The 227,707-nt window shown below is 59.9% G+C and carries 205 protein-coding genes, 2 pseudogenes and 2 riboswitches (2 of these 209 only partly in view); of the genes and pseudogenes, 98 read left to right on the plus strand and 109 right to left on the minus strand.

Annotation, left to right across the window (positions count from 1 at the left end):
- From CFE47_RS04845 to CFE47_RS04875, 7 genes are all read left to right on the plus strand, one after another.
- A protein-coding gene (locus CFE47_RS04845; RefSeq protein WP_005788583.1) for a carbohydrate ABC transporter permease crosses the window boundary here: on the plus strand, positions 1-407 show its 3' portion. 424 nt of this gene lie to the left of the window's left edge; 407 of the gene's 831 nt are visible here — the last part of the coding sequence; the start codon falls outside the window, past its left edge; its stop codon occupies positions 405-407.
- A 22-nt stretch (positions 408-429) separates the two neighbouring features.
- A complete protein-coding gene (locus CFE47_RS04850; protein WP_286835740.1) occupies positions 430-1,533 on the plus strand; it encodes an ABC transporter ATP-binding protein in 1,104 nt (367 codons plus the stop codon).
- A gap of 18 nt (positions 1,534-1,551) precedes the next feature.
- Complete coding sequence (locus CFE47_RS04855) at positions 1,552-3,033, plus strand: mannitol dehydrogenase family protein (protein ID WP_286835741.1); 1,482 nt, start codon at positions 1,552-1,554, stop codon at positions 3,031-3,033.
- A gap of 135 nt (positions 3,034-3,168) precedes the next feature.
- A complete protein-coding gene (gene xylB / locus CFE47_RS04860; protein ID WP_286835742.1) occupies positions 3,169-4,650 on the plus strand; it encodes a xylulokinase in 1,482 nt (493 codons plus the stop codon).
- Positions 4,651-4,662: 12 nt separating this feature from the next.
- The gene (locus tag CFE47_RS04865; RefSeq protein ID WP_286835975.1) at positions 4,663-5,601 is read left to right on the plus strand and encodes a carbohydrate kinase family protein; all 939 of its coding nucleotides are present in this window, start codon (positions 4,663-4,665) and stop codon (positions 5,599-5,601) included.
- A gap of 99 nt (positions 5,602-5,700) precedes the next feature.
- A complete protein-coding gene (locus tag CFE47_RS04870) occupies positions 5,701-5,970 on the plus strand; it encodes a DUF2790 domain-containing protein (RefSeq protein ID WP_286835743.1) in 270 nt (89 codons plus the stop codon).
- A gap of 159 nt (positions 5,971-6,129) precedes the next feature.
- On the plus strand, positions 6,130-6,522 hold the full coding sequence (locus CFE47_RS04875) for a hypothetical protein (RefSeq protein ID WP_286835744.1): 393 nt from the start codon (positions 6,130-6,132) through the stop codon (positions 6,520-6,522).
- On the opposite strand, the gene CFE47_RS04880 is transcribed toward CFE47_RS04875, so the two are convergent.
- Entirely contained in the window at positions 6,519-6,788 is a 270-nt protein-coding gene (locus CFE47_RS04880; protein ID WP_185709067.1) for a DUF1652 domain-containing protein, read from the minus strand. The genes CFE47_RS04875 and CFE47_RS04880 overlap by 4 nt on opposite strands.
- Before the next feature lie 248 nt (positions 6,789-7,036).
- A pseudogene (gene ilvA, locus CFE47_RS04885) lies at positions 7,037-8,035 on the minus strand (threonine ammonia-lyase, biosynthetic); the annotation flags it as partial.
- A 273-nt stretch (positions 8,036-8,308) separates the two neighbouring features.
- On the opposite strand from ilvA, the gene CFE47_RS04890 reads away from it, so the two are divergent.
- Both CFE47_RS04890 and map read left to right on the plus strand, forming a co-directional pair.
- Positions 8,309-8,509, plus strand: a complete 201-nt coding sequence (locus tag CFE47_RS04890) for a ParD-like family protein (RefSeq protein WP_286835746.1) — start codon at positions 8,309-8,311, stop codon at positions 8,507-8,509.
- Complete coding sequence (gene map / locus CFE47_RS04895; protein ID WP_286835747.1) at positions 8,509-9,264, plus strand: type I methionyl aminopeptidase; 756 nt, start codon at positions 8,509-8,511, stop codon at positions 9,262-9,264. The genes CFE47_RS04890 and map overlap by 1 nt, the downstream gene beginning before the upstream one ends.
- Positions 9,265-9,378: 114 nt before the next feature.
- On the opposite strand, the gene CFE47_RS04900 is transcribed toward map, so the two are convergent.
- A complete protein-coding gene (locus tag CFE47_RS04900) occupies positions 9,379-10,965 on the minus strand; it encodes a RimK family ATP-grasp domain-containing protein (RefSeq protein WP_286835748.1) in 1,587 nt (528 codons plus the stop codon).
- A gap of 94 nt (positions 10,966-11,059) precedes the next feature.
- Between CFE47_RS04900 and CFE47_RS04905 the strand changes: the two genes are divergently transcribed.
- Positions 11,060-12,160, plus strand: coding sequence for a GNAT family N-acetyltransferase/peptidase C39 family protein (locus CFE47_RS04905; protein WP_286835749.1), 1,101 nt, complete (start codon positions 11,060-11,062; stop codon positions 12,158-12,160).
- Here CFE47_RS04905 and sfnG read toward each other — a convergent pair.
- Complete coding sequence (gene sfnG / locus CFE47_RS04910; protein WP_286835750.1) at positions 12,144-13,229, minus strand: dimethylsulfone monooxygenase SfnG; 1,086 nt, start codon at positions 13,227-13,229, stop codon at positions 12,144-12,146. The genes CFE47_RS04905 and sfnG overlap by 17 nt on opposite strands.
- A 269-nt stretch (positions 13,230-13,498) precedes the next feature.
- Here sfnG and CFE47_RS04915 point away from each other — a divergent pair, with 269 nt between their 5' ends.
- Positions 13,499-14,737, plus strand: coding sequence for an acyl-CoA dehydrogenase family protein (locus CFE47_RS04915; protein WP_286835751.1), 1,239 nt, complete (start codon positions 13,499-13,501; stop codon positions 14,735-14,737).
- 100 nt (positions 14,738-14,837) lie between these two features.
- Here the strand turns inward: CFE47_RS04915 and CFE47_RS04920 are convergent, their stop codons facing one another.
- Positions 14,838-15,623 (minus strand): sulfite exporter TauE/SafE family protein, encoded by a 786-nt coding sequence (locus CFE47_RS04920; protein ID WP_286835752.1) that lies wholly within the window; start codon positions 15,621-15,623, stop codon positions 14,838-14,840.
- A gap of 91 nt (positions 15,624-15,714) precedes the next feature.
- Complete coding sequence (locus tag CFE47_RS04925) at positions 15,715-16,485, minus strand: class I SAM-dependent methyltransferase (RefSeq protein WP_286835753.1); 771 nt, start codon at positions 16,483-16,485, stop codon at positions 15,715-15,717.
- Between the two features lie 138 nt (positions 16,486-16,623).
- On the opposite strand from CFE47_RS04925, the gene CFE47_RS04930 reads away from it, so the two are divergent.
- Genes CFE47_RS04930 through CFE47_RS04940 form a run of 3 tightly spaced genes read left to right on the plus strand, consistent with a single transcriptional unit; the run spans position 16,624 to position 18,374 of the window.
- Entirely contained in the window at positions 16,624-17,145 is a 522-nt protein-coding gene (locus CFE47_RS04930) for a DUF3455 domain-containing protein (RefSeq protein ID WP_286835754.1), read from the plus strand.
- Between the two features lie 42 nt (positions 17,146-17,187).
- Positions 17,188-17,706, plus strand: a complete 519-nt coding sequence (locus CFE47_RS04935; RefSeq protein ID WP_185709058.1) for a sigma-70 family RNA polymerase sigma factor — start codon at positions 17,188-17,190, stop codon at positions 17,704-17,706.
- Positions 17,703-18,374 carry an anti-sigma factor gene (locus tag CFE47_RS04940; protein WP_286835755.1) on the plus strand — a complete coding sequence of 224 codons (672 nt, stop codon included), beginning with the start codon at positions 17,703-17,705 and terminating at the stop codon, positions 18,372-18,374. The genes CFE47_RS04935 and CFE47_RS04940 overlap by 4 nt, the downstream gene beginning before the upstream one ends.
- Here the strand turns inward: CFE47_RS04940 and CFE47_RS04945 are convergent, their stop codons facing one another.
- The gene (locus tag CFE47_RS04945) at positions 18,375-19,676 is read right to left on the minus strand and encodes an ATP-binding protein (protein ID WP_286835756.1); all 1,302 of its coding nucleotides are present in this window, start codon (positions 19,674-19,676) and stop codon (positions 18,375-18,377) included.
- A gap of 3 nt (positions 19,677-19,679) precedes the next feature.
- Positions 19,680-20,381, minus strand: coding sequence for a response regulator (locus CFE47_RS04950; protein WP_010210801.1), 702 nt, complete (start codon positions 20,379-20,381; stop codon positions 19,680-19,682).
- A gap of 291 nt (positions 20,382-20,672) precedes the next feature.
- Here CFE47_RS04950 and CFE47_RS04955 point away from each other — a divergent pair, with 291 nt between their 5' ends.
- The 3 genes from CFE47_RS04955 to CFE47_RS04965 all read left to right on the plus strand — a co-directional run bounded on the left by CFE47_RS04955 (position 20,673) and on the right by CFE47_RS04965 (position 25,628).
- Positions 20,673-21,797, plus strand: coding sequence for an efflux RND transporter periplasmic adaptor subunit (locus CFE47_RS04955; protein WP_286835757.1), 1,125 nt, complete (start codon positions 20,673-20,675; stop codon positions 21,795-21,797).
- 6 nt (positions 21,798-21,803) lie between these two features.
- Positions 21,804-24,896: a multidrug efflux RND transporter permease subunit gene (locus CFE47_RS04960; RefSeq protein WP_286835758.1), complete on the plus strand. Its 3,093-nt coding sequence runs from the start codon at positions 21,804-21,806 to the stop codon at positions 24,894-24,896.
- 90 nt (positions 24,897-24,986) lie between these two features.
- The gene (locus CFE47_RS04965; RefSeq protein WP_286835759.1) at positions 24,987-25,628 is read left to right on the plus strand and encodes a DUF1345 domain-containing protein; all 642 of its coding nucleotides are present in this window, start codon (positions 24,987-24,989) and stop codon (positions 25,626-25,628) included.
- Positions 25,629-25,640: 12 nt separating this feature from the next.
- Here CFE47_RS04965 and CFE47_RS04970 read toward each other — a convergent pair whose 3' ends face one another.
- The 5 genes from CFE47_RS04970 to CFE47_RS04990 form a co-directional block, all read right to left on the minus strand.
- On the minus strand, positions 25,641-26,378 hold the full coding sequence (locus CFE47_RS04970) for a molecular chaperone (protein WP_286835760.1): 738 nt from the start codon (positions 26,376-26,378) through the stop codon (positions 25,641-25,643).
- Between the two features lie 54 nt (positions 26,379-26,432).
- Positions 26,433-27,656: a hypothetical protein gene (locus CFE47_RS04975; protein WP_286835761.1), complete on the minus strand. Its 1,224-nt coding sequence runs from the start codon at positions 27,654-27,656 to the stop codon at positions 26,433-26,435.
- Between the two features lie 51 nt (positions 27,657-27,707).
- Positions 27,708-30,230, minus strand: a complete 2,523-nt coding sequence (locus CFE47_RS04980; RefSeq protein WP_286835762.1) for a CS1-pili formation C-terminal domain-containing protein — start codon at positions 30,228-30,230, stop codon at positions 27,708-27,710.
- Positions 30,231-30,335: 105 nt separating this feature from the next.
- Positions 30,336-30,833, minus strand: coding sequence for a CS1 type fimbrial major subunit (locus tag CFE47_RS04985; RefSeq protein ID WP_286835763.1), 498 nt, complete (start codon positions 30,831-30,833; stop codon positions 30,336-30,338).
- Between the two features lie 388 nt (positions 30,834-31,221).
- Positions 31,222-32,160: a fibronectin type III domain-containing protein gene (locus tag CFE47_RS04990; protein ID WP_286835764.1), complete on the minus strand. Its 939-nt coding sequence runs from the start codon at positions 32,158-32,160 to the stop codon at positions 31,222-31,224.
- A gap of 242 nt (positions 32,161-32,402) precedes the next feature.
- Between CFE47_RS04990 and CFE47_RS04995 the strand changes: the two genes are divergently transcribed.
- Both CFE47_RS04995 and CFE47_RS05000 read left to right on the plus strand, forming a co-directional pair.
- Positions 32,403-32,717: a helix-turn-helix transcriptional regulator gene (locus CFE47_RS04995; protein ID WP_286835765.1), complete on the plus strand. Its 315-nt coding sequence runs from the start codon at positions 32,403-32,405 to the stop codon at positions 32,715-32,717.
- Between the two features lie 7 nt (positions 32,718-32,724).
- Positions 32,725-33,486, plus strand: coding sequence for a hypothetical protein (locus tag CFE47_RS05000; RefSeq protein WP_286835766.1), 762 nt, complete (start codon positions 32,725-32,727; stop codon positions 33,484-33,486).
- Positions 33,487-33,536: 50 nt separating this feature from the next.
- On the opposite strand, the gene CFE47_RS05005 is transcribed toward CFE47_RS05000, so the two are convergent.
- Together CFE47_RS05005 and CFE47_RS05010 are read right to left on the minus strand one after the other, a co-directional pair.
- Positions 33,537-35,804 (minus strand): autotransporter outer membrane beta-barrel domain-containing protein, encoded by a 2,268-nt coding sequence (locus CFE47_RS05005; RefSeq protein ID WP_286835767.1) that lies wholly within the window; start codon positions 35,802-35,804, stop codon positions 33,537-33,539.
- A gap of 148 nt (positions 35,805-35,952) precedes the next feature.
- Entirely contained in the window at positions 35,953-36,732 is a 780-nt protein-coding gene (locus CFE47_RS05010; RefSeq protein WP_286835768.1) for a hypothetical protein, read from the minus strand.
- A gap of 171 nt (positions 36,733-36,903) precedes the next feature.
- On the opposite strand from CFE47_RS05010, the gene CFE47_RS05015 reads away from it, so the two are divergent.
- The 5 genes from CFE47_RS05015 to CFE47_RS05035 all read left to right on the plus strand — a co-directional run bounded on the left by CFE47_RS05015 (position 36,904) and on the right by CFE47_RS05035 (position 42,031).
- Positions 36,904-37,935 (plus strand): LacI family DNA-binding transcriptional regulator, encoded by a 1,032-nt coding sequence (locus CFE47_RS05015; protein WP_286835769.1) that lies wholly within the window; start codon positions 36,904-36,906, stop codon positions 37,933-37,935.
- Between the two features lie 67 nt (positions 37,936-38,002).
- Positions 38,003-38,785 (plus strand): sugar phosphate isomerase/epimerase family protein, encoded by a 783-nt coding sequence (locus CFE47_RS05020; protein ID WP_286835770.1) that lies wholly within the window; start codon positions 38,003-38,005, stop codon positions 38,783-38,785.
- On the plus strand, positions 38,778-39,719 hold the full coding sequence (locus CFE47_RS05025) for a sugar kinase (protein WP_286835771.1): 942 nt from the start codon (positions 38,778-38,780) through the stop codon (positions 39,717-39,719). Before CFE47_RS05020 ends, CFE47_RS05025 begins: the two co-directional genes overlap by 8 nt.
- Positions 39,720-39,764: 45 nt before the next feature.
- The gene (locus CFE47_RS05030; RefSeq protein WP_286835772.1) at positions 39,765-41,057 is read left to right on the plus strand and encodes an MFS transporter; all 1,293 of its coding nucleotides are present in this window, start codon (positions 39,765-39,767) and stop codon (positions 41,055-41,057) included.
- Positions 41,054-42,031 (plus strand): 2-hydroxyacid dehydrogenase, encoded by a 978-nt coding sequence (locus tag CFE47_RS05035; protein WP_286835773.1) that lies wholly within the window; start codon positions 41,054-41,056, stop codon positions 42,029-42,031. The genes CFE47_RS05030 and CFE47_RS05035 overlap by 4 nt, the downstream gene beginning before the upstream one ends.
- A 133-nt stretch (positions 42,032-42,164) precedes the next feature.
- On the opposite strand, the gene CFE47_RS05040 is transcribed toward CFE47_RS05035, so the two are convergent.
- Positions 42,165-43,790, minus strand: coding sequence for a methyl-accepting chemotaxis protein (locus CFE47_RS05040; RefSeq protein WP_286835774.1), 1,626 nt, complete (start codon positions 43,788-43,790; stop codon positions 42,165-42,167).
- A gap of 234 nt (positions 43,791-44,024) precedes the next feature.
- Here CFE47_RS05040 and CFE47_RS05045 point away from each other — a divergent pair, with 234 nt between their 5' ends.
- The 3 genes from CFE47_RS05045 to CFE47_RS05055 are packed head-to-tail and all read left to right on the plus strand — an operon-like array spanning position 44,025 to position 46,484.
- A complete protein-coding gene (locus CFE47_RS05045) occupies positions 44,025-45,452 on the plus strand; it encodes a nucleobase:cation symporter-2 family protein (RefSeq protein ID WP_286835775.1) in 1,428 nt (475 codons plus the stop codon).
- Between the two features lie 13 nt (positions 45,453-45,465).
- On the plus strand, positions 45,466-45,927 hold the full coding sequence (locus tag CFE47_RS05050) for an LEA/WHy family protein (protein ID WP_286835776.1): 462 nt from the start codon (positions 45,466-45,468) through the stop codon (positions 45,925-45,927).
- A 5-nt stretch (positions 45,928-45,932) separates the two neighbouring features.
- On the plus strand, positions 45,933-46,484 hold the full coding sequence (locus CFE47_RS05055; RefSeq protein ID WP_286835777.1) for a GNAT family N-acetyltransferase: 552 nt from the start codon (positions 45,933-45,935) through the stop codon (positions 46,482-46,484).
- Between the two features lie 110 nt (positions 46,485-46,594).
- Here the strand turns inward: CFE47_RS05055 and CFE47_RS05060 are convergent, their stop codons facing one another.
- Entirely contained in the window at positions 46,595-47,521 is a 927-nt protein-coding gene (locus tag CFE47_RS05060) for a carbon-nitrogen hydrolase family protein (RefSeq protein WP_286835778.1), read from the minus strand.
- 82 nt (positions 47,522-47,603) lie between these two features.
- Here CFE47_RS05060 and CFE47_RS05065 point away from each other — a divergent pair, with 82 nt between their 5' ends.
- On the plus strand, positions 47,604-48,497 hold the full coding sequence (locus tag CFE47_RS05065) for a LysR family transcriptional regulator (protein WP_286835779.1): 894 nt from the start codon (positions 47,604-47,606) through the stop codon (positions 48,495-48,497).
- Here the strand turns inward: CFE47_RS05065 and CFE47_RS05070 are convergent.
- Complete coding sequence (locus CFE47_RS05070; RefSeq protein ID WP_003190904.1) at positions 48,490-48,744, minus strand: hypothetical protein; 255 nt, start codon at positions 48,742-48,744, stop codon at positions 48,490-48,492. The genes CFE47_RS05065 and CFE47_RS05070 overlap by 8 nt on opposite strands.
- 163 nt (positions 48,745-48,907) lie before the next feature.
- Between CFE47_RS05070 and CFE47_RS05075 the strand changes: the two genes are divergently transcribed.
- Complete coding sequence (locus CFE47_RS05075) at positions 48,908-49,228, plus strand: ElaB/YgaM/YqjD family protein (protein ID WP_286835780.1); 321 nt, start codon at positions 48,908-48,910, stop codon at positions 49,226-49,228.
- 33 nt (positions 49,229-49,261) lie between these two features.
- Here CFE47_RS05075 and CFE47_RS05080 read toward each other — a convergent pair whose 3' ends face one another.
- On the minus strand, positions 49,262-50,299 hold the full coding sequence (locus CFE47_RS05080; RefSeq protein ID WP_286835781.1) for an Ldh family oxidoreductase: 1,038 nt from the start codon (positions 50,297-50,299) through the stop codon (positions 49,262-49,264).
- Positions 50,300-50,503: 204 nt separating this feature from the next.
- On the opposite strand from CFE47_RS05080, the gene CFE47_RS05085 reads away from it, so the two are divergent.
- Complete coding sequence (locus CFE47_RS05085) at positions 50,504-55,654, plus strand: dermonecrotic toxin domain-containing protein (RefSeq protein ID WP_286835782.1); 5,151 nt, start codon at positions 50,504-50,506, stop codon at positions 55,652-55,654.
- Between the two features lie 20 nt (positions 55,655-55,674).
- Here CFE47_RS05085 and CFE47_RS05090 read toward each other — a convergent pair whose 3' ends face one another.
- Positions 55,675-55,944 carry a PepSY domain-containing protein gene (locus CFE47_RS05090; RefSeq protein WP_286835783.1) on the minus strand — a complete coding sequence of 90 codons (270 nt, stop codon included), beginning with the start codon at positions 55,942-55,944 and terminating at the stop codon, positions 55,675-55,677.
- A 142-nt stretch (positions 55,945-56,086) separates the two neighbouring features.
- Between CFE47_RS05090 and CFE47_RS05095 the strand changes: the two genes are divergently transcribed.
- The 7 genes from CFE47_RS05095 (at position 56,087) to fapF (ending at position 62,089) form a co-directional block, all read left to right on the plus strand.
- Positions 56,087-57,082: a FecR family protein gene (locus CFE47_RS05095; RefSeq protein WP_286835784.1), complete on the plus strand. Its 996-nt coding sequence runs from the start codon at positions 56,087-56,089 to the stop codon at positions 57,080-57,082.
- A gap of 329 nt (positions 57,083-57,411) precedes the next feature.
- The gene (fapA, locus tag CFE47_RS05100; protein WP_502695438.1) at positions 57,412-57,861 is read left to right on the plus strand and encodes a fibril amyloid chaperone protein FapA; all 450 of its coding nucleotides are present in this window, start codon (positions 57,412-57,414) and stop codon (positions 57,859-57,861) included.
- Between the two features lies 1 nt (position 57,862).
- Complete coding sequence (fapB, locus tag CFE47_RS05105; RefSeq protein WP_286835786.1) at positions 57,863-58,426, plus strand: fibril amyloid subunit FapB; 564 nt, start codon at positions 57,863-57,865, stop codon at positions 58,424-58,426.
- Between the two features lie 67 nt (positions 58,427-58,493).
- Positions 58,494-59,204: a heme utilization protein gene (locus tag CFE47_RS05110; RefSeq protein ID WP_286835787.1), complete on the plus strand. Its 711-nt coding sequence runs from the start codon at positions 58,494-58,496 to the stop codon at positions 59,202-59,204.
- Between the two features lie 62 nt (positions 59,205-59,266).
- Positions 59,267-59,944, plus strand: coding sequence for a fibril amyloid maturation endopeptidase FapD (gene fapD, locus CFE47_RS05115; protein WP_286835788.1), 678 nt, complete (start codon positions 59,267-59,269; stop codon positions 59,942-59,944).
- Positions 59,945-59,985: 41 nt separating this feature from the next.
- Complete coding sequence (gene fapE, locus CFE47_RS05120; protein WP_286835789.1) at positions 59,986-60,732, plus strand: fibril amyloid subunit FapE; 747 nt, start codon at positions 59,986-59,988, stop codon at positions 60,730-60,732.
- Positions 60,733-60,781: 49 nt separating this feature from the next.
- Complete coding sequence (gene fapF, locus CFE47_RS05125; protein ID WP_286835790.1) at positions 60,782-62,089, plus strand: fibril amyloid transporter FapF; 1,308 nt, start codon at positions 60,782-60,784, stop codon at positions 62,087-62,089.
- A 69-nt stretch (positions 62,090-62,158) separates the two neighbouring features.
- On the opposite strand, the gene CFE47_RS05130 is transcribed toward fapF, so the two are convergent.
- Positions 62,159-63,484 (minus strand): sigma-54 dependent transcriptional regulator, encoded by a 1,326-nt coding sequence (locus CFE47_RS05130; protein ID WP_185709026.1) that lies wholly within the window; start codon positions 63,482-63,484, stop codon positions 62,159-62,161.
- A gap of 344 nt (positions 63,485-63,828) precedes the next feature.
- Here CFE47_RS05130 and CFE47_RS05135 point away from each other — a divergent pair, with 344 nt between their 5' ends.
- The gene (locus CFE47_RS05135; protein ID WP_286835791.1) at positions 63,829-64,089 is read left to right on the plus strand and encodes a hypothetical protein; all 261 of its coding nucleotides are present in this window, start codon (positions 63,829-63,831) and stop codon (positions 64,087-64,089) included.
- Between the two features lie 58 nt (positions 64,090-64,147).
- Here CFE47_RS05135 and CFE47_RS05140 read toward each other — a convergent pair whose 3' ends face one another.
- From CFE47_RS05140 to gnd, 3 genes are read right to left on the minus strand one after another with little or no spacing between them, the layout of a single operon-like run.
- Complete coding sequence (locus CFE47_RS05140; protein WP_286835792.1) at positions 64,148-64,972, minus strand: HAD family hydrolase; 825 nt, start codon at positions 64,970-64,972, stop codon at positions 64,148-64,150.
- Positions 64,969-66,492 (minus strand): glucose-6-phosphate dehydrogenase, encoded by a 1,524-nt coding sequence (zwf, locus tag CFE47_RS05145; protein WP_286835793.1) that lies wholly within the window; start codon positions 66,490-66,492, stop codon positions 64,969-64,971. Before zwf ends, CFE47_RS05140 begins: the two co-directional genes overlap by 4 nt.
- Entirely contained in the window at positions 66,489-67,517 is a 1,029-nt protein-coding gene (gnd, locus tag CFE47_RS05150) for a phosphogluconate dehydrogenase (NAD(+)-dependent, decarboxylating) (RefSeq protein WP_286835976.1), read from the minus strand. The genes zwf and gnd overlap by 4 nt, the downstream gene beginning before the upstream one ends.
- 226 nt (positions 67,518-67,743) lie before the next feature.
- On the opposite strand from gnd, the gene CFE47_RS05155 reads away from it, so the two are divergent.
- From CFE47_RS05155 to CFE47_RS05165, 3 genes are all read left to right on the plus strand, one after another.
- Positions 67,744-67,923 (plus strand): DUF6026 family protein, encoded by a 180-nt coding sequence (locus CFE47_RS05155; RefSeq protein ID WP_286835794.1) that lies wholly within the window; start codon positions 67,744-67,746, stop codon positions 67,921-67,923.
- Between the two features lie 160 nt (positions 67,924-68,083).
- Positions 68,084-69,826, plus strand: a complete 1,743-nt coding sequence (locus tag CFE47_RS05160) for a phosphoethanolamine transferase CptA (RefSeq protein WP_286835795.1) — start codon at positions 68,084-68,086, stop codon at positions 69,824-69,826.
- 263 nt (positions 69,827-70,089) lie between these two features.
- Positions 70,090-70,293, plus strand: a complete 204-nt coding sequence (locus tag CFE47_RS05165; RefSeq protein WP_286835977.1) for a hypothetical protein — start codon at positions 70,090-70,092, stop codon at positions 70,291-70,293.
- 75 nt (positions 70,294-70,368) lie between these two features.
- Here the strand turns inward: CFE47_RS05165 and CFE47_RS05170 are convergent, their stop codons facing one another.
- Positions 70,369-70,860 carry a GNAT family N-acetyltransferase gene (locus tag CFE47_RS05170; RefSeq protein WP_286835796.1) on the minus strand — a complete coding sequence of 164 codons (492 nt, stop codon included), beginning with the start codon at positions 70,858-70,860 and terminating at the stop codon, positions 70,369-70,371.
- 121 nt (positions 70,861-70,981) lie between these two features.
- Entirely contained in the window at positions 70,982-72,112 is a 1,131-nt protein-coding gene (zapE, locus tag CFE47_RS05175; protein WP_286835797.1) for a cell division protein ZapE, read from the minus strand.
- 127 nt (positions 72,113-72,239) lie between these two features.
- On the opposite strand from zapE, the gene CFE47_RS05180 reads away from it, so the two are divergent.
- On the plus strand, positions 72,240-73,286 hold the full coding sequence (locus CFE47_RS05180; RefSeq protein ID WP_286835798.1) for an aldo/keto reductase: 1,047 nt from the start codon (positions 72,240-72,242) through the stop codon (positions 73,284-73,286).
- A 49-nt stretch (positions 73,287-73,335) separates the two neighbouring features.
- On the opposite strand, the gene pepN is transcribed toward CFE47_RS05180, so the two are convergent.
- From pepN to CFE47_RS05210, 6 genes are read right to left on the minus strand one after another with little or no spacing between them, the layout of a single operon-like run.
- Positions 73,336-75,993, minus strand: a complete 2,658-nt coding sequence (gene pepN / locus CFE47_RS05185; RefSeq protein ID WP_286835799.1) for an aminopeptidase N — start codon at positions 75,991-75,993, stop codon at positions 73,336-73,338.
- Positions 75,994-76,006: 13 nt separating this feature from the next.
- Positions 76,007-76,837 (minus strand): DUF2797 domain-containing protein, encoded by an 831-nt coding sequence (locus CFE47_RS05190; protein ID WP_286835800.1) that lies wholly within the window; start codon positions 76,835-76,837, stop codon positions 76,007-76,009.
- Positions 76,834-77,094: a YeaC family protein gene (locus tag CFE47_RS05195; protein WP_016972751.1), complete on the minus strand. Its 261-nt coding sequence runs from the start codon at positions 77,092-77,094 to the stop codon at positions 76,834-76,836. The genes CFE47_RS05190 and CFE47_RS05195 overlap by 4 nt, the downstream gene beginning before the upstream one ends.
- Before the next feature lie 14 nt (positions 77,095-77,108).
- Positions 77,109-77,978: a rhomboid family intramembrane serine protease gene (locus CFE47_RS05200; protein WP_286835801.1), complete on the minus strand. Its 870-nt coding sequence runs from the start codon at positions 77,976-77,978 to the stop codon at positions 77,109-77,111.
- A complete protein-coding gene (locus CFE47_RS05205; RefSeq protein ID WP_502695448.1) occupies positions 77,975-78,949 on the minus strand; it encodes a metallophosphoesterase in 975 nt (324 codons plus the stop codon). Before CFE47_RS05205 ends, CFE47_RS05200 begins: the two co-directional genes overlap by 4 nt.
- Entirely contained in the window at positions 78,946-79,836 is an 891-nt protein-coding gene (locus tag CFE47_RS05210; protein WP_010210870.1) for an NAD(+) kinase, read from the minus strand. The genes CFE47_RS05205 and CFE47_RS05210 overlap by 4 nt, the downstream gene beginning before the upstream one ends.
- A 144-nt stretch (positions 79,837-79,980) precedes the next feature.
- Between CFE47_RS05210 and CFE47_RS05215 the strand changes: the two genes are divergently transcribed.
- A complete protein-coding gene (locus CFE47_RS05215) occupies positions 79,981-80,928 on the plus strand; it encodes a DUF1853 family protein (protein WP_286835978.1) in 948 nt (315 codons plus the stop codon).
- A 124-nt stretch (positions 80,929-81,052) separates the two neighbouring features.
- On the opposite strand, the gene CFE47_RS05220 is transcribed toward CFE47_RS05215, so the two are convergent.
- From CFE47_RS05220 to cobW, 4 genes are read right to left on the minus strand one after another with little or no spacing between them, the layout of a single operon-like run.
- On the minus strand, positions 81,053-81,655 hold the full coding sequence (locus CFE47_RS05220) for a vWA domain-containing protein (RefSeq protein ID WP_286835979.1): 603 nt from the start codon (positions 81,653-81,655) through the stop codon (positions 81,053-81,055).
- 53 nt (positions 81,656-81,708) lie between these two features.
- Complete coding sequence (locus CFE47_RS05225; RefSeq protein WP_286835803.1) at positions 81,709-82,707, minus strand: magnesium chelatase ATPase subunit I; 999 nt, start codon at positions 82,705-82,707, stop codon at positions 81,709-81,711.
- Entirely contained in the window at positions 82,707-86,468 is a 3,762-nt protein-coding gene (gene cobN, locus CFE47_RS05230) for a cobaltochelatase subunit CobN (protein ID WP_286835804.1), read from the minus strand. Before cobN ends, CFE47_RS05225 begins: the two co-directional genes overlap by 1 nt.
- 3 nt (positions 86,469-86,471) lie before the next feature.
- The gene (gene cobW / locus CFE47_RS05235) at positions 86,472-87,533 is read right to left on the minus strand and encodes a cobalamin biosynthesis protein CobW (RefSeq protein ID WP_177005202.1); all 1,062 of its coding nucleotides are present in this window, start codon (positions 87,531-87,533) and stop codon (positions 86,472-86,474) included.
- A gap of 92 nt (positions 87,534-87,625) precedes the next feature.
- Positions 87,626-87,825: riboswitch (cobalamin riboswitch) on the minus strand.
- Positions 87,826-88,567: 742 nt separating this feature from the next.
- A riboswitch (cobalamin riboswitch) is annotated at positions 88,568-88,781 on the plus strand.
- A gap of 97 nt (positions 88,782-88,878) precedes the next feature.
- Here cobW and CFE47_RS05240 point away from each other — a divergent pair.
- The 4 genes from CFE47_RS05240 to cobM all read left to right on the plus strand — a co-directional run bounded on the left by CFE47_RS05240 (position 88,879) and on the right by cobM (position 90,988).
- Complete coding sequence (locus tag CFE47_RS05240; RefSeq protein ID WP_185709007.1) at positions 88,879-89,067, plus strand: CbtB domain-containing protein; 189 nt, start codon at positions 88,879-88,881, stop codon at positions 89,065-89,067.
- 11 nt (positions 89,068-89,078) lie between these two features.
- Positions 89,079-89,783 (plus strand): CbtA family protein, encoded by a 705-nt coding sequence (locus CFE47_RS05245; RefSeq protein ID WP_286835805.1) that lies wholly within the window; start codon positions 89,079-89,081, stop codon positions 89,781-89,783.
- Positions 89,780-90,172 carry a cobalamin biosynthesis protein gene (locus tag CFE47_RS05250; RefSeq protein WP_286835806.1) on the plus strand — a complete coding sequence of 131 codons (393 nt, stop codon included), beginning with the start codon at positions 89,780-89,782 and terminating at the stop codon, positions 90,170-90,172. The genes CFE47_RS05245 and CFE47_RS05250 overlap by 4 nt, the downstream gene beginning before the upstream one ends.
- A 69-nt stretch (positions 90,173-90,241) precedes the next feature.
- Positions 90,242-90,988 carry a precorrin-4 C(11)-methyltransferase gene (gene cobM / locus CFE47_RS05255; RefSeq protein ID WP_286835807.1) on the plus strand — a complete coding sequence of 249 codons (747 nt, stop codon included), beginning with the start codon at positions 90,242-90,244 and terminating at the stop codon, positions 90,986-90,988.
- Between the two features lie 221 nt (positions 90,989-91,209).
- On the opposite strand, the gene nfuA is transcribed toward cobM, so the two are convergent.
- Both nfuA and CFE47_RS05265 read right to left on the minus strand, forming a co-directional pair.
- Positions 91,210-91,794, minus strand: coding sequence for a Fe-S biogenesis protein NfuA (gene nfuA, locus CFE47_RS05260; RefSeq protein ID WP_286835808.1), 585 nt, complete (start codon positions 91,792-91,794; stop codon positions 91,210-91,212).
- A 94-nt stretch (positions 91,795-91,888) separates the two neighbouring features.
- Complete coding sequence (locus CFE47_RS05265; protein WP_286835809.1) at positions 91,889-94,180, minus strand: fatty acid cis/trans isomerase; 2,292 nt, start codon at positions 94,178-94,180, stop codon at positions 91,889-91,891.
- 167 nt (positions 94,181-94,347) lie between these two features.
- Between CFE47_RS05265 and metH the strand changes: the two genes are divergently transcribed.
- Positions 94,348-98,058 (plus strand): methionine synthase, encoded by a 3,711-nt coding sequence (gene metH / locus CFE47_RS05270; protein ID WP_286835810.1) that lies wholly within the window; start codon positions 94,348-94,350, stop codon positions 98,056-98,058.
- Positions 98,059-98,126: 68 nt separating this feature from the next.
- Complete coding sequence (locus CFE47_RS05275; protein ID WP_286835811.1) at positions 98,127-98,345, plus strand: DUF2970 domain-containing protein; 219 nt, start codon at positions 98,127-98,129, stop codon at positions 98,343-98,345.
- Here CFE47_RS05275 and CFE47_RS05280 read toward each other — a convergent pair.
- Positions 98,342-99,403, minus strand: coding sequence for an ABC transporter substrate-binding protein (locus CFE47_RS05280; protein WP_286835812.1), 1,062 nt, complete (start codon positions 99,401-99,403; stop codon positions 98,342-98,344). The genes CFE47_RS05275 and CFE47_RS05280 overlap by 4 nt on opposite strands.
- Positions 99,404-99,824: 421 nt before the next feature.
- On the opposite strand from CFE47_RS05280, the gene CFE47_RS05285 reads away from it, so the two are divergent.
- Complete coding sequence (locus CFE47_RS05285; protein WP_286835813.1) at positions 99,825-101,483, plus strand: nitrite/sulfite reductase; 1,659 nt, start codon at positions 99,825-99,827, stop codon at positions 101,481-101,483.
- Complete coding sequence (locus CFE47_RS05290; protein ID WP_003235539.1) at positions 101,467-101,961, plus strand: DUF934 domain-containing protein; 495 nt, start codon at positions 101,467-101,469, stop codon at positions 101,959-101,961. Before CFE47_RS05285 ends, CFE47_RS05290 begins: the two co-directional genes overlap by 17 nt.
- 39 nt (positions 101,962-102,000) lie before the next feature.
- On the opposite strand, the gene CFE47_RS05295 is transcribed toward CFE47_RS05290, so the two are convergent.
- On the minus strand, positions 102,001-102,405 hold the full coding sequence (locus CFE47_RS05295) for a MerR family transcriptional regulator (protein ID WP_286835814.1): 405 nt from the start codon (positions 102,403-102,405) through the stop codon (positions 102,001-102,003).
- A gap of 71 nt (positions 102,406-102,476) precedes the next feature.
- Between CFE47_RS05295 and CFE47_RS05300 the strand changes: the two genes are divergently transcribed.
- Together CFE47_RS05300 and poxB are read left to right on the plus strand one after the other, a co-directional pair.
- Complete coding sequence (locus tag CFE47_RS05300; protein ID WP_286835815.1) at positions 102,477-103,709, plus strand: NADH:flavin oxidoreductase/NADH oxidase family protein; 1,233 nt, start codon at positions 102,477-102,479, stop codon at positions 103,707-103,709.
- Positions 103,710-103,786: 77 nt separating this feature from the next.
- Positions 103,787-105,511: a ubiquinone-dependent pyruvate dehydrogenase gene (gene poxB / locus CFE47_RS05305; RefSeq protein WP_286835816.1), complete on the plus strand. Its 1,725-nt coding sequence runs from the start codon at positions 103,787-103,789 to the stop codon at positions 105,509-105,511.
- Between the two features lie 114 nt (positions 105,512-105,625).
- Here poxB and CFE47_RS05310 read toward each other — a convergent pair whose 3' ends face one another.
- The gene (locus CFE47_RS05310) at positions 105,626-106,183 is read right to left on the minus strand and encodes an NADPH-dependent FMN reductase (RefSeq protein ID WP_185708995.1); all 558 of its coding nucleotides are present in this window, start codon (positions 106,181-106,183) and stop codon (positions 105,626-105,628) included.
- A gap of 228 nt (positions 106,184-106,411) precedes the next feature.
- On the opposite strand from CFE47_RS05310, the gene CFE47_RS05315 reads away from it, so the two are divergent.
- The gene (locus tag CFE47_RS05315) at positions 106,412-106,648 is read left to right on the plus strand and encodes a hypothetical protein (RefSeq protein WP_185708994.1); all 237 of its coding nucleotides are present in this window, start codon (positions 106,412-106,414) and stop codon (positions 106,646-106,648) included.
- Between the two features lie 62 nt (positions 106,649-106,710).
- Here CFE47_RS05315 and CFE47_RS05320 read toward each other — a convergent pair whose 3' ends face one another.
- Together CFE47_RS05320 and gspG are read right to left on the minus strand one after the other, a co-directional pair.
- Positions 106,711-107,055, minus strand: coding sequence for a hypothetical protein (locus tag CFE47_RS05320; RefSeq protein ID WP_286835817.1), 345 nt, complete (start codon positions 107,053-107,055; stop codon positions 106,711-106,713).
- Positions 107,056-107,159: 104 nt separating this feature from the next.
- Positions 107,160-107,609: a type II secretion system major pseudopilin GspG gene (gene gspG / locus CFE47_RS05325; RefSeq protein WP_286835818.1), complete on the minus strand. Its 450-nt coding sequence runs from the start codon at positions 107,607-107,609 to the stop codon at positions 107,160-107,162.
- Between the two features lie 158 nt (positions 107,610-107,767).
- Here gspG and CFE47_RS05330 point away from each other — a divergent pair, with 158 nt between their 5' ends.
- The gene (locus CFE47_RS05330; RefSeq protein ID WP_286835819.1) at positions 107,768-108,661 is read left to right on the plus strand and encodes a LysR substrate-binding domain-containing protein; all 894 of its coding nucleotides are present in this window, start codon (positions 107,768-107,770) and stop codon (positions 108,659-108,661) included.
- Here CFE47_RS05330 and CFE47_RS05335 read toward each other — a convergent pair.
- The 3 genes from CFE47_RS05335 to dnaQ all read right to left on the minus strand — a co-directional run bounded on the left by CFE47_RS05335 (position 108,658) and on the right by dnaQ (position 112,379).
- A complete protein-coding gene (locus tag CFE47_RS05335; protein WP_286835820.1) occupies positions 108,658-109,239 on the minus strand; it encodes a GNAT family N-acetyltransferase in 582 nt (193 codons plus the stop codon). The genes CFE47_RS05330 and CFE47_RS05335 overlap by 4 nt on opposite strands.
- Positions 109,240-109,247: 8 nt before the next feature.
- Complete coding sequence (locus CFE47_RS05340; protein WP_286835821.1) at positions 109,248-111,503, minus strand: Orn/Lys/Arg family decarboxylase; 2,256 nt, start codon at positions 111,501-111,503, stop codon at positions 109,248-109,250.
- Between the two features lie 135 nt (positions 111,504-111,638).
- On the minus strand, positions 111,639-112,379 hold the full coding sequence (gene dnaQ / locus CFE47_RS05345) for a DNA polymerase III subunit epsilon (protein ID WP_185709119.1): 741 nt from the start codon (positions 112,377-112,379) through the stop codon (positions 111,639-111,641).
- Between the two features lie 200 nt (positions 112,380-112,579).
- Here dnaQ and CFE47_RS05350 point away from each other — a divergent pair, with 200 nt between their 5' ends.
- Entirely contained in the window at positions 112,580-112,888 is a 309-nt protein-coding gene (locus CFE47_RS05350; RefSeq protein ID WP_286835822.1) for a DUF2388 domain-containing protein, read from the plus strand.
- Between the two features lie 3 nt (positions 112,889-112,891).
- On the opposite strand, the gene rnhA is transcribed toward CFE47_RS05350, so the two are convergent.
- Positions 112,892-113,344, minus strand: a complete 453-nt coding sequence (gene rnhA / locus CFE47_RS05355) for a ribonuclease HI (protein ID WP_185708988.1) — start codon at positions 113,342-113,344, stop codon at positions 112,892-112,894.
- 30 nt (positions 113,345-113,374) lie between these two features.
- The gene (locus CFE47_RS05360; RefSeq protein ID WP_185708987.1) at positions 113,375-114,133 is read right to left on the minus strand and encodes a methyltransferase domain-containing protein; all 759 of its coding nucleotides are present in this window, start codon (positions 114,131-114,133) and stop codon (positions 113,375-113,377) included.
- A 65-nt stretch (positions 114,134-114,198) separates the two neighbouring features.
- Between CFE47_RS05360 and gloB the strand changes: the two genes are divergently transcribed.
- The 8 genes from gloB to CFE47_RS05400 all read left to right on the plus strand — a co-directional run bounded on the left by gloB (position 114,199) and on the right by CFE47_RS05400 (position 125,019).
- Entirely contained in the window at positions 114,199-114,966 is a 768-nt protein-coding gene (gene gloB, locus CFE47_RS05365) for a hydroxyacylglutathione hydrolase (RefSeq protein ID WP_286835823.1), read from the plus strand.
- Positions 114,967-115,064: 98 nt separating this feature from the next.
- Entirely contained in the window at positions 115,065-116,477 is a 1,413-nt protein-coding gene (locus CFE47_RS05370) for a lytic transglycosylase domain-containing protein (RefSeq protein ID WP_185708985.1), read from the plus strand.
- A 235-nt stretch (positions 116,478-116,712) separates the two neighbouring features.
- Entirely contained in the window at positions 116,713-118,542 is a 1,830-nt protein-coding gene (locus CFE47_RS05375) for an extracellular solute-binding protein (protein WP_286835824.1), read from the plus strand.
- Complete coding sequence (locus CFE47_RS05380) at positions 118,539-120,371, plus strand: extracellular solute-binding protein (protein ID WP_185708983.1); 1,833 nt, start codon at positions 118,539-118,541, stop codon at positions 120,369-120,371. The genes CFE47_RS05375 and CFE47_RS05380 overlap by 4 nt, the downstream gene beginning before the upstream one ends.
- Positions 120,372-121,445, plus strand: a complete 1,074-nt coding sequence (locus CFE47_RS05385) for a microcin C ABC transporter permease YejB (RefSeq protein WP_017738566.1) — start codon at positions 120,372-120,374, stop codon at positions 121,443-121,445. It abuts the gene before it with no gap.
- Position 121,446: 1 nt separating this feature from the next.
- Positions 121,447-122,466: an ABC transporter permease gene (locus tag CFE47_RS05390; RefSeq protein WP_286835825.1), complete on the plus strand. Its 1,020-nt coding sequence runs from the start codon at positions 121,447-121,449 to the stop codon at positions 122,464-122,466.
- A 1-nt stretch (position 122,467) separates the two neighbouring features.
- Entirely contained in the window at positions 122,468-124,069 is a 1,602-nt protein-coding gene (locus tag CFE47_RS05395) for an ABC transporter ATP-binding protein (protein ID WP_286835826.1), read from the plus strand.
- Between the two features lie 56 nt (positions 124,070-124,125).
- Positions 124,126-125,019 (plus strand): AraC family transcriptional regulator, encoded by an 894-nt coding sequence (locus CFE47_RS05400; RefSeq protein ID WP_286835827.1) that lies wholly within the window; start codon positions 124,126-124,128, stop codon positions 125,017-125,019.
- Here the strand turns inward: CFE47_RS05400 and CFE47_RS05405 are convergent.
- Positions 124,961-125,548, minus strand: coding sequence for a LysE family translocator (locus tag CFE47_RS05405; protein ID WP_185708979.1), 588 nt, complete (start codon positions 125,546-125,548; stop codon positions 124,961-124,963). The two genes, CFE47_RS05400 and CFE47_RS05405, sit on opposite strands and share 59 nt — an antisense overlap.
- A gap of 148 nt (positions 125,549-125,696) precedes the next feature.
- Between CFE47_RS05405 and CFE47_RS05410 the strand changes: the two genes are divergently transcribed.
- The gene (locus tag CFE47_RS05410) at positions 125,697-126,539 is read left to right on the plus strand and encodes an alpha/beta fold hydrolase (protein WP_286835828.1); all 843 of its coding nucleotides are present in this window, start codon (positions 125,697-125,699) and stop codon (positions 126,537-126,539) included.
- Between the two features lie 10 nt (positions 126,540-126,549).
- Here the strand turns inward: CFE47_RS05410 and CFE47_RS05415 are convergent, their stop codons facing one another.
- On the minus strand, positions 126,550-126,984 hold the full coding sequence (locus tag CFE47_RS05415) for a winged helix-turn-helix transcriptional regulator (RefSeq protein ID WP_286835829.1): 435 nt from the start codon (positions 126,982-126,984) through the stop codon (positions 126,550-126,552).
- 100 nt (positions 126,985-127,084) lie between these two features.
- Between CFE47_RS05415 and CFE47_RS05420 the strand changes: the two genes are divergently transcribed.
- Positions 127,085-127,783, plus strand: coding sequence for an SDR family oxidoreductase (locus tag CFE47_RS05420; RefSeq protein ID WP_286835830.1), 699 nt, complete (start codon positions 127,085-127,087; stop codon positions 127,781-127,783).
- Here the strand turns inward: CFE47_RS05420 and CFE47_RS05425 are convergent.
- The gene (locus tag CFE47_RS05425) at positions 127,773-128,657 is read right to left on the minus strand and encodes an NAD(P)/FAD-dependent oxidoreductase (protein ID WP_286835831.1); all 885 of its coding nucleotides are present in this window, start codon (positions 128,655-128,657) and stop codon (positions 127,773-127,775) included. The two genes, CFE47_RS05420 and CFE47_RS05425, sit on opposite strands and share 11 nt — an antisense overlap.
- Before the next feature lie 144 nt (positions 128,658-128,801).
- Here CFE47_RS05425 and CFE47_RS05430 point away from each other — a divergent pair, with 144 nt between their 5' ends.
- Positions 128,802-129,239 carry an Rrf2 family transcriptional regulator gene (locus CFE47_RS05430; protein ID WP_286835832.1) on the plus strand — a complete coding sequence of 146 codons (438 nt, stop codon included), beginning with the start codon at positions 128,802-128,804 and terminating at the stop codon, positions 129,237-129,239.
- On the opposite strand, the gene CFE47_RS05435 is transcribed toward CFE47_RS05430, so the two are convergent.
- Both CFE47_RS05435 and CFE47_RS05440 read right to left on the minus strand, forming a co-directional pair.
- A complete protein-coding gene (locus CFE47_RS05435; RefSeq protein ID WP_286835833.1) occupies positions 129,236-129,865 on the minus strand; it encodes a ribonuclease T2 family protein in 630 nt (209 codons plus the stop codon). The two genes, CFE47_RS05430 and CFE47_RS05435, sit on opposite strands and share 4 nt — an antisense overlap.
- 36 nt (positions 129,866-129,901) lie before the next feature.
- Entirely contained in the window at positions 129,902-130,882 is a 981-nt protein-coding gene (locus CFE47_RS05440) for a Gfo/Idh/MocA family protein (RefSeq protein WP_286835834.1), read from the minus strand.
- A gap of 126 nt (positions 130,883-131,008) precedes the next feature.
- Here CFE47_RS05440 and CFE47_RS05445 point away from each other — a divergent pair, with 126 nt between their 5' ends.
- Positions 131,009-131,371, plus strand: coding sequence for an NUDIX hydrolase (locus CFE47_RS05445; protein WP_286835835.1), 363 nt, complete (start codon positions 131,009-131,011; stop codon positions 131,369-131,371).
- 25 nt (positions 131,372-131,396) lie between these two features.
- Here CFE47_RS05445 and CFE47_RS05450 read toward each other — a convergent pair whose 3' ends face one another.
- The 5 genes from CFE47_RS05450 to CFE47_RS05470 form a co-directional block, all read right to left on the minus strand.
- Positions 131,397-132,140 carry a hypothetical protein gene (locus CFE47_RS05450; RefSeq protein WP_286835836.1) on the minus strand — a complete coding sequence of 248 codons (744 nt, stop codon included), beginning with the start codon at positions 132,138-132,140 and terminating at the stop codon, positions 131,397-131,399.
- A gap of 108 nt (positions 132,141-132,248) precedes the next feature.
- Complete coding sequence (locus CFE47_RS05455) at positions 132,249-132,743, minus strand: periplasmic heavy metal sensor (RefSeq protein ID WP_286835837.1); 495 nt, start codon at positions 132,741-132,743, stop codon at positions 132,249-132,251.
- Entirely contained in the window at positions 132,740-133,171 is a 432-nt protein-coding gene (locus CFE47_RS05460; protein ID WP_286835838.1) for a hypothetical protein, read from the minus strand. Before CFE47_RS05460 ends, CFE47_RS05455 begins: the two co-directional genes overlap by 4 nt.
- The gene (locus CFE47_RS05465) at positions 133,168-133,746 is read right to left on the minus strand and encodes an RNA polymerase sigma factor (RefSeq protein WP_286835839.1); all 579 of its coding nucleotides are present in this window, start codon (positions 133,744-133,746) and stop codon (positions 133,168-133,170) included. The genes CFE47_RS05460 and CFE47_RS05465 overlap by 4 nt, the downstream gene beginning before the upstream one ends.
- Positions 133,747-133,783: 37 nt before the next feature.
- On the minus strand, positions 133,784-134,095 hold the full coding sequence (locus CFE47_RS05470; RefSeq protein ID WP_185708967.1) for a YXWGXW repeat-containing protein: 312 nt from the start codon (positions 134,093-134,095) through the stop codon (positions 133,784-133,786).
- A 226-nt stretch (positions 134,096-134,321) separates the two neighbouring features.
- Here CFE47_RS05470 and CFE47_RS05475 point away from each other — a divergent pair, with 226 nt between their 5' ends.
- On the plus strand, positions 134,322-134,462 hold the full coding sequence (locus CFE47_RS05475) for a hypothetical protein (RefSeq protein WP_185708966.1): 141 nt from the start codon (positions 134,322-134,324) through the stop codon (positions 134,460-134,462).
- On the opposite strand, the gene CFE47_RS05480 is transcribed toward CFE47_RS05475, so the two are convergent.
- On the minus strand, positions 134,459-134,707 hold the full coding sequence (locus tag CFE47_RS05480; RefSeq protein WP_286835840.1) for a DUF1652 domain-containing protein: 249 nt from the start codon (positions 134,705-134,707) through the stop codon (positions 134,459-134,461). The genes CFE47_RS05475 and CFE47_RS05480 overlap by 4 nt on opposite strands.
- A gap of 244 nt (positions 134,708-134,951) precedes the next feature.
- Between CFE47_RS05480 and CFE47_RS05485 the strand changes: the two genes are divergently transcribed.
- Positions 134,952-135,890 (plus strand): sensor domain-containing diguanylate cyclase, encoded by a 939-nt coding sequence (locus CFE47_RS05485; RefSeq protein ID WP_286835841.1) that lies wholly within the window; start codon positions 134,952-134,954, stop codon positions 135,888-135,890.
- Positions 135,891-136,154: 264 nt separating this feature from the next.
- Here CFE47_RS05485 and CFE47_RS05490 read toward each other — a convergent pair whose 3' ends face one another.
- The 5 genes from CFE47_RS05490 to CFE47_RS05510 all read right to left on the minus strand — a co-directional run bounded on the left by CFE47_RS05490 (position 136,155) and on the right by CFE47_RS05510 (position 141,162).
- Positions 136,155-136,412: a hypothetical protein gene (locus CFE47_RS05490; protein WP_185708963.1), complete on the minus strand. Its 258-nt coding sequence runs from the start codon at positions 136,410-136,412 to the stop codon at positions 136,155-136,157.
- 92 nt (positions 136,413-136,504) lie between these two features.
- Positions 136,505-137,413 (minus strand): helix-turn-helix transcriptional regulator, encoded by a 909-nt coding sequence (locus CFE47_RS05495; protein ID WP_286835842.1) that lies wholly within the window; start codon positions 137,411-137,413, stop codon positions 136,505-136,507.
- Between the two features lie 36 nt (positions 137,414-137,449).
- On the minus strand, positions 137,450-138,145 hold the full coding sequence (locus CFE47_RS05500; RefSeq protein ID WP_286835843.1) for a fumarylacetoacetate hydrolase family protein: 696 nt from the start codon (positions 138,143-138,145) through the stop codon (positions 137,450-137,452).
- Positions 138,146-138,250: 105 nt separating this feature from the next.
- On the minus strand, positions 138,251-138,580 hold the full coding sequence (locus CFE47_RS05505) for a hypothetical protein (protein WP_105698119.1): 330 nt from the start codon (positions 138,578-138,580) through the stop codon (positions 138,251-138,253).
- Positions 138,581-138,660: 80 nt separating this feature from the next.
- Complete coding sequence (locus CFE47_RS05510) at positions 138,661-141,162, minus strand: TonB-dependent siderophore receptor (RefSeq protein WP_286835844.1); 2,502 nt, start codon at positions 141,160-141,162, stop codon at positions 138,661-138,663.
- 253 nt (positions 141,163-141,415) lie between these two features.
- Here CFE47_RS05510 and CFE47_RS05515 point away from each other — a divergent pair, with 253 nt between their 5' ends.
- Positions 141,416-141,808 carry a hypothetical protein gene (locus CFE47_RS05515; RefSeq protein ID WP_286835845.1) on the plus strand — a complete coding sequence of 131 codons (393 nt, stop codon included), beginning with the start codon at positions 141,416-141,418 and terminating at the stop codon, positions 141,806-141,808.
- A 32-nt stretch (positions 141,809-141,840) separates the two neighbouring features.
- Positions 141,841-142,134, plus strand: a complete 294-nt coding sequence (locus CFE47_RS05520; protein ID WP_286835846.1) for a hypothetical protein — start codon at positions 141,841-141,843, stop codon at positions 142,132-142,134.
- A 27-nt stretch (positions 142,135-142,161) separates the two neighbouring features.
- Here the strand turns inward: CFE47_RS05520 and CFE47_RS05525 are convergent, their stop codons facing one another.
- Complete coding sequence (locus CFE47_RS05525) at positions 142,162-142,599, minus strand: DUF3995 domain-containing protein (RefSeq protein WP_185708957.1); 438 nt, start codon at positions 142,597-142,599, stop codon at positions 142,162-142,164.
- Positions 142,600-142,692: 93 nt separating this feature from the next.
- On the opposite strand from CFE47_RS05525, the gene CFE47_RS05530 reads away from it, so the two are divergent.
- Together CFE47_RS05530 and CFE47_RS05535 are read left to right on the plus strand one after the other, a co-directional pair.
- Entirely contained in the window at positions 142,693-143,082 is a 390-nt protein-coding gene (locus CFE47_RS05530) for a DUF2946 domain-containing protein (protein ID WP_286835847.1), read from the plus strand.
- Positions 143,083-143,177: 95 nt separating this feature from the next.
- Entirely contained in the window at positions 143,178-145,304 is a 2,127-nt protein-coding gene (locus tag CFE47_RS05535) for a TonB-dependent receptor (RefSeq protein ID WP_286835848.1), read from the plus strand.
- A 140-nt stretch (positions 145,305-145,444) separates the two neighbouring features.
- Here the strand turns inward: CFE47_RS05535 and CFE47_RS05540 are convergent, their stop codons facing one another.
- Entirely contained in the window at positions 145,445-146,461 is a 1,017-nt protein-coding gene (locus tag CFE47_RS05540) for an ABC transporter substrate-binding protein (RefSeq protein WP_286835849.1), read from the minus strand.
- 133 nt (positions 146,462-146,594) lie between these two features.
- Positions 146,595-147,044 carry a hypothetical protein gene (locus tag CFE47_RS05545; RefSeq protein WP_286835980.1) on the minus strand — a complete coding sequence of 150 codons (450 nt, stop codon included), beginning with the start codon at positions 147,042-147,044 and terminating at the stop codon, positions 146,595-146,597.
- A 416-nt stretch (positions 147,045-147,460) separates the two neighbouring features.
- Between CFE47_RS05545 and CFE47_RS05550 the strand changes: the two genes are divergently transcribed.
- The 3 genes from CFE47_RS05550 to CFE47_RS05560 all read left to right on the plus strand — a co-directional run bounded on the left by CFE47_RS05550 (position 147,461) and on the right by CFE47_RS05560 (position 148,379).
- On the plus strand, positions 147,461-147,736 hold the full coding sequence (locus CFE47_RS05550) for a hypothetical protein (RefSeq protein WP_286835850.1): 276 nt from the start codon (positions 147,461-147,463) through the stop codon (positions 147,734-147,736).
- A 110-nt stretch (positions 147,737-147,846) separates the two neighbouring features.
- Entirely contained in the window at positions 147,847-148,077 is a 231-nt protein-coding gene (locus CFE47_RS05555) for a hypothetical protein (RefSeq protein ID WP_185708952.1), read from the plus strand.
- A gap of 65 nt (positions 148,078-148,142) precedes the next feature.
- Positions 148,143-148,379 (plus strand): DUF2789 domain-containing protein, encoded by a 237-nt coding sequence (locus tag CFE47_RS05560; RefSeq protein WP_185708951.1) that lies wholly within the window; start codon positions 148,143-148,145, stop codon positions 148,377-148,379.
- Between the two features lie 7 nt (positions 148,380-148,386).
- Here the strand turns inward: CFE47_RS05560 and CFE47_RS05565 are convergent, their stop codons facing one another.
- From CFE47_RS05565 to CFE47_RS05575, 3 genes are all read right to left on the minus strand, one after another.
- Complete coding sequence (locus CFE47_RS05565) at positions 148,387-148,590, minus strand: hypothetical protein (protein ID WP_010211013.1); 204 nt, start codon at positions 148,588-148,590, stop codon at positions 148,387-148,389.
- 115 nt (positions 148,591-148,705) lie between these two features.
- Positions 148,706-150,376: a methyl-accepting chemotaxis protein gene (locus CFE47_RS05570; protein WP_502695441.1), complete on the minus strand. Its 1,671-nt coding sequence runs from the start codon at positions 150,374-150,376 to the stop codon at positions 148,706-148,708.
- Positions 150,377-150,472: 96 nt separating this feature from the next.
- The gene (locus tag CFE47_RS05575) at positions 150,473-150,877 is read right to left on the minus strand and encodes a TraR/DksA family transcriptional regulator (protein WP_185708949.1); all 405 of its coding nucleotides are present in this window, start codon (positions 150,875-150,877) and stop codon (positions 150,473-150,475) included.
- A gap of 374 nt (positions 150,878-151,251) precedes the next feature.
- On the opposite strand from CFE47_RS05575, the gene CFE47_RS05580 reads away from it, so the two are divergent.
- A complete protein-coding gene (locus CFE47_RS05580; RefSeq protein ID WP_286835852.1) occupies positions 151,252-155,931 on the plus strand; it encodes a hypothetical protein in 4,680 nt (1,559 codons plus the stop codon).
- A gap of 33 nt (positions 155,932-155,964) precedes the next feature.
- On the opposite strand, the gene CFE47_RS05585 is transcribed toward CFE47_RS05580, so the two are convergent.
- The 10 genes from CFE47_RS05585 to CFE47_RS05630 all read right to left on the minus strand — a co-directional run bounded on the left by CFE47_RS05585 (position 155,965) and on the right by CFE47_RS05630 (position 167,798).
- Positions 155,965-156,987, minus strand: a complete 1,023-nt coding sequence (locus CFE47_RS05585) for an ABC transporter permease (protein WP_286835853.1) — start codon at positions 156,985-156,987, stop codon at positions 155,965-155,967.
- Between the two features lie 27 nt (positions 156,988-157,014).
- Positions 157,015-158,568 (minus strand): sugar ABC transporter ATP-binding protein, encoded by a 1,554-nt coding sequence (locus CFE47_RS05590; protein ID WP_286835854.1) that lies wholly within the window; start codon positions 158,566-158,568, stop codon positions 157,015-157,017.
- A 64-nt stretch (positions 158,569-158,632) separates the two neighbouring features.
- Positions 158,633-159,562 (minus strand): sugar ABC transporter substrate-binding protein, encoded by a 930-nt coding sequence (locus CFE47_RS05595; protein WP_286835855.1) that lies wholly within the window; start codon positions 159,560-159,562, stop codon positions 158,633-158,635.
- Positions 159,563-159,611: 49 nt separating this feature from the next.
- Complete coding sequence (locus tag CFE47_RS05600; RefSeq protein WP_286835856.1) at positions 159,612-159,797, minus strand: hypothetical protein; 186 nt, start codon at positions 159,795-159,797, stop codon at positions 159,612-159,614.
- A gap of 129 nt (positions 159,798-159,926) precedes the next feature.
- Positions 159,927-160,955, minus strand: a complete 1,029-nt coding sequence (locus CFE47_RS05605; RefSeq protein ID WP_286835857.1) for a Gfo/Idh/MocA family protein — start codon at positions 160,953-160,955, stop codon at positions 159,927-159,929.
- 151 nt (positions 160,956-161,106) lie between these two features.
- Positions 161,107-162,117 (minus strand): bifunctional inositol 2-dehydrogenase/D-chiro-inositol 1-dehydrogenase, encoded by a 1,011-nt coding sequence (iolG, locus tag CFE47_RS05610; protein WP_185708941.1) that lies wholly within the window; start codon positions 162,115-162,117, stop codon positions 161,107-161,109.
- 18 nt (positions 162,118-162,135) lie between these two features.
- Positions 162,136-164,067 (minus strand): 3D-(3,5/4)-trihydroxycyclohexane-1,2-dione acylhydrolase (decyclizing), encoded by a 1,932-nt coding sequence (gene iolD, locus CFE47_RS05615; RefSeq protein WP_286835858.1) that lies wholly within the window; start codon positions 164,065-164,067, stop codon positions 162,136-162,138.
- 10 nt (positions 164,068-164,077) lie between these two features.
- Positions 164,078-164,866, minus strand: a complete 789-nt coding sequence (gene iolB / locus CFE47_RS05620; RefSeq protein WP_286835859.1) for a 5-deoxy-glucuronate isomerase — start codon at positions 164,864-164,866, stop codon at positions 164,078-164,080.
- Positions 164,863-165,756 carry a myo-inosose-2 dehydratase gene (gene iolE, locus CFE47_RS05625; RefSeq protein WP_286835860.1) on the minus strand — a complete coding sequence of 298 codons (894 nt, stop codon included), beginning with the start codon at positions 165,754-165,756 and terminating at the stop codon, positions 164,863-164,865. Before iolE ends, iolB begins: the two co-directional genes overlap by 4 nt.
- Before the next feature lie 104 nt (positions 165,757-165,860).
- Positions 165,861-167,798: a bifunctional 5-dehydro-2-deoxygluconokinase/5-dehydro-2-deoxyphosphogluconate aldolase gene (locus tag CFE47_RS05630; RefSeq protein ID WP_286835861.1), complete on the minus strand. Its 1,938-nt coding sequence runs from the start codon at positions 167,796-167,798 to the stop codon at positions 165,861-165,863.
- A gap of 284 nt (positions 167,799-168,082) precedes the next feature.
- On the opposite strand from CFE47_RS05630, the gene CFE47_RS05635 reads away from it, so the two are divergent.
- The gene (locus CFE47_RS05635; protein WP_185708936.1) at positions 168,083-168,991 is read left to right on the plus strand and encodes a MurR/RpiR family transcriptional regulator; all 909 of its coding nucleotides are present in this window, start codon (positions 168,083-168,085) and stop codon (positions 168,989-168,991) included.
- A 168-nt stretch (positions 168,992-169,159) separates the two neighbouring features.
- On the opposite strand, the gene CFE47_RS05640 is transcribed toward CFE47_RS05635, so the two are convergent.
- The 5 genes from CFE47_RS05640 to pdxR all read right to left on the minus strand — a co-directional run bounded on the left by CFE47_RS05640 (position 169,160) and on the right by pdxR (position 176,583).
- The gene (locus CFE47_RS05640) at positions 169,160-172,255 is read right to left on the minus strand and encodes an efflux RND transporter permease subunit (protein WP_286835862.1); all 3,096 of its coding nucleotides are present in this window, start codon (positions 172,253-172,255) and stop codon (positions 169,160-169,162) included.
- A complete protein-coding gene (locus CFE47_RS05645; RefSeq protein ID WP_286835863.1) occupies positions 172,252-173,469 on the minus strand; it encodes an efflux RND transporter periplasmic adaptor subunit in 1,218 nt (405 codons plus the stop codon). Before CFE47_RS05645 ends, CFE47_RS05640 begins: the two co-directional genes overlap by 4 nt.
- Positions 173,462-174,700 (minus strand): TolC family protein, encoded by a 1,239-nt coding sequence (locus tag CFE47_RS05650; protein ID WP_286835864.1) that lies wholly within the window; start codon positions 174,698-174,700, stop codon positions 173,462-173,464. The genes CFE47_RS05645 and CFE47_RS05650 overlap by 8 nt, the downstream gene beginning before the upstream one ends.
- 96 nt (positions 174,701-174,796) lie before the next feature.
- Positions 174,797-175,135: a hypothetical protein gene (locus CFE47_RS05655; RefSeq protein WP_286835865.1), complete on the minus strand. Its 339-nt coding sequence runs from the start codon at positions 175,133-175,135 to the stop codon at positions 174,797-174,799.
- Positions 175,136-175,161: 26 nt separating this feature from the next.
- Positions 175,162-176,583, minus strand: a complete 1,422-nt coding sequence (pdxR, locus tag CFE47_RS05660; RefSeq protein WP_286835866.1) for a MocR-like pyridoxine biosynthesis transcription factor PdxR — start codon at positions 176,581-176,583, stop codon at positions 175,162-175,164.
- Positions 176,584-176,675: 92 nt separating this feature from the next.
- Here pdxR and CFE47_RS05665 point away from each other — a divergent pair, with 92 nt between their 5' ends.
- Positions 176,676-177,914, plus strand: a complete 1,239-nt coding sequence (locus tag CFE47_RS05665; protein ID WP_286835867.1) for a multidrug effflux MFS transporter — start codon at positions 176,676-176,678, stop codon at positions 177,912-177,914.
- A gap of 158 nt (positions 177,915-178,072) precedes the next feature.
- Here CFE47_RS05665 and CFE47_RS05670 read toward each other — a convergent pair whose 3' ends face one another.
- The gene (locus tag CFE47_RS05670; RefSeq protein ID WP_286835868.1) at positions 178,073-178,966 is read right to left on the minus strand and encodes a hypothetical protein; all 894 of its coding nucleotides are present in this window, start codon (positions 178,964-178,966) and stop codon (positions 178,073-178,075) included.
- Between the two features lie 489 nt (positions 178,967-179,455).
- Between CFE47_RS05670 and CFE47_RS05675 the strand changes: the two genes are divergently transcribed.
- Positions 179,456-180,139 carry a response regulator transcription factor gene (locus CFE47_RS05675; protein ID WP_003219726.1) on the plus strand — a complete coding sequence of 228 codons (684 nt, stop codon included), beginning with the start codon at positions 179,456-179,458 and terminating at the stop codon, positions 180,137-180,139.
- Positions 180,117-181,511, plus strand: a complete 1,395-nt coding sequence (locus CFE47_RS05680; RefSeq protein ID WP_185708928.1) for a sensor histidine kinase — start codon at positions 180,117-180,119, stop codon at positions 181,509-181,511. The genes CFE47_RS05675 and CFE47_RS05680 overlap by 23 nt, the downstream gene beginning before the upstream one ends.
- A 118-nt stretch (positions 181,512-181,629) precedes the next feature.
- Here CFE47_RS05680 and CFE47_RS05685 read toward each other — a convergent pair whose 3' ends face one another.
- From CFE47_RS05685 to CFE47_RS05700, 4 genes are read right to left on the minus strand one after another with little or no spacing between them, the layout of a single operon-like run.
- Positions 181,630-182,040 carry an SRPBCC family protein gene (locus CFE47_RS05685; RefSeq protein ID WP_286835869.1) on the minus strand — a complete coding sequence of 137 codons (411 nt, stop codon included), beginning with the start codon at positions 182,038-182,040 and terminating at the stop codon, positions 181,630-181,632.
- A 55-nt stretch (positions 182,041-182,095) separates the two neighbouring features.
- Entirely contained in the window at positions 182,096-183,391 is a 1,296-nt protein-coding gene (locus CFE47_RS05690; protein WP_286835870.1) for an NAD(P)/FAD-dependent oxidoreductase, read from the minus strand.
- Positions 183,388-184,476: a polyamine ABC transporter substrate-binding protein gene (locus tag CFE47_RS05695; protein WP_185708925.1), complete on the minus strand. Its 1,089-nt coding sequence runs from the start codon at positions 184,474-184,476 to the stop codon at positions 183,388-183,390. Before CFE47_RS05695 ends, CFE47_RS05690 begins: the two co-directional genes overlap by 4 nt.
- A gap of 22 nt (positions 184,477-184,498) precedes the next feature.
- On the minus strand, positions 184,499-185,857 hold the full coding sequence (locus CFE47_RS05700; protein ID WP_185708924.1) for a glutamine synthetase family protein: 1,359 nt from the start codon (positions 185,855-185,857) through the stop codon (positions 184,499-184,501).
- A gap of 139 nt (positions 185,858-185,996) precedes the next feature.
- Here CFE47_RS05700 and CFE47_RS05705 point away from each other — a divergent pair, with 139 nt between their 5' ends.
- Positions 185,997-186,884, plus strand: coding sequence for a helix-turn-helix domain-containing protein (locus CFE47_RS05705; protein WP_286835871.1), 888 nt, complete (start codon positions 185,997-185,999; stop codon positions 186,882-186,884).
- A 115-nt stretch (positions 186,885-186,999) separates the two neighbouring features.
- Here CFE47_RS05705 and CFE47_RS05710 read toward each other — a convergent pair whose 3' ends face one another.
- Genes CFE47_RS05710 through CFE47_RS05720 form a run of 3 tightly spaced genes read right to left on the minus strand, consistent with a single transcriptional unit; the run spans position 187,000 to position 190,123 of the window.
- On the minus strand, positions 187,000-188,103 hold the full coding sequence (locus CFE47_RS05710) for an acetoin dehydrogenase dihydrolipoyllysine-residue acetyltransferase subunit (RefSeq protein WP_286835872.1): 1,104 nt from the start codon (positions 188,101-188,103) through the stop codon (positions 187,000-187,002).
- A complete protein-coding gene (locus tag CFE47_RS05715; RefSeq protein ID WP_286835873.1) occupies positions 188,100-189,119 on the minus strand; it encodes an alpha-ketoacid dehydrogenase subunit beta in 1,020 nt (339 codons plus the stop codon). Before CFE47_RS05715 ends, CFE47_RS05710 begins: the two co-directional genes overlap by 4 nt.
- Positions 189,120-189,142: 23 nt before the next feature.
- Entirely contained in the window at positions 189,143-190,123 is a 981-nt protein-coding gene (locus CFE47_RS05720) for a thiamine pyrophosphate-dependent dehydrogenase E1 component subunit alpha (protein ID WP_286835874.1), read from the minus strand.
- A gap of 297 nt (positions 190,124-190,420) precedes the next feature.
- Here CFE47_RS05720 and CFE47_RS05725 point away from each other — a divergent pair, with 297 nt between their 5' ends.
- Positions 190,421-192,283: a sigma-54-dependent Fis family transcriptional regulator gene (locus CFE47_RS05725; protein ID WP_286835875.1), complete on the plus strand. Its 1,863-nt coding sequence runs from the start codon at positions 190,421-190,423 to the stop codon at positions 192,281-192,283.
- Positions 192,284-192,411: 128 nt separating this feature from the next.
- Here CFE47_RS05725 and CFE47_RS05730 read toward each other — a convergent pair whose 3' ends face one another.
- Positions 192,412-193,191 carry an acetoin reductase gene (locus CFE47_RS05730; RefSeq protein ID WP_286835876.1) on the minus strand — a complete coding sequence of 260 codons (780 nt, stop codon included), beginning with the start codon at positions 193,189-193,191 and terminating at the stop codon, positions 192,412-192,414.
- A gap of 193 nt (positions 193,192-193,384) precedes the next feature.
- On the opposite strand from CFE47_RS05730, the gene CFE47_RS05735 reads away from it, so the two are divergent.
- Entirely contained in the window at positions 193,385-195,532 is a 2,148-nt protein-coding gene (locus CFE47_RS05735) for a TonB-dependent siderophore receptor (RefSeq protein ID WP_286835877.1), read from the plus strand.
- Here CFE47_RS05735 and CFE47_RS05740 read toward each other — a convergent pair whose 3' ends face one another.
- Both CFE47_RS05740 and CFE47_RS05745 read right to left on the minus strand, forming a co-directional pair.
- On the minus strand, positions 195,533-195,970 hold the full coding sequence (locus CFE47_RS05740; RefSeq protein WP_105698038.1) for a carboxymuconolactone decarboxylase family protein: 438 nt from the start codon (positions 195,968-195,970) through the stop codon (positions 195,533-195,535).
- A 98-nt stretch (positions 195,971-196,068) separates the two neighbouring features.
- Entirely contained in the window at positions 196,069-197,514 is a 1,446-nt protein-coding gene (locus tag CFE47_RS05745; protein WP_286835878.1) for a mechanosensitive ion channel family protein, read from the minus strand.
- Between the two features lie 335 nt (positions 197,515-197,849).
- On the opposite strand from CFE47_RS05745, the gene CFE47_RS31660 reads away from it, so the two are divergent.
- The 3 genes from CFE47_RS31660 to solA are packed head-to-tail and all read left to right on the plus strand — an operon-like array spanning position 197,850 to position 200,119.
- Complete coding sequence (locus CFE47_RS31660) at positions 197,850-198,005, plus strand: NAD-binding protein (RefSeq protein ID WP_353744891.1); 156 nt, start codon at positions 197,850-197,852, stop codon at positions 198,003-198,005.
- A gap of 60 nt (positions 198,006-198,065) precedes the next feature.
- Entirely contained in the window at positions 198,066-198,965 is a 900-nt protein-coding gene (locus tag CFE47_RS05750; protein WP_286835879.1) for an EamA family transporter, read from the plus strand.
- On the plus strand, positions 198,962-200,119 hold the full coding sequence (gene solA / locus CFE47_RS05755; RefSeq protein ID WP_286835880.1) for an N-methyl-L-tryptophan oxidase: 1,158 nt from the start codon (positions 198,962-198,964) through the stop codon (positions 200,117-200,119). Before CFE47_RS05750 ends, solA begins: the two co-directional genes overlap by 4 nt.
- A gap of 67 nt (positions 200,120-200,186) precedes the next feature.
- On the opposite strand, the gene CFE47_RS05760 is transcribed toward solA, so the two are convergent.
- Together CFE47_RS05760 and CFE47_RS05765 are read right to left on the minus strand one after the other, a co-directional pair.
- On the minus strand, positions 200,187-201,047 hold the full coding sequence (locus CFE47_RS05760; RefSeq protein WP_286835881.1) for a pirin family protein: 861 nt from the start codon (positions 201,045-201,047) through the stop codon (positions 200,187-200,189).
- A 76-nt stretch (positions 201,048-201,123) separates the two neighbouring features.
- Positions 201,124-202,329: a multidrug effflux MFS transporter gene (locus tag CFE47_RS05765; RefSeq protein ID WP_286835882.1), complete on the minus strand. Its 1,206-nt coding sequence runs from the start codon at positions 202,327-202,329 to the stop codon at positions 201,124-201,126.
- A 101-nt stretch (positions 202,330-202,430) separates the two neighbouring features.
- Here CFE47_RS05765 and CFE47_RS05770 point away from each other — a divergent pair, with 101 nt between their 5' ends.
- From CFE47_RS05770 to CFE47_RS05785, 4 genes are all read left to right on the plus strand, one after another.
- Positions 202,431-203,537, plus strand: coding sequence for an efflux RND transporter periplasmic adaptor subunit (locus CFE47_RS05770; RefSeq protein ID WP_286835883.1), 1,107 nt, complete (start codon positions 202,431-202,433; stop codon positions 203,535-203,537).
- Between the two features lie 2 nt (positions 203,538-203,539).
- Positions 203,540-206,623 carry an efflux RND transporter permease subunit gene (locus CFE47_RS05775; RefSeq protein WP_286835884.1) on the plus strand — a complete coding sequence of 1,028 codons (3,084 nt, stop codon included), beginning with the start codon at positions 203,540-203,542 and terminating at the stop codon, positions 206,621-206,623.
- A gap of 140 nt (positions 206,624-206,763) precedes the next feature.
- Complete coding sequence (locus tag CFE47_RS05780; RefSeq protein WP_286835885.1) at positions 206,764-211,530, plus strand: RHS repeat-associated core domain-containing protein; 4,767 nt, start codon at positions 206,764-206,766, stop codon at positions 211,528-211,530.
- Positions 211,530-211,946, plus strand: coding sequence for a hypothetical protein (locus tag CFE47_RS05785; RefSeq protein ID WP_286835886.1), 417 nt, complete (start codon positions 211,530-211,532; stop codon positions 211,944-211,946). Before CFE47_RS05780 ends, CFE47_RS05785 begins: the two co-directional genes overlap by 1 nt.
- Before the next feature lie 192 nt (positions 211,947-212,138).
- Here the strand turns inward: CFE47_RS05785 and CFE47_RS05790 are convergent.
- Positions 212,139-212,615: pseudogene (locus tag CFE47_RS05790) on the minus strand (M20/M25/M40 family metallo-hydrolase); the annotation flags it as partial.
- 399 nt (positions 212,616-213,014) lie between these two features.
- Between CFE47_RS05790 and CFE47_RS05795 the strand changes: the two are divergent.
- Positions 213,015-213,380 carry a hypothetical protein gene (locus CFE47_RS05795; protein ID WP_286835887.1) on the plus strand — a complete coding sequence of 122 codons (366 nt, stop codon included), beginning with the start codon at positions 213,015-213,017 and terminating at the stop codon, positions 213,378-213,380.
- Positions 213,381-213,478: 98 nt separating this feature from the next.
- Here the strand turns inward: CFE47_RS05795 and CFE47_RS05800 are convergent, their stop codons facing one another.
- From CFE47_RS05800 to CFE47_RS05810, 3 genes are all read right to left on the minus strand, one after another.
- On the minus strand, positions 213,479-214,708 hold the full coding sequence (locus CFE47_RS05800) for a M20/M25/M40 family metallo-hydrolase (protein ID WP_286835888.1): 1,230 nt from the start codon (positions 214,706-214,708) through the stop codon (positions 213,479-213,481).
- A 48-nt stretch (positions 214,709-214,756) separates the two neighbouring features.
- Complete coding sequence (locus CFE47_RS05805) at positions 214,757-215,815, minus strand: diguanylate cyclase (protein ID WP_286835889.1); 1,059 nt, start codon at positions 215,813-215,815, stop codon at positions 214,757-214,759.
- Positions 215,816-215,907: 92 nt separating this feature from the next.
- Positions 215,908-216,540, minus strand: coding sequence for a LysE family translocator (locus CFE47_RS05810; protein WP_286835890.1), 633 nt, complete (start codon positions 216,538-216,540; stop codon positions 215,908-215,910).
- 125 nt (positions 216,541-216,665) lie between these two features.
- Here CFE47_RS05810 and CFE47_RS05815 point away from each other — a divergent pair, with 125 nt between their 5' ends.
- On the plus strand, positions 216,666-218,078 hold the full coding sequence (locus CFE47_RS05815) for an aminotransferase-like domain-containing protein (RefSeq protein WP_286835891.1): 1,413 nt from the start codon (positions 216,666-216,668) through the stop codon (positions 218,076-218,078).
- Here CFE47_RS05815 and CFE47_RS05820 read toward each other — a convergent pair.
- From CFE47_RS05820 to CFE47_RS05840, 5 genes are all read right to left on the minus strand, one after another.
- A complete protein-coding gene (locus CFE47_RS05820; RefSeq protein WP_286835892.1) occupies positions 218,056-219,135 on the minus strand; it encodes a sigma-54 interaction domain-containing protein in 1,080 nt (359 codons plus the stop codon). The two genes, CFE47_RS05815 and CFE47_RS05820, sit on opposite strands and share 23 nt — an antisense overlap.
- A 97-nt stretch (positions 219,136-219,232) precedes the next feature.
- Positions 219,233-219,898, minus strand: a complete 666-nt coding sequence (locus tag CFE47_RS05825; protein ID WP_286835893.1) for a methionine ABC transporter permease — start codon at positions 219,896-219,898, stop codon at positions 219,233-219,235.
- The gene (locus tag CFE47_RS05830) at positions 219,895-220,641 is read right to left on the minus strand and encodes a methionine ABC transporter ATP-binding protein (protein WP_286835894.1); all 747 of its coding nucleotides are present in this window, start codon (positions 220,639-220,641) and stop codon (positions 219,895-219,897) included. The genes CFE47_RS05825 and CFE47_RS05830 overlap by 4 nt, the downstream gene beginning before the upstream one ends.
- A complete protein-coding gene (locus CFE47_RS05835; RefSeq protein ID WP_286835895.1) occupies positions 220,638-221,432 on the minus strand; it encodes a MetQ/NlpA family ABC transporter substrate-binding protein in 795 nt (264 codons plus the stop codon). Before CFE47_RS05835 ends, CFE47_RS05830 begins: the two co-directional genes overlap by 4 nt.
- 13 nt (positions 221,433-221,445) lie before the next feature.
- Positions 221,446-222,483: an isopenicillin N synthase family dioxygenase gene (locus tag CFE47_RS05840; RefSeq protein ID WP_286835896.1), complete on the minus strand. Its 1,038-nt coding sequence runs from the start codon at positions 222,481-222,483 to the stop codon at positions 221,446-221,448.
- Positions 222,484-222,733: 250 nt separating this feature from the next.
- Here CFE47_RS05840 and CFE47_RS05845 point away from each other — a divergent pair, with 250 nt between their 5' ends.
- Positions 222,734-223,474, plus strand: coding sequence for a response regulator (locus CFE47_RS05845; RefSeq protein ID WP_065906718.1), 741 nt, complete (start codon positions 222,734-222,736; stop codon positions 223,472-223,474).
- Positions 223,471-224,772, plus strand: coding sequence for an ATP-binding protein (locus CFE47_RS05850; RefSeq protein ID WP_286835897.1), 1,302 nt, complete (start codon positions 223,471-223,473; stop codon positions 224,770-224,772). Before CFE47_RS05845 ends, CFE47_RS05850 begins: the two co-directional genes overlap by 4 nt.
- Here CFE47_RS05850 and CFE47_RS05855 read toward each other — a convergent pair whose 3' ends face one another.
- Positions 224,773-225,243, minus strand: coding sequence for an Lrp/AsnC family transcriptional regulator (locus CFE47_RS05855; protein ID WP_185710302.1), 471 nt, complete (start codon positions 225,241-225,243; stop codon positions 224,773-224,775).
- A 123-nt stretch (positions 225,244-225,366) separates the two neighbouring features.
- Between CFE47_RS05855 and CFE47_RS05860 the strand changes: the two genes are divergently transcribed.
- Positions 225,367-226,611, plus strand: a complete 1,245-nt coding sequence (locus CFE47_RS05860) for a methionine gamma-lyase (RefSeq protein ID WP_286835898.1) — start codon at positions 225,367-225,369, stop codon at positions 226,609-226,611.
- Between the two features lie 196 nt (positions 226,612-226,807).
- Positions 226,808-227,479 carry a helix-turn-helix transcriptional regulator gene (locus CFE47_RS05865; protein ID WP_286835981.1) on the plus strand — a complete coding sequence of 224 codons (672 nt, stop codon included), beginning with the start codon at positions 226,808-226,810 and terminating at the stop codon, positions 227,477-227,479.
- Positions 227,480-227,604: 125 nt separating this feature from the next.
- Here the strand turns inward: CFE47_RS05865 and pvdP are convergent, their stop codons facing one another.
- Positions 227,605-227,707 carry the final stretch of a pyoverdine maturation tyrosinase PvdP gene (gene pvdP, locus CFE47_RS05870; RefSeq protein WP_286835899.1) on the minus strand. 1,496 nt of this gene lie beyond the right edge of the window, so only the last 103 of its 1,599 coding nucleotides appear in the window; its start codon lies off the right edge, out of view; the stop codon is at positions 227,605-227,607.

Genomic DNA, 227,707 nt, shown 5'->3' on the forward strand with positions numbered 1-227,707 from the left:
CGCTGATCATCATCTACACCCTGATCAACCTGCCCATTGTGGTGTGGATGGTTTACACCTACTTCAAGGACATCCCCAAGGACATCCTCGAAGCCGCCCGCCTGGATGGCGCCACGCTGTGGCAGGAGATGGTTCGCGTGCTGCTGCCGATTGCCAAGGGTGGTTTGGCGTCCACGGTGTTGCTGTCGCTGATCCTGTGCTGGAACGAGGCGTTCTGGTCGTTGAACCTGACCTCGTCCAGCGCCGCGCCGCTGACCGCGCTGATCGCCTCCTATTCCAGCCCCGAAGGGTTGTTCTGGGCCAAATTGTCTGCCGTCTCGACCCTGGCCTGCGCGCCGATCCTGATCTTTGGCTGGATCAGCCAGAAACAGCTGGTACGCGGTTTGTCCTTCGGCGCCGTTAAATAATAATTCCAAGTGGAGGCCCATCATGGCCAACCTGAAAATCAAGAATCTGCAAAAAGGCTTCGAAGGCTTCTCGATCATCAAAGGCATCGACCTGGAAGTGAATGACAAGGAATTCGTGGTCTTCGTGGGCCCGTCGGGCTGCGGCAAATCCACCCTGCTGCGCCTGATCGCCGGCCTGGAAGAAGTCAGCGAAGGCACCATCGAGCTCGATGGCCGCGACATCACCGAAGTAACCCCGGCCAAGCGCGACCTGGCGATGGTGTTCCAGACCTATGCGCTGTACCCGCACATGAGCGTACGCAAAAACATGTCGTTCGCCCTGGACCTGGCCGGCGTCGACAAGAAACTGGTCGAGAGCAAGGTCAGCGAAGCGGCGCGCATCCTGGAGCTGGGGCCGCTGCTTGAGCGCAAACCCAAGCAGTTGTCCGGCGGCCAGCGTCAGCGTGTCGCGATTGGCCGCGCCATTGTGCGCAACCCGAAGATCTTTCTGTTCGACGAGCCCCTCTCCAACCTTGACGCCGCCTTGCGCGTGCAGATGCGCCTGGAACTTGCGCGCCTGCATAAAGAACTGCAAGCCACCATGATCTACGTGACCCACGACCAGGTCGAAGCCATGACCCTGGCCGACAAGGTGGTGGTACTCAACAGTGGTCGTATCGAGCAGGTCGGCTCGCCGCTGGAGCTGTACCACCAGCCAGCCAACCTGTTTGTGGCGGGTTTTCTCGGTACGCCGAAGATGGGCTTTCTCAAGGGCAAGGTGACGCGCGTCGACAGCCAGAGCTGCGAAGTGCAATTGGACGCCGGCACCACCGTCAGCCTGCCGCTAAGCGGTGCAACCTTGAGCGTCGGCAGCGCAGTGACCTTGGGCATTCGTCCGGAACACCTGGAAATCGCCAGCCCTGGGCAGACCACCCTGACCGTCACCGCCGACGTCGGCGAGCGCCTGGGCAGCGACACCTTCTGCCACGTCATCACCGCCAACGGCGAGCCGCTGACCATGCGGATTCGCGGCGATATGGCCAGCCAATACGGCGAGACGCTGCAGCTGCACCTGGACCCGGCGCACTGCCATCTGTTCGACACCGAAGGCAAAGCCGTGGCCCGCCCACTGCGCGCTGCCGCCTGATTTCGCGAGAGTTTGCTGATGAAACTGAATAAACAGAACCTCACCCAACTGGCGCCGGAAGTGAAGCTGCCGGCCTACGCGATTGCCGACACTCGCCAGGGCATTGCCCATATCGGCGTCGGGGGTTTTCATCGCGCACACCAGGCGTACTACACCGATGCACTGATGAATACCGGTGTCGGCCTGGACTGGAGCATCTGCGGCGTCGGCCTGCGCAGCGAAGACCGCAAGGCCCGCGACGACCTGGCGGGCCAGGACTACCTGTTCACCCTGTATGAACTGGGCGATACCGACGACACCGAAGTGCGCGTGATCGGCTCGATCAGCGACATGCTGCTGGCCGAAGACAGCGCGCAAGCGTTGATCGACAAACTCGCCAGCCCCGACATCCGCATTGTCTCGCTGACCATTACCGAGGGTGGCTACTGCATCGACGACAGCAACGGTGAGTTCATGGCCCACCTGCCGCAGATCCAGCACGACCTGGCGCATCCGAAGGCACCCAAGACCGTGTTCGGTTTTATCTGCGCCGCCCTCACCCAGCGCCGCGCCGCCGGCACCCCGGCATTTACCGTGATGTCCTGCGATAACCTGCCGCACAACGGCGCCGTGACGCGCAAGGCGCTGTTGGCGTTCGCCGCCCTGCACAACGCCGAACTGCATGACTGGATCAAGGTCAATGTGAGCTTCCCGAATGCCATGGTCGACCGCATCACGCCCATGACCAGCACCGCCCACCGCCTGCAATTGCACGACGAACACGGCATCGACGATGCCTGGCCGGTGGTGTGCGAACCCTTTGTGCAGTGGGTGCTGGAAGACAAGTTCGTCAACGGACGCCCGGCGTGGGAAAACGTCGGCGTGCAATTCACCGACGACGTCACGCCCTATGAAGAAATGAAGATCGGCCTGCTCAACGGCAGCCATCTGGCGCTGACCTACCTGGGGTTCCTCAAGGGTTACCGGTTTGTGCACGAAACCATGAACGACCCGGTGTTCGTGGCGTATATGCGTGCCTACATGGACCTGGACGTCACACCGAACCTGGCGCCGGTGCCGGGTATCGACCTGACGGACTACAAGCAGACGCTGGTGGATCGCTTCTCCAACCAGGCGATTGCCGATCAGTTGGAGCGCGTATGTTCCGATGGTTCGTCAAAGTTTCCCAAGTTCACGGTGCCGACGATCAACCGGTTGATTGCCGATGGTCGCGAGACAGAGCGTGCGGCGCTGGTGGTGGCTGCCTGGGCGTTGTACTTGAAGGGCGTGGATGAGAACGGCGTGAGCTACAAGATCCCGGACCCGCGAGCGGAGTTTTGCCAGGGGCTGGTGAGTGATGACGCGTTGATCAGCAAGCGCCTGCTGGGGGTGGAGGAAATTTTTGGTACGGCTATTCCCCAGTCGGCTGAGTTTGTGGCAGCGTTTGAGCGGTGTTTTGTGAGCTTGCGCGATAACGGAGTCACCGCAACCCTGCAAACCTTATTGAAGAAACCGGCTTAAAAACTGTGGGAGCTGGCTTGCCTGCGATTGCAGCCTGCCAGTCACAACTTGGCTAACTGAACCACCGCCATCGCAGGCAAGCCAGCTCCCACATTGACCGTATTTCATTCCAACAATAATGCTGAGCAAACCCTCATGACCCAGCAAAACCTGTTCCTCGGCATCGACTGCGGGACCCAAGGCACCAAAGCCATCGTCCTCGACGCCACCAGCGGCAAGGTGCTGGGCCTGGGCGCTGCCCCGCACACCCTGATCAGCGGCGCCAACGGCCGTCGCGAGCAATACACCCAGGAATGGCTGGATGCCTTTACCGAGGCCACCCACCGCGCCCTGCAACAGGCGGGCGTCGACGGCCAGGACATCCTCGGCATCGGTGTTTCCGGCCAGCAACATGGCTTGGTGCTGCTGGATCAACAGGGCCAGGTGTTGCGCCCGGCCAAACTGTGGTGCGACACCGAGACCGCCCCCGAGAACGACCGCCTGCTGCAACACCTGGGCGGCGAAAGCGGTTCGCTGGAACGCCTCGGTGTAGCGATTGCCCCAGGGTATACCGTGTCCAAGCTGCTCTGGACCCGCGAACAACACCCCGACGTTTTTGCGCGCATTGCGCATATCCTGCTGCCCCACGACTACCTCAACTACTGGCTCACCGGCCGCGCCGTCGCCGAATACGGCGATGCCTCGGGCACGGGTTATTTCAACGTACGCACGCGTGAATGGGATGTGGACCTGCTCAAGCACATCGACCCCAGCGGGCGTCTTGAAGCAGCGCTGCCGCAACTGATCGAAGCGCATCAAAGTGTCGGCACGCTCCTGCCGGCCATCGCCGAACGCTTAGGCGTCAACCCCAACGCGATCGTCGCCAGCGGTGGCGGCGACAACATGATGGGCGCCATCGGCACCGGCAATATCGCACCGGGCGTAATCACCATGAGCCTGGGCTCATCGGGCACCGTCTATGCGTTTTCCGATCAACCCAACGTCAGCCCCCAAGCGTCGGTTGCGACGTTCTGCTCATCCAGTGGCGGCTGGTTGCCATTGATCTGCACCATGAACCTGACCAACGCCACCGGGGTGATCCGCGAGCTGTTCGAGCTGGACCTTGACGCCTTCAACGCGCTGATCGACCAGGCACCCGTCGGTGCCGAGGGCGTAAGCATGCTGCCGTTCCTCAACGGCGAGCGCGTACCCGCCCTGCCCCACGCCACCGGCAGCGTGCACGGCCTGACCATGACCAACCTGACCCGTGCCAACCTGTGCCGCGCCGTGGTCGAAGGCACCACCTTCGGCCTGCGCTACGGCCTCGACCTGCTGCGCCAGACGGGTTTGCAGAGCCAGAGTATCCGGCTCATCGGCGGCGGCTCGAAAAGCCCAGTGTGGCGCCAGATGGTCGCCGATATCATGAACACCGAAGTGATCTGCACCGAACAAAGCGAAGCCGCTGCGCTGGGCGCGGCAATCCAGGCGGCGTGGAGCCAGTCCGGCGAGTCTTTGGCCAGCCTGTGCGACAAATGCGTGAGCGTCGACCCGGCCAGCCGGACCCTGCCGGTGGCGGCCAATGTCGGCGCCTATCAACAGGCTTACGAGCGCTATCAGCAGCTTGTGGCAACCCTTTAAGAGCGAATGACTATGTATCTGGTGTGTGGTGAAGCGCTGTTCGATTTTTTCAGCGAGGAAGATGCCAGCGGGCAGGCTTCCAAGGTCAATTACAAAGCGATTGCCGGCGGTTCGCCGTTCAACGTGGCGGTGGGCTTGCGCCGCCTGGGTGTTGAGGCCGGGCTGTTGGGTGGCTTGTCGACCGACTTCCTGGGGCGTCGCCTGCTGCAGGTATTAAAGGATGAAGGCGTCAGCGAACGGTTCCTGGTGGAATTCGCCGCGCCTACCACCCTGTCGATGGTCGCCGTGGGCGCCAACGGTTCGCCACAGTACAACTTCCGCGGTGAAGGTTGTGCCGACCGGCTGCTGGAAGTCGCCCACCTGCCCGAACTGGGCGATGACATTCGCGGCCTGCATATCGGCTCGTTCTCCCTGGTGGTACAGCCGGTTGGCGACACCCTGCTCACCCTGGTCCAGCGTGAAAGCGGCAAGCGCCTGATCAGCCTCGACCCCAACGTGCGGCTGAACCCGCAGCCGGATATCCAGCTGTGGCGCGACCGCGTCGCCCAGTTGGTGCAGCATGCCGACCTGATCAAGGTCAGCGACGAAGACTTGCACTTGCTCTACCCCGACCAAGCGCCGGAGAGCGTGCTGCAAGGCTGGCTGCAGCACCGTTGCCAATTGGTGTTCCTCACCCGTGGTGGCGACGGCGCCACCGTGTTCAGCCGCCAACATGGCAGTTGGTCTGCATCGGCGGTCAAGGTGGTGATGGCGGATACCGTCGGCGCTGGCGACACCTTCCAGGCCGCGTTGATTGCCTGGCTGACCGAGCAGCAGCTTGACTCAGTGGACGGCCTGCAACAGCTCACGCGGGCGCAGATCGACGCCATGCTGGCCTTCGCGGTCCGCGCCGCTGCACTGACGTGCACCAAGACCGGACCGGACTTGCCGTATCGTCGTCAGTTGGACTGAACGCCACGTTTATGAAGGTTTTGTCAGCCAGGTAAAAATTAATCGATGGTTAATCCCGCAAGTCGACAGTGAAGTTGTACCCACTTGCGGAGCACCCTCATGAAACTGCGCACTTTAATGCTTGGCGGCGCACTGGCCCTTGCAGCAGTCTCGGGCCTGGCCCAGGCCGACAGCCAACAGACCAACATCAAACCCGTGCCTTACCAGTACGGTATGCCGATGAATATCGCCAAAGTCATTTCGATGAACGAAGCCCAGACCAACGACTGCAAAGTCATCAACGCGGACATCAAGTTTGTGGACAAGGCGGGCAAAGTGGAGGACGTCAGCTATCGCAAGATGTCTGAAGCGTGTGACTTCCAGAATTGAGCCTGTAGTAAATCCGGAGAACACCTTGGGAAACCCACGTTCAAGCGTGGACGCCTGACTGTTTCAGAACTGAAAACGGTGCAGACAAAGGGCAGCGCGATGGTTGCGCACGCGGTATCCTTGCAAGCTTGTCAAACGGCTGAAAGGATTCGCCCCGCAATGCGCTTTCATACGCTCGCCCTCTTTACCGCCCTGCTCTGCTTCGCCCTCGCCCTGGTGTGGGGCCTGCGTCCCGACTGGCTGCTATGGATGTGGAGCGTGGAATACTCAGGCGCCACGGGCCTGGTCGCTCGGCGCAACGCCGCACTGTTCCTGGCCATCGGCATCATGTTCTACCGCGCCCGCCACACGCCTCCCTCCGACGCACGACGCGCCATGACCACCGGTTTTATTACCGGTTGCCTGGTGTTGGCGGTATTGGGGTTCAGTGAGTGGATCAATGGCAATGCCGGCCCCGGCATTCTTCTGGCGGTGGCAACAGAAACCGTATTGGGCCTGGCGTTTATCCAGGCCCACAGGTCATCGGCAACTCAAACTCAAGCTTCGGCCTAGTAGTAGGCTCGCCCTGCCGCTCTTCGCAGGGCGGGGGCATGGGTGTGCTTGAGGTCTTCGCGCAACCCGGTAATCAGGTTGCAAATGGCTCGACTGCTGTCGAGTTTATCGGCGTTTATACCTTTGACTTCCAAATCCACTCGGTCACGGTCGCGGTCGTCATACACCTTGATCGTCAACGAAGCATCTTCGGCTTTGGTGCACTCGCACCGTTTGGGCAGGAAACTGGTTTCAATAATGCCGCGTAGTTCTAGTTCCGAAAGCATGGCCGACCTCTCCTTTCATGAGACTGCCAATCGATTTTTGTGAGTCTGGCGGGCACTTGCCCACCGCGTCTTGCCAGCCTTGGTAGACGCTTGCAAGACCCAGCCTACTCGGCAAAATTCGATGTCGTTGTAACCTTTCCTCATAAGTCACTGCAGTTGTTATATATCTAAAGACGCTTTAAGCACCCAATGAGTTAATCCTCGTCGAACAGCCGGGATTAAACGTTTAACCCTGCACTGGCTGCGACTCTTTCAGCAACATGTCGCAAACTATCAAAGTTGATATTGGCACCGGAATTCACCGCTACCAGGGTCTGCCCATGAACACCTTCACGTGCCACGTACTTGCGAATGCCCGCTACCGCCAACGCGCCTGAGGGCTCGGTGATGGACCGCGTGTCGTCGTAGATCAGTTTGATGGCGCTGCACAGTTCGTCGTTGCTCACGGTCACCACTTCATCCACCCAGTCGCGGCAGATTTCAAACCCATAGGCGCCGATCTGCGCGACTGCGGTGCCATCGGCAAACCCATCGACACTCGCCAACACCACGCGCTCGCCGGCGCGCATTGCCGCCAGCAGACAACTGGAGCCTTCGGGTTCGACACCGATGATGCGCACTTCGGGGCGCAGGTATTTGACGTAAGCGGCGATTCCCGCGATCAGCCCTCCGCCACCCACCGGCACGAAGATCGCATCCAGTGGCCCCTGCTGTTGGCGCAGGATCTCCATGGCCACTGTGCCTTGGCCGGCGATTACGTCCGGGTCGTCGAAAGGCGACACGAAGGTGCTCCCCGATGTCTGCGCCAGTTGCAATGCATGGGCCAGGGCAAACGGGAAACTCTCCCCGTGCAACACGGCTTCGGCGCCACGGGAACGCACACCCAATACCTTCAGTTCCGGAGTGCTGCACGGCATGACGATACGTGCCTTGATCCCCAATTCCCGCGCCGCCAGCGCCACGCCTTGGGCATGATTGCCCGCTGAGGCCGTGACCACGCCCCGGGCTTTTTCGGCATCACTGAGTTGCACCAGCTTGTTGTAGGCGCCGCGAATCTTGAAGGAAAACGTCGGTTGCAGGTCTTCACGCTTGAGCAGCAGCGTGTTGCCCAGCAAGGCCGACAACGCCGGCGCTGCTTGCAGGGGCGTGCGCACCGCCAGGTCATACACCGGCGCAGCAAGGATCTTTTTCACATAGTGTTCAAGCAGTTCCGTGCCGGCGGTTCGGGGCGTGGGACAGGTGCTCATGGGTGTCTCCTGGCTTCGTGTAAAGGGCGCTGGAGACGGAAAAACAAAACCCGCCTCTAGGGCGGGTTTGGGTGCAGCCGTGCGCTATCCCGCCAAATGAGGAATGGCGGTAATAATGCTCGGCTGGCTACGGAATGCTTGAAATGTCATGTCACGAAATTAACCGGCGATTGACGGGCAAGTCAATGGCCAAGCGCCATTTAGCGGCTGGGGGTTTACGATGGATATACGAAACATATACGCTTTGTATACCAATATCCCACAGTGAATCCCATGGGCATCGTCAAGATCACCGACCAACTGCATGAACAATTGCGCCTGGCCAGCGCCACGATGGACCGTTCCATCAACGCCCAGGCCGAATTCTGGATCAAGATCGGCCTGCTCGCGGAGCTGAACCCCAGCCTGCCCTACAACGAATTGATCAACAAACTGTTGCTCGACAAACCCGACCTGATCCGGGGGCGCACCTGATGATCAAGACTGCCGAACAACTCGCCGTGATGCGCGAATCCGGGCGCCTGCTCGCCCAAGTGTTCACCATGCTCGACGGTTTTGTGGCCGCCGGCCGCTCCACCCTGGAACTGGACAGCGCCGTCGAAGCCTTCATCCGCAATGACCTCAAGGCCCGCCCCGCCAGCCTGGGCCAGTATGACTACCCCTTCTCTATCAATACCTCGATCAACGAGGTGGTGTGCCACGGCATGCCCAGCGCGAAGGAAGTGCTCAAAGACGGCGACATCATCAACATCGACATTACCCTGGAAAAAGGCGGCTACATCGCCGACTCCAGCAAGATGTACATGATCGGCACCGTCGCGCCCAAGGCTCGCCGCCTGGTCGAGCAGACCTTCGAAGCGATGTGGGCCGGTATCCGCCAGGTCAAGCCCGGCGCACGCCTGGGAGATATCGGCCATGCGATCCAGAGCCACGCGCAAGCCAATGGCTACAGTGTGGTGCGTGAATACTGCGGCCACGGCATCGGCCGACAGATGCATGAAGAACCCCAAGTGCTGCACTTCGGCCGGCCCGGTACCGGGTTGGAACTGCGCGAAGGCATGGTGTTTACCGTCGAACCGATGCTCAACCAGGGCAGTTCCAAGGTGCGCAGCTTGAAGGATGGCTGGACGGTCGTGACCAAGGACAACAGCCTGTCGGCGCAGTGGGAACATACCGTGGCGGTGACGGCGCAGGGTTTTGAGGTGCTGACGCTGCAAACCAGAGCCTAATGTGGGAGCTGGCTTGCCTGCGATGCGTGCGACGGGGTCTTCCTGGTGCACCGCGCCGCTGCCATCGCAGGCAAGCCAGCTCCCACACTTGATCCTCAGCGTCTGCTCGTCCAGCTACCAAACCTGGCCTTGGCGCTTGAGTTCCAGGCGCCGTACAAACTCCTCTAGTACTAGCGCATACAGGTCGTCTTGCAGGTAGGCATCTTCGATACCGGCATCCATGTTGGGGTTGTCGTTGACCTCAATCACTACCACCTTGTCGCCGGATTGCTTGAGGTCCACGCCATAGAGGCCGTCACCAATCAGGTTGGCGGTCTTTACCGCCAATTCCACCACGGCCTTGGGTGCTTCGTGGACAGCGAGGGTGCGGCATTCGCCGTTGATGTCCTGGCCGATGGCCTTGTGGTTGTAGATCTGCCAATGGCCCTTGGACATGAAGTATTGGCAGGCAAAGATCGGTTTGCGGTTGAGCACGCCGATACGCCAGTCGTACTCGGTGTAGAAAAATTCCTGCGCCAGCAACAGCACCGAATGCTCGAACAACTCGGCAGTGGCTTTAAGCAACGCCTCCTGGCTTTCCACCTTGATCACGCCACGGGAGAAGCAACCGTCGGGGATTTTCAACACCAGCGGAAACCCCAGGCGCTCGCCAACCCGTTCAAAATCTTCCGGGCGCTCCTTGTACAGAATCTCGGTAGCGGGCATACCCAGTTGATGGCTGTTAAGCAGGTCGGTGAGGTAGACCTTGTTGGTGCAGCGCAAAATCGACGCCGGGTCGTCCATCACCACCAGCCCTTCGCTTTCGGCTTTCTTGGCAAAGCGGTAGGTGTGGTTGTCGACGCTGGTGGTCTCGCGGATCAGCAAGGCGTCGTATTCGGCTAAACGGGCGTAGTCCTTGCGTTCGATCAGCTCCACATCGATACCCAAACCTTTACCAACCCGTACGAAATTTTCCAGCGCCTTGGCGTTGGACGGCGGCAGTTGTTCCTGGGGATCGTGCAGGATTGCCAGGTCATAACGGGCCAGCCGACGTGAGCGCGGCTGGCGCCAGATCTTGCGACTGAAGTTGTCGAGGGCGTGGGCGAATTGATCTTCCTGATCGTCACGCAACTTGTGCAACACTCCAGACTTGACGCCTTCGATGTGCCAGCCGTTATTCTTTCTGAACTCAACTAACAGGATCGGACACGGGAACGTTTCAAATAACTGACGGGCCAAGTCCTGCAACGGCTCTATATTGGTTCGACCAAAATAAAGTGTCAGGGTAAAGCCTTCGGTATTACTGTAAAGGTGATGACTCAAGGCTTTATCGAGGGTTTTATCCAGGTCATCCAGGGCCAGCCCGTACAGCGATTTTTTGGTCAGCTCGCTGATGGTGCGCACCGACGGAATCACCTTGTGCCCACGCGCTTCGGCCAGCAGCGAGCAGTAGTAGCCGTGCCCCAGGTACTTGTAGCTGCGGCACAGGTTGATCACCTGCACACGCTTGCCACTCTCGCTTTCGCGGGTCTGCTCCAGGTATTCCTGGGCAGTGACGATGTCTTCGCTGGGGAAGTAGGAAGCCCAATCTTCCTTGCGCTCGACAATAATCACCACTTGACTCGAACTTCGGGGCGACGCAGAAAAATAACCTTTGGAAGTTATTGTCGCCGCGACGGTTTGCTCGGATACTTCACGCCAATGACCTTGAACCGCCGACATAATATTTGATCCGCTTTAGAGAACTCGACCTTTTCTATTAAGCACGATCTTTTAGAGAAGTCCCGTTTCGTTACGCAACTTTTACGGCGGTCATATGGCTCTTTTCTTTCGCGTTGCAACCCTCAGCGATGTGCCCGAATTGGTGGCACTGGAACAACACTGTTTCACCACTGACCGGCTCTCCACCCGCAGCTTTCAGTGGATGGTCAGCCGCGCCCACGGCCAGTTGCTGGTGGCGGACAATGACGGGCAATTGCTCGGCTATGCGCTGGTGCTGTTCCACCGTGGTACCTCGTTGGCGCGCCTGTACTCTATCGCCATCGCCGAACACGCACGGGGGATGGGCCTGGGCAAACAGTTGCTCAGCCGCATCGAAGCCATCGCCCTGGATCACGATTGCGCCTACCTGCGCCTGGAGGTCCGCACCGACAACCCCAGTGCCCTGGCCCTTTACGAGCGCAATGGCTATCGCCGCTTCGCCCTGATCAACGACTACTACGAAGACCACACCGCCGCCCTGCGCCTGGAAAAACGCATCCTCCAACACCAGGCGGCGCGTCCGCAAAGCGTGCCGTATTACCAACAGACCACCGACTTCACCTGCGGCGCCGCATGCCTGTTGATGGCCATGGGCGCTCTGGTGCCGGACCGCGCGACAATGCGCCGCGAAGAGCTGCAGATCTGGCGTGAAGCCACCACCGTATTCATGACCGCCGGCCATGGCGGTTGCAGCCCGCAAGGCTTGGCGTTGGCGGCTTGGCGCCGAGGGTTTGAGGTACGCATGCAAGTGAATGTGCGCGGGCCATTGTTTCTCGATGGCGTGCGCGACCAGCATAAAAAAGAGGTGATGCGTGTGGTGCACGAAGCCTTCGAAGAAGAGTTGGCGGGCAGCGATGTCGAGCAAATACTCGGCGGCGCATTGGACTTGCCCCAAGTGCTACTGGACGGCGGACAGCCGCTGGTATTGATCAGCAGCTACCGTCTCACGCGCTCAAAATCGCCACATTGGGTGATAGTCACCGACTGCGACGACGACTTTGTCTACCTGCACGACCCCGACGTGGACCACAGCCAGCATCGCCAGCCCCTCGACTGCCAGCACCTGCCGGTCAGCCATGGGGAGTTCGAGCGCATGTGCCGGTTTGGCAACAATAAGCTGCGGGCGGCGGTGGTGCTGTTCAAGCCACCTGCTTGATCGCGGCCTTGGCTTCCAGCTCACGCACCAACGGCAATACACGCTTGCCGAAGTACTCCACTTCTTCCTGGAAATGCAGGAAGCCCGCCAGCACCAGGTCCACGCCCACGGCCTTGAGCGCGACGATGCGCTCGGCGATCTGTTGCGGCGTGCCGATCAGGTTTGTCTTGAAGCCGTCGTTGTACTGCACCAGATCCTCGAAACTGGACTTGGCCCAGTTGCCCTCACCTTCCGGTGAAGCCTTGCCCGCCTGTTTGGCCGCATCGCCAAACGCGTTGACCGCTTCCGGATCGGCCTTGTCGATGATCTCCGCGAGCACGGCGCGAGCCTCTTCTTCGGTGTCGCGGGCGATCACAAACGCGTTGACGCCGACTTTGACCGAATGGTTGTTCGCCGCCGCCTTGGCGCGGATGTCATCGACTTGGGCCTTGATGCCTTCGGGCGTGTTGCCGTTGGTGAAGTACCAGTCGGACACCCGTGCAGCCATGTCCCGCGCCGCACGCGAGCTGCCGCCCTGAAACACTTCCGGCTGGCCGAGCGGCTTGGGTTTGAGGGTGTAATTGTTGAAGCGGTAGAAGTCGCCCTTGAAGGTGAAATCGTCTTGGGTCCAGATGCCTTTGAGGGCGCGGATGAATTCCTCTGAACGCCGATAGCGCTCGTCGTGTTCCAGCCAGTGTTCGCCGATGGCCTGGAACTCACCCTTGAACCAACCACTGACAATGTTCACCGCGATACGGCCGTTGGTGAGCTGGTCGATGGTCGCTAGTTGCTTGGCCGCCAGCGCCGGTTGCCAGGGGCCGGGCAGGATCGCCGCGATCACCTTGAGCGTGGTGGTTGCCGCCAGCAGTGCATGGCTGAACGCCACGGACTCATGCTGGTTTTCGGCGCCATAACCGGCGGTAAAACGGATCTGGGTGAGGCCGTACTCGAAGCCCGCAGCTTCGGCCAGTTGGGCCAGTTTGCGGTTGTAGTCGATGCCCCAATGGGTGCGTTGCTCGATCTTGCTGACCACCAACCCACCGCTAACGTTGGGCACCCAATAGGCAAATTTCACGGGCTGCTGACTCATCGGACGGTACCTCACACATAAGGAATGTACGGGGAGCTTGAGCAGCAAGTGTGCCAGTGCGGGGCAAACGCCCGCGCCACGGGGCCCGCCGAGAAGAACCGCCGCCATAAAGCCGTGAGCGCAGATGTCGTGGATTGCGTCGGTTTGTCCATCCACTGTTGCCCAGGCAACAGCTGACAGGGTGAATCCCTCGTAAACAGGCGCCCGGGCGCCCGGCACGGACTGTGCAATAGCTCCTGTCATTGATCACTGCCCAGGAGCCGTCACCCATGACCGAACACCACGTCATCAACCCGCTGTCCACCGGCGTCGACTACCCCGCACTGGCTGCGCGCTTTCGGCCGATATTCCAGCGTATCGCCAATGGCGCGGTAGAACGCGAACAGACCCGCACCCTGCCCCATGAGCCCATCCTGTGGCTCAAAGAAGCGGGTTTTGGCGCGGTGCGGGTGCCGGTGGAATACGGTGGCGGCGGCGCCTCGCTGCCCCAGCTGTTTGAACTGTTGATCGAGTTGGCCGAAGCGGATTCCAACGTGCCCCAGGCCCTGCGCGGGCACTTTGCCTTTGTCGAAGACCGCCTGAATGCGCTACCCGGCGCCGGTCGCGACCTGTGGTTCAAGCGCTTCGTTGACGGCGACATTGTTGGCTGCGCCTGGACCGAAATAGGTAATGTCGCGATCGGCGATGTGGTGACCCAGGTCAGCCCGGACGGCGACCAATGGACACTCAACGGTGAAAAGTTCTACAGCACCGGCAGCATTTTCGCTGACTGGATCGACGTGTACGCCCAGCGCAGCGACACCGGCGGCGATGTCATTGCCGCAACCCGCGCGCGCCAGCCTGGGGTGGTGCACAGCGATGACTGGGACGGTTTCGGCCAGCGCACCACCGGCAGCGGCACCTCGCGTTTCACCGACGCAGTGGTGGAAGCAGAAAACGTAATCGACTTTGCCACCCGCTTCAAATACCAGACCGCGTTCTACCAGTTGGTGCTGCTGGCCAGTCTGGCAGGTATCGGCCGCGCAGCCGTAAGGGACGTGGCTCACCAGGTGCGCAGCCGCAAGCGTATCTACAGCCATGGCAACGCCTCGCATGTCAGCCAGGATGCGCAGATCCAACAAGTGGTAGGCGAAGTCGCCGCACTGGTCTATGCCGCGCAAGCCAGCGCGTTGAAGGCAACGGAGCCGGCACAACGGGCGTACGTGGCGCGATTTGGTGGGGATGAGGCGGTTGAACGTGAAGCCAACGTGGCCGCAGAAATTGAATCGGCCACGGCGCAGGTGGTGGTGTCGGAGTTGATCCAGCGTGCCACCACCGAACTGTTCAACGCATTGGGAGCCTCGGATGTGCGCCAGGGCAAATCCCTCGACCGACACTGGCGCAATGCGCGGACCGTGTCGTCGCATAATCCAGTGATCTACAAGGCGCGCATTGTCGGGGATTGGGTGATCAATGCGGCCGAGCCGCCGTTTGTGTGGCAGATCGGAAATGGCCCAACAAAAGCCTGAAGTGTGGGAGCTGGCTTGCCTGCGATAGCCTCACCTCGGTCTGCCTGATACACCGAGGTGCCTGCATCGCAGGCAAGCCAGCTCCCACACTTTAATCGCCTTAGAAGGCGAGTTTGTAGCCAATGGTCATCAACATGATCGCCAGGCACGGACGCAACACACCGTCCGGGACTTTGCCGGTCATGTGGCTGCCGAGGTAGATGCCCGGCAACGAACCCATCAGCAAAAAGCCCAACAGGTGCCAATCCATATTGCCCATGCTGGCGTGGCCCAGGCCTGCCACCAGGGTCAGTGGCACCGCGTGGGCGATTTCGGTGCCGACCAGGCGGCGGGTGGCCAGGAACGGGTACAGGATAAACAACGCCACGGTGCCGAGGGCGCCGGCGCCGATGGAGGTCAACGCGACCATGGTGCCGAGGATCGCACCGGTCACCACGGTCAGCGCATTCAAGTTACGCGGGCTCATGTGGTAGTCATCGCCGGCATGGCGCTGGGCGAAGGCCAACAGGCTTTTCTTGAACAGGATGGCCAACGCCGTCAGCAGCAACACCACACCGAGGGCTTGCTTGATCACCGTGTTCATGGCGCTGGGGTCGGTGTGCAGGCTGGCGAGGAACCACAGGGTCAGCAGCACGGCGGGCACGCTGCCCAGGGTCAGCCAGCCGGTGATGGTCCAGTCGATATTCTTGTTCTTGCTGTGCACCAGCACCCCACCGGACTTGGTGATGGCCGCGTACAAAAGGTCAGTGCCCACGGCGGTGGCCGGGTTGATGCCAAACCACAACAAGATTGGGGTCATCAACGAGCCCCCACCCACACCGGTCATGCCCACGATAAAACCAACGATCAGGCCCGCAACTACAAAACCAACGTTACCCACATCCATTACTGCTACCTGCGGCCTTATAAATTTCTGGCCGCAGGATAGCGATTTTTCTTATAACGACTTATATCAATATGATCTGACTTTATGCCTTTTACGTCAGTCGCTGACAAACATAGGCCTGGGTCTGATACGGAAACGCCACGGTGTCACGCCCGCGCAACTCCGGGTGGGTATCGATCAGCGCCTGCAATTGCGCGGTAACCGTGGCTTTTTGCGCCGCCGGCAGCGCGGCAATGAAGCTCACCGAGAGAAAGCGATCCATGATCACCTCCTGTGGGCTGCCCACATGGTGATAAGGAAAACACGTCATTTCAGGGTCGGAAAAATACTGGCCCGTGAAGGCCTCGCGCCAACGCCCGGTATGAAAACGCGGCGTATCACCTTCATAGGGCGTGATGATCTCGGTGATCGCCGCCACCCACCCCACGGATTCATCACGCACGTTCCACACCAACCCCAGGCGCCCTTCGGGTTTGAGTACGCGGTGGATTTCCGCTAGCGCAGCCTCGGTGGAGAACCAATGGAAGGCCTGCGCGCAGACCAGTGCATCGGCACTGGCAGGCGGCAGGGGAATCGCTTCGGCGGTGCCCTCAAGCAAGCGCACATCCGGCAGCAACCGGGTCAACTGCGCGCCCATCTGCGTCACCGGCTCGACGGCAATCAAGGTCGTCGCCAGGGTGCTGAGCAGGCGGGTGAACTTGCCGGTGCCAGCCCCCAGGTCGATGACCGTTGATTGCGCATCAATGCGCAGCGTGTCGGTGAGCCAGCCAGTGAGTTGCCGGGGGTAATCCGGTCGGCCTTGGGCGTAGGTCACGGCCTGGGTCGAGAAACCTTGTTGAGCAGACGTATGAACACCGGTCATTGCCAATCTCTCCTCGGGTAAAGCGGGGGCACAGTGTGCGCCCTCACAGATTTATTTTCTAATCGGTGCATCCAATCCCGCACGCGCTGGGTAGTCCTTTCAGTTATCCCGCTGTTTTACTGAAATGGAGCAATACCCATGAACGCTAAAGCACTGTTCTGCCTCACCGCCCTGCTCGCTGCTGCACCCGCAGCGTTTGCCCAGACCGGCTTGCCCGACAACATCAAGGTGCCCGACGGCCACAAGGTCACACTGGAAACCACCGGCGTCGGCGAAATCACCTACGAATGCCGTGACAAGGCCAACGCCGCTGGCCAGACCGAGTGGACGTTTGTCGGCCCGAAAGCCGTGTTGAATGACCGCAGCGGCAAGCCAGTAGGCACCTACTTTGGCCCGCCGGCCACCTGGGAGGCCAAGGACGGTTCGAAAATCACCGGTACTCAATTGGCCGTGGCGCCGTCTAGCCCGGGCAACCTGCCCTATCAACTGGTCAAGGCCAACCCGGCTGAAGGCAAGGGGGCGATGAGTGGCGTGAGTTATGTCCAGCGGGTTGCGCTCAAGGGCGGTGTTGCACCGAGCAGCGCCTGCACCCTGGCCAACAAGGGCAAGCAGGAAGTGGTGAAGTACCAGGCCGACTACATCTTCTGGGCCGCCAACTGAGCATAGTCGGCTACCCTCCTGTGGTGCGTTGGTCTTTGGGGGATGTGCGTGTTTGATTATGAAGCCTGTTTGCTGGCGTGTGCCCGTGGCGATCAACAGGCCTTGCGCCGTTTGTATGAGCAGGAAAGCAGCCATCTGCTCGGCGTGGCCTTGCGTATCGCCCGAGACAGGGCCCTGGCCGAAGATATCGTGCATGACGCGTTTATCAAGATCTGGCGCGGTGCCGGCAGTTTTGACCCCAGTCGCGGCTCGGCCCGTGGCTGGGTTTTCAGCGTGACTCGCCACCTGGCGCTCAACCTTGTGCGCAACGGGTACCGCGAAGTGCCGCTGGACGACCAACACGAACAAGGCGCCACTGACACCTTTGAATTCAGCGCGCGCACCGGGCAGGTCCACACCTGCCTGGAGCAGCTCGACCCGGCTCGTCGCACGTGCATCCTGCATGCGTATGTCGACGGTTATTCCCACAGCGAAATCGCGTTAAAACTGGGCACCCCGCTGGGGACCGTCAAAGCCTGGATCAAACGTAGCCTCGCCGCGCTGCGGGAGTGCATGGCATGAGTGAAACACTCGACGAACTGGCCAGCGAATACGTCTTGGGCACCCTGCCCGCCGAACAACGCAACGAAGTGGAGCAACGCCTCCAGCATGATGCCGAGCTACGTGCAGCGGTGGACGCCTGGGAACAGCGGCTGTTACCCCTGACCGCGCTGGCCGAACCCGTGCCGCCGTCGGCGCAGCTGTGGCGGCGCATCGAACGCAGCACCGCCAGCGCCCGCAGCACTCCCTGGTGGGACCTGCTCGCCGTTTGGCGTGGCCTGGCCGGCGCCGGGCTGCTAACGACACTGGTGCTCGCCGCGCTATTGCTGACCCGTCCACCCACAACCGAACCCAGCTTTGTGGTGGTGCTGGTCGCGCCGCAGGACAAGGCGCCCGGCTGGGTGATCCAGGCCAGTAACCATCAGCAGATTCAGTTGATCCCATTGGGGGTGATGGAAGTCCCGGCCGACAAAGCCTTGCAGTTCTGGACCAAGGGTGATGGCTGGCAGGGGCCGGTGTCTCTCGGGTTGGTCAAGCCTGGGCAGACGCTGTCGGTGCCGCTGGATAAACTGCCGCCGCTCACGCCGAACCAGTTGTTCGAGCTGACCCTGGAAGACCCGCGCGGCTCACCCACCGGCAAACCCACCGGGCCGATCCAGGCCATTGGCCGTGCGGTCAAGGTACTGTGATCAACCGACGTTGGGCAGCCACACCCGGAAACGCGCACCGCCCAGCGGCGACGCCAAGGCTGTCAACGTTCCGCCCTGGGCTTCCAGCGCGCGTCGGCTGATGGCCAGGCCCAGGCCGAAACCGCCAGTGGCACGATCACGGCTGCGATCAAGGCGGTAGAACGGTTCGAAGATACGCTCGCGCTGATCCAGCGGAATGCCGATACCGTCATCGTCCACCCAAATTTCACACCCCTGGGCGCCGACCTGGACCCCCACCTGGATGCGCTTGTCGCAATAACGCGTGGCGTTGCGCAGCAGGTTCTGCAGGGCGCGGGCGGTCAGGCGTGGGTCGAGGCTGAAGCGTTCGACGGCGCAGTCCAGCGCCACATCGATGACGATCTCGGGGTGTTCCAGTTCATCGTCGACACTGCCGAGCACGCTGTCGATAAACTCATCGAGCACCACTTCCACCCGCTCTGGCAGCTGCGCCGGGTTTTGCAGGCGGCTGTAAGACAACAACTCCAGCACCAGTTCATCCAACTCGCGAATATGCGCCACCAGGCTTTGCAGGCGCTCGCGGCTGGCCTGCGGCAAGTCTTCGGACAGTGCCAGCGCCAGGCCGAAATCCAGGCGCGTCAGGGGCGTGCGCAGCTCATGGGACACCGCATTGAGCAGGTCGCGCTGCTGGTTGAGCAGGGTCTCGATATCGTCGGCCATGGTGTCGAACACCGACGCCAGGCTGCCGATGTTCGAGCTGGGCGGAATCTGCGTGCGCGCCTCCAGGTTGCCACGGCCCAATTGCGCGGCCGTGCTCTTGAGACGTTCCAGGTCACGCCAATGCGGGCGCAACCACACCAGCAGACACGCGAGCAGCGCCGCACCGATCAGCACGTTCATCGACCAGTACAACAGGTTCATGTCCAACGGGTCCGGTGGCACGGTCAGCTTGACCACGAACTGCTCGTTGATCGGCGAACTGATGTCCTCTGCCCACCCCCACTCCCCCAGGCGGATCACCGATTTGCCTTGGGCCAGCAGTTGCTCCTCCTGTGGTGTATAGCTGGCGTCCTGGCGCAGCAGCAGTTGCACCTTGAGCGGGGCAAAATCCTGGCTCAACTGCTCGGTAACCTGTGACCAGCGCGACACTGGCGCACGCTGGTATTGCTTGACGATCAGCTTCTGCATGCCCCGCGATTGCTCGACGTTGTAGTCCAGGTAACGGTGTTCAAACAGCTGGATCACCAACTTGGGGATCAGGAAAATCGCCGCACTGTAGGTGATGATGGTGATCAGGTAGAGGCGCAGCAGTACACGAAACATCGATCAGCATTCCCACTCGGAGCGGCTGAACAGGTAGCCCTTGCCCCACACGGTCTTGATCTTGCGCGCCTCGCCGGCGTTGTCGTCGAACTTGCGGCGCAGCTTGGAAATGGCCACGTCCACCGAGCGGTCGGTGCCGTTGAACTCGATACCGCGCAACCGTTGCAGGATCTGGTCGCGGCTGAGCACTTCGCCGGCATGCCGCGCCAGCACCACCAGCAGGTTGTATTCGCCGCTGGAAAGTTCCACCGGCTGTTCGCGCCAGGTCACTGTGCGCTCGGACAAGTCGATGCACAGGTTGCCCATGATGATCTGGTCGTTGGCCACCTGAGGTTCGGACAAGCTGCTACGGCGCAACAACGTGCGCACCCGCGCCAGCAATACACGCGGCTCGCAAGGTTTGGTGACATAGTCGTCGGCGCCCATTTCCAGGCCCAGCACCTGGTCGTGACTGTCGTCGCGGGCGGTGAGCATCAGGATCGGCAGGCCAGCCGAATCTGCACGCAATAGACGGCACACCTGCAGGCCGTCGAGCCCCGGCAGCATCAAATCGAGAATCACCAGGTCCGGCGGGTTGAGCCTCGCGCGTTCGCGAACGTGATCGCCACGGCTGAGCACGCTGACGTGGTAGCCATTGCGTTCCAGATAGCTGGCAATCAGCTCGGACAGGGCGGCGTCGTCTTCCACCAGGAGGATGTTGGGCATGAAGGTGTTTCCAGAAAAATACAATTATTGGCAGTACACAAATCCAATGTGGGAGCGGGCTTGCTCGCGAATGCGCTGGTTCAGTGAAGTCTGTATCGACTGAAACACCGCATTCGCGAGCAAGCCCGCTCCCACATTGTATCTTTGGTGTTTGCAGTTTTTTTGTAAGGATATACATCCTCGGCGCACTATGCGCCGCACCTTACATTTCTTCACACACCACCTACACAGCTTCACAGCACCAAGGCGCAGGTGACTTTAGGATGCGCCAGTCATTATTGGGATAAGAGCATGTCGAAGAATCTGTTTGCGCCGTTTTGCCTGCTGGCCCTGACCCTCGCCCTCAGCGCTTGCGACAAATCGGCAGCCCAGGCGCCGGAAGCGCCGCTGGCCAAAGTGCGTATCGAAACCCTGCAAGCCAAGCCTTTGTCCATCAGCAGCGAGCTGAGCGGGCGCATTGCCGCGCCGCGCATCGCCGAGGTGCGCGCGCGAGTGGCTGGCGTGGTGATGCAACGGGTATTCAAGGAAGGCCATGACGTGAAACAGGGCGACGTGCTGTTTCGTATCGACCCGGCGCCCTTCAAGGCCGACCTCGACAGCGCCCAAGCCAACCTGAGCAAAGCCGAAGCCAATGCGTTCCAGGCGCGCCTGCAAGAGCAGCGCTACAGCCAGTTGGTGGAAGACAAGGCCATCAGCGGCCAAGACTACGATAACGCCCGCGCCGCCGTGCGCCAGACCAACGCCGAAGTCGCCGCCAACAAGGCCGCTGTCGAACGCGCCAAGCTGAACCTGGGCTACGCCACCGTCACTGCGCCGATCTCCGGACGCATTGGCCGTGCGCTGGTGACCGAAGGTGCACTGGTGGGCCAGAACGAAGCCACCCCGCTGGCAATCATCCAGCAACTGGACCCGATCCACGCGGACCTGACCCAATCCACCCGCGAACTCAACGACCTGCGCCGCGCCTTTCGCGCTGGCAGCTTGAAACAGGTCGGCCAGGACCAGGCCAAGGCCACGTTGATCCAGGACGACGGCAGCCTGTACCCGCTGCCGGGCAAACTGCTGTTCGCCGAGATCAGCGTCGACCCCGGCACCGGGCAGATCATCCTGCGCAGCGAATTCCCCAACCCCGACCTCGACCTGTTGCCCGGCAGCTTTGTACGGGTGCGACTGGAACAAGCGGTCGACAAGCAAGGCATCAGCGTGCCGCAACGCGCCATCACCCGTGACAGCGCGGGTATCCCGATGGTGTTGCTGGTGGACGCCGACCAGACCGTGAGCCAGCAACCGGTTGAACTGGGTGCGGTGGTCGAAGACCGCTGGGTGGTCAGCAGCGGCTTGAAAGCCGGTGACCGCATTGTCGTCGAAGGCCTGCAACATGCGCGCCCCGGTGAAAAAGTCCAGGTAGAGGAATAACCCGCCATGCCGCAGTTCTTTATTGACCGCCCGATCTTCGCCTGGGTGGTGGCCCTGTTCATTCTGCTGGCCGGCGCGCTCGCGATCCCGCAATTGCCGGTGGCCCAGTACCCCAACGTTGCACCGCCTAAAGTCGAGATCTATGCGGTGTACCCCGGTGCTTCCGCGCAAACCCTGGACGAAAGCGTGGTCAGCCTGATCGAGCAGGAGCTTAATGGCGCCGATCACCTGCTGTATTTCGAATCCCAGAGCAGCCTGGGTTCCGCGACCATCACTGCTACCTTCCAACCTGGCACCGACCCGGAAATGGCCCAGGTGGACGTGCAAAACCGCCTCAAGGCCGTGGAGCCACGCCTGCCCCAGGCCGTGACGCAGCAAGGTTTGCAGGTAGAGAAAGTCTCCGCCGGCTTCCTGTTGCTGGTCACCCTGACCTCCAGTGACGGCAAGCTCGATGATGTAGCGCTCAGCGATTACCTGGCGCGCAACGTGATGAACGAACTCAAGCGCCTGGACGGCGTGGGCAAGGCGCAGCTTTACGGTGCCGAACGTGCGATGCGCATCTGGATCGACCCGCAGAAGCTGATCGGTTTCAACCTCACGCCCGCCGATGTAAACGCTGCCATCAGCGCGCAGAATGCCCAGGTGTCAGCCGGCAGCATCGGTGATTTGCCGGGCACCAACACCCAGGAAATCACCGCGGCGATCCTGGTCAAGGGCCAGCTCTCGACCCCGGCGGAGTTCGCCGATATCGTGCTCAAGGCCAACCCCGATGGCTCTACCGTGCGCATCGGCGATGTGGCGCGGGTAGAAATCGGCAGCCAGGAATACCAGTTCTCCACGCGCCTGAATGGCAAGCCCTCCACTGCTGTCAGCGTGCAATTGGCACCGGGCGCGAATGCGCTGAATACCGCCAACCTGGTACGGGCGAAGATGGATGAGCTGTCGCGCTACTTCCCGGCCAACGTGGAATACAAGATTCCGTACGACACCTCGCCATTCGTGAAGGTCTCGATCACCAAGGTGGTCTACACCCTGCTCGAAGCCATGGCGCTGGTGTTTGCGGTGATGTTTTTGTTCCTGCAGAACGTGCGCTACACGTTGATCCCCACGCTGGTGGTGCCGATTGCGTTGATGGGCACCTTTGCCACCATGTTGCTGCTGGGTTTCTCGATCAACGTGCTGACGATGTTCGGCATGGTGCTGGCCATCGGCATCCTGGTGGACGATGCGATTGTGGTGGTGGAGAACGTCGAGCGGATCATGGTCACCGAGGGCCTGTCGCCCAAGGACGCGACGAAAAAGGCCATGGGCCAGATCACCGGGGCTATCGTCGGCATCACACTGGTGCTGGTGGCAGTATTTCTGCCGATGGCGTTCATGCCGGGTTCGGTGGGGGTGATATACCAGCAGTTCTCGCTGTCGATGGCCACTTCGATTCTGTTCTCTGCGTTCCTGGCGCTGACGTTGACACCGGCACTGTGTGCGACCTTGCTCAAGCCCATCGCCAAGGATGACCACCACGCCAAGGGCGGTTTTTTCGGCTGGTTCAACAAACGCTTTGAACAGTTCACCGATCGCTACGAAGGCTGGGTCGCCTATGCCCTCAAGCGCAGCGGCCGTTACCTGCTGATCTACCTGGTGCTGCTGGTGGGGCTGGGACTGATGTTCAGTCGGCTGCCCTCCTCGTTCCTGCCCGTGGAAGACCAGGGTTACACCATTACCGATATCCAGTTGCCGCCTGGCGCCAGCAAGAACCGCACGGTGCAGGTGGCCGAGCAGATCGAAGCGCATAACGCCGAGGAGCCTGGGGTGGGTGATACCACCATGATCATGGGGTTCAGTTTCTCGGGCTCCGGGCAAAACGCGGCGCTGGCATTTACCACGCTCAAGGACTGGTCAAAGCGCAGCAGTGAAGATTCGGCTGCCGCCATTGCCGACCGTGCCAACGCTGCATTCAGCGAGCTCAAGGATGCGATTGCCTACGCCATTCTGCCGCCACCGGTAGACGGCCTGGGCACTTCGAGTGGTTTCGAGTTCCGCTTGCAAGACCGTGGCGGCGTCGGCCACGCGGCCTTGATGGCTGCGCGCACCGAGCTGCTGGCCGCCGCCGAGAAAAGCCCGATCCTGGCCAACGTGCGCGAAAGCGCCCTGGCCGAAGCCCCCCAAGTGCAGTTGGAGGTGGACCGCAAGCAAGCCAACGCACTCGGCGTCTCGTTTGCGGATGTGGGCAACGTGCTGTCGTCGGCCATCGGCTCGGCCTATATCAACGACTTCCCCAACCAGGGCCGCATGCAGCGGGTGGTGGTGCAAGCCGAAGGTGACCAGCGTAGCCAAGTGGCAGACCTGATGAAGATTCACGTGCGCAACAACGCAGGGAAGATGGTGCCGTTGTCGGCGTTTGTCGAGGCCAAGTGGACGCAGGGCCCGGCGCAGTTGACGCGCTACAACGGCTACCCGGCGATTGCCATCAGCGGCGAAGCGGCGCCAGGCCACAGCACGGGTGAAGCGATGAACGAGATCCAGCGGCTGGTCAACCAATTGCCGGCGGGGTTAGGCCAGGAATGGACCGGTTTGTCATTGCAGGAACGTTTGTCCGGCTCCCAGGCGCCGATGCTGTTGGGCTTGTCGCTGCTGATCGTGTTCCTGTGTCTGGCGGCGCTGTATGAAAGCTGGTCGATCCCTACCTCCGTGTTGCTGGTGGTGCCGCTGGGTGTGCTCGGCGCGGTATTGGCCGTGACCTTGCGCGGCATGCCCAATGACGTGTTCTTCAAGGTGGGATTGATCACCATCATCGGCCTGTCGGCGAAGAACGCGATTCTGATCATCGAGTTCGCCAAGGACCTGTATGACCAGGGTGAAGACTTGATGAGCGCTACCCTGAAGGCCGCGCGGCTGCGCTTGCGGCCGATCATCATGACGTCGCTGGCGTTCATCCTCGGCGTGGTGCCACTGGCGATTGCCACCGGAGCAAGCTCGGCGAGCCAGCAGGCGATTGGCACGGGGGTGATTGGCGGGATGATCACCGCGACACTGGCGGTGGTGTTTGTGCCGGTGTTCTTTGTGGTTGTCATGAAGCTGGTCAGGAAAAACCCGAGCTAAACTCGCTCCGGCAAGGGTTATGTGTTGCATTCATGACCACTTACAACCGGATAGGCTATGGTGCTCACAGTCAGCCAATTGTGAGCACTTATGTCGTTCCTAGCCCGCACCCACCCTCGCCTCTCTTGCGCCGCCGTACTGGGCCTTGCCATCGGCATCCTGGTCCCGGCCGATACACTCGTCAGCAAAATCCTCATTGGCTGGAATGCCGGCGTGTGGACCTACCTGGTCTTGATGCTCTGGCTGACCATCAGCGCCAAGGCGCCGGACGTCAAACGCATTGCCGAGATCGAGGATGAAAACGCTGGCCTGGTGCTGTTTGTGGTGTGCATCGCGGCCATCGCCAGCCTGGCGACCATCACCTTCGAACTGGTCGGCAGCAAGGACCTGCCCGCCACCGAGCGTCTACTGCACTACGGCTTCACCGGGCTGACCGTGATCGGCTCATGGCTGTTGATTGGGGTGATTTTCAGCGTGCATTACGCGCGCCTGTATTACACCTGGGACGGCAAGGAGCCGGCGCTGCGCTTTGCCGAGGGGCTGCTGACGCCCAACTATTGGGACTTTTTGTACTTTTCGTTCACCATCGGCGTGGCGGTGCAGACGTCAGACGTCGGCGTGGCCACCCGTAGTATGCGCAAGGTGGTGCTGGGGCAGTCGTTGATCGGTTTTTTGTTCAATACAGCCATCCTTGGCTTTTCGATCAATATTGCGGCGGGGTTGTTTGGTTGAAACGGTATGTGCTCAAAGCCCCTTGACGCTCACCGGAGTTTTTTTATCTCCCTCAATCAGGTTATAGCGATAAACCCGGCCAGGCTGTTTATCGAAAGCGTATTCAAGCCCCGGAATCAAATGCACTTTCCTTGTAGCAGCGCACTTGTCTTCGTCACTGGCTGAGCAATCCTTGAGGCCTTCAATCACCACGACGCTGTTGCCGTTGTTTTTGATGATATAACGCTTGGCACCGTCATCGATCTTAGTCTCAAACCGCGTGTTACTCGGGCGAACGAAGAACACCATCCCGTAGCCAGCCATCACATTGAAGCCCGCCGACATGTTTTTTTCGTAGGTTTCACGCTCAGCCTCAGAGACCGCGAACTTATCCTCCTTCTCAGGAACGACTGGCAGGAAACGAACCCGGAAATAGCGTTCTTTACTGCGATCACCGGTGTACAACAACCGGGTACCCTGCGTGCCTTTTGCCGGCACTATCAAACGCGCCGGGCTCGCCACCAAACCGTCTCGGGTGCTGCCTTCAACCACTTTCAGCGGCTCTTCACGAGCGCCACCTTTCTCGTAGAAAATTTCTTTCACTTCGATTTTCACAAATGCCGTTGACGTCCCGGAGTTATGAATGCGCTTGAGAAAGCTACTTTGACTACCCGGCATAAAGTCATAGAACTGACCAATCTGCAGGCTAGGGCCTGCGTAAACATTCAAGCTCAACAACAAGGTACCAATCACAACGTAAATAAACTTCATGGGATACAACCTCTGCTCAACCCACCTGAATAAGCCTCAGGTTTGCTACGGCCATCAAATATCCGAATCAAATGTTATATAGACAGTACCGCGATAACTGGACCCACTGGCCATGCTGTCTACGTGGGCGCTTGGTACTTCAAAGTGCACCACACTGGGCGCTCGTGAAATCGCACCCGTGGGTGAGAAGCGTTGTGTCTGCATCCCATCCAGTGTCAAGGCGCGCCGTTCCACAGGCAGGCCCACCCCGTCTACCCAAGGGCTGGCCAGACTGACGGACATGTTCACTGGTACTGCGTGCGTACCATTGTTTATCTCGCAGGTATTGGTGCCTGGATGCTCGCATGTAAGGGTTATCTTGAACGGGCTGGACGTCAAAATGAAAAACCGCAGGTCGCCCAGTAATTTCTCGGATTGTCGCCCGTGATTGATCCACTCCAACCAGCCACCCTTGGGTGCCAAGTGGACCCTGTCAGCGGACATGTCGACCTTGACGTCCTGTTTCACGGCCAAGTTCAGATCGAACGTCATCAACGACGAACTGGGTGTCAGGCTACCCATGTTGAAGTCGCTGCCGGCGCCGCCGACAGTGTAGGAAAATGACCCGTGATATCCGCCACTGATCAGCTTTTCCGGTCGAACAGCCTCCAACATGTAGTGAACATCAAGCGTCTCAAGCGTCAGATTGGGGATGTTGTAATCTGAATCTCGCGGGCATGTCGTCACGTTCAGCGGTGATAACCAGAATGCCGCAAACCGCTGGCCATCTAACGCTCCCGCCTGGGAGCTGCCGGCAATACTCTGGCAAGCTCCAGTGCCCGTGGACCATGACGGGGTCATCAAGAAGGCGTGTGCATCGAAATTTGAGAAATTAGGAGCGCCGATAATGCTTTGCGCCGTTGCGTTCAGACGATAGCGCGTACCAACACCCGCAATTCGAATCCTAATCTCTGCGGTTTCGCCAGGGATAGTGTCGTGTTGAACAGTAAACGTACTCCAATTGGCCGGTATACCAAACGGAATCACCTGATTTTGAGCAACCGGCCCTGTCAGGGTAATAGGGAAACTATTACTGCGAATCCCTCGGGAACTGCACTGCGCACTGAACGCAGCCTCAGTGCAATATCCACTTTGCGGCGTCAAGTTAACAATCTGCGCAATAGAGGGATTGCTTGGGTCAGGTTTAATTTCGGCCTGCACATCCAATGCACTGGCCGCACCGGTATAAAGGCCAGTGAGTGCCGAGATCAACACCAGCCGGTTCATTAACTTGGTCATATTACCTTCCTATGCACAGCAGCACGCTGGGCACTGTTATATAAGGCCCGTTCAACTGGCGTTTTCAGTCTTATAAGCAGCATCGGCCAAGGTGTCTGAATGACACCGCAGATCGCCCACCATCAACACATCATTTTCTCGGCGCTGGTTGGCTGGATCGAGCCGGAACTGGCATAACAACTGGCTGTTGTGCCGTACCTCAAGTGTAGGAGAACTCTCGCTCATCTCCAGGGAGAAGAACCCGTCGACCTCACTGACCCCGCGGCTCGCATGGTTGATTACGTGATGGCCCTTCAAGGGTTTACCGCCAGCATCCAGCAGACGCCCCATTACGGTCACCGTTTTCACGATGCGTATCTTGCGATACTCCACCCCGCCTTTATTCAAGTGGTAAGTCGTACGCGCTGGCTGAATCGAAGCCGCTGGCACGTCATTACCCTCAAAATCAAAACTCACCGTGCCACTTTTGTATGCCGAAACCGGGATGAAATTACGTCCGGGGCGCAACATGGCGTTAGTGCCATTGAAGTCATCGGCACGTACCTGAATGTCATCCAGATCGCTCTCTACATCGACGATCATCCCCGCCTCACCCGTCGAGCTCTGGCTACTGAACACGACGTTTTTGCCGCTGATGGCCAAGGTGCTATCCAGGTTAAGCCCACCCGTGACCGCACCATTGTAGGAAGACTGCTGCATGTGCGCCGAACCGCTGACCTTGGCGGTCTTGAAGTCAGCAGTACCTGCCAGGCCGGTGCCATAGGTATCGCTGCTGGCCGTTGCGGAAACGCTTTGCAGGACATGATCCTTCAGGTCGCGCCGATAGGTCACCGATGCATTCGCGTCGCGCGCACCTTCGCGCGAGGTGCGGGAACCAACGCTGCCGGAAAGCTGATGACCGTCCGAGCCCAATGCCATGCGCACACTGAGGTCAATTCCGCGATCGCGCTGATTCGCGGTACCCACGGTACCCGGGCGATCAAACACTGCCACCCGCCAGTCTGCCTGATGACCAAACAACTGCGTGTTACGCGTCCAACTCAAGTCCACCCCCACGCCCTCGCTGTAGCCCTGGCTATGGGAAACCTGCGCGCTGACCGAACTCTTACTGCTTATTCGCTGGTTCAGCGACAACGCAGTGCTACTGGTTTGCCCATTGAAGGTATTACGGGTGCGGGTTTGCGTACCGTCAGGCAGCACTTCGTATGTATTGCGAGTGTCCAGCCAACTACGCTGGTGGCGCAGCACCAGGCTGCCACCGTCGTACCGATGCACGCCTTGCACCTCAATCCCCGTCCCCTCGCCTTTCGTCTGGGAAACACTGGTATAGAGCGAGGTTTTGTCGCTCGCCGTCCATTCGGCGGAGGTGCCCAGTTGCAACTGGTCCTTGACCTGCCGAGCGGACAGCCCCAGTACAACACGCGGGTGCAACAGGAAATTGAATGCAGCACCGGCAGTCGGGGCACCTTCATCATCTTGCTGCCAATTGCTGAGCAAACGGCTTTCGCGCCCGGCAAACAGGTTGTAACGCCAGCGATTCTCCGGATTACCCCAGTTGGCAGGCTTGTAGATCAGCTCGGAAGTACTGGAGATGACCTGGCCGTCTTCCAGCAAACGGACTTCTACCTCGTAAATTCCGCCAGGCAAGGGCCGGGTATCCAAGGTTTGCAAACCACTGGCGACTTGTTGGCTATTGATCAGCATGCCATTGCGGTAGATCTCTGCTACGGCCTGACGGTTGGGCGTTACGGTAATCGGGTACAGGCTGGGTTGCAGAATGTCGACGACCAGGCTGTCGGAACTGCCGTACATTACGCCAAGCACTGTGTCCGGCCCCAGGCCGAGTGTGCGGGCTGGCCGGGTCAAGCCTTGGGTAGTCGGGGTGAAGTAACCGGCACGCACAAAAGTACCGGCCATTTCCCGTTGCGCATGCAACTCGTGCACAGCGTGATTCACACCGGTGCTCACCCCCGCCATACGCGAGATTTGTGCATTAAAGGTGTGTGTCCAATTCCCCAGGCTCGCACTCGCCTCAAGGCCATAACGCCCTGCGGGGTTCTGCTGCTGGCCACCACTGATGTTCAACTGGTTGCGCACGATCAAACCAACACTGCCGTCTTCGGGCTGATCATGGAACTGTTTGGTCTGAGAGCTACGCTCAGCATTGGCCGTGACCAAAGACACCATGGAGTCTTCCAGGCTGTAGTGCACGCTCAGCAACTGGCGGGGGCAACCACTTTTGCACGTCCCCAGCACCACGCCTTGGCTCAGGAACGCCGACCACTCGTCGCGTTCGGCGGGCGGCACATCACTGTCGCGAGCATCGGTGAAATTGACCAAAGTCACCCGCTCATCGCGGGACAACAAAATCATTGCCTCGCCGAGAAACTGTTGATCGACTTCCACCCGAACAGCCAACGGCACATCAAAAAAGAACTCGTGAAACTCTGCGGGGAGACCTTCGGCCTGCTGCAACAAACTAACGGATTTAACCGCCGTTTTGGATTCTTCGGCGAACGCGCCGGCGCAAAAAATTAGCGCAAGCGCCCCCGCAATTGGAGTTTTCGAAAACATGAAGATATCTCGAGTTAACGCTTGCGCGTGCAAATAAGAATGCGACCGTACAAAGGCGCGGTCGCACAATAAAAACACTGACTTAGTTTTATTATTTAACGACTATCAAGAAGCGTCGAACATCACACGCACAACACCGGTATAGTTACCTTCTTTGTAGCCGCCCGCTGGCTCAACCGGGGTGATTTGCATAGGGGCAATGATTTCAGTCACTGCAGCGTCAGCGGCAACTACCGACACAGCGGTATCTTTAATAAGAGTTACACCATTGAAGCTAATGTTCAGATCGATGGACTCGCTACCTGCAGTCATGCCAACCGGATCCTGCAAGGTGGCGGTAATGGCGGGGTTGCCAGTAGCGCCCGCAGCAGAGCTTTTGGCCTTGAAGTTACGGGTAGTGCTATCCAGTTTCTGAGCGGCATCATTCCAGATCAACTGTTGAGGCATAGTTACAGTGCCGTGATCAACAGGTTGCACATAAAAATCAGTGCTTGGGATGTCAGCGAATACCTGAACATCATGAGTCTGTGGAGTTGCCATAGCCGCCGAAGAAGCGATTGCCAGCGCCAGTACCGAAGACGTCATTGCGAATTGCTTGAACATTTATTTCACCATCAAATAACAGTTAAGTAAGAGTGCACACTTTAGCCACACTGACAAAAGTTCGGCACTGGAACGTTGAACAACTTCCGGGAGGTCATTGCGTTTCAACGGGGCGCATCTTCTGATATTTTTTGGAACGCACGCATAGGCATAGTCCGACATGGACGTAGGACTAATCCCAAGAAATATGAATTCTGGTTTTTTTTCGGCAGCAGAGATGTTGAATTTCCCAACGCTTCAGGCGAACAAACCTACAGCCGCATCAACCAATAGCTGTCGGAAATTGCCTACAAAGGCGCCCTGAGGAAAGGGAGGCATGGCCACATGCAAAAAAAATCCCGATGCAGACGCATCGGGATTCATTGAGGCAATGGCTTGACGGTGCAACCTAGCGCTTGAACGGGATTCCTATAGGAGGGTATTGGATGGTTTCGCGGTCGGACGAGTTCCCCGTCGCGTCAACAGCCCGGACTCCGAAGGTATACCGAACACCCGGTTCAAGATCTGTCACTGCGAACTGGGTCTCCTTGGTGGTTCCCAATTCAACGCCGACACCCTGATCAACGTGATAAGTAATATCCCTAGAGCTGTCGTAAGACGGATCCCAGCTGATGATTGCGCCAACGTTGGAGATGCGCAGGTCTGTGGGTTTGGTGGGGTCAGTAAAATCCCGAAAGCTGACTTCAATACAAGTAGGATCAGAAAAATGAAACTGCTCATCAAAGGTACGAATACAATACTGATGTGTTCTGCCTTGTTCTGGGCTGGTATCGGTATAAGGCGGGGCAGAAGGAGTATCCAGCAACTGACCGTCTCGGCGCAATTCGTAACGAGGACGCCCTATTTCAACTACGCCATCATTCCAAAAAAAGGAAACCTGAGTATCAGTTTGGCCATACTCAGTAAAAAAGCTCGGCGCTATTGGCTTGAAGGTCTCCCGTGTTTTAACTTCAAAAAATGCCTCACGTGGCCCCCCGCCTAAGATTGGAAAGGCTGTCACCTTGAGTCTGTATGTCCTATTTTTATGGAGCCCCTCGTATACAAATGTATTCAACTCGGTAGACCATCTCCCCACAATTGGCATTGATGGCTCTGGCAGCGTTACGTCAGTAACCATATAAACCTCATAGATGGAGTCGTCACCTCCGTATTCAAATTCCACCCAAGTTTCACCATGGTCCAACTGATTGAGATATAGTCCCGTTGCGACAACATGAGCAGTTTTCTGATTCGCCTCTTTTATAAAATCCGCCATCGCCGGCTCAAGAACAAATGAACCTGAGTGCTTTCTGGCACTACCAGGATCATTTCTTTTTTTCATAACCATGTCAGTTCTCCACACGCATCGTTATAAAACAAATAACCGCCTGTTTTGCCCCTCTAATCATTCACAAAATAATGCGTTGGGTACACTAGCAACTCTGCTAGTCGGGGTAGCGTTCTCGGCCGCACGCGAGAATCACGCCACAATCAACCTGTTATTTTTCACAGGTTTCAACCACTCCAAATCACGCTATAAGACTTGTCCATCTCCCAAGAAAAACACCAGGGATCATCGGGGCCCCAGCCATGTTCACAACACGCTCAGATCCAGGCTACAGCCCTTCCCACACCCACGACATGAGTGCCAAGGTGCTGCCACTGTCATTATCCACCCGAGAACGCGAAATCCTCCACTGGTGCGCACTGGGCAAATCATCCTGGGAGATTGGTCAGATCCTCAACTGCACCGAAGCAGGCGTGAACTATCACTTTTGCAATATTCGTCGAAAATTTGGCGTGCATACCCGCTGGCAGGCACTCGTCATAGCGCTGGAGGCGGGCATGATAAAGACCGATGAGCACACTGCGGTGAGGTCATCAGAAGCAGCGCTAAACGAGTGACAACCCCATGCCAGTCCGCAACCCCACTTTCAGCCAACAAGACCAAGGCTGGAACACCGAAGGCACCGTCGACTACACCCGCCACTACTGCCGAATCATCACCGGCCAGGCGTCGCAAAGCGTCAGCGTCACGCCGCTGGCTTCGTACCGTTTGCGCTTCTACACCCAAGTCATTTTCAAGGGCAGTGGCGAGCTGGTGATCCAGCCTGAGCCCCCCGCGGTCGCGCAGCATTGGGCCTATACCGCGTTTCACCCTTGGGCAAAGCGGGAGCTCACGTACGACGTGCCAGCGGGCACGAGTAACCTCACGCTGCGGCTGATCGGCAGCGCGGGCGAGGTGTGTTTTGATGAGTTTTATTTCGAGGAAGTGACGTTACCCCCGGACCCGGAGCTGATTAAAAACCCCGAATTCGATGAGCAACTCAATGACTGGACTGTTCTGGCGCCTCCGGGGACGGTCACCATCATCTCGACTTACTGTCAGGTGACCCTGGGTGGCACGCTGTACCAAGACATCCTCGTCGAGGAAGGCAAGACCTACAGGTTCCGCTTGCTGGCCCGCACACCCTTCTCCGGATCCGGGGTAGCGCGGCTGTTTGACACAAACGACCTAGGCAATGAACTGTTGCGTATCGACATGTCAGGGGCGGATTCATTCACGCTGTTCCAGCAAGACGTTCTGGTGCCTACAGGCACGACTTCACTGCGTGTGCAAATGACTTCGCCTTCGACACTTCACCTGGAATCCGTATCCTTCAAACTGCCCTGAACAGGCCCATGAGCGTGGCCGGCCCGTGCCACGCCCTTGGGCTCTATCCATCAGAAGCTGTAACGCACCCCTACGTTTGCACCCCACGGCTGATCCACACGCTCGCCCTTGGCATGCTCGAAATCGGCATGCAGTTGCAGGTGCTGAGACAGGGACACCGCCACGCCAGCGCCAAAGTCGACGCGCGAGCCGGACAGGTCGTTGTCGAATTTATGGTTGTTGATTGATACCTGGTTGTTCTTCGCAAACTCATGTACCAGCGCCGTGCGCAGGTAAGGCTGCACCAAGCTGCCGTCGTCCAGCACAATATCCAGCCCGACGGTCACACCCGCCTTGCCTTGCAAGGAATGGGTGTTCTGCCCCTTGGCTTGCATGCCGTTGTCCAGGCGATAGTCCTTGCCCCCTACGGCCACCGCAGAAGCCTGGGCGAAGGGTTCGACGAAAAGGTCGTTATCGAGCTTGAGGTGCTGGCCGATTTCGGCAGAGACACCGACTGCGTTGGTGCCATAGCTGCCTTTGGCCTGGCTGCCATCGCTGAGGCCGACCTTGGCGCTGCTTTCAAAACGGTTGGCCTTGATCACACCGTCGAAGTAGAAGCCGGTGTCGGTATCCAGCCACGTTGCATAGAGGCCCGCGTAATAGCTTTTGATCGTACCGGTGGTGCCGCGGGCCATATCGAGGTCGGAGGTGCTGTGCCCTGCCATGACGCCCACCAGCCAGGGGGTGCCGTTGTTCAGGGACGTATCGGCACCCAGGGAAAACCCGTGTTGCAGCTGTTTGTAGCCCACACCGTTGGCACCTTCCACCGCATATTTGTTGCCATAGCTGCGAATCCAACCGCCCGCCTGGCCGTCGTTGTGGCGCAGTTCACCCATACGGGTGCGCAGCGAAGTGGCTTCGCCATACCAGGCCGTCGGCGTGGCATTGAACAGGCCCAACACCGAGCGTGTGCCGGGGCTGATGACCCGCTGATTGGGGTCCAGGAACCAGTCGTTACCTACCTGCTTGAGGCCGTAGGACCAGGCGCCGATATCCACCGAACCACCCAATAGTGCGAACTGCGCATCACCGCCACCGGTATGCACGATATGCACATCGCCAGGGGAAACAGGCTCAGTGCCACTGGCAGCGATCAGCACGTCATGGTTACCGCTGGCGTTGCCTGCAATGTTCAGGAAGTCGTTCAGGCCACGGGCGAAATCGGCGCCCATGATGAACGTGCCATTGCCGCTGAGTGAGTCGGCATTGAGTTGGTAGAAGGCGTCCGACTCGCCGAACTTTACCGTACCGCCGGCCAGGGTCATGGCACCCACCAGGCTGTTGCCGGTCAGGGTCCAGCTGGATTGGTCGCCGATACTCAGCTCATTCACATTCAACAAGGCGCCAATCAAGGACGAGCGGTTCTGAAGGCTCAAATTGGCCGTGCTGCCCGCCTCGACGATTACATCGCCCTGTAGGTGGCTGTTATCGACCGTCATATTGGCGGTGGCACTGCCGGTGACCTCCAGCAGGTTGCCATTGCCCCCGATCAGCCTGGAACCGTTGTTGACCTGGATAGTGGCTTGGGGGTCGCGTCCTGGCGCGCCAGCCACGACAATGGCCGCGCCCGATTCTCCTTGAACGGTAGAGCCGTCCAGCACCAACGAGGCGCCACCGGTACTGCCAGCGACTCCCGTCATGCGCACGCCGTTCTGCTCCCCTATGAGGGTGCTTCCCTCGGCGAAGGCGGCGCCATGGGCCAGGAGCAAGCCGGTGCTACCCGTCGCAGTACCCTGGACCCACGAATCGGTGAGGTGCAACTCACTCAATTGACTGACTGATGCACCCGCCAGGGCACCATAAATCTCACTGCCAAACACATTCGCACGGGAACCGCCAAGGCTGCCTGCGGCCCGATTGAGCATCAACCCGATGCTGGAGCTGCTTTGAATGCGGCTGCCTGCAATGGTTGCTGTGCCATTGGTGAGTTCCATCGCGACACTGCCTGGCGCTGTTGCAGTAACCTCGGCACCGGCGAGGTCGACCGTAGAACCGTCCTGTGCGCGGATCGGCCCGACAGTACTGCCAGCGTTGACGGTGATGGCGGCGCCACTGCTGCTGATAGAACCCGCCGAGGCGCCGTTGACGATCAGGTTCGCACCAGAGAGCACCATCCAATCATGGGTAGGATCACCCGCCTCAATGGTGTAGGTGTCACCTGGATTGACGATCTGTGGCAGGGCCTGTGCGGGCATTGCGCCAGCCAACAACAAGGTCAGCGTCGGCACTTTGATTGCCAGGGATAAAGGGGATGGCTTGAAACGAAACAGTGTCGACATGATGTGACCCTCTGTCCATAGGCGAAGTGCCGGGGGTTAAAGAGGGCTCGACGGTACAATTCATTGAGGCCTGAATAAGTAAGACTTATCCGAAGGCGGCGAGTGACGCGGCGTTCAGCCAAGTAAGACGCTTTAGCAGGTGTGCGGCCTAACGCTGGAAATTACGGCCCGATAGTGCCACCGAGATCAAGCTCTTGTTCCCGGCAAAGTCCGTCAGTTGGTAATAAAAGCGATAGAAACCATTGGGCAGTCCTTCAAACGCTCGGACTGGCAAATTGAAGGTTGTAGGTACTGCGTCCAGCGGCAAGCTATCCAGGGAAGGCTCGCTCCCAAGGGGTGCAACGGTGCTGAACCAGATACCGGTGATGGCATCTCCTGCCGCCCATGCTATGTGACTGCGGATCACAAAGTTAAAGCCTCCAGGGTTGGTATCGAGGGTGGCTTGGTTGATATCGACACCCGCAGGCAGCTCCGCTGGGTAGTCGGCCTCGGGGGGCTGGGTCGAGCCAGCGACATCCTGATACGGCGCGTAAAAGTCCAGGTCCATGCGGCTCTCTTGGGAAAAGTTGCGGTAGTCACCGTCATCCCCCGAGCGCACCTTGAACCGCAGGCCAAAGCTGCCGTGCGCCAAGACGCTCAGTGGGATCTTGACCGCTACCGAGGGAGCCGTGGGCGCTGTCTCAAAATAGGTGTCGTACAGTCGGATCCAGAATGAAGTCCCCGCTGGCTGCACCTCACATAGCAAAAGGTCGTGGTCCCGCGGACCGTCCCACAGAGCACACATGAGCAACAGTTCACCCGCGTTGATCAAATAGGGGCTGTACAGCAGGTCATCGACGCTGTTGAGCGCCTGGGGAAAAAGCGCGGGTTTCAGATTGGGGTTATCCCAACCCGGTTGCTTCAGTGGGTCAAAAAAGACGATGGTCATCTGAACATCTCCCAGGGGATTGCTACACAGGTTAAGCAGCATGCCCGGCAAGGCGTAACTGTCAGAAATCACAGATGGCTTGTGCACCTGACGAAACGCACCTTGACGAATTTTTTGATCTGGTGTCTTCTGAAACCGGTTTCATACTTCCAATAAGAAAGGCCAGGCCACATGACTTCCTTCTCCGTCGCCCAACGCAGCCGCGTGACCATGCTTGATGTGGCCCGCCACGCCGGCGTCTCCAAGGCCAGTGTTTCGCGGTTTATCGGCGACGACCGCGCCCTGCTCTCCGATGCGATTGCCTTGCGCATCGAACACGCCATCGAACAGCTCGGCTATCGTCCCAACCAAATGGCCCGCGGCCTCAAACGTGGGCGCACGCGCTTGATTGGCATGCTGGTGGCCGATATTCGCAACCCCTATTCCATTGCCGTGATGCACGGCGTCGAAACCGCCTGCCGCCAGCACGGCTACAGCCTGGTGGTATGCAACACCGACCGTGATGACGAGCAAGAGCGCCAGCACTTGGCTGCGCTGCGCTCGTACAACATCGAAGGGTTGATCGTGAATACGCTCGGTCATCACTTGGACCAATTGCTGGAACTGCAACGGGAAATGCCTCTGGTGCTGGTAGACCGCAAGGTCGAGCCGCTGCACAGCGACTTGGTGGGTCTGGATAACCCGGCGGCTGTGCGCATGGCGGTGGAGCATCTGCAACAACAGGGTTATCGCGAAGTGTTGCTGGTGAGTGAAGCGACCGATGGCACCAGTTCGCGGTTGGAACGTATTGAAAGCTTTAAGCATGAAATTACCAGCCGCCCGCAGCTGGCCGGCGCCGTGTTGGAGTTGAACGCCGAACTGGAACACCACCTGCAACGCTTCCTGGCCAAAACCGGCCCCAAGGCGGTGTTCTGCGCCAACGGTGTTGCAGCATTGGCCTGTACTCGCGCACTCAAAGACCTGGGCTGCAACCTGTTTGAAGATGTCGGCCTGATCGCCTTGGATGACCTGGATTGGTACCCGCTGGTGGGCACGGGTATCACCGCCCTCGCCCAACCTACCGAGGCCATTGGCGCCACAGCCTTCGACTGTTTGCTCAAGCGCCTGCGCGGCGATACTGAACCGACGCGCACTCTAGATTTCCTGCCCCAATTGATTATCCGGGGTTCAACACAAACCGTTGTGGGAGCCCTAACCAAGTAGTGAGCGGGCTTGCCCTCAGGTTTTGAATCACGCACAAAAATGAAACCGGTTTCAGAGGTAAATAACAATGCATAAATACCCCGTGTCTATCAGTCTTTCCAGCTACGGCGCCGACGTGGTTCGCCAGCAAGGCCAACTCAGTTTTGTCGAGCTGCTCAAGGCCGCCGGCGCCCAGCGCATCGAGTGGCGTGAAGAATTACTGACCACCGAGCGCCCGGCCGAACTGGCCCAGGCCGCTGCGCAACACCAGTTGGAATCGGTGTTTTCATCGCCCCTGGAGCTGTGGGTGGCCGGCCGCGCGCAACCCAATGCCGAACTCGCCGCTACCCTGGACCGCGCCCAGGCCTTTGGTGCCCGTTGGCTAAAAGTCTCCCTCGGCTACTTTACCGACACAAACGACCTGGAAAGCCTGCATGCCCTGCTCGCCCAACACCCGGTGCAACTGCTGGTAGAAAACGACCAGACCCTGCACGGCGGACGCATTGAACCGATGCAGCGTTTTTTCACTGAAGTGGAACGCCTGGGCCTACCCGTGAAGATGACGTTCGATATCGGCAACTGGCAGTGGCAAGACCAATCCGCCCTCACCGCCGCGCGCCTGCTGGGCCGACACGTTGACTATCTGCACTGCAAGGCCGTGGCCAGGCGTGCAGACGGCAAATTGGTCGCGCTACCGCCTGGCGCCACCGACCTGCATCTGTGGGAACAACTGCTCAAGCACATGACTCAAGGGATTACCCGGGCAGTGGAATTCCCGTTGCAAGGCGATGACCTGGTGGAGGTCACCGCGCAGCAGGTCGACACCCTCGCCCGCTTGGGCCAGCCACGTGTGGAGAACGCTCATGTCTGAGATCGATATCCTGTCGTTCGGTGAAACCATGGCGATGTTTGTCGCCGAGCAAACGGGCGATCTGGCCCACGTTGCACAGTTTCATAAACGTATTGCGGGTGCTGACAGCAATGTTGCCATTGGCTTGTCGCGGCTGGGTTTTAACGTCACCTGGCTGAGCCGAGTGGGCAATGATTCCCTTGGGCGCTTTGTGATCGACACGTTGCAAAAGGAAGGCCTGGATTGCCGGCATGTGGCAGTCGATCCGTTGCATCCCACCGGCTTCCAGCTCAAGTCCCGCGAAGAGGCTGGCGCTGATCCCCAGGTGGAATACTTTCGCAAGGGTTCGGCGGCCAGTCATTTGTCTATCGCGGCGATCAGCCCGGCGCTGCTCAACGCCCGCCACCTGCATGCCACTGGCATTCCGCCCGCGTTGTCCGAGGCTACTCGTGAGCTGTCCACCGAATTGATGACGCAAATGCGCAAGGCCGGGCGCAGCGTATCGTTCGACCCGAACCTGCGCCCGTCGCTGTGGGCCAACCAGCAGACAATGATTCGCGAAATCAACGCCCTCGCCGCCCACGCCGACTGGGTCTTGCCAGGCCTGGGTGAAGGCCGTTTGCTCACCGGTTTTGATGACCCGGCCGATATCGCCGCGTTTTACCTCGACCAGGGTGCCGAGGCCGTCGCGATAAAACTCGGTCCGGATGGCGCTTATTACCGCACCCAGATGGATCAAGGCTATGTCGCCGCAGTCCGCGTGGACAAAGTGGTCGACACCGTCGGCGCCGGCGATGGCTTTGCGGTAGGCATGATCAGTGCGCTGCTGGAAAGCGCCAGCTTCCCCGAAGCCGTACAGCGCGGCAACTGGATCGGCAGCCGCGCCGTGCAAAGCCGCGGGGACATGGAGGGTTTGCCCACTCGCCGGGAATTACCCACCACCAACGTCGCATAACCCACTACCTGTTGCCACAACTACAACAAGCTCAGGAGCAACCCCATGGAAACCGTGAAACTCGCCACCCGCCGTTGGTGGTACATCATGCCCATCGTTTTTATCACCTACAGCCTGGCGTACCTGGACCGCGCCAATTATGGCTTCGCCGCCGCCTCAGGAATGGCCGAAGACCTGATGATCACCCCCGGCATGTCGTCGCTGCTGGGGGCGCTGTTTTTCCTCGGTTACTTTTTCTTCCAGGTGCCAGGGGCGATCTATGCGCAGAAGCGCAGCGTCAAGAAGCTGATTTTCGTCAGCCTGATCCTGTGGGGCGGCCTGGCCACCCTCACCGGCGTGGTATCCAACGCCTATATGCTGATCGTGATTCGCTTCATGCTCGGCGTGGTCGAAGCGGCGGTCATGCCGGCGATGCTGGTGTACCTGTGCCACTGGTTCACCCGCGCCGAACGCTCGCGTGCCAATACCTTCCTGATCCTCGGCAACCCGGTGACCATGCTGTGGATGTCGGTGGTGTCGGGCTATCTGGTGCAGCATTTCAGCTGGCGCTGGATGTTTATCATCGAAGGCCTGCCCGCCGTGCTGTGGGCGTTTATCTGGTGGAAATTGGCAGATGAACGTCCCAAGGACGCCAAGTGGCTAAGCGACGACGAAAAATCCGCGCTGGAAAGCGCATTGGCTGCCGAACAGGTGGGCATCAAGGCGGTTAAAAACTACGCCGAGGCCTTCCGCTCGCCCAAGGTGATCGTGCTGGCGTTGCAGTTCTTTTGCTGGAGCATCGGCGTGTACGGCTTTGTGCTGTGGCTGCCATCAATCCTCAAGGCCGGGTTGAAGATGGACATGGTCGAAGCAGGCTGGCTGTCGGCGCTGCCGTATCTGGCGGCGGTGATCGGCATGCTCGTGGTGTCTTGGGGCTCGGACAAGCTGCAGAAGCGCAAGCGCTTTGTGTGGCCGCCGTTGCTGATCGCGTCCATTGCGTTCTATGGCTCCTACGCGCTCGGGGCTGAACACTTTTGGTGGTCCTACACCCTACTGGTGATCGCCGGGGCCTGCATGTATGCACCCTACGGCCCGTTTTTCGCCATCGTTCCAGAAATCCTGCCCGCCAACGTTGCCGGAGGCGCCATGGCGCTGATCAACAGCATGGGTGCCCTCGGTTCGTTCGGCGGCTCCTACCTCGTGGGCTACCTCAACAGCAGCACCGGCTCGCCCGGCGCTTCCTACTTATTAATGAGCGGCGCGCTGCTGCTGTCGGTGGTGCTGACCATTTTCCTCAAGCCCGGCGCCAGCGACCGCTCGCCGACGCCCACCCTCGAATTGAAGGTCAAGACCGCATGAAAAAGTCTGTCGTGTTGTACAAGAAACTCTCCGCGCCGCTGATGGCTCGCCTGCATGAACAGGCGGACGTCACGTTGATCGAGGCGCTGGACGAAAGCGGCCTGGCCAAGCTGCGCGAGGCCCTGCCCGGTGCCCACGGCCTGTTGGGCGCCAGCCTGCGCCTGGACGCCAAGTTGCTTGACCTGGCGCCGCAACTGGAGGCAGTGGCCAGCGTGTCCGTGGGGGTCGACAACTACGATATCGACTACCTGACCGAGCGCGGCATTCTGCTCAGCAACACTCCGGACGTACTCACCGAAACCACCGCCGACACCGGCTTTGCGCTGATCCTGGCCACTGCCCGCCGCGTGGTGGAACTGGCCGACATGGTGCGTGCCGGCCAATGGAGCAAAAACATCGGCCCCTCGCATTTCGGCACTGACGTGCACGGCAAGACCCTGGGCATCATCGGCATGGGGCGTATCGGTGAAGCGCTGGCCCAGCGTGGGCACTTTGGCTTTGGCATGCCGGTGATCTACCACAGCCATTCGCCCAAGCCGTTGGTGGAAAAACGCTTTGGTGCGCAGTACCGCAGCCTGAACGCGTTGCTGCAAGAGGCCGACTTTGTGTGCCTGACGTTGCCGTTGACGGCTGAAACCGAGAAGTTGATCGGCGCCGAGGAGTTTGCGCTCATGGGCCCCGAGACGATCTTTATCAACATCTCGCGGGGCAAGGTGGTGGATGAGGCGGCGCTGGTCGAGGCCCTGCAACAACGCACCATTCGCGCGGCGGGGTTGGACGTGTTTGAGCGTGAACCGCTGAATCACGACTCACCGTTGTTGCGCTTGAACAACGTGGTCGCCACACCGCATATCGGCTCGGCAACCCATGAAACGCGGGAGGCGATGGCGAAGTGTGCGGTGGATAATCTATTGCAGGCGTTGGCCGGGGAAAAGCCGCAAAACCTGGTGAACCCAGCAGCCTGGACTCAGTAACCCTGACACACCGCTGAAAAAACTGTGGGAGCTGGCTTGCCTGCGATAGCGGTGAATCAGCCAATGATGCATTGACTGACAGGTTGCTATCGCAGGCAAGCCAGCTCCCACAGGGGGTTTTGTGTGGTGATGGTTAGATAACGAACCTCGCCACCATCCCATTCAAATCCACCGCCAGGCGCGACAGCTCATGGCTGGCCGCACTGGTCTGGTTGGCACCCGCGGCTGACTGGGTGGCCAGGTCGCGGATGTTCACCAGGTTGCGGTCCACTTCACGGGACACCTGCGCCTGTTCTTCAGATGCGCTGGCGATCACCAGGTTGCGTTCGTTGATCAAACTGATCGACTGGGTAATCTGCTCCAGCGCCACACCAGCAGCGCGGGCCATTTCCAGGGTGTTCTGGGTGCGCAGGTTGCTCTGTTGCATGGACTGAACCGCCTCACCGGTACCATTTTGGATGCCGGCAACCATCTTCTCGATTTCCTGGGTCGACTGCGCGGTGCGATGGGCCAGGGCTCGCACTTCGTCTGCGACGACCGCAAAACCACGCCCCGCTTCACCGGCGCGGGCTGCTTCAATGGCTGCGTTAAGCGCCAACAGGTTGGTCTGTTCGGCAATCGCGCGGATTACGTCCAACACCTTGCCAATATCACGGCCCTGCGTGGCCAGGCCTTCGATCAGCACGGCGGTGTTTTGCACATCCTGGGTCATGGTCTGGATCGCGCCGACCGTTTCCACTACCCGGTCGCGGCCTTCGCGTGCGGCCTGGTTGGACTGGCCAGACGCCTCGGAAGTGGACACAGCGTTACGCGCCACTTCTTCCACTGCAGCGGTCATTTCGTTGACGGCTGTGGCGGCCTGGTCGATTTCGTTGTTTTGTTGTTGCAGACCTTTGGAGGCCTCCTCCGTGACCGCACTCAACTCTTCGGCGGCAGACGCCAACTGCGTGGCCGAGCCGGCGATGTGCTGGATGGTCTGGCGCAGGTTGGCTTGCATCGCGGCCAGGGCGATGAGCAGGCGCGCGGGCTCATCCTTGCCGTCGTCTTCGATGACTTTGCTCAAGTTGCCACCGGCAATGGTCTGCGCCACTTCCACGGCTTTGCGCAATGGCGTAACGATGCTGCGGGTCAACAACCAGGCCAACAATACCGTCAGTAATGCTGCAGCAACCGACACGACGATGACACCAGTGATTGCGCCTTGATAGCTTTCGCCAGCTTCAGCGTCGGCATCCTTGGCATCCGCCGCGTTGATGGCGATCAGCTTGTTCAACTGCTCGCCCATCAAGTCGGTGCCATCCTTGATGCGGGTGTTGATAAGACTGCGCATGTCCTCGACCTTGCCTTGCTTGGAGAGGGCTAGCATCTCGGACTGGGCCTTGAGGTAGTTGTCCAACGTACTGACAAACGTCTTGTACAGCGCCGCCTCCTCCGGACCCGCAGGCAGTGCTGCGTAACCGGCCTGGGCGGTCTTCACTTTATCGGCCAGCACGCCCATGCGGATTTCGGCTTCTTGCAGGCCAGCAGGCTCGCGATTAACCAGTACGCGGAACGACAGGATGCGCAAGCGCAGCACGTTCTCTGTGATAGTGCCCAGGTAGGTGACGCTGGGCACCTGGTTCGCACTCATGTCTATCGAAGATTGCCGTATCTGCGTCATGCGGTTGACCGCAAACACCCCCAGTAAAACCACTAACAACGCGATGAATGCGAAGCCGAGAAACGCACGCGGGGCAATATTCAGATGACGGAGGGACATAGGGGATGCTCTCAGAAGTAGTGTTTGCGAGCGTCCCTGCCGCGAAACGATCAGCCGGTGGCAACGCGCCGGACTGACCTTTGGCACCACTGTTGTCGTTGGAGTGTGGGCCTATATCCAATATCGGCAGGGGCTGCGGTTTAGCGCAGGGCGCTCATAAATATTTTTTTACACTTCTGACGATCGGCGCTTTCTGGCATCCTGCGCCTCCCATTTCTGACCCGAGCCCGCATTTTGTCTGACGCTCAAGCCCCCCGCCCCCGCTATAAATCCGATCTGATCTACGGCTTGGAAGACCGCCCGCACTTCACCGCAGCAATTTTTGCAGCGCTGCAGCACGTGCTCGCCAGTTTCGTCGGCATCATCACGCCCACCCTGATTGTTGGCGGCGTACTCGGCCTGGAAAGCGAAGTGCCCTACTTGGTGAGCATGGCGCTGTTCGTGTCGGGGCTGGGTACTTTTGTGCAGGCGCGCAAGTTCGGGCCTATCGGCTCGGGGCTGTTGTGCCTGCAAGGCACCAGCTTTTCGTTTATCAGCGTGATCCTCAGCGCGGGCTTCATGGTCAAGGCGCGCGGCGGCGGCACCGACGAGATCCTTTCGACGATCTTTGGTATCTGCTTTTTTGCGGCGTTTATCGAAGTGGTGCTCAGCCAGTTCATCGGCAAACTGCGCAAGCTCATCACTCCCGTGGTCACCGGCACCATCATCACCTTGATGGGCTTGTCGCTGATCAAGGTGGCCGTCACCGACATGGCCGGCGGCTTCGGTGCCAGCGACCTGGGTGCTGCAAGCAATATGGGCCTGGCGGCGCTGGTGCTGCTGACCATTGTGGTTCTTAACCGTTTCAACAACCCGTTCCTGCGCTTGGGCTCGATCGTGATCGGCCTGACCCTGGGCTTCGTCGTGGCCTGGTTGATGGGCCGCGTCGACATGGCAGCGCTGCCCCACGTGCCGTTGATCAGCGTGCCGGTGCCGTTCAAGTACGGCTTCTCGTTCGACTGGGTGGCGTTTATCCCGGTGGCGGTGATCTTCCTGATTTCGCCGTTGGAAGCGGCCGGTGACCTGACGGCCAACTCGATGATTTCCCAGCAGCCGGTCAAGGGCCCGCTTTATATCAAGCGCATCAAGTCGGGCTTGTTGGCTGACGGCCTTAATTCGGCAATGGCCGCGACCTTCAACAGCTTGCCGATGGTGACCTTCGCCCAGAACAACGGCGTGATCCAGTTGACCGGCGTGGCCAGCCGTTACGTGGCGTACTTCATCGCTGGCCTGCTGGTGCTGCTGGGGCTGTTCCCGATGATCGGCGCAGTGCTGCAACTGATGCCCAAGCCGGTACTGGGCGGTGCCACCCTGATCATGTTCGGCACCGTGGCCGTGGCGGGAATCAAGATTCTCGCCGAAGCCGGGCTGCATCGGCGCAATGTGCTGATCGTAGCGATCTCCCTCGGCATGGGCCTGGGCGTCGCTGCCGTGCCGGAAGTGCTGCGTGACCTGCCCAAGGCGCTGCACAACATCTTTGAATCGCCGATCACCGTGGGCGCGTTCTGTGCAATCTTGCTGAACATTTTCCTGCCGGAAGAGTTCATAGAGCTGGAAGAAGATGAATTTGATCCGGAGTCCTCTACCCTCAAAGTGATGCAGGACCCGGACGTCACGAAATAGGAGCACCTTTTATATGCGCAAGCTCATGGTTCTATCGCTACTGCTGCTGACCTTGAGCGCCTGCGCGCTGTTCCCCAACCGCGACCCGGTAAATATCACGGTGGTGGGCATCGAGCCTCTGCAAAGCCAGGACCTGGAAGTGCGTTTTGCCGTGAAACTGCGGGTGCAAAACCCCAATGAAACGGCCATCGACTACAACGGCGTGGCCATGGACCTGGACGTCAATGGCCGGCCGTTGGCGTCGGGGGTAAGTGATCAAAGCGGCTCCATCCCACGTTTTTCCGAGGCGGTGCTGACGGTGCCAGTCAGCGTTTCTGCGTTCTCTGTGTTACGCCAGACCCTGGGCCTGAGCCAGACACAAAGCCTGAACAACCTGCCCTACGTACTGCGCGGCAAACTGGCCGGTGGCCTGTTTGGCACCATGCGCTTTGTCGACCGTGGCACCCTGGACCTGCCCAACACTGCCACCTGGTGAACGCCATGCAACCGACGCTGTACACCGAGCGACTGATCCTGCGCCCACTGACCCTGGACGATGCCGAGGCCACCCAGCAGCAATTTCCCCATTGGGAAGTAGTGCGCTACCTCAACGCCGTGGTGCCTTGGCCCTACCCGGCCGACGGCGCGCGCAGCTATCTGGAGCACGTCGCATTGCCGGCCATGGCGCGCGGTGAAGAATGGCATTGGTCGATCCGCCTTAAGAGCGCACCTGAGGTGTTGATCGGCAACGTCTGCCTGTCGGATACCGTGGACGACAACCGTGGTTTTTGGCTGGGCCCGCAATGGCAGGGCCTGGGGCTGATGACCGAGGCCAGTGCGGCGGTGACCGATTACTGGTTTGGCGTGCTCGAACGCCCGGTATTGCGTGTGCCCAAGGCAGCCCCCAACCTGGGTTCGCGACGGATCTCCGAGCGTGAGGGGATGCGGTTGGTAAGGACGGATGAAGGCGAGTTTGTTGAAGGCACCTTCCCACGGGACACTTGGGAGATGACCCGTGAGCAATGGCTAAAATCCAAATCCCCCAAACCATAAAAATCCAATGTGGGAGCTGGCTTGCCTGCGATGGCGGTCTATCAGCCATGGATGTGCAAGCTGGCACACCGCTATCGCAGGCAAGCCAGCTCCCACATTTTGAACGGCGTTTAATCAGTGATGAAGCGAACGCCGGGCTTTTCCCGCTCATCCACTACCAACTCAAACACATCCGGCCGCGCATAGTGCCCTACCACGTCATAGTCATACCGCGCCCGCACCAGGTCGTCGGTATCGATCTGCGTCGTCAGCAACCCTGCCTCTCCCACCAACGGCCCGGCCAGGATGTCGCCCATGGGCCCGACAATCACACTGCCCCCCGCAATCAACGGGCGTTCCGCTGGCCAATTCGCCACCTCCACGCCTAACGCCGCGGGCGAGGCCTGCACCTGGCATGCACTCACCACAAAACAGCGGCCCTCATGGGCGACATGGCGCATGCTCACCTGCCACATTTCCCGCTCATCCACGGTGGGGGCGCACCATATCTCCACGCCTTTGGCATACATGGCAGTACGCAGCAGCGGCATCATGTTTTCCCAGCACACGGCGCCGCCGATACGGCCTACCGCCGAGTCGATTACCGGCAAGGTCGAACCATCGCCCTTGCCCCAGATCAGACGCTCGGTGCCGGTGGGCATCAACTTGCGATGCTTGGCCACCAGACCGCCTGACGGCTCGAAATACAGCACCGTGCAATACAGCGTGTTGCCACTGCGCTCGATCACGCCCAGCACCAGGCTCGCTCCGGTGCGTGCCGACAGGCCGGCCAATGCGTCGGTCTCGGCGCCGGGGATGTCGATGGCATTGGCAAAGTAGCGGGCAAAGGCTTCGCGCCCTTCCGGTAGACGGTAACCCAGTTGGGTGCCGAAGCCTTCGCCCTTTGGATAGCCACCCAGCAACGCCTCGGGCATGACCACCAACTGCGCGCCACTGCGGGTTATTTCTGCCTCATAGCTCAAGATTTGCGCCAAGGTCTCGCCCTTGCCGCCAGGCAGGGAACCGATTTGCAGGGCCGCCACGGTAGAAACAGGCATCACGATCACTCCAAGTCAGGGGGGTTGCCCATTCTCCCGCCAGCCTCGATCATGAATAAAGCCCACCTCACTGCTGAATGATATGAGCCAAATGAATATCGCCCACATCGATCTCAACCTGTTGAAGACGTTCGAAGCCCTGCATGACGAGTCCAGCGCCAGCCGTGCGGCCTTGCGCCTGGGTGTGACGCAGTCGGCCATCAGCGCAGGGTTGCGGCGTTTGCGCCAGGTGTACGGTGATCAGTTGTTCGTGCGCACGGGCCGCGGCCTGGCACCGACGTTGCGGGCCAACCAGTTGAAGCCGGTGATCAGCGAAGCGCTTGAACGCTGCCGACAAAGCCTGGCCATGGTCAACCCGGATAACCAGCAGTACCAGGGCCGCTCCGTGGTGCTGGGCTTGTCGGATGACTTCGAGATTGCCTACGGGCGCACACTGATGGATGAAATCGCCCGGCGCGCACCTAAACTTCGGGTGATTTTCCGTCAAACCCACAGCCAGATCGTCGCCGGCGCCCTGCTCGACCGTACCTTGGACCTGGCCATCACCGCAGGTGGTTTTGCGCAAAGCAGGCTGAGTCGCCAGGTACTGGGGGAAGGTGATTACCGCTGCCTGGTCGACTCTGACCAGCCCAGCATCAGCCTGGATGAGTTCGTCACCCGTGAGCATGTGCTGGTGTCGTCCGGCGGGTTTATCGGCATTACCGACGAGGGCTTGGCGGCACAAGGCTTGAGCCGCCAGGTGTGCGCTTCCACCAGCCATTTTGCCGCGCTGCCTTATCTGCTCAAGGGCAGCCAGGCAGTGGCGACCATTCCTGGGCATGCCGCGAAAGCCATCGCCCAGATGAGTGGCCTGCGGATGTTGCCCTGCCCGCTGGCACTGCCACGCTACCCGGTGGAACTGGGTTGGCGTACCCAGGCGCAGCGGGATCCGATGTTGCTGAAAGTACGCGAAGCCATTGTGGCGAGTTTTACTTAGCGGCCGCCATCAGCTTGTTGACCTCACTGCGTACCATGTTGGAGAACTCCGGCGGCGACATGCCGTCAAGTTCGGCGCGCACCCACTCGGCCCACTTGCCCTTGCGCTTGGCACGCTCGCCGAACAAGCGGGCCGCTTCGCCCTTGGCCTTGCCCAGGTTGGTTTGCCACAGGTCGTAGAGGCGGGACTTTTCATCTTCCAGCTCGGCGCGTTCGGCGAGGGTCTTGTTGGCGAGATTGAAGCTCATGTTGAATTACCTGCTGCACAAATAGGCGACATCTTACACTGTAGGTCGAAATTTCCTGTTTCGGATTTTGCTGGAAACCGCCTGCCGGCAAAAAAACTGCAACTTTTGCCCGCGCCCGATACTCCATTGTTCACTGTCACATTCACCTGCAAGGAGTCACACAATGGCCCGCAAATCTGCCGCCCAAGCCGTCGAAGAACAAATCAAGGATCAAGCCTTCAGTGAACTGACGGCGCTGATCGAAGAATCGGACAAACTGCTTAAAAGCAGCGCCGCCCTGGTGGGCGAGGAAGGCGAAACCCTGCGCGAGCAGGTCGCCATCAAACTCAAGCAGGCTCTGGACTCTGTGTCCAATGTGCGCGAGCGCAGCAAACCGGTGGTGGACGCCACCGAAACCTATATCGGTGGCCATCCTTGGCAGACCGTGGCGATTTCTGCCGGCTTTGGCCTGGTAGTCGGCCTGTTGTTGGGCCGCCGCAACTGATGTAGCTCGGCTGCGCCCAGGGCGCAGCCGGTTTCAGGCGCTCGCCAAATCCCGCAAGTGTTGCAACTCCTCAGCGTCCACCACAATCCCCTCCTCCTCGGACTTCGCCCGTGTGCGATGCCGACGATCTCCCGGTAACCGTCGCAGACCTGCCGCATGCATCTGCCGCACCAGTTCCTGGCTGCGCTCGGCGAACGCCTGGCCGCTGGTTTTGCTCGGATCGATCACGATCAGCAGTTGCCCGGTCCAAGGCGTACGCGCACCCGGGTGATCCGACCAATCGAATTCGAATGAGAAGTTACCGCCCGTCAACGCCGCCGCGAGCAACTCGACCATCATCGACAGCGCCGAGCCCTTGTGCCCGCCGAACGGCAGCAACGCGCCACCTTCCAGGATGGCTTTGGGGTCTTGTGTCGGTTGGCCCAGACTATCGACGCCCATGCCCGGCGGCAGGCGTTCACCCTTGCGCGCCGCAATCTGTACGTCGCCATGGGCAATGGCGCTGGTGGCCAGGTCGAACACAATCGGCAAGCCATCGGCACGCGGGGCGGCAAAGGCAATCGGGTTGGTGCCAAACAGTGGGCGATCGGCGCCGTGGGGCACCACGCAGGTCATGCTGTTGACCACGCTCAACGCCACCAACCCTTGCTCGGCGAAGGGTTCGACGTCCGGCCACAGCGCCGCAAAGTGGTGGGAATTATGAATCGCCAGCAAGGCGATCCCGGCACTGCGAGCCTTTTCCACTAACAGCGCCCTGGCGGCATCCAGCGCAGGCTGGGCAAAGCCGTTGCCGGCATCCACTCGCACAAAACCACTGGCCACGTCGGTGACCTGGGGCACTGCACGACCATTCACCCAACCACTGGCCAGGGTACTGAGATAACCCGGAATCCGGAAAATGCCGTGGCTGTGGGCGCCGTCGCGCTCGGCGCTGGCGCAATTGTGGGCGAGGATTGCAGAGACCGCAGGCGAAGTGCCGTGCCGCACAAACACCTGTTGCAGTAGCGCCTCCAGGTCAGCAAAGCCGATGGAGACACGAGAACCCTCAACTACCTTGGACGGCGTAGACATCTGAAGCTCCGATTTTATGATTGGAAGGCGCGACAAGACGAGAAACCCAGACCTGTGATTAAACAACGCGCCCGCCGTCCACTGTCAATCGGCGTTTGCAGGTAAGGTCGTTTTTGCACCAGCTATCTACCGCCGAGCCTGCATCTGCCCTGTCTAACCTGCCGCTCAATACAGCGCCATTCCGGCCCAGACAGAGAGCAGTCCATGGCAAGCGTTAATCCCCCGTATTTTTTTGACGAGTACTACCGCCCGGTATCCAGGAAGCAACCGACTGCGCGCGAGCGCGCACTGGGACTGACCCTGGAAGACCTCAAGTGGCTGAACACGGTATTTGCCGCAAGCGATCACGGACGCCGCAACCGCACCGTGCCGATGGTCGTCGAAACGCTGAATGTGAATCGCCCGGGCGAGGCTGCGGTAGAGTTGGCAGGTGCATTCCTGATGAGCCCATCCCCTAGCGACAAAAAGACTGTCCTGTACAGCCCTTATGCCGGCATCGAGGTATTCCTCGACCGTGCTGATTGCCTCTCACAACTTACAAATCGCTTGAAAAATACATCCTTACTCGCTGATTTGTTTAGCTTTTTATCAATAGATCAACGCAACAAGTTCAACCCCGCCGACCCTTTCACTCTGACCACTTCGACGATTGCAGGCGGGGTTTTCGAAGCTCAGGAAACAACCATTCAGGCCAACCAGGCGCACAACGTGCAACGCCTGCTCGAAGAGTTGCGCACGACCCCGACGTTGCCGATGTTGATGAAAGGGGTGCTGGATGCGTTCAAACACGACGACTTCCCCGACCTTGATCATCAGGACACCCGAGTCAACAGTTTCATATCGTCAACGAATGACAACGGCCTCGGCATTGCCCGTTGGGTAGAGTCGGCAACCCTGGGGGAAACCTTGCTCCAGTACTACGTGAAGCAGGCATGGCCGGCTGATCGAACACGCGTTTTCACCAACCCCAGGCATGACAAAAGCACATTTACCGAGCACCAGCATCAACAAGATTTACAGCGCTGGGAGGGCGTGGTGGAGCAGACCGCCGGAATCCTCTCCAGATTGCTGAACGCCCTACTGCAGACCTGGTGGAACGAGCCCCTCGACATAGGCAAGTCGCCTACAGGGCAGTCGCGCAGGGATCTGTTCACCCAGGCCATGAGCGACAAGTTTCGCGTCGACCTGCTGCTCAAACGCCAGAATCGCGCCGAAATTGTTTCATCCGAGGAAGCGCGCAATTTACTCGCCGTCTTCCATCCCAGCAGAGCTGAACGCAGTGTTTGGCATGACGCCTTGCGCATCGAAAAAGTCAGCGTTTGCGCGCCCTATCAACATCACGTGCAATTGGCCTCGACGTTGTTGATCAGCGACCAGCATGCATACCTCTACTCCCAAACGGGGGGTATGCAAGTACTCAAAGACGTCGACGACCTGAATAAAACATTGTTGAGCATGCTCAAAGCCGCCCACTACCAGGACCAGTTACTCAATTACCTGTCTCTGGACGAGCGCAGCCTATACCTCGCGATGGAAAACCTGCAGATCCAGGGCCTGCCAGTGGAGGGCAGTGTATTTGCCGAGATGGTCAGCGATATTCACGAAAAACAATTGAGCAACCTCGAGCATGCGCTCGAGCGGTATCGCCGTAGCGACGGAACGTTGAATTTGACGGCTTTGCTCGACTGCTCCTTGGATATACGTCACATGCTCGACAGCCGCTTGCTGGAACTTGACGCCGGCGGGCGCTGGAGCCTGCACCCGGTCACCCACGACGACGGCGGGCCGTCAACCGTACAGGCCGAGCGCGCCAAATTGCAGCTGGCAGCGTTGCAACCGGATGAAGAACGCCTGATCGCCCAAAGGGCCACGCACCCGACCCTGCGCAGCGAGGCGAGAAAAGCCTTGAACAAGGAAATGAAGGTGCAGTTGTTGTTTCAGGACGCCAACGACGTCTATATCAATACCTATCCCACCCTGGCGCGAGACCTTGAGGAACGTGTGCCCGAGGCGTCGGTGAACATGGTCGAACACTTTATAAAGCACCTGGACGACGCCGATGGGGTTCTCAGCCAAACGCCGGGAATTGGCTACTACAGCGCGCCCCAAAAAGGCATATCCGCACGCTGGAACAACTTGGACAACCGCGTATTCAATGCGGTCATCAGCAACGTCCGCCCCGCTTTCCTGCACTACGATGTTCACTCGCTACCCCGCCGGTTTCTGCAAAGCCATGGCGCCGAGATGCTCAAGAACTCGATGCTCGGGTTGCGCAGCGAAGCAGAACTGCAGCTGCTCAACCACACCCTGAGCTCAAGGCATTACGCCATCCTCGATACGGTACTGCGCGCCGATAGCATGACCCGCCTGAAGCGCCACGGGCTGAACGGATTCCTGCCGGACGCCTTCGGGTTGACGCTGACCCTCAATGCCAACAAAGAGCTACAGCCTCTGGCCAACTGTTTTGTACTGACCGAGCGCGGTGGCTTCGACCCTCAGCTCTCGGGGGCGGTGGTGCTATGGACCCCGCAGCGAGGCTATGAACCTTTCTCGTCACTGACGGCCCTGCGCGAATCACTTGAACAACGCCTGAAGCGTCCCGAACGGTCTATAGCGCTGCTGCAGAATTTGTCCATTCGCCATCGCGCGCCCCATCAGACCTATCAGCTGGGGCCCTTGCAACGTATTGACGGGCACTTTCTGGAAGACCGCCAACAGAGCAACCTTACTAACGATCTGGATGCCATTGATCACTGGCGGTCCATGTCGCTAGGCCCGACGCAACTGCAGAATCATCTGGATGAGCTGCTGTTGCGGGTTGCGCCGTCGAATATCGGCAGGGCGAACACCATCGCAAACGCGATTATCCAGCAGCATGCACTACCGACCTGGCTGGGCATGGCTTCGCCCAGCGAACAGTTGCTGCATGCCGAATTGCTGGAACAGTACCGCCTCAGCGCGCCGGACAACCGGGATTACCTGCACGGCTTGCCGGACTTGCGTGAAACGGTTGCGAACACATTGACGACGCTGCTCAAGGCCCGCTACCCGGATGACGCTCTGGACCCAGAGAACATATTGATTCCAGCACGGATAGCATTCAACGGCCACACGCAGAGCCTGACGGATTTCGCCCTGCTCCACTTGCCCGACCTGCTGCCTGACAACCTCACCCCCAAAGCGCGCGGCACGTCACCTCTGCCAACGTCATTGAATGGCAGTGCGGTGGTGCAACTGGTGCGCCAAGTGGACATCAAAAAAATCTATCAAGACCTGCTCACTACACACCTGACAGCCGACACCGACGATGCCCGCGAACGCCGCAAGCTGTTTTGCCGGCAGTTACCCTGGCAAGTGCTGCGCCATGCCCACGAGGAGAAACTTGCAGAACGCCTGAGCCCGTCAGCCTGGAGTTTTATTAAACAGATCTTCGACATGCCGGACGCCGTTGCCAGGGACGCTGTGAGCGGCGCCACGGCAATGATCCGGCCCATGGAACTGATTGCCACGACCGGGGCGACGCCTGCGAAGGCACTCGGCATCTACATCATAGGTCCGAAGGGCAAAGCGAGCGGCCCGTCGGTGCTCTACGCGCCTTATGCCCCGCTGCACGTACTCAAGGAATACGACACAGAAGAACAGCTGCGGGAAGCCATTGGCACCCCTGGTCTGTTGCAGGAGTGGATCATCAGCCAGTTATCGGATTCCGATCAGGCAACCTTTCGCAATTTGTTCAGCGAATCGACAAGCCGCAAGGAAGAAGAAAAAGTCAGCCTGGCCTCAAATCCGATCAGGGGCAACCTCCTGCGACAACTGTTCCACGACAATGCCGAACACCTGATAAAAATGCTCGCTTGCCAGTTCGAAAAAACTGGCAGGAACCTGTGGAACGGCATCACCAGCCTGTTTCGCAAAGGCGTTCCTATGGCGCTGCAATTTATTGCGGGCAAGCTCAAGTACCCGCTGGTGGTATGGCGAAGCTACAAACTGTTCAAGGCCTCCGCCGAGCAATTGCAAGAACAACACTTTAGCGAAGGCCTGAGTTTGTTTATCCGGGGGCTTGCAACGCTGGCGTCGCTACGAAAGCAGCTCGACCAGTTGCTGCCGCCCACTCCTGCCCCGGAAGTTCCTTCATCTGGCACCACTGTCGACACCGTGGATGTGACAGAACCCGTGCGCACGCTGTTGCAGTATGTTGAGGATATCGCGGTGGCACTGACGGACCTGCGATCGGACCCACTCAGCCATGTGTATACCCAACCGGTCAATAACCGAACCTATGTGCCAGTGGCGGGTAGGGTTTATCCGGTCGTAAGAAGTGGTGAAGACTGGCGGGTGAACCTTGCCAATGAGTTGGGCCCCTTCGTTGAACGCAACGCGCAGGGCCAATGGGTGCTGGACCTGTCCGTACGTGAACCGTGCTTTGGACCAACCCTGTCTCGCATCAAGGGGCGTGTGGTCACGCAAAGAACCCTGCGTTCGTCCATCAATATCGAAGCGGCTGGGCTGCCGGCCATTCGTGGGCTGGACATGGACAAAGGGCTGTGCATCGACAGGGCGTTGAATGTCGCGCTCTATTACACCATTACCTGCGGGCGCAACCTCACGTTGTTTGCACGAAAGCGCGACCCTGAATCCAGAGTCGGTCGTTTGCTGACTGAGATGTTCGGTGTGCTCGCATTCAACCCCACACGTGTTGAAAAGATACGGGCGCGCGTCAGGGAAATCGAGAATGGACTGAGTACCCCCGACCTGCTGGCGCTGGATTCAAAGCGATTCGTCTGTGGCAAAGCCCGTTGGGACGCCAATGATACCTTTGCCTTCGTAATACCTGAGGATGCAGAGCAAAAAATCTACTTGCTCGACCTTTTCTTCGAGACAGGTATGAGCATCTATGCCGGAAACCTCAACGCACCGTTCGACATCGATGATCATGCACGAGCGGCGACCTTGATTCATGAGATGAGCCACCTGGTGTCGAACACCGAGGATATCGCCTACCTGGACTCCTCTCGCCCATTCCTGGATCTGATCAGCCGCAGCACTCCAGATAGCCTGCGCCAGTACACTGCCCTTGATAATTTGCAAAGCACTGCCCTCTCCGTGTTGACGCCGGCGACCATGCTGTTCAAGACCTGGGATGAGTTGTCCCTACGCTGGGAGGACCTTGGCCGATTGGGGTCGTCCAAAGTGCGTGACAAGGTGCTACATCTGACGGGGGCGAGGACACTTGACGATGCCCGGCAAACATTCATGAGCGATGCGGACCGCCGGATGGACATCATCCTGGCGAATGCGGATTCGGTGACGTACCTGATTACACACTTGGGCAGGCAGTTGGATCCGGGGGCCTGAACCGGCCCCCGGGGGGGGTATCAGTCTTTCTGGTCACGCAGGACATTGCCTGAGGCACCGTCGATACGGGCTTCGTACACAGTGCCATCGGCTTTGCGCCCTTTGACCTCCCAATAACCGTTGTCGTCCGCCTCGGCGGCATAGACCTCCACGTAGCCGGCCTTGGTCTTGGCCACTTCAATCGCCTTTTCAATGGTAATCCAGCCAGCCCCTGGCTTATCGGCAAAGGCGGCGCCGGCGCTGAGCAGCGCGGAAGTTGCACACAGCGCGACAAAGGTTTTCTTCAGCATTTTCGTACTCCATTGTGGGAATGTCCTGAAAAGCTTAGTTCCATTCAAACGAGAATAAGTTCCAATTGGCGTGCAATCACCATGATGGCAGTTCTCGCCACCCGCCTCGGGAGGTTAGAATGCGGGAAATCAGGACGTTTAAATGACAGAAAAGTCTCTCTCAGAAGCCGAATACGACGCCATCACCGACGCCGCCGCGCATTGGTGCATGCGGATGCACGCGCACGATTGCACGCCCGCCGAGCGCCAGGCTTTTGAACAGTGGCATGACGCCCATTCGTTGCACGCCTTCGAATACGCCGCGATGCTGGAGATCTGGGACGTTGCCGATCACCTGCCACGCGTTGAACCCACTGCGGTGGTGGTGCCGTTCACACCCCGCAGCCGGTTGCGCACTTATGCCATCGCGGCGGCCATTAGCCTGGTTGCGTTGCCTCTCGCCGCGTTTACCGGCTGGGAAGCTGGCTGGTTGCCAAGCTCATACGAACACTATGACGCCGCCAACGGCTTGCGCCAGGTCACCCTGGGCGATGGCAGCCAAGTGGAGCTCAACCTGGGTACCGAACTGGTCTACAGCAACTACAAGGACCAGCGCCGCGTCACGCTGAAAAAAGGCGAAGCGTTTTTCAAGGTCAGCCATGACGGCGCCCACCCATTTATCGTTCACGCAGGCGATGGCCAGGTGCGAGTCACCGGTACCCAATTCAACGTCTGGAAATATGAAGACCACGTGCGAGTGATGCTGCTCCAAGGCTCGGTGCAGATCTCTAGCGACCGAGTACACGGCAGCGTGCCTCTCACCCCCGGCATGCAAGCCAGCTACCGCCAGGGCGATGCGACGCCATCCGTGCAAGCGATCAACCCCAACGACACCGCCTTGGCGTGGCGCCAGGGCAAGCTGATCCTCGACAACCTGGCCCTGGCCGATGCGTTGCCGCTGATCAATCGCTACCTGAACAAACCGGTCATGCTGGCAGACGCCAACACCGGAGCGATTCGTATCGGCGGCATCTACAACATCACTGAGGTCAGCAACCTCGTGCCCTCCCTGCCCAAGGTGCTGCCGGTCTACCTGACCCAGAACCAGGACGGCAACCCCGTACTCAACTCGATTCCGCGTAAAGCCCCCAAAAGCTGAGCCTTGCCCTGCTGGGCCGGGCCTTTTTGCGCCTGCAGTGTCCACTTTTTTTACACACCCCTGCCCTGGATCGCCCACGTTGAGCGGATTCATCGTTTTGTCATGCGCGGTGTTTCAGTGCTGAGACAAATGGGTGAACCGTTTGCGCTGTGGTCAGGTCGGCGCGGATTCACGGGGTGCTGTCTCACGGTTGATACAGCGTTGCCATCACTTTGCCCTGCATTAATTGCAAGCCATTGAATAACGACAACAAATAAAAAGCGGCACGCCTTCTGCTCTATCTCTTACAGCGCTGTTTAGGGTCAGCGCGAAGAATAAGGAATATTGCCGTGGTCACTCACACACAAGGTTCATTGAGCCTCCTCATGATCAGCTGCGTACTGAGTACCAGCGTGAGCCTTCCAGTGCTCGCTGCGGGTGATGGTGTGATTGTGGTGACGCGCGATGTTCGTGGGCATATGTACGGTCGTACTGCGGGCTCAGATCCGAACCCCACCACCGCCAACGCCAACCCATCAAACCAGGTTGTGCGCGCCTCCAATAATGAACTCAGCGACAACGACATTGCAGGCATCAGCAGCGGCGTAAGCATCAACCGCACAATTTTGCCTGGCGGCAACCTTATCGGCCTGGGCAACAACGGCGCAGGTGCTGGCCTAGGTGCTGGCAGTGCGGCCAGTCGCAGCGGTGGAGCCGGCATTTCCGGGACCGTCAACAACGCAATTTCACGCGGTCTTGAACCCCTTAATAACCTCGGCAGCATGGCAGGGGGGCGTTGAAATGAATCATTCTTGGATGTTTCTTGCCGTACTCGGATGCAACGTTGCGCTGGCCGACAGTACTAACAACGCGACCATTGATAACTCAGGCAAGCAGTCCTCGGGTATTGCATCGGTAATCCAGGCGACCGGCGACCAGAACCAACAGAGCAATAGCGTTGCCATCGCAGTGGGCAACAACGCTCACGCGACTATCTCCGTCAACCAGCACATCAGCGGTTCTCCGGCCGACCGCTCACTCAACGCAAAAGCGGCGATCCAAGGTAACTCCTTCAGCAATGGCAACGGCGTACTGAGCGTCAATCAGTCGGCCGGAGCCCAGAACCAATCGATCAATGCCGTGCGTATCAGCATCAATGCTGGCCCGCAAAGCATCGATGACAGTGTCATGTCGCAACAGAACGTTGCGCTTGCAACAGACTCAGGATTGACCCCTACCACTGGCAGCCGCCAGGTCGTTACCAGCGATCAGGCCTTCACCGGCAGCCGTGGAGTGGTACAGGTCAATCAGAGCGCCGGGGTGGGGAACCGAGTGGCTAACACCCTGAACTTACGACTCAACTGATGGAGCTGAGTCGAATAGCTAGACCGTACCAACACTTAACCAACTAATAGAAGCAAGGAGAAACACCATGAAACCTACAATGGCTCTCAAACCACTGGCTTTCGCTCTCGCTGCACTCATGGCTGTTGCTGCTCACGCTACCCCACCAGGTGGCAACAACAACAATAACAACAACGCGCCGACCGTTCTGTCCGTAACTGCCAACGATAATCAGAACAGCTCCGGCAACGGCACGTTCAATGACAAGACCGAAAGCAACGCCTCCACTACCGATTCGATTAACCACAACACTGGCGTTTCGAGCGGTATCGTGCAAAGCGGCACTGGCAACCAAGGCAAACATGACGTCGCCATCGGCGCCTCTGACGATGCCGATCAAGTATTCGCCACCATCAATACCACTCAAAACAGCAGCGGCAACCTTGTTGGCAACTTCGGCAACACCAGCAACGCTTCCCTGACTAATTCCAACAACAGCAACTCGGGTGTCAGCCTGGTCACTGTTCAGGCCGGTACTGGCAACCAAAGCAGCCAAGGCGTCGCAATCGCTTCGTCCGATGACGGCAAATCCGGCGGTGCAACTGTCAATGCCCTGCAGAATTCCTCGGGCAACCTGACCTTGAACGTCACCACTGGCCACGGCTGGAACAAAAGCCCAGTGGTCAACAACTCTAGCCTGACCAACTCCGGCAACTACAACTCTGGTGTTTCTGGAACTGTTAGCCAGGCCGGCAACGGCAACCAGGCTGCACTGGGTGTATCGATCTCCCGCTTCTGATGTAAATCGGGCCTTGGCAACAAGGCCCTTTCTATTTCCAGTGTCCAGCAGGTCATACGATCATGCGCCTCTTAGCCTTCTTCCTTTTGTTGTCACTTACCGGCCCGACCTGGGCAGGTCAAGTGGGAATCGTCATGCCCGGTGGCGGGCTGATGTACAAGAAGGTTGAAAGCATCCGCGAGCGCAAATTCGCCAACCTGGTGGAACAGAAAACCGATTTCAGCTGCGGTGCCGCTGCCCTGGCAAGCATCTTGCGCCAAGGGTATTGGCTGGATGTCGATGAGGATCATGTCATCAAGGGCATGCTGGTGAATGCGGATCAGGACCTAGTGCGCACCCAGGGTTTTTCGATGCTGGACATGAAGCGCTACGTCGAAAGCATTGGTATGCGCGCCAGAGGCTATCGGATTACTCCAGAAGTACTGCCCACAGTGAAGATCCCTGTCGTGGTCCTGCTGGAAATTCGCGGCTACAAGCACTTCGTTGTCCTGCAGCGTGCAGACAAAGACTGGGTGTATATCGGCGATCCCGTTCTGGGCCACAAGCGCTACTCGAAGGATGACTTCGTGAAGGGCTGGAATGGCATCGTATTCGCCATATTAGGTGAAGGCTATGACAAGACCAACGCCCTGCTCTCCCCGCCCACGCCATTGACCGCCAAGAACCAGCTGAACGAGTTCAGTCCGGTGCGCGACAGCGAACTGATGGACTTCGGTTTCATTCAAAGCGACTTCTTCTAGAAAGAGGCGCAATAAGGGGCAGGACGCTCCAGGAGCAGACGATGAACACTTACCGTTGGCTGACGGTCATGTGCCTGGCAGCCTCAATGCCCGCTTACGCGTCATCGGCCTTCAAGCCTATCGAACTCAAGGATTCGGAAATGGCCGACCTGCGTGGGCGTTATGTAATGCCTGGGCGGATCATCAGTTTCGGCATTGTGATGAGCACCACCTGGACCAATTCCGCAGGTGACAGCATCACTGGCACCGCCAACATGCAGATCAACTCGTCGACCGTTACCCCGCAATTCTATGTCACCACCACCAGCACCACCGGCAACGGCTCTACCCCCAACACCGGCACCGGCACAGTCGTCGGCGGCGCAGGCCTGGGTAGTGGCCAGGGCGTGACCCAAAGCGTGCGTGCGGCCGGCGACGGCAACACCGCCAACAACGGCGTAGACATCAATGTCACGCAAAACGGCTTCGCAGCAGCGAATGTCGTGCAGTCGGGCAAGGCCTTGGTGGCCGGCCAGACCATCACCGGTGATAGCGGCGCTGGCCAGGTCAGTGTCTCGGCCAAGAATGGCGGGCTGCAAATGGCCGTCTTGGCCAGCAATAACCAGGGCAATGTGCTGCAGCAGATTGGGGGCGGCAACGTCAACCAAAGCACGCTGATCACCGGCAATCTCAACGCGATCACCAACCTCACACAGATCAACGTGGTGATGGGCAACAACAACCTCAGCAACATCACCCGCAGCCTTAACCTTGATCAACTCAAAGGACTACGCACTATCGGTTATTGAACTACGCTGAGCCACGACACTTACGCATTAAAAAAGGACGGCTTACTTCATGCATCGATCTTTATCGTTACGTGCCGTGGTTTGTTTGAGTACGCTCCTGCCGGCAACCATGCTGTATGCCGCGCCGGATGCCGATATTGAAACGTTGAAACAGGAACTGTTGGAGCTCAAGCAACGGTACGAAGTGCAGCAAAAAGCACTGGCGGTATTGGAACAACGGGTCAGACAAGTCGAAGATCAGCCTGCAACACCAGCGCCTAAACGCCTGGCCAAGTCTCCCGCTGATTTCAGCAAAGGGACCAGCGTGGCCGGCGCGCCGGGCGTGGGTGCCGCAGCAGCATCGGGCGGTGCCGGAGGCGGCGGTAGCTCTTATGGGCAAAGCCTCAAGGACGACTCGGCGCCCGCGCAGAGCGTGAGCAACCTGTACAACGAGGCCAGCGGCTTTTTCGGCGATGGCAAGTTCAGCTTTGAAACCGGCATCTCGTATGCCCGTTACGATGCGCGCCAACTGACGCTCAACGGTTTTCTAGCGCTGGATTCGATCTTCCTGGGCAATATCAACTTGGACCGGATCAAAGCAGATAACTGGACGCTGGACCTCACCGGGCGCTACAACCTCGATAACCGTTGGCAGTTCGACATCAACGTACCGGTAGTTTACCGCGAGTCCACCTATCAATCGGGGGGTGCTGGCAACAGTGGCACGACGACGTCGGAAGCCTCTGTCACCCGCGACCCGACCATTGGCGATGTCAACTTCGGCATTGCATACAAGTTCCTCGACGAGACCGACACACTGCCGGATGCAGTAGTCTCCATAAGGGTGAAGGCGCCGACCGGCAAGGAACCTTACGGCATCAAGCTGATCTCATCGCCCAATAACGACAGCCTGTTCGTACCGGAAAGCCTGCCGACGGGTAATGGCGTGTGGTCGGTCACCCCAGGGATTTCCCTGGTCAAAACCTTCGACCCAGCCGTGTTGTTCGGCTCGTTGTCCTACACCCACAACTTCGAAGACTCGTTTGACGACATCAGCTCCAACGCCAACCAGAAAGTCGGCGGCAAGGTCAGCCTTGGCGACAGCTTCCAAGTGGGCGTCGGTGTAGCGTTCGCACTGAACGAGAAGATGAGTATGTCGTTCTCGGTGTCCGACCTGGTCCAGCGCAAGAGCAAGCTCAAGCCTGACGGCGGGGACTGGCAATCGGTGGTTTCAAGCGATGCCAACGCGGGTTATTTCAACGTCGGCATGACCATCGCGGCAACGCCGAACCTGACGATCGTGCCGAACTTGGCGATTGGTATGACAGACGATGCGCCGGACTTTACGTTCAGCCTGAAATTCCCGTATTACTTCTGACGGAGTTCATGACAAAGGAAAAGCCCCGCAACGATAAGGGTCGTTGCGGGGCTTTTCGGTTTACCCGCCCTAGCGGATCTGGTGTTTGTGCAGCAATCGGTAGAACGTCGGTCGGGAAACCCCCAGGACTCGGGCCGCGACACTCAGGTTGTCGCTGTGTCGATTGAGCACATCGCACAGCGCCTGACGCTCGGCACGGTGCTTGTAGTCTTCCAGTGTAGCCATCGGCGGTGAAATTGCCTGTTCAGCCTGTAATCCCAGATCAACGGCTTCAATCTGGCGCCCCTCGGCGAGCACCAGGCCGCGTCGTACGCGGTTGGCCAGCTCACGCACGTTGCCCGGCCACGGGTGTTTGCCCATGGCGTCGAGCGCTTCTTCACTGAAACTTCGAGGGCGGCGGCCGGTTTCCTGGCTGTAGAACCGGGCAAAGTGGTTGGCCAGCATCGCCACATCGCCATGACGGTCGCGCAATGGCGCGGTCACCACTTGCAGCACATTCAGCCGGTAATACAAGTCTTCACGAAACGTGCCTTTGGCAACGGCTGCCTCCAGGTCGACGTGGGTCGCAGCCAACACACGCACGTCCACGGGAATGGGCTGGCTACCACCGACGCGCTCGATCTGTTTTTCCTGAAGGAAACGCAGCAAGTTGGCCTGCAGCTCCATCGGCAAATCACCGATTTCGTCCAGGAACAGTGTGCCGCCGTTGGCTGCTTCAATTCGCCCGACCTTGCGCTGATGGGCGCCAGTAAACGCACCCTTCTCATGGCCAAACAGTTCGGATTGAATCAAGTGTTCCGGGATCGCCCCACAGTTGATCGCCACAAAGGGCTTGGCGTGACGCTGGGATTTGCGGTGCAGGGTCTTGGCTGCCAGCTCTTTGCCGGTACCGCTGTCGCCACGAATCAACACCGGGGACTCGGTGGGCGCCAGCTTCGCCAACAATTTGCGCAGTTCACGGATGGAGCGGCTGTCACCCAACAGTTCATGCTCCGGCTCATCCACCGGGGTGCTGCCCTTGCCCCGCAGTCGCGCCATGCCGAAGGCACGGCCCAGGGTGACCTGTACACGGGCCACATCGAAAGGCAACGTGTGGAAGTCAAAAAACCACTCGCAGACGAAATCACCGACGTTTTGCAGGCGTAGCACATCCTGGCTGAGCACAGCGATCCACTCGGTGCCACTGCGGCCAATCAGCTCTTTGACCGCTTCCGGGCGTTCCAGGTGATAGGGCTGCAAGCGCAGTAAGCCGACGTCACAGGAACGGTCACCGACTGCCGCCAAGGCACAACTGTCGACCTCCCACCCGGCGGTACGCAAACCGGGCAATAGCCCATGACAGTCGTCACACGGATCGACCACAAGCAAGCGGCGCTGGGGAGGTGTAACAATCATGACTATTCCTTGGCGCCAAAATTGTTAAAGTTATTTAGAAACAATGATTTGTGACGCCTGGCGCTAACACTAGCAAGGTCTTGACGCGACGCTTGTACCGTTTCGCTATAAGTGTGGGCAAAAAGCCACTTACCAGCGTTTTCAGTAAAAAAGTACCGCCGCGGCAAAACTTTCATTCAGCTTTCAAAACAGCCGCTTACATGACGCCAATCAGAAAAAGTTAAAAAATATTGCACTAACATGTGACCCGTACCCCGCCATCGTGCATCAGTACAAGTAACCCGCCGCACGGTCAGCCCAACCGCCGGCACTCACTTGAATGGGCAATGAGAGAGACGACCCACATGAACGCCCCGCTCCGCATCAACGAAGCTCTTTTGATCGCAGACCGTGCTTTCCAGCCCTTTCAGTGCGTGGCCTGGCACGATGGCAACGGCGCCCTGAGCCTGAGCGTCATCGACCGCACCAATACCCGCATTGGCAGCCAACAACTGTCGTCGAGTGCTTATACCGACCCGGCGCAACTGGAAGACTTGTTGTTGCAAGCTCGCGCCGAACTCGACAAAGATGGCTACGCGTTGCAATCCTGGGCAATGCCGAAGTAAGCCGACACTGTAACTTGCGCTCATCAAACTGAATGAGCGCAAGTTAAGTAAGCGTGACTTATCGCTTGGCGAGAATAAACCGTTCAATGGCTTCCGCCGCGCCATCTTCGGCATTACTGCCGGTGACAACATTGGCTTGGCGCTTGACGGTCTCTTCCGCCTGCCCCATGGCGATCGACAACCCGGCCACGTGAAACATCGCCGGGTCATTACCGCCATCGCCGATCGCGGCGGTTTCCTCCAGCGGTACCCCAAGATGCGCCGCCAGCGTCTTCAAGGCTTCGCCCTTGTTGGCCAACATGGCCGTGACATCCAGGTACACCGGTTGTGAACGCGAAACCTGAGCCAACCCCTGGACCTTGGGCTGCAACTGCGCTTCCAATTCAACCAGCAATTGCGTGTTGTTACTGGCGGCGACGATCTTGTCGACCCGGTCCAGGAACGGCTCAAAACTCTCCACCACGACCGGCCCATAGCCCAAGCCATCGGCTTCGCGCTGAACCATCGGCCCAGGCGGATCACGGCGCAGCCAATCGCCATCGGCGAATACCCAGACCTCCACATCCGGCTCGGCCGAGAACAGCGCCAGGGTGACCAGCGCCGCTTCCGCCGGCAGATGATGCGCAACCAGAATGCTGCCATCCGGGTTGATCAGCGTGCCGCCATTGAAGCCGGCCACCGGTACATCAATACCAAAGGTTTCAATCAGGTGCAGCATGGCCTTGGGCGGACGCCCGCTGGCCAGGCTGAAAAACACCCCGTTGTCGCGCAAGGCACGTACTGCATCGGCGGTGCGTTGGCTCAAGCGGTGATCGGGGTGCAGCAACGTGCCGTCCACGTCGCTGAGGATAAAACGGATGGGATGGATCGCTGCGTCACTCATCCGAGGCTATGCCAGGTGCGGCCGTCACGGGCCAACAACACATCGGCGGCGACCGGGCCATCTTCCCCGGCCTTGTAGGCCTGGATCCCGTCATCTTCCTTCCAGGCATCGAGGAATGGCTGTACTGCGCGCCAGCCGTTTTCGATGTTATCCGCTCGCTGGAACAAGGTCTGGTCGCCGGTCATGCAGTCGTAGATCAAGGTTTCGTACCCCGTCGACGGCTGCATCTCGAAAAAGTCCTTGTAGGCGAAACCCAGCTGGATATTGGCCATGTCCAGGGTCGGCCCGGGCTTTTTCGCCAACAGGTCGAACCACATGCCTTCATTGGGCTGGATCTGGATTTTCAGGTAGGTGGGCTTGAGTTCATCCACTTCAGTGTCACGGAACTGCGCATACGGCGCAGGCTTGAAGCAAATCACAATCTCCGTGTCACGCACGCTCATGCGCTTGCCGGTGCGCAGGTAGAACGGCACGCCAACCCAGCGCCAATTGTCGATCATCACCTTGAGGGCGACGAAGGTCTCGGTGCTGCTGTCTGGGGCGACGTTGGCCTCCTCGCGATAGCCGGGCAGCTGCTTGCCGCCGATTTCACCCGCGGTGTACTGGCCTCGCACCGAGTTGGCCCGTGCCTCCTCCAAAGACCAGGGACGCACCGCACCAATCACCTTGGCCTTTTCACCGCGTACGGCGTCGGCACCAAAGGCGGCCGGTGGCTCCATCGCCACCATCGCCAACAGCTGGAACAGGTGGTTGGGCACCATGTCGCGCAGGGTGCCGGTTTTTTCGAAGAAGTTGCCCCGGGTCTCCACGCCGACGGTTTCGGCGGCGGTGATTTGCACGTGGTCGATGTAATGGTTATTCCAGAACGCTTCGAACAGCACGTTGGAAAAACGGCTGATCAGGATGTTCTGCACCGTTTCCTTACCCAGGTAATGGTCGATGCGATAGATCTGCTTTTCGCTCATGACCTTGAGCAGGCAGGCGTTGAGCGCCTCGGCAGTGGCAAGGTCCGAACCGAAGGGTTTTTCGATGACCACGCGGCGGAAACTTTCCTCGGTTTCCGCCAGCAGGCCGGCGCTACCCAGGCGCTGCACCACTTCACTAAAGAAACGTGGTGCCGTCGCAAGGTAGAACACGGCGTTGCCGGTGCCACTGTCGGCGATCTTCCGGGCGATGTCCGCATAGGTGCCGTCGTCGAGGAAGTCGCCCTCGACGTAGCTGATGCCCTTGGCCAGTTGGGCCCACAACTGGGGGTCCAACGCGTTATCGGCATTGCCTTTGACCTTGCTCGCGGCCTCGGTGCGAATAAAGTCCTCAAGCTTCTTGGCGAAGTCCGCGTCACTGACGGCGTTGTGATCAACACCCACAATACGCAGGCCATCGCCCAGCAAGCCGTCACGGCTAAGGTTGTACAGCGCCGGCATCAGCAGGCGCTTTACAAGATCACCATGGGCACCAAACAGAAACAATGTGGTGGGCGGAGCGGGTTCGGCCTTGAGTTTCTTGCCGTTAGCGGTCATTTTTTGGAAGTCTCCACATGGCCGCCAAAGCCGAAGCGCATGGCAGAGAGCATCTTGTCACCGTAAGTGCTCTGCTGGCGCGAACGGAAACGGGCGAACAACGACGTGGACAGCACCGGCACCGGTACCGCTTGCTCCATGGCGGCTTCGATGGTCCAGCGGCCTTCGCCACTGTCGGCCACGGAGCCTGAGTAACCGTCGAGTTTCGGGTCGGTAGCCAGCGCATCGGCAGTCAGGTCCAGCAGCCAGGACGACACCACGCTGCCGCGACGCCAGACTTCGGCGATATCGGCCACATTCAGGTCGAAACGCTGGTCTTGCGGCAGGTTTTCCGAATTCTTGGTCTTGAGAATGTCGAAGCCTTCGGCAAACGCCTGCATCATCCCGTACTCGATGCCGTTGTGGATCATCTTGACGAAATGCCCGGAACCCGCAGGGCCGGCGTGGATGTAGCCTTGCTCGGCGCGCGGGTCGGCGCTGGCAGACCGGTCCTTGGTCCGTGGAATGCTACCCAGGCCAGGGGCCAGGCTGGCGAAGATCGGGTCCAGACGCTGCACGGTTTCGGTGTCGCCGCCGATCATCATGCAGTAGCCGCGCTCCAGGCCCCAGACGCCGCCGGAGGTGCCCACGTCGACATAGTGCAGGCCCTTTTCCGCCAGTGCCTTGCCGCGACGCACGTCATCCTTATAGTTGGTGTTGCCGCCGTCGATGATCACATCACCGTCTTCCAGCAATTCGCTCAGTTCATTAATGGTGTTTTCAGTGGGGTCGCCCGCCGGCAACATCACCCACACGGCGCGAGGCTTTTGCAGCCCGGCAACCAAAGCCTTGAGGTCGGCAACGCCAGTGGCACCCTCCTCGCTCAGGCCTTTGACAAATGCTTCGTTACGGTCGTAAACAACGGTGGTATGCCCATTGAGCATCAGGCGCCGTGCAATATTCCCGCCCATGCGGCCTAGTCCGATAATCCCCAGTTGCATGTGCTGATGCTCCCAACTACTAAATAAATGTGTGACATAGTTTATAGCGCAATGAGGCTAATGAGGGTTAGTCAGGTGCAGATCCGTGTAGTTTCATGACAAAGAGTTGCCATCATTTCACCATCACGGCTCAAAAAGTCACACGACCGCCAAAAATAAAAAAGTTCCATTGCTTCAAAAAAGAATTCAGAATTGCTTCCGACTGCTGCCGAGAACCTCGACTCAAGCGTTCTGGCACACCGCGACACACCGGCTATTTGCGAGGTAAGCAATGAGCACTGCACAGATGACCCGTCCTCCACAGACCCTCTACGTCACTATCCGTCGCGATGAATTGCGCCAGTTGAAAGACGAGCGCGATCAACTGCAGCAGGAAGTCATGCGCCTGCGCTCACACCTCCTGCAAGCCCAACTGGATCAACCGTCCGGCACACAACCTGCGCTGTGCTAAGCCTTGTCATGACCTTGTAAGATTATGGCTACATAAATCTCACAAAGTTTTCACACGCCCTTCTCGATACTCCCGCCCAAAGGGCCGCCCCATGCATGGGTGGCCTCTGTTGCGTGCACTTCTGCGCGTCGACTGAAAAACTACCGGGTTGGAGCGCTGGATGGCGATGTTCAAACGCAGCACTACGTCTGCGAAAGGCTTTGATTGGGCCGGTCTTGGCCTGTTGTTCGTGTTTTTCTGGTACTTCTCGGGCATTACCCAACTGCTGATTCAGCTCAGCGGCACTTCCGGTTTCAGTGGTTTCCGCCAAGCGTTCTTCATGAGCGCACTGTGGCTGGCACCCGTGCTCGTCTTCCCGCGTCGTACGCGCTTGCTCGCCGCCTTGATCGGTGTGGTGCTATGGGCCTGCTCCATGGCCAGCCTGGGTTATTTCTTCATTTACCAGCAGGAATTTTCCCAAAGCGTCATCTTCATCATGTTCGAGTCGAACATCTCTGAAGCCGGTGAGTACGCCACTCAATACTTCGCCTGGTGGATCGTCCTCGCGTTCATTGCCCACACCGCCTTCTCCATTTTCCTGTGGACCCGTGTACGTCCTGTGTACCTGCCACGCGGGCAAGCGATATTGGCCGCCGTCGCGATCCTGGTAGCCATCGTTGGCTACCCATTGGTCAAGCAGATTGCTCGCAGCGATACCATGGAAGACGCCATCGACCGTTTCGAGGCGCGTATCGAGCCGGCGGTACCGTGGCAGATGATCGTCGGCTACCACCGCTACACCCAGCAGTTGGACAACATGCAGGACATGCTCGACAGCGCGAGCCAGATCCCGCCCTTGACCAACCTCAAGGACAGCATGGCCGGCCAACCTTCAACCCTGGTGTTGGTCATCGGCGAGTCCACCAACCGCCAGCGCATGAGCCTCTACGGCTACCCGCGCGATACCACGCCCGAGCTGGACAAGCTGCGCGACCAACTGGCGGTGTTCGATAACGTCATCACCCCGCGCCCCTATACCATTGAGGCACTGCAGCAGGTGCTCACGTTCGCCGATGAGGAAAACCCAGACCTGTACCTCAAGACGCCGTCGATTGTCAGCGTGATGAAACAGGCCGGCTACAAGACCTACTGGATCACTAACCAGCAGACCATGACCAAGCGCAACACCATGCTCACGACCTTCTCCGAACAGGCCGACGAGCAGGTGTACCTGAACAACAACCGCAACCAGAACGCCCGCCAATATGACGGCGATGTGCTGGAACCGTTTTCCAAGGCCCTGGCCGATCCGGCAGAGCGTAAGTTCATCGTGGTGCACTTGCTCGGCACCCACATGAGCTACCAGTACCGCTATCCGCCGACGTTCGACAAATTCACTGATCGCCAAGGTGTACCTGCCGGGGTCAGCGACGATCAGTTGCCGATCTACAACAGCTACGACAATGCGGTGCTGTACAACGACTTCGTGGTGTCGAGCCTGATCAAGGACTACGCCAAGACCGATCCGAATGGTTTCCTGCTGTACCTGTCGGACCACGGCGAAGATGTGTTCGACTCGGCAGGCCACGCAACCCTGGGGCGTAACGAAGGCAAACCGACCGCGCCGATGTACACCATTCCGTTCATGGCCTACGCCTCGCCGAAATGGCGTGAAAGCCATGATTGGAAGTTCGCTGAGGACCTGCAGCGGCCTTACAGCAGCTCCCAGTTGATTCACACCTGGGCCGACCTGGCCGGGCTGAGCTTCAACGAGCTGGACCGCAGCAAGAGCCTGGTGAGTGACAGCTTCAAGGCACGGCCACAAATGATTGGTAACCCGTACCTGCGCCAGTCGAAGCCGTTGATCGATTTCAGCATGCTCAAACCGAAGGCCAGCGGTAGCGCCGACGTGGTCATCCAGTAAGCGGCAGCCCCCGATCTATTTGATAAAAAATATTTCAGGGGCGACGCTTTTCATAAAGGCGCGGAGTGCGCCCCCCCGTACTCTAACGCTTGCGCCGTGGTTAACCCGTTAAATCCCACCCCAGCACGGCCTCGAAACTTAACGACATTGTTAAGTTTCGAGGCCGACTAGTTAAGCCTCTCTTAATCAAGCCTCCACATAATCGGCCCCACGAGTCTGATCCAAGGGAACAGACACCGATCACACTTATGGGAATACCGATGATGAAACTCTCGACGCTCATGCTTGCCGGCTTAATGACCCTGACCGCCACCGCCGCCTTCGCCGAAGGCGGTTCAGAGCGCTCCAAGGAGTTCTACGCCAACTTCAAGTTCATGCAGGACCAGGCGCAAGACAAGGCCCAGCAAACAGCCTCCAGCGATGTCAAACACTTGAAAGTTGATGACGCCCAGCAACCTAAAAGTTGAACCCGCTTAAACCCTTTGCCATTCCGCTCCGATGGCGAAGGCTAACTTGGCGCCATGTAATGGCGCCTTTTTTATTTAGAGTGGTTTACTCCAAAACAACATATTCCCATAAGCAGGATCAAACTTAGCATCATCGAAACCGAACTTTCGATAGGACGACTGCGCCACGTCATTCCCCTCAAGCACTTCAAGGGTTATCTTGCAGCAGCCGCGCTGCCGCGCGATTTCCTCAACCTTCTGCAGCATTCTATGGCTCAAGCCCAATCCGCGAAATTGACTCATGACTGACACGTCATGGACATTGACCAGCGGGCGGCAGGCAAACGTCGAGAAGCCTTCGAAGCAATTCACCAACCCCGCCGGCTCCCCATTCACAAACGCCAATACGCTGAAAGCATGCGGACGCTTGGCCAACTCGGCCGGCAGTTGTTGCAGCAAATCAAGCGGCAGGCTGTGCCCACCGCCCATTGGGTCTTCCGCGTAGTGGTTGAGCACGCGGCCAATGGCTTGGGCATGCACAGGGTTGGTGTAGCTGGCTTGCAGCACCAGGATATCTGGGGTGTCCATTTCCGTCCTCGATTGCGACTACAAGGGATTCAGCTCCCCATGAGGGTCACGATTGTAGGCGTCAAGCCGACGCCGGATGAAGAAGATTAACGACAAAAATGTGCGTGAAAGCACGACCAGCCTATTCCGAGTTTTTTGCGCTCACATCTGCGCCGAAGCGTTGCAACTGCATTTCTCTAAGGCGACTCAAGGTGCGGCGAAAGGGAAACTCCAGATAGCCCTCGGTGTAAAGGTTCTCCAACGGCACCTTGGCCTCGATGAACAACGGCACCTTGCGGTCGTAACATTCGTCCACCAACGCAATGAAGCGACGAACGCTGTCGTCGTGCACCGACAATTCCGGCAGCTCGCGATCACCGGCTACCACACGCTGAGCGCCGTCTTCAGTGCCACGCGCGATCCGTGCGGGACGTTTCTGGGCACTCAGGTTGGGGACTTCCCCGAGCAGGATCACCTTGAAGCGATCACACAGCAGCATGAAGTCCATCGCCGCCAAGGGTTGCTCGCAAAGGTCGGCATAGCGGCACCAGAGCACCGTGTCGCAGGATTGCACGGCAACAATAGTCCGGTGGCCAACAGTGACCGGCCCGCTGCTCGCCAGCTGCCCTTCGGACAATTGCTTAAACACCTCGGCCAGCGCCTCGGGCTGATCCACCCAATAGCGCTGCACGCCCACCCCTGGGTGCAGGCGATGGTCTTCTGCCCCGTCCACCGCCACCACCTGCATATGCTGCTTGATCGCGGCAATACCCGGCAAAAAGCGTTCACGGTTGAAGCCGCCGGCATACAGTTGGTCAGGCGGCTGGTTGGAGGTGCACACCATCACCACGCCCTCCTCAAACATCACCTGGAACAACCGACCCAGGATGATTGCATCGCCGATGTCATTGACGAACAACTCATCGAAACACAGCACACGCACTTCCCCGCTCAGCTCCCTGGCCAGGGCCTGCAAGGGGTCGTGAGTGCCGGTGAGCTGAAACGAACGCTGATGTACCCACCCCATGAAATGATGAAAGTGCTGTCGCCGCGCGGGCACCCGCAGGCTTTGATAGAACTGGTCCATCAACCATGTCTTGCCCCGCCCCACCGGGCCCCATAGGTAAACACCATTGATCGGCGAACGCCCTTGGTGCAACGCCTGATGACAGGCTTGCAGGGCATCCACCGCGCGACGTTGGGCGTCGTCGGCAACAAAGCCCTGCTGGGCGATGGCGTGTTGATAAGCAGCGAGAGGCGAGTCAAAAGTCATGCCCGCCAGTATGACGCAGAGGCCAGCATTGGGACGCAAAAAATGCCGCTTGACCGAATACATTACTGAGATCATATTTTATACATGTTACTAAACATGTAAAAACCACTGCCTCAGGAGTCTCTGTATGCGCAATAAAGTCTTTGGCCGCCGCAGCGGTTTGCAGGTCTCGGAATTGGCCTTGGGTACCGGTAATTTTGGTACCGGATGGGGTCACGGTGCTGAACGTGATGAGGCCAAGCTGATATTCGACGGCTACCTGGAAGCCGGCGGCAACTTCCTGGATACCGCCAACGGCTACCAGTTTGGCCAGGCCGAAAAGCTGCTCGGAGAATTTATCGCCTCGGAGCGCGACAACCTGGTAGTCGCCACTAAATACACCCTGCGCACCCAGCCGTCAGACGAAGGCACGATCAAACTGGGCAACAACCGCAAGAACCTGGTGCGTGCCGTCGAGGAAAGCCTGAAGCGGCTGAACACCGAGCATATCGACCTGCTCTGGGCGCACATGAGCGACAACGTCACGCCCATGGAAGAGATCCTGCGTGGCTTCGATGACCTGGTGCGCGCCGGCAAGATCCACTACGCCGGCCTCTCCAACTTCCCCGCCTGGCGCATCGCCCGCGCGGACCTGCTGGCCGAAGTGCGCAACTTCGCCCCCATCATTGGCGTGCAAGTGGAGTACAGCCTGGCCGAACGTACCGCTGACCGCGAGCTATTGCCGATGGCTGAAGCCCTTGGCCTGGGCGCGACACTCTGGTCGCCGCTGGGCGGTGGTTTCCTCACCGGTAAGTACCGCACTACCCAGGACGACAATCGCGCCAATAAGCTCGGCATCCTGGTACACGCCGAGAAAAGCGCCCGCGAAACCGCCGTGCTCGACACCCTGCTGGCAGTCGCCGATGAACTCGACGCCACGCCCACCCACATCGCCATCGCTTGGCTGCGGGAAAAAGCCCGACGCTCGACCACTGCGCTGATCCCAATCCTTGGCTCTCGTACCCGCGCACAATTGGATGCCACGCTCGGAGCGCTGAACGTGCAGCTATCAGCTGAGCAAGTGACGCGCCTGGACAACGCCAGCGCCATATCCCTGGGCGTGCCCCACGGGATCATTGCGGAGCGCTTCCCCCTCGACGCCGGCCACGACGCCCCTCGTCCACCGGTTATCTGAGGCAAAAAAAAACGGCCTGAAAAGGCCGTTTTCTATTTAGCGCTCGGGATCAAGCAAGGCTCTTGCTGACCACTTCAAACACATCACTCGACAGCTCACCGGACGCCCGAATGCGCTCCAGCTCCGCCTTCATCAGCGACTGCCGCGCGCTGTCGTACTTGCGCCAGCGCGTCAGCGGCGCCAATTGGCGCGAGGCGATTTGTGGGTTGAAGCCATTCAACTCGATCACCAGGTCCGCCAGGAAGCGGTAACCGGAACCATCCGCCGCATGGAAGTTGATCAGGTTCTGCCCGGCAAACGCGCCAATCAAAGCGCGCACCTTGTTGGGGTTCTTGATATTGAACGCCGAGTGCTCCATCAGCGCCTTGACCCGCTCCAAACCGCCCGGCAACGTGCTGCCGGCCTGTACGCTGAACCACTGGTCCATGACCAGTGGGTTGTCCTTGAAGTTCTCGGCAAACACCGCCAGCGCCTGGGCCTTTTCCGCCTCGAATGGGGAGTTCACCAGCACGGCCAAGGCTGTCAGGCGCTCGGTCATGTTGTCACTGGTGTCGAACTGATCGAGGGTCGCCGCCAGCACCTCCGGCTTGCCGCTGAGCATCAGGTACGACAGCGCAATGTTTTGCAATGCGCGACGGGCAAAGTGCTCGGCCGCAGCCACGTACGGGGTTTTCTTCGACAGCTCACGGTTAGCCTGGTAACGCAGCCACAGGGCTTCGAACAGGTGATCGGCCAGTTGCTTGCGGGCGAATTCACGGGCCGCGTGGATGGCATCCACATCCGCCACCTCGCTGATTTCGGTCAAGTAGGCTTCGCTTGGCAACGAGAGCATTTCGGCGACCATCGCCTGGTCCAGCGATTCATCGCTCAACACCGTGCGCAGTGCGTCAATCAGGCGTTGATCCAGCTTCAGCGACTGACCTGCCTGATGCTGACCAATCAACTCCTGCAACACCTGCACGGCCAATTGCTGGCCAGCATCCCAACGGTTGAAACCGTCGCTGTCGTGCTGCATCAGGAACATCAGCTGGTCGCGGCTGTAAGGGAAGCTCAGTTTCACCGGTGCCGAAAAGCCACGCAGCAGCGAAGGCAAAGGCTGCTCTGCGATATCAACGAAGGTGAACGTCTGCTCGGCCTCGGTCACCGAAATGACACGTGAGGTAACACCTGCGCTCGACTCACCGGCCAGACGCAAGGCAATCGCCGCGCCCTTCCCGTCCAACAGGCCCAATGCCACAGGGATCACGAACGGTAGCTTTTCCACCTTGTCCGGGGTTTGGGGGCAGCTTTGGCGGAAGGTCAGGCTGTAGGTCTTGGCCGCCGCGTCGTAGGACTCGCTCACCGCAAGGCGCGGCGTACCGGCCTGGCTGTACCAGCGTTTGAACTGGGTGAGGTCGGCGCCGTTGGCGTCTTCCATAGCCTTGATGAAATCGTCGCAGGTCACGGCATGGCCGTCATGGCGTTCGAAGTACAGGTCACTGCCTTTGCGGAAGCCTTCGGCGCCGAGCAAAGTGTGGATCATACCGACGACTTCCGAACCCTTTTCGTACACGGTCAGGGTGTAGAAGTTGGAAATTTCGATGAAGCTGTCCGGGCGTACCGCGTGAGCCATCGGGCCGGCATCTTCGGCGAACTGGTGGGTACGCAAGTACGCCACGTCCTGGATGCGCTTGACCGTGGCCGAGTTCATGTCGGCGGAGAATTGCGAGTCACGGTAGACGGTGAAGCCTTCCTTGAGCGAGAGCTGGAACCAATCGCGGCAGGTCACGCGGTTGCCCGACCAGTTGTGGAAGTACTCGTGAGCAACAATCGCCTCGACCCGCTGGTGCGCAGCGTCGGTGGCGGTTTCGGCGCGGGCCAGTACGGCGCTGGAGTTGAAGATGTTGAGGCCCTTGTTCTCCATGGCGCCCATGTTGAAGTCGTTCACCGCGACGATCATGAAGATGTCGAGGTCGTACTCACGGCCGTAGGTTTCTTCATCCCAGCGCATGGATTTTTTCAAACTGGTCATGGCGTGCTGGCACTTGTCGATGTTTTCCGGCTCGACATAGATGCGCAGCGCCACTTCGCGCTGAGTCATGGTGGTGAAGCTGTCTTCAACGCACCACAAATCACCGGCCACCAGTGCGAACAGGTACGCCGGTTTCTTGAACGGGTCTTCCCAGGTTGCCCAGTGACGGCCATCTTCACCCGGCCCGCTGGCAATCGGGTTGCCATTGGACAGCAACACCGGGTAGCTGTGTTGCTCGGCGATCACCGTGGTGGTGAAGACGCTCATCACATCCGGGCGGTCGAGGTAGTAAGTGATCTTGCGGAAGCCTTCGGCCTCGCACTGGGTGCAGAACATGCCACTGGATTTGTACAAGCCTTCCAGGGCGGTGTTGGTTTCCGGGTGGATTTTTACCGTGGTATCCAGGGTAAACGTCTCACTTTTCGGATGCACCGTCAGGTGGCTCTCGGTCAGCTGATAATCAGCGTCCGTCAGCTCCTGATCAGCCAGGTTCACGCTCAACAGTTCCAGTTGCTGGCCATCCAGCACCAACGGCGGCAAGCCGGCGCCACGCTCGGGATTGCGGCGCATCACCAGTTGCGCGTGGACCAGGCTGTGGTCCTCGAACAACTCGAAGGTCAGGTGCGTCTCTTCGATCAGGTAGTCCGGCGCCTGATAGTCCTTCAGGTAGATCATCTTCGGTTGTTCGGTGCGCATGGATGGCATCCTTCTACTGATGCACGGCGAGCTGGTAGGCCGTGTATTTGCGAATATTGATAACGCCGGTGTCGAAGATCAGGTATTGGCCCTTGATCCCCAACAGCGAGCCTTCGGCAATCGGGTTCTTGTCCAGGTTAAAGCTGACAATCTTGGCCGGATACTGCTCCACCGGGTAGCGGATTTCGATCGGTTCGATATCGCTCACCGGTTGGATGGCCTGCAGGCCGAAGCGTTCCTGCAAACCCAGCAGGCCTTCGGCGCAGGAGGCGAACAGGTCGTCGCGTACGCTCTTGAGGTCGACGGGCTGGGCATCACCTTTTAACAGTGCGCGCCAGTTGGTCTTGTCGGCCACTTGGCTACGCAACACATCTTCGACAAAGCCGGACTGCTGGCGCGTGGCCACGCGCATGATCGGCAGCGCCTGGCTGGCGCCCTGGTCCAGCCAACGGGTAGGCAGCTGGGTAGCACGGGTGATGCCGACCTTGATCCCCGACGAATTCGCCAGGTAGACCACGTGGTCAGTCATGCAGAATTTTTCACCCCAGCCCGGTTCACGGCAGGTACCGGCGTCGTAATGGCAACGCTCGGGGCTCATGATGCACAGGTCGCACTGGGCCAGCTTGGTCATGCACGGGTAGCAATAGCCCTGGCTGAAGCTGGTTTTGGTCTTGCGGCCGCAATGGCTGCAATGAATGGCACCGAGATACTCCAGGCGAATATGGCTGCCGATCAACGGATTGACCGGCACCTCGGTATCGCCCAGGCGAAACGCGTATTGAACGGTCGGCTCACCGAGTGTCGCCGACATTTTACTGACTGCACCGCGACCAATTTCAATCAATGGATCGCATCCGACTTGAACAGGATGTTCGGTACCGGTGCCGATTTGGACGCACATTCCTGCGGGCCCATGTAGCCGGTGCGCTGGTCTTCCGGCAGATTCTGGATTTCCCAGGCGATGACCGCTTGCAACGACAACTCACGCTGCTCGGCGGTGAGCTTGCGGCCGTCGGACCATTTACCGATTTCCACGGCGAGCTTGAGGCTCTCATAGATATCCGGAGTGATGTTTTCGATCATTTCAGCAAAAGAGGACATAAGGCTCTTCCTTATCAAATAGAGGCTTTGCGGCGGCTGTACAGCCCACCCAGCAAACCCGTCAGGCAACCGATAACCAAACCGCCGACATGGGCAGCATTGGCGATTTCGCCGAAGCCGATCATCGAGACCAACCCCGACAGGCATAGCAGCAGCCACACCAGCATCATCACCAGCACCCCACGGGGCAGGCGATAAGCCGGGTTAGGCGACAACAATTGAAAGATCCAGCAATGCCCGAGCAGGCCATACAACACGCCGGACAACCCGCCAAACAGGCCGGGGCCGCCATAAGCGTATTGAGCGTAGTTGGAGACCAGACTGAACAACAGCGTCAGGCCGAGCAAGTTGATACCGCCCTGGCGCGCTTCGATGCGTCGGCCCAGCTCCCAGTACCACATGCCGTTCATGGCCAGGTGCAGGATGCCGAAGTGGATCAGCATCGGTGTGATCAAGCGCCACCACTGCCCCGACGCCAGGCTGTCGGCCAGCGGGGTGAACTGGATGTACTCGCCGACGATGCGAAACTGCAGGAACGTCAGCCAGCTCATGGCTTGCAGGTTCTCACCGAGCAAGGTCACCGCACCGACGATGATGCTCGCCAGCAATACCAGGGCTGTTACAGGGCTGTGGCGCAGTTGCTGGACAAAACCAGGGCGCTTGACCGGGGCCTGCTCCGGAATGTCCAACTGCTGGTCTGGGTCACCGGCGGGAAAGCGCTGGTACAACACGCGTACGTCGTCGCTGATGGATTCTGGCACCCACAACACTTGCTCGCCCGCCTCTTCGCTGACGCGATGGGGCACTTGCATGCGTTGCAGCAGGTGGACAAAACCGCCCAGGTCGACGCTCAGGGGCAAGCGCAATACAGCGACGGTACTCATTTAATAACCTCGGGGCGCTCAACGTCGACCCATACAAATTTACTCGGGTCCAGGCGTGTTTCCTGGTCCAGACGGTATGCCACCAGCTTGCCGTACAGCACGGCGCTGTAATCCAGGCAGGCCAGGTTCGGGCGGATCGGGGCCGGTTTGCCGCTGCGCCAGTAGTGACCGACGAACAGCAACGGCTCATCGACGCCATAGCGCAGCAGGGAATTCTTTTGGCTGGACGACAACGGCGTGCGCGCCACCGGCTCCGGCAGCGCGTCGGGCTGGAACACGATATCGCCATAGGTTTTAGGGTCGTCTTCCCAGAACTTGGTACGGAAGAACGAACGCGTCAATCCATCGCCACCGGTGAGCGTCAGCCCATCCGGCAGGCGCATATCGGTACCGCGCAGCAGACGGTCGAAAGCGTTACAGGAAAAACTGCCCGGCACGGCGGCGGCCTGCAGGAAGTGCTGATCGATGCAGCCATCCGGGAACGTCGCGCGCAGCGGCTGGATAAAACCGTCATCCCAGCACGCATGCACCACGCGAAAACGCCCGGCGTCGACAAACAGCGGCATGTCGTAGAACCAGCCGAGGAAGTCGTGCCAGTCGGCCGGGTGGTGTTCGAACTGGGTCAGGGTTTCGTGAATCAACCGCTCATGCCGTGGGTTGTGCTCGCGCACGAACTGCTTGCCACTGCCCGGTGGCGCGGGTGTGGTCCAGCCCAGCGCATTGAATTCATGGTTGCCCATGATGCACAGCGCCTGGCCGGCTTCGGTCATGTCGTGGACGATATGCAGCGCCTCGCGAATACGCGGGCCACGATCGATGATATCGCCGAGGAACACCGCCATTCGCGACGGATGACGCCAAACGCCGCCCTGCTTGTGGTAGCCCAACTGGTCGAGCAAGTGCTCAAGGGTATGGGCGCAACCGTGCACGTCACCAATCAGGTCGTAGCTACGCGCGGGATCGAGCATCAGTCGCCTCCACCCCCCAAGCGGCTGCCCCAGCCCAGCTTGGTGCGGCACACTTCGTAGTAGTTGTGGTCCAGCGGGTGGATCAACCGCAGCTTTTGCGCCTTCTTGCTCACGGTGATGGTGTCACCGGGGGCGCACGTGAAATGGTTCTGCCCATCGCAGGACACCTGCGGGTAGATCTGCATGTCTTTGGACACCACGATTTTCAGCTCACTGTTGCCGTCGACCACAATCGGCCTGCTGGACAACATATGGGGGTACATCGGCACGATCACAATGGCATCCAGCTTGGGATGCATGATCGGGCCACCCGCCGACAGCGCGTAGGCGGTGGAACCGGTGGGCGTGGCGACGATGAGGCCGTCGGCCTTCTGGCTGCACACGAACTGGCCGTCAATATACAGCTCGAACTCGATCATCCGCGTGGACTTGCCGGGGTGCAGCACCACGTCATTGAGGGCGTCGCCCTGGCCGATGGCTTCACCGTGGCGGCGCACTTCGGCTTGCAGCAGGAAGCGGTTCTCCACCAGGTAATGGCCGTCGAGCACCTTGGCCACTTCGACTTCCAGGTCATCGGGGCGAATGTCGGTCAGGAAACCCAGGCTGCCACGGTTGATCCCCAGCACAGGCACGTTATGCCGCGCCAAGGCCCGGGCTGCGCCCAGCAGACTGCCATCGCCACCCACCACAATGACCATGTCGCAGACTTCGCCGAGCATCTTGCGCGATGAAGTTTGCAAACCGTGGCCCGGCAGGATTTCAGCGATGGTGTCTTCGAGGATCACATGCAGGTGGCGTTCCAGCAGGAATTTTTTCAGCCGGCGGACGGTGTCCAACACCTGGGTACTGCCCAGGCGACCGATAATGCCGATATTGCGAAATTGCTCCATGGGGCTCCTGCGGGATTTGGGGTGTGGCAAAAAGAAGGATTATGGGCGAAAGGCCGCCCCAGGCAAAATCCTTTGTCGCCGTGAAGCCTTGATGACAATGGTTCTCAGCGCCCTATGCAACCGGTAAACGGCTATGCTCGGACCATGAGTGTGTTCCCGGATTTGCACAACCTGCCCCGCCAACTGCGCCACCCCGAGGTGCGCGACTTGGCGTGGGTGATGCTCGCCCCGCCGATGCTCGCGCAAACACCGTGGCCGCAACGCCACCCGTTGGCCGGCAGCGACTGGGTGCAGGCGCCCCACCTGCTCGAACACTGGCTGCGCACGCTTGATCGAGACAGTAGCGCCCTGCTGCACTGGCTGAGCCAGGCACGCACCCGACGCCTGGGCCTGTATTACGAGCGGTTGTGGCAATTTGCGGTACAGCATGCGCCGGGGGTGGAGCTGTTGGCCGCCAACCTGCCGATCCGCCGCGCCGGGCATACCTTGGGTGAGCTGGACATGCTGATCCGCGACCGCGACGGCGTGCATCATCTGGAATTGGCGATCAAGCTGTATCTGGGCCCGCAGGACAGCAACGGCCAGGACCCGGCCCTGTGGCTCGGGCCTGGGTGCCATGACCGGCTGGACCGTAAGCTGGCGCATCTGGCCCAGCATCAACTGCCGATCTCTGCACGCCCGGAAAGCCGGGAAGCCTTGGCAGCGCTGGATATCCAACAGTTCGATGCGCATTTGTGGCTGGGCGGGTATTTGCTGTATCCGTGGCCTGGCTTGGCAGAATCCCCCGAAGGCGCGCACCCGCAGCACCTGCGTGGCCGCTGGCTGCATCAACGCGACTGGCCGGACTTTGCCAGCGCCAGCGCACGCGGCCGTTGGCAACCACTGCCCCGCCATGCCTGGTTGGCGCCTGCGCATTACCCGGCGGATGAAGTCTGGAGTGAGGAACGGATGCAAGGCTGGCTGGCGGAGCTGGACCCGATGGCGCCGGCGCAGTTGCTGGTGCGGATGGTTCAGAACGGCGCGGAGTGGGAGGAAGCCGAGCGGTTGTTCTTGGTGGCGGATCTTTGGCCTAATGTGCCGGGGGCTGGCTGAGGTTTTATCAGTGCGCTTTAGGGCCTCTTCGCGAGCAAGCCCGCTCCCACAATTTGGAATGCATCCCCCTGTGGGAGCGGCGGTGCGACGATTCGACTTGCTCGCGAATGCGGCGTAATAGGCACTACAACTGGTCGATATGCCGATAATCCAGCTGCAACCCAACCGCCAATTCCTGTGCCCTGCCCAACCGGATCGGTCCCCGCTCCATATCCACCAACAAACCCGGACACTCCAGCACCGGCAACCCGGCGATGTTCTTGAGCCGCCCATCGGTAATCACCAGCAACCGCTGCTGCTCCGCCGGATAGCGCTTGCGCCGCGCCGCCAGCCAATCTCCGGCTTCTGTCAGCGCCGCCAGCAACGGTGTGCCGCCGCCGGCGCCAAGCTGATCCAGCCAACCCGCCAAGCCTTTCGCGGCTTTCAACCCTTGAACCTGCCACTTTGGCGCGTGCCCACTGGCCGTCAGTAACGCCATGCGCGCCCGCTGGCGATAAGCATCGTCAAACAACTGCGCCAGCAAGCCCTTGGCATCCGTCAACGCACGGTGCCGCCGGGTGGACGCCGATGCATCGACAATCACCAACCACAATTCATGGGCTGAGCGGCTGCGCAGGTGAAACAGCAAATCTGCTCGCGATTGGGGCCGACCACCGAGCAACGTACCCGGCCAGTTGATCGAACCCTGCTGTGCGCTGCGCGCCCTGCCCTGCCTGCCTCTGTCCAGTCGACCCGCCTTGGGCTGTGCATCCGCCCCCGCGTCAGGTCGAGGGCGAATGCCTAGGGCTTTTTTGGCCAGGTGGGGACTTCGCGGCGTGCGCCCGTGGGCAAGGCCGGCGCGGGCATGTCGCCCCATTGGCCTTGGCCGGGCGACGTGTCGGAAGGTTTGGGCGATTGCCCTTCACTCGGCGGGTTGGCCGGTGGCGACTGCTCCTGGCGTCGATGGCGCAAGGCAAACTCGGCCACGGCGTCGATGTCCTCCTCGGCGATCGCGTCAGCACCGCGCCAAGCGGCATGGGCCCTGGCGCCGCGTAGCCAGACCAGGTCCGCACGCAGGCCGTCGACACCTGCGGCAAAACAACGCTCGGTGATCTGGGCCAAGGCCTGGTCATCCAGTTCAATGTTGCCGAGTCGCGCACGCGCCTGGGTGCATCGTTCACGCAGCGCCGCTTGTTGCTCGGCCCAGTGTGCGCAAAACGCCGCCGGGTCGCTGTCGAAATCCAAGCGGCGTCGAATGATCTGCCCACGCTCGGCCGGCAAGGTCTGCCCGCTCAGCGCCACATTAAAACCGAAACGGTCGAGCAGTTGCGGGCGCAACTCGCCCTCTTCCGGGTTCATGGTGCCGATCAGCACAAAACGCGCCGAATGACGGTGGGAAATGCCGTCACGCTCGATCAGGTTGATGCCGCTGGCCGCCACATCCAGCAGCAGGTCGACCAAGTGATCCGCCAGCAAGTTGACTTCATCGACGTACAACACGCCGCCATCAGCCTTGGCCAGCACGCCGGGAGAAAACTGCGCACGGCCTTCGCCTAGCGCGGCGTCAAGATCCAGGGTGCCCACCAGGCGTTCTTCGGTCGCGCCCAATGGCAAGGTGACAAACTGCCCGCTGGCCAACAGGTCCGCCAGCCCTCGCGCAAGGGTGGACTTGGCCATTCCGCGCGGACCTTCGATCAGCACGCCGCCGATTTTCGGGTCGATGGCGGTCAGGCACAGTGCCAGTTTCAACCTGTCGGCGCCGACCACGGCGGACAGCGGGAAATGGGGAGTATCAGTCATCAGCTGTCTTCTTCTATATCCAGCAACAGGTTTTCCAACGCTTCTTTATATGCACCCGGTTCCTGCCACATACCGCGCTGCTGGGCCTCAAGCATGCGCTCGGTCATGTCGCGCAGGGCTGCGGGGTTGTGCTGTTGTACAAAGGCCCGGGTATCGGGGTCGAGCAAGTAAGCGTCGGCGAGCAACGCATACTGGTGATCGTCGATCAGCGCGGTCGTTGCGTCGAATGCAAACAGATTGTCCACCGTCGCAGCCATTTCAAACGCGCCTTTGTAGCCATGGCGTTTGACGCCTTCGATCCACTTGGGGTTGGCGGCGCGGGAACGAATCACCCGGTTCAGCTCTTCCTTCAAGGTGCGAATCTTCGGCAAGTCTGGCTGGCTGTGGTCGCCATGATAGCTGGCGGCCTTGTCACCGCTCAGGGTTTCCACGGCAGCAAGCATACCGCCCTGGAATTGGTAGTAATCGTTGGAGTCGAGCAGGTCATGCTCGCGGTTGTCCTGGTTCTGCAAAACGGCCTGCACCTGGCTCAGGCGTTGAGCGAATTGCTCGCGGGCAGCGGTGCCTTCATCGGAACCACCGTAGGCATAGCCACCCCAGTTCAAATAAACCTCGGCCAAGTCTTCCCGGCTTTGCCACAGGCGACCGTCAACCGCGCCCTGCACGCCCGCGCCATAGGCTCCGGGTTTGGCGCCGAAAATGCGCCACCCCGCCTGCTTGGCGGCGGTTTCGTCGTCCAGGCCAGACACACGCAACGCCTCACGCTCGCTGCGCACCTTGGCCGCCAGCGGGTTCATGTCGTCCGGCTCATCCAGCGCGGCCACGGCCTGCACCGCCGCGTCAAACAGGCGGATCAGGTTGGCGAACGCATCGCGGAAGAACCCCGACACCCGCAACGTCACGTCGACACGCGGGCGGTCCAGCAGGCTAATCGGCAGAATCTCAAAGTCATCCACCCGCTGGCTGCCGGTGGCCCATACCGGGCGAACCCCCATCAGCGCCATGGCTTGGGCGATATCATCACCGCCGGTGCGCATGGTCGCGGTGCCCCACACCGACAAACCCAGCTGGCGCAGGTGGTCGCCGTGGTCTTGCAGGTGCCGCTCAAGGATCAGGTTGGCCGACTGGAAACCAATGCGCCAAGCCGTCGTCGTAGGCAGGTTGCGCACGTCGACAGTGAAAAAATTGCGGCCCGTAGGCAGCACATCCAGCCGTCCACGGCTAGGCGCACCGCTTGGGCCAGCCGGTACGAAACGGCCACTCAAGGCATCCAGCAACCCACGCATTTCTGCCGGACCGCAAGCATCCAGGCGCGGCGCTACGACGATGCGCAGGCTTTCGATCACCGCCTTCACCTCTTCCCAGCCGGGCTCTTCCAGCTGTTCAAGGGGGCCTTCCAGCGCCTGCTCGATCAGCCGCGCCGCATACAACTCCAACCGCTCGCGGGTGTCGCCAGCGGTGCGCCACAACTGCGCATCGATCTTCTGCAGCACCAGCGGGCGGCGACCGGTCCACGGTTCAGCCAGGGCGCAGTCCAGCGGGTCGAAGCCCAGCGCGAAAGCCTTGGCCAACACCCGCAGCAGGCTGGATTGTGGGCCACGGCCATCACCACGGGGGATACGCAGCAACGCCAGCAAGGTATCGATACGCAAACGGCCTTCGGGCGACTCACCGAATATGTGCAGGCCGTCGCGGATCTGCGACTCCTTCAAGTCACACAGGTAGGTGTCCAGGCGCGGCAGCCAGATAGCGGCGTCGGCATCACTGTCCAGCTTCAGCTCTTGGTCGATACGGGTTTCGCGCACCAACTTGAGGATGTCTTTTTGCAGCTCAAGGGCGCGGCGTGGGTCGAGTAACTGCGCCTCGTAATACTCATCAGCCAGCAGCTCAAGGTTGCGCAGCGGGCCGTAGGTTTCAGCGCGGGTCAACGGCGGCATCAGGTGATCAATGATCACCGCCTGGGTGCGCCGCTTGGCCTGGGCGCCCTCGCCCGGGTCGTTGACGATGAATGGGTAGATATTGGGCAGCGGCCCCAGCAAAGCGTCGGGCCAGCAGTTTTCCGACAGACCCACGCCCTTGCCCGGCAGCCATTCGAGGTTGCCGTGTTTGCCCACGTGAATCACGCCGTGGGCGCCGTAGGTGTGGCGCAACCAGAAGTAGAACGCGAGGTATCCGTGGGGCGGCACCAGGTCCGGGTCGTGGTAAACGGCGCTGGCGTCCACTTGATAACCGCGAGCCGGCTGGATACCAACGAAGGTCAGGCCCAAGCGCAGCCCGGCGATCATCATGCGGCCGTCGCGGAACATGGGGTCGTTATGCGGCGCGCCCCAGCGCTCCAGCACGGCCTGGCGGTTGGCTTGGGGCAAGCGGCTGAACATCGCCTCGTAGTCGGTGAGGCTCATGCTTTGGTGGCACGGCCGCAGGTCGAGGCTGTCCAGGTCGTTAGTGACGCCACCGAGCAAATCGTGGATTAACGCAGTGCCGCTCTCGGGCAACTCGCTTGGCAGCGGATACCCTTGAGCTTGCAGCGCACGCAGGATATTCAACGCTGCCGCCGGCGTATCCAACCCCACACCGTTGCCTATACGGCCATCGCGGGTCGGGTAATTGGCGAGTATCAACGCGATGCGTTTGTCGGCATTCGGCACCCGGGCCAGTTCGATCCAACGCCGCGCCAGCTCGGCGACAAAGTCCATGCGCTCCGGCGCGGCGCGATAACACACCACGTCCGACTGGCTACGTTCACTGCGCCAGGCCAGGTCCTTGAAACTGATTGGACGGCTGATGATGCGCCCGTCCAGCTCCGGCAACGCGATATGCATCGCCAGATCACGCGGGCCCAGGCCTTGCTCGCTGGCCTGCCAGCCCGGTTCGTTGTCTTGGGCGCAAATTGCCTGGATTACCGGGATATTGCGGCGAAACGGCCGCAAATGCGGCGCTTCGGGGCTGGACTGCGCAAACCCGGTGGTATTCAGAATCACCGCTGCGCTGACTTCATCCAGCAAGTCCTCGACCACCGTCAGGCAGCCAGGCTCTTTCAAACTGGCCACCGCCATCGGCAACGGGTTAAGGCCCGCCGCCTGCAAGCGCTGGCAGAACACATCGATAAAACCGGTATTGGCCGCCTGCAAATGGGAGCGGTAAAACAGCACCGCTGCCACCGGCCATTCGGCGTTCCAATCCGCCTGCCAGTCGTTCAAGCGCGGATTGGCTTTGTGTGGATGATAAATCGCGGTGCGCGGCAGGGTTTGCGGCTCGGCCCAGGCGTAATCACGGCCCAGGTAAGCACTGGCCAGGCAGCGATAGAAATCCAGCGCGTTGCCCAGGCCGCCTTGGCGCAGGAAGTGCCAAAGACGGTCGCGGCTTTCGGCGTTTACCGTGCTCAGTCCGCTGAGCTCAGGGTCTGGGCGATCATCGCCCGGCACCAGGATCAACGTGACGCCGCGCTCGGCCAATTCCACCAACCGCTCGATGCCGTAGCGCCAATAGCCGATACCGCCATGCAGCGAGATCAGGATCACCTTGGCGTGGCGCAGTACCTCATCCACATAGAGGTCGACCGAGGCATGGTTCTGCACCTGCATCGGGTTGGCCAGCCGCAGGCTGGGATAGTCATCGGGCAACTGCTGAGCCGCTTCGGCCAACAGCGCCAGGCTGGAATCGCCGCTGCACAGGATCACCAGTTCAGCGGGGGTTTGTCCAAGGTCGGCAATATTGTCGTCCGAGACGAAACCACCGGGTTGGGTCCTGAGCAGGTGCATGGGTTAAACGCTGAGGGCAGCGCGCAGTTGCGCTTCGAGGCCCGCCGCATCAAGGTCCTGGCCGATCAATACCAGACGCGTAATGCGGGCTTCGTCGGCGCCCCACGCCCGGTCGAAGTGCTTGTCGAAACGCGTGCCCACGCCCTGGATCAGCAGGCGCATCGGTTTGTTAGGAATGGCAGCGAAGCCTTTGACGCGCAGGATGCCGTGCTGGACAACCAGTTGCGTCAGGGCGTCGAGCAGCAGCGCTTCGTCGGCCTGAGGCAGATCGATGGAGATCGAATCGAAGGCATCGTGATCGTGATCGTCTTCACCTTCGTGATGATGATCGTGGTGGCTGTGGCGACCGTCGATGTGCTCTTCGGAGCCGGCACCCAGGCCGATCAGCACGTCCAACGGCAGGCGACCGCTGCTGGCTTCGATGATTTTTACGGCTGGCGGCAGTTCTTCGGCGACTTCCAGGCGCACGCGGGCCAGGTCTTCGGGGCTGATCAGGTCGGTTTTATTGAGGATCACCAGGTCGGCGCTGGCCAGTTGGTCGGCGAACAGCTCATGCAATGGCGATTCGTGATCCAGGTTCGGGTCGAGTTTGCGCTGGGCGTCGACTTGGTCCGGGAACGCGGCGAAGGTGCCAGCAGCCACAGCCGGGCTGTCGACTACAGTGATCACCGCGTCCACGGTGCACGCGCTGCGAATTTCCGGCCACTGGAAGGCTTGTACCAACGGCTTTGGCAGGGCCAGGCCTGAGGTTTCGATAAGGATATGGTCGAGGTCGCCGCGACGGGCGACCAATTCACGCATCACCGGGAAGAACTCTTCCTGCACCGTGCAGCACAGGCAACCGTTGGCCAGCTCGTAGACGCGACCGTTGGCTTCTTCTTCGGTGCAACCGATGGAGCACTGTTTGAGGATTTCACCGTCGATGCCCAGTTCGCCGAACTCGTTGACGATCACGGCGATGCGACGGCCCTGAGCGTTGTCGAGCATATGGCGCAGCAAGGTGGTTTTGCCCGAACCGAGAAAGCCGGTAACGATGGTGACGGGGAGTTTGGCCAGTGTTTTCATCGGATGCCCTTTGGGGCGGGCATACGGGACGATAGGCCCTGCGACAGTGCGCAGCAGCGGATTTCGTCACCGGATCACCCCGCCCGGTTGAATTGAAAATCGGTTGCGAGGCAGGTCTCCTGGCTTGGGGCGTGCGGGTCTTGCGACCGGCGCTGGCTGCGCCTTCCCGCCTTGTCGGCAGTGGCGTGGCAGTCAGCTGAACCCTTTACAGTTGCGGGGGCAGCCGCGGCTTGGACCGCGTTCCCTTCTTAGCTTCGGCTGGGGCCGAAGAACCTCGAGGGTGCAAGGCTACGCAGTGCTTGGGGGATGGTCAATGATGGGGTTGGGTTGGTTGGCTTGGTGTACATATCCGTTTCTTCGGTAACGGCCACTTAGGGTTCCGCCCTTACGGCGGCTCACTTTGGAAAAGCCCCAAAGTAACCAAAGGGCTCTTGCCCCAACACTCGGTGCCTCGCCTAGGCTCGGCATGCCCGTAATCCGACATGGATTTGGGGGGCCGCCGCCACGCGCCATCCATGGCGCGGGGCGGCTAAACCGGCATCCCTGCCGGTTTACCCCCCAAATCCATGTCGAATTACGGCCAGCGTGTTTAACGGGGCGCCTAAGATCAAGATCAAAAACAAAGCCAGAGCCAGAGCAAGCCACTACTCACCTAATACATTTGTATGCTGATCGGCACACACTAACCGGTCGGCTATCAGGCCGCCGCGCTCTTGCTTTTGATCTGGGGCGCCCCGTCAAACACGCTGGCCGAACGCAGGCTTTGGAGCGTGGGTAACACGGCAGGACGCCGGGTTAGCCGCGCTGGGCCAAGGATGGCCCATCGCGGCGGCCCACGCTCCAAAGCCGGAGTGAGGGCACACCGAGCCTAAGCGAGGTGCCGAGTGTTGGGGCAAGAGCGTTTTGCTTACTTTTGCGCTTTTCAAAAGTGAGCCGCTGTAAGAGCGGAACCAATAGTCGCCGCTACCTAAATAACGGATATGACCCCAATCCAAAGCACATCCCAATTGACTCCCCTCCCACCCCCATGCTCTCCTACACATCTTGTTTCGGGTGCCCTGCAAAGGGTGAAACGGGAAACCGGTGAGCCATACCCCTATGGCAAGTCCGGTGCTGCCCCCGCAACGGTAAGCGAGCGAAACGTTATATCCACTGTGCCCCAGCATGGGAAGGCGACGTTTTCAGGCTGACTCTTTACAAGAGCCTCCCCTCGCAAGCCCGGAGACCGGCCCGAAAAAATCAGATAACAAACCCGCGGTGGGCGGGCGCTGTTCGAAACCCTGCGTGCCTGGCTCGCGGGGTTTTCATGCGCTCGTGTCACCCCGAAACCCAGAAGGGACGCGCCATGTCGATCATCAGCAGCACCTCGCACGCCAACAGCAGCACCTCAACCCTGAGCCAACGCCTGACCGCCGCCATCGGTGCGTCGATCCTCGGCGCGTGTCTGGTGTATTTCGCCGGGTTCTCGCATATCGAGGCGGTGCACAACGCTGCCCACGATACCCGCCACAGCGCCGCGTTCCCGTGCCACTGAGACCTGTCGACATGATCAAGCGTATCGCGCAAACCGCAGGTTTTACCGGCCTGCTGGCGGCCCTGCTGCTGACTCTACTGCAAAGCTTTTGGGTTGCCCCGCTGATTCTGCAGGCAGAAACCTATGAAAAAGCCCCGGCTGCTGCCGAAGTGGTGCATGAGCATGCCGAAGGCGCCGCGGCCCACACCCATGACGCCGAAGCCTGGGAGCCGGAAGATGGCTGGCAGCGCGTGCTGTCCACCACAGGCGGCAATTTGGTGGTTGCCGTGGGTTTTGCCTTGATGCTGGCCGGCCTCTACACCCTGCGTGCGCCAACCCGCACCGCCCAAGGCTTGCTCTGGGGCCTGGCCGGTTACGCGACGTTCGTGCTGGCGCCGACCATGGGCCTGCCGCCTGAGTTGCCGGGCACTGCCGCGGCTGACCTGGCACAACGGCAAATCTGGTGGATCGGCACCGCTGCGTCCACCGCCGCCGGCATCGCCTTGGTGGTGTTCGGTCGCAACTGGCTGCTCAAAGCGCTGGGCCTGGCAATTCTGGTGGTGCCGCACGTGATCGGCGCGCCGCAGCCGGAGGTGCATTCGATGCTGGCCCCGGAAGCCTTGGAAGCACAGTTCAAGATCGCTTCGCAGTTGACCAACGTGGTGTTCTGGCTGGCCCTAGGCCTGATCAGCGCCTGGTTGTTCCGCCGCAATCGTGATGAACAATACTCGGCATGACGCGAGTGGTCGGCCTGGGCTGCCAACGGGGTTGTGATGTTCATACCCTGTTGGAGCTGTTTGATGCCGCCCTCGCCGAGGGCGGTATTGAGCGCGACAGCATTACTGCGCTGGCCAGTATCGATTTGAAAAAAGACGAGCCAGGAATACTGGCATTGGCCAATGCGCTGAATCTGCCGTTGCAGTGTTTCAGCGCTGAGCAATTAGCAGCCTTTGCAGACCGCCTGAGCCACAAATCCGCCGTGGCCTTTGCCCATACCGGCTGCTATGGCGTCGCTGAAAGCGCAGCCCTGGCCCTCGCCGAACACCTCGCCGGCAGCCCTTCTCGCCTGTTGATTACACGTAAAAAGAACCTCCAAGCCACCTTTGCATTGGCTTGCGCGGGATAAATTCTCGATAATTGCCCTCCCCGATCATGAGCAATCTTCATGCTCGCCCGTTTTTCATCAGGAATCTCCATGACCGTCTACTTCATCGGCGCAGGCCCCGGCGACCCGGAATTGATCACCGTCAAAGGCCAGCGCCTGATCCGCAGTTGCCCGGTGATCATCTATGCGGGCTCGTTGGTGCCGGCGGCAGTATTGGAAGGTCATCAGGCAGAAACACTGGTCAATAGCGCCGAACTGCACCTGGAACAGATCATCGACCTGATCAAGTTAGCGCACGCCAAGGGTCAGGATGTGGCGCGGGTGCACTCGGGGGATCCGAGCCTGTATGGAGCGATTGGCGAGCAGATCCGTCATTTGCGAGAGCTGGGCATTCCCTTCCAGATCATTCCCGGCGTTACCGCTGTAGCGGCGTGTGCGGCGCTGCTGGAAACCGAACTGACCCTGCCCGACATCGCCCAGAGCGTGATCCTGACCCGCTATGCAGACAAAACCAGCATGCCGGCAGGCGAGGATTTCGGCAGCCTGGCGCAGCATGGCACCACCATGGCGATTCACTTGGGGGTCAACCACCTGGAGAAAATTGTTGCTGAACTGCTGCCACATTACGGCGCGGATTGCCCGATTGCCGTGGTGCACCGCGCCACGTGGCCGGATCAGGACTGGGTGGTTGGAACGCTTACTGATATTGCCGACAAGGTCGCCGCCAAGGGGTTTCGGCGCACGGCGTTGATCGTGGTGGGCCGCGTGCTGGCCAGTGACAGCTTTAGTGAGTCGTCGCTGTATCGGGCTGGGCATGCGCATCTTTATCGGCCTTGAACACAGTGCGAACTTAATACAAAACCCTGTGGGAGCCGGACTTGCCCGCGATGGCGGTGTGTCATGTAGTACATGTGCCTTACAGATGTACCGCTATCGCAGGCAAGCCAGGTCCCACAGTTGATCTACTTTGTTAGATAGATAGTGCAAGCAACTGAATTTAAAGCATAAAAAAACGGCGCTCACGGGGCGCCGTTTTTTGTTCGCAGCGAACGCCTTACTCAGTAGTAGGCGTTTTCTTTCTGCGTGTGGTCGGTCACGTCACGTACACCCTTGAGCTCTGGAATGCGCTCCAGCAGGGTGCGCTCAATGCCTTCGCGCAGGGTAACGTCCGCTTGGCCACAGCCCTGGCAACCGCCACCGAACTTCAACACCGCAATACCGTCATCGACCACGTCGATCAGGCTCACCTGGCCGCCGTGGCTGGCCAGCCCCGGGTTGATCTCGGTTTGCAGGTAGTAGTTGATGCGCTCGTTCACCGGGCTATCGGCGTTGACGTTCGGCACCTTGGCGTTCGGCGCCTTGATGGTCAACTGGCCGCCCATGCGGTCGGTGGCGTAGTCAACCACGGCATCGTCAAGGAAGGCTTCGCTGAAGTTGTCGATGTACGCGGTGAAGCTTTTCAGCCCCAGCGCGGTGTCTTCAGGCTTCTCTTCCCCTGGCTTGCAGTAGGCAATGCAAGTCTCGGCGTATTGGGTGCCGGGCTGGGTGATAAAGATGCGGATGCCGATACCCGGGGTGTTCTGCTTGGACAGCAGGTCAGCCAGGTAATCGTGGGCGGCGTCGGTAATGGTTATGGCAGTCATGGAAACTCCTCACAGGCTTGCCGGCAGTTTACGCCAAAATATTACGCAGGTACAAAGTCCTAGTAATTTTGTCGGAAAAGACTAATCCGCTCTGTCAGAGGTTTTCATAGCGATTCATATCCAAAACCCCTTCTTCCACCGGCGTGGTTTCACGGATGTACTGCGACAAATCGTGGAAGTACTGCCAGAACAGCGGGTGACTGCGGCGTACACCCCAGCGGTCGACGATCTTTTCAAAGCGGTTGGCGTCCTTGGCCCGCTCCATCTGAGCCACAAACTCCGGCACTTCCTGAGCAGGGATATTGAACATGAAGTTCGGGTAGCTGCTGAGTACGCCGGGGTAGATGGTCACGGTGTCCAGGCCAGGCTGATAGCGATAGGCCTCACCGAGCAGGAATGCCACGTTACTGTGGGCACGGTTGCGCAACATGCTGTAGATCACGCGCTTGCCGCTGGTGGTTTCGATGCGCAACAGGGTCGCTTCGGGCAATTGGTCGATGACCTTGAGTCCCGCCGCAGGGCGTGAAGTCAGGCGGCTCAGGGCCTGCTCGGCATCCTGCAACGCCGGATCGATGCCATCGCGTGAACAATAGGCGCCACTGCAACGGTTGATCGGGTCCGGGCTGGCATTCAGGTCGCCATAACGGGTGAGCAGTTGGTTGGCGAAATCACGCTTAGGGTCTTTTTCGTTCAGGTGCAGCCCCGTGGGCTTGTCATCGTCAATGGCCTCGTAATCCAGCCACAGCTTGAGTTTGCCGCTGTTCTGGTACCAGTCATCGAGGAAATCATCACGAGAATCTGCCGGCATCAGGCGCAGGAAGTTCTGCTCGGCGCCATTGCGGATCAGGTCGAAATACAGCCGGGTCTGGGCCTGGTGCGACACGTTGCCGAACACGTCAAAGTTCACCGCCAACTGGTAATAGGTGCGCTCCAGCAGCGGGTAGTCGAACAGCCACATCGTCTGCGGCACTTCACCGATCAGGCCTTTGGTCACCGAGGCGCTGTCGAAGTGGCGGAAGATAGTGAGCAAGGCGTTGTCGTTGCCGGCCCACAGGCTCGACCAACTCGGCGGTGGCACCTCTGCATAGCTGTCACGGCGCAGGGCCTCGTATTCATTGCGCTTGTCACGGTAGGCCAGCCACAGGCTCAGCACACTGCCGACGTCATCGTTCTGCCCCGGCATCGCCAGCAGCGGCGTGGCCTGGCCGCGATAGCGCGCATCGGTAATATAGAGGTCGTGATCGGGGTCTTGGAACAGGGTCCAGAAGTTGTCGCGGATCACGTCTGTGGCGATCTGCCCACGGCAGACCGGCCCACGAATGAAGGTGCGCACGAAGTACTCGGCGTTATCCAGCATGAACTGGTAGCGCGCCTTGGCCGGGATGGCTTCGAAGGTGTCGAACGGGTTGGCGCGGCGGCCCGGGCCGTAGCCCGGCAAGGCGTTGACCTGCCAATTACCGCTGTAGAACAGTTCTTTGATGCGGGCCATTTTCTCGGCACTGAACGGGTACGTGATGTGGGTCTTGTGCACGATCACGCCCTGCACGGGCCATAGGCGGTAGTAGACCTGGGTACCCGGGTCATCATTGGGACGGCGTGTGGCGATCAGGTCTATCGGCTGGCCGCTCGGCGTGCGCGAGCGCACCCACTGGAAGAAATGGCCCGGCTCGCCGTTCTCGAAATAGATATGTGCGAGAAACAAGTGCTCGAACAACCAGCGTGCCACCAGGCTTTCCCGGGCACCGGGCTGGTTGAACAGGTTTTCCCACTGCTGCACTTGCAGCGCCTCCTTGGCGCTCGGCGCCAGGCCTTGCTCATCAATCGGCGCACCGGAGGCGAGCCAGCGTTGCAGCGTCTGGTATTGCTGGTCAGTCAGGCCGGTAACGGCCAGTGGCATGCCTTCCTTGGGATGGGCACCCGCGTAGGCATTGAATTCGCCGGGCATGGCGCACATGTTTTCGCGGTTGAGGCCCAGTACGATCTCTTCGGGCAGTTTGGCATTGGGTGCCAGCGGGGCGTTGTGCCCCAGCTCCAGCATCCGCGCCATCAGTGCAGCCTGGCTGCCTTGGGCGTCCAGTACAGAATAAAAGCCTTTTTGCTGCCAGGCCTGCTTGCCGAAGGCGTCGTAGAACAAGCGTGTTGTCGGCGTGGCCTTGCTGCGTTCGCCATCGTAGACCGGCATTTTGCTTGCACCCCGGGCCGCACCTTCGGCACTGCCCAGGTTGAGCTGGCAGGCGGAGTCGTAGCAGGCATGGCAGGCCACGCATTTCTCGGTGAAGATCGGCTGGATGTCACGGGTATAAGAAATCGCAGGGGCGGAGTCTTGTGCCTGTGCGGTGCTGGCGATCAAGGCCAGGACGGCGCTGATGATGAGGCGAAGTGACATGTATCCGGTCCCGATTCAATGCGTGCGCTGAAAAATTTGCCGGTGATTCTACCGGGCCACACCCTTGAACAACATGAACGATATTCATGCAAAACCTGCACATGCTCTAAATCGGCACAGGTTTGCTATGATTCATGCCCTCCGAAATGCCTGACCAGAGTAGTCCCATGTCCGATCGTAGCGTTCGTCTGCAAGCCCTTCATCAAGCCCTCAAGGACCGTATCCTGATCCTCGACGGCGGTATGGGCACGATGATCCAGAGCTACAAACTGGAAGAAGTCGACTACCGTGGCAAACGCTTCGCCGACTGGCCAAGTGACGTCAAGGGTAACAACGACCTGCTGGTGATCACCCGTCCCGACGTGATCGGCGGTATCGAGAAAGCTTACCTGGATGCCGGTGCCGACATCCTCGAAACCAACACCTTCAACGCCACCCGCATTTCCATGGCCGACTACGGCATGGAAGAACTGGCCTACGAATTAAACGTAGAAGGCGCACGCCTGGCGCGCAAGATTGCCGACGCCAAGACCCTGGAAAATCCGGACAAGCCGCGCTTTGTCGCTGGCGTGCTCGGCCCAACCAGCCGCACGTGCTCGCTGTCGCCCGATGTGAACAACCCCGGCTACCGCAACGTGACCTTCGATGAGCTGGTGGAAAACTACACCGAAGCCACCAAAGGCCTGATCGAAGGCGGCGCCGACCTGATCCTGATCGAGACCATCTTCGACACCCTCAACGCCAAGGCCGCGATATTCGCCGTGCAAGGCGTGTTTGAAGAACTGAACATCGAACTGCCGATCATGATCTCCGGCACCATCACCGACGCCTCTGGTCGCACCCTGTCGGGCCAGACCACCGAAGCGTTCTGGAACTCGGTTGCCCACGCCAAGCCGATTTCCGTAGGCCTGAACTGCGCCCTGGGCGCCAGCGAGCTGCGTCCGTACCTGGAAGAGTTGTCGAACAAGGCCAACACCCACGTCTCCGCGCACCCGAACGCCGGCCTGCCCAATGAATTCGGCGAGTACGACGAACTGCCCTCGGAAACCGCCAAGGTCATCGAAGAATTCGCCCAGAGCGGCTTCCTCAACATCGTCGGCGGCTGCTGCGGCACCACGCCGGGCCACATCGAAGCCATCGCCAAGGCCGTGGCCGGTTATGCGCCTCGCGTGATCCCGGATATCCCGAAGGCCTGCCGCCTGTCGGGCCTGGAGCCGTTCACCATCGATCGCAGCTCGTTGTTCGTCAACGTCGGCGAACGTACCAATATCACCGGCTCTGCCAAGTTCGCGCGTCTGATCCGCGAAGACAACTACACCGAAGCCCTGGAAGTCGCCCTGCAGCAGGTGGAAGCCGGCGCCCAGGTGATCGACATCAACATGGACGAGGGCATGCTCGATTCGAAGAAGGCCATGGTGACCTTCCTCAATCTGATTGCCGGCGAGCCGGACATCTCCCGTGTGCCGATCATGATCGACTCCTCCAAGTGGGACGTGATCGAGGCCGGCCTCAAGTGCATCCAGGGCAAGGGCATCGTCAACTCCATCAGCATGAAGGAAGGCGTGGAGCAGTTCATTCACCACGCCAAGCTGTGCAAGCGCTATGGCGCTGCCGTGGTGGTAATGGCCTTCGACGAAGCTGGCCAGGCCGACACCGAAGCGCGCAAGAAGGAGATCTGCAAACGCTCCTACGACATCCTGGTGAACGAAGTCGGCTTCCCGCCGGAAGACATCATCTTCGACCCGAACATCTTCGCGGTCGCCACCGGTATCGAAGAGCACAACAACTACGCCGTCGACTTCATCAATGCCTGTGCCTACATCCGTGACGAGCTGCCGTACGCGCTGAGCTCCGGCGGCGTGTCCAACGTGTCGTTCTCGTTCCGGGGCAACAACCCAGTGCGTGAAGCGATCCACTCGGTGTTCCTGCTGTACGCGATCCGCAATGGCTTGACCATGGGCATCGTCAACGCCGGCCAGTTGGAGATCTACGACCAGATCCCGGCCGAGCTGCGTGACGCCGTGGAAGACGTGGTGCTCAACCGCACCCCGGAAGGCACCGACGCCCTCCTCGCCATCGCCGACAAGTACAAGGGTGACGGCAGCGTAAAAGAAGCCGAGACCGAAGAATGGCGCGGTTGGGAAGTGAACAAGCGCCTGGAACATGCGCTGGTCAAGGGCATCACTACCCACATCGTCGAAGACACCGAGGAATCCCGCCAGTCGTTCGCGCGCCCGATCGAAGTAATCGAAGGCCCGCTGATGTCCGGCATGAACATCGTCGGCGACCTGTTTGGCGCGGGCAAAATGTTCCTGCCGCAAGTGGTGAAGTCCGCCCGTGTGATGAAGCAGGCCGTGGCCCACTTGATCCCGTTCATCGAGCTGGAAAAAGGCGACAAGCCGGAAGCCAAGGGCAAGATCCTGATGGCCACCGTAAAAGGCGACGTGCATGACATCGGCAAGAACATTGTTGGCGTGGTGCTGGGTTGCAACGGCTATGACATCGTCGATTTGGGCGTGATGGTGCCGGCGGAGAAGATCTTGCAGGTAGCCAAGGAGCAGAAGTGCGACATCATCGGGCTGTCTGGCCTGATTACGCCGTCCCTGGATGAAATGGTGCACGTGGCCCGTGAGATGCAGCGCCAGGACTTCCACCTGCCGCTGATGATCGGTGGCGCCACCACCTCCAAGGCCCACACGGCGGTGAAGATCGAGCCCAAGTACAGCAACGATGCCGTGGTGTATGTCACCGACGCCTCCCGCGCGGTCGGCGTTGCCACCCAACTGCTGTCAAAGGAACTCAAAGCTGGCTTTGTCGAACGTACCCGCGAGGAATACGTGGAAGTGCGCGAGCGCACCGCCAACCGCAGCGCCCGTACCGAACGCCTGAGCTACCCGGCGGCCATCGCCAAGAAACCGCAGTTCGACTGGAGCACCTACACCCCGGTCACGCCAACCTTTACCGGCGCCAAGGTGCTGGACAATATCGACCTCAAGGTGCTGGCCGAGTACATCGACTGGACGCCGTTCTTTATTTCCTGGGACCTGGCGGGCAAATTCCCACGCATCCTCAAGGACGAAGTGGTCGGTGAAGCGGCCACCGCGCTGTACGCCGACGCCCAGGAAATGCTCGCCAAGCTGATCGATGAAAAACTCATCAGTGCACGTGCAGTGTTCGGTTTCTGGCCGACCAACCAAGTGCAGGATGATGACCTGGAAGTCTACGGCGACGATGGCCAGCCGATTGCCAAGCTGCACCACTTGCGCCAGCAGATCATCAAGACCGACGGCAAGCCGAACTTCTCCCTGGCCGACTTCGTGGCGCCCAAGGACAGCGGCGTGACCGACTACATCGGTGGTTTTATCACCACCGCCGGCATCGGCGCCGAAGAAGTGGCCAAGGCCTACCAGGACGCGGGCGACGACTACAACTCGATCATGGTCAAGGCCCTGGCCGACCGCCTGGCCGAAGCCTGCGCCGAGTGGCTGCACCAGCAAGTGCGTAAAGACTACTGGGGTTACGCCAAGGACGAGCAACTGGACAACGAGGCGCTGATCAAGGAGCAGTACAGCGGCATCCGCCCTGCCCCCGGCTACCCCGCGTGCCCGGATCACACCGAGAAAGGCGCGTTGTTCCAATTGCTCGATCCCGAAGCCCGCGAAATGCAAGCCGGCCGCAGTGGCGTGTTCCTCACCGAGCACTACGCGATGTTCCCGGCAGCAGCCGTCAGCGGCTGGTACTTCGCGCACCCACAGGCGCAGTACTTTGCCGTGGGCAAGATCGACAAGGACCAAGTGGCGAGCTACACCGCACGTAAAGGCCAGGACCTGGCCGTGACCGAGCGCTGGTTGGCGCCGAACCTGGGCTACGACAACTAACCCGCCGACACCGCCGCTCACTACACGTCGGCTATGCTATCCCTCACACACCTTGTGTCGAGGGATGTATGGACGATCCAGTCAACAACAAGCCCCCTACCTTCTGGCAGATGCTCCACAGCGTCATGGCCGCCGCCTTTGGCGTGCAGAGTGGCAAGAACCGCGCCCGTGACTTTACCCACGGCAAGCCCAGCCACTTTGTGATCCTGGGTGTTGTGTTCACGGCGGTGTTTGCACTCACGCTATTTGGCATTGTGCAGTTGGTGCTGCACGTTGCCGGCGTCTAGCGCAGCAACAGCTGCAGGCTGAACGGATAGCGATAGGATGCCGGCTTGCCCACTGCGGACAACGCGCGAAAGTCCACGGGAGTCATTGGCTGCAGTAAACGTCGTGCCTGGGCGACATTGATCAGCTGGAACAAGGCCTCTTTGCGGTCCCGTCCCCCGAACGCGCCGATGTCCAGGCCCTTGGCATCATCGTTGATCAGCACCATCGCCCACCCGCCCAGGGTGAAATGCCCTGCGACCAACGTCGTCAGCCGCCCATCCAGGCGCGCTTGCAACACTTCTGGAGAGCTGTTGACCGCACTGAACAACGCGTCTTTGCCCGGCACCCGCCCTGCCTCTTGCAACGCCTGCATGGCACCCAGCGCCATCTCGTCGTTGGCTGACCACACTAGCGCGGTTTGCGGGTAGCGATTGAACAGTTGCGTGGCTTGCTCGAACGCCCGTTGACGGCTCCACTCCCCGTATACCAACTGGCGCAGGCGCACTTCGGGATGCTCGGCCAATGCACGGTGCAAGCCTTGCTCGCGCAACTGCGCGGCGGGGGTGTTCTTGACGCCGGAGAACGCCAGCAGGTCAATGGACTGGCCAGGCGCAAGCGGGCCGTGCTGGCGCAGCAGGTCGGTAAACATCAGGTAGCCGGCGTCTTCATCGTTGGCCACCAGGCTGCCAACCCATGTGGCGTCTTTGCCGAGCAATTGCACCTGGTCGCCGGTCAACGCATTGTTGACGATCATTAACTTGACCCCACTGCCCTGGGCCATCCGCAGGATCTGCGGCGCAACGTATTGCTCGTTCACCAGCACCAGGTAATCGGGCCGACTATTGCCTTGCAGCGCTTCGCGAGCCTGGGTCAACGTTGTATGTGCATCGCGCTCGGAATAGCGCACGCGCAAATCCAGGCCGAGGTCCTTGGCGGCGGCCTGCATGAATTGCGCGTAGTTGACCCAGTAGGTTTCCGTCGACATGCCAGGGTTGAGAAACACCACCGACGTCGCGTGAGCCATCGCTCCGTACGCCGCCCCCAGCAACCACATACACGTAATCAGAACCTTCAACATGGTGTTCAAGCCTTGAATATTGACCGCCATGATAGTGGCATTGCGACAGTCAATCGAGGCTCAATCAGCCAGTTTTATTGGTGGCTAACCCAGAACACCGCGGTTCCCACCACCAGGATTATCAGGAACAGAATGGCCCAGGCGTCCACGGTACTGTCGGGTTTACGGGCTTTGGTTGAATTGCTCATCGCATCGCCTCTTATCGGTTTTATAGGTGACTGCATCAAGACTCGATCACAGTAAAGTTCATGATTGTCCGCATGACAAATGTGGGTATCGCGAGAATCAGTCTCATTAGTCAATTTGGTTATTTGCATATACTCAAACATCACTTTTGCGCATAAACGCAAACTGGTATCGTGCGCCGGCTCCGTTGGGAGTGCGCGGCCGTGCGCGCAGATTTGCCGAGAACAGGACCTATATGTACGTATACGACGAATACGATCAGCGCATCATCGAGGACCGCGTCAAGCAGTTCCGTGATCAGACCCGACGCTACCTAGCAGGTGAACTGAGCGAAGAAGAGTTCCGCCCTCTGCGCCTGCAAAATGGCCTTTATGTTCAGCGCTTTGCGCCGATGCTGCGGGTTGCCGTTCCCTATGGCCAACTGACTGCCCGCCAGACGCGCATGATGGCCAAGATTGCCCGAGACTTCGACAAGGGTTACGCCCACATCAGTACCCGCCAGAACGTGCAGTTCAACTGGCCGGCGTTGGAAGATGTGCCGGATATCCTGGCTGAACTGGCCACCGTGCAGATGCACGCCATTCAGACCAGCGGTAACTGCCTGCGCAACGTCACCACCGACCAATTCGCTGGCGTTGCCGCCGACGAGCTGATCGATCCACGCCCGTGGTGCGAAATCGTGCGTCAGTGGACCACCTTCCACCCAGAGTTCGCCTACCTGCCACGTAAGTTCAAGATCGCCATCAATGGCTCGACCTCGGACCGCGCGGCCATCGAAGTACACGATATCGGCCTGGAGCCGGTGTACAACGAAGCGGGCGAGTTGGGTTTCCGTGTCCTGGTGGGTGGCGGCCTTGGCCGTACCCCCGTGGTCGGCGCCTTCATCAACGAATTCCTGCCGTGGCAGGACCTGTTGAGCTACCTCGACGCCATCCTGCGGGTCTACAACCGCTATGGCCGTCGTGACAACAAGTACAAGGCCCGGATCAAGATCCTGGTCAAGGCGCTGACCCCTGAGGTGTTTGCCCAGAAGGTCGACGCCGAGATGGAACACCTGCGCGGCGGCCAGACCACCCTGACCGAAGCCGAAGTGCACCGCGTCGCCAAGCACTTCGTCGACCCTGAGTACAAGGCCCTGAGCAATCAGGACGCAGAACTTGCAGCCCTCGACCTGGAACACCCAGGTTTTGCCCGTTGGCGTGGCCGCAACACCCTTGCGCACAAGAAACCAGGCTACGTTGCCGTGACCCTGTCGCTGAAACCGACCGGTGTTGCCCCAGGCGATATCACCGACAAGCAGCTGGATGCTGTCGCCGACCTGGCCGACCGCTACAGCTTCGGCCAACTGCGCACGTCACACGAGCAGAACATCATCCTCGCGGACGTTCAGCAGAGCCAACTGTTCACCCTGTGGGGCGAACTGCGCGAAGGCGGTTTCGCCACGCCGAACATCGGCCTGCTGACCGACATCATCTGCTGCCCGGGCGGCGACTTCTGCTCCCTGGCCAACGCCAAGTCGATCCCGATTGCCGAGTCGATCCAGCGTCGTTTCGACGACCTGGACTACCTGTTCGACATTGGCGAGCTGGACTTGAACATCTCCGGTTGCATGAACGCCTGCGGTCACCACCACGTCGGCCACATCGGCATCCTGGGCGTGGACAAGAAAGGCGAAGAATTCTACCAAGTGTCCCTGGGTGGCAGCGCCAGCCGCGATGCGAGCCTGGGCAAGATCCTCGGCCCGTCCTTCGCCCAGGAAGCCATGCCCGAGGTGATCGGCAAACTGATCGATGTGTACATCGAACAGCGCACCGAAGATGAGCGTTTCATCGACACCTACCAGCGCATCGGCATTGACCTGTTCAAGGAGCGCGTCTATGCAGCGAATCATTAAGAACAACGAAGTCCTCGACGAAACCTGGCACCTGCTGCCCAAGGACGCGAGCTTCGACGGCATCTCCAACTGCGACGACCTGATCGTGCCGTTGGCGTTGTGGCGCGAACATGGCCACGCCCTCAAGGCCCGCGACGGCGGCCTGGGTGTGTGGCTGGACGCCGATGAAGAAGCCGAAGAAATCGGCGCCGACGTGGAGCATTTCCAAGTCATCGCGCTGAACTTCCCGGCGTTTACCGACGGTCGCAACTACTCCAACGCCCGCCTGCTGCGTGACCGTTATGGTTACAAGGGCGAGCTGCGCGCAATTGGCGATGTGCTGCGCGACCAACTGTTCTACCTGCGCCGCTGCGGGTTCGATGCCTTCGCCCTGCGCGCCGACAAAGACCCGTACGAAGCGTTGGAAAGTCTCAAGGACTTCTCGGTGACGTACCAGGCCGCAACGGATGAACCGTTGCCGCTGTTCCGTCGTCGCTAAGCACTCGCTTACGAAGAACCCTGGCATGCCAGGGTTTTTTTATGGGTTGAGTTTGATCGACGCCAACACTTGCTTCTGCCCCATGCTGCACGGCACACCTTCGGGCTGCGCCCGCACCGCTTCGATCACGCCCAGCAACTGCGCCTTGCTGTGGGCCAACTGTGCTTGCATCTGTTCGATCTGCTCGACCTTGCGCTCCAACGCCTCAATCAACTCCTCGCGCTTGTGCTCCCCCGGCGCCGGCATTAACGCCTTGAGTTCCTGCAGGGTGAAACCGGCCTGCTGCGCGCTCTGGATCAGCTGCAAGGTCTGCAACGCCTCTGTCGAGTAACGACGATAACCGTTGGACTGACGCCCCACCTGGCTGATCAAGCCTTCGGCTTCATAAAACCGGATACGCGAGGCCGCCAACCCGCTCTGCTTCGCCAGCTCACCAATATTCATCGCAACGCCTGCTTGACATTAAAGTTAACTTTAAGCTTAGCCTGAGGCCTCCCCCGCTCAGGAGTCAACCCATGTCACCCTTTGAAGCCTTGCAACTGCCCAATGGCCAAGTTCTTTCCAACCGCATCGCCAAAGCGGCGATGGAAGAGAACATGGCGGATGCGCAGCAAGCACCGTCCCGCGCATTGAAGCAGCTGTACAAAGCCTGGGCTGACGGTGAGCCCGGCCTGTTGATCACCGGCAACGTGATGATTGATCGTCGCGCCATGACCGGCCCTGGCGGCGTAGCGCTTGAAGACGAGCAGCAATTGCAGCGTTTTCGCGAATGGGCCGATGTAACGCGGGGTAAACCCGTGCATTTTTGGGTACAGCTCAGTCACCCAGGCCGCCAAACGCCTGCCAATTTGCGCCAGCAAGCCGTGGCACCTTCCGCGGTCGCCCTCGACCTGGGCGGCTTCTCGAAGATGTTTGCCAAGCCCAAAGCCATGACCGAAGACGATATCCAGGACGTGATCCAGCGTTTCGCCACCAGCGCACGCCTGGCCGAAAAGGCCGGGTTTACCGGCGTACAGATCCACGGCGCGCATGGTTACTTGCTCAGTCAGTTCCTCTCGCCGTTGAGCAACCAACGCACCGACCGCTGGGGTGGCTCCCTGGAAAACCGTGCGCGCCTGCTGCTGGAAGTGATCCAGGCCGTGCGCGCCAGCGTCAGCCCGTCGTTCTGCGTAGCGGTCAAGCTCAACTCGGCAGACTTCCAGCGCGGCGGTTTTGAAGAGGCCGATGCCCGCGCCGTGGTCGAGATGCTTAACCCATTGCCTATCGACTTGCTGGAATTGTCTGGCGGTAGTTACGAAGCGCCGGCCATGCAAGGCGACGCGCGGGACGGGCGTACATTGGCCCGCGAGGCCTACTTCCTGGAGTTTGCCAGCCACCTGGCGACTGTCGCCAAGATGCCGGTGATGGTCACCGGGGGTATCCGCCGCCTGCCTGTCGTGCAACAGGTGCTGGACAGCGGCGTCGCCATGGCCGGTATCGCCACAGCCCTGACCCTGGAGCCGCAATTGATCCAGCATTGGCGCGAGGGCCGCGACCCCAACCCACAACTCAAGCCCATCGACTGGAAGCGCAAACCCCTGGCCTCCCTCGCCGTGCTCGCCGTGGTGCGCTACCAGATGCGGCGACTCAGCCTTGGCCATTTGCCCAAGGCCAAGGTTGCGCCGTGCGTGGCACTGGTGCGCGATCAATGGTTTATCGCCCGACGCACCCGACAGTACCGCGCAGCCATGACGCAATCTTCACATTAAAGGCGGAGCATTCGCCGTGATCGAACTGTCCCCTATTGATCAGCAGTTTTTAACCTCACTGACGATTGGAGTTCTTCATGGCGAAAATCAACCTGGCCCAGCAGCTGGCGACCACCCTTGAACAGGCGGGCGTCAAGCGTATCTGGGGCCTGACCGGCGACAGCCTTAACGGCCTCACCGACGCCTTGCGCACCATGGACAGCATCGAATGGATGCACGTGCGCCACGAGGAGGTCGCCGCGTTCGCCGCCGGTGCCGAAGCCGCCGCCACCGGCGAACTGACGGTGTGTGCCGGCAGTTGCGGGCCGGGCAACCTGCACTTGATCAATGGCCTGTTCGACTGCCATCGCAACCATGTGCCGGTGCTGGCAATTGCCGCCCAGATTCCGTCCACCGAAATCGGCCTGAACTACTTCCAGGAAACTCACCCCCAAGAGCTGTTCAAGGAGTGCAGCCACTTCGTCGAACTGGTGACCAACCCAGAACAGATGCCCCACGTGCTGCACCGCGCCATGCGTTCGGCAATCCTCAATCGCGGCGTAGCGGTGGTGGTGATTCCAGGGGACGTATCGTTGCTGGAGGTTGAAGACAAGCTCAAGCCTTGGCCCACCCTGCACGCGCCACGCAGTTTGCCGGCGGAACAGGACCTGCTACGCCTCACCGAGCTTCTCGACAGCAGCCAGAAAGTCACGTTGCTGTGCGGCAGTGGCTGTGCCGGCGCGCATGACCAAGTGGTGGCCTTGGCCGATGCACTCGGCGCCCCTGTGGTGCACGCCCTGCGCGGCAAAGAACATGTGGAATGGGACAACCCGTTCGACGTGGGCATGACCGGCCTGATCGGTTTCAGCTCCGGCTATCACGCCATGCTCAACTGCGACACGCTGATCATGCTCGGCACAGATTTCCCTTACCGTCAGTTCTATCCCACCGACGCGAAGATCATCCAGGTGGACCGCAACCCGCAGGCCCTCGGGCGCCGCGCCACCCTTGACCTGGGGATCGCCGCCGATGTGGGCGAAACCATCGACGCCTTGCTCCCGCGCCTCACCCGCAAGACCGACCGCAGCTTCCTCGACACGTCACTCAAGCACTACGAAAAAGCCCGCCAAGGCCTGGATGACCTGGCGCAACCGTCCAAGGCCAACCGGCCGATCCACCCCCAATACGTGGCGCGGCTGCTCAGCGAATTGGCGGACGATGATGCGATCTTCACCGCCGACGTGGGCTCGCCCACCGTGTGGGCCGCACGCTACTTGAAGATGAACGGCAAGCGCCGACTGATCGGTTCGTTCAACCACGGTTCAATGGCCAATGCCATGCCCCAGGCAATTGGCGCCCAGGCGGCGTTTCCCGGTCGGCAAGTGATCTCGATGTCCGGTGACGGTGGTTTTGCCATGTTGATGGGGGACTTCATTTCATTGGCGCAGTTGAAGTTGCCGGTGAAAGTCGTCGTATTCGATAACTCATCCCTGGGTTTTGTCGCCATGGAGATGAAAGCAGCAGGCTATCTGGACACCGGTACCGAACTGAAAAACCCGGACTTTGCGGCCATGTCCAATGCCATGGGCATCCTGGGGATTCGCGTGGAGCAATCCGAAGACCTGGAGCCCGCCCTGCGCCGCGCCTTGGAGCATGATGGCCCGGTGCTGGTGGACGTGGTGACCGCGACTCAGGAACTGGTGATGCCGCCGACGATCAAGCTGGAGCAGGCCAAGGGGTTCAGCCTGTACATGCTCAAGGCGGTGATGAGTGGGCGCGGCGATGAAGTCATAGAACTAGCACGAACCAACTGGCTACGCTAAACCAATGTGGGAGCGGGCTTGCTCGCGAATGCGGAGTGTCAGTCGATGTATTTATCAACTGACAGATTGCATTCGCGAGCAAGCCCGCTCCCACACTTCTATCTCATTGCCAAGTCAGGCTTTTTGTTTCGCTACCCACTGGCCATAGGCATCGATAAACGCCTGCAGGAACGGCCTGGTCTTTTCCGACACCTTGCCATTCTCGTCAAACACACTCCCCGCCCCACCCAGGTAAGCTTCCGGCTGCTGCATGCAGGGCACATCCAGGAACACCAACGACTGACGCAGATGGTGGTTGGCACCAAAACCACCGATGGCACCCGGCGACACGCTGATGATTGCCCCCGGCTTGCCGCTCCAGGCGCTTTTTCCATAGGGGCGCGAACCCACGTCAATGGCATTCTTCAACGGTGCAGGCACCGAACGGTTGTATTCGGGAGTAACGAACAGCACCGCGTCGGATGAGCTCACTTGTTGACGGAAAGTACTGTAGGCTGCCGGCGGTGCACCTGCGTCGATGTCTTCGTTGTAGAGCGGCAAATCGCCAATTTCAACAATGTTCAACGTGAGGTTGGCAGGGGCCAGTTCGGCCAATGCCAAGGCAACCTTGCGGTTGATCGACTCTTTTCTCAAGCTGCCAACCAGGACGGCAATCGTGTAGACCTTGCTCATGGAGGTTTTCCCGACGTCTGACTAAAGGAGCTAGTAGTTATAGAGTCTTCGCGGCGTGTTCACCAGAAGGTTTTGATTACCCTGTCGGCGTTTGCTTTACACCCATCCGCGTAGGACATCTCTTCAAGCATCAGCGAATAGTATTTTTTCCACGTAGGTAAACTACCCCGCTCCATGACGGTCTACAGAACCGCAAATCGAGTGATTATCTCCAGAGGTTCTAAACAGATGGCAGCAGTATTAGTCGGACAGTTTCATGCCAGAGACGCAGAAGGACGCGTGTATTCGGTGCATGAGTTCCAGGAATCCAACCCGGCGCAAGGCGACCTGGCTGGCTCGGCACCTACCACCACCTACAAGCTGGCCATTGGCGATCGTGTAGAGAAACTGGAAGGCGATGAGTTCAAGTTGATTCAGTCGGGCACCATCCTCGTGCGCGAATCGCAAACTATCCTCGCGTCGTAAGATCTCGCCCTACCGACCTGCTCAGTCCTGGCCATTGATGGCATTGACTGGGCTGGGCGTGATCAAGGACGACGTATCTCACTCACCTCGATCGCCCGCTCTCCCTCCACTGTCTTCAACGTCACCATCAAGCGTCCCCGCTCCCCCTCAACGGCATACATCGAACGCGTGTAGCCCGCCGAGCTGTAGCTGGGGTGTGCAACGACCTGCCTGACCAACGCCACTTCCAGCACCGCACCTACTTGCGCGCCGACCTGTTCTTGCGAGCGTATGAAGGCTTCGAGCGCCAGGGCTTCGGGCGTTGTATCGTCATGATTATTGAAGAGATAAGCAGCCACACACCCCACGGTCACCAGGACCGCAAATTGCTTGGCCGTTACCCCGAAACGTAGCGAGGGTAGAGGCATATGAGACCAGACCTGTTTTTGTTGTATGTGCCGGAGGACCGGCTTTGGTCATTGATGATCAGAACGAGCCATTCTAATCAGGTCGATGGGTAATGCCAGATTATTCAGTGGTCGCCGTAGGTAATATCCTTGTTAACCCCGACGCCACCCAAGGTACGGTCTTTGCCGAACGAAAACAGGTCAAAGGGCGTCTGGGCCTGGGTTGGCGGGTAGTGGTACTGATAGGCAACCCCCCATGGGTCGGTCAACAAGTCGTCGCTGGCGTAGGGGCCCTTCCATCGCGTCTCGCCGGTGGGCTGCGTGGCCAAGGCGTCCAACCCCTCATCGTCGCGGGGGTAGCGGCCAGTATCCTGGTGAAAATGCTCGACCGCGTTGCCCAGCTCGGCGACCTGGGCCTTGGCCGTAGCAATTTCCGCCAGGGTCACATCGCCGAACAAACGTGGACCCACCGCCAAGGCCAACAGCCCGACGATGACCAATGCCACCAGCACCGCCCAACGGGTAAAGCCACGTTGGGCGTGCACATTGCCAGTTATTGCGGTTTTACCGGGCATCAATGGGCTTCCTTAATGGGCGTCGGGTGACACGCTATTGATATCACCCGTGCGTTGCAACTGTGCTGCAGGGTTAACCGTAGACGACCTCGATGATCACGCGCGCTGTTTTTCTCCCACCCATTGAATCCCCGACGCGCGCCCCCTAGACTCCGGCGATGCGTTTACGTCATATCGAAGTGATTCAGGCCATCTTGCAGACCGGACACCTCGGCACGGCCGCCGAATGGTTGCAATTGCCCGTGGGCGATGTAGAGGTTGTGCTCAAGGACGCCGAGCAACAGCTTGGTTTCATGTTGTTTGCCAGTGTGCGCGGGCGTTTGCAGGCCACCCGTGAAACCCTGGAGCTGCAAGCCGAAATGGCCCATGTGTACGAAGCACTGGAGCCGGTGCAACGCTTGGCCAGCCGCTTGAAACACCATCACGCCCCCACCCTGCGCGTGCTCTGCACCCCTCCCCTGGCCAATCAATTGCTGCCGCAGAGTATCGCGGTGCTGCGCCGACGCTTCCAGGACACCCCGTGCAACCTGTCGAGCCAGCCGACTCGGGAAATCGTCAGGAGCCTGCTGCTGCACGAAGCCGAGGTAGGCCTGAGCCTGCATGACCCAGAGCACCCGCAAATCCACAGCAGCGTGCTGGCCCAAGGCAAGTTGCAACTGCTCGCCCCCCACGGCTGGCTCAAGCCCAAGCAAAAGTACATTGCGCTGCAGGACCTGGCCGGCCAGTCGATGATCGGCCTGGAAGGCCAGGACCCGCTGAGCCGCCTGCTGGACGCCAAGCTGCAAGCCCTGCGCCCGCTGCCGGTGGTGCAGACACGCGTACAAACCTACCAGATGATGCGCAGCATGGTGGAAGCCGGCGAAGGCTTGGCGATTGTCGACCCATTCACCGCATTCGGTGCTCGGGAGGCCGGGCTGGATGCGTGCCCGGTATCGCCACCGATCATGGTCAGCCTGTATGCGCTGACCCTCAAGGAGGGCGCAGGCGCCCCGGCGCTGAATGCGCTGCTGGAGATTGTCACGCAAAAAGCCGAAGGCCTGCTGGCGGGTTAAGGCTGATCGACTTCGGTCTTGAACAGTCGATACCAGAAAACCGCCACTTCACGGGTTTGTGGATCAATACCGCGATAGCGCAAGTGGTCGACGCCGCCCATCACATAACCGCAACGCTCATACAGACGGCAGGCCCCCAGGTTGTTGTTCTGGGTTTCCAGCATCATGCCCGGCAGGTTCTTCTTGCGGCTCCAGAACTGCGCCACATCCAGCAAGGCCTTGGCCACGCCGTGACGGCGCGCAGGCAAGGCCACTGCCAGCTCATCGACATGGGCAAAACCGTTCCAGTTGGTGCTGACCACGATATGCCCCACCGGCCGATCATCCAGGTAGGCCATGAAAATCGCACTGTCTGGCGCATCGCGAAAACTGGCGAACTCTTCAGGGTCAATCCCATAGCACTTGCGGTACGGCAGGATGCGCTCCACAGGCCATTGATCGACCCGCTTGCCCATCTGCGGCTCGCCGTAGGCGCTGACCTCAAAGCTGAAGTCATTGCCCCACACGTAGGCATCAAAGCCCTCGTCGGCGACCCGTACACTGAGCCCCGGATACTTCGGGTTCATTACAGCTTGCATAACCATCCTTAACCCTTGATGCAATCGACGGTGTAACAACGACCACTGCCGTCATCTTCGTGTTGCAACCCATGCACGTCAGCGACGAACCCAGGAAAACTGCTATCGAACGTCCGGGCAAAAGCCAGGTAGTCAATGATCGAACGTGTCGACTCGGTAAAGCGCTCACCCGGCATGATCAATGGGATACCGGGCGGATAAGGTACCAGCATCACGGCTGCGACACGCCCTGGCAAGGCATCGATGGACACCGCCTCGACCTCGCCTCGCACCAACTGGTCGTAGGCATCGGCCGGTTTCATCGCGATCTCCGGCAATACGGTGTACATGCGCTTGAGGTGCTTGGCCGTGGCATTGCTGCGGTAACAGCTGTGCAGTTGGTTGCACAGGTCGCGCAAACCCAGGCCTTGATAACGCACCGGCCCCTGCGCAAATACCGACGGTAAGCAACTGGCCAAGCTGACATTGGCGTCGTAGCTGCGCTTGAACTCCAGCAGTTCGGTGAGCAAGGTACTCCATTTGCCCTTGGTGATGCCCATGGAAAACAGCACCAGGAAGGAATACAGCCCGGTCTTTTCCACCACCAGCCCACGCTCCCAGAGGAATTTACTGACCACTGCGGCGGGAATTCCGCACTCACTCAAGGCGCCGCCAGCGTTGAGACCGGGCATCACCAGGGTCACTTTGATCGGGTCCAGCAGCACGTAGTCTTCGGCCACATCGCCGAAGCCATGCCAGTCATCTTGCGGGTGCAACAGCCAATCGGCAGTGGTTACGCGATCGATGCCAGCCACTGACGGCGGCTGCCAGATGGAGAACCACCAGTCTTCAGCGGCGATGTGTTGGCGCAGGTTGGCCAGGGCGCGGCGAAAGCTCAGGGCTTCATCGAACATTTCCTGCAACAACGAGCGACCTGCCGGGCCTTCCATCATTGCCGAGGCCACATCCAAAGAGGCAATGATGCTGTACTGCGGCGAGGTGGAGATATGCATCATGAACGCTTCGTTGAAGCGGTCCCGATCGAGCTGGCGCGCGCCGCCGTCCTGCACATGGATCATCGAAGCCTGGCTGAATGCCGCCAGCAATTTGTGCGTGGAGTGCGTGGTGAACACCAGCGGGCTGTCCGGGGTACGTGAAGTCCCCATGCCATAACGCCCGGCAAAGAACTCGTGAAACGCCGCGTAGGCGTACCAGGCTTCGTCGAAGTGCAACACCTCGACACTGTTGCCCAATTGCTGCTTGATCAGTTCTGCGTTGTAGCACAGGCCGTCGTAGGTGGAGTTGGTGACCACCGCCATCTTCACTGTCGGCGGGCGGCCTCGGGTCAGGGGGCTGGCGTCGATTTTGGCGCGGATCGACTCGGGGCTGAATTCGCTCAAGGGAATCGGGCCGATAATCCCCAGTTCGTTACGCTCGGGGCACAGGTACAGCGGGATGGCGCCGGTCATGATGATCGAATGCAATACCGACTTATGGCAATTGCGGTCGACCAATACCAGGTCGTCGCGGGCGACCATCGAGTGCCACACGATCTTGTTGGCGGTGGAAGTGCCGTTGATGACAAAGAACGTGTGGTCGGCGCCGAAGTTGCGCGCGGCACGGGCTTCGGCTTCGGCAAGTGGCCCGGTGTGATCGAGCAGCGAGCCCAGTTCGGGCACCGAGACAGACAAGTCCGAGCGCAGGGTATTTTCCCCAAAGAACTGGTGAAACGCCTGCCCCACCGGGCTTTTGCGATAGGCTACGCCGCCGCCATGGCCGGGCGTGTGCCAGGAATAGTTGGAGTCGGCGGTGTGCTGCACCAGGGCCTTGAAGAACGGCGGCAGCAGGCCATCCAGGTAGGTGCGGGCTGCGCGCGCCACTTGCCGGGCCAGAAAGGGAACAGTGTCTTCAAATAAATAGAGAATGCCGCGCAACTGGTTGAGCTCGCTCATGGCATCGGCCGGAGCGTTCTCCAGGGTGACTTGCTCGCCCAGGGCAAAGATCGGCAGGCTGGGCGCCCTAAGCCGTGCCAGGCGGATCAGTTCGACCATGTTTTGCAGCAGGTGGGTATTTTCGCCGGCGCCTTCGGCTGCAATCAGCATGCACGCCAGGCCGTGATGGGTCGAAGCCACCAGCCGGCCTTCAGCGTAGTCCACGGCAGAAAAGATACTGAAGCCCTCTTGTTCCAACTCCCTGGCAATGCCTCGAACCCGATCACCGGCGACGGTGTCGGCCTTGATGTCGCGGTGCACGATCAGAACGGGGAACTTCAGGTCTTTGTACATGAGTGCGTTCAGTCCTGAGGGCTATGCACTCAAGGGTAGAAGCTGGGCGGCGATGATGCGAATGAAGATTTGACTGGCGATGAAGATCAAACGGTGGGGGCAAGCCCCACCTGCATTTAATTGCACTCGGTTGGATTACTGCTCGGTCAACTGAGACCACAACGCCGGCGCACCCGCCGACTTGGCAATCGCCTCCAACCGCGCCGCGTGCTCAAGCATATCCTGCTCGCTGGCGCGGATAATGACGCTCGGCTTGCGATCCGCCGGCAGGCGGCGGATTTCCGAAGGTCGGTTGCCCGAGCCTTCCGCCGAGCCGCTGCCATCGGAAGCGTTACCGGCCAGGGACAGGCTGGTCTGGCCACCGGTCATGGTCAGGTAGACGTCGGCGAGAATCTCGGAGTCGAGCAAGGCGCCGTGCAGTTCACGGCCGGAGTTGTCGACGCCATAACGTTTGCACAAGGCATCGAGGCTGTTGCGCTGGCCCGGGTGACGCTCACGGGCCATCATCAAGGTGTCGAGGATCGAACAGTGCTGGGAAATATCCGCACGGTCCGCCTGCCCCATCAGGGCAAATTCATTGTTGATGAAGCCGACGTCGAACGCCGCGTTGTGGATGATCAACTGGGCGCCGTTGATGAATTCGAAGAACTCGTCGGCCACCTCGGCAAAACGTGGCTTGCCCTTGAGGAATTCGTCGGTAATGCCGTGGACGCCAATCGCGCCTTCGTCACTGTCCCGATCGGGTTGCAGGTACACGTGGAAGTGGCGACCCGTGAGGCGTCGACCCATGAGCTCGACACAGCCGATTTCGATGATCCGGTGGCCATCGGTCACCGGCATGCCGGTGGTTTCGGTATCGAGTACAACAGATCGGATGGCCATCAGGGTTCAGCTCTCAGCGGTGTGGTGTATTTCAAGGGGCGGGATATTAGCACGTCATGCCCCAGGCCGCCCAAGGCGGGTCCCGAGCATTGAGGGTTCGACAGTTTCTTACACTCTTTAGCAAAACTGCAGCAGTTTGGCAGAGGCGCCCTTGTTAGCCTGCGCGCCCCACCTATTGCGGACCTCGCAGAAACATGAACATGCCAAAAACGCTGTGCGCGCTGCTACTGATCAGTAGCGCCTGCACGGCACACGCCACCAGCTTCGTGATGACCACCGACTTCATGGCCAGCCTCTCCATGAGTGCCACCAAGGGCACAAGCTCGTCATTCAAGGACGACAAGATCGTGCAGGCCGCGCGTGATGACGCAGAAGCCTTTGTCGCCAGCGATGGCCAGATCCAGGGCGTGCGCCTGGAATCGGCGCTGGTGCATATCCGTGAACGCCTGCCTGGGCAAACCTTTACCGACATGCAACTGGCACAGGCCATCGCGGCACTTTAATCGTCAGCTCTGTTTATAACCGCGTACATCGTCCACGCCACGGTTGGCCAACTGATCGGCCCGTTCGTTGCCTGGGTGGCCGATGTGCCCGCGCACCCATTTCCAGGTGATGTTATGGCGATTGCACTGTTCGTCGAGCAATTGCCACAGGTCGGCATTCTTGACCGGTTCTTTCGCAGCGGTTTTCCAGCCGCGCTTCTTCCAGTTGACCATCCACTCGTTGATGCCCTTCATCACGTATTGCGAGTCGGTCACCAGCACAACGTCACAGCGACGCTTGAGTTCTTCGAGGCCGCGAATGGCGCCCATCAGTTCCATGCGATTGTTGGTGGTATTGGGCTCGCCGCCCCACAGTTCCTTCTCGACGCCTTTGCACACCAATAATGCGCCCCAGCCGCCAGGGCCCGGGTTGCCCTTGCAGGCGCCATCGGTGAAGAGTTCTACGGTATCGGTCATCGGTTGCTCGGTCAGAAATCAAAAAAAGTTTTACGGTTCGCTTTGCTTGCGGTTGACCTTGGCCATCGGCATCGGCACCAGCTTGCCCATCGGCTGGCGTAGCACTTGGCGCACGGGGCGCAAGCCGACCACGATCTTGCGCGCGACCAACAAATAGAAGCCGCCACCGGACAATTGCCAGGTCCCCGCACGGCGTTCCCAGCCGGCCAGGCGGGCCTGCCACTTGGTCGAGGCAAGCGGCGGACGATAGCACCCGAAGCGGCGTTTCTCCAGCGCGAAGCCCAGCAGGTTCAGCCAGTCGCCAACCCGCGACGGCGAGATACAGCGCGCCTGGCGCAGCGCGTCGTGGGCAAATACATGGCGCAGCCCCCAACTGCTCCACGGGTTGATGCCAATAATGAGCAAATGGCCACCCGGGCGCACACTGCTCGCGGCTTCACGCAGCAAGCCGTGGGGCGACAAGCAGAAATCCAGGCCGTGCTGCAACACCACCACATCGGCAGCATGCTCACTCAACGGCCAGGCTTGTTCTTCACAGACAATTTCCACCCCCGGCAACGGCGCGCCCAGGCGCACGTTGCGTTGCACCTGCGGTGCGCACGGCGGCGTCTGGGCCGACGGGCCGTAATGCACCAGGTAACCCCCGAAGAACCGCCCCAGCTCGTCTTCGAGCATGCGCCGCTCCTCGTCCAGCAGAAATTGCCCGACCGGCCCGGACAGCCACTCACGGGCTGCGCTGATCAGGGCCAGCCATTCAGGATCGGCCTGGGCGAACGCTTTATCAGTCATTGCATTCTCCAACTCGCCTAGACGTTCTAAGATGCACCAATGTGTTCAGCTTGGCGAATCGAAGAATGATACAGATCAGTGCCCTGCCCGCCTTCACCGACAACTACATCTGGTTGTTACAAGACCCTCAGACCCATCGCTGCGCGGTGGTCGACCCAGGCGACGCCGCGCCCGTGCTGGCGTGGCTTGAGCAAAACCCCCAGTGGACCCTCAGCGACATCCTGATCACCCATCACCACCACGACCATGTCGGCGGTGTCGAACAACTCAAGCGTATCACCGACGCCAAGGTCTACGGCCCGGCAAACGAGAAGATCCCTGCGCGGGATGTGGCGCTCAACGACAACGACCGTATTAAAGTGTTGGGCTGGGATTTCGACGTATACGCCGTCCCTGGCCACACCCTCGGCCATATCGCCTTTTATCACCAGGGCGTGCTGTTCTGTGGTGATACGCTGTTTGCTGCCGGCTGCGGGCGTCTGTTCGAAGGCACGCCGCAGCAGATGCACACCTCGCTGGAACGCCTGGCCGGCCTGCCCAACGACACCCTGGTGTACTGCACCCACGAATACACACAAAGTAACCTCAAATTTGCCCAGGCGGTGGAACCGGCGAACGCCGATATCGCCGAACGCGTGGAAAACGTTCGCCAATTGCGGGCCCGTGGCGAGATCACGCTGCCTTCGAACCTGGCGCTGGAAAAACGTACCAACCCCTTCCTGCGTACCGCTGAAACATCCGTTAAACAAAAAGCGGACGAACGGAATGGCCGTGACAACCGCTCTGGGGCCGAGGTGTTTGCTAGCTTGAGGGCTTGGAAAGATAAGTTCTAAGCGGATGCAATCTGATACGTATTTTCTGAATGGTTGACCGGAACCAAAGTGCTTTCTAGAATCGCCCGACATTTTTGCCCGGAACTTACTTCCAGCCAATGTCGTCATCTATTCGTAAATCCAACCATTCAGACGCATTGACCCGCCTGGCTCAAGCTGTGGCGGTGGCTGTGTCCGCGACTCTGGCGGGCTGCCAATCGACAAATTTCGCTGCACAATCCACCGTGCAACCCAAACCCAATCTTGCCGCCAAGATCAAGCAAAAACCTATTTGGCTCTCAGAGAAGCCCAGCCCCGAAATACCCCAGGATGTCTGGGAGCGCATGCGTCGGGGCTTTCAATTGCAGGACGGTCTGGGCGTCAACCCGCGCATCGAGCAACAGCGCCTGTGGTTCGCCAGTAACCCCTCCTTCCTGGAGAACGCCGGGGAACGCGGCAGCCTCTACATTCATTACATCGTCGAACGCCTTGAAGAACGCAACATGCCCCTGGAGCTGGCGCTGCTGCCAGTGATTGAAAGTGCCTACAACCCGATGGCCTATTCGCGTAGCGATGCGGTCGGCCTGTGGCAATTTATCCCCTCCACCGGGCGCTACTTCAACCTGCGCCAGACCCGCGCCTATGATGGCCGCCGCGATATCACTGCCTCGACAACCGCCGCCCTGGACTATCTGACTCGTCTGCACGATATGTTCAACGGTGACTGGCTGTTGGCCCTCGCGGCTTACAATGCCGGCGAAGGCACGGTCAGCCGGGCCATCGAGCGCAACGAAAAGCTCGGCCTGCCCACCGACTACTGGAACCTGCCACTGCCCCAGGAAACCAAGGACTACGTACCGAAGTTCCTGGCACTGTCCCAAGTGGTGCTGGCGCCCGAGGCCTACGGTGTCAACCTGAGCCCGATTGCCAACCAGCCGTACTTCGAAGTGGTTGAAGTCAAGCAGAGCATGGACCTGTCACGGGTCGCCGCGCTGGCCGAGATCGACGAAGACGAACTGTTCCAGCTCAACCCGGCCCTCAAACAACGTACCACTCTGGACGGCCCCCAGCATCTGTTGGTGCCGACCTCCAAGGCTCAATTGCTCACCAGCACCCTTTCGACGATGAAGCCGGAAGAATTGCTCAGCATGCGCCCGAAAAAGCCGGTGTTCGACGAAGTCGAGACCGCGCGTGTTGCCGGGCGTAGCCGTAGCTACAAGGTGCGCAGTGGCGACAACCTGACGATGATCGCCAAGGCCAACAAGGTCGACGTGCATGACCTGCAGCGCTGGAACAAGCTCAACGGCCAGGCCCTCAAAGTCGGCCAGACCCTGGTCATGCAGGACACGCGCAAGCTGGTCGCCAAGGCTGACAGCAAGAAGCCGGTGCAATACAAGGTCAAGAAAGGCGACTCGCTGTACATCGTCGCCAAGCGCTTCAACGTTGAGATGCAACATCTCAAGCGCTGGAACCCACGTACTGGCCAGGCGTTGAAGCCAGGGCAGATGCTGGTGGTTTCCGGACCAAGGTAAACCCACATGGGAGTTGGCTTGTGTGGGAGCTGGCTTGCCTGCGATAGCATCGAATCGGTGTATCTGAAACACCGAGGTGATGCTATCGCAGGCAAGCCAGCTCCCACATTTGTTCTCCACATGGCTTAACGCCGGGCCAGCCCTTGGGTCGCGCTTCCAACAGCCTTTTTCCAACCGGAACAAGCTGTTACTGTACCGATCATAAAGCCCAAGCCGCCTGGATCGGATCTCTGACTTGAAGCGTCCCCTCCTTCTACTAATAAGTCTGGCCTTGAGCTTTGCTGCGAACGCGACGATTACCGAGAGCCACGGTTACACGCAGTTCGGCAGGCTCAAGTACCCGGCCAAATTCACCCACTTCGATTGGGTAAACCCTGCAGCGCCGAAAGGCGGGACCTTGCGGGTCATGGCATTTGGCACGTTCGATACGCTCAACCCCTATACCTTCAAGGGCTCAAGCCCGGTTTCCACGGCCAACTTCCTGCAATACGGCGTCAATGAGCTGAATGAGCCATTGATGGTCGGTACCGGGCAGTACGCGCCGTCCGGTGATGAGCCCACCTCCAGCTACGGGCTGATCGCCCAGTCGGTGGAATACAGCGAAGACCGCAGTTGGGTGGTGTTCAACCTGCGCCCCGAAGCGCGCTTTCACGATGGCCACCCCATCACCGCCTCTGACGTGGCGTTTTCCTATCGCACCCTGCTGACTGAAGGCCACCCGCAGTACCGCACTAACCTGCAAGAAGTGGCGCGGGTCGACATCCTCAACCCCCACCGTATACGTTTTGTGTTCAAGCGTGCCGGCAACCCGCTGCTGATCCTGCGCCTGGGCGAGTTGCCGGTTCTGCCCCAGCATTACTGGAAGAACCGCGATTTCAAGGCCACCACCTTCGAACCCCCGCTAGGCAGTGGCCCATACCGCATCAGCAAGGTCACGCCTGGACGGCAATTGGTGTTCGAACGGGTAAAGGACTACTGGGGCAAGGACCTGCCCGTCAACCAGGGTTTCTACAACTACGACAAAGTCGAAGTGGAGTTCTACCGCGACAGTGACGTGGCCTTCGAAGCCTTCAAGGCAGGCGAGTTCGACATCTACATCGAGCACCAGGCCAAGAACTGGGCGACGGGCTACAACTTTCCCGCGGTCAACCGTGGCGACGTGATCAAGGCGCAGATCGCCCACCAGATCCCGACCCAAAGCCAGGGCCTGTTCATGAACACCCGGCGGCCGACCTTTAGCCAGACCAAGGTGCGCGAAGCCCTGGGGTTGATGTTCGACTTTGAATGGACCAACCGCACCCTGTTCAGCAGCGCCTACAAACGCACCTTGAGCTACTACCCCAACAGTGAGTTCGCCGCGACCGGCGTGCCGGTGGGCCACGAATGGCTGATGCTCTCGCCCTACCGAGAACAGTTGCCGATCAACCTGTTTACCCAAGCGTTCAGCCTGCCCCAGACCGATGGTCGCGGCATACCACGCGACACCATGCGTCGTGCGCTGGCCTTGTTAGGCGAAGCCGGCTGGAAACTGTCGGGCCAGCGCCTGCTCAACAGTGATGGTCAGCCGCTGCGCTTTGAGATCCTGCTGGTCAATCCGAACCTGGAGCGCATCCTGCAGCCCTATGTAGAGAACCTGATCAGTATCGGCATCGACGCGCGCCTGCGCACGGTAGATCGCGCCCAGTACAAGCAACGCCTGGATCAGTTCGACTTCGACATGATCCTGATGACCCTCAACCAAACCTTGAGCCCCGGCCTTGAGCAGTGGCAGTACTTCCACTCCAGCCAGGCGGCAATCAAGGGCAGCAAAAACTATGCAGGCATCGCCAACCCCATCGTCGATCACCTGCTGGAACAACTGCTGGCAGCACAAACCCGCGACGAGCAATTGGCCGCCGGGCGTGCCTTGGATCGAGTGCTGCTGTGGCAGCACTACAGTATTCCCAACTGGTACCTCAACTATCATCGCCTGGCGTACCGCAACCGGTTCGCCTTTGTTACCACGCCGCCCTATAGCCTGGGCTTGAGCGCATGGTGGCTGAAAGCTTCGGAGAAAGCCCAATGATGCATTTGCGCAACGCACTGCTCGCCAGCCTGCTTCTATGCAACGTGGCCCACGCCGCTCCACAACATGCCTTAACGTTGTACAACGAACCTCCCAAGTACCCGGCCGACTTCAAGCACACCGACTACGTGAACCCCGACGCGCCCAAGGGCGGCACCTTCCGCGAGTCCAGCCTGAGCGGTTTTGACAGCTTCAACCCGTTTATCAGCAAGGGCGTGCCCGCCGACAACATCAACCTGATCTACGATACCCTCGCCACCCAGAGCCTCGACGAACCCTTCACCGAATATGGCCTGGTGGCCGGCAAGATCGAAAAGGCCCCGGATAACAGCTGGGTGCGTTTCTACCTGCGTCCTGAAGCCCGCTTCCACGATGGCCACCCCATACGTGCCGACGACGTGGTGTTCAGCTTCCAGACCCTGATCAAGGACGGCACCCCGCTCTACCGCACTTATTACGCCGATGTTGACGAAGTGATCGCCGAAGACCCGTTGCGCGTGCTGTTCAAGTTCAAGCGCACCAACAACCGCGAACTACCGCTGATCCTCGGCCAACTGCCGGTCCTGCCAAAACACTGGTGGGCCACCCGCGACTTCAACAAGGGCAACCTGGAGTTCCCGCTGGGCAGCGGTCCCTACCAGGTGGCCGAGGTCAAGGCCGGGCGTTCGGTGCGTTACGAGCGGGTCAAGGACTATTGGGGCAAGGACTTGCCGATCAACAAGGGCCTGTACAACTTCGACCAGCGCATCACCGATTACTACCGCGACGCGACGGTGGCGCTGGAGGCCCTCAAGGCCGGGCAATTCGATTACTGGGCCGAATTCAGTGCGAAGAACTGGGCAAATGCCTACAACGTTCCCGCCGTGGCCGAAGGGCGCCTGATCAAGGAAGAGATCCCGAATGGCAACCCCACGGGGATGCAGGGTTTCGTGTTCAACGTGCGCAAGCCGATGTTCGAAGACGTGCGCGTACGCAAGGCGATCAGCCTGCTGCTGGATTTTGAATGGAGCAACAAGCAACTGTTCAACGGCGCCTACACCCGCACCCGCAGTTACTTCGAAAACTCCGACATGGCCGCCACCGGCCTGCCTGGCCCGGAAGAACTGGCGATCCTGGAGCCGCTGCGCGATAAAATCCCACCGCAGGTGTTCACCGAAGCCTTCGAACCGGCCAAGACGGACGGCAGCGGCATGATCCGTGCGCAGCAGCGCGAGGCATATCAATTGCTGCAGGAAGCTGGCTGGAAAATCGTCGACGACAAGATGGTCGACACCACCGGCAAACCGGTGAAAATCGAGTTCCTGCTGGCCCAGACCGAGTTCGAACGCATCCTGCTGCCGTTCAAGCGCAACCTGGCGGACTTGGGAATTGACCTGGTGATTCGCCGGGTCGACGTGTCCCAATTTATCAACCGCCTGCGCTCACGGGACTTCGACATGGTGGTGGGCAGCTTCCCGCAATCGTCGTCTCCGGGTAACGAACAGCGCGAATTCTGGAAGTCCACCAGCGCCGACAAGCCTGGCAGCCGCAACTACATGGGCCTCAAAGACCCGGCTGTCGACCAGTTGGTGGAGCAGTTGATCGATTCGGACACCCGCGCCAGCCTGATCGCCCACGCCAAGTCCCTGGACCGTGTGCTGCAGTTTGGCTACTACGTGATCCCCAACTGGCACATCAAGACCTTCCGCGTGGCTTATTGGAACAACCTCGGTCATCCAAAGGTTTCGCCGCTGTACGACGTCGGCATCTCTACCTGGTGGAGCAAGCCGAATGTGCAGCCGCCGACTCCCCCCCAGACGAGCGCCGATCCGGCGAGCGGAGGCGATTAAATGCTGGCCTATATCTTTCGCCGCCTGTTGCTAATCATTCCGACGCTGTTCGGGATCTTGCTGATCAACTTCATCATCATCCAGGCCGCCCCCGGAGGGCCGGTGGAACAGATGATCGCCAAGCTCGAAGGCTTTGACGGCGCTACCAGCCGCATTGCCGGCGGCGGTGCCGAAGTTGCAGTGGCCGGTTCCAGCTACCGGGGTGCCCAGGGCCTCGACCCGGCGCTGATCAAGGAAATCGAGAAGATGTACGGCTTCGACAAGTCGGCGCCGGAACGCTTGTGGATCATGGTCAAGAACTACGCCCGCCTGGACTTTGGCGACAGTTTCTTCCGTGACGCCAAGGTCATCGACCTGATCAAGGAAAAGATGCCGGTGTCCATCTCGCTCGGGTTATGGAGCACGCTGATCATGTACCTGGTGTCGATCCCGCTGGGGATCGCCAAGGCCACACGGCACGGCAGCCACTTCGACGTGTGGACCAGTTCGGCGATCATCGTCGGCTACGCGATCCCGGCGTTCCTGTTCGCAATCCTGCTGATCGTGGTGTTTGCCGGTGGCAGTTACTTCGACTGGTTCCCCTTGCGCGGGCTCACGTCCAACAACTTCGACGAACTGAGTTGGGGCGGCAAGATCCTCGATTACTTCTGGCACCTGGCCCTGCCGATCACCGCCCTGGTGATCGGCAACTTCGCCACCATGACCTTGCTCACCAAGAACAGCTTTCTCGACGAGATCAACAAACAGTATGTGGTCACCGCCAAGGCCAAGGGCCTGACCAACCACCGCGTGCTCTACGGGCATGTGTTCCGCAATGCGATGCTGCTGGTGATCGCCGGTTTCCCGTCGGCCTTCATCGGCATCTTCTTTACCGGATCCTTGCTGGTGGAGGTGATCTTCTCCCTCGACGGCCTGGGCCTGATGAGCTTTGAAGCGGCAATCAACCGTGACTACCCGGTGGTGTTCGGTACGCTGTTTATCTTCACCCTGCTGGGGCTGATCGTAAAACTGATCGGCGACCTCACCTACACCCTGGTCGATCCGCGTATCGACTTCGCCAGCCGGGAGCATTGAGATGAATCTATCCCCCCTCAATCGCCGCCGGTTCGAGCGGTTCAAGGCGAACAAGCGTGGCTGGTGGTCGCTGTGGTTGTTCCTGGTCCTGTTTGTGCTGAGCCTGGGCGCCGAACTGATCGCAAACGACAAGCCGCTGGCGGTGCACTTCGATGGCGACTGGTATTTCCCGGCGCTCAAGCGCTACCCGGAGACCACCTTTGGCGGTGAGTTCCCGCTGGAGGCCAACTACAAGAGCCCGTATATCCAGGAATTGCTCGAGGCCAAGGACGCCTGGACGTTGTGGGCGCCGATTCCGTTCAGCTACCAGAGCATCAACTACGACCTCAAGGTACCGGCCCCCGCGCCGCCTTCCAGCGTCAACCTGCTGGGCACCGATGACCAGGGCCGCGATGTGCTGGCCCGGGTGATCTACGGCTTCCGAGTGTCGGTGCTGTTCGCCCTGACGCTCACGGTGCTCAGCTCGATCATAGGCGTGATCGCTGGCGCCTTGCAGGGGTTCTATGGCGGCTGGGTCGACCTGGCCGGGCAGCGATTCCTGGAGATCTGGTCCGGGTTGCCGGTGCTGTACCTGCTGATCATTCTTGCCAGTTTCGTGCAGCCCAACTTCTGGTGGCTACTGGGCATCATGTTGCTGTTCTCCTGGATGAGCCTGGTGGACGTGGTGCGCGCCGAGTTCCTGCGCGGGCGCAACCTCGAATATGTGCGGGCTGCCCGAGCATTGGGCATGCAGAACGGCGCGATCATGTTCCGGCATATCCTGCCCAATGCGATGGTCTCGACCATGACCTTCATGCCGTTCATCCTCACCGGCGCCATCGGCACCCTGACCGCCCTGGACTTCCTTGGCTTCGGTTTGCCGGCGGGCTCGCCGTCGCTGGGCGAACTGGTGGCCCAGGGCAAATCCAACCTGCAAGCGCCGTGGCTGGGCATGAGTGCCTTTGCGGTGTTGGCGATCATGCTGAGTTTGCTGGTGTTTATCGGCGAGTCCGCTCGCGATGCCTTCGACCCGAGGAAATGAGATGAATCAGGACAATCTGATCGAAGTCCGCGACCTCAGTGTCGAGTTTGTCACCGGTGACCACTCGCACCGCGTGGTGAACAACGTCAGCTTCGATATCAAGCGCGGCGAAACCCTGGCACTGGTGGGCGAAAGCGGCTCCGGAAAATCGGTGACCGCCCACTCGATCCTGCGCCTGCTGCCGTACCCGCTGGCGCGGCACCCCTCCGGGACCATCAACTACGCCGGGCAAGACCTGCTCACGCTAAAAGAAAAAACCATCCGCCACATTCGCGGCAACCGCATTGCGATGATCTTCCAGGAGCCAATGACCTCGTTGAACCCGCTGCACTCCATCGAGAAGCAGATCAACGAAGTGCTCGGCCTGCACAAGGGGCTGCAAGGCAAGGTCGCCACCCAGCGCACCCTGGAACTGTTGGAACTGGTGGGCATCCCCGAACCGCACAAACGCCTCAAGGCCCTGCCCCATGAGCTGTCCGGCGGGCAACGCCAACGGGTGATGATTGCCATGGCCCTGGCCAACGAGCCGGAACTGTTGATCGCAGACGAGCCGACCACGGCCCTCGACGTGACGGTGCAATTGAAGATCCTGGAACTGCTCAAGGAGTTGCAGGCACGCCTGGGCATGGCGTTGCTGTTGATCAGCCATGACTTGAACCTGGTGCGCCGCATCGCCCATCGCGTGTGTGTGATGCAAAAAGGTTGCATCGTCGAGCAGGCCGATTGCGAGACGTTGTTCCAGTCGCCGCAGCATCCGTACACCCAAGAGCTGCTGGCGGCGGAGCCTAGCGGCGGGCCAGCCGGCAATGAAGTTGGCCCACCGCTGCTGGAAGTCGATGACTTGAAGGTGTGGTTCCCGATCAAGAAGGGCTTTTTGCGCAATACCGTCGATTACGTCAAGGCGGTGGACGGCATCAACTTCAGCCTGCCGCAAGGGCAAACCTTGGGGATTGTTGGCGAAAGCGGTTCGGGCAAATCCACCCTGGGCCTGGCGATTTTGCGGCTGATCGCCAGCAAGGGCGGCATTCGCTTCGAAGGCCAGCAACTGGACACACTCACCCAGCAGCAGGTGCGTCCGCTGCGCCGGGAAATGCAGGTGGTGTTCCAGGACCCGTTCGGCAGCCTGAGCCCGCGCATGTGCGTCAGCGAGATCGTGGGTGAAGGCCTGCGCATTCACAAGATGGGCACACCCGCCGAGCAGGAAACCGCGATTATCGCGGCGCTCAAGGAAGTGGGCCTGGACCCGGATTCCCGGCACCGCTACCCCCATGAGTTTTCCGGTGGTCAGCGGCAACGCATCGCCATCGCCCGTGCCTTGGTGCTCAAGCCGAGGCTGATCCTGCTCGACGAACCCACCTCGGCACTCGACCGTACGGTGCAGCGCCAGGTTGTGGAATTGCTGCGTAGCTTGCAGGCCAAGTACAACTTGACCTACCTGTTTATCAGCCATGATTTGGCGGTGGTGAAGGCGCTGAGTCACCAGTTGATGGTGGTCAAGCATGGGCAGGTGGTAGAGCAAGGCGATGCCCGGGCGATTTTTGCTGATCCGCAGCATGCCTATACCCGGCAACTGCTGGAAGCGGCCTTCCTGGTGCCGGCCTGACACAACGCGGCCAGTGTGCAATGATCCGCTCTCTCTCCCGGGATGGAGGCTCCACCATGTCGCTGGAAACCCGCGCTCACCCCTTGCACTCGCCGCGCTTCTGGCGCGACGAGCGCTTGCCGTTTATTGAGGCGCGTGCGATTGCCGACGGGCGCAAGGTCACCTACACCCGGCATGCCCATGAGCACTTTTCCATCGGCGCGGTCACCACCGGGCGCAGCTATTACCACTACGGCGCAGAGACCTTCGAGATCAGCGCCGGTACGGTGGTGCTGATGAACCCCGGCGACGTACACGCCTGCAATCCCATCCGCAATGAGCCTTGGTCGTACCAGATGCTGTACATCGACACGCCCTGGCTGACCGATCTGCAGCACCAATTGGGGTTCAGCAGCGATCAGGGCTTTCGACCGTTCACCACCCCGCACACCCGCGACCCGGTGCTGTACAGCGGCCTGCTGGCGTTGTACCGAACACTGGTGGATGCGCAGGCCGAGCACTTGCAAAAACAAAGTGCGCTGGTGAGCTACTTCAGTGATGTGCAACAGCGCCTCAACCCGTGCGACGCGCCGCTGCGCGAGGTCAACCACAAGCTGGAGCGGGCTGCCGAGTACATCCGCACGCACTGCACCCAGGCGCTGAAACTTGAAGACATCTGCCTGGCAGCCGAGCTGTCGCCGTCTTACCTGATCCGTGCATTCAAGCTGTATTACGGGCTGACACCCCATGCCTTCCTGGTGAACCAGCGCATCCAGTTTGCGCGCGCCCAACTGCGTCAGGGCGGTCTGATTGCCGATGTGGCCCTGGCCGCTGGCTTCTCCGACCAGGCGCATTTCCAGCGTGCCTTCAAACAGCATTTTGCCGCGACGCCGGGGCAATACCGCGACCGGCTCAAGCCATCAGCAAATAACCCACACTGGCCACCAGCAACGCAGCCATTGAGCGGTTGAACAGGCGCATCCCCTGGGGATTACTCAGGTAGCGCCGCAAAAAAGTCCCGGCATAGGCCCAGCAGGCCACGGACAGGTAGCAGATCACCAGGTAGAGGCTGGCAAACAGCCAAACCTGCCGCGTATCCCCATCGGCCACAAACAATCCCATACCCGCCACGCACGCCAACCAGGCCTTGGGGTTGAGCCACTGCATGATTGCGCCGTACAGCATCGACGGCGCGGTTGCGCTGCCATCGGCGTCCAGACGTCCATCGTCTACCGCCAGTTTCCAGGCCATGTACAGCAGGAAAGCGACCCCGCCCCATTGGATCACCTGCGTCAAGATCGGCCAGCGCGCCAGCACTTCATGCAGCCCCAGGCCAATCAACACCAGCAGCAACGTAAAGCCGGCGGCAGCGCCGAACACGTGCTTCTGGCTGGCAACAAAGCCAAAGCGCGCTCCCGTGCTGAGCGCCACTACATTAACCGGTCCCGGGGTAATCGACGTGGCCAACGCGAAAGCGGCCATGGAAATGATCAAGCTCATTACGATTCCTTTTGATGACGCGTGAAGAAGGCCTAACGGTATAAGGCCCGTCCAAAACGGTATTGAACAAAATCACCCTTGGCCGCAAACCGCTTCAGGCCCAGTGCTAGAGTTCAACGCCGACCTCTCACTGCAAAAAGGAATCGCCATGTCACGTCGCTTGCTGGTTGCTGCCTGCCTGTTGCTGTCTTTCTCTGCGGCCCAAGCCGCTGAACGCTGGGAAACCCTGCCGCCGACACCCGCCCCGGTGGCCGGTGCCAAAACCGGCTATGCCGCGGTCAAGGGCATCAAGGTCTACTACACCCGCACCGGCCATGGCTCGCCCGTGGTGCTGTTGCATGGCGGGTTGTCCAACTCCGATTACTGGGGCAGCCAGGTCAAGGCGCTGTCGGCCAAGCACACGGTGATCAGCCTCGACAGCCGTGGCCACGGGCGCAGTTCCCGGGACGAAAAACCCTTCGGCTACGACCTGATGGCCGACGATGTGGTGGCCGTGCTCGACAGCCTGAAGATTCCCCGCGCCGATATCGTCGGCTGGAGTGACGGCGCAATCATCGGTATCGACCTGGCCCTGCGTCACCCTGACCGCATCGGCAAAGTGTTCGCGTTCGCCGCCAATACCCAGACCGCCGGGGTGAAGGACGGCGTCGAGAAGAACCCCACGTTCGCCGCCTTTATCGAACGCGCGGGCAAGGAGTACGGCAAGCTGTCGCCGACGCCAAAAGAGTACGACGCGTTTGTCGAGCAGATCAGTCATATGTGGGCCAGCCAACCGAATTGGACAGACGCGCAACTGGCGAGCATCAAGACGCCGATTCTGATTGCCGACGGCGACCATGACGAAGCGATCAAGCGCGAACATACCGAGTACATCGCGGCGACCATCCCCGGCGCCGGCCTGCTGATTCTGCCGAACACCAGCCACTTCGCGTTCCTGCAGGACCCTGCGTTGTTCAACGCAGCAGTGCTAGGGTTCCTCGACAGCAAGTAGCTGCGCTGATTCAGACCGCCGGCGCTTGGGTGACGATGTCTTCGACCTGCAACACCCGACCGTCCTCGGCCTGAATCTGCACCTTGCGCAGCGGCTTGAGCAAGCGGGCATCCAGCACACGGGCGCCCACCTCATCCGGCTCGGTGAACGCCTCGCCCCACTGCGCCAGGGTCACCAGCACGGGCATCAACGCGCGCCCCTTGTCAGTCAGTTGGTACTCGCTGCGTGCGCCAACTTCACTGGTTTGCAGCAAGCCTTGTTCGACCATGTCCTTGAGGCGAGTGGCGAGGATGTTTTTCGCCACGCCCAGGTGCTTCTGGAAATCACCGAAGCGCGTCACGCCGGCAAAGGCATCGCGAATGATCAGCAGCGTCCACCAGTCCCCCACCACATCCAGGGCGCGGGCGACGGGGCAGACATTTCCTTCCATACATTTGCGTTTCACGGTCGGGCCTCCAGAAAAATTCAGTTGCATTATAGGACCGATACGCTCAGGATAAAAACGGTTTCATTATTAAACCTAAATTCACAGCGTGGATCTCATCATGGATATTCGTGGAAAAGTGGTACTGGTCACCGGCGCCAATCGCGGCCTGGGCAAAGCATTTGTCACCGCGCTGCTGGAAGGCGGCGCCGCCAAGGTTTATGCCGGCGCAAGAAACCCAAGCAGTGTGAACATTCCCGGCAGTACGCCGATTGCCCTGGACATCACCGACCCCGCCAGCGTGCAGCGTGCCGCCGAGCAAGCCAGTGATGTCAGTGTGGTGATCAACAACGCCGGCTTCCTCAAGTACGGCTCGTTGCTGGCTGAGGACAGCGTCGAGAACCTGCAACAGCACTTGGACGTGAACACCTTCGGCACGCTGCGGGTCAGCCGCGCCTTTGCACCGATCCTGGCCAAACAAGGCGGCGGTGCGTTGATCAATGTGCTGTCGGTGCTGAGTTGGCTGAGCCCTCCGGGCGCCGGTGGCTACAGCACGTCCAAGTCCGCCCAGTGGGGCCTTACCAACGGCCTGCGCGGTGAGCTACGCGAACAAGGCACCCTGGTCATCGGCGTGCACCCGGCCTACATCGACACCGACATGGTTGCCGATGTAGAAGCGCCGAAGAGCACGCCGCAGGAAGTGGTTGCCCTCACCCTGCAAGCGCTGAGCGAGGACCGTGAAGAAGTATTGGTCAGCGACACGTCCCACGGAGTGAAGGCATCGCTGTCCAGCGACAGCCCGGTGTACCTCAACCGTTGATCAACGAAAAGTGCGTGCCGGTACCGGCGCGCACGCCCTCGCCCACGGCCAGCGCTACCGAGCCCGCAGCGAGGGACGTGTCACCACAGGCAAACACGCCAGGCACCGAGGTCTGGCGGGTTTCATTTGTGTGTACGTAAGGGCCACTCGGCCCCTCTGACAACTCGCACTCCAACTGTGCTGCCAGCGGGCTGATGCGGGTGCGTGACATCGTGAACACGCCATCAAGGTTGAACACCCTGCCGTCTTTCAACTCCAGATCGACACGCTCACCGCTGAGGCGCCGAACAGCACCGTTTTGCACACTCACGCCACGCCGATCCAACAGCGCCTGTTGTTGCGCATCCGGCGTGAATACACCGTTGGTAAACAAGGTGGTGGTGCCCCAATCCGGCAGCATCAAGGCGTGATGCATCGCCAAGGGTGATGTGGCCAGTACGCCGATGCGGCCCCTGTCCAACTCGTAGCCGTGGCAGTAAGGGCAATGAAACACCCGCGTGCCCCAGCGCTCTTGCAGGCCTTCGATGGCGGGCAATTCGTCCACCACGCCGGTGGCAAGGATCAGGCGACGGCCCTTGAACACCCCGTTGCATTGGGTGCGCACACTAAAACCGTCCAGTTGCCCACTCGCCTCCACGACGTTGTCCAGCACCCAGGTGACACTGGGGTATTCCATCAACTGGCTGCGGCCTTCGGCGGCGATGACCTCCGGTGCCTGGCCGTCCTGGCCGAGAAAGCCGTGGGAAGTGGCCGCAAAGCGGTTGCGGCGCTGCCCCGCATCAATCACCAGTACCTTGCGCCGTGCCCGTGCCAATTGCAGGCCCGCAGACAGGCCGGCATAGCTGCCGCCCACGATTATGACGTCATGCATCATGACAGTGACCCCGAATCAGGTGCACGCGGTTATCCGCGCGCTTTCACGACACACCATAAGTTACGTAAAAATACCGCGTCAAGAGTCTCGCAACTTCTTAGGTTACGAACGATACTTTCGACCGAATCGACTTGAGGTTTTTTGATGAGAAACGACACTCGCCTGTCGCGCATGCTGCATGTGCTGATCCACATGGGCCGCCACGAAGAGCGCGCCACGTCCGAGACCATCGCGCAGATGCTGGGCACCAACCCGGTGGTGGTACGACGCACACTTGGGCTGCTCAAGGAGAAAGGTTACGTGCGCTCGGAAAAGGGCCATCAAGGCGGCTGGAGCCTGGGCAAACCCCTGAGTGAGATCACCCTGCTGGATATTCACAACGCCTTGGGCACGCCGTCGATATTTGCCATCGGCCTGTCCACCGACCATCCGGAATGCCTGGTAGAGCAGGCGGTGAACGCGGCGCTCACTGATGCCTTCGAACAAGCCCAAGCGCTGTTGTTGAAGCGCCTGGGCAAGGTCACCCTGGCGCAATTGGCCGAAGATTTTGACGAGCGCTTTCGCGTGGCGATGTTGCCTTAGCGCTGTGCTGGAATCCGTATGTCGCCATCGCGGCACTGGGTTTTCACACTGCGCGGGCAGCCGGCGAACGCCAGGTCCTTGGTCAGGCACACCCGTACTTCCGAGAGCACCTTGCCTTTGCAGATTACCGCCAGCCCGTGGTTGCCCATGCGCGGGTTGCTCTCGCGAAACAGCGCTTCAATCTCACGGGCCTGCAAAGACGGCGGGGTATTGAACGGCTGCAGTTGCTGCGGAATCGTCACTACGCCCAGCGCCGCGTCAGTCTTCTCCAGATACGCCAAGGGCTCTAGCCCGCTGCAGGTGCCATGCTTGGCCCACTCGTGCTTGAGCAGCGAGCGCGTGGGGAACAACGCTGCGCCCTTGTCCATTTCTTCGCGATTAAGCTGCGACTGAGGTGAGCATGAAGCCGGCCATCCGCCCCGTGCGTATTGCGGCCACAAGCCATGCAGCACAAACCCATAGCCCTTGCCCGAACACTGCTCGTTGTTCGGGTGCGTCAGGCAAAAGGTCGGTGACCACGACAGCGACAACACATAAAAATCAAACTCTCCCGGTGTTCCTTGAGCGCGCGGAGCCGCCATTGCATTCGTGGCCAGTACCAGCCACAACGCCATCCAGTATTTCATCCGTGTATTCCTTGAAAAAGAAAAACCCTATCGCGTCTAACCCGGAACATTGGGGTTACGTTGTAGCACCTTGTCCAGGATTCGATCGGTCTTTAGCGCCTCGATCGCCAACGATGGATGCTCGGCCTCGCCACGGATATGGGCGTTCATCGCCAACACATGGTGCCACTGGATGTGCGCGTGGCAAGGCACCTCCACTACCTCGTTGGACTCGCCTTCAAGGCGTATGGGTTGGTCGTCGAAGACCGAGAACTGGATGCGCCCACGACTGCCGATCAACTCCACGTGGTCCTCGCGACGATCCGCGACAAAGTTCCAGCAGCCCATGCCCAGCGCACCGGAGGTGAAGGTCCAGCACGCTGTCACTGCGTCTTCTGCGGCATAGCGTCCGGCCTGGCGCGCGGTAAAGCCGGTGACTTCGACAATATCCCCGGCCAGGTACTGGAACAGGTCGAAGCCGTGGCTGGCCAGGTCGGCAAAGTATCCACCGCCAGCAATGGCCGGGTCGGTACGCCAGTTGGCGGCGCTGGCGTCATCAGCGCCTGCAGGCTTGCACAGGGTCCAGGTCAGTTGGCGCAGCTCGCCGATGCGCCCATCCCGCAGCCACTCACGCACTTGCTGAAAGCGTGGCAGGGAACGCCGGTAATAGGAGACGAACAGGTGCAAACCGGCACGCTCGAAGGTGCGCTGCATCAACGCGCTTTGCTCAGCGTTGAGCGACATGGGTTTCTCGACGCAGCAATGCTTGCCGGCCACCGCCACCATCAGGCTGTATTCTAGGTGGCTGTCGGGCGGCGTGGCGATGTATACCGCGTCCACCTCGGGGTCGTCGATCAGTGCCTGGGCGTCGGTGTAGAACCGGGCAATACCGTGGCGTGCCGCATAATCGCGCACCGCTTCCTCACGGCGCCCCATCACGGCCACCAGGGCCGAACCTGGCGCTTTGTAGAAAGCGGGTCCACTCTTCAATTCAGTGACACTGCCACAGCCAATCATGCCCCAACGTACGGTCGTCATCGATTTTCCTCGTCCGTTTTCATCAATCGGGCAGTATCCACATACCCACATCCCTGTGCCACAAACACTTAGCATGACAATTGCATTACACTTTTATGACATTCATCCAACTGCAGGGCACAGACGATGAAAATTCGGGCTACGGTCATTTGCGAACACGAGGGGCATATCCTCTTCGTGCGCAAGGCCAGATCAAAATGGGCGTTGCCAGGCGGCAAGGTCGAACGTGACGAGCGGCCGGTGGGCGCCGCCGAGCGGGAGCTGGAAGAAGAAACCGGGCTGAACGTGGACGGCTTGCTGTATTTGCAGGAACTGAAGGCCCGCGACACCGTTCACCATGTGTTTGAAGCCTCGGTGGTGAACATCGCGGATGCGCGACCGCGAAACGAGATCGTCGATTGCCAGTGGCAGGCTTATGGCGCGGTGGATCAACTGGACACCACCGATGCTACTCGGCATATCGTCAAATCGTTTCTGCGTCGGCTGTGAGTAAGGACACTCACCCGCACTGCTGCTAGTGGTAGCCCGCTTCAAGCGTGTCTCGCTCAAGTTCCTTTTGACGCTTCTGCTCACGTTGCGCCTCGAGCTTCTTGTCGCACTGCTGCTTGCCCTCTTCCACCGTCCCGGTATACGTACAGTCGGACATACCCTGGCCTCCCGTCAGGATCACGACTGCCACTACCAACGGAACCGCCACCACCATCACTGCAATATCCAGGGCACGTGAGGTGTGGACCTCGGTCTTGTACGGGTACCGTTGCCGCGGGTCCAGATCGAACGCGTGCAGGGTCGTCCACGCCGTGTACCGATACCCCTGCCCCTTGAATGGCTTACAGGCATCCACCGTCTGCACCGCGTAATAATCTCCTAGCCGAGGAGGCTGAGTCTGGCGCGCATTGAATCCGTCAAGCAACGCCTTGAGCTGCCCCTCTTCGGCCTGCCAGGCGGCTTCGCATTCTGGCTGGGTGACGTACAGTTTGCTGGTCTTGCTCACCGTATCCAGCCAGTGCTTGCCACCGACATACAGCCCCAGTACTCCACCATCCGGCGCGGCTTGCAGGTACAGCTCAAGCGCGCCGGTATAGAACCCACGGGTTTTGGTCAACGGTTCGAATTGTTCACTGCTCAACGGCTGGTAAAGGGTATAGCCATACACGTCGGGGCCCACGATCTCAGGCTGGGCCGGCGCGGTTGCGCACCCACTGAGTGACGATGTGATGATCGCCAGGCTCAACACACTGCACAGCAACCTTTGCATGAAACGCCCCAGGTCAGATGGGCGGCTGGACAGCCAGGCGCAAGATTGCGCCAAATCCCAGCCGCTGTTTCGGCCTATGCGGTCGAAACATTAATGCCCAACCATCTCTCAAGAACGCGGCTTGCTGCCTGCCGTCTCCATGAGCTTGTCCTTGCCTTTGGCTTGCCCGCGCAAATACAACGCATCCACCAGTTTTTGCCGATCTTCCTGGGGCAAGGTGCTGGCGAACTGCGCCAACGTCGAGTCCACCATGGCCCGCAACGCCACATCGGCTTCGCGGGCCTTGGCCAATTCGGTGACCAGCACTTCGCGGTCCAGGGTCGGTGCTTCCAATTGCTTGATCACCCCCATCCGCGCCTCGCGGCCGGCCATGATCAGCGGTTGGCTGTCGGCGCTGTTATGGCGCAGCAATTGGCGCAGTTCCTTGCGCCGCTCCGGCGGCAATTTGAACATGGCCTGGCGCAAACCGTGTTGGTTAACCACCGCTTCGGCAGGCTTGGCGCTGGCCATCCAGTGGTAGAGGCCGCCGGCAACCCCGCCGATCAAAAACACGTTGAGCAATACCGAGACAAGCAACCACGGTTTAAGGGATCTGACGGTCATTGCTCGGCTTCCTCGGCATTGACGGTGAAGACGACTTCCGCGTCGCCTTGGTCGAAGACACTGGGCAGCACTTCGGTTGACAGCATCGGCAGCGGCACGCTCATGGAAGCCACCAGCATGCCGGTGACAATCCCTGCAATGCCCACGCCCACCACGCTGGCGGGCGATAGCCAACCGGCGTAGCGGGCCCAGAACGACTTGGGTTGCGGGGCCGATTGACGAATCTGGCGGGCCAATTCGGGGTCGGCCAGCACCACTTGGTAACTGTCGAGTTGCGTATCGAGCCAGCCGGCCTCGTCCATGGCTGCACGGGCACTGGGATGGCCGCTGTCCAGCAAGGCCCGGGCCGAGCCTTGCTCTTGTGCGGGCCAGCGCTGCAAGTCGGCGCCGTAGGCGTCGGCCAAGTGAGCAAATCGTTCGGGTGTCATGGTTTTCCCCTTCCTGGGCGGGCAAGCCCGGGTGTGTCGGCAAGTTGGCTACGCAACTGGCGGCGAGCCCGCGACAGCAGGCTCTCCAGTGCCTCGACGCTGATATTCATCAGGGCCGCGGCGTCGATGTTCGACAGCTCCTGGTAATACTGCAGCACAATGGCTTCGCGCTGTCGCTCGGGCAAGGCCGCCAACGCTGCGGCCATGCGTGCAGTGCGGTCAGCGGTTTCCAGCTGTTCTTCCGGGGACGGCGAGTTGTCTGCCAGCTCCAGCGCCTGCTCGTCGTCCAACGGGCGCTCCTTGCGCCGGCGCAGACGGTCATGGCACAGGTTGAGCGCCACCCGATGCAACCAGGTGTCAAAGCGTGCCTCGCCGCTGCGCCAACTGGCCGCCTGGCGCCAGATGCGCAGGAAGCTTTCCTGGGCCACGTCCTTGGCCTCGTCGGCATCGCCCAGCATCCGACTGGCGAGCGCCAGCAGGCGCGGCAGTTTGCGCGTCACCATTTCGTTGACGGCTGCGGGTTCGTTGTTACCGATACGTGCCAGCAGCTCAACGTCCGGATCAGTGTCTTTCAATCGGGCAATTCTCGGTCCGGGGGCTAAGTCTCAGGTGTCAGCGGATCCAATGCCCTTCACGCCAGTACCAGTTGGGACCGCGTGATTCCCAGTGGCCAGGCTCCCAACGTGCATTGTGCATCACCGGCTGCCAGTGGCCGGGCACCCAGGCATAGGCACCACGCTCCCACTGCCAGTGGCCACGGTCCCAGGCGTAACCGGGACGTTGCGCGGGGATCACTTCGACACGCTCCGCCGGCGGCGCCTGGCGAATGATGACTTCAGTCTCGGCAAAGCTTGGCGTACTCACAAACGCGGCAAGGACCAGTGGGGCAAGCAAGGCAAAACGCATTTTGGCCAGGGGTCTCATGGCAACTCCTTCATGCAACGAACGAAAGTGCAGGTTGCTGATGGGTTGAACGGCGAGTGCTGAAAAAATCCGTCGCGCAATACGTGGATTTTTTTCAGGGCTGTGGTCGAGGGCAGTATTGCCCAGGGGATGGCAGGACTTGATGAAATGTTTGAAAGCCACGCGACGGATTTACCCGTGCGGCTACGTTGAAGGTGTAACGCAGGTAAACCCAAGAGGAAACATCATGTACCGCCGACTTTCCATGCTGGTTGCCGCACTGCTGATCGTCAGCCTCAGCGGCTGCATTATCCTGCCGGAACACCGCCATTGCTGCTGGCGTTATTACGGCGCGAACGACACCCCCACCCACATGGCCAACAGTTAACCGACCGCCGCAAAACCTCGGCGCCCGGCCTTGATCTCGGTACGCAGTTCACCGATAAGGTTTGAGATGGAACGGATACTGTCCAAACCCTCGGGAGACACACGGGTCAGCAGCAGGTCGACACGACCCGATTCCGGTTCGAAGATGCTGATGCGCAGCGAACCATCGATGTTCTGCGTGCAATCGCAGGCCAATGGCAGAAAACCCGAAGCCATGATGCGACTGAATTCGGCGATTGAAATCATGCTCCGCACCCTCCCCCGGGCTCCACCCAGTCGTTGTGATGCAAGCAGAGTAGATCAGGTTTCAGGGGCAATCTAGCCAATCGTTCAAAAGTGCCAATCACGCCTCATTTTGCCCCAAAACCGCCGAAACACTGGCGCCAAAAAAGCCTTTGGGCAACCTCTTGTCTGTCCGCTGGGGGAAGACTTGACTCCTGGCTCAGATCACAAGACGCTCTGGCTTTTGGCCACTCCGTGAGCATCGCCCATGAGCATCGAACCTCCGAGCCAGCCCGACAGCGACGTGTACAAGACCTTGCTGGAATCGACCAAGGCCATCCCCTGGCGCATCGATTGGCAAACCATGACCTTCAGCTATATCGGCCCGCAAATCGAGATGCTGCTGGGCTGGACGCCACAAAGCTGGATCAGTGTGGACGACTGGGTCGAACGCATGCACCCGGATGACCGTGAATACGTGGTGAATTTCTGCGTGTCCCAATCCCGTGCCGGAGTGGATCACGAGGCAGACTATCGCGCATTGACGGTGAATGGCGACTACGTGTGGATCCGCGATGTGGTGCATGTGGTGCGCAAGGACGGCGAAGTCGAGGCACTGATCGGATTCATGTTCGATATCAGCGAACGCAAGAAGACCGAGGAGCACCTGGTGCGTTTGCAAAAGCAACTTGAAGAATATTCCTACCAGGACGGCCTCACCGGCATCGCCAACCGGCGCATGTTCGACACCGTGCTGGAACGAGAATGGGCAAGCGCCCAGCGTAGCCAGTTACCGTTATCGCTGATCATCCTCGATATCGACTTTTTCAAGCAGTACAACGACCACTACGGCCACATCAAAGGTGACGAATGCCTACGCCAAGTGGCGAACACGCTGTCGAAGGCGGCCAACCGGCCACGGGATTTCATTGCACGTATCGGCGGCGAAGAATTCGTCTGGTTGCTCCCGGAGACTGACGCGGCATCGGCCAGGCAAGTGGCACAGCGATGTCTGCACCTGGTGCGCCAACAGCAGATCGAACACGGTTTTTCGCCGGTATCGAACCTGTTGACCCTGAGCTTGGGCGTCGGTACCCGAATCGTCCTGCCGGATAGCCCAACCCTGGGGTTTGTCGAAGAAGTCGACAAATTGCTGTACCTGGCCAAGCGCAATGGGCGGATGCGCGCGGAGTATGCCGAGGGCTAACTTTGACGCAAAGGTCAAATAACAGGCAAAAAAAATCCCAAGTAGCTGATGGAAACTTGGGATTTAAAAATGCATAAACCGTGGGAGGTGAACGCCCGGCAATAATAACGATTGTAAAAAGCCGTAACAAGACTATTTCATTCCTTTCGTCGGATTAAAACAGTCGTAAGTCATTCAATAACCACATATTTTTTAAGGTGGCGGAGAATATAAGTGCCACTTTTTGGTGCAACTATCGCCGTTATTTCCACTAATAAAAAGTGGTTATTGGTTTGCACTTTCCGCACTGTAATCATTTGAACCCTCGCACACCCTGCGAATTTCCGGGTTATTCGACCGCACCGAACGCGCCACGCTTTCCACTTGCCTACACAGTGCCAAGCGCTGGTTAGCCTCCTCACGCTCGCGGTCCACTTGGGCGTTGAACCGCACAAAATAAATCCCCAGCAAAACCGCAGCGCACAGCACGCCGACCACAAAGTAGCGAAAGCTGTTGGACGACGAGTCGTTTGGGGGGTGCATGATCCTGGGGCGCCCTGCTCTATCTGCGATGAAGCGCGCAATTGTATGCAAATTGAAACACAGTGATTGTCGTGGTTTTGTAAAAACCCGGACTACAACGTCTCCCCATGTTGCTGGCGTCGGAACTGCCCCGGCGCCAGGCCATGAGCCTTGCGGAAGCACCGAGAAAAGTAGGCCTCATCGGTGAAGCCGCAACGGTGGGCGATAGCGCCGATCATCTGCGTACTGTTGAGCAACAAGGTGCGCGCCAGTTGCATGCGGCGGTCAAGCACCAGCTGGGAGAAGGGTTTGCCGGTTTCCTTGCGCAGCAGGTGGGTCAGGTAGTTCGGCGAGAGAAACGCAGCGGCAGCGGTGTCGGTGAGGTTAAGGCTCGGCTCATGCAGATGCTCGCGGATGTAACCCTGCACCCGCGCCAGGGCATCCTTGCGCCCGCGTCGCGTGGCGTTATTGGCGGCAAAGGCCTGCAACGGCTCGGCGTATTGCTCACACACCAGGCCGATCAATTGGAACAGGTAGCCCTTGAGACGTTCGCGAGCGCCGAAGGTCCGCTGAGCGTCGAGGCTGCGCATGTGGGTGAGCCAGGTTTGCACCTCTGTGAAGGCCGCGTCGTCAAGGATGAAATCCAACTGTTCCTGGAAGCGAAACGGCGACAACTCCGGGGCCTGGCCGATGGGAATATCTTCCAGGTCCAACGGATCGCAGGTCAGTTGCGGCAGGAAAAACGCCTGGCTGAAATTGATCAGCATGAACTCACCATCCTCGGGATGGGGAATCACATGCAGGCGATGGGGCAGGATAAACGCCAGGGCCTTGCGCGGAAACGGGCGTACCGCGCCGCCAATATGTTGCACGGTGTCGCCGCCGAGGTTGATCTGGATCTGGAAGTACTCATGGCGATGGGGACTGGTCAGCGCCGCCCGCCCGCGTTTATCGCGGATGTAAAAGTCGGGGCGGTCGCTGCGTTGTTCCATGCCGTAAGTGGTGACGCGGGTGCCTGGCATAACGGTCTCTCGGGTGGCCTGGGCACCACTGTAGCCTCAACCCCGGCCGAGGGTGAAACGCAACTCGCCAATGCCGTCGATGCCGGCGGTGACTTCATCACCCGGCTGCAACGCACCGACGCCCGCTGGCGTACCGGTGAAGATCAGGTCGCCGGCCTTGAGGGCGACGGACTTGGAGGCATGGCTGATCACTTCGCTGACCGACCAGATCTGGTCCGCCAGATCGCCCAACTGGCGCTGCTCGCCGTTCACGTTGAGCCAGATTTTCCCGCTGGATGGGTGCCCTACTGCGCTGACCGGTTGCAACGGAATGCTGGGTGCAGACTCATCAAACGCCTTGGCCCATTCCCACGGACGTGAGAGCTTTTTCGCCTGGGCTTGCAGGTCGCGGCGCGTCAGGTCGATACCGACGCCATACCCCCATATGTGGGAAAACGCCTGTCCCGGGCTGATATCCACCCCATCCTTGCCGATGGCCACTACCAGTTCCACTTCATGGTGCAAGTCGCTGGTCAGTGGCGGGTAGGCGATCACACCTTGCGCCGGTACGACTGCGTCCGCCGGTTTCATAAAGAAGAATGGCGGTTCACGATCCGGGTCATGCCCCATTTCCCGGGCGTGTTCGCTGTAGTTGCGGCCCACACAGAACACGCGACGCAATGGGAAACGTGCATCGCTGCCCTTCACGGCAATGGATGGAATGTGCGCGGGGGTGATTACGTAGTCAGTCATGGCCTGTGCCTCTTCGTTTACCTGGCGCCAGTATGGCGAGTGGCGCTGGCGCGAAGTTGGACAGGCTTACGCAGATTTTGCACTGGCCGGTGCAAAGCGCTCCGGCTATTTGCGCGCAACCTTGTAGCGCACGCAATCCTGGTAGAAACCCTGGCGGATCGCTTCGGGCTTAAGCCGTGAACGGCTGTCGTAGGTCTGTTCGGTGATGCCCATGGCCATCATGCGCATCCACGATTTGTTGAACTTCATGGTCTGGATCTTCTGTCGCGCCGCGTACAGCGACACGCCCGACAGCTTGAGTTCCTGGGCCCTGGCCGCCGTGCCCGCGCCCCAGCTGCACATGTACTTGTCACCCTCGCGCAGCTCCCGTGCCTGCACGGCAGCCGCGCCGCCAGCCAGGGAGCAGGCGATCAGCATGATTCCAACATTGCGCATTTGCATCCCCACCTAACCACCTGAAAATAAAAGCGATTCTGGCGAGGATTTTGTTACAAAGGGGCCATTAAATTGCCTTACTACCACTGATAGGTCGCACTCGCCTGCACCGTGCGCTGTGAGCCATACCAGCACCACGAGTAGGAATAGCAGGACGCAACGTACTCTTTATTCGCCAGGTTGGTGGCGTTAAGGGCCAGGCGCAGGTTGTCCTTGAGGCTGGTGATATTCGGGATGTCGTAGTGCACCGCCGCGTCGAACAACGTGTAGCCCGGCACTTTCAAGGTGTTGGCGGTATCGCCCCACGACGAACCGATATACCGCGCACCGGCACCGACACCAAAGCCCTTGAGGTTGCCATCGTGGAAGGTGTAGTCGGCCCAGGCCGACGCGGTGTGACGAGGCACGGCGTAGGTCGTGGTGCCTTGCGCTGAAAGCACCGGGCCGACGCCGACGTCACCGATGGGCGCATAACGCACGGTGTTGTTGGACTTGCTGATGCGGTTATCCAGGTAGGCATAGGCAGCCGTGATATCCAAATTGTCGTTGAGGCTGGCCTTGCCTTCCAGCTCGAAGCCACGGGATTGCACTTCGCCATCCTGACTTTGGCAACGACCGCTTCCACACAGGTGGGTAGGGTCCGGGTCGGTGGTCAGTACGTTGGTCTGGCGCAGGTCGAAGATCGCGGCGGTAATAAAGCTGTTGCTGCCCGGCGGCTGGTACTTGATGCCAATTTCGTACTGCTTGCCTTCGGTTGGCTTGAACACTGAACCGCCAAAGCCAGTGCCTGACTGCGGGTTGAAAGACTCGGAGTAGCTGGCATACGGCGCGAGGCCATTATCGAACAGATAGACCAGGCCAATGCGCCCTGTAAAGGCCTTGCTGTCCAGGGAAGACTTGCTCTTGGCTCCGGTGCGGATAGTCTGCGTGCTGCTATCGGTGCTGGCCCAGTCATACCGACCGCCGAGCAACAGCACCCACTTGTCCCACTTCATCTGCTCTTGCAGGTACACACCGGTCTGTTCGCTGCGAGACGTGCCATCAGTGGTGTACGCCGGCACCGGCACAGCGGCGCCATACACCGGATCGAAAATATCCAGGGTTGGCCCGGCCTTGTACACACCGGAGCCCGACAGCGTGTCGGTGTTGGTGTACTGATAGTCGAGCCCCATCAGCAACGTGTGCTGCAACGGGCCCGTATCGAATTTTGCCTGCACCTGGTTATCGAGGGTGTAGGCATCCATGTCGACATCGGTGGCGATAGTCGAGCGCTGGATGGTGCGGTAGTCCGGCATCAGGATGTTGCTGTAAAGGCTGCGGTACTGCCCTTCGCTGCGCAGGTAGCGCGCATTTTGTCGCACGGTCCAGACGTCGTCGAAGTGATGTTCAAAGGCATAGCCGATGGAGTAATACTCGCGATCACTCTTCTCGAAGTTCTTCTCGCCATCATAGAAATCCACATCGATGCTACGCCCGGTCGGGCTGTGCAGCACCGAGCCCCAGGCCGGCACCGAACCGTAGGACGCGCCCTTGGGGTCCTTCTGGAAATGCCCCAGCAGGGTCAGCGAAGTGGCGTCATCCGGGCGCCAGGTAAACGCGGTGGACAGCGACTGGCGACGCGTCTCGGTGTGTTCCACCTGGCCATCGGCATCATCGAAAAGTCCGGCAACCCGGTAGGAATACACACCCTGATCGTCAATCGGCCCGCTCAGGTCGAAGGTGGTGCGCTTCTTGTCGAAGGTGCCGTATTCCACGCCAATCTCGTGGAACGGCGTATCCAACGGGCGCTTGCTGACCATGTTGATCACACCGCTGGGCGTGCCCTGCCCGTACAACACCGACGCCGGGCCGCGCAGTACTTCGACACGTTCCAGGTCAAAGGCATCCTTTTGCGGCAAGGCATCACGACTCGATGGCATGCGCAGGCCATCGAGGTAAGTGGCCGGGGAGAAACCACGGATGGTCAATTGGTCGAGACGCGATGCGGTGGCGCCACGGGTCTCCGGGACCACCGCGGCGCTGTAGCGAAGGATCTGGTTGAGGCTTTCGGCGTTCTGCGCGCGCATCTGGTCTTTGGTGACAATGGAGATCGACTGAGGCGTTTCGATGATCGGGGTATCGGTCTTGGTGCCCGACAAGCTGCGGGTAGCCACATAACCAGACACTGGCCCGGTCGGGCTCTCGGCCTGGTAGGCGCCGCTGATGGTGGTGGCCTGCAACTCCATGGCACTGCCGTTATCCGGGATGGGCTCCAGGCGATAGCGGTCGGCGGAGATCTTCAAGGCCTGCAACCCGCTGCCGGCCAGCAGTTGGTTCAATGCTACGTCGGTGCCGTACTGCCCGTTCAAGCCAGTGCTGTGTTTGCCACGGGTCAGGCTTGCGTCGAAGGCCAATACCAACCCTGCCTGTTCCGCCAGGCTGTTGAGGGCCTGGCTCAAGTCACCGGCAGGGATCGAGAAGCTGCGCACCGCACTGCTGCGTTCTTCGGCGAAGGAGGACTGTACGTTCAACAGCGGCACAGCAGCAAAAGCCATCGCCACTGACAAGGCCAGTGGGTGCAAGGGACGAGCAAGGCGCGACATGGGAAATCCTGCGAAATGGGGGTTTTATTAACCATGACGGCCAGGTCTGAAAATCGGGTAAGAATGAGAGCGATTTTTATTTGAGAGGTTCTGCTGCAATCAGCGGGATCGCTTTTTCATGTAGCCCTTTGAGGGGATTGTTTACGGCTTTTTACCGTCTCCGGTGAGCCGTTTCTGATTTTTCCAACCGTTCATCCAACCGCTATTTGCTGCGGCATTCTCCGACGCCTTGCCCTCTGCCGAGCCGTCACGGATGACCAGCGCCTCCCACATTGCCCATATCGAATTTGAACTCGATGGTTTTCATCAGAGCCTGGCGATCTATCGCCAGCAGATGAACGCCTGGTATTCGCGTGCCTTGGATTCGGTGGGCCATGCGGCGGATACGCCGTCGTTGCTGGGGATGGATAGGGTGTTACGGGTGGGGGATTCGCAGCGGTCGGTGAGCATGAATGACCCAGATTTCAAGTTCGAGTCAGCGTATGACGTGCCGATCGGCGAGATACAGCCAGGTAAAAGACGCTACCTAAGCCTTGAGGGAATAGTCCCCAATAACAAGACGTCCCCTTCGGGGAGGCAAATGGGCAGAACACAAAGTGAATACAATGAGGCTACCCATTTCAATAAAAGGGAGCCAAACAAATGAAAATAATTTGCACCCCACTCACTGTGGAGGCCATGCGTTTATTAGATATGGACGAATGCCCAGACTCTTTGCTCGAAAGCATCTCACTCAACCAGGAAGAGTACGAAATACTTCTGGAGTCAGGCGCACTGGAAGCTATCAACAATTCACTTGGAAAAATAATAGACAACTATGAAGACGAGGCCATCAGCACCGCTGACGAGCTCGACAAAACCCTAGCGCTACTCGAAGAGCGCCTGACACCTGAAAACGCTTCGGTAATACAAAAATTGATCCACTTAAACGCCCTTGCGATCAAAAAACGTACGGGCCTCTTCTTCTTCTAGCCTGCTAAAAAGCCGAATGGTAGCCCCTCACCCCCACGCCACCACCAACAACCCCACCCCCAATACCAAACACAACGGCGAATAAAAATACGTATCCAACCTCGCAAATCGCGACCCACCCACTTTCTTGAAAAACCCCACCAACTCCGAATCCCCAATCGCCCGTGCAAACATCACCACCGCAATCGCGCTGATACCCCACTGCAACGCGCCATGGGACACCGCCGAAAAATATAGCCCGGCTCGCAGGCATACCATCAAGGCAATTGCCACCAGCCCCAACGCCACCAAGAATGTACCCAGTGCAGAAGGTTTGAATGCGGGGCGTGGACCGCTGGCGAACTCGCCTGGGAGCTGGGGAATGACCGCCTGGAAGCCAAGTTTGCCGCCGGCCGCCCAGTACAAGTGCACCATGCTGATGCAGGTAAAAACCCCGACGATCCATCGTGCGATGACAAAGCTCATGGCCGACTCTCCCTGAAAATGTGGAAATGAGCATAGTCGCCCAGTGATTTTTTGCAGGCATTTCGTCGGCGGCTGGTGGTAAAGTGCCGCCCCATGAAATTCGCCCGTGCCGATCGCTCGCTCGTTGCCTGGATGCTCTATTGCTGCGTCCTGTTTAATGCGTTCGCCTGCAGTATTGGTCATGGGCAGATGGTGGGGATGCAGCTCAATGGCATCGGCGGTCAGTTCTGTACGGTCGACCCGCGAACCCAAGCGCCCAAGCCGCCCAACTCCATCGATGAAAGCCTGCCGACGCTGTCCAAGGCCTTCGGTTGCCCGTTGTGCTCCACGGGGGGCATGGGCCCGGCACTCAATTCCAGCCTGAATGTCGCGGTATTACCGCAACCTCACGCGCCACCGCTGGCGATCATCGCCACCGCCGACATCCCTGCTCGCTTCACCTGGCCCACGGCTCATCCGCGCGCGCCGCCTGCTGTCGCCTGATTCCTTCGCTCCCTGATCTGCACTGACCCGCGTTTCCATTGGGGAATACGCGTGGCTGTGTGTTGTTTTCAAGCCAAGTTTTTCAGGATTCAACCATGAAACATCTACCCCTGTTGGCGGGCCTGTTCGGCTGCCTGCCTGTGTGCGCCTGGTCCATCGAGCTGGCCCCGACCACCATTGATGGCGAGCAAACCGCCGAGCCCGGCCTGACCCTGGATCAATCCAGCGGCGCGGCGTCGCGGCTGGGACTGAGCGTGCGAGAGACACCTGCATCGGTGGCCATCGCCAACCGCAACGATATCGAGCGCCACGGCGCCAAGACGTTCCGCGATGCCGCCAACACCCTGCCCGGCGTCAACGCCAGTGCACCGCCGGGGTTTGGCGGGTTTGTGTCTTACCGTGGATTTACCAGCAGCCAGATCACCCAGATGTTCAACGGCATCAACGTGGCCACTGGCCTGGCGCGGCCGGTGGATGCGTGGATCTATGATCGGGTGGAACTGGTAGGCGGACCCTCTTCGCTGATCAACGGCGCCGGCTCCGTGGGCGGCTCGCTCAACTACGTGACCAAGCTCGCCACCCGCGAGGAGCAGGCCGCCGAAGGCCAGCTCACCTATGGCAGCTATGACACGGCCGGCGCGGCCTTCGGCGTCAATCACGCCCTGACCGAGCCCGGTGCCGAAGTGCAGCATTACGCGCGCCTGGATGTGAGCCGCAACACCAACCACAGCTATATCGAGCGCGACCAGCGCGAGGCCTGGAGCCTGGCGTTTTCCCTGCTCAGCGACCTCACTCCCAACCTTTCCCACACCCTGGCGCTGGAATACCAGGACGAGCATGAAGACAGCCCCTACTGGGGCACGCCGGTGCTCAACCCAAAGGCCGGTGAGTTGAAAATCGACAAGCACAACCGCTTCAACAACTACAACGTCGCCGATGGCCGTTACGAACAGCGCACGATCTGGGCGCGGTCGATCATCGACTACCGCATCAATGACAACACGACCCTGAAAAATACGCTCTACCACCTGGATAGCCAGCGCGACTATCGCAACCTGGAAACCTACCAGTACAACGCCGATAACAGCGCGGTGAACCGTTCCACTGCCTACCAAGTGCGTCATCAAGGCGTACAAAACGGCAATCAGTTCGAACTGCGCCACGACGATAGCCTATTCGGGCTGTCGACCACCTGGTCCGGCGGTTTTGAGTACAAGGTCAACAGCACGACAAACAGCCCTTTGAACGTGTCAGGAAACAGCAGCGTGGATCCGAACCACTACGACCCTGGCTACTTCTATGGCATCCCGGGCACCAAACCAGGCTTCGTCAAGGACAAGACCAACGAGGTCACCACCAGGGCGTTGTTCGTTGAAAACCGCCTGGGCCTCACCGATAAACTGTCGCTGCTCACCGGTCTGCGTTACGACGCCATCGACCTGGATGTCACCAACCATCGTGCGGTAACGGCTACTAATCCACGGCACTTCGAACGCAGTTGGGAGCCGTTGACCGGGCGCGTGGGCCTGACCTACCAGTTCATTCCTTCGGCTAACGTGTATGTGCAATACAGCACCGCCGCCGAGCAACCGAACACCACCACACAGGTATTCGATGTATCCACTGGCAAGCAGTGGGAAGTGGGCAGCAAGTTCGATTATCTGGACGGTCGCGGCTCAGCCACCGTGGCGGCCTACAAGATCGAGCGCAAAGACTTTGCCGTCACCGATCCACAAGACCCCACCAATAGCATCCCGGTGGGTGCGCAATCCTCCAAAGGCATCGAGTTGGCGAGCTCCCTGCGCATTACGCCCAAGTTGCTGGCAGAAGGTAACTTCGCTTGGGTGGACGCCGAGTACGATGACTTCAACGAGAAAACCGCCAGTGGTGCGGTGGTTTCACGCAAGGGCAATACACCGACCAACGTACCCAAGCGTGTAGGCAACCTGTGGCTGACCTATGACTTTGCCGAAGACTGGCAAGGCGGCGTGGATGCGCGGTATGTGGCCGAGGTGTATGCAGACAACGCCAATACCCAGACGGTACCCGCGTACACGTTGTTCGGGACGTTCCTGCGGTACAAGGTGGACGCGCACACTTCCGTCACCGGTCGGGTACGTAATTTGACGAATGAGGTGTATGCCGAGTTTGCCCATGTGTCACCGGCTTACTACCTGGGATCGCCGCGAACCTTTGAATTGGCGGTAAACACCAGGTTCTAAACCTGAAATACAATTGAAAATGTGGGAGCGAGCTTGCTCGCGAATGCGGTGGATCAGTTAATGAACTTGTATCTGGCACACCGTATTCGCGAGCAAGCCCGCTCCCACATTTTGATCTCCATTCTGCTTTTAGACTGGGGTTATTTAAGGCTGGCCTCAACCTTCTGCGCCACATCCTCTGGCAACCATGCCTTCCACACTTCGGGGTGCTCTTTCAAGAACGCCTGGGCCACTTCCCGCGGCGCGGTGTGATTCTCGCTCATGGTCGCCAAGGCCTCGTTCAGCGGCTCGATAGGAAATTCGACCTTCTCGAAGAACTGCGCAATCTGCGGATGCGCCTGCTGGAACGGCGTTGACACACCGATGCTCAACTTGGACGCCAACGACCGCGTAGGCTTCGGATCCGGATTGTCCGCATCCGTCAGCGTCTTCCAGGCCTCGGCATCGAACGGCGGCTCCTCCAGCTGGATCAGCTTATAGCGCCCCATCAACGGCGTCGGCGACCAATAATAGAACAGCACCGGCTTGCCCCGGCGGATCGATGAGGCGATCTCGGCGTCCAGTGCCGCACCCGAGCCACTGCGGAAGTTCACGTAGCTGTCGTCCAGCCCATAGGCCTTGAGTTTCTGCTTGTTGACCACTTCCGAGGTCCAGCCGATGGGGCTGTTGAGGAAGCGCCCTTTGCTGGGGGCTTCGGGGTCCTTGAACACGTCCTTGTAGCGTGCCAGGTCCTTTACACTCTTGAGGTCCGGCGCCAGCGGCTTGATACCTTTGGCGGGGTCGCCCTTGACCACGTACTCCGGCACCCACCAGCCTTCGGTGGCCCCCTTGACCGTATCACCCAGGCCCACCACTTTGCCTTCGGCCTCGGCCTTGACCCACACAGGGCTGCGCCCCGCCCACTCTTCGCCGATCACCTGGATGTCGTTCTTGGCCAAGGCGGTTTCCAGGGTGATGGTAGTACCAGGCAAGGTGTCGGTGGGCAGGTCGTAGCCTTTCTCGACAATGACTCGCAGTACTTCAGTGATCAGGCTGCCGCTTTCCCAGTTCAAGTCGGCAAAGTGCACCGGGGTTTCGGCGGCCAAAACCGACGGCGCAGCCATCGACAGACTCAAGGTCGTCAGGGATGCGGCCAACAGCGTTTTAAATCCTTTCATGCCTTAGCACCTCGCGATATCGCAGCCAATAGCGAACGGCTTTGCTGCGGATGCGCGAAGCCTCTGAATAGTTAAGTCAACTCAACTGTAGTAGAGGTTCCGGGCGCTAAAGCTTAAACAGCGTGTTTATGACTCACTCACTGGCCTTGAATGTCACCAGTTCACCCTTGCGCCACTTGGCAGCCTTGCCGGTCACGGTCTTCAGGGTTTTGGTCAGGCCTTCCTGCAGTTGCTCGTTGGCGGCGAACACCAGCATGACGCTGTGGCCTTCCTTGAACACAATGCCCTGGCCTTCGGCGGAAGAAACAAAGGCATAGTCGCCCAGGCCATACACCGTCAACTTGATGTCGCGGAACTTCAACTCGAACTTGCCACCTTCACGGCTGGGCAATACCGCTGCGCGGAAATGGTCGCCCACTTTGAGTTCCAGGCGCGGCTTGTCATCCACCACCATCGCCGTTTCGGTGTCGATTTCGGCAATGTAGATGCCTTCCGGCGTCTGTTCGGTGATGTATACGAAACGGGATTGAAACTGCTTGACCAACTTTGCGCGCAAATCGCCCAGCACGAACAGCGCGTGCATATCCAGATTACTGACTGCCAAGGAAACGCTCCCACATCGAAAAGAGCGCCGTCCGCCGGAGCGGGCAGCACAAAAAAACGGCCGTTACGGCACGATCACACAACACATTCATTGAAAAAAACTGAAGAAGATTCGCTGTAGCGCCATAAGACTAGTACAGACGTACACGATGGGCCTTGTGCAAGGTCATCAGGCATCACAGGAGATCACAGGTTCAACGGCCCGAGAACACGGGTCGACCAACTTCAGAGAATAACCCAATTAAAAACGCAGTTTTCCGACATCGAATACAAAACACACACCTGAACATGGAACCAGGCACCGGCGGCTGACAACAATACTAAAACAGCAACACGGAACAACACCACCCAAAACGCAGCCGTTGAGTCAACCGGATTGATCGACAGGAGCAGGCTATGCAACAACCCCCCTACAACGCCATGTCCTCCCACACTCGTTCAGCATGCCAGGACGAGGCCCAATACTACCGCTTGCGCGGCTACGACGGGTACCTGGATTCGGTTCTTTACCAAGTCGTACCTGCCGGTAGAAACTTTTTCCACATTCGCGAAGTGCTCAGCGGCCGCGTCAAAGGCTTTCGCACCGACCATATCCAGGCTTGCGAACTGGCAAAAAAACTCGAAGCTCGCCTGCATGCGCACCCCGGAGGAATCGTTTCGTCACCTGCATGACTTTACTGCGCCGCAGGCCCCCAACAACTGCCATACTGGCCCGTCCACCGAAATGTGTGCCCTGCGGGCCAGGTTTCACCAGTGCAGTTATCTCCAAGGGAAGGCTCTACGTGACGGAATTTGATATTGGCGAATTTTTTATCCATGGCGGCGTAAGAGAAGTAGACGGTGAATTTCAGGCGGTGATCGTGATGCGGGCCAAGCCACCGCTGAAAACCGTTACAACGCACCAAGTGGAAAAAGATCGCTGGTTCAAAACCGCCGATGCCGCAGCAGTCGCCGGCAAAGACGCTGCGCAGGCGCTGAAAACCGCCGTGGACGCCGGAGCATTGAATTCCTGATCCAATCGAACTCTGCCGCGTCGCTATCCTCCCATGCATAACGACCACCCTGCATGGAGAACGATATGGACGCGCCAATCCCCACCCTCGAAACCCTGTTTGCACAACTAGGCCTGGACTCCTCCCCTGAAGCCATCGACGCTTTTATCGTCGCGCATCCGCTGCCTGAGGACGTGAAGCTGATTGATGCGCCCTTTTGGTCCGCCCAACAGGCGCAGTTTCTCAAGGAAGAACTACGCGAAGATGCCGACTGGGCGATTGCCGTGGATGAGTTGAACCAGCGCCTGCATCAACCGCACTAAGCCCCACTCAATGCAGGCTGTCTGATTGCTCCAGGCGTAACAGCGCTTGCCAGGCAGCCCTGCACTCTTCAGCCTCATCACGGCTGGCAAACGCGGTACCGCGCTGCTCACCATTAAGCAGCACCACCCAGCAGGCCTTCTGGCCGAGCGCTCGCAAGGTTTGCGGTACGCCACTGCCAATCATCACGGCGACATCGACTTTGTTTTGCATGGAGCTTCTCCGCAGCATTAGTTAGCTGGCTAACAATGTTGGCCATGCTACGGCTTTCATCAAGTAGGAAAAAGCTATCCACGGAATAGCTCCATTGCATAAACAGCAATAATCCCTAAGCCCCTTCGGGTTTGTAGCCCAGGCGCAGCCCACCCCAATGCCGCCCCCCAACCATGATCGGTACCGACAAGTCGTGCATCAGCTCACCGGTATCGCGCGTGTAGGTCTGCAGCAATACGGCCTGCTGATGGCTGCCACAGCGAATTCCGGTACGGTCTTCAAACTTGCGCTTGGTACGGTTTTGTACCGCGTCCACCTGCACATCGCCGGTCAGTGCCTGGGAAAACGCCTTGTTGTGGGTCGGCACGTAGCCTTGGGGCGTGCACGCGATAGCGAATACCAGCCCTTCATGGCGGGGCAATAACGCCTCCTGAATGGCCGGCAACACCTGGTCGGTGTAACCATCGAATCGCGTGTGAAACTTGCTCGGGCGGGTATTCGGGATCGGCGTGTAGCTGCGGTCGAACAGATCGTCCAGGCTGATGCGGTTCTGCTGTATATCAGCCTCGAATTGGGCACTGATCCGGCCAGCGCCTTCGCGGGCCAGGTCATAGACGCGCTGGTGATAGTCGTCCAGCCCTACTTCCGCCAACCGTTCGCTGATGGTTTCGGCCTGCCCTTCCATCTGTACAGCGGCATCGGCCAGTTGGCGGGTTTGCTGGTCGCTTATCGCCAGGTCGCTGCGCATTTGCTCCACGGCATGGAACAAGCTGTCGAGCTGGATGCGATTGGTGTCGGTGCCCTGGGCGATCTCGTTGACTTGGCCCTCCACATCTGCAGCCAGGCTGGCGATGCTTTGCAACTGCTCCCCGGCGTGCTCCACCTGCTCCACGCCGGTGTGCAGGTCCGCCGAGAGCTGACGAATCTGTTCGACCACCTGAGCGGTACGTTGCTGGATATCCGCCACCATCACCCCGACCTCATCGGTGGCCGTCGCCGTGCGGCCCGCCAACCCGCGCACCTCATCGGCGACCACGGCAAAGCCGCGACCATGCTCGCCGGCCCGCGCCGCTTCAATCGCCGCGTTGAGTGCCAACAGGTTGGTCTGACTGGCAATCGACTGGATCACCAAGGTCACTCGCTGGATTTCTTCACTGCGCTGGCTCAAGGCCTCAATCAGCTCACGGCTGGCATTAGCGCGCTGGCTGAGTTGATGCATCTGCGTGATCGACTGGGCCAGCACTTCACGGCCTTCGGTGCTGCGTTGATGGGCCTGACTGGCTGCGGCCAAGGCTTCGCGACTGAGTTGGGAAGTGATTTTTTCAGTGCCAATCATCACTTCTGCACTGCTGACAATCTGCTTGGCCGCGCTTAATTGCGACTGCAAGCGGGCAGCCAGTTGCTTGACCGAATAGGCCACGCCGGCAGCGGACAGCGCGTTATGGCTGGTGGTGCGGGACAAGTCACGGGTGAGCTCGCCAATGGCGTCAGCGCCTGACGAGGGCGCAACAACCGGCGTGTAACTTTTAAGACGAGGTAGCCAGATCACCAGCAAAGCCAGCGGCAGGCAGAGGTATAACGGCAAGCTGGCAAACACCAGGCCCAGTAGCACCAGCACCAGGGCGGTGCTCTGCAAAAGCGGCGTCAGCCAGCCGGGCAACCCGCGCACCACCGTTTGTGGCGGTACTGCTGCGCCCATCAGAGATCCGTCTCCAGCCATCTTCGTTACCCCACTGCTTGTCATTATTGTCGCTGCATTAAACGCCACTATACGGCCATTATCCATGGGCCTTTAGTGGGGGAGCTTGCAGTAGATCAATAGACAGGGCGTAACGGGTCTTTCTCTGGGAAACCGTATAAACGGCTCCCCAGCTTCACCGCATCAGGCTTGGCGCTGATGCTTGTCGATCTGCTCGTGGCGCTCTTGCGCTTCGATGCAGTACTTGGTGGTGGGGCTGATCAGCAGGCGCTTGAGGCCAATAGGCTCGCCGCTGTCATCACACCAGCCAAAGGAATCTTCCTTGATGCGGTCCAGTGCACGCTCAAGCTGCGGCAGCATGCGCTGGTCGCGATCGATGGCGTTTACCAGCCAGGTGCGCTCTTCTTCCACGGAAGCGGCGTCAGCCGGGTCTGCCGGGGTGTCCAGGCTTTCAATGGCGATACGGTTCTGTTCAATGCGCTCGTGGTGTTCCACTTTCATGTCTTGCAGCATCTGCTCGAAAAAAGCGTGCTGTTCGGCATTCATGTAGTCATCCGCCGGCATGGCCAGCAACTTTTCCTTTGTCATTGATTTCTCTATAAAAAATACGTGCATTAAGGCGAATAAGGGAGCGTTCCGGCCGACCTCTGCAGGTCTCGGAAAGGCGCCATCCGTTCCAAGCGCCACCCGGCACTCAATTTACGAGGGGCGGCAGTCTAAGGCCGACTTGAGGGCGCAGCAACTGAAAAGACAGGCATTTTTTCCGAGATAACCCCAAAAGGCACCAGGACGGGCTTGGCGAATGGTCATCGGAGTGCGTTTATAGCAAGAAATTCAGTGTTGTGGAGCTATATAGAAGACAAACGGTTGATATCGCTGGCAGCAATACATAACGCCACATACCGACGCAATGGGCATTAGCTGATGGCCTCTGCGATTTTGCAGTGGAACCAGGAGTTTTCATGATCGCCCTCTCCCCCTCAAGACCGCTGGCCAATGCCGTCAGCGCCGCATTTGCAACCCGCCCCGACTTATCGCAGGCCGCCCGCCAACTGCTCGCGACATCGATTGCAAAGGTCTACCCGACGCTGTCTGCCGATCTGCGCCGAACCCAACTGGCCACCCCAGTCGCCAAAGGCTGGACGCTGAAACCATTGATGCCGCTGGTACTCGACTTTCTGGCCACCGGTACGCTGCCAGATTTTCGCGACCGCGACGGCCTCGCCTGCTACCTGACCGATCATCCACCCACTCACTGGGCACTTCCAGATGGCCAGGCAATAGACCTGTCGGTCATCCAAACCCAGATCCGGTCCCTGGCGTGGATCCTGCCAGTTGCCTTGCAAAACAGCCTCGCGCAGTACTGGGCAAGCACGCGCTGGCGTTGGCTCAGTGACGTCTTGATGGACGCCCTCAACATCAGCGCGATCAACCAGCCAGACCTCACACCGCACGAGCGGCAGATGATCGCCCAACTCATCGACTGCCCGGACCGCGACACGCGCAAGACACGCTTTGGCACCGAAGCCGTACATGCCTATTACCCCCACGCCACCCTCAAGACCGGCACCCAGACACGCACACTGCTTGGCGCCGAACTGTTGTTGGTGTGCTCGGAGCAAGGCCAACCGCGTGTCCTGCTCTGTCCGCCCGCAGGGACGTGTGTGCGCTACACGAATGTAGACAACGCGCTGCAGGCTTGGGCTCGACGCGTCACCCAGGACGACGTGGTCGAGCGCATGACCCTGCAACGCTACGAGCCGGACGGCAATCTGTTCGACGCCCAGGCGGCCATCCTCCTCAATCAACAACTGCAGCAACTCAAGAACCTTAAGCTGCCCGCCCAGTTGCACCTCGACGCATTGGAGGCGGTGTACCGCCATATCACCGACCCTGCCAGTTGGCTCTGCGCAACGCCGCCCTACACAGTGCTCGAAGCGTTGCATAGCCAAACCCCGTTGTGGCTAGAACGAGCATCATCCAGCGACCGCGACCGTTATCGCCACTACAGCCTGCAACTGGCCAGCGCCAAAAAACGCAGCGAGGGTCGCACCTTTCTCAGTGGCATAGCCGATCTGCGCACCTTTACCCGCACCGCCCTGCTGGAACAACTCAAGCGTGATCAACTGCGCCTGGAACCCTCCAAAGAATTACAGCTCCTACCCGATGACCTGCAACTGACGTTCAGTGTTGCGGCGGGCTACCCAGGGGGCGCCGGGTTTGTCGAGCACAAGCACATGAGCCTCACGGACCTGGCGATCAATAACCTGCAAGGCCGGCCTCGCGGACAGCTCACCGTTACCCATCGTACGGGCGCACCCTTACCAGCCTGGTTGACCGCTGACTACATCCTTGGCGGCAGCGGACTGATCCACCAGGTGGATATCGGCAAGACCTACCCTGAGCTACTCAGGGCGCAACTGTTGGCGGGCAATGAGGCCGCCCGTCAGCGAGAACGTGACTTCGCGACACAAACCTTGGCACACCTGCCCCTCCTGGCGTTGGAGCTGAGTCTGCAGCAGCAGCAAGGCTTTACCGCCCAAGGCGCCGCCTATGTTGCAGCATTGATGACGACCGGCCAGCGCCAAGTCGATGGCCAGGTCGTCGTCATCCGCCACTTGGCGCTGGCCCGTAGACCCCAGGCCCCGGTGGATGTTGTGGCCAACATGTACATCATCGAGTCTCAAGGCAGCCAGGCTGGTATTCACATTCTTTACCGGCCCCTGTACGCAGACGCTCTGCAACAGTTTCCCAGCCGTAAGGCATTGCTGGAGGCGATTGCCACACCAGGCGAGTTGCAGGCCAGTGTGTTGACATGGCTGTCCGATGCTGCGCGACCGGTCTACGACAACGGTGGTTTCCTTGAACCCCACTACGTACGGTTTGGCTTGGGCAGTGAGTTCAACGTGCCCGACATTCCAAAGCCGGCAGTATTGGCCGACGATGGCGCCAGCGACGAGCTGCTGCAGTTTCTGGCCAACGGCCAATTGATGCAGTACCTCTACGGTTGCAACGCGCGTGCGCTGGTGGATCAGGCAAACCGCGAGTCGGTGTCCAACGCCGAAAGCCGCTGGAAGGTATTCCTTGAGGGCGCAAGCCTGCTGTTCAACACTCTGCTGCTGCCGTTGGCGCGCGGACCGTTCATGCTCACCGGCTGGTTGCTGAGTTTGATGAGCGCCGTGACCAAGGACCTGCCGGCCCTCAACAGTCCAGACCCTACGGTACGGGAATTGGCGCTGGTGGACCTGCTGCTGAATGTCGGCATGTTGATATTCCAGCTAATCCCTGCACCCGCTGCTTCGCCGGTACCTGAGAACACCCGTAGGCAGGCTTTACGCTCACCCTTTCCAAGACGCCGCCAGGAGCAGTGGCCCCCATCGCCCGAACCACAATTGCAACAAGGCCCGATGCTGCTTGAAAACGAGGGGCCAGGAATGGCGGACACCGTGTTCGACTTCAGTTTTTCCAGCGCTCGCAACCAACTGACCCCCAGCCAACAAGCGCGCCTGTGGCGACTTCAAGCGCCAAAACCGGAAACGCTACCCGAGCCGGTCCTGAATGGCCCGCGCCGTGGCCTCTTCAATCACCTTCGCAATTGGTACGCACTGATCGAAGGACGCTGGTATGAGGTGCGCCTCGAGCCGGAAGGCGGTGTGGTGATTGTCGACCCCTTGGACACCCACCGGCTCGGCCCTTACCTGCAGTCGGATGGTGAGGGCCGTTGGTCGCTTGACCTCCGGTTGCGCCTGCGCGGCGGCATGCCGCCCAAACGCATTGCGGCCGAGCGCGAGCGTAAAGCCTTGCGCCAAAAGACCCTGCTGGATGAGCTGAGCGCATTTTTGCACCCTCGACGTGAACTACGCGAAGGTCGAATGGTGGATATCAAGAGCCAACAGCAAACACTGCAAGACAAGGCCGACGGAGCGGAACGACTCATGAACCTGGCGGGCTCCGACGCCAAATACAGTGACGCCGCACGGGCCACTACCCGTCAGAACTTCGATACCGCACTCTGGGAGCAAACCCGGGTATTCGAACGACTTCTGGACAGTCGCAAAGAGCGCAGTGAGCTAGGCATCGGCTTGTCCGCCGACACAGCCGCCGTTCTCCTGGAAAACGCCGTGAACAACACGCGTAAATCTGTGGTGATCGCCGATATGGATCGCCAGGTGCTATACGCGAGAAACCACGACCTCACATTGCCCTTCGGCCAGGCGTTGCCCGCCATGCTTGCCGACCCTGCCCGCTATACCCAGTTCGTCAAGGACGTCGTTCAGCTCAACGAACGTCAGATCCTGGCCCTGGAGCTCAAGGACCGATATCTGCTGGAACTGTTCAACCTCGGCCCCGCAGGACAGGAAGTCTATAGCCGCCTAACCCACAATCGTACGGATGAAGTTACCGTCTTGTCCCTCAAATACGGGCAACTGCAAAATTTCAAATACTTAAGCCATAAAACCTGGCGCGCAGGCTTTATCAATGAAATGGGCCTGGCACTTGATCCTCTGCGAGCTCATGTGCGCACCCACAGTGAACTCAACAGCCTGAATCTTTCCGCCACAGACCGCATGAATGTACTCGACAGCCTGTTACAACAGTACGGACAGGCATTGGATGCCTTAAGAGGCCTGGCCTGGGTGCATGCGGACCGCCTGGAAATGAGCTGGTTCGAGCGTACCCAAGCCCTGGTGGAGTCACTGTACCAAGATGTGGTGGAACAGCTGGCAGCGGAAATCAAACCCCAGGCAGACACGGTTAAACGCCCGTCCAAGCGGCCACTGACGGCCACGGGGCGTCCACAGAAAAAGGTGATCAAGACTCGCAAGCACGGCTATCTGATCGGCGAAGTGAAAGCGGCGGGTACCACATTGCCCATTGAGGTGGTAGAGATGCGCACCGAGCAGGAACACGACTTGCTGGCTACTTACTCCCAGCATGAAGACCGTTGGGACGAGGTGCGCGATGAACGCCGCTCGTCGGTGCCGTCAACGCCGCCAGCTACGCGGGCACTCAATATGGTCAAGGGCGACGCCCGCAAAATGCTGCAAGAGCTCGAACCTATCCTCAAGCGCCAGGGCGGCTATGCCAAGGTTTCTCGCTATCCGATTGAGCTTCAGGAAAGCCTGGACGTCGAAGCGACACGGTTCCGACAAGTTGCGGACGAACTGACACGAGCGATCGACGCCCAACCAGAGCCCCAACAAATCAGCAGCGACCGCACGCTGTCCACACAGCTACGCAGCGCGGCGGATACGTTGGCTGCCAAGGGGCAGGCGCTACGTCTCCAACGCAGTCTCGCCCTGGCCCCCACCGACAGCCACCTTACGTACCTGCTGGAGCAGGGCCAGGTACAGCTCGCGAGCCTCGGAGCACGCCTGGCCACGCGCCGCGACTTCATCCAGGAATATGCTGTCAACGACAAACGCGGCTTCCCACTGTGGTATGCGCATTTTCACTACCCCAACGCCGATACACCCAAGCTTGATTTCACCGTGGCGCATCTGAAAACCAAGGAGCAACGTCGCGAGAGCTATTACTCTCTGCTGGCAAAAGCCGAGAGCCCGCAAAGCGTGGTGGATGTGCATCGAGGAGAGATCAGCCGCGAGTTGGCTGAGCGTAGGTTTCTGCCCTTGGCACCGTGAAACAAAAAGGGGCCAGAATGGCCCCTTTTCGTTTCAGCGCTTGAGCTTGCGTTTGTTACGGTACTGATCGATCACCACCGCCACCACGATGATCAGCCCCTTGATGATGTCCTGGATATACGCATCCACCCCGACAAAGGTAAACCCGCTGGCCATCACGCCGAGGATCAACGCGCCAATCACAGTACCGGTGATACGCCCCACCCCACCCGCCAGGCTGGTACCGCCGATCACCGCCGCAGCAATCGCATCCAGCTCATAGGACATGCCCATGCCGGCCTGGCCGGTGGCGGCACGTGCCGAGGCCACCACGCCGGCCAAACCTGCCAAGAGGCCTGCGATGCTGTAGACGATGATCAAGTGGCGCTTGACGTTGATACCCGACGTGCGCGCCGCTTGCATGTTGCCGCCAATGGCGTAGGTGTACTTGCCGTACTTGGTGTAGCGCAGGGCGATATGGAAGATCACCGCCACCACCAGGAAGATGATCACCGGCATCGCCCCATGGCCGATGGCCGTGTACGAGTCCGACAGCATGCTCACCGGCTGGCCTTCGGTGTAGTAACGCGCCAGGCCACGGGCTGACACCATCATGCCCAGGGTTGCAATGAACGGCGGGATCCCGGTGACCGCGATGATACTGCCGTTGATCGCCCCCGCCAGAAGCCCCACACCAAGCCCCATCGCCACCGGAATCCACACCGGCAAGTCGGTGAGGCTCGGAAACACCGCCCGAGAAAAGTCAGAAGTCTGCGCCAAACTCGCAGCAATCATCGCCGACAACGCCAACACCGAGCCCGAGGACAAGTCGATGCCGGTGGTGATGATTACTTGGGTCACACCGATGGCCAGCAGGCCGATGATCGACACCTGCAAGATCATCAGCACCAGACGCTGGGAGTTCATCAGGAAGCTCTGGTCACGCACGATCCAGCCAAACACCTCGAACACCAGGCCGATGCCGATCAGCACCAGGAAGATGCTCAGCTCGGTAGGCATGCGCCGACGACTTTTGGTTGGCGCCAAAGCCGGTTTGTTATCCGTTATTGCGTTCATAGCCAATCACCTTTTTTATTCTGTGCGTCAGTGAACTGCCGTCATACCGGAAGCCAACTGCATGACTTTTTCCTGGGTCGCTTCATCACGGTCCAGGGTGCCCATCAATTCGCCTTCATGCATCACCATCACGCGGTCGCTCATGCCCAGCACTTCAGGCAGCTCCGAGGAGATCATGATCACCGCCATGCCTTCGCTGGCGAGGAAGGAGATCAAGCGATAAATCTCGGCCTTGGCACCGACGTCGATGCCACGGGTGGGCTCGTCGAGAATCAGCAGCCGTGGGTTGGTCATCAGCCAGCGTGCCAGCAGGGCCTTCTGTTGGTTGCCGCCGGACAAGGTGTCGATGCACTGCTCAAGGGACGGGGTTTTCACCCGCAGTTTCTTGCACATGTCCTCGCACAGTGCCCGCAGGGCTTTCTGCTGGATAAAACCGTTGCCGGTGTAATGCGGCAGCACCGCCATTTCCATGTTTTCCAACACCGACAGGCAAGGGAACAGGCCGCTGAGCTTGCGGTCCTCGGTCAACAGCGCAAAACCTTTCTCGATGGCCATGTGCGGGTCGGTAATGCGCACCGCCTTGCCATCAAGGCTGATCTGGCCGCTGCTGCTGGGGGTGATACCGAAAATGGTTTCCGCCACGTTGGTACGGCCCGAGCCCATCAGCCCGGCGATGCCCAGGATCTCACCGGCATGCAGGTCGAAAGACACGTCCTTGAACACGCCATCCAGGGTCAGGTTGCGCACCGACAGCAGCAGGTTACCGATAGGCGTCTCGCGCACCGGGAACAACTGGCTCAGCTCACGACCCACCATCATCGAGATCAGGCTGTCGCTGTTCATGCTGTCGGCGCGTTGCAGGCCGATGTAGTGACCATCGCGGAACACCGCCACTTCGTCGGCGATGGCGAATACTTCGTTCATTTTGTGGGTGATGTAGACGATGCCTTTGCCCTGGGATTTCAGGTCGGCAATGATCGAAAACAGGTGCGCCACTTCCTTGTCGGTGATGGCTGAGGTGGGTTCATCCATGATCAGGATGTCGGAGTCGTAGGACACGGCCTTGGCAATCTCGACCATCTGCCGCTCGGCGATGCTCAGGTTGCCCACGTGCTCCTCGGGGTCCAGGTTGATGCGCAGGCGTGCCAACAGTTCGGCAGTGCAGCGGTGCATCTCGCGGTGGTTGACCATGTGCAGGCTGTTGAGCTGCTCGCGGCCGATCCAGATGTTCTCGGCGATGCTCATGTGCGGCATCAGGTTGAGTTCCTGGTGAATCATCGCGATCCCGGCCTTCTGGGCCGCCAGGGGCGTTTCAAACACAATCGGCTTGCCGCGCAGGCGAATTTCCCCGGCGTCAGGCTGGTAGATGCCAGCGATGATCTTCATCAACGTCGACTTGCCCGCACCGTTCTCGCCCATCAGCGCCAGTACCGTGCCGGGGCGCACCCGCAGTTGCACATCGGCCAGGGCCACAACGCCGGGAAAGCCTTTGCTGATATTGACGATTTCCAGCAGGTAGGGTTCTTCCAGCAATGCGGGCTGGATGCCAGGAGGCTGGGAGACAGTGGCTTGCGCAAGCATAGGGAGGTACTCCATCTGCAGGGCGGCCGTGACCGCCCTGCCGGCTTATTGTTGTTATGTCAGGCTATTTGAAGTCTTTGACGTTTTCCGGGGTGATCAGTTGGAACGGGATCACCACGTTCTGCTCGATAGGCTCGTTCTTGGCCATCTTGCGCGCGGTCTCGACCGATTTGTCCGCCTGGCCCTTGGCGTCCTGGAACGCCGACACGGTCATGTCACCCTTGGTGATCGCGTTCAGGCCATCCGGTGTGCCGTCGACACCAGCGATCAGCACGCCTTTCTTGCCTGCCGATTTCAAGGCCATCGCGGCACCGATCGCCATCTCGTCGTTGTTCGACAGCACCGCCTGGAAGTCGCGTCCCTGGGTCAGCCAGTCGTTAACCAGGGTCATGCCCTTGTCACGCAGCCAGATCCCGGTCTGCTCCTGTTCAACCTTGATCCCTGGGTACTTGGTCAAGACTTCCTTCACACCTTTGGTGCGGTTGGTGGTGGAGTTGTTCGCCAGGTCACCCAGCAGGATCACAATGTTGCCCTTGCCACCGAGCTTCTCGGCGATGTACTGCATCTGCAGCTTGCCCGCCTCGACGTCGTCGGAGGTCACAGCCGCTACGCCTGGGGCCAATGTGGGGCTGTCAGGGCGACGGTTGACGAACACCAACGGGATTTTCGCCGCAGTGGCGGCCTTGATGATGTTCGCGGTCGAAGCGGTGTCCACCGGGTTGACGATAATGGCGTCGACTTTCTGGCTGATGAAGTTTTCAACCTGGCTGAGCTGCTTGACCACATCGGCGCGGGCGTCTTCGAACTGCAGCTGCACGCCGTCACCTTTTGGATAGGACTTGGCTTGCTTGTCCATGTCTTCACGCAGGTAGGTGAGGAAGGTGTCATCGAAGGCGGACATGCTCACGCCTATCTTGAGATCGGCAGCCGAGGCAACACCGCTGGCCAGAAGCATGGACAAGGCCAGCGCGGTAAAACGGATCGGGGTCTTCATGAACGGTCTGTCTCCACTTTCTTGTTGGTTTTGTTGGACGTTGCGTTGATCAGAGCGGGCTTTGCGAATTCGGCAGTCGAACAATGGGGGCGCCGGGAATGCAGCAGACCAGCGCGCCTTTGTTTTCGACGCACAGCACATTGAGGAAAGAGAAATAGAACGGCCGGGCGCGGGGCAGATCGCGGGGCGCTGAGGTGGGGCGTAAAACTCGCAGTACAGCGTTAAAGATTTTCATCTGACGGTACCTGGTTGTTTTTGATCTTGTTTTTGTTTGAGTCGTGCGGGTCGAGCCCGAACGTACTTTATTGCAACCTGGAAAAGACTTTATTAGAAAATAATTTCCATATCAACCTGTTTTAGAATTTTATTCTATTTTTGTTGAAACCACCTGCTGGCGCTCGGCGCTGAGGCGTGCGGCGTCCAATATACGGGTGGTTTCCAACGCATCATAGGCGTCTACCGGCAGCGGCCCCTGCCCGTGCACGGCGTTTTGCAACTGGCGGTAGAACTGCGTCCAGCAGCCCTTCTCCGACGGCACTCGCTCACGCTCCGAGCCTTGTTCAAACCAGCCCCAGCGTCGGTGCTCTTCGGCGCCCCAGTGCTCACCTTCGGTTTTCGGCGATTTGCCGGCGATCAATGCGTCTTCCTGGCCGTCCAGGCCATCGACGGTGTAGCAACCCGAAGTGCCATTGACGCGAAAACGCGGCGCCTGGCTGTTTTGCAATGCGCTGCCCCACAGGTGGGAAATCACGCCGTTGGCATGGGTTAAAGAGACGAAGAAGCCATGGTCGAGGGCAGGAAACTCGGGGCTGAACTGCAATTGCGCAAACACTCGGTCCACCGGGCCGAACAGTTGCAACGCCTGGTCCACCAAGTGGCTGCCCAAGTCCCGCAGCCAACCACCGCCACTGGCATTGCCTACCGCCTCTGGCGTGTAGCGTTCCACACGGGATTCGAAACGGGTGACGGTGCCCAGCGCGCCGGCGTCGATGAGTTTGCGCAGGGTCAGGTAATCCGAGTCCCAACGCCGGTTCTGGTAGACGCTCAGAGCGGTGCCCTGGCGTTCAGCGGCGGTGATCAGCGCCTGGGCCTGTTCGGCATTGGCGGCAAAGGGTTTGTCGCTGACCACGGTAACACCGTGTTCGATAGCTTCCAGCACCAGGGCCGGGCGGCCTTTGAGGGTGGTGGAGATGACCAGCGCGTCGACGCCGGCTTCGACGATCTGGCCGATGGAGTCAAACGCCTCCACTCCTGGATGGTCGGTGTTCAGTTGCCGGCGGCGTTCGGCTGAGCGTGTGACAACGCCGACAAACGTGGCGCCGGCCAAAGTTGCAATCAGCGGCGCATGAAAGAAGCGCCCTCCGTGGCCGTAGCCGACTAGTCCGATTCGCATACGTACACTCCTTGCTTGAACTGCAAACCCAATCAAATGTGGGAGCTGGCTTGCCTGCGATAGCGGTGTGTCAGGCAATACACTTGCAACTGATAGAACGCTATCGCAGGCAAGCCAGCTCCCACCTTTTTAATCGGGTTTCTTCAGTGGGTTAGCCGTAGAAGCGCGGGCGATCCGGCAAGCTCACCTTCACAATCTGCTCACTGCCCTGCGCTTCGATACACGCATCCGCTGCAACGGCCGCCGCAAACCCATCCCACGCCGAAGGCCCACCGACCTGCCCCGCCCGCACGCTGTCGATGAATGCCTGCAACTCCACGTCATAGGCGCCGATAAACCGATCCTTCCAGTCCATCAGGATTGCATTCGACAACTTGGCACCACTGCGCAGCTGCACTTGCGAAGGCTCTGGCAGCTTGGCAATACCGGTCTCCCCCACCACTTCGCACTGGATGTCGTAGCCGTACTGGCAGTTCACAAACACTTCCACGTCGATGCGCGTGCCCTTGGCGGTTTCCAGCAGCACGATCTGCGGGTCACGCAGGTGGGCCAGGGCCTTGCTCGATTTGCGCGGGAACACCACTTGCACCGACACGTAGTCGTCGTTGAGCAGCCAACGCAACACATCCAGCTCGTGGATCAGCGTGTCGGTGATCGCCATGTCGGTCTTGTAGTTCTCGCCCACCGTCGGGTTGCGGTGCGCGCAATGCAGCATCAGCGGCTCGCCGATCTGGCCGCTGTCGATCACGGCCTTTAGTGCGCGATAGCCTTCATCGTAGGGACGCATGAAGCCCACTTGTACCAGTCGCTTGCCGTAGGCCACTTCGGCGTCGACGATCTTGCGGCAGCCTTCGGCGGTGACGGCCAAGGGTTTTTCGCAGAACACCGGTTTGCCGGCGGCGATGGCGGCGAGCACGAACTCTTCGTGGCTCGGCCCCCAGGAGGTCACGAGCACCGCTTCGACCTCCGGTGAATTGATCAGCGCATGACCGTCTGAATACACCTCGGCGCTGATGTTCAAATCAGCAACCACCTTCGCGGCTTGCTCAAGGTTGATGTCTGTTACGGCAACGACCTGGCTATTGAGCAACGTCTGGCTGCAACGACGAATATGATCCCGGCCGATAGCGCCAGTACCGATGACTCCAAGCTTCAAAGACATACAAAACTCCTCTTGTTATTAGTACTGCCGGGCCTTCGCCAGGTGTTCATTGAGTTTTTTTGCAGCGGCATTCGTGCGCTCGCTGGTCGATACCTGTGCCACGCCCACACGCCACCACGACAGGTAGCCGTGGATCATGGTCTTGGGCAGCACCTTGATATCGATCAGCGTTGAAACCGTTTGGGTACGTGCATCCGCCAGCGCCGCTTCCAACTGCTCAACGGTGCTGACCTTGTAGGTCTTGCAGCCATAGGCCGCCGCGCTCATGGCGAAGTCCACCGGGACCAGCCCGCCGTCGAGCTTGCCGCTTTCGGGGTTGCGGTAGCGGAACTCGGTGCCGAAGCTGTCCATGCCATTGCCGATCTGCAGGTTGTTGATGCAACCGAAGGCCATGTTGTCCAGCAGCACCACGTTGATCTTGCGCCGCTCCTGGATCGAGGTGGCGAGTTCCGAGTGCAGCATCATGTAGGAGCCGTCGCCGACCAAGGCGTAGACCTCCTTGGTCGGCTCGGCGAGTTTCACGCCCAGCGCGGCATTGATCTCGTAGCCCATGCACGAATAACCGTATTCGACGTGGTAGGTGTTCACGCCCTTGCTGCGCCAGGCGCGTTGCAGGTCACCAGGCAGGCTGCCGGCAGCGGCGACGATGATCGCGTCGTCGGCCAGGGTTTCGTTTAGTACGCCAAGCACGCGGCTTTGGGTGAGGCAGGAGCCGGTCAGTTCGATAAATTCGCGCAGGACGGCACGGTCCAGAAGGTCGTCGACCTCGGGCACGAAACCGTCGCCCGAATATTCGACCTGATGCACACGGTCCACTTCGGCGTCCAACTGCGCCTTGGCATCCTGGACCTGCTCGCCCCAGCCGGAGCGGTAATCGCCCAAGGCATCGGCCAGCGCGTCCAGCGCCACTTGGGCATCAGCCAATACTTGCACAGCGTCGAGTTTCAACACGTCGGCAGCGCTGATATTGAGGTTGAGAAACTTAACGTCCGGGTGCTTGAACAGCGACTTGGACGAGGTGGTGAAGTCGGTGTAACGGGTGCCGATGCCGATGATCAAGTCAGCTTCTGGCGCCAACAGGTTGGCTGCCAGACAGCCGGTTTCACCAATGCCACCCAGGTTCAGCGGATGGCTGGAAACCACGGCGCTCTTGCCCGCTTGGGTTTCGGCGAAAGGAATATCAAAACGTTCGGCAAAGGCCTGCAATGCAGCATTTGCGCCGGAGTACTTCACCCCGCCACCGCAGATGATCAGCGGCTTGCGCTTGCCTCGGAATGCAGCCAGTGCATCGCCGATCATTGCCGGAGTGGCCGGGCGACGGTCGATACGGTGCACACGTTTTTGCAGGAAATAATCCGGGTAATCCCAGGCTTCGGCCTGCACATCCTGAGGCAACGCCAGCGTCACAGCGCCGGTTTCCGCCGGGTCAGTGAGCACGCGCATGGCGTGGATCGCGGCGCTCATCAACTGCTCGGGGCGGTTGATGCGGTCCCAGTATTTGCTGACCGAACGGAACGCATCGTTAGTGCTGATGCTCAGGTCGTGGAACTGTTCGATCTGTTGCAGCACTGGATCAGGCTGGCGGCTGGCGTACACATCACCGGGCAACAGCAACAGCGGAATGCGGTTGGCGGTGGCGGTGGCAGCGGCGGTCAGCATATTGGCAGCGCCGGGGCCGACGGACGCCGTGCACGCGTAGATCTTGCGACGCAGGTGTTGCTTGGCAAAACCGATGGCCGCGTGGGCCATGCCTTGCTCGTTACGACCCTGGTGCACCACCAGGTCGCCGCTGTCTTGCTCCAGCGCCTGGCCCAGGCCCAGCACGTTGCCGTGGCCAAAAATGGTGAACACGCCGGCGACGAACTTGCTCTGCACGCCATCGACTTCGATGTATTGGTTATCCAGGAACTTCACCAGGGCCTGGGCCATGGTCAGTCGGGTTGTGGTCATGTCGCGCCCCTTAAAGGTCCAGTAGCCAGCTGTGCTGCGGGTCGTTGTGGAAGTGCCAGGCACGCTTGGGGCCGGCCATCACGTTCAAATAATAGGACTCGTAGCCGTACGGCACGCTGACCGGGTGATAGCCCTTGGGCACCACTACCAGGTCGCTGTTTTCCACGGCCATGGCCTGATCGATGCTGCGATCATCGGTGTACACGCGCTGGAACACGAAGCCCTGGGGCGGGTTGATCTGGTGGTAATAGGTTTCTTCAAGGAAGCTCTGGTGCGGCAAGTCGTCGGTGTCGTGCTTGTGCGGCGGGTAGCTGGACGAATGCCCGGACGGCGTACGCACCTCCACCACCAGCAGCGAATGAGCCGGCTCGGTGTCCGGCAGAATGTCGCACACGTAGCGGGTGTTGGCGCCTTTGCCGCGCACGCTGCGCTTGCAGTGTTCCGGACGGATCAGGCGTGGCTCGAAACCTGCGGCACCGGGCGCGGCGCACACAGCAATCTGTACATCGCTCAGGGCGGTGACTTGTGCCGTGGTGCCCGGTGGAAGGTAGGCAGCAAAGGGGGATTTGTCTTCGAATACCGACTGGCGATCACCCAGGTTCTGCCAGTTGAAGCCCTCCCCTTCAATGTTCACCCGGCCGCTGAGCAGCACCAGGCACAGTTCCTTGTCAGCGGCGTTGACCGGCAGGGTTTCACCCAGGCTCAAGCGATAGGCCTTGAAACCTACGTACTCCAACCGCCCATCTTCCAAGGCGACCATGGTTTGCCCGCGTTTGTTGCTCTTGACCAGCAGGCTCATGATTGGGTCCTCTCGGTGAGCAGCGCACGCAGCGTGTCGTAGCCCTTTTTCGCATACACGTAGCTCGGCGCAACGGCCGGGTCCTGTTCGGCTTCAACCACCAGCCAGCCTTCGTATTTCGCGGCCAGCAACACGTCGAGCAGTTCGGCAAAATCGATGTCGCCATCGCCGGGCACGGTGAAGGTGCCATTGACGATGCAATCCGGAAAGCTCCACATCTGGTTGCGTGCCAGCTGTACCACCGGCTTGCGCACATCCTTGAAGTGCACGTGGCAGACGCGGTCGATATGTTTGTTCAGCACTTCTAGCGGATCGCCGCCCCCCATGTAGCAGTGGCCCGAGTCGAACAGCAGGCCGACTTCCGGCCCGGTGCGCTGCATCAACTGGTCGATGTCTTCAGGGGATTCGACGTAGGCACCCATGTGGTGGTGGTACGCCAGGCGCACGCCCTGGGACAGGGTGAATCGCGCGAGCTCAGTGAGTTTGTCGGCGTACTCCTGCCAGGCCTGCTCGCTGTGGAACCGTGGGCGTTCGATCAAGCGAATACGCGAGCCCTGGATGGAGTCGGCGACTTCGCCGTACACCAGTACCGTGGCGCCGTTTTGTTTGAGCAGCTCAACATGGCCGGCGATCGCCTCGATTTCTTCGGCCACCGAACGCTGCGCCAGGCGGCTGGAGTACCAGCCGGAGACCAGCGCCAGGTCGTAGGGCCGTAGTACGTCGCCGACGCCCTTGGCGTCCTTGGGAAACTTGCCGTTGAGTTCGAAACCTTCGTAGCCGATTTCCTTGCCTTCGCTGAGGGCGGTGCTCAGGGGCGTTTCACCGCCCAGGGCCGGCAGGTCGTCGTTGCTCCAGGAAATCGGGTTGATGCCAATTCGGATTGCGGGCATGGCTGCACCTTTTATTGTTTTTCAAAGTTGCATGAGATCTGCTTTATGTGGGAGCTGGCTTGCCTGCTCCCACATTTGATTGCATTTCAAGTTGAGAATGGCGCTTAAGACCGGGCACTGCGCCAGGCATTGATCAGTTGTTCAAAGGTCGCCTGAACCTGCTGAATCAACGTCTCATCATCAATCTCCCCCGCCAGCCACGCACGGCTTGGCTCCTGGAAGATCGTGCGGCCCACAGCAAACCCGCGGCAGGTAGTGCTCTGGCTGGCTTGCTGGAAGCCATCGGCGAGAAACTCAGCTGTCGCATTCAAGCCCAACAACACCACGCCACGGCAGTACGGGTCGCGCTCCTGGATCAATTCATCCAGCTTTTTCCAATCTTCGGCCGACTGCGCCTCGATCTTCCACCACGCGGGGTAGATGCCCAGGTTGTACAAGCGCTTGAGGCTGCGGTACAGCACGTCCGGGTAAGTGGACGGGTGATCCTTGGGCGGGATGACTTCCAGCAGCAGCTCATGGCCGCTGACCAGGGAGGCCTCGTACACCGCTTTGAGCTGGGCTTCCTGTTCCAGGCGCAGCAGGGGTTCATCGTCCGGGTGGAATTGCACCAGGCACTTGATGATCTGCTCCTGCGGCCAGGCGATCAGGTTGCTGCCAATCGAGCGGCCGTGTTCGAACGCCAACGGGCGCGAGTTCTGCACTTCCACCGGACGGGCGATCCACCAGCCACGACCGCTGGCAGCGTTGAGGGCGTCCTGGCCGAAGCGCTGGTCGGCCAGCAAGCCCACATCGGCGGCGACGCCCTGCTCGGCGAGTTTTTTCTCTACCCGCTCGACGGCCTGGATAAACAACTGCTTGGCCGCGCTGATGCGCGTGGTGTCCTGGCCGCCGCGTTGCGCCAGGTCCACCAGTTGCCAACGATGGTCGAAGGCAAAGATGAACAGTTGCTTCCACTGCTTGCGCGGCACCGACACGCGGTGCAGGCGTTGCAGGGTCACGTCCTGGTCTGGCCGGGTGATCGGCACCGGGCTGTTGAACAGGTATTCCAGTTCAGCCGGCGTCGGCATGGCCGGGGCGCAGGCGTGGCGTGAGACCACCAAGCCACCGCAGGCGTTGGCCAACTGGCTGCAGCGTTCGTCGCTGGCGTCGTTGATCCAGCCACTGAGGAAGCCTGACATAAAGGCATCGCCTGCCCCCAATACGTTAAGCACTTCTACGCGTACGCCGGGGTAGATCGCACCGTCTTCCAGCCGCGCGGGGATGGCGCCGTGGATCACCGTGCAGCCCTGTGGGCCGAGCTTGACCACCAGGGTTGCCGGGGTCAGTTCGCGCACGTTGCGCAAGGCAGTAAGCAAATCTTCGCTGCCGCCCGCAATCAGGAATTCTTCTTCGGTACCAACGATCAAGTCGAAGCGCGGCAGGATCTTCTGCACATGCGCGCTTACGTTCTGGTCGGCGACAAACCGGGTTTCACCGTCGGCCTTGCCCGCCAGGCCCCACAGCACCGGGCGGTAGTCGATATCGAGCACGCGTTTCACATTGTGCTTGGCTGCGTAATCCAGCGCCTGGATGCTGGCCTTGTACACGCTGTCGGTGGAGAAATGCGTGCCGGTAATCAGCAGGGCCTTGCTGGAGGCAATAAAGGCTTCGTTGATGTCTTCGGCGCGCAGGGCCATGTCGGCGCAGTTTTCGCGGTAGAACACCAGCGGGAAGGTTTCGCGGTCCTTGAGGCCCAGCAGCACCAGTGCGGTGAGGCGCTCCGGGTCGACCTTGATGCCGCTGACATCGCAGCCTTCGCGTGCCAGGGATTCCACCAGGAAGCGACCCATGTGGTCGTCCCCCACCCGGCTTAGCATCGCCGACTTGAGCCCAAGCCGTGCAGTGCCGAACGCGATATTGGCGGAGGAACCGCCGAGGTACTTGGCGAAGCTGGACACGTCCTCAAGCCGCGCACCCACTTGCTGCGCATAGAGGTCGACGCCCAGGCGCCCGAGGCAAATCAGATCCAATTGACGCCCACTGGCAAAACGAGTCTGGCCCATGCTGGCTCCTGTTATTTTTATCAGCCTGCGTTGCACCGCCGTGGCGACGGCAAACGCTCTTGGTGGGTGCAGACTAGAACGTCCGGCGACGGCAATCAATATTTATTCCATAATTATTTTTAGTGGAATATTTTTTCCAATACGCCAGCATAGGGGCACGCCAGCCGCCGTGCATCGTTTCAGCAAGCCACGCGGGCCGTGATGCCGGGGTATTTTTTTGCGCCTACCCTGTAGACTTGCGCCACCCATCAGCGCATCAGAAGAACAAGCCAGAAGGATTGCCCATGTCCCGCACCGATCCCGAGACCACCCTGGAAGACACCGTCGCCAGCCCTCCGGTCAATGCCGAGCGCCTGTTGCAGCTGATCACCGACGAATACGAGAGCCTGCCGCGCCAGCTCAAGCGCATCGCCAGTTATATGAGCCAACAGAGCGACCGCATCATGGTCGATCGCATCAGTGACATCGCGCGCGAATGCGAAGTGCACCCCTCGGCGATCGTTCGGTTCTCCCAACGCTTTGGCTTCAGCGGGTTCAGTGAGATGCAGGCGCTGTTTCGTGAGGCGTATACCCACAAGACCACGCCGGTGCAGAACTACCAGCAACGCATCCGCAGCATGATCGCCAACAAGTCGCAGAAGGCCAGCGGCGGCGACCTGGCGCGCGAGTGCGTAAATGCCACCTTGTCTGGCATCGAGCGCCTGGGGCTGGAACTGGACGATGTGGCCTTCGAAAAAGCCGTGGACCTGGTGGTCAATGCCGACAACATCTACGTGGTCGGCGTGCGCCGCTCCTTCGCGGTCGCCGACTACCTGGTCTACAACCTGCAGCACACCAACAAGCGCATCCACTTGATCTCCGGCCTGGGCGGCAGCTACCGCGAGCAGATGCGCAGCGTGCGCGCCAATGACCTGGTCATCGCCATCAGCTTCACGCCCTACGGCAAAGAGACCCAGCATTGCCTGCGTATCGCACAGCATCACCAGGCCAAGACCTTGATCATCACCGACAGCAACCTGTCGCCCCTGGCCAAGCGGGCGAACGCGGTGTTGTTGGTGAATGAAGGGTCGTCGTTTGCCTTCCGCTCGTTGAGCGCCACCTTGTGCCTGTGCCAGGCGTTGTTTATTGCGGTGGCATATCGGTTGGAGTTGAAGGTGGATGAGATTCACGAGCAGGTCGGGTTCGACGACTGATACCGATCCTTGCAATGTAGTGAGCGGGCTTGTCCCGCGCTGGGGGGCGCAGCCGCCCTAAACCCAGGCACCTCGGTCTATCTGAAACACCGCGGCGTCCTTATTAGGGCGGCTGCGCCCCCCAGCGCGGGACAAGCCCGCTCACTACAAGCACCGTGTTCAAGGCTATCAGCGGCGCATCAGGCGGTACGCCGCCGGGATCACGAACAGCGACAGCAACGGCGCAGTGAGCATCCCGCCAATCATCGGCGCGGCGATGCGGCTCATCACTTCACTGCCCGTACCGCCCCCCAACAGAATCGGCAGCAACCCGGCGATGATCACCGCCACGGTCATGGCCTTGGGCCGTACTCGCATCACCGCACCTTCGGTGATCGCCGCCAACAGGTCACCGTCCTCTCGCTCGGTCCAGGCGTTTTTCAGGTAGAGCAACATAATCACGCCGAACTCCGCCGACACACCGGCCAGCGCGATAAACCCTACGCCAGTGGCCACCGACAGGTTGAAGCCCAGCCAGTAAAGCAACCACACCCCGCCCGTCAGTGCGAACGGCAAGGTCGCGAGGATCAGCAGCGCTTCGTCCACACGGCGAAAGGTCAGGTACAGCAGCACAAAGATGATCAGCAGCGTCGCTGGCACCACCAGCTTCAAGCGCTCATTGGCCCGTTCCAGGAACTCGAACTGCCCCGAATAGCTGAGGCTCATGCCCGGCTGCAAATGCACCTGCTGTTCGATCGCTGCACGCAGGTCCTTGACCACCGAGGCCAGGTCGCGGTCGCGGACGTCGATATACACCCAGCCGGAGGGTCGTGCGTTTTCGCTTTTGAGCATCGGCGGGCCGTCGCTGATTTTGATTCGGGCGACGGTGCCCAAGGTGATCTGGCTGCCCGCTGGCGTATAGATCGGTAAGTTGCCCAGCGCCGTCACTGAGTCACGCCACTCTTTCGGGTAACGCAGACTGATGGGGAACCGCGCCAGGCCTTCCACGGTTTCGCCGATGGTTTCGCCGCCGATGGCACCGGACACCACCGCCTGCACATCGGCGATATTCAGCCCATAACGCGCAGCCGCCGCACGGTCGATGTTCACGTCGATATAGCGCCCACCGGTCAGGCGTTCGGCCAGCGCCGAGCTGACACCGGGCACGCCCTTGGCGACCTTTTCCACGGCCTGGGTGACCACGTCGATCTGCATCAGGCTGGTGCCGGCGACCTTCACGCCAATCGGGCTCTTGACCCCGGTGGCGAGCATGTCGATACGGTTGCGAATCGGCGGAATCCAGATATTGGTCAGGCCGGGTACCTGCACCACTCGGTCCAGTTCCTTCACCAGTTTGTCCGGGGTCATGCCGGGACGCCATTGGTCCCTGGGCTTGAACTCGATGGTGGTCTCGAACATTTCCAGCGGGGCTGGGTCGGTCGCGGTTTCCGCACGGCCAGCCTTGCCAAAAACATGGGCGACTTCGGGCACGGTCTTGATCAAGCGGTCGGTGCGCTGCAGCAACTCGCCGGCGGTTTGCGTCGACAAACCCGGCAGCGCCGAAGGCATGTAGAGCAAGTCGCCTTCGTCCAGCGGCGGCAGGAACTCGCCGCCCAGCTTCGACAATGGCCACAGCGCGCTGGCGACCATCAGCAGCGCCACCAACAACGTCATGCGTGGCCAGCGCAGCACGGCGTCCAGCGCCGGTTGATAGAGCTTGATCAGGCCGCGATTGAGCGGGTTGCGTTGTTCATCGGGAATCCGCCCGCGAATCCAGTAGCCCATCAGCACCGGAATCAAAGTCACCGATAACCCAGCCGCTGCGGCCATGGCGTAGGTCTTGGTGTAGGCCAGCGGGCCGAACAGCCGCCCTTCCTGGGCCTGCAAGGTAAACACCGGAATAAACGACAAGGTGATGATCAGCAGGCAGAAAAACAACGCCGGCCCCACCTCGACCGCGGCATCGGTCACGACCTTCCAGTGCTCGTCGCCTTTCAATTCACAACCGGGATTGGCGTGATGCCAGGCCTCGATCTTCTTGTGCGCGTTTTCGATCATCACCACTGCCGCATCCACCATCGCGCCAATGGCAATCGCGATACCGCCCAGGGACATGATGTTGGCGTTGATCCCTTGGAAACGCATGACGATAAACGCGATCAGCACCCCCACTGGCAACGAGATAATGGCGACCAGTGACGAGCGCAAATGCCACAGGAAAATCCCGCACACCAGCGCCACCACCAGGAACTCTTCCAGCAGTTTGTGGCTGAGGTTGTCCACGGCACGGTCGATCAGCTTGCTGCGGTCGTAGGTGGTAACGATCTCTACGCCCGGCGGCAGGCTGCTTTTCAGTTGCTCAAGCCTGGTCTTGACTGCGGCGATGGCTTCGCGAGCATTCTTGCCGCTACGCAGGATCACCACGCCGCCCACTGCCTCGCCCTCGCCGTCCAGTTCACTGATGCCTCGGCGCAGGTCTGGGCCCAACTGAATGGTTGCCACATCACCGAGAGTGACCGGCACGTTGTTAGCGTCGAGGCGCAGGGGAATCGCACGAAAATCGCTGAGGCTTTGCAGGTAGCCGGACGCACGCACCATGTACTCGGACTCGCCCATATTCAGCACCGAGCCACCGGTTTCCTGGTTGGCCTTGGCGATTGCCTCCTTGACCTGCGCCTGAGTGATGCCGCGACTGGCCAGCGCCAACGGGTCGAGTTGCACCTGGTATTGCTTGACCTGACCGCCAATGGTGGCGACTTCTGCCACATTGGGCAGGGTCTTGAGTTCGAACTTGAGGAACCAGTCCTGCAGCGCGCGCAATTGCGCCAGGTCGTGCTGGCCGCTACGGTCCACCAGCGCGTACTGGTAGATCCAACCCACCCCGGTAGCGTCCGGGCCCAGTGCTGGTTTGGCCGACGCAGGCAGTCGCGCCTGCAATTGGCTGAGGTATTCCAGCACGCGCGAACGCGCCCAATACAGGTCGGTGCCTTCATCGAACAACACGTAGACGTAGCTGTCCCCGAAGAAGGAGAAACCGCGCACGGTCTTCGCCCCCGGCACCGAGAGCATGGTGGTGGTCATTGGGTAGGTGACCTGGTTTTCCACGATCTGCGGCGCCTGGCCCGGGTAGGGCGTGCGGATGATCACTTGCACATCCGAGAGGTCCGGCAATGCGTCGACCGGTGTGTTCTGCACGGCCCAAACGCCCCACGCCGTGACGAACAACGTAGCCAGCAGTACCAGGAAGCGGTTGGCTACCGACCAGCGAATCAACAAGGCGATCATGGCTGGGCTCCCGGCTGCATGTTCATCGCCGCTTCGGCGGCGGTTACGCCTTTGAGGCTGGCTTCGGAGTCGAGCAGGAACTGGCCTGATGCGACCACCTGTTGGCCTTCCTGCAGGCCGCTGAGAATGACGGTCTGCTCCTGGTTTTCGGCCCCGGCCTGAACCTCCACCGGACGGTAATGGCCGCCCTCCTCAGCCAGCATCACCAACACACGCTTGCCGGTGCGGATCAGCGCCTCACTGGGCACCTGCAACACCGGTTGCCCGCTGGATTGCGCCAGGCGCACCTGGGCGGTCATGCCCGGGCGCAAGTTGCCATTCGGGTTGGGCAGTTCGACGCGCACCTGCACCGTACGGCTGTCCATCGCGGTGGCCGGCAGGATCGCGCTGACGGTGCCGTTGACCACCTGGCCGGGCAAACCAACAAACCGGCTTTGCACGGGTTGCCCCACCTGCAACGCGGCGCCTTGAGCTTCAGGCACCGCAACCTGCAGCCACACTCGGTCCAGGCCATTGAGCCGCGCCAGGGTTTGCCCCGCAGCGACGGTCATGCCCTCGCGCACCTCCAGGGTTTGCAGGGCACCGCTCAGTGGACTGCTGACCGTCAGCACCGACTGCACCTGACCACTGCGCTCCATCCGGCTGATCAACGCCGCCGGCATGCCGCTCAGGCGCAGGCGTTGACGGGCGGCGGCGATCAAGCCGTTATCGCCGCTGTGACGCAGGGCCAGAAATTCTTCCTGGGCCGCCGCCCATTCCGGTATCAGCACGTCTGCCAAGGGCTCGCCCGCCTTGAGCACATCCCCCGGTGCGCGTGCGTAAACCCGCTCGACAAACCCCGCTGCACGCGCCTGCACCACCGCCACATCACGCTCGTTGAAGGCCAGGATGCCCGACACGTCCAGCGTCGACGCCAGTACACCACGGGTGACCGATGCCAGACGCACGCCGATGTTCTGCGCTTGGCGCGGGTCGATCTGCACACCCGGCGTCTGCATCGCCGTGCCTTCGGCGTAGCGCGGCACCAGTTGCATGTCCATGAACGGCGATTTGCCAGGCTTGTCGAACTTCTGTTGCGGGTACATCGGGTCGTACCAGTACAACGCCGGCTTGTCCTCTTTGACGCCAACAGCGGCGGCCGGATGCAACTGCGCCACCCCGTAACCGACGCCCAGCCCCGCCAGCACTAACGCGGCGACGATTCGATTATTCATTGGCAGGTTCCCCATAAGCGAAATACAACTGGGCGCCAACCAAGGCGCGTTGTTCGATGGCATCAATCTGTTTGAAACGGGCTTCGACCAGCTCCCGGCGGGCACTGACCACCGTCATCAAATCGCCCTTGCCTGCCCGATAGCCGGCCAGGCTCAGCGCGACCTTCTCTTCGGCCAACGGCACCAGGCTGTCCTGGCTGCGCTGCACGGCACGATCCAGGCGCTGGTAGTCCGCCAAGTCATCGTCAAGCATCTGGATATGTTCACGGGTGGCGGCTTCGCGCTCGGCATCCAACTGGTCCAGCTCGGCCTGCTTGGCCGCGATGCCAGGGGTTTGCCGGCGACCGGCGAAGATCGGCAAGTCGAAGGTGAATTGCAGGTTGACCATGTCGCCAAACTCACGACTGCGATGCCCGTAGTCGACTTCCCAGCTCCAGTCCGAAGTCTTTTGTGCCTTGGCTTCCTGCAATCGCGCCTGCGCTTCACGGGTGCGCGGCACAAAGGCTTGCAGTTCCGGGTGCTGGTGCAGGTTGTGGCCCAGGCCACGACTGTCGATGTTCCAGTCTGGCAACTGCCCGCTGGGGGCTTCATTGGCCGCTGGGCCGATCCAGCGTTTAAGAGCGGCGCGGGCCTGGGCGCGCTGTTGGGTCAGCTCATCTTCGCGCCCGGCCAGCTCGGCCGCTTCCTGCTTGGGAAGCACCGCATCGGCCGCTTGGCCACGGCCACCGGCCAATTGCGCGCGCACGCTGTCTTGCAACAGGCGATTTTGTTGATAAAAGTCCTTGAACAAGGCCTCTTTGCGTTCGACCGCATAGGCGCGAATCCACGCCTGGGCCGTGGCTTGGCGCACGTTAAGGCGTTCGATCCGGCCTTCGGCGGCAGTCCGTTCGATGGTCGCGTCGGCCAACTCGACCCGCGCCTTGCGCTTGTCGCGGCTGGGCACCTGTTGCTGGATGCCGATCATCTGCTGGGTCATGTCATCGCCATACAACGTGCCGCGATTAGGCCCGCCAATGGGGAAACTTTGCAGGCCGACTACCAGCTTCGGGTCCGGCAGTTCACCGGCCGGGATCGCCGATTTCGTGGCGGCTTGCAGCTTGGCCGCTTCAGCTGCCAGCGACGGAGCGGTGTTTTGCGCCAGGCGCAAGGCGTCGTCCAGGGTCAGCGCATTCGCCAACGCCGGCCACGCCAGCACGCCCACCACCAGGGCGCGCATGTAGAGGGAGTTCATGGTGAGATTTCCTGATCTGTTGCGCTGCGCGTCGCACTAAGCGACCCACAGCAAGGCCATCCCGGTTTGGGGATGAGTCTTCAGGTGCAACAGGAATCAGGCCCGGGGTGGGCGCCAGACGCCGGACGGCGTGCGGTCGGGGATAAAGTTGTTGGCGCCGTTAAGCGCTAAGGGGTGTGCCAAGGTCAAAGGCGCCTTGAGCACAGGCATTGCCAGTTGCAACACGCCACCGGTCTTGCATTCCTGGCCGGGTTTGCAGGCCTTGCCATGGTCGACGCCGTCCTGGCAGCAGTCGGGCGACATGTCGCTCATCATCTGCATGTCGGCCATCTTCATCGGGCACGGTTCGGTGCTCGACGGCACACCCGCCATCCCGGTCAGGGGAAGCGTGAGGCTTAACAGCAAGACCAGGATTAAACGCAGAAGGCGGCTCATGGGGCGCGAGTCTAGCCAAGCACGGGTTAAGCCGCTATTAACAATTGCGTGAGAACTCGACCGTGATAACGGATCTGCGCCAGGGTCAGCGCGGTGTAGCCGATGATCACCGCCGGAGCCAGGGTCACCTGGGCGCAGAACTTGCCCAACGGCTGCAACGTCAACCCGACTGCGGCAGCACGCTCGCAGAAATCGCCCTCCGTAACGCCAGGCGGCAACCACAACACAAAATGCAAACCCGCCTGCTGGCCGCTGACTGCGCAGTTGTGCGGCAGGCATGCGAGCAACGCATCGCGGCGTGCCTCGTAGGCTTGGCGCGACGCGCGCAGGTGGCGCACAAAAGCGCCACTGCGCAGAAACTCCGCCAACCCCAACTGATCACTCGCCCCCACCGAATGCCCAGTGAGTTGCAACGTGCGCAGCAGTGACCGGCGCAGCGCCTTGGGCACTACCATGAAGCCCACGCGCAAACCGGGGAACAGGTTCTTGTTGAAGCTGCCGCAGTGAATCACCCGGTCGGCGTGATCCAGGGATTTAAGCGCGGCCAGCGGCGCGGTGTTGTAGTTGTACTCACTGTCGTAATCGTCTTCGACCACCCACGCATCGGCGCGGGCGGCCCAGTCCAGCAGCGCTAGGCGACGGGACACCGACAGTGTCATGCCCAGCGGCGCCTGGTGGGCTGGAGTGACGTAGGCCAGCCGCGCAGTTTCGGGCAGTCGGGCCGTGTCGAGGCCTTCGGCGGTAACGGGAATGGCGTGGATTTGCGCACCTGCCAGCGCGAACAAACGACGGGCCGGCAGGTAGCCCGGGTCTTCCACACAGGCGGTTTCGCCAGGCTTGAGCAAGGTACGGGCGATCAAGTCGAGGGCATGGCGGATACCCGTGGTGATAATCACCTCGTCGGCTTCGCAGCGCAGGCCGCGATAGCTGCGCAGGTAATCGGCAATGTGCTCGCGCAGATCCGGCAGGCCTGCGGGATGGTTCGCCTCCAAAACACCTGGCCCCACGGCAAGCAAGCCGCGCGAAATACAGCGCGCCCAGGCTTTGAGGTCGAACAAGCTGGCATCCGGGCGCCGTGCGACAAAGGGCACATGGCTTTGTACACCCGCAGAGGGAGGGTCAGGTTCTACTGGGCGGCGCACCATGACCGAAGCCACCGGGGCAGCAATGAATTGTTCGGGGATCACCGCACACACCCGCGTGCCGGAGCCCGCCACCCGCTGCACATACCCTTCGCTGTGCAGGCGGTCGAACGCGGCTTCCAGCGTGCCACGGGACACCAACCAGCGCTCGGCCAGGCTGCGAGTGGACGGCAAGCGACTGCCCGCCGGCAACTGCCGATCGAGGATGGCGGCGCGCAAGGCGTCATAGGCGCCCTGCTGTTTGCCGGCGTCCAGACTATCGGGCCGTGGCAAGTCCAGGGCGGATGGGGCTTTTCCTCGGCTCATAGTGGTCCAGTCTATTTAGGCTTAAGTGGCTCTAAGGATTAAACCACAAAGCCACTAGAGTTCGAGCACTACCCCTTGCGAAGGAACGCCCCATGACCCAACGCGCCCTTACTTCCGGTTTCTGGCTGGTGCTGCTGACCCTGCTGATCGCCCTGCCGCGCATCACCCTGGACCTGCACTTGCCAGCCCTACCGGCCATGGCCGACTACTTGCACAGCAGCGACAGCCAACTGCAACTGACCCTCACGCTGTACACCGTAGGTTCGGCCATTTCGCTGCTGGTCGCCGGCCCACTCACCGACCGTTTTGGCCGCCGTCCGGTGTTGCTGACAGGGCTGTTTCTGTATGTCGTGGCCACGGTGGCCTGCGCCTTGGCCGAAAGCTTGCCGGTCCTGATCATCGCCCGCCTGGTCCAGGCCTTGGGCGGTTGCTGCACCACGGTGATTGGCCGGGTGATCGTGCGCGACCATTTCGATCGTCACGAACAGGCACGCTTGCTGGGGCTGATCTCCATGGCGATGGCCGTCTCTCCCATGGCCGCACCGGTACTGGGCAGCCTGATGCTGCCGTTGCTCAACTGGCGCGGGCTATTCGTGGTGTTGGGGATTGTGGGCGCGGGGCTGTACCTGGTGGTGTATCGCCGGCTGCCTGAAACGCGCCCACCGCAAGTCGCCGCAGCGCCGTCGAGCAATCTACTGCACATTTACAGGCAACTTCTGCGTGACCGTTATTTCCTGCGCTACTCGCTGGCAATCGGCTGCGTCTACAGCACGTACTTCCCGTTTATCGCCGAGTCGTCGGCACTGCTGCAGCGCGGTTTTCATCTCTCACCCACGGCCTACGCACTGGTATTCGCGGCGACCATCAGCGGCTACATGCTCGGCGCGAACATATTCCGCCGCCTGGTGCTGCGGTTCGAGCCGGATCGGTTGATTGCAGGCGCTATCGCGCTGAACGTGTTGGGCAGCCTGACACTTGCTGCGGCCACCGCAGCGTTACCGAGCCAATGGCTGGCGATTGTGCTGCCGATGGTGGTGATCATGGTGTCGGTGGGGATGGTGATTCCGGCCTGCCAGTTGGCGGTGTTGCAGCCCTACGGCGCGATTGCGGGGACGGCGTCGGGGTTGTTCTTTTTTACCCAGATGTTTTTGACGGCGCTGAGCAGTTGGGCGACGGGGTTGTTGTCGGATGGTACGTCCACGCCATTGATCATCATGACTGCATCGGCGAGTGCGTTGCTAGCGACCAGTTGGCTGACCCTCCACACAACCAAAAGTGGGAGCGGGCTTGCTCGCGAAAGCGGCGTGTCAGTCGATGCATCCGGTGGCTGACACAGCCTTCGCGAGCAAGCCCGATCCCACAGGGGAACGGGCCAGGCTCAGGTTTAGTGCATGAAGATCGCGATCAGGATGATGACTGGGATAGGTACACCGAGGAAAAAAAGCAGAATTGAGCGCATGGTGAATTCCTTGAATTAAGAGGCCTTGAATTAACGTACGAAGTGTTCGGTTTCGACATACACCACTGCATCCCGACGACGACCGCCATAGGTTGCAGCGAAGCTGGCGAAGAACGCACCGATCAGCAGGGAAATAAAGGTCCACAGCGAGGCATACGCAGCGACCTTCGCAGCCGTGTCGGCGGCCTGCTTGGCTTTGAGCTTCGCGTCTTCAATCGCTTTACGGGCGTCGCCGTAGACCTTGTCGATACGCGCTTCGGCGTCAGCTTGGCTGAGATTGGTGCGTTGGCTGATCAACTGGGCCAGGTAGGTACGGTCTTCGGGCGCCAGCTGGCCGTCGTTGGCCAAGGTGCGGGTGAAGATACGTGCAACCACGCCGTGCGCTGCGTCATCGCTGACGGCAACCGGGCGGTCGTCGCGGAACAGGCTGTCGACGTAATAGCCGAAGTCATCGCCCTTCACGCCCTGTGCAGCACTGCCCACGGCCTGGGCTGCACCCGACGCCACGCTGGCACCGGCTTTCACACCACCACCGACTACACTGCTGACGGAGCCAACTACCAGAATCGCCGTCACCAACGTCGCCACGGCCCAGGCCAGGAAGCCGTGGGCGGTATCGCGAAAATACACCTCATCACCATGCATATTGGCCCACTTCACCCGCAACCGACCGGCGATGTAACCGCCCAACCCCGATGCAACAATCTGGGTAAACGCCAGCCAGATAATCGTGGAAATGCCCAAGCCCTTTGCACTGATACCGCTGTCGGCCCACGGCGACACCGCCGAGAAACCCAGACCGAAACCCAGCAGTACCAAAATCAAGGACAACGAAGCCGCCGCAGCGGCACCGGCAAAAATCGCCCCCCAGGAAACCCCGGAGAGCGTGCTCGACTCTTGTAGCGTGGATGAGGATGTGATCATTGTTGTTGTGCTCCCGGCAGGAAAAATGATGTTACAAGTCACGGAAGGGACAGTGCAGGCACCATGCCAGTCGCCAAAAAATTAAATCTTCTTGTATTTCAACAAGTTAAATAAGTTGAACTTCCTAGAACCATGCAACTTGCAAGAAATGACCGTTATGAGCGGGCGTTCTGCATTCCCTGCCCAATAGCAGGCGCCCAATAACGGACCTTGTAGTGAGCGGGCTTGCCCCGCGCTGGGTGGCGCAGCCGCCCCAACCGGGCCGCTGCGGAGTTTCAGGAAAATAGCGGCGCCTGGATGTAGGGCGGCTTCGCCCCCCAGCGCGGGGCAAGCCCGCTCACTACAAGGTGCTTTTGGGCATACGCCTGGGGGCAGCGCAGCAGAAATTTGTGTTGGTTTTGCCAAGATGAAGTTTAATTTAGGAAGCATTCAGGCATTTCTTGGCAAAATGCCCTCACTTTCAGTGTGAATCGCTCACCAGGTAATCCTATGACCCGTATTTTGACCATCGAGGATGACGCCGTAACAGCCCGCGAGATCGTCGCCGAGCTGAGTAGCCATGGACTGGACGTAGATTGGGTAGACAACGGCCGCGAAGGCCTGGTCCGTGCCGTGAGTGGCGACTACGACCTGATCACCCTCGACCGCATGCTCCCGGAACTCGATGGCCTGGCCATCGTTACCACCCTGCGCACCATCGGCGTATCCACGCCGATCCTGATGATCAGCGCCCTCTCCGACGTGGACGAGCGCGTACGCGGCCTGCGTGCCGGCGGTGATGACTACCTCACCAAACCCTTCGCCTCCGATGAAATGGCGGCGCGCGTGGAAGTGCTGCTGCGGCGCAAAAGCACCGTCAAGGAGTTCGAAACCGCGCTGCGCGTGGCTGACCTGGAACTGAACCTGATCAGCCGTGAAGCCAGCCGTGCCGAGCAGCCCCTGAGCCTGCTGCCCACCGAATACAAACTGCTGGAATTCCTGATGCGCAACACCGGGCAGATCCTGTCGCGGATGATGATCTTCGAGGAAGTCTGGGGCTATCACTTCGACCCGGGCACCAACCTGATCGACGTGCACATCGGCCGTCTGCGCAAGAAAATCGATCCACCGGGCCTCACGCCGCTGATCCGCACGGTACGAGGTTCCGGTTATGTCATTGCTGAACCCCTCTAAGGGCTGGCGCTCTTCCAGCAGTCGCTTGCTGGCGTTGTACAGTTCGTTGTTCGTGGCGTGGAGTTGCATCCTGATGGGGGTGCTGTACTACGAAGTCTCCGGGTACCTGGGCGACTTGTCGCGCCACTCCCTGATGCAGCGCCAGCACCTGTTCCAGCGCTTCGACGGCGAGGAACTGGTGGAAGCGCTGACCACCAGCATGACCTTCGACATGAAAGGCGTGGATGCCTATGGGCTGTTCGACGAGCAGTTCAAGCCGTTGAGCGGGCCGATCCGCGCGATCCCACCGGACCTGCCGCTGGACGGCAAGATCCACGCCCTGGCCAATTGCGTCGACTCCGACGATCCCAAACTGCCCAAAGACAGCTGCGACGCCGTGGCTACCCATACCGACGACGGCCGCTGGCTGGTGCTGGTACGCGCCAACGGCTCGCTGTTTGGCGTGACCCGCATCATTTGGCACGCGCTGTTGTGGGCGCTGTCGTTGACCATCATCCCCGGTGCTGCCGGCTGGCACTTGTTGCGCCGCCGTCCGTTAAGGCGAATTCGCGGTATTCAAGCCAGTGCCGAAGCCATCGTAGCCGGCGACCTGACCCACCGCCTGCCGCTGTCGAACCGGCGGGATGAGCTGGACATGCTCGCGGCCATCGTCAACGCGATGCTCGACCGTATCGAAAAGCTGATGAACGAGGTCAAGGGCGTGTGTGACAACATCGCCCACGACCTGCGCACACCACTGACCCGCCTGCGGGCTCAGCTTTACCGTATTCGCCAGGAGGCTGAAGAGGACTCGGGCTATGCGGTGAAACTGGACGATGCGATCGCGGAAACCGACACCCTGATGGCGCGTTTTCGCGGGCTGCTGCGCATCTCGGAACTGGAAGACCACCAGCGCCGCTCAGGCTTCCTGGTGATGGACCCATTGCCGCTGCTGCGCGAACTGCATGACTTCTACCTGCCCCTGGCCGAAGAAGGCGAATTGCACCTGGTGCTCGAAACCCCGGACTCCCTGCCGTGGATCACCGGCGACCGCGCATTGTTGTTCGAAGCGCTGGCGAACCTGCTGAGCAACTCGATCAAGTTCTCCCCACCGGGGGGCGAGGTGATCCTGCGGGCGGTGAATGACGCCGGTAGCACGCGCATCGAAGTGCACGACTCGGGGCCGGGAATACCGGTCGCCGAACGCAACGCGGTGTTCCAGCGTTTCTATCGCGTGGATGAAAGCGACCAGCAAGGCGGGTTTGGATTGGGTTTGTCGATTGTGGCGGCGATCATCAACTTGCACGGGTTCAAGTTGGATGTGGGTACCAGTGAGCGCGGGGGCGCGCGGCTGGTGCTGGAATGCCGCCAGCAGCTGATGCCAGAGGCCTGAGGTTCACACATATCCAAATGTGGGAGCTGGCTTGCCTGCGATAGCGTTAGATCAGTCACTTCTTCTATCGACTGACACACCGCCATCGCGGGCAAGCCCGCTCCCACATTGGAGCGGGTTAGAAGTTCGCCCGCAGTGCTGCAACACCACCGCTGTAGACACCGGCAAACAACTCTTCCACCGCCTCATCCGTCACACCCGCCACCGGGGTGAACACGCCGGACCAGGTCACCTTCGCCGACGAGTCGGTCAATGCCTCAACCTGCAACGTCGCCAGGTACGCACTCACCGGAAACGGTGATTCTTCGATGGTGTAGCTGTAAGTGCGCGCCACGTTATCAAAGGTCTGCAAACGCTCCACCACCACACCGCCATCAGCGGTCGCCAGGTGGCGCACGCGGCCGCCTTCGCTCGGCTCGCTCTTGACGATCAGCGGCAGCCATTTGGGCAGGTCGTTGAAGCCGCCCACCAGTTCCCAGACCTTGTCAGCGGATACCGGAATTTCAATTACTGCGGATGCTTTTGGCACGGTAAATCTCCAGAAGTCGTAGGAAAACGCCGTCCAGCCTGCCACGCCAGGCGCGTCAATGCATCAACTCCCGCAACCGATACCACAACATTCCCATTGCCAGCAGCGGCGAGCGCAAGGCTTTACCGCCGGGAAAGGTCATGTGCGGCACCCGACTGAAAATATCCAGGCCTTGGCTGTGGCCAGCGTGTATCGCCTCGGCTAGCAAGCGGGCGCACCAGTGGGTCACGTTCAACCCATGGCCCGAATAACCCTGGGCGTAGAACACATTGGGGTACTGCTGCAATCGCCCCACCTGCGGAAAGCGATTGGCGGTGATGCCGATCTTGCCGCCCCACTGGAACTCGATAGCCGTGTCTGCCAATTGCGGGAACACCTTGAGCATTTTCGGCTGCATGTAAGCGGCAATGTCTGCCGGATCACGCCCGGAGTAGTGACAGGCGCCGCCAAATAATAGGCGACGGTCGGCGGACAACCGGTAGTAATCCAGCCCGACCTTCTGGTCGCACAGCGCCAGGTTTTGCGGGTTCAACTCACTCGCCAGTGCTTGCGGCAAAGGCGCGGTGGCGATGATGTAACTGCCCGCCGGCAGCACCTTGCCGCTCAAGCGTGGTTCCAGCTCGTCAAGGTGCGCGTTGCAGGCCAATACCAGGCTGGCGGCGCGCACCGTGCCACCCGCGCAGCGCACGTGCACGGTGTCGCCGTGGATCAGCTCCAGCACTTCGGTCTGCTCGAAAATCCGCACGCCAAGAGACTCGGCCACCTGCGCCTCGCCCAGCACCAAGTTCAACGGGTGCAAATGCCCGGAACCCATGTCCACCAGCCCTCCGGCGTACACCGTCGAGCCCACGACCTGTTGCATATCCTGCGGACCCACCAAGCGGGTTTCATGGGCATACCCCATGGCCGCCAGGTGTTCCTGTTCGCCCTGGAACGCCGCAAACTGCGCCGGGGTATTGGCCAGTTCGCAAAAGCCCCAACGCAAGTCGCAGTCGATAGCGTGTTCGCGAATGCGCTCGCCCACCACCGCCACCGACTCGATCCCGGCCCGCTCCAGGGAACGCACGCCCTCCTCGCCCACGTATTTGGCGAACCCCGACACATCGTGGCCGATGCCGCGAATCAACTGCCCGCCGTTGCGCCCGCTGGCGCCCCAACCGATGCGCCGGGCCTCCAGCAGGATCACCGACAACCCGCGCTGGGCCAACTCAATGGCAGTATTCACCCCGGTGAACCCACCGCCGATCACACACACATCGGCGCTCAGATCAGCGCCCAGTGACGGGCGCTCCGGCATGGCGTTGGCGCTCGCCCGGTAATAGGACCGGGCGTGGTCGCTGGACGGGTTCATTTGTTGGTCTTCACTTTGCTCCAGGCGCGGGTCATCAGGCGCATGGTCGCCGGTGTGGGCGTGGTGGAAATATAGAGTTTGTCGAGCACTTCCTGGGACGGGTACACCTCAGGGTTGTTCACCAGTTCCGGGTCCATGAAGGCCTTGGCTGCCGGGTTGGCGTTGGCGTAACCCACCGAGGCGCTCACCTTGGCGATCACCTCAGGGTCCAGCAAGTAGTTGATGAATGCGTGGGCTTCCTTCGGGTTGCTCGCATCCGCCGGGATGGCCAGCAGGTCGAACCACAGGTTGGAGCCTTCCTTGGGAATCGAGTAGGCGATGTTCACGCCGTTCTTGGCTTCCTTGGCGCGGTTGGCGGCCTGGAATACGTCGCCGGAATAACCGAAGGCCACGCAGATATCACCGTTGGCCAAGTCCGAGATGTACTTGGACGAGTGGAAGTAGGTGATGTACGGCCGCAGTGTCAGCAGCTTGGCTTCGGCCTGTTTGTAGTCCTCGGGGTTCTCGCTGCGCGGGTCTTTGCCCATGTAGTTGAGGATCGCCGGGAACAGCTCATCGGCTGAGTCGAGGAAGGCTACGCCGCACTCGTGAAGCTTCTTGATGTTTTGCGGTTCAAAGAGCACTGCCCACGAGTCGATATGGTCGATGCCCAGCACTTGCTTGACCTTGTCGACGTTGTAGCCAATGCCGTTGGTGCCCCACAGGTACGGCACCGAGTGCGCGTTGCCCGGGTCGTTTTTCTCCAGCAGCTTGAGCAGCTTGGGGTCGAGGTTCTTGAAGTTGGGCAATTGCGAACGGTCGAGCTTGAGGAACGCACCGGCCTTCACCTGGCGCGCCAGGAAGTGGTTGGACGGCACCACCACGTCATAGCCGGTGCGCCCGGCGAGCAACTTGCCCTCCAGGGTTTCGTTGGAGTCGAACACGTCATAGATCGGCTTGATCCCGGTCTTGGCCTGGAAGTCAGCCAAGGTGGTTTCGCCGATGTAATCGGTCCAGTTGTACACACTGACCGTCGGCGCCGCCTGGCTGGTACTGCTGAATGCGGCCACCAGGGCCAGCGGGAGAAGCTTGTTCACGAGACGCATATCAACACCCCTTTTTGATTTTTTAGACGCTCAACAGCAGGAACTCACGCTCCCAGGAACTGATTACCCGCTTGAAATTCTCATGCTCGGCGCGTTTGACCGCGACGTAGCCACGCACGAACTTGTCGCCCAGGTACTGCTTGACCGTGTCGCACTCCTCCATCCGTGCCAAGGCGTCCTCGATGGTGATCGGCAGGCGCAGGTTACGGCGCTCGTAGGCGCGGCCTTCGACCGGTGCACTCGGTTCGATCTGCTCGATCATCCCCAGGTAGCCACACAGCAGACTAGCGGCAATCGCCAGGTAAGGATTGGCATCGGCGCCCGGCAGGCGGTTTTCCACGCGCATCGCATCGGGGCTGGAGGTGGGCACGCGCAGGCCGACGGTGCGGTTTTCTTCGCCCCACTCCACGTTGACCGGTGCCGACGTGTCCGGCAGAAAGCGACGGAACGAGTTCACGTTGGGTGCAAACATCGGCAGCAACTTGGGAATGTACTTCTGCAAGCCGCCGATATGGTTGAGGAACAGTGGGCTCATCTTGCCGTCGGCATCGACGAACACCGGCTTGCCGGTGGCAATGTCCACCACGCTCTGGTGCAGGTGCATGGCGCTGCCGGGCTCATCGGCCACCGGTTTGGCCATGAAGGTGGCTGCCACGTTGTGCTTGAGCGCGGCTTCACGCAGGGTGCGCTTGAACACGGTGATCTGGTCGGCCAGGTCGAGGGCGTCGCCGTGGCGGAAGTTGATCTCCATCTGTGCCGGGCCGTCTTCGTGGATCAGCGTATCGAGGTCCAGGCCCTGGGCTTCGCACCAGTCGTAGACGTCTTCGAACAGTGGGTCGAACTCGTTGGCGGCGTCGATGGAGAACGACTGGCGACCGGTTTCGGCGCGGCCGGAACGGCCTACCGGGGTTTTCAGCGGCAGGTCCGGGTCTTCGCAGCGTTGGGTCAGGTAGAACTCCATTTCCGGCGCGACAATCGGCTGCCAGCCTTTGTCGGTGTAAAGCTGCAGGACTTTTTTCAGCACGTTGCGCGGCGACAACTCAATGGGGTTGCCCTGCTTGTCGAAGGTGTCGTGGATCACAATCGCGGTGGGCTCGATGGCCCAAGGCACCACATACGTGGCGTTGGACACCGGACGGCAGATCATGTCGATGTCGGCCGGGTCCAGCAGATCGTAGTAGATATCGTCGTCGACAAAGTCCCCGGTCACCGTTTGCAGCAGCACACTTTCCGGCAGGCGCATGCCTCGCTCATGCAGGAACTTGTTGGTGGGCGCAATCTTGCCGCGTGCGATGCCAGTCAAATCACTGATCACGCATTCGACTTCGGTAATCTTGTGTTCTTTCAGCCAGGCGGACAGCTGATCGAAGGGGGCGTTCATAAGGACCTCGTCATGGGTGGGATACGTGCGCCGGCTTGTGCTCCCGGCGCATTGAGGTCTATCTTGGGCCGGCCTTCGAACGGCATCTATCCACTTTGCACGAACCACAACGCACCAATAGAGTGCGCACGGATCACCCATGACACAGGCAACCGCTTTGCGCGTACAGGCCTTCACCACCGGTGATGTGGCCGCCCAATGCAGTGCGACACCCGGTTGGGTGCAGCAATACCAGCAGATGTCCCCGGGGCATTTTGCCGGGCAGATCCGCTACCTCGACCTGCAAGGCGTGCACGTGTACGAAGAGTGCATGAACACCCGAGTGGAGCAGCACTTCAACGCGCCACCCGGCTCGCTGGCATTTTGCTTCGATGGCAGCGACAACGCGCTGTACATGCTCAATGGCGAAAGCCGCAACACCTGGATCACCCCGGAAAACTACCGCGAAGTGGCGGTGGTGTTCGGCCCGCAGTTCGTGCAACGCCAGGGGCTGGATGTGGCGAAACTCGAAGGCCTGTTCATGGCGCCGCTGAGCTGCCAGCAGAACTCGCTGTTTACCCGTTGGCTCAGTGGCACGCTGACGCGCCTGCCTAGCGTGATCGACCCCATCAGCCTGACCCAGCAACTGCTCGACGACTGCCTGTTTATCCTCGACAACGCCTGCGTGTGCCTGGACCGCAGCTCATTGCAAAAACGCAGTGAAGAACGCCGTTTGATGGCGCGCATTGGCGAATGGGCAGCGGATGCGCCGGATGAAACCGTCAACCTGCTGGAGCTGGCGCAGATTGCCGGTGTGCCGTTGCGTCAATTGCAGCAGGGGTTCAAGACCTACACCGGGATGAGCCCGGCGCAGTGGTTGCGGTTACGCCGATTGAATGGGGCGCGGCGGGAGTTGTTGAGCGCGACTGACGCCACCGTCGCCGAAGTGGCGATGAATTGGTCGTTCTGGCATTTGGGGCGGTTTTCGAACAGTTACCGGGCACTGTTCCAGGAACTGCCCAGCGAAACCCTGAAACGTCACTGTTAGAACGCGGTTAAAAATGTGGGAGCGGGCTTGCTCGCGAATGCGGTGGGTCAGATACACATTCAGCGACTGACACACCGCTTTCGCGAGCAAGCCCGCTCCCACATTTGGATCTCCATCAGGCCTGGGATTTGAGGAAAGTCGCCATGAGTTGGTTGACCTGTTCAGCCGCCTCCAACTGCACCATATGGCCTTGACCGGGCAACACTTCTACCTGAGCCACCAGCCCCTGCGCATGCCGCACCGGGATGATTGCATCGTCACTGCCCCAGATCACCAGGCTCGGCTGGCGCCCCACCACGTGGCGCACATCCACCTTCTGCTGCCCACCGTCAAACAACGCGGTATTGAGCTGGCACAGCGCCTGATCCACGCCTTCCAAGCGCTTGAACTTGAGCATGTCCTCCAGCATTTGCCGCGTCACCAGGCCCGGGTCGCTGAACAGTTGGGTCAACTGCGGCTTGAGCGCATTGCGGTTGTTGGCCTCGGCAAAACCTTGCAGGTAATCACCATTGATATCCGCCCCCAGGCCAGCGCTAGCGATCAGGGTCAGTGAGGCCACACGTGCGGGGGCCTGGTCGGCTACTGTCAGCGACACCAGCCCGCCCATGGAATGCCCGGCCAAGTGCACGCGCTCCAGTTTCAGGTGGTCGAGCAGGTCCAATACCGCCTGGCTCAGTTCCTTGGCATCGCCGCTGTGCAACTGCTTGCCCGACTCGCCATGCCCCGGCAGGTCCAGGGCGATCACCCGGCGCTCAGCGGCCAGCGCCGGTTGGTTGAACAGCCAGTTGTTCAAGTCACCGCCAAACCCATGCACCAGCACCAAAGGCGTGCCGCCCTCGCCCAGGTCCAGATAGCGCAGCAGGCGCCCGTCGATCTCGACTTTTTGCGCACTCGGCCCGCACGCTTCAGCTTCGGCCGCACTGGAGACGAACCCGGCATTGAAGCTCTCGATTACCGCATCAATCTGCGCTTCCGTGGCCTCGCCTTCGACGACGATGCCCAGCAACGCTCCCACCGGCAGGGTTTCATCACTCAGCGCCAACACCCGGCGCAGCACCCCATTGAACGGTGCCTCCACACTGCTGGAGATCTTGTCGGTCTCCACATCCACGATTTCCTCGCCCTTCTCCACCCGGTCGCCGGGTTGCTTGAGCCAGACATCGATGCGGCCCTCGGTCATCGACAGCCCCCACTTGGGCATGGTCAGGGTATGGATCATGCGGCATTCCTCTTGTCGGCGATCTTCAGCACGGCGGCCTCGATCTTCGCGGCGTTGGGGATGTACAGGTCTTCCAATGCATCCGAGAACGGCACTGGTGTGTGCGGCGCGGTGACCATTTCAATCGGCGCGCGCAGCGAAGAAAACGCCTGCTGCGCCACCAATGCGCTGATATCGGTAGCAATGGAACAGCGCGGGTTGGACTCGTCGATCACCACCAGGCGCCCGGTTTTCTCCACGCTTTCGAGGATGCTGTCCTCGTCCAGAGGGCTGGTGGTACGCAGGTCCAGCACCTCGCAGTCGATGCCCTGGCGCGCCAGGTTGGACGCGGCTTCCAGGGCGATGTGCACCATGCGGCCGTAGGTCACCAGGGTCACGTCCTTGCCTTCGCGCACGAAGTTGGCTTCGCCGAAAGGTACGGTGTAGAGCTCTTCCGGCACCTCGCCTTGCAGGCTGTAGAGCATCTTGTGTTCGAGGAAGATCACCGGGTCGTTGTCGCGAATCGCCTGGATCAGCATGCCCTTGGCGTCATACGGCGTGGCAGGGCACACCACTTTGAGACCCGGAATATGTGTCCACATCGAGGTGAGCATCTGCGAATGCTGGGCCGCCGCGCGCAGGCCGGCGCCGTACATGGCGCGGATCACCAGCGGTGTGGTGGTCTTGCCGCCGAACATGTAGCGGAACTTGGCCGCCTGGTTGAGCAGTTGGTCGAGGCAGCAGCCGATAAAGTCGACGAACATCAATTCGCACACAGGGCGCATGCCTCGGGTAGCTGCGCCAACGGCCATGCCCACGTAGCCGACTTCGGACAACGGCGCGTCCAGCACGCGGTCGGGAAATTGCGGGTACAGGCCCTTGGTGACGCCAAGCACGCCGCCCCAGGCGTCCTGTTCGCCGGGGGAACCGGTGCCGCCGGAAACGTCCTGGCCGATGATGAACACGCTCTGGTCACGGCGCATTTCCTGGGCCAGCGCTTCGTTGATTGCCTGCTGGTAGCTGATTTTGCGAGCCATGGGATTCTCTCCGGATATTGTTGTTATGAGTGGTAGGCGACGTAGACGTCACTGAGCAGGTCGGCGGCCTGAGGTTTGGGATCGGACTTGGCCCGGCGCACGGCGTCTTCGATCAACTGCGCGACTTCGCTGTCGATGCGTTCGAACTGCGCCGCCTCCAGCCAGCCTTCGGCGTTGCAACGCTTGCGAAACAGCGCCAGGCAATCGGCGCTTTCGCGCAGGTTTTTCACTTCATCGGGGCCGCGATAGGTTTGTGCGTCGCCTTCGAAGTGGCCGTAGAAGCGGCTCAACTTCACTTCAACCAGGGTCGGCCCCTCGCCCTTGCGCGCCCTCGAAACGGCAACCCCAAGCGCCTCGTGCACGGCAAAGAAATCATTGCCATCGACAATCACCCCCGGCATGCCAAAGCCCACCGCGCGCTCGGCGATGTCCTTGCACGCCACTGACCAACCGGAGCCGGTGGCCTCGGCATAACCGTTGTTTTCCGCGACGAATAGGCACGGCAGTTTCATGATGGCGGCCAGGTTCATGGCTTCGAACACCGCGCCTTCGTTGGAGCCGCCGTCACCAAAAAACGCCACGGCCACGCCCTGGCTGCCCTTGAGCTTGGCCGCCAGTGCTGCACCCGCCGCCAGCGGCGCGCCGGCACCGACGATGCCGTTGGCGCCGAGCATGCCCTTCTCCTGGTCGGCGATGTGCATGGAGCCGCCCTTGCCGCCGCACACGCCGGTTTTCTTGCCGTAGATCTCGGCCATCATGCCGAACACATCCACGCCCTTGGCGATGCAATGGCCGTGGCCACGGTGGTTGGAGGCGATGCAATCTTCATCGTTGAGGTGGGCCATGACCCCGGCGGCGCTGGCCTCCTGACCCGCGTAGAGGTGCACGAAGCCGGGGATTTCACCGGTGGCAAATTCCACATGCAGGCGTTCTTCGAAATCACGGATGGTGCGCATCACGGTGTAGGCATGGAGCAATTGATCGGTGGACAGGTGAGTGGACATCTTGTTGTTCTCCAGGTTGTCTCGACACACAAAAGGCTGAGGGTGTTCAGCTAAAACCCCTTCAGCACAGCCTGTGCCAAGGTGTTTAAAAACCTGGCAAAACCTTGACCCAGAGCGGTTGCCGCACCAGAGCGGCCATCGCAGAATGAGACCGGGCATTGCAACACGCAGGCCGCGTCTCAAGCCAAATGAGACGCTGCGTCTCAGGCTGGCAGTTGGTCAGGCTGCACTTGTCCCTCCCGACGCATGCGCGCTTAATGGCGGGCATAACAACAAAGATCGAGAACCGGAGGCCTTATGCTCGCCGCGAACTCCAGAGAGCACGTCGACTGCGTCAGTCGCGTGGTCCGCAATGCCGACCGCCTGCCCCAGGCGCCGGTGCCGTCGCTGATTTTCGATTCCTGGCGGCGCTCCATGGAGCAACACCACCTGGACCCTGGCTCGCTGCAAGGGCCGCGCATCCTCACCGAACCCTTGCTCAAGGAATGCCGCGACCGCGCCGAACTGTTCATGCGCATCGCCGGTGAAGCGGTCGGGCAACTGCATCATCGCGTGCGCCAAGCCGACTACTGCGTGATGCTCACCGACGCCCAGGGCCAGACCATCGACCACCGCGTGGACGCCGCGATTCGCAACGACTGCCGCAAAGCCGGCCTGTACCTCGGCACCTGCTGGTCAGAAGCCGAAGAAGGTACCTGCGGCGTGGCCACCGTACTCACCAGTAAGGCCGCCGTGACCGTGCACAAGCGCGATCACTTTCGTGCCGCGTTCATTGGCCTGACCTGCTCCGCCGCACCAATCTTCGACCCGCAGGGCAATCTGCTGGGGGTGATGGACGCCTCGGCGCTCAAGTCCCCAGATGACCGACGCAGCCAACACCTGGTGCGCCAAATGGTGGCGCAAAGTGCCGAGGCCATCGAAAACGCCTTCTTCATGCACAGCGCCCGCCAGCATTGGGTACTGCAAGCCCACAGCACCCCTGGCTTTGTCGACAGCCAACCGGACCTGTTGCTGGCCTGGGACCAGGACGGTCGCTTGCAGGCCTTGAACAGCAAGGCGCGCCAGGCTTTACGCCTGCGTTTTGGCCAAGTGCCGGAGCACATCGGCGAGGTATTCGACCTGGATGCCTTGCGCGCCGTCACCGATCAATCCGCCCAGCACCTGCATTGGCTGGGGGAACCGGGCGCCTTGCACGTGCGGGTCAACGCGCCACGTCGCAAACCGACGCGGGCAGCGGTGATGCCTTTGGTGGATGCGCGCGTGGAAGAACACCTGCGCCTGGCCGTGCGGGTCAAGGACCGTAACCTGCCGGTGCTGGTGCAAGGCGAAACCGGCGCCGGCAAGGAAGTCTTCGCCCGCCAGTTGCATGAACGCAGCGCCCGCCGTGGGGGGCCGTTTGTGGCGGTGAATTGCGCGGCCATCCCCGAGAACCTCATCGAAAGCGAGTTGTTCGGCTACGTGGCCGGGGCCTTTACCGGTGCGTCCAGCAAAGGCATGCCGGGGCTGTTGCTGCAAGCGGATGGCGGCACCCTGTTCCTCGATGAAATCGGCGACATGCCGTTGGCCTTGCAGACCCGCCTGCTGCGGGTGATGGCCGAAGGTGAAGTTGCACCGCTGGGATCAGCGAAAACCCGCACAGTGGATATCCAGGTGATCGGCGCCAGCCACCGCGACTTGGCGGTATTGGTGAACGAAGGCCGCTTTCGTGAAGACCTTTACTTTCGCCTCGGTTGCGCACGCTTCTGTCTGCCGCCGTTGCGCGAACGCACGGACAAGCTGGCGTTGATCAACCGTCTGCTGGAACAGGAAGCGCGCAATAGCGGGGTGTCGGTGGGCATCGGCCAGGCGGCGCTGGGGTTGCTGTTGGGCTACGCCTGGCCGGGGAATGTGCGGCAACTACGGCATGTGCTGGCGTATGCCTGCGCGGTGTGCGAAGGCGACACGCTACAGGTGGCGGATTTGCCGGTGGAGGTGCGCGGGGATCAGATGGAAGCGTTGGTTGAACAGAGCGTGAGCCAGGAGCGCCAAGTGGTGTTGGATGCGTTGATTCGCCATCGCTGGAAGCCATTGCCGACGGCGCAGGCGTTGGGGATTTCCAGGGCAACTCTGTATCGCCGGGTCAACCAACTGGGGATCGACATGCCCAACAAAGCCTCCTGACACAATGGGATCAAAATGTGGGAGCTGGCTTGCCTGCGATAGCGGTGGGTCAGCGCTCTGATTTGGCACTGATACACCGCTATCGCAGGCAAGCCAGCTCCCACAGTAGACCGAGCACAACTGGAGGTTTAGCGGTAGACCAGACCGCCATCAATCAGCGGCGCCTGCCCGGTCATGTAGTCCGCATCCGGTCCGGCGAGAAACGACACCAACCCCGCCACATCCTCCGGCGTTTCCGCCCGGCCCAATGCAATACCATCCACATACTTCTTGTACGTCGCCCCCACTTCAGCGCCAGTAATTTCAGCCATGCGCTTATCGATCTCCACCCACATATCGGTGCCCACCACACCCGGGCAATAAGCGTTCACGGTGATCCCGCTGCTGGCCAATTCCTTGGCCGCTGCCTGGGTCAACGCACGCACGGCAAACTTGGTGGCCGAGTACACGCCCAGCAACGCGAAGCCCTCATGGCCGGCGATGGAACAGGCATTGATGATCTTGCCCTTTTGCTTGAGCGCCTTGAATTTCTTGCCAGCCGCCTGGATGCCCCACAACACGCCCTGCACGTTGATGCCCAAGGTGCGCTCGACCTGTTCCGGGCTCACGTCCAGCAGTGAGTCGATCTGCGCGACCCCGGCGTTGTTGACGATGATGTCAAAGCCGCCAAGGGTCTGGTGAGCGTGCTCTACCGCCGCAACTACTTGCTCACGCTTGGACACGTCGGCGATGAACACCGAGGCTTTACGACCCAGGGCCACCACTTCGGCAGCCACCGCTTCGAGCTTGGCGCCATTGATATCCACCAGGGCGATATCGGCACCGTCTCGTGCCAGCCGCAACGCAATGGCCCGGCCGATGCCTTGCCCGGCGCCGGTGACCAGCGCGACTTTTCCAGCAATAGCCATGACACTCTCCTGCAATGATGAGGGAAGCCTTGTCTATCGCAGGTGCATGCCAGGGCTGTCGAGGGCCGGATGAATCGGCATGGGGGCTGAGACGGGTTGTCTCAAGCCGCGAACCATTCTCGAAAACTTGTAAAAGTGCGCACTTATGCCTAGCTTATGCGCCCCCCGCCCTGCGCTTTAAGGCCCTGCCCCCATGGTTTTGCGTTTTCGTCCCATCGTCACTTCACGTTTCGCCCTCGGCTTGCTGCTCAGTGGCGGTATCGGCGGCAGCTTCGCGGCTGAGCTGGAACTGCCGGCGGTGAAGGTCCTGGGCCAGGATGAGTCCGGCCTGCGCAGCGAAACCGCTTCGGTGGCGGGCTTCGACGAAGCCCCCCTGCTCGATACCCCAGCCTCGATCACCGTGATCAACGCGGCACTGATCAAGGACCAGCAAGCGCGCCTGCTCAGTGAAGTGCTGCGCAACGATGCCTCGGTGGGCGACAGCTATGCGCCCATCGGCTACTACGAAAACTTTGTAGTGCGCGGGTTCTCGCTGAATGCGGCCAGCAGCTACAAGATCAACGGGCGCACCATCACCGGCGAACAGAACGTGGCGCTGGAAAACAAACAGCAAGTGGAAGTGCTCAAGGGCCTGGCCGGTTTGCAGAGCGGGATCTCCGAGCCGAGCGGCGTGATCAACTACGTGACCAAGCGCCCGGAAGATGTGCGTTCGGTGACCGTTTCTACCGATGACCGGGGCAGCGGCTACGTCGCCACCGACGTCGGCGGCTGGTTTGGCAGCGAGCAGCAATTCGGCCTGCGCGCCAACGTCGCCCATGAAGACCTGAATTCCTACGTGGAACATGCCAACGGCCAGCGTGATTTCGTGTCCCTGGCGTTCGACTGGAACATCAGCCCCGACGCGGTGCTGCAACTGGATGCCGAATACCAGAACAAGCAGCAACGCTCGGTGCCCGGTTACCAATTGTTGGGCGGTACCGAAGTGCCCCATGAAGCCTCGCCGAAAAAACTGCTGGGGCACCAGAGTGGGTCCAAGCAGGTGAGGATTGATTCGTTGAACCTCAACGGCAAGTTTGAATACCGTTTCAGTGATCAGTGGAAAGGCAGTGTCAGCGCGGCGCGCAGCAAAGTGGTGATTGACGATTACAGTTCGTTTGCCTGGGGTGGCGATACCAACGGCGTCGGCAACTACTTCACCCCAGAAGGCAATTACGACATCTACGACTACCGCAGCCCCGACGACACCCGCCGTGACGACGAAGTACAGGCAGCCATGACCGGGCTGTTCGACACCGCTGGCCTGGGGCATGAACTGACCCTCGGCACCAGCGCGTTCCGCCGCGTGATCGACAAACGCAAATCGGTCAACGAGTGGATCGGCAGTGGCAACATCAACGCTGACGCACCGACGTTTACGCCCACCGATGTACCGGTGAACGACAGCCATCGCAACCTGGACAGCCGCCAATATGGCCTGTTTGTCACCGATCGCATTCGCTTCAACGAGCAATGGCAGACCATCCTGGGCGGACGCGAAGTGCGCCTGGATGAAAAAGCCTTCGACGGCGCCACTGGCAACCAGACACGCCACACCCAGCAATACGTGTTCCTGCCTCAGGCTTCGTTGATCTACAAGCCGGTAGAAAACATCTCGCTGTACACCAGCTACAGCAAAGGCCTGTCCCTGGGCGGTACCGCGCCGTGGTTCGCGAAGAACTCGGACGACACGCTGGCCCCCACTACCTCCCGCCAGATCGAAGCCGGGGTGAAATACGACTGGCGCCGTATTAGCTTCGCCGCCGCCGTGTTCCAGACACGTCAGGCGTACCAGTACGCCAAGCCCGACGGCGCGGGTGAGTTCACCTACGTGCAACAGGGTCAGCAAAAAAATACGGGCCTGGAATTGTCGGCCAATGGCTGGGCCACCGAGCGCTTGCAGATCGCAACCAGCGTGGCAGCGATTCGTGCCCGGGTCACCGGCAGCGGCACCCCGGAATACGAAGGCCACCAAGCGATCAACGTGCCCAAACTGCGCGCCAGTGTATATGCCGATTATGCGTTGCCGTGGGTCAACGGCCTGGCGGTGTTGGGCGGTGTGCAATACAGCGCCAAAAAGTACGCCAACCGTACTGGCAATGTCGAAGTGGGGGATTACGCGGTGGTGAATGTGGGCAGCCGCTACACCACAAAGGTAGACGGTTATGAAACGGTGTTCCGCCTCAGCGTCGACAACCTGTTCGACAAGCGCTACTGGCGCGACGTGGGCGAATACATGGGCGATGACTATCTGTTCCAGGGCGCGCCGTTGACGGCGCGCCTGAGTGCTTCGGTCAACTTCTGATTACTTAGGCATCTTGCGGAAACCCACCGCCAAACGGTTCCAGCTGTTGATGGTGGCAATCGCCACGCTCAGGTCGATCTGTTCCTGGGCGCTGAATTGCTCGGCCAGTGCATTGAAGTCTTCGTCCGGGGCGTGGGTGTGGCTGATCAGGGTCAGGCTTTCGGCCCAGGCCAAAGCGGCACGTTCACGCGGGGTGAAGAACGGCGTTTCACGCCAGGCCGACACGGTGTACAGGCGACGCTCGGTTTCGCCACCCTTGCGGGCATCGGCGGTGTGCATGTCGAGGCAGAACGCGCAGCCGTTGATCTGCGACACACGCAGGCGCACCAGTTCCAGCAGCGGCAGTTCGATGGACAGTTTGCCGACTGCGGCTTCCAGGGCCAGCATGGCTTTCATGGCATCTGGGGAGGCGGTGTAGAAATCGGTACGGGTTTGCATGGTGAAACTCCAGAACGGTGGGGATTGGTGACTAGATTAGTCACCGCACCGCTCGGGAGAAATATCCAATTGTGCCTAAGAACAGGTGACCAATCCGCCTACAGGCCGCGCTTGCGCAACCACTGCAGGAAGCCCTTTTTCACCGGCACCACCGGGGCTTCCTGGGTCAGGGTCTGGGCCGCATGCAGGCGAAAATCCAATAACGCCTTCATCGCCTCGCCAATGTCATGCCGCGCGTCCAGGCAGGGCTTGAGGTATTCCTTTTCGATGCGATAGAGGGTGCAAAAGGTCTTGGCGGTGAAATCCGCCAGCGCCGCCTGGTCGGACAGGATCCCAGCCTCGCCGATGACCTCCCCCGGCCCCATGCGCCCGGCTTCGAACTTATGGCCGTCCTTGATCAACATCACCGAGACCACACCGGTCTCGACGATAAACAAATGATCGCTGACCTCAGCCGCCGGCAAAATCATCTCGCCGGTGCGGTAGGTGTGCAGGGTCATGTTGTGGCTGAAGGTGTCTTTTTCTTCCTGGCGCAGGGTGGAGAAAATCGACGATCGCTCCAGCAACGCCCGCGCTGCCGACATGGTCGGCGGTGCGCTGCTTTCAGTGGCAGACAGCAGGCTTACCCCGGCGGCCTGCAAGTGCCGGAAGGCCAAATCGTAAAGCTGGTTGCGTACTTCACGCTTGAGGGTCATGGCCGGCACAAAGCCGCTGATTTCGTACTCCACGCCGCCACTGCCACTAGTTTTGAAGGCCACGCTGGGCGCCGGTTTCGCCAGTAACGGCCGGCACCCCTGCATGGCCCGCTCCAACGCCTCGATCACGGTTTGCGGCCGCGCATGCGGGCTGACTTGCAGGCTGACTGCCAAGCCGAACATATCCGCCGGGCGCGAGAAGTTGATGATCTTGGCCTTGGCCGCCAAGGAGTTGGGAATCACCGCCATGCTGCCTTGGGAAGTCTGCAGGCGCGTGGCACGCCAGTCGATATCCGTCACCCGGCCCTCGGTGCCGTCGATGGAAATCCAGTCATCCAGCTGATAAGGCTTGGTGGTGTTGAGCACGATCCCGGAAAACACATCGCTCAACGTGCTTTGCAAGGCCAGGCCGACGATGATCGCCACCGCGCCGGAGGTGGCGAGCACGCCCTTCACTGGCAGGTCGAGCACGTAGGCCAGTGCGGCGATGATCGCGATCAGGAAAATCACCGCGCCCATCAAGTCCTGCAACAACCGCCCGGTGTGCCCGACGCGCTGCATCATCAGCGTGCCAAGCAACACCGTCAGCGTACGCGCCGCGAACAACCACCAGCCGATCTGCAAGGCCGTGGCCGCCAAGTGCAGCGCGGTGTTGTCGGCGTAAGGCGCGACGAGCATGGGGTTCATGCCATCGTTGAACAGCACGGCGCTGAACACGGCAAAGATAACCAAGCGTGCGGCGAGCTTCCAATTGGCAAGGTTGACGGAGATCAGGCGCCAAACGGCGATGTCGATGAAGATCAGCGCCAACGCGCAGAGCATCGGGTGATCGGAGATAAATGACGGCATCCAGGCGACTCCAGGGCGAATGTCGTGAAGATCGCATGAAATGCGGATGGCGGGTATACCACCAAGAAAATTAGGGGCGGAACAGCTCTGGCAAACTCGTGCTGGAGCTAAGTCACCGAGCATTTAAGGCAATGAAGGCTTTACCTAATGCATAATTTTTCTGCACATAAGCCGCACCAAACATAAAAACTAACGCTCAGAATATTCCGCCCCCAGAAATGGACTACATGAATTTAGGAAGTTCAAAGCTTGATATATGCCGAACACAGTACAAAACTGAAATCTCCAAGTACGCAAAAATAATAAAATTTTAATAAACCGTTGGAGGCGCGATTATGACACATCCAATAAAAATATTAATTATCGGCGCCGGGCATATGGGAGGTGCAATCGCCGTCGGTTTGAAACGTTCAACCCAAGACATATCGACGACTATCATTGATACGGACCCTGCCCGCAGGGCCGAAATGGAAGAATTCGGTAGACAGTAACGGAACTATTTATTGGTCATATGAAATAATTGAATTCTTTCACCGCCCTACGGCCTCACCATGAGCCTACTGACCAGCAATTTCAAGCCTCATACCTTTCCCATTATTCTATCTGCGCTAGCGCACTTTTTTTTGGGTACATCGGCGCTTTACTGGAGAGAACTTAGCGAAATACCACCTACAACCTTAGTTGCCTACAGAATAATATTATCGACAATCATGATCAGTGTTTTTATTTTAATTTTTCGACACTTTGCCCACAAAATAATATTCAACCCAAAAACATTGATCCTGCACTGCACCGCTTCGGTCTTCATCGCCATAAACTGGGGCGCATTTATTTGGTCATCCATTAACGGAGCCATTCTTGAGAGCGGACTTGGATATCTTTTAGCGCCTTTTATCTCAATCGCACTAGGCGCTGCAATCTACCATGAAAAAATTAGAACAAGAGAGCTTTTGTCAACTGGCATTGCACTCGGCTCTATCATCCTCCTTATCACTCTCACTGAAAAATTAAATCATTGGGTTTATTTATTAATCGCCAGCACATGGGGGATTTATACCTATATAAAAAAAGCCAGCAACCTGGATGCCATAAGTGGTTTATTCATAGAAACCCTATTCTTAACAGCCTGCCTAGCCCTAGCCATCTGGCTTTGCGGTTTTACAATCACACCTCCCAACGAACTCATGTCACACCCGACTCGCTTAATATGGCTAGCCGGTGTGGTATCCACAACCCCTTTAATACTATTCTCTTACGCCACCGGAAAAATACCGCTATCCCTGACAGGCTTCTTGCAGTTCATACTGCCACTTACGCTTATAGCCGTTTCACTCATCACCTTTAGACCAACACCCTCTAGCGCAATAATAGTAATATTAACCACATTAACAATTGCGATGACTGTATCTATCACATACGCCTCAGCCTTCAAAAAGAGAAACCAAAAATGAAGAATGTACATGATGTGATAGTCATAGGACTTGGCGTAATGGGGGCATCGACATTATGGAGAGCTGCTCAAAAATGCACTAAGGTATTAGGTATTGACGCCGCAGGCCCCACTCATTGCTATGGGTCTTCTCACGGGGAGTCTAGGATTTTTCGCCGCGCTTATTGGGAAGGTGAGCAATATCTTCCACTCCTAAATCATGCCGACTTTTTATGGCACGAGCTGGCGCAGTCAACCGATAAGAAAATTCTATTTCATACCGGGGGTATTTTCATCGGGCCAAAATCGAGCAGTATAGTAGACGGCAGCATTAAAACTGCAAACAGAGGCGGTATTGATCATGAAGTCCTTACCTCGTCAAATATCAGAGGTTTTCTTCCTGCATTCAATGTGCACGATGGGATGCACGCTGTATATGAGCCCGGGGCGTATGCGATCTCAGCTCGCGATTCCAGATTGGAGATGATGAATGAGGCAGTTCGACATGGAGCTAGAATTGAGTTTGGTGACAACGTTGTATGTCTTGAAAACCATGAAGCAGGTGTACGTGCAACAACCAAACGCGGGTGTACCCACTACGCAAAATCTGTCATTGTAACAACTGGCCCATGGATGACTAACAACCTTATGAAGGAGCTGACAGAACACCTCGAACCACGACAGGTACCCATTTACTGGTTTAGTCCAAAAGCGAAATCGGAACGGTATTTTTTGAAAGAAAACTTTCCGGTCTTTCTTTACGAGTTCGAAAATGGCGATATTCTTTACGGTGTTCCGTCAATATCAAGTAGTGAACCTGGCGTAAAAATCGGTTTTCATAATAGACAGCAAACTCCAGCAAACGCCGACTGGAAAAACACTCCGATCCAGCAAAAACACATAACTGAAATATCGGAAGCCATCACCTCCATCTTCCCTAAACTTGAGAGCTTACCCACACACGTAAAAAGCTGCTTTTATACGATGAGTACGGATGAATCTTTTTTGATCGGGAAATCTAAAACACTTAAGAAAGCTTATTTTGCTTCTGCTTGCTCAGGGCATGGATACAAATTTGCACCGGCTATCGGAGATGCTTTAGCCAATATGGCTGTTGGCCAGAAACCCTGTTTTTCTCTATCGGCGTTTTCAGTTGACCGTTTTAACAGCACTTAAGGGTGGGTGAAAGCCTGACCCTCTGCCGCAGGCTCTCCCCCTGAAGTTATGCCACAGGTTAATAGCTCTACACCTGCCCAAACCTACCCGAGTGAAAATCCTCAAACGCCTGATGAATCTCCTGCTCGGTGTTCATCACAAACGGCCCGTGCCCCACGATGGGTTCATCAATCGGCTCACCGCTGAGCAACAACACCTTGGCATCGTCATTGGCTTCCAGGCTGAGCTGACTGCCATCGCGCTCGAACAACACCAACTGGCCCTGGCGCGCCACTTCTTCGCCGTTGACCAATACCGTGCCGCGCAGGATCACCAGGGCAGTATTGCGCCCTGCGTGCAGGTCCAGGGTCACTGGCTTGCCGGCGTTGAGGCGCAAGTCCCACACGTCTATCGGGGTAAAGGTGCGCGCCGGGCCTTGCACGCCGTCGAACTCGCCGGCGATCAGGCGTAGGTGCCCGGCGGCGTCGGCCAGCGGCAGCACGGGGATGTCACCGTCGACAATCGTCTGGTAACCGGCGTCGGCCATTTTGTCCTTGGCCGGCAGGTTGACCCACAGTTGCACCATCTCCAGCGCGCCGCCTTTGCGGGCGAAGGCTTCGGAGTGGAACTCTTCGTGGATGATGCCTCGGGCAGCGGTCATCCATTGCACGTCGCCAGGACCGATGGTGCCACCGGCGCCGGTGGAGTCGCGGTGTTCGACTTCGCCGTCGTAGACGATGGTCACGGTTTCAAAGCCGCGATGGGGGTGTTGGCCTACACCGCGACGCTCAGTGGTCGGGGTGAAGTCCGCCGGGCCTGCGTGGTCCAGCAACAAGAATGGGCTGATGTGCTTGCCCAAATTGTCGTAGGAAAACAGCGTGCGCACCGGGAAACCGTCGCCGACCCAATGGCCGCGAGGGCTGGTGTAGATGCCGATCAATTTTTTCATGGTGTACCTCCAAAGTGGGTACACCTTAAATCCGTTGCTGCATTAGCACTAGCGGGCAAAAGCAGCCTGGATCGTTCTATGTATAGGACAATCCATTGGCCTTGCGTTGACGCAACAGGTGAAACGCCACAAAGGCCGTCACCGCAAAGCTCGCCTGGATGAGGATCATCGGCGTGGCGCTGCCGTCACGCAGTTGGCTCAGCAACAGACCGCTGCAAGTGGCACCGAACATCTGCGCAAACCCCATCAAACCTGCCGCCAAACCCGCGCGGTGCGCGTTGGGCATCACGGCCCCCGTAACCGACCCGGGCAAGACCAGCCCACCGCCAAGGGTGACCAAGGCAATCGGAATATCCAGGCCCAGCACCGACAGCCCGAACAGCTCGTAAATCACTACCGCCGAAATCCCACCGACCGCAACCATCGTCACGCCCATCGCCACAATGCGCTGCGGCCCCAAGCGCAGAATATTGCGCCGGGTGTAGGTGGAACCCACGATCAGCATCGACACGATCAGGCCAAAATTGATGCCGTATTCCAGGCTGCTGAACCCCAGCAGGTTGATGAACACCGCCGATGAACCGGCGATCACCGCGAACATCGCCCCGTAGGTGCACGCCAGCGCCACGGCGAACGCGCGGTATTGGCGGCCCTTGAGCAGGTCGAGGTATTGCCCGCCGAGCGTGCGCCAGTGGCCGGCTTTGGGGTCGAGGTAATGGTTGCTTTCACGAAAGAACAGCAGCGCCAACAGCAACACCACGCTGCCAATCACCAGCGCGAGCACGATCGGCGCATGCCAACCGAACAGCTTGATCAGCAGACCGCCAACCATCGGTGCCACCACAATGGCGTAGAGCATGCCGATCATGGTCAATGCCAACGCAGGCCCCGCCTCGGCCTTCCACACATCGCGTACTACGGTGCGCGCCAGCACCAGCGCGGCGCATGCGCCCAGGCCTTGCAGCACGCGAGCGGCGATAAATTGGTGGATGTCGCTGACCAACAGCATCGACAGGGTCGCGAGGACATACAGCACCAGGCCACCGATCAATACCGGGCGACGACCAATACGGTCCGACAGCGGGCCGAACAGCAATTGCCCCAGGCCAAAAGCAGCAACAAACGCCGACAACGCCATCAACGCCGAACCCGGCGGCGCCATCAATGCCTGCTCGATGGTGCCCAGGCCAGGGATGATCAATTGGGTCGAGACTTCACCCAGCGCCGTAAGGGCCACCAGCAAAAACAACAAGTTGCGTGAAGGAACAGGAGCATTTGCCATGGTGATCATCCTGGGGCTGGATTAATTTATATTTCGACCATAATATTAGTAAAAAATTATGTCCATAATTTTTTGCCCAATGGTCACCCCCGGAGCCCGCCATGCACCCTCTTCCCCTGCGTCTTCTCACGCCCCTGGCCCTGTTGATTGTGCTCAACGGCTGCAACAGCCAGGCCGACACCGCAGCCCAAGTACCCACGCCACGCCCGGTTTTGGCGGCCAAAGTTGAAGCGGCCGGCACCCAGCAAAGCGCCTATACCGGCGTGGTGGCTGCACGAACTGAAAGCGACTTGGGCTTCCGGGTCAGCGGCAAGGTCATCGAGCGCAAGGTCGACCCTGGCCAGCACGTCTCCCGTGGCGACACGTTGCTGGTGCTGGATATCGGCGATTTCGAACTCGCGCTGCGCTCGGCCAAAAACCGCGTCAACGCCGCCCAGGCCCAACTGCGCCAGCGCCGTGACGATGAAAACCGTTACCAGCGCCTGGCCAATACCGGCGCCGTGTCGCGGCAGATCTTCGACCAGTCGGCGACCAACCTGCGGGTCGCCGAAGCCGAGTTGGCCTCGGCGCAATCCGACGCCAGCCAGATCGAAAACCGCCGCACCTACTCGGTGCTCAAGGCGGATGGCGACGGCATCATCACCGACGTACGGGTGGATCGCGGCCAAGTGGTCGCCGAAGGGCAGATCGTGGCGCGGCTGGCCCATGACGGCGCCCGTGAAGCCATCGTCAACCTGCCGGAAAACCAGCGCGACCAAGCCTCGCAAAAAGCCCTCGCCTTCCCCTTCGGCGCACCCGATCAAGCGGTGACTGCAACCTTGCGCGAACTGTCCGCCAGCGCCGATCCCACCACCCGCACCTACCGCGCCCGCTATGTATTGCACGGCACCTTTGATCGCTTCGCGCTCGGCTCGACCATCACCGTACGCCTGCAAGGCAACGGCCAGGCCCAGCAAACCCGCGTGCCTATCGGCGCCTTGCAGGATGCAGGGCAAGGCACGGGGGTGTGGCTGATCGGTGCAGACGACAAAGTCAGCTTCGCCCCGGTGAAGGTCGCCAGCCTCGGCCAGGAAGACGCCCTGCTCGACAGCGGCGTGGCCCCCGGCCAAATCATCGTCGCCCTCGGCGCGCACCTGCTGCACAGTGGTGATGCCGTGCGCCTGCTGCCCGCCCAGGAACTGGCCCTCAACCGTAAGCAGGATCGCTGAGCATGCGCGGTATCAATCTCTCAGAGCTGGCGGTCAAGCACCGCGCAGTCACGCTGTTCCTGATCCTTGCGATCCTCGCCGCCGGGGTCTTCTCGTTCGGCAAGCTGGGGCGTGCCGAAGACCCGTCGTTCACGGTCAAGGTCATGACCATCACCGCCGCCTGGCCTGGCGCCACGGCCCAGGAAATGCAGGAACAAGTCGCCGACCGCCTGGAAAAGCGCCTGCAGGAACTGGACTACTACGACCGTGTCGAGACCATCGCCCAACCGGGTTTTGTGTCCATGCGCATGACCTTCAAGGAGTCCACTCTCCCCAGCGAAATCCAGGACCTGTTCTACCAGACCCGCAAGAAGCTCAGCGATGAGGCCGCGAAACTGCCCAAGGGCGTCATCGGGCCGTTTTTCAACGATGAATATTCCGATGTGTACTTTGCGCTGTACGCCCTGGAGGCCGAACACCTGCCCCATCGACAACAGGTGCAGATGGCCGAGGAACTGCGCCAGGGCTTCCTTAACCTGCCGGGGGTGAAAAAGGTCAATATCCTCGGCGAGCAGCCGCAACGGGTGTTTGTCGAGTTTTCCTATGAGCGCCTGGCGACGCTGGGCATCAAGCCGGATCAAATCTTCCAGGCCCTTGCCGCCCAAAACGCCGTGGCACCTTCGGGCTTTGTGGAGACTGCAGGGGCGCGCGCCTATATCCGTATCGATGGCGCGTTCGACAGCCTGTCGTTGATTGAAAACGTGCCGCTGGAAGTCAACGGCCGCGTGCTGCGCATCGCCGATGTGGCCACCGTCAGCCGAGGCTATGAAGACCCGCCCAGCTATCGCATCCGCCACCAGGGCGACCCGGCGCTGATGCTCGGCGTGATCATGGAGAAACACTGGAACGGCCTGGAGCTGGACAAAAGCCTCAAGGCCCAGGAAGCAAAAATCCAGGCCGATTTACCGCTGGGCGTGAACTTCGCCAAGGTCTCCGACCAGGCGAAAAACATCAGCCTGGCGGTGAATGAATTCATGCTCAAATTCTTCGTCGCCCTGGCGGTGGTGATGGTGATCAGCCTGCTGGCGCTGGGTTTTCGCGTGGGGTTGGTGGTGGCCGCCGCAGTGCCGCTGACCTTGTCGGTGGTGTTTGTGATCATGCTGCTCACCGGGCGTGAATTTGACCGCATTACCCTCGGCGCATTGATCATCTCCCTGGGCCTGCTGGTGGACGACGCGATCATCGCCATCGAGATGATGGTGGTGAAACTTGAAGAGGGTTTTGACCGGATACACGCCGCGACCTTTGCCTGGAGCTCCACCGCTGCGCCGATGCTGACCGGCACGTTGGTGACCATCATCGGCTTTCTGCCGGTGGGGTTTGCACGCTCCGGCGCCGGGGAATATGCCGGCAATATCTTCTGGATCGTAGGTTTTGCGCTGATTTCTTCCTGGCTGGTCGCAGTGGTGTTCACCCCCTACCTCGGCGTGAAATTGCTGCCGCAGATCAAACCGGTACCGGGCGGCCATGATGCGATCTACGCCGGGCGTTACTACCAGAAACTGCGTGGGCTGGTGGAAGCCTGTGTACGCCGGCGCTGGATGGTCACCGGTTTGGTGGTGACGGCGTTTGTGTTGTGCGGGCTGGGCATGGGTGTAGTCAAGAAACAGTTCTTCCCCAATTCCGACCGTTCCGAGTTGATCCTGGAGGTGTATATGCCGCCAGGCAGTGCCTTCAAAAGCACTGAAGCGGTGGCGGCGCAGTTGGAAAAAGCACTGATGGAAGAACCGCAGACCACCCTGGTCGACACCTATGTGGGCGGCGGCGCACCGCGCTTTTTCCTGTCGCTGAACCCTGAGCTGCCGGACCCAGCGTTTGCCAAACTCATCGTACAGACGCCGGATTCCCATGCCCGTGATGCCTTGAAAGTGCGCATGCGTGAGCGCATTGCCGCCGGGGAATTTCCCTCTGCGCGCGTGCGCGTGACCCAACTGCTGTTCGGCCCGCCGGTACCGTTCCCGGTGGTGTTCCGTGTTTCGGGGCCCAATGTGGATGTGCTGCGCAGCGTGTCCGAAGACGTGCGCAAAGTCGTCGCCGCCAACAAACTGACCAAGGACGCCTTCCTCGATTGGGGCGAGCGCACCAGCGGCTATCGCCTGGTGTTGGACCAAGACCGCCTGCGGCTGCTGGGTTTCACCCCTAACGAGGTCAAATCCCAGCTCAACGCCCTGCTTAGCGGCAACCCGATCACCGAAGTCCGCGAAGGCAACCGCACGGTGTCCGTAGTTGCCCGCGCCCAAGGCAGCCAGCGCGAAAACCTCGGCAACCTCAATAACATGACCCTCACCAACAGCGCGGGTACCTCAGTGCCGCTGGCACAGGTGGGGCATTTCCAGGCGGTGATGGAGGAGCCCATCCTCAAGCGCCGCAACCGCGCGGCCACCGTGGAGGTGCGTGCCGACATTATCGACGGCGTACAACCGCCCGACGTGGAAATGGCCGTGTACAAGGACCTGCAACCGCTGATCGCCACGTTGCCCGCCGGCTACCAGATCGACATCGGCGGCCCCGTGGAAGAAAGCGCCAAGGCCAACGTCGCACTGGCGGCGTTGTTCCCGATCATGATCCTGCTGACCCTTACAGTGATCATGTTCCAGGTGCGCTCGTTCGGCGTGATGTTCATGGTCTTCGCCACCGCGCCATTGGGCTTGATTGGGGCGGTGCCGACCTTGTTGCTGTTCAACCAGCCATTCGGCTTCAACGCGATCCTGGGGTTGATCGGGATTGGCGGGATTCTGATGCGCAACACGCTGATCTTCACCGACCAGATTCGCCAGAACCAGGAACAGGGCATGGCGATTCGCGAAGCGATCATCGAAGCCACGGTGCGGCGAGCGCGACCGGTGATCCTGACCGCGTTGGCGGCGGCGTTGGCATTTATACCGCTGACGCTGTCGGTATTCTGGTCGTCGCTGGCCTACGTGCTGATTGGCGGGGTGTTGGTGGGCACGGTGCTGACGCTGTTGTTCCTACCAGCGTTGTGCAGCCTGGTGCTGGGCCGGGCCAAAACGAAAACTGCCGAAACTTCCCACATAACCGCCGGATAAGCTCTACTCCCCTGCCCTGACAACCTCTGCAAAGTCCCTCGCCTGAATACACAGTGCGAGGGATTGCAGATGGTTTTTCTTGTGAGCGTTTTTGTTGACCGGGTCCTTTCAGACGCCGCTCCTGTAGGGAGCCGTCAAGGATGACTAACGCTTCTCACATTGCCCATATCGAACATGAACTCGATGGTTTTCATCAGAGCCTGGTGATTTATCGCCAGCAGATGAATGCCTGGTATTCGCGTGCCTTGGATTCGGTGAGCCATGCGGCGGATATGCCGTCGTTGCTGGGGATGGATCGGGTGTTGCGGGTGGGGGATTCGCAGCGGTCGGTGAGCATGAGCGATGCTGATTTTTCGACCGTAGCCCGTTGCCCGGTGGGTGGTGAGCTGAAGATCGAGAGCAAGTTCGAGTCAGCGTACGACGTGCCGATCGGCGAGATTCCGGTGGAGGTGATCGGGCTCGATGACGGCAGTTCCACCGTGATCATGCTCGATGAATACGGCAAGGGTTCGCATCACTGCGCTGCGGGCGGGCGTTATCAAGTGCGGGTACAGGGCGGCGTTTCGGCGGAGCAAGTGGAGGCGTTGTTTGCATCCTACGACGGGCTGACGGCGGACCTGGAGCAGTGGCTTCGCCATGAGTGGGAAGGCTTCAAGCCGCATTGGCAGCGATCAACCGCCAGCGCAATTGGCAGCGGCCTGCTGGCGGGTAGTTGGGGCGCGATTCACGACGTTTGGGACAGCATCAAGCGGGTGCAGGCGATTCTTGCAGACCCGTTGAAGTACGTCGAAGAGCTGGGAGCTGAGGCGGCCAAGCTGGCACAAATCGCCACGGATGCGCCCAAGGTCATGGAGCAGGCCATGTTGTTGGCCAGCGATGAAGCGGCGTTGTTCCTGATGCTGCGCACGGCGATGGTGTGGCTGGACGCGTTACCGCCCAATGCGTTTGCGGAGGTGGCAGCCGGGTTTGTGGTGTCGTTGTTGATCGATCTAGTGATTGCGGTGGTGCTGACCCTCGCGTTTTTGGGGGCGGGTATAGCGTATTTGCGTTTGCGGTTGATCAGGTATGGGGCGCGGGCTTTTGAAGTGGCGGTGAATTTTGTCAGGGGGCTTTTAGCGGTCTTGACGAAGTTTATGCAGGCGGTGGATCGCTATAAGGCGGTGGCGGTTCGCGGGATGGTGGGAGGGTTGAAGCAAGGCACGATGCAGATGCGCTGGAAGGCGCGGCAGAACGCCATGTTGAAGCACAAAGAGCACGTGGATGATGTGCCTGTTTCGGGGAAAAACCTGAACGGCGAAGCGGCTTCGAGTGCGGATAAAACAGCCAAGAATGGCTGCCCGGTGTCGATGGTGACCGGGGAGGAATTGCTCACCCTGGTTGATGGTTCGTTGGACGGGATTTTGCCGTTTGAGTGGACGCGTCTGTATCGCACCAGTGCGGTGGAAGTGGATTGCGGGCTGGGGTTTGGTTGGAGTCATTCACTGGCGCATCGGTTGGAAGTTGCGGGCGATTCAGTGGTGTGGACGGATCATGAGAGTCGCTCCACCACCCTGCCCTTGCCCTCTTCTGCTAGGCCTGCGATTACCAATAGCTTGGCCGAAGTGGCGATTTATCTGGGTGATTTGCCGGATGAGTTGATGCTGGCTCAAGCCTCGTGTTTCTACCATTTCGTTAAGGGTTCGCTAACGGCAATCAGCGATGTCTACGGCAATCGGCTGCGTATTTCCCGGGATTACTCGGGGCGCATCGAACGGGTGGATAACGGTGTTGGGCGCTCGCTTTTTTTGCGTTATGAACTCGGACATATCGTCGCCGTTGATTACCAGATTCAACGGGCAAAGGGTTATGAGCCCTACGTCTGGGTGACTGAACAGAGTGTTGTTTCCTACACCTATGACGACCTTGGACGGTTGGTTTCGGCGACCAATGCCGTCGGCGAAAGTGAGACTTACCGGTACGACGAGCAACACATCATTCTTGAGCGCGGCTTGGCCGGTGGGGCGAGTTTCTTCTGGGAGTGGGAACGGTCTGGCAAGGCGGCGCGATGTGTCCGGCATTGGGCGACTTTTTCCCAGATGGACACGCGGTATGCCTGGGGCGATAACGGCCGCGTCACGGTGTTTAACGCCGATGGCAGCCAGGAAGTTTATGTACATGATCAGCGGGCGCGGTTGGTGCAGCGCGTTGATCCGGATGGCGCCGAGCACTTCAAATCCTACGACGACAAGGGCCGGCTGACGGTTGAGCAAGACCCGCTGGGAGCGGTGACGGCGTATCAGTACGACGACGCCGGACGTTTGATGGCGTTGTTTCCCGGTGATGATGAGCCAACGACCTACGAACACGACAATGGCTTCGTACGAGTTGTTCGGCGTGGCGAGGCAGTCTGGAAATACGAGCGCAATGACCAGGGCGATATCACGCGCAAGATTGATCCTGATGGCCATATCACAGACTACACCTACAACAAGCACGGACAACTGATTGGGGTTTGGTACCCCGATCACAGCTCTCAGCGGCTGGTGTGGAATGAGCGTGGGCAGTTGCTTGAGGAGCAACTGCCCAATGGTGGCATCAAGCGTTATCGCTATGACGACGTTGGACGGCAGGTTGCTCGGGAGGATGAGCACGGCGCGCTGACCCAGTATCAGTGGGATGGCGTTGGGCGGTTGATGCGTGTGGTGCTGCCTGGTGGGGCTTGTAGGGAATATAGCTACAACCCTTACGGAAAGATCACGGCCGAGCGCGATGAACTCGGGCGCGTGACCCGCTACGAATATGCGGATGGTTTGCACCTGATCAGCCGTCGCATCAATGCTGACGGTACCCAGGTCAAATACCGCTACGACAACGTTCGGTTATTGCTGACCGAAATCGAAAACGAAGTCGGCGAAATCTATGGGCTGCAATATCACCCCAACGGCCTGATCCAGCAGGAAACCGGCTTCGACGGCCAGCGTACCGCTTACGTCTACGACCTCAACGGCAATCTGCAGGAAAAGACCGAACACGGCGATGACGGCAGTCAGCTAGTCACCCGCTACGTGCGCGATCATGCCGGTCGGCTCGTACGAAAAACGCTTCCCGACAGCAGCGTTGTTGACTATGCCTACGACCGCCAAGGCAACCTCCTAACCGTCGACGATAGCCGCTGGTTTCTGGCCTACGAATACGATACCCAAAACCGCCTAACCGCCGAACACCAAGGCTGGGGCACCCTGCGCTACGGCTACGACGCCTGCGGCCAACTTCAAAAGCTGCGCCTGCCCGACAACAACCGCCTCGTCTTCAACCACGCAAAAGGTGGACACCTCGCCACGGTAGAACTGAACGGCTCGCTACTGACATCCCACCTCTTCAAATCCGGCCAGGAACATCAACGCCAACAAGGCCAACTCCTTAGCCACTACCACTACGACGATCAACAGCGCCTGCACGCCCACGCCCTCACCCACCAGGACCAATACCTCTACCAACGCCAATACGACTACGACAAATCCGGCAACCTCACCCGCCTGATCGACACCCGCAAAGGCGACCACCACTACCAGTACGACCCACTAAACCGGCTGACCCGCGCCGATCACTCCCAAGACGTACAAGAGCGCTTCGGGCACGACCCAGCGGGCAACCTGCTGATGCAAGACCGACCGGGCCCGGATGTCGTCGCTGGCAATCGTTTGATTAGCCAAGGCGACAACCACTACGACTACGACGCCTTCGGCAATCTGATCCGCGAACGGTGTGGCAAAGGCCATCTACTCGTCACCGAATACCGATACGACTGCCAACATCGACTGATCGGCGTCTCAACACCCAATGGCCAGACCGCCAGCTATCACTATGACCCGTTTGGCCGTCGCATCAGCAAAACCGTCGACGACATCACCACAGAGTTTTTCTGGCAAGGCGACAAACTCATCGCCGAACACCACAAAAACAAACACCGCAGCTACATCTACGAACCCGACAGCTTCCGCCCACTGGTAATGCTGGAAGGCTATGGCCCCAAAGAAGCAAAGCCCTACCACTACCAACTCGACCACCTCGGCACACCCCAGGAACTCACCACGCCTGAAGGCGAAATCGTTTGGTCCGCCCACTACCGCGCCTACGGTGAAATCTCCCGCTTCGACATCGGAAAAATCGACAACCCGGTGCGCTTCCAAGGCCAGTACTTCGACCAAGAAAGTGGCCTGCACTACAACCGCCATCGCTACTACAATCCGGATATTGGTCGTTACCTGACGCCTGATCCGGTGAAGTTGGCGGGTGGGATCAACGCCTACCAGTACGTGCCTAACCCTACGGGATGGATCGACCCATTAGGCTTAAGTACATGCCCCGGCGGGGACGATTGCAAGCCAAGCACTACCACGCAGCAACCAACAGCGAGTGTTGATCAAGGAGAACCTGCGTTACCGCAGCTGACACGGGAGCAGCGACAGGCAAGAATTGATGAACTAACGGAGGCTAATGCAAAGCGCCGAGTTTGGGAATATGAGGAAAAATATGAAATGCACACTGTCGCAAAACACGGTCCTGAAATCACCGACTCTGCATTGAAACAGAGGGCTATCGATGGTACAGACCCCGGCACTGGGCTACCTAGCCCAAGTGGAAAAGGAAATTCAAGCTCGCAGTTTCATAGCTGGAAAATGCAACTAGGCGCTTTGAATAAGGCCATGACTCGAAAATCGCTTGGGTTAGAACCGTCCAATGGAAAAGATCAAAATCAAAACCCAATACTAAGATTAGAATTACCAGGCGCAGGTCGGGGTTACAGACCTAACAAGAAGGATACGGAAAATCCACACCTTAACGAAAACATGAACTGGTTTGAGGTCAAATTTGACAAAAAAGACAAAGACAGACCATTTACGGCTTTCCCTAGCGAGAAAAAATAATGTTGAAAGATCCTTTTTTAAACGAGCCGTTCGACCCTAGTCTCAAATGGTTCATTGGAGTATTTGACGTTTATGACCGAGAGCAAGAGTTAGGTGCCAGATTGCAAAAATACAATCCAAATGACAAAAACGACCGAGAGGTGCTAATAAAAAATTACGCTCTGGATTTACCGTACCTGACTTACAGACATAAATACCTTTTGATCAAAAAACTAGAAGAACACTTAACCGAAGAAAATTACGACTTCCAAAATTTATTTGAAATAAGCGATGACGAGACAAGCTCATGGCCCAGAGCAGAATGGTACAACCTTGAAAGTCCTAGAGACTTCTTGGAAGCCGTATATCTTGTTGCTCAAAATGCCTGGAAAGATGACCTCCAAAAAGCCAGCCTCGAAGCCCCATCAACGTGGTGAGCCTCCCCTCACTCTTCAAGCCAGCCACAATCCCCTGTAGTGAGCGAGCTTGCTCGCGCTGGGCCGCGCAGCGGCCCCAACCCAGACAATGCATTTCTTCAGGTAGATCAACATCGCCTGGTTTGGGGCCGCTTCGCAGCCCAGCGCAGGGCAAGCCTGTTCACTACAACAGGTTCATGCCCCATCGCATGATCAGCGTTTGCTCAGTTCCATAATCATTCGACTCAACAAATACACCCGTGGCACCACACTCTCTACCTCCGCATATTCCTCCGGCGTATGAATATTGCCCCCCACAATCCCAAACCCATCCAACGTCGGTGTCCCCACCCCAGCCGACAAACTCGCATCGGCCGCGCCACCGCTGCCTTCAATCGTCAACTTCTTGCCCAGTTCCCCATAGATCCCCTGGGCAATCGCTACCAACTTGTCAGACTCCGGCGTCTGCGGCATCGGTGGCAGACCACGTTGCAGGCTGGTTTTCACCTCGGTCTCCGGGATCAACTTGTTGGCCGACACCCGTGCCAAATCCTTCTCGATACGATCAAACTCTTCCGGCAACGCCGCACGCACGTCGGCTTTTGCCGTGGCTTGATCAAGAATCACGTTTACCCGATCCCCCGCCTTGAGCACGGTAAAGTTGATCGTGGTTTTCTTCTCGTCCTTGAGCCGTTTGACGGAAATTGAGGCTTCACACTCCCGAGCACACTTTTTGGAAAAGCATGGGGCTCAAACGTCGCTGGAGTCGCAACTCGAACGAGTGGAAACAGCTAAAAATCCCACGACCGGGGAGATTGAGAGGCACTTAAGTGGCCCAAATATAGGACTGCCAAGGCCACCTAGTGCGGCAACCCATTTTCTAAGCCACAGGGATCAGCTCAATGCAATTCACCGTGCACAGCTGATCTTCAAGCGGATAAACTTGACGGCATCTAAGGAGCCCATGGACATGGGGAAAATAATAGCCGAGGGGTACAAGAAAGATGGTTACGAATACGGAAAAACATCAAAAGCTAGGGTTTTCTTAGACGAAGACGGGCAACCTATAACAGCCTACGGAGACTTCTAATGAGACTCGAACCACGCTTATCAATCATCCAGGGTCTCTTGTTCACTTATTGCACTGAGAATTCGCAAGACTTGGCAAGAGAAGCGTTTATCACATCAAAAAACGTCAACAACGAACACGAACTTAAAGAGCTTTTTGAAAAACTAACTAAACCTGAGTTCTTGCGATATAAGAATGATGAAAGGCGCTGGCACATCAACACACTCCAGCACTTCCTGGCAACGGAAGAAAGCTTCGAGTCGGTCTTTTATTTATTTGACACACACTTCACAGACAAAATCTCTGACAAAAGAAAATTCATGAAAGTACTGCTTGAATCTCTCTTAAGTTATGAAGCAGAAGCAAACTTTAGCGATTCAAAATGAAAATACCCATGCGCACAAAATAGCCTACCCCCCTGTGGCGAGCGAGCTCGCCACAGGGGTCCGTTACACCTTGACGTAGGGAGAAACGCGCGATCCGATCAGCGCTTACTCAACTCCATAATCATCCGACTCAACAAATACACCCGTGGCACCACAGTCTCCACCTCCGCATATTCCTCCGGCGTATGAATATTGCCCCCCACAATCCCAAACCCATCCAGCGTCGGTGTCCCAACCCCAGCCGACAAACTCGCATCTGCCGCGCCACCGCTGCCTTCAATCGTCAACTTTTTGCCCAGTTCCCCATAGACCCCCTGGGCAATCGCTACCAACTTATCCGACTCCGGTGTCTGTGGCATCGGTGGCAGACCACGTTGCAGGCTGGTTTTCACCTCGGTCTCCGGGATCAACTTGTTGGCCGACACCCGCGCCAGATCCTTCTCGATACGATCAAACTCTTCCGGCAACGCCGCACGCACGTCGGCTTTTGCCGTGGCTTGATCAGGAATCACGTTTACCCGATCACCCGCCTTGAGCACGGTAAAGTTGATGGTGGTTTTCTTCTCTTCATCCCCCAACTTGCCCAGTTGCAAAATCTGGTGCGCCGCTTCCATCGCGGCATTGCGGCCCAGTTCTGGGGCGACGCCGGCGTGGGCGGCTTTGCCTTTGACTTCGACCACCGCAGTCGCGCTGCCTTTGCGCCACACCACCAAACCATCGGCTGGGCGGCCAGGTTCAAGGTTGAGGGTCACGTCGTGGCCCTTGGCGGTTTTGCGGATGAGGTCGGAGGCGATGTCGGAGCCGGTTTCTTCGCTGGCGTCGAGCAAGAAGGTGATCTGCGCGTAGTCCTTGAAGCCCTGGTCCTTGAGGACTTTGAGCGCGTAGATGCCGGCGACGATGCCGCCCTTGTCATCCATCACGCCGGGGCCATAGGCGCGGCCGTCCTTGATATGGAATGGGCGCTCGGCGGCGGAGCCTTCCTTGAACACCGTGTCCATATGGGCCATCAGCAGGATCTTGGCCTTGCCCGTGCCCTTGAGGGTAGCGATCACATGGCTGCTGTTGGCGGCCGCATCCGGCACGCGTTCAATCTCGAAGCCCAGTTGTTTCAACTCATCGATCGCAATGTCGCTGACTTGGGTCAGGCCGGGCCCGTAGCCCGAGCCGGAGTCAATATTGACAAGACGCTCCAGCAGTTTCAGGGCATCGGCCTTGTAGTGTTCGGATTGGGCCTGGATCTGTTTGTGCGGTTCGGCGCTGTAGGCCGGCAGGGCGAAGGACAAGGCCAGCGTGGCGGCCAGGAGGGTGCGGGGGAAGTTGAAGAGCATGAACCGATCCTTGTTTTTTGTTGGAAGGTGCCGCCACACCCTACCCCACTAGATCGATCGCAACCAACTCCCCTGCACCGAACTGACGCGGTTGCGCCCGCTGCTCTTGGCCTCGTACAACGCCTGGTCGGCGTCGCTCAGCCAACTGGTCGAGTCAGCATGGGCCGGTTGATACGGCGCCAAACCGATGCTCAGGCTGGCGCGCAAGGTGGGGTCCTGGGCATAGGCCAGGGCGTTGAAACGGTCGCGCAAGGCGTCCATTACTTCGGTGGCGCGGTTGAGCGGCATGTCTGGCAGGATCACGCAAAACTCATCACCGCCATACCGCCCGGCGAGGTCAGTGGCCCGCAGGTTCTGGCGCAGCACCTTGCTCAGTTGGCGCAGGACGATATCGCCGGTGACATGGCCGTAGGTGTCGTTGATGACCTTGAAGTGGTCGATGTCGATCAACGCAATTGCCGCCCCTGCCGGGCCTCGGCGGCAGCGCTGGAATTCGATTTCAAGATGGTCCTTCCAGGCACCGTGATTGAGCAGGCCGGACAAGCTGTCGGTGCGACTCAGGGCCAGCAGTTCGCGTTTGTGCCGGGCCAGGGTCACGGCTTGGCGATAACAGATCCAGCCCAGGGCCAGCGGGTACACCATCAGGATCGGCAGGCACGCATACAACTGGGTCTGGGTGGTTACCGCGATAAAGGCCGGGGCAAAGATCAACAACGACGCGCCGATACCCAACCCCTGCGCCACCCACCCCGCCAGCATGAAGCGCGGGCCGCCAATGGCCACGTTGTTCATGGTCATCATCGACAAGGTGGTTACGCTGGGCAGCGGATTGAAGTGCATGGCACCGACCCAAAACCCACCGCAGAAGGAGTCGAACAGCAGGTTACGCCGTTCACTGCGCAACGTATTACTCGTTCGTAGCGAGGATTGAAACGCCAGATGGGGCCAGACAAAAGCGTTGATCACCATCCACACCCACACCCAGATCGGTGGGTGCAGCGGGTACATGCCAAACACCACGCACACAAATCCGAGCGACAGCCCCAGGGTGCGGGATTTATACAAGCGTGAAGCGAGCGGAAGTCCCTTTCCTCCGGCGACTGGCATGGTCTGGTGTGATCCTGGATTGATGCGTGGAGTCTATCAGGGCAACGGCAAATCGCCACTACCGCTCATAAGCTCAGCCCGCTCACAACCCGTCAATGGGAGAAACCACGGGCCAACATGAACACCACCCCCAGCAACAACACCGCCGTGGCCCGCTGCAACAGCACTCGGCGCTGAGGGTTTTCCAGCACGTGCTTGATGCGCTGGCCGAAATAGCAGTACAAGCAGCCACTGGCGAATTGCAGCAACAGGAAGGTCAAGCCAAGGATGGCGATATCCACCGATGAGTTGTGCCCCCCTGCCCCGGCGAACTGCGGGAACACGGCGCTGAACATGATGATCGCCTTGGGGTTGGAAAACCCGGTCAAAAAGCCCTTGCCGAACAGGCTTCGCGCGCCTTCCACACCTGCGCCCTTGTCGATCGACACACCGCTGCTGGTCCACTGCTTGTAGGCCAGGTAGAGGATGTAGGCCACGCCGACCAACTGGATGCCCTGGGTTATGGCCAGGTTGCCCTTGATCAACTCCGAGAAGCCCACGGCAAAGATCAGGATCGAAATCAGGTACGACACGCTGGCGCCTACTTGCGCCGGGATCGAACGGCGCAGGCCGTCTTTCAGGCCCAGGCTCAATAGCAGCAGGGTCATCGGGCCAGGACTGAAAGTGATGGTGGTGCAAAACAGCAGGAAGTACAGGAACGACGAAAGGGTCAGCGCGCTGGTCATGGGCGGGGGGGCCTGGAGGGAAGAGCTTGCAGTCTAGGCAAGTGCCATTGCACACGGCAGGTAAAGTCAGGCCTAATCCGCCCGGACTTTACCGGTAAAATCACCAGCAAACACAAGGACGCATCATGTTTGTCTCCGCCATCGCCTTTGTGCCTGGCACGCCCAAGGTGCAACAGATTGTCGAGGCGTTCAGCCAGGCCATCGAGACCGGCGAATGGGCGCCCGGCAGCAAGTTGCCGTCGGTGCGCGAACTGACCCAGACCCTGGGCGTCAGCAAGTTCACCCTCAACGAAGCACTGGACCGCCTGCGCGGGCGCAACCTGCTCACCTCAAGCCAAGGCCGTGGCTATTTCGTGGCGATGGACACCGTGCGCCCCGCTTCGTCGACCTGGGTGGACCTGCTGCCGCAAGACCTGCTCAGCGTGTTACGCCGCCCATTGGCCATCGCCCATGGCGACCGACGCCCCGGCGGCGGCCACCTGCCGGAAGACTGGCTCGACAACGACGCCATCCGCCAGGCCATGCGCAGTGCGGTGCGCGCGCCGTCGTTGCGCATCGCCGGGTTGGGCACGCCCGCCGGGCTGCTGCCACTGCGCCAGGCCCTGCAACAAAAGCTGCACGGCGAAGGCCTGTCGGTACCCGTCGAACAGATCATCACCACGCCCAACACCGTGCAAGGCCTGGACATGCTCATGCGCCTGCTCGCCCGCCCTGGCGACACGGTGCTGCTGGATGCACCGTGCTACTTCAACTTCCACGCCAACCTGGCCTTGCACGGGGTCAAGGTGGTGACGATCCAGCGCCGTCCCGACGGTTTTGACTTCAACGCCCTCGAACAGCTGCTGGCCGAACACCGCCCCAGCCTGTACCTCACCACCAGCGTGTTGCAGAACCCTATCGGCCATTCGTTCAGCCCAAGCCAGGCGTTTCGCCTGTTGCAACTGACCCAGCAGTATCACTGCCATATTGTCGAGGACGACCTCTACGGCGACCTGCACCCCAACCCGCCGCCACGGCTGGCCGCCCTTGCGGGGCTGGAACACGTCACCTACCTGTCGGGGTTCTCCAAGGTCCTCAGCGCCAACGCACGCGTCAGCTACGTAGTGGCCGCACCGCAACTGGCCGCCAACCTCACCAACATGAAGTTGATGAGCGGCGGCATTACCTCGGAGCTGTTCGAGCAGATCGTGTACCGCATGCTCAGCGAAGGCAGCTACGCCAAGCACCGCAAGCGCATGGTCCAACGCCTGATGGAAGCCGGTGGTCGCGTGGAGCAATGGCTCAAGCGATGCGGCTGCGAACTGCCGATGGCGTATGAAGGCGGGATGTTTATCTGGGCACGCCTGCCCCAAGGGGTGGACGGCGAATGGCTGGCCCAGGAAGCGTTGAAGCAAGGCATGGTCCTGGCACCGGGGGCGCTGTTCGGCTACGACCCGGCGCACCACGACTCAATGCGTTTCAACGTGGCCCACAGTGATGAGGCCCACACCCAGCGACTGTTCGAGGCATTGTTGCTCAGGGCTTCGCGCGCCCCTTGAGCATGCCGTGGTTGACCAACAGTGTGCGCATGGCGTTGCGGGTAATGCCCAACAGGTCCGCAGTGCGCAGCTGATTGAAACCACAAAACGCAAAGGCTTCGCGCACGATCAAATCCTCGATATCGTGCAACAAGGTGTCCCCCGGTACTTCGAACAAACGCAACAACTGCTCACGCATCACCTCCTGAGGAATGCGCGGTGCACCGCTGTTGGCGCTGGCGTGCATCGCACTGAGCCCGGCGGAGAATTTGAGATGGCTGGGCATGATCGGCTTGTCACCGGCCACCAGCAACGCCAGATGCACCACGTTTTCCAACTCGCGGATATTGCCCGGCCACGGGTAGTCCAGCAGCGCCTGGGTGGCGGATTCGGAGAGCATCGGCTCGGCAATTTTCAGCTTGGCGCTGTACAGCCGGCGAAAGTGTTCCACCAGCGGCAGGATGTCCAGCGGTCGCTCCCGCAGGGGCAGCACCTGCACCTGGGCGACGTTGATGCGGTAGAATAAATCGAGACGGAAGTTACCCGCCTCCACCGCTTGTTCCAGGTCGATGTTGGTGGCGGTGACCAAGCGGATATTGATCTTGATCGGCTTGCGTGAACCCACCCTCACCACTTCCTGCTCCTGCAGCACCCGCAGCAACTTCACCTGCAAAGGCAGCGGCAAGTCGCCGATTTCATCAAGGAACAAGGTGCCGCCATCGGCCTCTTCAAACCAGCCGCCGCGCCTGCCCACGGCACCGGAAAACGCACCTGCCTCATGCCCGAAAAACTCGCTTTCGGCGAGGGTCTCACTGATAGCGCCGCAGTTCACCGGTACAAACGCACCGGTACGCCCACTGGCGCTGTGGATGTAGCGCGCCACCAACTCCTTGCCGGTGCCGGTCTCGCCATTGATCAACACCGGCGCGTCGCTGGGGCCGACGCGCTTAAGGTAATCGAGCAATTGCAGCGAGCGCGGGTCGGCGAACACCAACGCCTTGGCGCGGATCGACAGCGGGTCTTTTTCGCCTTGGGGCAGGGTCAGGATCGGCGTGGGTTGCCCGAGGGGACGGTTCATGAACAATTTCCCGGCGGCGAGATAAAGGAAGTAACGGTGACTTTACCCAGCCGCGCATATAACTAGAAATATTAAAAATTCATTAGTACATAACCGTTTATCGGCGATGGGCCAACGACCTCACGCACCGGTCCCCCAGGCTCTGCACGCCCTGCACCAGCAACACCAGCACAATCACCGTCACCACCATGATCTGGTTATTGAAACGCTGGTAACCATAACGAATCGCCAAGTCCCCCAACCCGCCGCCGCCGATCACCCCGGCCATGGACGAAAAGCCGATCAGCATCACCAGGGTCAAGGTCACCCCGGCCACCAGCGCCGGCAGGGCTTCGGGCAACAGCACCTTGAGGATCACATGGCGAATATCGCCGCCCATGGCCACGATGGCTTCGATGCGGCCTTTGTCCACCTCATCCAGTGCGGTTTCGACAATGCGGGCAAAGAACGGAAAGGCCCCGATAGTGATCGGCACCACAGCGGCGGTGCTGCCCAAGGTGGTGCCGACGATCAGGCGCGTCAGCGGGATCAGCGCGATCAACATCACCACAAACGGCAATGAACGCCCCAGGTTGATCACCGCCCCCAAGCCACGGTTCAAGCGTGGCAACGGCAGCAGGCCATCGCGTCGGCTGACAAACAGCAACACGCCCAACGGCAGGCCGATCAACAGGGTAAACAGCCCGGCCAGTAGCACCATGTACAGGGTTTCGCCGGTGGCGTTGAGCAGCAGTTGAACGATGTCATTCCAATCGGTCTTCATACCGCCCTCACCACTTGCAGGCTCGGTGCCAAAGAACGGCCCAAACGCGAGGATGGATCGGCCTGTAGCTGCACCAGAGTGCCGCTTTCCACCACGCGCCCATCCGCCAGGGACACCGCGCTGTCGCAAATGGCCTTGACCACCTCCAGTTCATGGGTAATCAGCACGATGGTCACGCCGAGCTGACGGTTAATGTCGCGTAGCAGTTCGAGGATCGACGCGGTGGTCTCCGGGTCCAGGGCGCTGGTGGCTTCATCCGACAGCAGATACGCCGGGCGCGCCGCCAAGGCGCGGGCAATGCCCACGCGCTGTTTCTGCCCGCCCGACAACTGCGAAGGAAACGCCTGGGCCTTGTCGCTAAGCCCCACCAACGCCAACAGCTCTGCCACCCGTACGGCGCGTTCGGCCTTGGGGACGTTGGCGATTTCCAGCGGCACCGCCACGTTGTCGGCCACGTTGCGCGAATGCAGCAAATTGAAGCCCTGGAAGATCATGCCGATGCGTTGGCGTTGCTCGCGCAATTGCTTGTCGTTGAGTTGGGTGAGGTCCTGGCCGTCCAGCAGGATCCGCCCGGACGTCGGCCGTTCCAGCAGGTTGAGGCAGCGCAGCAAGGTGCTTTTACCCGCCCCGCTCCGCCCGACGATGCCAAAGATCGAGCCGTCGGCAATCTGCAACGACACGTTATCCAGCGCAGCAGGCTGGCCGTTTGCGTAGGTTTTGCTGACGCCCTCGACGATGATCATTCGACCGCCACCGGGATCACCGAACCGGCGTATTTCTCGGTAATGAACTTGGCCACTTCCGGCGAACGCAGGTCCTTGGCCAACTGCTGGATGCGTGGGTCGTCCTGCAGTTTCGGTGTGGTCACCAGGATATTCGCGTAAGGGTTGCCCTTGGCCGCTTCCAGACCCAATGCATCCTTGGCCGGCGACAGGCCCGCTTCCAGGGCGAAGTTGCCGTTGATCACCGCCAGGTCCACGTCATCCAGTGCGCGCGGAATCTGCGGCGACTCGATTTCGAGGATCTTCAAGTGCTTGGGGTTTTCAGCGATGTCTTTGGGCGTGGCCTGGTCCTTGGATGCGTCATTGAAGCCCGGCTTGAGCTTGATCAGGCCATTGGCTTGCAGCAGGTACAAGGCGCGGCTGAGGTTGGTGACGTTGTTGGGCACCGCTACTGTGCCCTTGTCGGGCACCTGGGCCAGGCTGGTGTGGCGATGGGAATAGATGCCCAACGGCTCGATGTGCACGGTGGCGGCCACCGCGAACTTCTGGCCGAGGGCCTGTTCCTGGGAATTCAGGTACGGCAGGTGCTGGAAGTAATTGGCGTCCACATCACCATGCGCCAGCAGCTCATTGGAGTTCACGCCGCTGGGGATCTCGATGATTTTCAGCTTCAGGCTCGGGTCGAGCTTCTGCACGTATTCAAGGATCTGCGCGTGGGGAATCGGGTCGGCGGCGACGCGCAAGGCATCGGCGGCCGACACGGTGAATGAGGCCAGCAACACTGCCAGGGTAAGGGCGGATTTCTTCAACATAGTGAGCTCCAGATCAGGCGGACAGTGCTTGGGGAAGTGTGGCGTCGGCGTAGAAACGTTGGGCGACATCCGGGTGGGAACGCAGGCGGCCTTTCAGGTAGTTCCAACCAACGTCGCGCAGCAGCGGGTTGCGCGGGTCGCTTTCGGGGCCATGGGCATCACGCAGAAGTTCCGGCGCCAGTTGGTACACCGGCACCACCGCGTCCAATTGCGCGCCCAGGAAAAACGCCAAAGACAGGCGCTCGCTGCCTACCGGCGGCGACACCACCCGGTGCACGGTGGCACGCAGGTAACCGTTGCTGGCCAGCTCCAACAGTTCGCCAATGTTCACCACCAGCGTGTCGGGGCGCGGCAACGCATCAATCCAGCGGCCCTCTTCCACCTCCACCTGCAAGCCGGCTTGCTGGTCTTGCAGCAGGAAGCTGAGGAACCCGGAATCCTTGTGCGCACCCACACCTTGGCGACTCTGCTGGGCATGCCGGCCGGGGTAGCGGATCAGCTTGATATGTTCGTTGGGTTTGTCGCCGTACAGCGCATCGAACGCATTTTCCGGCAGCGACAAGGCCTGGGCGAATGCGCGCAGCAGGCGCAGGGCCATTTGCGTCATCGCCTGTTGCCAGCCCAGCACCAACGGCTTGAGGTCGGGCAACGCACTTGGCCATTGGTTCGGGCCTTGCAGCCGGGCCCAGGCGTCGGGGTATTGATCGACGGCCAAGGGCTCACGCTCGGCGCCAACGTCGAACTGTTCGCGCAGGTCTGGCTGACCGCGGGTAATTTCCGAGGCGGCACGGTTGTAGCCGCGAAAGTGCGGTGAATTGATCATGCCCACGTCCAGCTTGTCGGCCTCGGGCAAGGCAAAAAACGCCCGCGCCTGTTGCTGCACCTGGGCCAGCAACGCCGGGTCGATGCCATGGCCGGTAAGGTAGAAAAAGCCGATATGCCGCGCCGCCAGGCGCAGCTCATCCAGAAATTGCTGGCGCTGTTGCGGGCTGCCATCGAGCTTCGACAGGTCCAGCAATGGCAAGGTGGTGATCGATTGCACGTGAGACATCAGCGGCTCGCTCCCTGAACAAATGCCTGTAGAAGCGTCCAAGCTAAACGATCTTAAAAACCTCCAATAAATATCTTTTTAGAATTAGCTTAGGCGCGCCGGTAGATGCTTCAAGGCGTCGCCATGCCTGGTTTTTTGCTTCGTCGTGTATCTCTTTATCGCCAGATACACTGCAATACAAAGGGCACAAGGCAAGCGCGTCGACAGTGGCTAGACTGCGCGACAACGAGTATTCAACGAGGAAGGCAGCATGGATCATGTCGATCACATCCTGATCGTCGACGACGATCGGGAGATCCGCGAACTGGTGGGCAACTACCTGAAAAAGAACGGCATGCGCACCACCGTGGTCGCCGACGGCCGGCAGATGCGCAGCTTCCTCGACACCACGCCGGTGGACCTGATCGTGCTGGACATCATGATGCCCGGCGACGACGGTTTGCAGTTGTGCCGCGAGCTACGGGTGGGCAAGCACAAGGCCACGCCGGTGTTGATGCTCACCGCCCGCAACGATGAAACCGACCGCATCATCGGCCTGGAAATGGGCGCCGATGATTACCTGGTCAAACCCTTCGCCGCCCGCGAATTGCTGGCGCGCATCAACGCCGTGTTGCGCCGCACGCGGATGCTGCCGCCGAACCTGGTGGTGAGCGAAACCGGGCGGCTGATCCGTTTCGGTCGCTGGCGCCTGGACACCACCGCCCGTCACCTACTGGACGAAGACGACACCCTGGTGGCCCTGAGCGGCGCCGAATACCGCCTGCTGCGGGTCTTCCTCGACCACCCGCAACGGGTGCTCAACCGCGACCAGTTGCTCAACCTCACCCAAGGCCGCGATGCCGACCTGTTCGACCGCTCCATCGACTTGCTGGTGAGCCGCCTGCGCCAGCGCCTGTTGGATGATGCGCGCGAGCCGGCCTATATCAAGACCGTGCGCAGCGAGGGTTACGTGTTCTCCCTGGCCGTGGAAATCCTCGGGGCGGATCAATGAACATCCGGCTCTGTTGGCCCCGCACCCTGGCGTCGCAGTTAACGCTGATCTTTCTGATCAGCCTGGTGTGCGCCCACGGGCTGTCCTTCAGTGCGCAATTCTATGAGCGCTATATCAGCGCGCGCACCGCGATGCTGGGCAACCTGGAAAACGATGTGTCCACTTCGGTGGCGATCCTCGACCGCCTGCCCGCCAACGAGCGGGCCAACTGGCTACCGCGCCTGGACCGGCAGAATTACCAGTACCTGCTCAACGCTGGTGAAACCGGCGAGCCGATGGGCGGCGACGCGCCCATGGCCGCCAAGTCGATTTCCGATGCGCTGGGCGAACACTACGCGCTGACGTTTCGCGATATTCCAGGCGTACAGAAGCATTTCCAGGCGCACCTCACCCTGGCTGACGGCAGCCCGATCACCGTTGACGTGCGCCCCGCCGCACTCCCCGTCGCGTATTGGCTGCCGGTTGTGTTGCTGCTGCAACTGGCGCTGTTGCTGGGCTGCACCTGGTTCGCCGTGCGCCTGGCAGTCCGTCCGCTGACGCGTCTGGCACAGGCCGTGGAAACCCTCGACCCCAACGCCCACCCCACGCCACTGGATGAGCAAGGACCGACCGAAGTGGCCCATGCCGCCGCTGCGTTCAACCAAATGCAAAAGCGTATCGCCGAATACCTCAAGGAGCGCATGCAGATCCTCGCGGCGATTTCCCATGACCTGCAAACGCCGATCACCCGCATGAAACTGCGCGCCGAATTCATGGACGACTCCGCCGACCGAGAAAAACTCTGGAGCGACCTCAGCGAGATGGAGCACTTGGTGCGCGAGGGCGTGGCCTATGCGCGCAGCGTCCACGGCGCCACCGAAGCCAGCCACCGTATCGACGTCGACGCGTTTCTCGACAGCCTGGTATTCGACTATCAGGACATGCACAAATCCGTCAGCCTCAGCGGCAAGAGTGCGGTGGTTCTCGACACCCGTCCCCACGCCCTGCGCCGGGTGCTGGTGAACCTGGTGGACAATGCCCTGAAATTCGCCGGTGCGGCGGAGCTGGAGGTCGGGTCTACCGCTACGGGAGACCTGTCGATCAAGATCCTGGACCGCGGCCCCGGCATCGCCGAGGACGAACTGGTACAGGTGATGCAGCCGTTTTATCGGGTGGAAAGCTCGCGCAATCGCGGCACCGGCGGTACCGGGCTGGGCCTGGCGATTGCGCAGCAGTTGGCGGTGGCAATCGGTGGGTCACTGACCTTGAGCAACCGGGTCGGTGGTGGGTTGTGCGCGCAGGTGCGCATCGCGCTGTGATCAACCCGGCAAGGGAATCACCCGCAACGGCCGCACCGACTTGTAGGAAAAACTCGAATAGATCTCTTTGACACAGGGCAGGGTCTGCAAGACCTCCCTGGCGAATTCACCGAACGACTCCAGGTCCTTGGCGACCACCTCCAGCAAAAAGTCATAACGCCCCGACACGTTATGGCACGCCACAATTTCCGGAATATCCAACAGCCGTTGCTCGAACGCCCGGGCGATTTCCTGGGTGTGGCTCTCCATCATGATGCTGACAAACGCAGTCACCCCGTACCCCAGGGCCTTGGGCGAAAGGATGGCCTGGTAACCGCTGATCACCCCGCTTTCCTCCAGGTTCCTCACGCGCCGCCAACACGGCGAGGTTGTCAGTGCGACGCGGTCGGCCAACTCGGCGACGGTCAGGCGCGCATTGGCTTGCAGTGCGTTTAAAAGAGCTTTGTCGGTGCGGTCCAGACTCACGGGCATATCTTGCCTCTGTTCGTTGTTTTTATGAGGTTTTCATCCCAGAACGCGGGATTTAGCAGCAAATCTTGCAACGTTTAACTTTGGTTATGAGCATAGCATTGTAGGAAATAAGGAGCGTCCGACATGAACAATAAACACAATGCATTCGGCTTTTCCACCCGCGCCATCCACCACGGCTACGACCCCAAGGACCACCACGGCGCACTCGTACCGCCCATCTATCTGTCGGCGACCTTTGCCTTTCCCACCGTCGAATATGGCGCCGCGTGTTTTGCCGGCGAAGCCAACGGCCACTTCTATACGCGGATCTCCAACCCAACCCTGGCACTGCTGGAGTCACGCATGGCCACCCTGGAAAACGGCGAAGCGGCTGTTGCGTTCAGTTCGGGCATGGGCGCGATTGCCGCAACGTTCTGGACCCTGCTGCGTCCCGGTGATGAAGTGATCGTCAGCCAGACACTCTACGGCTGCACCTTTGCCCTGCTGCACCATGGCATCGGCGAATTCGGCATCAAGGTGCGGCATGTCGACCTCACCGACCTCGACGCACTTAAGGAAGCGCTTTCCCCCGCCACGCGGATGATCTACTGCGAAACCCCGGCCAATCCCACCTTGCGCTTGGTGGATATCACCGCCGTGGCCGCCCTCGCCCATCAGCAACCCAACATCACCGTGGTGGTGGACAACACCTACTGCACGCCCTACCTGCAACGCCCCCTCGAACTAGGCGCCGATGTGGTAGTGCACTCCGCCACCAAATACCTGAGTGGACACGGCGACATCACCGCTGGTATTGCCGTGAGCAACCAGGCATTGGCCCAACGTATTCGCCTGCAAGGCCTCAAGGACCTGACCGGCGCAGTGATGTCACCCCAGGACGCATCACTGCTGATGCGTGGGCTCAAGACCCTGGCCTTGCGCATGGACCGCCATTGCAGCAACGCCCAGGCGGTGGCCGAAGCGTTGCAGGCGCACCCGGCGGTGCAGTGGGTGACCTACCCTGGGCTGCGTTCTTTCCCACAGTACGAGCTGGCAACGCGGCAGATGAAAATGGCCGGCGGCATGATCGCCTTTGAGCTCAAGGGCGGCATCGATACGGGCCGGCGCTTCATGAATGCGCTCAAGCTGTTTACCCGCGCAGTCAGCCTGGGGGATGCCGAGTCACTGGCCCAACACCCGGCCAGCATGACCCACTCCACCTACACACCAGAGGAGCGCGCAGCGCACGGCATCAGCGAAGGGTTGGTGCGTTTGTCGGTGGGGCTGGAGGACGTCGCCGACCTGCTGGCGGACGTGCAACAAGCCCTTGCCAAATGCACCCGCGCCCTGCCGCGAGCGGCGGAGATGGCCGCCCATGCGCTGAAGTAGGCGGTCCGTTCCACGTTATCCTTTCCTACAAACGGTGGTCGGATTGGTCTGATCACCGTTTCGCATTTTTAATCCGGATGTTTCCAGATTGGATCCCCATGCCTCTGCGACGCTGTACTAGGATGATTCCTGGCGGGTGCTGAAAACCCGCCGCTCTACGGACCAATACCTGCACTTGAAACTCATGGACGAACTGATGAACTCACACCTGTTCCCACACATAGGCAAGGTCATCGCCAGCACCGGCAGTCGCCATTTCCCACGCATGCTGCATGACCTCATCCTCACCCAACTGGCAGTGGACGCCACGCACATCACCCAACTTCAAATCAGCGCCGACGGGCAAACTCGCCGCAAGATCAGCCCGGTCTATACCGATTCGGTAGCAGCCCTAGGCGCCGAACAACCTGCCGCACAACTGCACCTCACCCGCCACAAGGACGATTCGCACTACGTGTTGTCGGTGTACCGTTCAACCCCGTCCGACAGCTTCTCGCCCCAGGAGCAAAGCATGCTGCAGGACTTCTCCACCCTGTTGCTGCCTCTGGTGGAAAAACACATCGCCGCGATCCAGCCGTGCCGCCAGGATGGCGACGCTCCAACCCCGCAGAACCAGGGCCTCGAAACCCTGCGCAGGCGCATCGAGGAGCGTTTGGTGCAGTCGGGGTTGACCCTGTCCAACCGGGAGCTGGAAGTGTGCGTCGGCCTGCTCGCCGGGCGGACCGCCCCGGAGCTGGCAGAACACTTGGCGTTGAAGGTCAACACCATCGAAAGCTACCTGAAACGCGCGTCGATCAAACTGGGGATCAGCGGGCGACACTCATTGCTACGCTGGATGTACGCCCCCGAAGCCATCACGGTCCTGTAGTGAGCGGGCTTGCCCCGCGCTGGGGGGGCGAAGCCGCCCTAAAACCAGTCACCTCGGTCTCTCTGAAACACCGAGGCGCCCATATTGGGGCGGCTCCGCCACCCAGCGCGGGGCAAGCCCGCTCACTACATGCGGGCGTACCAGGGGCGTCTTGGTATGCGTTTGAACAGGCCTTTGAGCACATCTTCATCGGCGCTGAAGGTGATGCGCAACGCCAGCTTCATGGTC

The sequence above is a fragment of the Pseudomonas sp. PGPPP1 genome (assembly GCF_002255865.1).
In the GTDB taxonomy this organism is placed as follows: Bacteria; Pseudomonadota; Gammaproteobacteria; order Pseudomonadales; family Pseudomonadaceae; genus Aquipseudomonas; species Aquipseudomonas cremoris.

What these genes read in the sequence shown, in the direction of transcription:
- CFE47_RS05450 (WP_286835836.1), bottom strand. Translation starts at nt 132,140, where the DNA reads ATGCAAAGGTTGCTGTGCAGTGTGTTGAGCCTGGCGATCATCACATCG.
- CFE47_RS05765 (WP_286835882.1), bottom strand. Translation starts at nt 202,329, where the DNA reads ATGGCAAATGCTCCTGTTCCTTCACGCAACTTGTTGTTTTTGCTGGTG.
- CFE47_RS05210 (WP_010210870.1), bottom strand. Translation starts at nt 79,836, where the DNA reads ATGGAGCAATTTCGCAATATCGGCATTATCGGTCGCCTGGGCAGTACC.
- CFE47_RS05400 (WP_286835827.1), top strand. Translation starts at nt 124,126, where the DNA reads ATGTCGCTGGAAACCCGCGCTCACCCCTTGCACTCGCCGCGCTTCTGG.
- CFE47_RS05215 (WP_286835978.1), top strand. Translation starts at nt 79,981, where the DNA reads ATGAGTGTGTTCCCGGATTTGCACAACCTGCCCCGCCAACTGCGCCAC.
- CFE47_RS05515 (WP_286835845.1), top strand. Translation starts at nt 141,416, where the DNA reads ATGACCAGCGCCTCCCACATTGCCCATATCGAATTTGAACTCGATGGT.
- CFE47_RS05805 (WP_286835889.1), bottom strand. Translation starts at nt 215,815, where the DNA reads ATGCCAGTCGCCGGAGGAAAGGGACTTCCGCTCGCTTCACGCTTGTAT.
- CFE47_RS04985 (WP_286835763.1), bottom strand. Translation starts at nt 30,833, where the DNA reads ATGTTCAAGCAATTCGCAATGACGTCTTCGGTACTGGCGCTGGCAATC.
- CFE47_RS05730 (WP_286835876.1), bottom strand. Translation starts at nt 193,191, where the DNA reads ATGGCTATTGCTGGAAAAGTCGCGCTGGTCACCGGCGCCGGGCAAGGC.
- CFE47_RS04930 (WP_286835754.1), top strand. Translation starts at nt 16,624, where the DNA reads ATGAACGCTAAAGCACTGTTCTGCCTCACCGCCCTGCTCGCTGCTGCA.
- CFE47_RS05535 (WP_286835848.1), top strand. Translation starts at nt 143,178, where the DNA reads ATGAAACATCTACCCCTGTTGGCGGGCCTGTTCGGCTGCCTGCCTGTG.
- CFE47_RS05570 (WP_502695441.1), bottom strand. Translation starts at nt 150,376, where the DNA reads ATGGATAATGGCCGTATAGTGGCGTTTAATGCAGCGACAATAATGACA.
- CFE47_RS05340 (WP_286835821.1), bottom strand. Translation starts at nt 111,503, where the DNA reads ATGTACAAAGACCTGAAGTTCCCCGTTCTGATCGTGCACCGCGACATC.
- fapE (WP_286835789.1), top strand. Translation starts at nt 59,986, where the DNA reads ATGAACACTTACCGTTGGCTGACGGTCATGTGCCTGGCAGCCTCAATG.
- CFE47_RS04905 (WP_286835749.1), top strand. Translation starts at nt 11,060, where the DNA reads ATGGCTCTTTTCTTTCGCGTTGCAACCCTCAGCGATGTGCCCGAATTG.
- CFE47_RS05390 (WP_286835825.1), top strand. Translation starts at nt 121,447, where the DNA reads ATGAATCTATCCCCCCTCAATCGCCGCCGGTTCGAGCGGTTCAAGGCG.
- gspG (WP_286835818.1), bottom strand. Translation starts at nt 107,609, where the DNA reads ATGCCCGGTAAAACCGCAATAACTGGCAATGTGCACGCCCAACGTGGC.
- CFE47_RS05745 (WP_286835878.1), bottom strand. Translation starts at nt 197,514, where the DNA reads ATGCCGTCATTTATCTCCGATCACCCGATGCTCTGCGCGTTGGCGCTG.
- CFE47_RS05475 (WP_185708966.1), top strand. Translation starts at nt 134,322, where the DNA reads ATGTACCGCCGACTTTCCATGCTGGTTGCCGCACTGCTGATCGTCAGC.
- CFE47_RS05680 (WP_185708928.1), top strand. Translation starts at nt 180,117, where the DNA reads ATGTCATTGCTGAACCCCTCTAAGGGCTGGCGCTCTTCCAGCAGTCGC.
- CFE47_RS04850 (WP_286835740.1), top strand. Translation starts at nt 430, where the DNA reads ATGGCCAACCTGAAAATCAAGAATCTGCAAAAAGGCTTCGAAGGCTTC.
- CFE47_RS05370 (WP_185708985.1), top strand. Translation starts at nt 115,065, where the DNA reads ATGTCGTCATCTATTCGTAAATCCAACCATTCAGACGCATTGACCCGC.
- CFE47_RS05065 (WP_286835779.1), top strand. Translation starts at nt 47,604, where the DNA reads ATGAGCCAAATGAATATCGCCCACATCGATCTCAACCTGTTGAAGACG.
- CFE47_RS05635 (WP_185708936.1), top strand. Translation starts at nt 168,083, where the DNA reads ATGTCCCGCACCGATCCCGAGACCACCCTGGAAGACACCGTCGCCAGC.
- CFE47_RS05395 (WP_286835826.1), top strand. Translation starts at nt 122,468, where the DNA reads ATGAATCAGGACAATCTGATCGAAGTCCGCGACCTCAGTGTCGAGTTT.
- CFE47_RS05075 (WP_286835780.1), top strand. Translation starts at nt 48,908, where the DNA reads ATGGCCCGCAAATCTGCCGCCCAAGCCGTCGAAGAACAAATCAAGGAT.
- cobM (WP_286835807.1), top strand. Translation starts at nt 90,242, where the DNA reads ATGACCGTCTACTTCATCGGCGCAGGCCCCGGCGACCCGGAATTGATC.
- CFE47_RS05525 (WP_185708957.1), bottom strand. Translation starts at nt 142,599, where the DNA reads ATGAGCTTTGTCATCGCACGATGGATCGTCGGGGTTTTTACCTGCATC.
- zapE (WP_286835797.1), bottom strand. Translation starts at nt 72,112, where the DNA reads ATGACTTTTGACTCGCCTCTCGCTGCTTATCAACACGCCATCGCCCAG.
- CFE47_RS05055 (WP_286835777.1), top strand. Translation starts at nt 45,933, where the DNA reads ATGCAACCGACGCTGTACACCGAGCGACTGATCCTGCGCCCACTGACC.
- CFE47_RS05800 (WP_286835888.1), bottom strand. Translation starts at nt 214,708, where the DNA reads ATGCTCTTCAACTTCCCCCGCACCCTCCTGGCCGCCACGCTGGCCTTG.
- CFE47_RS05600 (WP_286835856.1), bottom strand. Translation starts at nt 159,797, where the DNA reads ATGAAAATCTTTAACGCTGTACTGCGAGTTTTACGCCCCACCTCAGCG.
- CFE47_RS04965 (WP_286835759.1), top strand. Translation starts at nt 24,987, where the DNA reads ATGTCGTTCCTAGCCCGCACCCACCCTCGCCTCTCTTGCGCCGCCGTA.
- CFE47_RS04995 (WP_286835765.1), top strand. Translation starts at nt 32,403, where the DNA reads ATGTTCACAACACGCTCAGATCCAGGCTACAGCCCTTCCCACACCCAC.
- gloB (WP_286835823.1), top strand. Translation starts at nt 114,199, where the DNA reads ATGATACAGATCAGTGCCCTGCCCGCCTTCACCGACAACTACATCTGG.
- metH (WP_286835810.1), top strand. Translation starts at nt 94,348, where the DNA reads ATGTCCGATCGTAGCGTTCGTCTGCAAGCCCTTCATCAAGCCCTCAAG.
- CFE47_RS05440 (WP_286835834.1), bottom strand. Translation starts at nt 130,882, where the DNA reads ATGACGACCGTACGTTGGGGCATGATTGGCTGTGGCAGTGTCACTGAA.
- CFE47_RS05700 (WP_185708924.1), bottom strand. Translation starts at nt 185,857, where the DNA reads ATGAACGCCCCCTTCGATCAGCTGTCCGCCTGGCTGAAAGAACACAAG.
- iolG (WP_185708941.1), bottom strand. Translation starts at nt 162,117, where the DNA reads ATGTCTTTGAAGCTTGGAGTCATCGGTACTGGCGCTATCGGCCGGGAT.
- CFE47_RS05815 (WP_286835891.1), top strand. Translation starts at nt 216,666, where the DNA reads ATGTTTGTCTCCGCCATCGCCTTTGTGCCTGGCACGCCCAAGGTGCAA.
- CFE47_RS04955 (WP_286835757.1), top strand. Translation starts at nt 20,673, where the DNA reads ATGTCGAAGAATCTGTTTGCGCCGTTTTGCCTGCTGGCCCTGACCCTC.
- CFE47_RS05435 (WP_286835833.1), bottom strand. Translation starts at nt 129,865, where the DNA reads ATGAAATACTGGATGGCGTTGTGGCTGGTACTGGCCACGAATGCAATG.
- CFE47_RS05040 (WP_286835774.1), bottom strand. Translation starts at nt 43,790, where the DNA reads ATGTCCCTCCGTCATCTGAATATTGCCCCGCGTGCGTTTCTCGGCTTC.
- CFE47_RS05655 (WP_286835865.1), bottom strand. Translation starts at nt 175,135, where the DNA reads ATGAGCCGCCTTCTGCGTTTAATCCTGGTCTTGCTGTTAAGCCTCACG.
- CFE47_RS04890 (WP_286835746.1), top strand. Translation starts at nt 8,309, where the DNA reads ATGGGCATCGTCAAGATCACCGACCAACTGCATGAACAATTGCGCCTG.
- CFE47_RS05335 (WP_286835820.1), bottom strand. Translation starts at nt 109,239, where the DNA reads ATGCAAGCTGTAATGAACCCGAAGTATCCGGGGCTCAGTGTACGGGTC.
- CFE47_RS05385 (WP_017738566.1), top strand. Translation starts at nt 120,372, where the DNA reads ATGCTGGCCTATATCTTTCGCCGCCTGTTGCTAATCATTCCGACGCTG.
- CFE47_RS04950 (WP_010210801.1), bottom strand. Translation starts at nt 20,381, where the DNA reads ATGCCCAACATCCTCCTGGTGGAAGACGACGCCGCCCTGTCCGAGCTG.
- CFE47_RS05470 (WP_185708967.1), bottom strand. Translation starts at nt 134,095, where the DNA reads ATGAGACCCCTGGCCAAAATGCGTTTTGCCTTGCTTGCCCCACTGGTC.
- CFE47_RS05130 (WP_185709026.1), bottom strand. Translation starts at nt 63,484, where the DNA reads ATGATTGTTACACCTCCCCAGCGCCGCTTGCTTGTGGTCGATCCGTGT.
- CFE47_RS05590 (WP_286835854.1), bottom strand. Translation starts at nt 158,568, where the DNA reads ATGCTTGCGCAAGCCACTGTCTCCCAGCCTCCTGGCATCCAGCCCGCA.
- CFE47_RS05740 (WP_105698038.1), bottom strand. Translation starts at nt 195,970, where the DNA reads ATGCAAACCCGTACCGATTTCTACACCGCCTCCCCAGATGCCATGAAA.
- CFE47_RS05070 (WP_003190904.1), bottom strand. Translation starts at nt 48,744, where the DNA reads ATGAGCTTCAATCTCGCCAACAAGACCCTCGCCGAACGCGCCGAGCTG.
- CFE47_RS05035 (WP_286835773.1), top strand. Translation starts at nt 41,054, where the DNA reads ATGAAAAAGTCTGTCGTGTTGTACAAGAAACTCTCCGCGCCGCTGATG.
- fapF (WP_286835790.1), top strand. Translation starts at nt 60,782, where the DNA reads ATGCATCGATCTTTATCGTTACGTGCCGTGGTTTGTTTGAGTACGCTC.
- CFE47_RS05000 (WP_286835766.1), top strand. Translation starts at nt 32,725, where the DNA reads ATGCCAGTCCGCAACCCCACTTTCAGCCAACAAGACCAAGGCTGGAAC.
- CFE47_RS04855 (WP_286835741.1), top strand. Translation starts at nt 1,552, where the DNA reads ATGAAACTGAATAAACAGAACCTCACCCAACTGGCGCCGGAAGTGAAG.
- CFE47_RS05160 (WP_286835795.1), top strand. Translation starts at nt 68,084, where the DNA reads ATGGCGATGTTCAAACGCAGCACTACGTCTGCGAAAGGCTTTGATTGG.
- CFE47_RS05155 (WP_286835794.1), top strand. Translation starts at nt 67,744, where the DNA reads ATGAGCACTGCACAGATGACCCGTCCTCCACAGACCCTCTACGTCACT.
- CFE47_RS04940 (WP_286835755.1), top strand. Translation starts at nt 17,703, where the DNA reads ATGAGTGAAACACTCGACGAACTGGCCAGCGAATACGTCTTGGGCACC.
- CFE47_RS05520 (WP_286835846.1), top strand. Translation starts at nt 141,841, where the DNA reads ATGCGTTTATTAGATATGGACGAATGCCCAGACTCTTTGCTCGAAAGC.
- CFE47_RS05860 (WP_286835898.1), top strand. Translation starts at nt 225,367, where the DNA reads ATGAACAATAAACACAATGCATTCGGCTTTTCCACCCGCGCCATCCAC.
- CFE47_RS04870 (WP_286835743.1), top strand. Translation starts at nt 5,701, where the DNA reads ATGAAACTGCGCACTTTAATGCTTGGCGGCGCACTGGCCCTTGCAGCA.
- CFE47_RS05405 (WP_185708979.1), bottom strand. Translation starts at nt 125,548, where the DNA reads ATGAGCTTGATCATTTCCATGGCCGCTTTCGCGTTGGCCACGTCGATT.
- CFE47_RS31660 (WP_353744891.1), top strand. Translation starts at nt 197,850, where the DNA reads ATGACACATCCAATAAAAATATTAATTATCGGCGCCGGGCATATGGGA.
- CFE47_RS05845 (WP_065906718.1), top strand. Translation starts at nt 222,734, where the DNA reads ATGGATCATGTCGATCACATCCTGATCGTCGACGACGATCGGGAGATC.
- CFE47_RS05170 (WP_286835796.1), bottom strand. Translation starts at nt 70,860, where the DNA reads ATGGACACCCCAGATATCCTGGTGCTGCAAGCCAGCTACACCAACCCT.
- CFE47_RS05080 (WP_286835781.1), bottom strand. Translation starts at nt 50,299, where the DNA reads ATGTCTACGCCGTCCAAGGTAGTTGAGGGTTCTCGTGTCTCCATCGGC.
- CFE47_RS05245 (WP_286835805.1), top strand. Translation starts at nt 89,079, where the DNA reads ATGATCAAGCGTATCGCGCAAACCGCAGGTTTTACCGGCCTGCTGGCG.
- CFE47_RS05495 (WP_286835842.1), bottom strand. Translation starts at nt 137,413, where the DNA reads ATGCCAGGCACCCGCGTCACCACTTACGGCATGGAACAACGCAGCGAC.
- CFE47_RS05380 (WP_185708983.1), top strand. Translation starts at nt 118,539, where the DNA reads ATGATGCATTTGCGCAACGCACTGCTCGCCAGCCTGCTTCTATGCAAC.
- CFE47_RS04875 (WP_286835744.1), top strand. Translation starts at nt 6,130, where the DNA reads ATGCGCTTTCATACGCTCGCCCTCTTTACCGCCCTGCTCTGCTTCGCC.
- CFE47_RS05835 (WP_286835895.1), bottom strand. Translation starts at nt 221,432, where the DNA reads ATGTTGAAGAAATCCGCCCTTACCCTGGCAGTGTTGCTGGCCTCATTC.
- CFE47_RS05785 (WP_286835886.1), top strand. Translation starts at nt 211,530, where the DNA reads ATGTTGAAAGATCCTTTTTTAAACGAGCCGTTCGACCCTAGTCTCAAA.
- CFE47_RS05760 (WP_286835881.1), bottom strand. Translation starts at nt 201,047, where the DNA reads ATGAAAAAATTGATCGGCATCTACACCAGCCCTCGCGGCCATTGGGTC.
- CFE47_RS05830 (WP_286835894.1), bottom strand. Translation starts at nt 220,641, where the DNA reads ATGATCATCGTCGAGGGCGTCAGCAAAACCTACGCAAACGGCCAGCCT.
- CFE47_RS05180 (WP_286835798.1), top strand. Translation starts at nt 72,240, where the DNA reads ATGCGCAATAAAGTCTTTGGCCGCCGCAGCGGTTTGCAGGTCTCGGAA.
- CFE47_RS05060 (WP_286835778.1), bottom strand. Translation starts at nt 47,521, where the DNA reads ATGCCTGTTTCTACCGTGGCGGCCCTGCAAATCGGTTCCCTGCCTGGC.
- CFE47_RS05460 (WP_286835838.1), bottom strand. Translation starts at nt 133,171, where the DNA reads ATGACACCCGAACGATTTGCTCACTTGGCCGACGCCTACGGCGCCGAC.
- CFE47_RS05315 (WP_185708994.1), top strand. Translation starts at nt 106,412, where the DNA reads ATGGCAGCAGTATTAGTCGGACAGTTTCATGCCAGAGACGCAGAAGGA.
- CFE47_RS05140 (WP_286835792.1), bottom strand. Translation starts at nt 64,972, where the DNA reads ATGAGTGACGCAGCGATCCATCCCATCCGTTTTATCCTCAGCGACGTG.
- CFE47_RS05575 (WP_185708949.1), bottom strand. Translation starts at nt 150,877, where the DNA reads ATGACAAAGGAAAAGTTGCTGGCCATGCCGGCGGATGACTACATGAAT.
- CFE47_RS05650 (WP_286835864.1), bottom strand. Translation starts at nt 174,700, where the DNA reads ATGAACTCCCTCTACATGCGCGCCCTGGTGGTGGGCGTGCTGGCGTGG.
- CFE47_RS05275 (WP_286835811.1), top strand. Translation starts at nt 98,127, where the DNA reads ATGGACGATCCAGTCAACAACAAGCCCCCTACCTTCTGGCAGATGCTC.
- CFE47_RS05665 (WP_286835867.1), top strand. Translation starts at nt 176,676, where the DNA reads ATGACCCAACGCGCCCTTACTTCCGGTTTCTGGCTGGTGCTGCTGACC.
- CFE47_RS05775 (WP_286835884.1), top strand. Translation starts at nt 203,540, where the DNA reads ATGCGCGGTATCAATCTCTCAGAGCTGGCGGTCAAGCACCGCGCAGTC.
- CFE47_RS05285 (WP_286835813.1), top strand. Translation starts at nt 99,825, where the DNA reads ATGTACGTATACGACGAATACGATCAGCGCATCATCGAGGACCGCGTC.
- CFE47_RS05085 (WP_286835782.1), top strand. Translation starts at nt 50,504, where the DNA reads ATGGCAAGCGTTAATCCCCCGTATTTTTTTGACGAGTACTACCGCCCG.
- CFE47_RS04915 (WP_286835751.1), top strand. Translation starts at nt 13,499, where the DNA reads ATGACCGAACACCACGTCATCAACCCGCTGTCCACCGGCGTCGACTAC.
- CFE47_RS05455 (WP_286835837.1), bottom strand. Translation starts at nt 132,743, where the DNA reads ATGACCGTCAGATCCCTTAAACCGTGGTTGCTTGTCTCGGTATTGCTC.
- CFE47_RS04920 (WP_286835752.1), bottom strand. Translation starts at nt 15,623, where the DNA reads ATGGATGTGGGTAACGTTGGTTTTGTAGTTGCGGGCCTGATCGTTGGT.
- CFE47_RS05540 (WP_286835849.1), bottom strand. Translation starts at nt 146,461, where the DNA reads ATGAAAGGATTTAAAACGCTGTTGGCCGCATCCCTGACGACCTTGAGT.
- CFE47_RS05445 (WP_286835835.1), top strand. Translation starts at nt 131,009, where the DNA reads ATGAAAATTCGGGCTACGGTCATTTGCGAACACGAGGGGCATATCCTC.
- CFE47_RS04935 (WP_185709058.1), top strand. Translation starts at nt 17,188, where the DNA reads ATGTGCGTGTTTGATTATGAAGCCTGTTTGCTGGCGTGTGCCCGTGGC.
- CFE47_RS05250 (WP_286835806.1), top strand. Translation starts at nt 89,780, where the DNA reads ATGACGCGAGTGGTCGGCCTGGGCTGCCAACGGGGTTGTGATGTTCAT.
- CFE47_RS05640 (WP_286835862.1), bottom strand. Translation starts at nt 172,255, where the DNA reads ATGATCGCCTTGTTGATTCGCTGGTCGGTAGCCAACCGCTTCCTGGTA.
- CFE47_RS05580 (WP_286835852.1), top strand. Translation starts at nt 151,252, where the DNA reads ATGATCGCCCTCTCCCCCTCAAGACCGCTGGCCAATGCCGTCAGCGCC.
- CFE47_RS05165 (WP_286835977.1), top strand. Translation starts at nt 70,090, where the DNA reads ATGAAACTCTCGACGCTCATGCTTGCCGGCTTAATGACCCTGACCGCC.
- CFE47_RS05480 (WP_286835840.1), bottom strand. Translation starts at nt 134,707, where the DNA reads ATGATTTCAATCGCCGAATTCAGTCGCATCATGGCTTCGGGTTTTCTG.
- CFE47_RS05605 (WP_286835857.1), bottom strand. Translation starts at nt 160,955, where the DNA reads ATGCGAATCGGACTAGTCGGCTACGGCCACGGAGGGCGCTTCTTTCAT.
- CFE47_RS05710 (WP_286835872.1), bottom strand. Translation starts at nt 188,103, where the DNA reads ATGATCCATACCCTGACCATGCCCAAGTGGGGGCTGTCGATGACCGAG.
- CFE47_RS05690 (WP_286835870.1), bottom strand. Translation starts at nt 183,391, where the DNA reads ATGAACCCGTCCAGCGACCACGCCCGGTCCTATTACCGGGCGAGCGCC.
- CFE47_RS05350 (WP_286835822.1), top strand. Translation starts at nt 112,580, where the DNA reads ATGAACATGCCAAAAACGCTGTGCGCGCTGCTACTGATCAGTAGCGCC.
- CFE47_RS05505 (WP_105698119.1), bottom strand. Translation starts at nt 138,580, where the DNA reads ATGCGCAATGTTGGAATCATGCTGATCGCCTGCTCCCTGGCTGGCGGC.
- CFE47_RS05025 (WP_286835771.1), top strand. Translation starts at nt 38,778, where the DNA reads ATGTCTGAGATCGATATCCTGTCGTTCGGTGAAACCATGGCGATGTTT.
- CFE47_RS05290 (WP_003235539.1), top strand. Translation starts at nt 101,467, where the DNA reads ATGCAGCGAATCATTAAGAACAACGAAGTCCTCGACGAAACCTGGCAC.
- fapB (WP_286835786.1), top strand. Translation starts at nt 57,863, where the DNA reads ATGAATCATTCTTGGATGTTTCTTGCCGTACTCGGATGCAACGTTGCG.
- CFE47_RS05595 (WP_286835855.1), bottom strand. Translation starts at nt 159,562, where the DNA reads ATGAAGACCCCGATCCGTTTTACCGCGCTGGCCTTGTCCATGCTTCTG.
- CFE47_RS05320 (WP_286835817.1), bottom strand. Translation starts at nt 107,055, where the DNA reads ATGCCTCTACCCTCGCTACGTTTCGGGGTAACGGCCAAGCAATTTGCG.
- zwf (WP_286835793.1), bottom strand. Translation starts at nt 66,492, where the DNA reads ATGACCGCTAACGGCAAGAAACTCAAGGCCGAACCCGCTCCGCCCACC.
- CFE47_RS05825 (WP_286835893.1), bottom strand. Translation starts at nt 219,898, where the DNA reads ATGAAGACCGATTGGAATGACATCGTTCAACTGCTGCTCAACGCCACC.
- iolD (WP_286835858.1), bottom strand. Translation starts at nt 164,067, where the DNA reads ATGACCACAACCCGACTGACCATGGCCCAGGCCCTGGTGAAGTTCCTG.
- CFE47_RS05265 (WP_286835809.1), bottom strand. Translation starts at nt 94,180, where the DNA reads ATGTCACTTCGCCTCATCATCAGCGCCGTCCTGGCCTTGATCGCCAGC.
- CFE47_RS04990 (WP_286835764.1), bottom strand. Translation starts at nt 32,160, where the DNA reads ATGGTTATGAAAAAAAGAAATGATCCTGGTAGTGCCAGAAAGCACTCA.
- iolE (WP_286835860.1), bottom strand. Translation starts at nt 165,756, where the DNA reads ATGCCCGCAATCCGAATTGGCATCAACCCGATTTCCTGGAGCAACGAC.
- CFE47_RS05530 (WP_286835847.1), top strand. Translation starts at nt 142,693, where the DNA reads ATGAAATTCGCCCGTGCCGATCGCTCGCTCGTTGCCTGGATGCTCTAT.
- CFE47_RS05360 (WP_185708987.1), bottom strand. Translation starts at nt 114,133, where the DNA reads ATGACTGATAAAGCGTTCGCCCAGGCCGATCCTGAATGGCTGGCCCTG.
- CFE47_RS05695 (WP_185708925.1), bottom strand. Translation starts at nt 184,476, where the DNA reads ATGCGTCTCGTGAACAAGCTTCTCCCGCTGGCCCTGGTGGCCGCATTC.
- CFE47_RS05005 (WP_286835767.1), bottom strand. Translation starts at nt 35,804, where the DNA reads ATGTCGACACTGTTTCGTTTCAAGCCATCCCCTTTATCCCTGGCAATC.
- CFE47_RS05430 (WP_286835832.1), top strand. Translation starts at nt 128,802, where the DNA reads ATGAGAAACGACACTCGCCTGTCGCGCATGCTGCATGTGCTGATCCAC.
- pdxR (WP_286835866.1), bottom strand. Translation starts at nt 176,583, where the DNA reads ATGAGCCGAGGAAAAGCCCCATCCGCCCTGGACTTGCCACGGCCCGAT.
- CFE47_RS05280 (WP_286835812.1), bottom strand. Translation starts at nt 99,403, where the DNA reads ATGTTGAAGGTTCTGATTACGTGTATGTGGTTGCTGGGGGCGGCGTAC.
- nfuA (WP_286835808.1), bottom strand. Translation starts at nt 91,794, where the DNA reads ATGACTGCCATAACCATTACCGACGCCGCCCACGATTACCTGGCTGAC.
- poxB (WP_286835816.1), top strand. Translation starts at nt 103,787, where the DNA reads ATGGCGAAAATCAACCTGGCCCAGCAGCTGGCGACCACCCTTGAACAG.
- CFE47_RS05295 (WP_286835814.1), bottom strand. Translation starts at nt 102,405, where the DNA reads ATGAATATTGGTGAGCTGGCGAAGCAGAGCGGGTTGGCGGCCTCGCGT.
- CFE47_RS05850 (WP_286835897.1), top strand. Translation starts at nt 223,471, where the DNA reads ATGAACATCCGGCTCTGTTGGCCCCGCACCCTGGCGTCGCAGTTAACG.
- CFE47_RS05510 (WP_286835844.1), bottom strand. Translation starts at nt 141,162, where the DNA reads ATGTCGCGCCTTGCTCGTCCCTTGCACCCACTGGCCTTGTCAGTGGCG.
- CFE47_RS05490 (WP_185708963.1), bottom strand. Translation starts at nt 136,412, where the DNA reads ATGCACCCCCCAAACGACTCGTCGTCCAACAGCTTTCGCTACTTTGTG.
- CFE47_RS05135 (WP_286835791.1), top strand. Translation starts at nt 63,829, where the DNA reads ATGAACGCCCCGCTCCGCATCAACGAAGCTCTTTTGATCGCAGACCGT.
- CFE47_RS05090 (WP_286835783.1), bottom strand. Translation starts at nt 55,944, where the DNA reads ATGCTGAAGAAAACCTTTGTCGCGCTGTGTGCAACTTCCGCGCTGCTC.
- CFE47_RS05560 (WP_185708951.1), top strand. Translation starts at nt 148,143, where the DNA reads ATGGACGCGCCAATCCCCACCCTCGAAACCCTGTTTGCACAACTAGGC.
- CFE47_RS04900 (WP_286835748.1), bottom strand. Translation starts at nt 10,965, where the DNA reads ATGTCGGCGGTTCAAGGTCATTGGCGTGAAGTATCCGAGCAAACCGTC.
- CFE47_RS04960 (WP_286835758.1), top strand. Translation starts at nt 21,804, where the DNA reads ATGCCGCAGTTCTTTATTGACCGCCCGATCTTCGCCTGGGTGGTGGCC.
- CFE47_RS05750 (WP_286835879.1), top strand. Translation starts at nt 198,066, where the DNA reads ATGAGCCTACTGACCAGCAATTTCAAGCCTCATACCTTTCCCATTATT.
- CFE47_RS04925 (WP_286835753.1), bottom strand. Translation starts at nt 16,485, where the DNA reads ATGACCGGTGTTCATACGTCTGCTCAACAAGGTTTCTCGACCCAGGCC.
- CFE47_RS05015 (WP_286835769.1), top strand. Translation starts at nt 36,904, where the DNA reads ATGACTTCCTTCTCCGTCGCCCAACGCAGCCGCGTGACCATGCTTGAT.
- CFE47_RS05735 (WP_286835877.1), top strand. Translation starts at nt 193,385, where the DNA reads ATGGTTTTGCGTTTTCGTCCCATCGTCACTTCACGTTTCGCCCTCGGC.
- CFE47_RS05675 (WP_003219726.1), top strand. Translation starts at nt 179,456, where the DNA reads ATGACCCGTATTTTGACCATCGAGGATGACGCCGTAACAGCCCGCGAG.
- xylB (WP_286835742.1), top strand. Translation starts at nt 3,169, where the DNA reads ATGACCCAGCAAAACCTGTTCCTCGGCATCGACTGCGGGACCCAAGGC.
- fapD (WP_286835788.1), top strand. Translation starts at nt 59,267, where the DNA reads ATGCGCCTCTTAGCCTTCTTCCTTTTGTTGTCACTTACCGGCCCGACC.
- CFE47_RS05715 (WP_286835873.1), bottom strand. Translation starts at nt 189,119, where the DNA reads ATGGCTCGCAAAATCAGCTACCAGCAGGCAATCAACGAAGCGCTGGCC.
- CFE47_RS05840 (WP_286835896.1), bottom strand. Translation starts at nt 222,483, where the DNA reads ATGTCTCACGTGCAATCGATCACCACCTTGCCATTGCTGGACCTGTCG.
- pepN (WP_286835799.1), bottom strand. Translation starts at nt 75,993, where the DNA reads ATGCGCACCGAACAACCGAAGATGATCTACCTGAAGGACTATCAGGCG.
- CFE47_RS05200 (WP_286835801.1), bottom strand. Translation starts at nt 77,978, where the DNA reads ATGAGTACCGTCGCTGTATTGCGCTTGCCCCTGAGCGTCGACCTGGGC.
- CFE47_RS04945 (WP_286835756.1), bottom strand. Translation starts at nt 19,676, where the DNA reads ATGTTTCGTGTACTGCTGCGCCTCTACCTGATCACCATCATCACCTAC.
- CFE47_RS05500 (WP_286835843.1), bottom strand. Translation starts at nt 138,145, where the DNA reads ATGACTGACTACGTAATCACCCCCGCGCACATTCCATCCATTGCCGTG.
- CFE47_RS05855 (WP_185710302.1), bottom strand. Translation starts at nt 225,243, where the DNA reads ATGCCCGTGAGTCTGGACCGCACCGACAAAGCTCTTTTAAACGCACTG.
- solA (WP_286835880.1), top strand. Translation starts at nt 198,962, where the DNA reads ATGAAGAATGTACATGATGTGATAGTCATAGGACTTGGCGTAATGGGG.
- CFE47_RS05225 (WP_286835803.1), bottom strand. Translation starts at nt 82,707, where the DNA reads ATGACTGATACTCCCCATTTCCCGCTGTCCGCCGTGGTCGGCGCCGAC.
- CFE47_RS05780 (WP_286835885.1), top strand. Translation starts at nt 206,764, where the DNA reads ATGACTAACGCTTCTCACATTGCCCATATCGAACATGAACTCGATGGT.
- CFE47_RS05810 (WP_286835890.1), bottom strand. Translation starts at nt 216,540, where the DNA reads ATGACCAGCGCGCTGACCCTTTCGTCGTTCCTGTACTTCCTGCTGTTT.
- rnhA (WP_185708988.1), bottom strand. Translation starts at nt 113,344, where the DNA reads ATGACCGATACCGTAGAACTCTTCACCGATGGCGCCTGCAAGGGCAAC.
- CFE47_RS04980 (WP_286835762.1), bottom strand. Translation starts at nt 30,230, where the DNA reads ATGTTTTCGAAAACTCCAATTGCGGGGGCGCTTGCGCTAATTTTTTGC.
- CFE47_RS05095 (WP_286835784.1), top strand. Translation starts at nt 56,087, where the DNA reads ATGACAGAAAAGTCTCTCTCAGAAGCCGAATACGACGCCATCACCGAC.
- CFE47_RS05010 (WP_286835768.1), bottom strand. Translation starts at nt 36,732, where the DNA reads ATGACCATCGTCTTTTTTGACCCACTGAAGCAACCGGGTTGGGATAAC.
- CFE47_RS05300 (WP_286835815.1), top strand. Translation starts at nt 102,477, where the DNA reads ATGTCACCCTTTGAAGCCTTGCAACTGCCCAATGGCCAAGTTCTTTCC.
- CFE47_RS05705 (WP_286835871.1), top strand. Translation starts at nt 185,997, where the DNA reads ATGACACAGGCAACCGCTTTGCGCGTACAGGCCTTCACCACCGGTGAT.
- CFE47_RS05550 (WP_286835850.1), top strand. Translation starts at nt 147,461, where the DNA reads ATGCAACAACCCCCCTACAACGCCATGTCCTCCCACACTCGTTCAGCA.
- CFE47_RS04975 (WP_286835761.1), bottom strand. Translation starts at nt 27,656, where the DNA reads ATGACCAAGTTAATGAACCGGCTGGTGTTGATCTCGGCACTCACTGGC.
- CFE47_RS04865 (WP_286835975.1), top strand. Translation starts at nt 4,663, where the DNA reads ATGTATCTGGTGTGTGGTGAAGCGCTGTTCGATTTTTTCAGCGAGGAA.
- CFE47_RS05585 (WP_286835853.1), bottom strand. Translation starts at nt 156,987, where the DNA reads ATGAACGCAATAACGGATAACAAACCGGCTTTGGCGCCAACCAAAAGT.
- CFE47_RS05630 (WP_286835861.1), bottom strand. Translation starts at nt 167,798, where the DNA reads ATGGGCCAGACTCGTTTTGCCAGTGGGCGTCAATTGGATCTGATTTGC.
- CFE47_RS05565 (WP_010211013.1), bottom strand. Translation starts at nt 148,590, where the DNA reads ATGCAAAACAAAGTCGATGTCGCCGTGATGATTGGCAGTGGCGTACCG.
- CFE47_RS05020 (WP_286835770.1), top strand. Translation starts at nt 38,003, where the DNA reads ATGCATAAATACCCCGTGTCTATCAGTCTTTCCAGCTACGGCGCCGAC.
- CFE47_RS05795 (WP_286835887.1), top strand. Translation starts at nt 213,015, where the DNA reads ATGAGACTCGAACCACGCTTATCAATCATCCAGGGTCTCTTGTTCACT.
- CFE47_RS05410 (WP_286835828.1), top strand. Translation starts at nt 125,697, where the DNA reads ATGTCACGTCGCTTGCTGGTTGCTGCCTGCCTGTTGCTGTCTTTCTCT.
- CFE47_RS04970 (WP_286835760.1), bottom strand. Translation starts at nt 26,378, where the DNA reads ATGAAGTTTATTTACGTTGTGATTGGTACCTTGTTGTTGAGCTTGAAT.
- CFE47_RS05670 (WP_286835868.1), bottom strand. Translation starts at nt 178,966, where the DNA reads ATGATCACATCCTCATCCACGCTACAAGAGTCGAGCACGCTCTCCGGG.
- CFE47_RS05545 (WP_286835980.1), bottom strand. Translation starts at nt 147,044, where the DNA reads ATGCACGCGCTGTTCGTGCTGGGCGATTTGCGCGCAAAGTTGGTCAAG.
- CFE47_RS05420 (WP_286835830.1), top strand. Translation starts at nt 127,085, where the DNA reads ATGGATATTCGTGGAAAAGTGGTACTGGTCACCGGCGCCAATCGCGGC.
- map (WP_286835747.1), top strand. Translation starts at nt 8,509, where the DNA reads ATGATCAAGACTGCCGAACAACTCGCCGTGATGCGCGAATCCGGGCGC.
- CFE47_RS05485 (WP_286835841.1), top strand. Translation starts at nt 134,952, where the DNA reads ATGAGCATCGAACCTCCGAGCCAGCCCGACAGCGACGTGTACAAGACC.
- CFE47_RS05770 (WP_286835883.1), top strand. Translation starts at nt 202,431, where the DNA reads ATGCACCCTCTTCCCCTGCGTCTTCTCACGCCCCTGGCCCTGTTGATT.
- CFE47_RS05110 (WP_286835787.1), top strand. Translation starts at nt 58,494, where the DNA reads ATGAAACCTACAATGGCTCTCAAACCACTGGCTTTCGCTCTCGCTGCA.
- CFE47_RS05820 (WP_286835892.1), bottom strand. Translation starts at nt 219,135, where the DNA reads ATGAACCGTCCCCTCGGGCAACCCACGCCGATCCTGACCCTGCCCCAA.
- CFE47_RS05310 (WP_185708995.1), bottom strand. Translation starts at nt 106,183, where the DNA reads ATGAGCAAGGTCTACACGATTGCCGTCCTGGTTGGCAGCTTGAGAAAA.
- CFE47_RS05195 (WP_016972751.1), bottom strand. Translation starts at nt 77,094, where the DNA reads ATGTCCTCTTTTGCTGAAATGATCGAAAACATCACTCCGGATATCTAT.
- CFE47_RS05720 (WP_286835874.1), bottom strand. Translation starts at nt 190,123, where the DNA reads ATGTCCACTCACCTGTCCACCGATCAATTGCTCCATGCCTACACCGTG.
- CFE47_RS05240 (WP_185709007.1), top strand. Translation starts at nt 88,879, where the DNA reads ATGTCGATCATCAGCAGCACCTCGCACGCCAACAGCAGCACCTCAACC.
- CFE47_RS05425 (WP_286835831.1), bottom strand. Translation starts at nt 128,657, where the DNA reads ATGATGCATGACGTCATAATCGTGGGCGGCAGCTATGCCGGCCTGTCT.
- sfnG (WP_286835750.1), bottom strand. Translation starts at nt 13,229, where the DNA reads ATGAGTCAGCAGCCCGTGAAATTTGCCTATTGGGTGCCCAACGTTAGC.
- cobW (WP_177005202.1), bottom strand. Translation starts at nt 87,533, where the DNA reads ATGAAAACACTGGCCAAACTCCCCGTCACCATCGTTACCGGCTTTCTC.
- CFE47_RS05725 (WP_286835875.1), top strand. Translation starts at nt 190,421, where the DNA reads ATGCTCGCCGCGAACTCCAGAGAGCACGTCGACTGCGTCAGTCGCGTG.
- cobN (WP_286835804.1), bottom strand. Translation starts at nt 86,468, where the DNA reads ATGCACCTGCTCAGGACCCAACCCGGTGGTTTCGTCTCGGACGACAAT.
- iolB (WP_286835859.1), bottom strand. Translation starts at nt 164,866, where the DNA reads ATGAGCCTGCTGGTCAAGAGCAACAAACGCGGGCAAACCATGGTCGCC.
- CFE47_RS04880 (WP_185709067.1), bottom strand. Translation starts at nt 6,788, where the DNA reads ATGCTTTCGGAACTAGAACTACGCGGCATTATTGAAACCAGTTTCCTG.
- CFE47_RS05865 (WP_286835981.1), top strand. Translation starts at nt 226,808, where the DNA reads ATGAACTCACACCTGTTCCCACACATAGGCAAGGTCATCGCCAGCACC.
- CFE47_RS05645 (WP_286835863.1), bottom strand. Translation starts at nt 173,469, where the DNA reads ATGAATAATCGAATCGTCGCCGCGTTAGTGCTGGCGGGGCTGGGCGTC.
- CFE47_RS05030 (WP_286835772.1), top strand. Translation starts at nt 39,765, where the DNA reads ATGGAAACCGTGAAACTCGCCACCCGCCGTTGGTGGTACATCATGCCC.
- CFE47_RS05050 (WP_286835776.1), top strand. Translation starts at nt 45,466, where the DNA reads ATGCGCAAGCTCATGGTTCTATCGCTACTGCTGCTGACCTTGAGCGCC.
- CFE47_RS05330 (WP_286835819.1), top strand. Translation starts at nt 107,768, where the DNA reads ATGCGTTTACGTCATATCGAAGTGATTCAGGCCATCTTGCAGACCGGA.